General features: G+C 49.2%; 188 protein-coding genes, 3 tRNA genes and 1 other RNA gene. 95 read left to right on the forward strand and 97 right to left on the reverse strand.

Annotation, left to right across the window (positions count from 1 at the left end):
- Positions 1-341, reverse strand: a 341-nt coding sequence (locus K384_RS04630; RefSeq protein WP_038029950.1) for a hypothetical protein, incomplete at its 3' end; no start/stop codon positions are given.
- Positions 342-655: 314 nt separating this feature from the next.
- Positions 656-7,585 (reverse strand): T9SS type A sorting domain-containing protein, encoded by a 6,930-nt coding sequence (locus tag K384_RS04635; RefSeq protein WP_038029953.1) that lies wholly within the window; start codon positions 7,583-7,585, stop codon positions 656-658.
- A gap of 201 nt (positions 7,586-7,786) precedes the next feature.
- Here K384_RS04635 and K384_RS04640 point away from each other — a divergent pair, with 201 nt between their 5' ends.
- Both K384_RS04640 and pdhA read left to right on the forward strand, forming a co-directional pair.
- Positions 7,787-10,021, forward strand: a complete 2,235-nt coding sequence (locus tag K384_RS04640; RefSeq protein ID WP_038029955.1) for a Tex family protein — start codon at positions 7,787-7,789, stop codon at positions 10,019-10,021.
- Positions 10,022-10,075: 54 nt separating this feature from the next.
- Positions 10,076-11,146 (forward strand): pyruvate dehydrogenase (acetyl-transferring) E1 component subunit alpha, encoded by a 1,071-nt coding sequence (gene pdhA / locus K384_RS04645; RefSeq protein ID WP_038029958.1) that lies wholly within the window; start codon positions 10,076-10,078, stop codon positions 11,144-11,146.
- Between the two features lie 707 nt (positions 11,147-11,853).
- Here pdhA and K384_RS04655 read toward each other — a convergent pair.
- Positions 11,854-12,375: a DUF7935 family protein gene (locus tag K384_RS04655; protein ID WP_038029962.1), complete on the reverse strand. Its 522-nt coding sequence runs from the start codon at positions 12,373-12,375 to the stop codon at positions 11,854-11,856.
- 63 nt (positions 12,376-12,438) lie between these two features.
- Between K384_RS04655 and K384_RS04660 the strand changes: the two genes are divergently transcribed.
- A complete protein-coding gene (locus tag K384_RS04660) occupies positions 12,439-12,747 on the forward strand; it encodes a HesB/IscA family protein (protein WP_051633122.1) in 309 nt (102 codons plus the stop codon).
- Here the strand turns inward: K384_RS04660 and K384_RS04665 are convergent.
- The 3 genes from K384_RS04665 to K384_RS04675 are packed head-to-tail and all read right to left on the reverse strand — an operon-like array spanning position 12,744 to position 15,570.
- Positions 12,744-13,343 carry a DUF6913 domain-containing protein gene (locus K384_RS04665; protein ID WP_157630060.1) on the reverse strand — a complete coding sequence of 200 codons (600 nt, stop codon included), beginning with the start codon at positions 13,341-13,343 and terminating at the stop codon, positions 12,744-12,746. The two genes, K384_RS04660 and K384_RS04665, sit on opposite strands and share 4 nt — an antisense overlap.
- A 31-nt stretch (positions 13,344-13,374) precedes the next feature.
- On the reverse strand, positions 13,375-14,661 hold the full coding sequence (locus K384_RS04670) for a competence/damage-inducible protein A (protein ID WP_038029968.1): 1,287 nt from the start codon (positions 14,659-14,661) through the stop codon (positions 13,375-13,377).
- Positions 14,662-14,670: 9 nt separating this feature from the next.
- Positions 14,671-15,570: a Ppx/GppA phosphatase family protein gene (locus tag K384_RS04675; protein WP_038030227.1), complete on the reverse strand. Its 900-nt coding sequence runs from the start codon at positions 15,568-15,570 to the stop codon at positions 14,671-14,673.
- A gap of 112 nt (positions 15,571-15,682) precedes the next feature.
- Between K384_RS04675 and K384_RS04680 the strand changes: the two genes are divergently transcribed.
- Together K384_RS04680 and K384_RS04685 are read left to right on the forward strand one after the other, a co-directional pair.
- Positions 15,683-17,023, forward strand: a complete 1,341-nt coding sequence (locus K384_RS04680; RefSeq protein ID WP_038029969.1) for a sensor histidine kinase — start codon at positions 15,683-15,685, stop codon at positions 17,021-17,023.
- Positions 17,001-18,224, forward strand: a complete 1,224-nt coding sequence (locus K384_RS04685; protein WP_051633123.1) for a glycosyltransferase family 4 protein — start codon at positions 17,001-17,003, stop codon at positions 18,222-18,224. The genes K384_RS04680 and K384_RS04685 overlap by 23 nt, the downstream gene beginning before the upstream one ends.
- On the opposite strand, the gene K384_RS04690 is transcribed toward K384_RS04685, so the two are convergent.
- Positions 18,202-18,549, reverse strand: a complete 348-nt coding sequence (locus K384_RS04690; RefSeq protein WP_051633124.1) for a DUF6150 family protein — start codon at positions 18,547-18,549, stop codon at positions 18,202-18,204. The two genes, K384_RS04685 and K384_RS04690, sit on opposite strands and share 23 nt — an antisense overlap.
- A 138-nt stretch (positions 18,550-18,687) precedes the next feature.
- On the reverse strand, positions 18,688-19,962 hold the full coding sequence (locus tag K384_RS04695) for an aspartyl protease family protein (RefSeq protein WP_038029973.1): 1,275 nt from the start codon (positions 19,960-19,962) through the stop codon (positions 18,688-18,690).
- Positions 19,963-20,140: 178 nt separating this feature from the next.
- On the opposite strand from K384_RS04695, the gene K384_RS04700 reads away from it, so the two are divergent.
- From K384_RS04700 to K384_RS04710, 3 genes are read left to right on the forward strand one after another with little or no spacing between them, the layout of a single operon-like run.
- Positions 20,141-21,319, forward strand: a complete 1,179-nt coding sequence (locus tag K384_RS04700) for a 1-deoxy-D-xylulose-5-phosphate reductoisomerase (protein WP_038029976.1) — start codon at positions 20,141-20,143, stop codon at positions 21,317-21,319.
- 51 nt (positions 21,320-21,370) lie between these two features.
- Entirely contained in the window at positions 21,371-22,696 is a 1,326-nt protein-coding gene (gene rseP / locus K384_RS04705; RefSeq protein ID WP_038029978.1) for an RIP metalloprotease RseP, read from the forward strand.
- A gap of 16 nt (positions 22,697-22,712) precedes the next feature.
- Positions 22,713-23,345 carry a phosphatase PAP2 family protein gene (locus K384_RS04710; RefSeq protein ID WP_051633125.1) on the forward strand — a complete coding sequence of 211 codons (633 nt, stop codon included), beginning with the start codon at positions 22,713-22,715 and terminating at the stop codon, positions 23,343-23,345.
- Here the strand turns inward: K384_RS04710 and K384_RS04715 are convergent.
- Entirely contained in the window at positions 23,334-24,233 is a 900-nt protein-coding gene (locus K384_RS04715) for a bile acid:sodium symporter family protein (RefSeq protein ID WP_038029981.1), read from the reverse strand. The two genes, K384_RS04710 and K384_RS04715, sit on opposite strands and share 12 nt — an antisense overlap.
- A gap of 111 nt (positions 24,234-24,344) precedes the next feature.
- Between K384_RS04715 and K384_RS04720 the strand changes: the two genes are divergently transcribed.
- From K384_RS04720 to K384_RS04730, 3 genes are read left to right on the forward strand one after another with little or no spacing between them, the layout of a single operon-like run.
- Positions 24,345-25,592, forward strand: coding sequence for an efflux RND transporter periplasmic adaptor subunit (locus K384_RS04720; protein WP_157630061.1), 1,248 nt, complete (start codon positions 24,345-24,347; stop codon positions 25,590-25,592).
- Positions 25,577-26,842 carry an ABC transporter permease gene (locus K384_RS04725; protein ID WP_038029987.1) on the forward strand — a complete coding sequence of 422 codons (1,266 nt, stop codon included), beginning with the start codon at positions 25,577-25,579 and terminating at the stop codon, positions 26,840-26,842. The genes K384_RS04720 and K384_RS04725 overlap by 16 nt, the downstream gene beginning before the upstream one ends.
- A gap of 50 nt (positions 26,843-26,892) precedes the next feature.
- Positions 26,893-29,019, forward strand: coding sequence for a tetratricopeptide repeat protein (locus K384_RS04730; protein ID WP_038029990.1), 2,127 nt, complete (start codon positions 26,893-26,895; stop codon positions 29,017-29,019).
- A gap of 7 nt (positions 29,020-29,026) precedes the next feature.
- Here the strand turns inward: K384_RS04730 and K384_RS04735 are convergent, their stop codons facing one another.
- The 11 genes from K384_RS04735 to K384_RS04785 all read right to left on the reverse strand — a co-directional run bounded on the left by K384_RS04735 (position 29,027) and on the right by K384_RS04785 (position 38,279).
- Positions 29,027-29,725 (reverse strand): M48 family metallopeptidase, encoded by a 699-nt coding sequence (locus K384_RS04735; RefSeq protein WP_038029993.1) that lies wholly within the window; start codon positions 29,723-29,725, stop codon positions 29,027-29,029.
- A 118-nt stretch (positions 29,726-29,843) separates the two neighbouring features.
- Positions 29,844-31,190 carry an acetyl-CoA carboxylase biotin carboxylase subunit gene (gene accC, locus K384_RS04740; RefSeq protein WP_038029996.1) on the reverse strand — a complete coding sequence of 449 codons (1,347 nt, stop codon included), beginning with the start codon at positions 31,188-31,190 and terminating at the stop codon, positions 29,844-29,846.
- Between the two features lie 16 nt (positions 31,191-31,206).
- Positions 31,207-31,698, reverse strand: coding sequence for an acetyl-CoA carboxylase biotin carboxyl carrier protein (accB, locus tag K384_RS04745; RefSeq protein ID WP_038029998.1), 492 nt, complete (start codon positions 31,696-31,698; stop codon positions 31,207-31,209).
- Between the two features lie 52 nt (positions 31,699-31,750).
- Positions 31,751-32,752, reverse strand: coding sequence for a beta-ketoacyl-ACP synthase III (locus K384_RS04750; protein ID WP_038029999.1), 1,002 nt, complete (start codon positions 32,750-32,752; stop codon positions 31,751-31,753).
- 57 nt (positions 32,753-32,809) lie between these two features.
- Positions 32,810-33,751: a phosphate acyltransferase PlsX gene (plsX, locus tag K384_RS04755; RefSeq protein WP_038030233.1), complete on the reverse strand. Its 942-nt coding sequence runs from the start codon at positions 33,749-33,751 to the stop codon at positions 32,810-32,812.
- A 70-nt stretch (positions 33,752-33,821) separates the two neighbouring features.
- Positions 33,822-34,013, reverse strand: coding sequence for a 50S ribosomal protein L32 (gene rpmF, locus K384_RS04760; RefSeq protein WP_038030000.1), 192 nt, complete (start codon positions 34,011-34,013; stop codon positions 33,822-33,824).
- 2 nt (positions 34,014-34,015) lie between these two features.
- Complete coding sequence (locus K384_RS04765; protein WP_038030234.1) at positions 34,016-34,603, reverse strand: YceD family protein; 588 nt, start codon at positions 34,601-34,603, stop codon at positions 34,016-34,018.
- A gap of 58 nt (positions 34,604-34,661) precedes the next feature.
- On the reverse strand, positions 34,662-35,711 hold the full coding sequence (pdxA, locus tag K384_RS04770; protein WP_038030001.1) for a 4-hydroxythreonine-4-phosphate dehydrogenase PdxA: 1,050 nt from the start codon (positions 35,709-35,711) through the stop codon (positions 34,662-34,664).
- 3 nt (positions 35,712-35,714) lie between these two features.
- Positions 35,715-37,091, reverse strand: a complete 1,377-nt coding sequence (murD, locus tag K384_RS04775; RefSeq protein ID WP_038030002.1) for a UDP-N-acetylmuramoyl-L-alanine--D-glutamate ligase — start codon at positions 37,089-37,091, stop codon at positions 35,715-35,717.
- A 62-nt stretch (positions 37,092-37,153) separates the two neighbouring features.
- Positions 37,154-37,864, reverse strand: a complete 711-nt coding sequence (locus tag K384_RS04780) for a YjjG family noncanonical pyrimidine nucleotidase (protein ID WP_038030003.1) — start codon at positions 37,862-37,864, stop codon at positions 37,154-37,156.
- Between the two features lie 4 nt (positions 37,865-37,868).
- Entirely contained in the window at positions 37,869-38,279 is a 411-nt protein-coding gene (locus K384_RS04785; protein ID WP_038030004.1) for an ArsR/SmtB family transcription factor, read from the reverse strand.
- Positions 38,280-38,366: 87 nt separating this feature from the next.
- On the opposite strand from K384_RS04785, the gene K384_RS04790 reads away from it, so the two are divergent.
- From K384_RS04790 to K384_RS04805, 4 genes are all read left to right on the forward strand, one after another.
- Positions 38,367-38,795 carry a hypothetical protein gene (locus K384_RS04790; RefSeq protein WP_038030006.1) on the forward strand — a complete coding sequence of 143 codons (429 nt, stop codon included), beginning with the start codon at positions 38,367-38,369 and terminating at the stop codon, positions 38,793-38,795.
- Between the two features lie 174 nt (positions 38,796-38,969).
- The gene (locus tag K384_RS04795; RefSeq protein ID WP_038030008.1) at positions 38,970-40,898 is read left to right on the forward strand and encodes a tetratricopeptide repeat protein; all 1,929 of its coding nucleotides are present in this window, start codon (positions 38,970-38,972) and stop codon (positions 40,896-40,898) included.
- A gap of 160 nt (positions 40,899-41,058) precedes the next feature.
- On the forward strand, positions 41,059-43,284 hold the full coding sequence (locus K384_RS04800) for a DUF2339 domain-containing protein (protein ID WP_038030011.1): 2,226 nt from the start codon (positions 41,059-41,061) through the stop codon (positions 43,282-43,284).
- Between the two features lie 15 nt (positions 43,285-43,299).
- Positions 43,300-44,427 (forward strand): hypothetical protein, encoded by a 1,128-nt coding sequence (locus K384_RS04805; protein WP_038030013.1) that lies wholly within the window; start codon positions 43,300-43,302, stop codon positions 44,425-44,427.
- Here the strand turns inward: K384_RS04805 and K384_RS04810 are convergent.
- The 3 genes from K384_RS04810 to K384_RS04820 all read right to left on the reverse strand — a co-directional run bounded on the left by K384_RS04810 (position 44,424) and on the right by K384_RS04820 (position 48,830).
- Entirely contained in the window at positions 44,424-44,975 is a 552-nt protein-coding gene (locus K384_RS04810; RefSeq protein ID WP_051633127.1) for a 2'-5' RNA ligase family protein, read from the reverse strand. The two genes, K384_RS04805 and K384_RS04810, sit on opposite strands and share 4 nt — an antisense overlap.
- 460 nt (positions 44,976-45,435) lie before the next feature.
- Positions 45,436-47,601, reverse strand: coding sequence for a 3-hydroxyacyl-CoA dehydrogenase NAD-binding domain-containing protein (locus tag K384_RS04815; protein ID WP_038030016.1), 2,166 nt, complete (start codon positions 47,599-47,601; stop codon positions 45,436-45,438).
- A gap of 23 nt (positions 47,602-47,624) precedes the next feature.
- Entirely contained in the window at positions 47,625-48,830 is a 1,206-nt protein-coding gene (locus K384_RS04820; RefSeq protein ID WP_038030019.1) for an acetyl-CoA C-acetyltransferase, read from the reverse strand.
- Between the two features lie 371 nt (positions 48,831-49,201).
- Here K384_RS04820 and rplM point away from each other — a divergent pair, with 371 nt between their 5' ends.
- The 13 genes from rplM to K384_RS04885 all read left to right on the forward strand — a co-directional run bounded on the left by rplM (position 49,202) and on the right by K384_RS04885 (position 63,150).
- Entirely contained in the window at positions 49,202-49,651 is a 450-nt protein-coding gene (rplM, locus tag K384_RS04825) for a 50S ribosomal protein L13 (RefSeq protein ID WP_157630062.1), read from the forward strand.
- 2 nt (positions 49,652-49,653) lie between these two features.
- Complete coding sequence (gene rpsI, locus K384_RS04830; RefSeq protein ID WP_038030024.1) at positions 49,654-50,040, forward strand: 30S ribosomal protein S9; 387 nt, start codon at positions 49,654-49,656, stop codon at positions 50,038-50,040.
- A 36-nt stretch (positions 50,041-50,076) separates the two neighbouring features.
- Positions 50,077-50,874 carry a 30S ribosomal protein S2 gene (rpsB, locus tag K384_RS04835; RefSeq protein ID WP_038030026.1) on the forward strand — a complete coding sequence of 266 codons (798 nt, stop codon included), beginning with the start codon at positions 50,077-50,079 and terminating at the stop codon, positions 50,872-50,874.
- Between the two features lie 138 nt (positions 50,875-51,012).
- Complete coding sequence (tsf, locus tag K384_RS04840; RefSeq protein ID WP_038030028.1) at positions 51,013-51,840, forward strand: translation elongation factor Ts; 828 nt, start codon at positions 51,013-51,015, stop codon at positions 51,838-51,840.
- A 157-nt stretch (positions 51,841-51,997) separates the two neighbouring features.
- Entirely contained in the window at positions 51,998-54,769 is a 2,772-nt protein-coding gene (gene leuS / locus K384_RS04845) for a leucine--tRNA ligase (RefSeq protein ID WP_038030029.1), read from the forward strand.
- A gap of 76 nt (positions 54,770-54,845) precedes the next feature.
- Positions 54,846-55,550 (forward strand): polysaccharide deacetylase family protein, encoded by a 705-nt coding sequence (locus K384_RS04850; RefSeq protein ID WP_051633128.1) that lies wholly within the window; start codon positions 54,846-54,848, stop codon positions 55,548-55,550.
- A gap of 90 nt (positions 55,551-55,640) precedes the next feature.
- Entirely contained in the window at positions 55,641-57,140 is a 1,500-nt protein-coding gene (gene cysS, locus K384_RS04855; protein WP_038030031.1) for a cysteine--tRNA ligase, read from the forward strand.
- Between the two features lie 81 nt (positions 57,141-57,221).
- Positions 57,222-58,256, forward strand: a complete 1,035-nt coding sequence (locus tag K384_RS04860; RefSeq protein WP_038030033.1) for a M28 family peptidase — start codon at positions 57,222-57,224, stop codon at positions 58,254-58,256.
- A complete protein-coding gene (locus K384_RS04865; RefSeq protein ID WP_038030035.1) occupies positions 58,243-59,052 on the forward strand; it encodes a DUF481 domain-containing protein in 810 nt (269 codons plus the stop codon). Before K384_RS04860 ends, K384_RS04865 begins: the two co-directional genes overlap by 14 nt.
- Before the next feature lie 248 nt (positions 59,053-59,300).
- Positions 59,301-60,212: a helix-turn-helix domain-containing protein gene (locus K384_RS04870; protein ID WP_038030036.1), complete on the forward strand. Its 912-nt coding sequence runs from the start codon at positions 59,301-59,303 to the stop codon at positions 60,210-60,212.
- Positions 60,213-60,232: 20 nt separating this feature from the next.
- Positions 60,233-61,180 carry an SDR family oxidoreductase gene (locus tag K384_RS04875; RefSeq protein ID WP_038030037.1) on the forward strand — a complete coding sequence of 316 codons (948 nt, stop codon included), beginning with the start codon at positions 60,233-60,235 and terminating at the stop codon, positions 61,178-61,180.
- A gap of 12 nt (positions 61,181-61,192) precedes the next feature.
- The gene (locus K384_RS04880; protein WP_038030041.1) at positions 61,193-61,717 is read left to right on the forward strand and encodes a hypothetical protein; all 525 of its coding nucleotides are present in this window, start codon (positions 61,193-61,195) and stop codon (positions 61,715-61,717) included.
- A 155-nt stretch (positions 61,718-61,872) separates the two neighbouring features.
- The gene (locus K384_RS04885) at positions 61,873-63,150 is read left to right on the forward strand and encodes a metal-dependent hydrolase family protein (protein ID WP_038030042.1); all 1,278 of its coding nucleotides are present in this window, start codon (positions 61,873-61,875) and stop codon (positions 63,148-63,150) included.
- Positions 63,151-63,675: 525 nt separating this feature from the next.
- Here K384_RS04885 and K384_RS04890 read toward each other — a convergent pair.
- Together K384_RS04890 and K384_RS04895 are read right to left on the reverse strand one after the other, a co-directional pair.
- Entirely contained in the window at positions 63,676-64,992 is a 1,317-nt protein-coding gene (locus tag K384_RS04890; protein ID WP_038030043.1) for a TldD/PmbA family protein, read from the reverse strand.
- 19 nt (positions 64,993-65,011) lie between these two features.
- Entirely contained in the window at positions 65,012-66,658 is a 1,647-nt protein-coding gene (locus K384_RS04895) for a TldD/PmbA family protein (protein WP_038030044.1), read from the reverse strand.
- Between the two features lie 206 nt (positions 66,659-66,864).
- Between K384_RS04895 and K384_RS04900 the strand changes: the two genes are divergently transcribed.
- Positions 66,865-67,290, forward strand: coding sequence for a nucleoside-diphosphate kinase (locus K384_RS04900; RefSeq protein ID WP_038030046.1), 426 nt, complete (start codon positions 66,865-66,867; stop codon positions 67,288-67,290).
- A 147-nt stretch (positions 67,291-67,437) separates the two neighbouring features.
- Positions 67,438-68,652 carry a hypothetical protein gene (locus K384_RS04905; protein ID WP_038030048.1) on the forward strand — a complete coding sequence of 405 codons (1,215 nt, stop codon included), beginning with the start codon at positions 67,438-67,440 and terminating at the stop codon, positions 68,650-68,652.
- 62 nt (positions 68,653-68,714) lie between these two features.
- Here K384_RS04905 and K384_RS04910 read toward each other — a convergent pair whose 3' ends face one another.
- Positions 68,715-70,997: a RelA/SpoT family protein gene (locus K384_RS04910; RefSeq protein WP_051633129.1), complete on the reverse strand. Its 2,283-nt coding sequence runs from the start codon at positions 70,995-70,997 to the stop codon at positions 68,715-68,717.
- 104 nt (positions 70,998-71,101) lie between these two features.
- Between K384_RS04910 and K384_RS04915 the strand changes: the two genes are divergently transcribed.
- Positions 71,102-71,183, forward strand: a tRNA-Leu gene (locus K384_RS04915).
- A gap of 136 nt (positions 71,184-71,319) precedes the next feature.
- Positions 71,320-72,750: a trigger factor gene (gene tig, locus K384_RS04920; protein ID WP_038030050.1), complete on the forward strand. Its 1,431-nt coding sequence runs from the start codon at positions 71,320-71,322 to the stop codon at positions 72,748-72,750.
- A 133-nt stretch (positions 72,751-72,883) separates the two neighbouring features.
- Here tig and K384_RS04925 read toward each other — a convergent pair whose 3' ends face one another.
- On the reverse strand, positions 72,884-74,707 hold the full coding sequence (locus K384_RS04925; protein WP_038030052.1) for an ABC transporter ATP-binding protein: 1,824 nt from the start codon (positions 74,705-74,707) through the stop codon (positions 72,884-72,886).
- Positions 74,708-74,829: 122 nt separating this feature from the next.
- On the opposite strand from K384_RS04925, the gene K384_RS04930 reads away from it, so the two are divergent.
- The 4 genes from K384_RS04930 to K384_RS04950 all read left to right on the forward strand — a co-directional run bounded on the left by K384_RS04930 (position 74,830) and on the right by K384_RS04950 (position 78,618).
- Complete coding sequence (locus tag K384_RS04930; protein ID WP_038030054.1) at positions 74,830-76,674, forward strand: MBOAT family O-acyltransferase; 1,845 nt, start codon at positions 74,830-74,832, stop codon at positions 76,672-76,674.
- 95 nt (positions 76,675-76,769) lie between these two features.
- Positions 76,770-76,860, forward strand: a tRNA-Ser gene (locus K384_RS04935).
- Positions 76,861-77,381: 521 nt separating this feature from the next.
- Positions 77,382-77,795, forward strand: a complete 414-nt coding sequence (locus K384_RS04945; protein WP_038030056.1) for a hypothetical protein — start codon at positions 77,382-77,384, stop codon at positions 77,793-77,795.
- The gene (locus K384_RS04950; RefSeq protein ID WP_071837446.1) at positions 77,740-78,618 is read left to right on the forward strand and encodes an alpha/beta fold hydrolase; all 879 of its coding nucleotides are present in this window, start codon (positions 77,740-77,742) and stop codon (positions 78,616-78,618) included. The genes K384_RS04945 and K384_RS04950 overlap by 56 nt, the downstream gene beginning before the upstream one ends.
- On the opposite strand, the gene K384_RS04955 is transcribed toward K384_RS04950, so the two are convergent.
- Both K384_RS04955 and K384_RS04960 read right to left on the reverse strand, forming a co-directional pair.
- Positions 78,593-79,000: a DUF1987 domain-containing protein gene (locus K384_RS04955; RefSeq protein ID WP_038030058.1), complete on the reverse strand. Its 408-nt coding sequence runs from the start codon at positions 78,998-79,000 to the stop codon at positions 78,593-78,595. The genes K384_RS04950 and K384_RS04955 overlap by 26 nt on opposite strands.
- A gap of 65 nt (positions 79,001-79,065) precedes the next feature.
- Positions 79,066-80,445 (reverse strand): MATE family efflux transporter, encoded by a 1,380-nt coding sequence (locus K384_RS04960; protein ID WP_051633131.1) that lies wholly within the window; start codon positions 80,443-80,445, stop codon positions 79,066-79,068.
- Between the two features lie 205 nt (positions 80,446-80,650).
- Between K384_RS04960 and K384_RS04965 the strand changes: the two genes are divergently transcribed.
- Positions 80,651-81,499 carry a vWA domain-containing protein gene (locus K384_RS04965; RefSeq protein WP_038030060.1) on the forward strand — a complete coding sequence of 283 codons (849 nt, stop codon included), beginning with the start codon at positions 80,651-80,653 and terminating at the stop codon, positions 81,497-81,499.
- A gap of 86 nt (positions 81,500-81,585) precedes the next feature.
- On the forward strand, positions 81,586-82,203 hold the full coding sequence (locus K384_RS04970) for a peroxiredoxin-like family protein (RefSeq protein WP_038030062.1): 618 nt from the start codon (positions 81,586-81,588) through the stop codon (positions 82,201-82,203).
- An 80-nt stretch (positions 82,204-82,283) separates the two neighbouring features.
- On the opposite strand, the gene hppD is transcribed toward K384_RS04970, so the two are convergent.
- Positions 82,284-83,381 (reverse strand): 4-hydroxyphenylpyruvate dioxygenase, encoded by a 1,098-nt coding sequence (gene hppD, locus K384_RS04975; protein ID WP_038030064.1) that lies wholly within the window; start codon positions 83,379-83,381, stop codon positions 82,284-82,286.
- A 179-nt stretch (positions 83,382-83,560) separates the two neighbouring features.
- Here hppD and K384_RS04980 point away from each other — a divergent pair, with 179 nt between their 5' ends.
- Complete coding sequence (locus K384_RS04980) at positions 83,561-83,980, forward strand: hypothetical protein (protein ID WP_051633132.1); 420 nt, start codon at positions 83,561-83,563, stop codon at positions 83,978-83,980.
- An 81-nt stretch (positions 83,981-84,061) separates the two neighbouring features.
- Here the strand turns inward: K384_RS04980 and K384_RS04985 are convergent, their stop codons facing one another.
- Positions 84,062-84,574 carry a 3-hydroxyanthranilate 3,4-dioxygenase gene (locus K384_RS04985; protein WP_084147133.1) on the reverse strand — a complete coding sequence of 171 codons (513 nt, stop codon included), beginning with the start codon at positions 84,572-84,574 and terminating at the stop codon, positions 84,062-84,064.
- Positions 84,575-84,719: 145 nt separating this feature from the next.
- On the opposite strand from K384_RS04985, the gene K384_RS04990 reads away from it, so the two are divergent.
- Together K384_RS04990 and K384_RS04995 are read left to right on the forward strand one after the other, a co-directional pair.
- Positions 84,720-86,900, forward strand: coding sequence for a 7TM diverse intracellular signaling domain-containing protein (locus K384_RS04990; protein ID WP_038030065.1), 2,181 nt, complete (start codon positions 84,720-84,722; stop codon positions 86,898-86,900).
- A gap of 27 nt (positions 86,901-86,927) precedes the next feature.
- Positions 86,928-87,716, forward strand: a complete 789-nt coding sequence (locus K384_RS04995) for an SDR family oxidoreductase (RefSeq protein WP_038030066.1) — start codon at positions 86,928-86,930, stop codon at positions 87,714-87,716.
- Between the two features lie 73 nt (positions 87,717-87,789).
- Here K384_RS04995 and K384_RS05000 read toward each other — a convergent pair whose 3' ends face one another.
- Positions 87,790-90,756, reverse strand: a complete 2,967-nt coding sequence (locus K384_RS05000; RefSeq protein WP_038030067.1) for an AsmA family protein — start codon at positions 90,754-90,756, stop codon at positions 87,790-87,792.
- A gap of 133 nt (positions 90,757-90,889) precedes the next feature.
- Here K384_RS05000 and rfbA point away from each other — a divergent pair, with 133 nt between their 5' ends.
- The 10 genes from rfbA to dapA all read left to right on the forward strand — a co-directional run bounded on the left by rfbA (position 90,890) and on the right by dapA (position 97,421).
- Positions 90,890-91,768 carry a glucose-1-phosphate thymidylyltransferase RfbA gene (rfbA, locus tag K384_RS05005; protein ID WP_038030068.1) on the forward strand — a complete coding sequence of 293 codons (879 nt, stop codon included), beginning with the start codon at positions 90,890-90,892 and terminating at the stop codon, positions 91,766-91,768.
- 72 nt (positions 91,769-91,840) lie between these two features.
- On the forward strand, positions 91,841-92,737 hold the full coding sequence (locus K384_RS05010; RefSeq protein WP_038030069.1) for a M23 family metallopeptidase: 897 nt from the start codon (positions 91,841-91,843) through the stop codon (positions 92,735-92,737).
- A 33-nt stretch (positions 92,738-92,770) separates the two neighbouring features.
- Positions 92,771-93,238: a bactofilin family protein gene (locus K384_RS05015; RefSeq protein ID WP_051633133.1), complete on the forward strand. Its 468-nt coding sequence runs from the start codon at positions 92,771-92,773 to the stop codon at positions 93,236-93,238.
- A gap of 11 nt (positions 93,239-93,249) precedes the next feature.
- Positions 93,250-93,477, forward strand: coding sequence for an AtpZ/AtpI family protein (locus K384_RS05020; protein ID WP_157630063.1), 228 nt, complete (start codon positions 93,250-93,252; stop codon positions 93,475-93,477).
- Positions 93,474-93,848 (forward strand): hypothetical protein, encoded by a 375-nt coding sequence (locus tag K384_RS05025; RefSeq protein ID WP_038030071.1) that lies wholly within the window; start codon positions 93,474-93,476, stop codon positions 93,846-93,848. Before K384_RS05020 ends, K384_RS05025 begins: the two co-directional genes overlap by 4 nt.
- Before the next feature lie 15 nt (positions 93,849-93,863).
- A complete protein-coding gene (gene atpB, locus K384_RS05030; protein ID WP_071837447.1) occupies positions 93,864-94,988 on the forward strand; it encodes a F0F1 ATP synthase subunit A in 1,125 nt (374 codons plus the stop codon).
- 49 nt (positions 94,989-95,037) lie between these two features.
- A complete protein-coding gene (gene atpE, locus K384_RS05035) occupies positions 95,038-95,286 on the forward strand; it encodes an ATP synthase F0 subunit C (protein WP_038030073.1) in 249 nt (82 codons plus the stop codon).
- Between the two features lie 119 nt (positions 95,287-95,405).
- Positions 95,406-95,900, forward strand: coding sequence for a F0F1 ATP synthase subunit B (locus tag K384_RS05040; protein ID WP_038030074.1), 495 nt, complete (start codon positions 95,406-95,408; stop codon positions 95,898-95,900).
- A gap of 1 nt (position 95,901) precedes the next feature.
- Complete coding sequence (gene atpH / locus K384_RS05045) at positions 95,902-96,444, forward strand: ATP synthase F1 subunit delta (RefSeq protein WP_038030076.1); 543 nt, start codon at positions 95,902-95,904, stop codon at positions 96,442-96,444.
- Positions 96,445-96,539: 95 nt separating this feature from the next.
- Positions 96,540-97,421 carry a 4-hydroxy-tetrahydrodipicolinate synthase gene (gene dapA, locus K384_RS05050; RefSeq protein ID WP_038030077.1) on the forward strand — a complete coding sequence of 294 codons (882 nt, stop codon included), beginning with the start codon at positions 96,540-96,542 and terminating at the stop codon, positions 97,419-97,421.
- Here the strand turns inward: dapA and bshB1 are convergent.
- The 41 genes from bshB1 to atpA all read right to left on the reverse strand — a co-directional run bounded on the left by bshB1 (position 97,401) and on the right by atpA (position 125,662).
- Positions 97,401-98,156 (reverse strand): bacillithiol biosynthesis deacetylase BshB1, encoded by a 756-nt coding sequence (bshB1, locus tag K384_RS05055; RefSeq protein ID WP_038030079.1) that lies wholly within the window; start codon positions 98,154-98,156, stop codon positions 97,401-97,403. The genes dapA and bshB1 overlap by 21 nt on opposite strands.
- Before the next feature lie 11 nt (positions 98,157-98,167).
- Positions 98,168-99,184 (reverse strand): peptidoglycan DD-metalloendopeptidase family protein, encoded by a 1,017-nt coding sequence (locus tag K384_RS05060; RefSeq protein WP_038030081.1) that lies wholly within the window; start codon positions 99,182-99,184, stop codon positions 98,168-98,170.
- A 154-nt stretch (positions 99,185-99,338) separates the two neighbouring features.
- Positions 99,339-100,289, reverse strand: a complete 951-nt coding sequence (trxB, locus tag K384_RS05065; protein WP_038030083.1) for a thioredoxin-disulfide reductase — start codon at positions 100,287-100,289, stop codon at positions 99,339-99,341.
- 127 nt (positions 100,290-100,416) lie between these two features.
- A complete protein-coding gene (locus tag K384_RS05070) occupies positions 100,417-101,280 on the reverse strand; it encodes a sigma-70 family RNA polymerase sigma factor (RefSeq protein ID WP_038030084.1) in 864 nt (287 codons plus the stop codon).
- 203 nt (positions 101,281-101,483) lie between these two features.
- Positions 101,484-103,670: a polyribonucleotide nucleotidyltransferase gene (pnp, locus tag K384_RS05075; protein WP_051633134.1), complete on the reverse strand. Its 2,187-nt coding sequence runs from the start codon at positions 103,668-103,670 to the stop codon at positions 101,484-101,486.
- Between the two features lie 140 nt (positions 103,671-103,810).
- Positions 103,811-104,080 carry a 30S ribosomal protein S15 gene (rpsO, locus tag K384_RS05080; protein ID WP_038030086.1) on the reverse strand — a complete coding sequence of 90 codons (270 nt, stop codon included), beginning with the start codon at positions 104,078-104,080 and terminating at the stop codon, positions 103,811-103,813.
- 142 nt (positions 104,081-104,222) lie between these two features.
- A complete protein-coding gene (carA, locus tag K384_RS05085; protein ID WP_038030088.1) occupies positions 104,223-105,344 on the reverse strand; it encodes a glutamine-hydrolyzing carbamoyl-phosphate synthase small subunit in 1,122 nt (373 codons plus the stop codon).
- Between the two features lie 135 nt (positions 105,345-105,479).
- Complete coding sequence (rplQ, locus tag K384_RS05090; RefSeq protein ID WP_038030090.1) at positions 105,480-106,004, reverse strand: 50S ribosomal protein L17; 525 nt, start codon at positions 106,002-106,004, stop codon at positions 105,480-105,482.
- Between the two features lie 34 nt (positions 106,005-106,038).
- A complete protein-coding gene (locus tag K384_RS05095) occupies positions 106,039-107,028 on the reverse strand; it encodes a DNA-directed RNA polymerase subunit alpha (RefSeq protein ID WP_038030092.1) in 990 nt (329 codons plus the stop codon).
- 178 nt (positions 107,029-107,206) lie between these two features.
- The gene (rpsD, locus tag K384_RS05100) at positions 107,207-107,812 is read right to left on the reverse strand and encodes a 30S ribosomal protein S4 (RefSeq protein WP_038030093.1); all 606 of its coding nucleotides are present in this window, start codon (positions 107,810-107,812) and stop codon (positions 107,207-107,209) included.
- 15 nt (positions 107,813-107,827) lie between these two features.
- A complete protein-coding gene (rpsK, locus tag K384_RS05105; protein ID WP_038030096.1) occupies positions 107,828-108,208 on the reverse strand; it encodes a 30S ribosomal protein S11 in 381 nt (126 codons plus the stop codon).
- Positions 108,209-108,246: 38 nt separating this feature from the next.
- A complete protein-coding gene (rpsM, locus tag K384_RS05110) occupies positions 108,247-108,624 on the reverse strand; it encodes a 30S ribosomal protein S13 (protein ID WP_038030097.1) in 378 nt (125 codons plus the stop codon).
- A gap of 3 nt (positions 108,625-108,627) precedes the next feature.
- Positions 108,628-108,744, reverse strand: coding sequence for a type B 50S ribosomal protein L36 (ykgO, locus tag K384_RS13650; protein WP_038030098.1), 117 nt, complete (start codon positions 108,742-108,744; stop codon positions 108,628-108,630).
- A 19-nt stretch (positions 108,745-108,763) separates the two neighbouring features.
- On the reverse strand, positions 108,764-108,985 hold the full coding sequence (gene infA / locus K384_RS05120; protein ID WP_038030100.1) for a translation initiation factor IF-1: 222 nt from the start codon (positions 108,983-108,985) through the stop codon (positions 108,764-108,766).
- A complete protein-coding gene (gene map, locus K384_RS05125; protein WP_038030251.1) occupies positions 108,963-109,760 on the reverse strand; it encodes a type I methionyl aminopeptidase in 798 nt (265 codons plus the stop codon). The genes infA and map overlap by 23 nt, the downstream gene beginning before the upstream one ends.
- Before the next feature lie 4 nt (positions 109,761-109,764).
- On the reverse strand, positions 109,765-111,090 hold the full coding sequence (secY, locus tag K384_RS05130; protein WP_038030102.1) for a preprotein translocase subunit SecY: 1,326 nt from the start codon (positions 111,088-111,090) through the stop codon (positions 109,765-109,767).
- 2 nt (positions 111,091-111,092) lie between these two features.
- Entirely contained in the window at positions 111,093-111,545 is a 453-nt protein-coding gene (gene rplO / locus K384_RS05135; RefSeq protein ID WP_038030104.1) for a 50S ribosomal protein L15, read from the reverse strand.
- A 45-nt stretch (positions 111,546-111,590) separates the two neighbouring features.
- Positions 111,591-111,773, reverse strand: coding sequence for a 50S ribosomal protein L30 (gene rpmD / locus K384_RS05140; protein WP_038030106.1), 183 nt, complete (start codon positions 111,771-111,773; stop codon positions 111,591-111,593).
- A gap of 5 nt (positions 111,774-111,778) precedes the next feature.
- A complete protein-coding gene (gene rpsE, locus K384_RS05145; protein ID WP_038030108.1) occupies positions 111,779-112,291 on the reverse strand; it encodes a 30S ribosomal protein S5 in 513 nt (170 codons plus the stop codon).
- Between the two features lie 22 nt (positions 112,292-112,313).
- Entirely contained in the window at positions 112,314-112,673 is a 360-nt protein-coding gene (gene rplR, locus K384_RS05150) for a 50S ribosomal protein L18 (RefSeq protein ID WP_038030109.1), read from the reverse strand.
- Between the two features lie 5 nt (positions 112,674-112,678).
- Complete coding sequence (gene rplF, locus K384_RS05155; RefSeq protein ID WP_038030110.1) at positions 112,679-113,236, reverse strand: 50S ribosomal protein L6; 558 nt, start codon at positions 113,234-113,236, stop codon at positions 112,679-112,681.
- A 21-nt stretch (positions 113,237-113,257) separates the two neighbouring features.
- Positions 113,258-113,656, reverse strand: a complete 399-nt coding sequence (gene rpsH / locus K384_RS05160) for a 30S ribosomal protein S8 (protein ID WP_038030111.1) — start codon at positions 113,654-113,656, stop codon at positions 113,258-113,260.
- A gap of 80 nt (positions 113,657-113,736) precedes the next feature.
- The gene (gene rpsN, locus K384_RS05165) at positions 113,737-114,006 is read right to left on the reverse strand and encodes a 30S ribosomal protein S14 (protein WP_038030112.1); all 270 of its coding nucleotides are present in this window, start codon (positions 114,004-114,006) and stop codon (positions 113,737-113,739) included.
- 8 nt (positions 114,007-114,014) lie between these two features.
- A complete protein-coding gene (rplE, locus tag K384_RS05170; protein ID WP_038030113.1) occupies positions 114,015-114,590 on the reverse strand; it encodes a 50S ribosomal protein L5 in 576 nt (191 codons plus the stop codon).
- A gap of 1 nt (position 114,591) precedes the next feature.
- Positions 114,592-114,933: a 50S ribosomal protein L24 gene (gene rplX / locus K384_RS05175; protein ID WP_038030114.1), complete on the reverse strand. Its 342-nt coding sequence runs from the start codon at positions 114,931-114,933 to the stop codon at positions 114,592-114,594.
- A 2-nt stretch (positions 114,934-114,935) separates the two neighbouring features.
- Positions 114,936-115,304 carry a 50S ribosomal protein L14 gene (rplN, locus tag K384_RS05180; protein WP_038030116.1) on the reverse strand — a complete coding sequence of 123 codons (369 nt, stop codon included), beginning with the start codon at positions 115,302-115,304 and terminating at the stop codon, positions 114,936-114,938.
- Positions 115,305-115,306: 2 nt separating this feature from the next.
- On the reverse strand, positions 115,307-115,576 hold the full coding sequence (gene rpsQ / locus K384_RS05185; protein ID WP_038030119.1) for a 30S ribosomal protein S17: 270 nt from the start codon (positions 115,574-115,576) through the stop codon (positions 115,307-115,309).
- A 5-nt stretch (positions 115,577-115,581) separates the two neighbouring features.
- The gene (gene rpmC / locus K384_RS05190; RefSeq protein WP_038030122.1) at positions 115,582-115,794 is read right to left on the reverse strand and encodes a 50S ribosomal protein L29; all 213 of its coding nucleotides are present in this window, start codon (positions 115,792-115,794) and stop codon (positions 115,582-115,584) included.
- Between the two features lie 19 nt (positions 115,795-115,813).
- Positions 115,814-116,233 carry a 50S ribosomal protein L16 gene (gene rplP, locus K384_RS05195; protein ID WP_038030124.1) on the reverse strand — a complete coding sequence of 140 codons (420 nt, stop codon included), beginning with the start codon at positions 116,231-116,233 and terminating at the stop codon, positions 115,814-115,816.
- 33 nt (positions 116,234-116,266) lie between these two features.
- Positions 116,267-117,001 carry a 30S ribosomal protein S3 gene (rpsC, locus tag K384_RS05200; protein ID WP_038030126.1) on the reverse strand — a complete coding sequence of 245 codons (735 nt, stop codon included), beginning with the start codon at positions 116,999-117,001 and terminating at the stop codon, positions 116,267-116,269.
- A gap of 3 nt (positions 117,002-117,004) precedes the next feature.
- Positions 117,005-117,397, reverse strand: a complete 393-nt coding sequence (gene rplV / locus K384_RS05205; protein ID WP_038030128.1) for a 50S ribosomal protein L22 — start codon at positions 117,395-117,397, stop codon at positions 117,005-117,007.
- Between the two features lie 43 nt (positions 117,398-117,440).
- Entirely contained in the window at positions 117,441-117,719 is a 279-nt protein-coding gene (gene rpsS, locus K384_RS05210) for a 30S ribosomal protein S19 (RefSeq protein WP_038030130.1), read from the reverse strand.
- Positions 117,720-117,730: 11 nt separating this feature from the next.
- Positions 117,731-118,555 carry a 50S ribosomal protein L2 gene (gene rplB, locus K384_RS05215; RefSeq protein WP_038030132.1) on the reverse strand — a complete coding sequence of 275 codons (825 nt, stop codon included), beginning with the start codon at positions 118,553-118,555 and terminating at the stop codon, positions 117,731-117,733.
- Between the two features lie 47 nt (positions 118,556-118,602).
- Positions 118,603-118,899, reverse strand: coding sequence for a 50S ribosomal protein L23 (rplW, locus tag K384_RS05220; protein ID WP_038030134.1), 297 nt, complete (start codon positions 118,897-118,899; stop codon positions 118,603-118,605).
- 8 nt (positions 118,900-118,907) lie between these two features.
- Positions 118,908-119,537, reverse strand: a complete 630-nt coding sequence (rplD, locus tag K384_RS05225; RefSeq protein WP_038030136.1) for a 50S ribosomal protein L4 — start codon at positions 119,535-119,537, stop codon at positions 118,908-118,910.
- A gap of 4 nt (positions 119,538-119,541) precedes the next feature.
- Positions 119,542-120,162: a 50S ribosomal protein L3 gene (gene rplC / locus K384_RS05230; RefSeq protein WP_038030138.1), complete on the reverse strand. Its 621-nt coding sequence runs from the start codon at positions 120,160-120,162 to the stop codon at positions 119,542-119,544.
- A gap of 174 nt (positions 120,163-120,336) precedes the next feature.
- A complete protein-coding gene (locus K384_RS05235) occupies positions 120,337-121,383 on the reverse strand; it encodes a zinc dependent phospholipase C family protein (RefSeq protein ID WP_071837450.1) in 1,047 nt (348 codons plus the stop codon).
- 73 nt (positions 121,384-121,456) lie between these two features.
- Entirely contained in the window at positions 121,457-121,882 is a 426-nt protein-coding gene (locus tag K384_RS05240; RefSeq protein ID WP_211245220.1) for an HIRAN domain-containing protein, read from the reverse strand.
- A 100-nt stretch (positions 121,883-121,982) separates the two neighbouring features.
- Entirely contained in the window at positions 121,983-122,900 is a 918-nt protein-coding gene (locus tag K384_RS05245) for a phosphate/phosphite/phosphonate ABC transporter substrate-binding protein (protein ID WP_038030140.1), read from the reverse strand.
- 207 nt (positions 122,901-123,107) lie between these two features.
- Positions 123,108-124,004 (reverse strand): ATP synthase F1 subunit gamma, encoded by an 897-nt coding sequence (gene atpG, locus K384_RS05250; RefSeq protein WP_038030142.1) that lies wholly within the window; start codon positions 124,002-124,004, stop codon positions 123,108-123,110.
- A 74-nt stretch (positions 124,005-124,078) separates the two neighbouring features.
- A complete protein-coding gene (gene atpA, locus K384_RS05255) occupies positions 124,079-125,662 on the reverse strand; it encodes a F0F1 ATP synthase subunit alpha (protein WP_038030144.1) in 1,584 nt (527 codons plus the stop codon).
- 181 nt (positions 125,663-125,843) lie between these two features.
- On the opposite strand from atpA, the gene K384_RS05260 reads away from it, so the two are divergent.
- From K384_RS05260 to K384_RS05280, 5 genes are all read left to right on the forward strand, one after another.
- Positions 125,844-126,491 carry a carboxypeptidase-like regulatory domain-containing protein gene (locus tag K384_RS05260; protein ID WP_051633135.1) on the forward strand — a complete coding sequence of 216 codons (648 nt, stop codon included), beginning with the start codon at positions 125,844-125,846 and terminating at the stop codon, positions 126,489-126,491.
- Positions 126,492-126,527: 36 nt separating this feature from the next.
- The gene (locus K384_RS05265; RefSeq protein ID WP_038030145.1) at positions 126,528-126,995 is read left to right on the forward strand and encodes a MarR family winged helix-turn-helix transcriptional regulator; all 468 of its coding nucleotides are present in this window, start codon (positions 126,528-126,530) and stop codon (positions 126,993-126,995) included.
- A gap of 32 nt (positions 126,996-127,027) precedes the next feature.
- Positions 127,028-129,535: a penicillin acylase family protein gene (locus K384_RS05270; RefSeq protein WP_051633136.1), complete on the forward strand. Its 2,508-nt coding sequence runs from the start codon at positions 127,028-127,030 to the stop codon at positions 129,533-129,535.
- Positions 129,536-129,625: 90 nt separating this feature from the next.
- The gene (locus K384_RS05275) at positions 129,626-129,985 is read left to right on the forward strand and encodes a hypothetical protein (RefSeq protein ID WP_038030149.1); all 360 of its coding nucleotides are present in this window, start codon (positions 129,626-129,628) and stop codon (positions 129,983-129,985) included.
- A 17-nt stretch (positions 129,986-130,002) separates the two neighbouring features.
- Positions 130,003-132,588, forward strand: a complete 2,586-nt coding sequence (locus K384_RS05280) for a ligand-binding sensor domain-containing protein (RefSeq protein ID WP_038030151.1) — start codon at positions 130,003-130,005, stop codon at positions 132,586-132,588.
- Here the strand turns inward: K384_RS05280 and K384_RS05285 are convergent.
- Entirely contained in the window at positions 132,585-133,562 is a 978-nt protein-coding gene (locus tag K384_RS05285; RefSeq protein ID WP_051633137.1) for a GSCFA domain-containing protein, read from the reverse strand. The genes K384_RS05280 and K384_RS05285 overlap by 4 nt on opposite strands.
- Positions 133,563-133,639: 77 nt before the next feature.
- On the opposite strand from K384_RS05285, the gene K384_RS05290 reads away from it, so the two are divergent.
- Positions 133,640-135,022 carry an exonuclease domain-containing protein gene (locus tag K384_RS05290; RefSeq protein ID WP_038030153.1) on the forward strand — a complete coding sequence of 461 codons (1,383 nt, stop codon included), beginning with the start codon at positions 133,640-133,642 and terminating at the stop codon, positions 135,020-135,022.
- 345 nt (positions 135,023-135,367) lie between these two features.
- The gene (locus K384_RS05295; RefSeq protein WP_038030156.1) at positions 135,368-135,775 is read left to right on the forward strand and encodes a hypothetical protein; all 408 of its coding nucleotides are present in this window, start codon (positions 135,368-135,370) and stop codon (positions 135,773-135,775) included.
- A 65-nt stretch (positions 135,776-135,840) separates the two neighbouring features.
- Here the strand turns inward: K384_RS05295 and K384_RS05300 are convergent, their stop codons facing one another.
- The 8 genes from K384_RS05300 to K384_RS05335 form a co-directional block, all read right to left on the reverse strand.
- The gene (locus K384_RS05300; RefSeq protein ID WP_038030158.1) at positions 135,841-137,967 is read right to left on the reverse strand and encodes a penicillin-binding protein; all 2,127 of its coding nucleotides are present in this window, start codon (positions 137,965-137,967) and stop codon (positions 135,841-135,843) included.
- Between the two features lie 12 nt (positions 137,968-137,979).
- Positions 137,980-138,354, reverse strand: coding sequence for an FtsL-like putative cell division protein (locus K384_RS05305; protein ID WP_051633138.1), 375 nt, complete (start codon positions 138,352-138,354; stop codon positions 137,980-137,982).
- A 71-nt stretch (positions 138,355-138,425) separates the two neighbouring features.
- A complete protein-coding gene (gene rsmH / locus K384_RS05310) occupies positions 138,426-139,349 on the reverse strand; it encodes a 16S rRNA (cytosine(1402)-N(4))-methyltransferase RsmH (RefSeq protein ID WP_038030160.1) in 924 nt (307 codons plus the stop codon).
- Positions 139,350-139,447: 98 nt separating this feature from the next.
- Positions 139,448-140,170 carry a hypothetical protein gene (locus K384_RS05315; RefSeq protein WP_157630064.1) on the reverse strand — a complete coding sequence of 241 codons (723 nt, stop codon included), beginning with the start codon at positions 140,168-140,170 and terminating at the stop codon, positions 139,448-139,450.
- A gap of 17 nt (positions 140,171-140,187) precedes the next feature.
- Positions 140,188-143,631 (reverse strand): S8 family serine peptidase, encoded by a 3,444-nt coding sequence (locus K384_RS13300; protein ID WP_051633139.1) that lies wholly within the window; start codon positions 143,629-143,631, stop codon positions 140,188-140,190.
- A gap of 120 nt (positions 143,632-143,751) precedes the next feature.
- On the reverse strand, positions 143,752-144,543 hold the full coding sequence (locus K384_RS05325) for a DUF4843 domain-containing protein (protein ID WP_038030164.1): 792 nt from the start codon (positions 144,541-144,543) through the stop codon (positions 143,752-143,754).
- Between the two features lie 95 nt (positions 144,544-144,638).
- Positions 144,639-146,066, reverse strand: coding sequence for a RagB/SusD family nutrient uptake outer membrane protein (locus K384_RS05330; RefSeq protein WP_051633140.1), 1,428 nt, complete (start codon positions 146,064-146,066; stop codon positions 144,639-144,641).
- A gap of 19 nt (positions 146,067-146,085) precedes the next feature.
- The gene (locus K384_RS05335) at positions 146,086-149,133 is read right to left on the reverse strand and encodes a SusC/RagA family TonB-linked outer membrane protein (RefSeq protein WP_038030165.1); all 3,048 of its coding nucleotides are present in this window, start codon (positions 149,131-149,133) and stop codon (positions 146,086-146,088) included.
- A 487-nt stretch (positions 149,134-149,620) separates the two neighbouring features.
- Between K384_RS05335 and prfB the strand changes: the two genes are divergently transcribed.
- Positions 149,621-150,719, forward strand: a protein-coding gene (prfB, locus tag K384_RS05340) for a peptide chain release factor 2 (protein ID WP_157630065.1) whose coding sequence is annotated in 2 segments (ribosomal slippage) — positions 149,621-149,680 and positions 149,682-150,719 — 1,098 coding nt in all. Because the reading frame shifts where the segments join, the coding sequence is not laid out codon by codon here.
- Between the two features lie 188 nt (positions 150,720-150,907).
- On the forward strand, positions 150,908-153,895 hold the full coding sequence (locus K384_RS05345) for a glycosyltransferase family 117 protein (RefSeq protein ID WP_245605282.1): 2,988 nt from the start codon (positions 150,908-150,910) through the stop codon (positions 153,893-153,895).
- A gap of 87 nt (positions 153,896-153,982) precedes the next feature.
- On the opposite strand, the gene K384_RS05350 is transcribed toward K384_RS05345, so the two are convergent.
- Positions 153,983-154,408, reverse strand: coding sequence for a nuclease A inhibitor family protein (locus tag K384_RS05350; protein ID WP_051633142.1), 426 nt, complete (start codon positions 154,406-154,408; stop codon positions 153,983-153,985).
- Positions 154,409-154,646: 238 nt separating this feature from the next.
- Between K384_RS05350 and K384_RS05355 the strand changes: the two genes are divergently transcribed.
- The 3 genes from K384_RS05355 to K384_RS05365 all read left to right on the forward strand — a co-directional run bounded on the left by K384_RS05355 (position 154,647) and on the right by K384_RS05365 (position 158,493).
- Positions 154,647-155,903, forward strand: coding sequence for an OmpP1/FadL family transporter (locus K384_RS05355; RefSeq protein ID WP_038030169.1), 1,257 nt, complete (start codon positions 154,647-154,649; stop codon positions 155,901-155,903).
- 46 nt (positions 155,904-155,949) lie between these two features.
- Entirely contained in the window at positions 155,950-157,365 is a 1,416-nt protein-coding gene (locus K384_RS05360; RefSeq protein WP_169737619.1) for an SGNH/GDSL hydrolase family protein, read from the forward strand.
- Between the two features lie 135 nt (positions 157,366-157,500).
- The gene (locus K384_RS05365; protein WP_038030172.1) at positions 157,501-158,493 is read left to right on the forward strand and encodes a hypothetical protein; all 993 of its coding nucleotides are present in this window, start codon (positions 157,501-157,503) and stop codon (positions 158,491-158,493) included.
- A 498-nt stretch (positions 158,494-158,991) separates the two neighbouring features.
- Here K384_RS05365 and upp read toward each other — a convergent pair whose 3' ends face one another.
- Entirely contained in the window at positions 158,992-159,657 is a 666-nt protein-coding gene (upp, locus tag K384_RS05370) for a uracil phosphoribosyltransferase (RefSeq protein ID WP_038030173.1), read from the reverse strand.
- Between the two features lie 51 nt (positions 159,658-159,708).
- Positions 159,709-162,306: a PAS domain S-box protein gene (locus tag K384_RS05375; protein WP_157630066.1), complete on the reverse strand. Its 2,598-nt coding sequence runs from the start codon at positions 162,304-162,306 to the stop codon at positions 159,709-159,711.
- An 83-nt stretch (positions 162,307-162,389) separates the two neighbouring features.
- On the opposite strand from K384_RS05375, the gene K384_RS05380 reads away from it, so the two are divergent.
- The 4 genes from K384_RS05380 (at position 162,390) to K384_RS05395 (ending at position 166,539) form a co-directional block, all read left to right on the forward strand.
- Positions 162,390-163,865, forward strand: a complete 1,476-nt coding sequence (locus K384_RS05380; RefSeq protein WP_038030175.1) for a nicotinate phosphoribosyltransferase — start codon at positions 162,390-162,392, stop codon at positions 163,863-163,865.
- A gap of 91 nt (positions 163,866-163,956) precedes the next feature.
- A complete protein-coding gene (locus K384_RS05385; RefSeq protein WP_038030176.1) occupies positions 163,957-165,069 on the forward strand; it encodes a bifunctional 3-deoxy-7-phosphoheptulonate synthase/chorismate mutase type II in 1,113 nt (370 codons plus the stop codon).
- Positions 165,066-166,142, forward strand: coding sequence for a 3-dehydroquinate synthase (aroB, locus tag K384_RS05390; RefSeq protein ID WP_051633143.1), 1,077 nt, complete (start codon positions 165,066-165,068; stop codon positions 166,140-166,142). The genes K384_RS05385 and aroB overlap by 4 nt, the downstream gene beginning before the upstream one ends.
- Entirely contained in the window at positions 166,135-166,539 is a 405-nt protein-coding gene (locus K384_RS05395) for an OsmC family protein (RefSeq protein ID WP_051633144.1), read from the forward strand. Before aroB ends, K384_RS05395 begins: the two co-directional genes overlap by 8 nt.
- 2 nt (positions 166,540-166,541) lie before the next feature.
- Here the strand turns inward: K384_RS05395 and rnpB are convergent.
- The 3 genes from rnpB to rbfA all read right to left on the reverse strand — a co-directional run bounded on the left by rnpB (position 166,542) and on the right by rbfA (position 168,248).
- Positions 166,542-166,960: RNase P RNA component class A (rnpB, locus tag K384_RS13575), an RNA gene on the reverse strand.
- A 58-nt stretch (positions 166,961-167,018) separates the two neighbouring features.
- On the reverse strand, positions 167,019-167,822 hold the full coding sequence (locus K384_RS05400; protein WP_038030177.1) for a class I SAM-dependent methyltransferase: 804 nt from the start codon (positions 167,820-167,822) through the stop codon (positions 167,019-167,021).
- Between the two features lie 3 nt (positions 167,823-167,825).
- Complete coding sequence (rbfA, locus tag K384_RS05405) at positions 167,826-168,248, reverse strand: 30S ribosome-binding factor RbfA (RefSeq protein ID WP_051633145.1); 423 nt, start codon at positions 168,246-168,248, stop codon at positions 167,826-167,828.
- Positions 168,249-168,389: 141 nt separating this feature from the next.
- On the opposite strand from rbfA, the gene K384_RS05410 reads away from it, so the two are divergent.
- Positions 168,390-169,805: a hypothetical protein gene (locus K384_RS05410; RefSeq protein WP_157630067.1), complete on the forward strand. Its 1,416-nt coding sequence runs from the start codon at positions 168,390-168,392 to the stop codon at positions 169,803-169,805.
- 98 nt (positions 169,806-169,903) lie between these two features.
- Entirely contained in the window at positions 169,904-170,122 is a 219-nt protein-coding gene (locus K384_RS05415) for a hypothetical protein (protein WP_038030180.1), read from the forward strand.
- Here K384_RS05415 and K384_RS05420 read toward each other — a convergent pair.
- Both K384_RS05420 and K384_RS05425 read right to left on the reverse strand, forming a co-directional pair.
- A complete protein-coding gene (locus K384_RS05420; protein ID WP_051633146.1) occupies positions 170,102-171,115 on the reverse strand; it encodes a glycosyltransferase family 2 protein in 1,014 nt (337 codons plus the stop codon). The genes K384_RS05415 and K384_RS05420 overlap by 21 nt on opposite strands.
- Positions 171,100-172,356 (reverse strand): MATE family efflux transporter, encoded by a 1,257-nt coding sequence (locus tag K384_RS05425; protein ID WP_038030182.1) that lies wholly within the window; start codon positions 172,354-172,356, stop codon positions 171,100-171,102. Before K384_RS05425 ends, K384_RS05420 begins: the two co-directional genes overlap by 16 nt.
- A gap of 67 nt (positions 172,357-172,423) precedes the next feature.
- Here K384_RS05425 and K384_RS05430 point away from each other — a divergent pair, with 67 nt between their 5' ends.
- The 19 genes from K384_RS05430 (at position 172,424) to K384_RS05525 (ending at position 192,769) form a co-directional block, all read left to right on the forward strand.
- A complete protein-coding gene (locus tag K384_RS05430; protein ID WP_051633147.1) occupies positions 172,424-173,866 on the forward strand; it encodes a DUF389 domain-containing protein in 1,443 nt (480 codons plus the stop codon).
- 321 nt (positions 173,867-174,187) lie between these two features.
- Complete coding sequence (gene dnaB / locus K384_RS05440; RefSeq protein WP_157630068.1) at positions 174,188-175,765, forward strand: replicative DNA helicase; 1,578 nt, start codon at positions 174,188-174,190, stop codon at positions 175,763-175,765.
- A 26-nt stretch (positions 175,766-175,791) separates the two neighbouring features.
- Positions 175,792-176,577 carry a lysophospholipid acyltransferase family protein gene (locus tag K384_RS05445; protein ID WP_051633149.1) on the forward strand — a complete coding sequence of 262 codons (786 nt, stop codon included), beginning with the start codon at positions 175,792-175,794 and terminating at the stop codon, positions 176,575-176,577.
- A 22-nt stretch (positions 176,578-176,599) separates the two neighbouring features.
- Positions 176,600-176,887 (forward strand): Asp-tRNA(Asn)/Glu-tRNA(Gln) amidotransferase subunit GatC, encoded by a 288-nt coding sequence (gene gatC / locus K384_RS05450; RefSeq protein ID WP_038030186.1) that lies wholly within the window; start codon positions 176,600-176,602, stop codon positions 176,885-176,887.
- Between the two features lie 21 nt (positions 176,888-176,908).
- The gene (locus K384_RS05455; RefSeq protein ID WP_157630069.1) at positions 176,909-179,902 is read left to right on the forward strand and encodes a tetratricopeptide repeat protein; all 2,994 of its coding nucleotides are present in this window, start codon (positions 176,909-176,911) and stop codon (positions 179,900-179,902) included.
- A 3-nt stretch (positions 179,903-179,905) separates the two neighbouring features.
- Entirely contained in the window at positions 179,906-180,619 is a 714-nt protein-coding gene (locus K384_RS05460) for an ABC transporter ATP-binding protein (RefSeq protein WP_038030190.1), read from the forward strand.
- A complete protein-coding gene (ltaE, locus tag K384_RS05465; protein ID WP_038030285.1) occupies positions 180,619-181,656 on the forward strand; it encodes a low-specificity L-threonine aldolase in 1,038 nt (345 codons plus the stop codon). The genes K384_RS05460 and ltaE overlap by 1 nt, the downstream gene beginning before the upstream one ends.
- Positions 181,657-181,757: 101 nt before the next feature.
- A complete protein-coding gene (locus K384_RS05470) occupies positions 181,758-182,312 on the forward strand; it encodes a cob(I)yrinic acid a,c-diamide adenosyltransferase (protein ID WP_038030287.1) in 555 nt (184 codons plus the stop codon).
- A 6-nt stretch (positions 182,313-182,318) separates the two neighbouring features.
- Positions 182,319-183,389 (forward strand): branched-chain amino acid aminotransferase, encoded by a 1,071-nt coding sequence (locus K384_RS05475; protein WP_038030192.1) that lies wholly within the window; start codon positions 182,319-182,321, stop codon positions 183,387-183,389.
- A 62-nt stretch (positions 183,390-183,451) separates the two neighbouring features.
- Positions 183,452-183,527: transfer RNA gene (locus tag K384_RS05480), tRNA-His, on the forward strand.
- Between the two features lie 73 nt (positions 183,528-183,600).
- The gene (locus K384_RS05485) at positions 183,601-184,554 is read left to right on the forward strand and encodes a hypothetical protein (RefSeq protein WP_157630070.1); all 954 of its coding nucleotides are present in this window, start codon (positions 183,601-183,603) and stop codon (positions 184,552-184,554) included.
- The gene (coaE, locus tag K384_RS05490) at positions 184,551-185,177 is read left to right on the forward strand and encodes a dephospho-CoA kinase (RefSeq protein WP_038030196.1); all 627 of its coding nucleotides are present in this window, start codon (positions 184,551-184,553) and stop codon (positions 185,175-185,177) included. The genes K384_RS05485 and coaE overlap by 4 nt, the downstream gene beginning before the upstream one ends.
- 81 nt (positions 185,178-185,258) lie before the next feature.
- Complete coding sequence (locus K384_RS05495; RefSeq protein ID WP_038030198.1) at positions 185,259-185,471, forward strand: Sec-independent protein translocase subunit TatA/TatB; 213 nt, start codon at positions 185,259-185,261, stop codon at positions 185,469-185,471.
- A 19-nt stretch (positions 185,472-185,490) separates the two neighbouring features.
- Complete coding sequence (gene gatA / locus K384_RS05500) at positions 185,491-186,915, forward strand: Asp-tRNA(Asn)/Glu-tRNA(Gln) amidotransferase subunit GatA (protein WP_038030200.1); 1,425 nt, start codon at positions 185,491-185,493, stop codon at positions 186,913-186,915.
- Between the two features lie 94 nt (positions 186,916-187,009).
- Positions 187,010-188,377, forward strand: coding sequence for a lytic transglycosylase domain-containing protein (locus K384_RS05505; protein ID WP_051633151.1), 1,368 nt, complete (start codon positions 187,010-187,012; stop codon positions 188,375-188,377).
- 123 nt (positions 188,378-188,500) lie between these two features.
- The gene (locus tag K384_RS05510) at positions 188,501-189,637 is read left to right on the forward strand and encodes a DUF4837 family protein (protein WP_038030202.1); all 1,137 of its coding nucleotides are present in this window, start codon (positions 188,501-188,503) and stop codon (positions 189,635-189,637) included.
- Positions 189,638-189,826: 189 nt separating this feature from the next.
- Positions 189,827-190,936, forward strand: coding sequence for an alkane 1-monooxygenase (locus K384_RS05515; protein WP_038030204.1), 1,110 nt, complete (start codon positions 189,827-189,829; stop codon positions 190,934-190,936).
- 78 nt (positions 190,937-191,014) lie between these two features.
- Positions 191,015-191,842 carry a hypothetical protein gene (locus tag K384_RS05520; protein ID WP_038030206.1) on the forward strand — a complete coding sequence of 276 codons (828 nt, stop codon included), beginning with the start codon at positions 191,015-191,017 and terminating at the stop codon, positions 191,840-191,842.
- Between the two features lie 81 nt (positions 191,843-191,923).
- Positions 191,924-192,769 (forward strand): hypothetical protein, encoded by an 846-nt coding sequence (locus tag K384_RS05525; RefSeq protein ID WP_038030208.1) that lies wholly within the window; start codon positions 191,924-191,926, stop codon positions 192,767-192,769.
- A 78-nt stretch (positions 192,770-192,847) separates the two neighbouring features.
- On the opposite strand, the gene K384_RS05530 is transcribed toward K384_RS05525, so the two are convergent.
- Together K384_RS05530 and cysQ are read right to left on the reverse strand one after the other, a co-directional pair.
- Entirely contained in the window at positions 192,848-193,306 is a 459-nt protein-coding gene (locus K384_RS05530) for an acyl-CoA thioesterase (RefSeq protein WP_051633152.1), read from the reverse strand.
- Positions 193,307-193,348: 42 nt separating this feature from the next.
- Positions 193,349-194,134, reverse strand: a complete 786-nt coding sequence (gene cysQ / locus K384_RS05535; protein WP_038030210.1) for a 3'(2'),5'-bisphosphate nucleotidase CysQ — start codon at positions 194,132-194,134, stop codon at positions 193,349-193,351.
- 60 nt (positions 194,135-194,194) lie between these two features.
- Here cysQ and K384_RS05540 point away from each other — a divergent pair, with 60 nt between their 5' ends.
- The gene (locus tag K384_RS05540) at positions 194,195-194,755 is read left to right on the forward strand and encodes a hypothetical protein (protein WP_038030212.1); all 561 of its coding nucleotides are present in this window, start codon (positions 194,195-194,197) and stop codon (positions 194,753-194,755) included.
- A 24-nt stretch (positions 194,756-194,779) separates the two neighbouring features.
- Here K384_RS05540 and K384_RS05545 read toward each other — a convergent pair whose 3' ends face one another.
- Genes K384_RS05545 through K384_RS05555 form a run of 3 tightly spaced genes read right to left on the reverse strand, consistent with a single transcriptional unit; the run spans position 194,780 to position 198,053 of the window.
- Entirely contained in the window at positions 194,780-195,361 is a 582-nt protein-coding gene (locus tag K384_RS05545; RefSeq protein WP_038030213.1) for a hypothetical protein, read from the reverse strand.
- Positions 195,339-196,805 (reverse strand): TolC family protein, encoded by a 1,467-nt coding sequence (locus tag K384_RS05550; RefSeq protein WP_071837451.1) that lies wholly within the window; start codon positions 196,803-196,805, stop codon positions 195,339-195,341. Before K384_RS05550 ends, K384_RS05545 begins: the two co-directional genes overlap by 23 nt.
- Positions 196,806-196,814: 9 nt before the next feature.
- Positions 196,815-198,053 (reverse strand): OmpA family protein, encoded by a 1,239-nt coding sequence (locus K384_RS05555; RefSeq protein WP_038030216.1) that lies wholly within the window; start codon positions 198,051-198,053, stop codon positions 196,815-196,817.
- A gap of 133 nt (positions 198,054-198,186) precedes the next feature.
- Between K384_RS05555 and K384_RS05560 the strand changes: the two genes are divergently transcribed.
- The 5 genes from K384_RS05560 to K384_RS05580 are packed head-to-tail and all read left to right on the forward strand — an operon-like array spanning position 198,187 to position 201,136.
- Positions 198,187-198,615: a 6-pyruvoyl trahydropterin synthase family protein gene (locus tag K384_RS05560; protein ID WP_038030218.1), complete on the forward strand. Its 429-nt coding sequence runs from the start codon at positions 198,187-198,189 to the stop codon at positions 198,613-198,615.
- A gap of 18 nt (positions 198,616-198,633) precedes the next feature.
- Positions 198,634-198,873, forward strand: a complete 240-nt coding sequence (locus K384_RS05565) for a hypothetical protein (RefSeq protein WP_038030219.1) — start codon at positions 198,634-198,636, stop codon at positions 198,871-198,873.
- Positions 198,874-198,902: 29 nt separating this feature from the next.
- Positions 198,903-199,373 carry an acyl-CoA thioesterase gene (locus tag K384_RS05570; RefSeq protein ID WP_051633154.1) on the forward strand — a complete coding sequence of 157 codons (471 nt, stop codon included), beginning with the start codon at positions 198,903-198,905 and terminating at the stop codon, positions 199,371-199,373.
- Between the two features lie 39 nt (positions 199,374-199,412).
- On the forward strand, positions 199,413-200,111 hold the full coding sequence (locus K384_RS05575; protein ID WP_038030220.1) for a tetratricopeptide repeat protein: 699 nt from the start codon (positions 199,413-199,415) through the stop codon (positions 200,109-200,111).
- A complete protein-coding gene (locus K384_RS05580) occupies positions 200,108-201,136 on the forward strand; it encodes an NAD-dependent epimerase/dehydratase family protein (RefSeq protein ID WP_051633155.1) in 1,029 nt (342 codons plus the stop codon). Before K384_RS05575 ends, K384_RS05580 begins: the two co-directional genes overlap by 4 nt.
- Here the strand turns inward: K384_RS05580 and K384_RS05585 are convergent.
- Together K384_RS05585 and K384_RS05590 are read right to left on the reverse strand one after the other, a co-directional pair.
- Positions 201,106-201,627: a hypothetical protein gene (locus K384_RS05585; RefSeq protein ID WP_038030222.1), complete on the reverse strand. Its 522-nt coding sequence runs from the start codon at positions 201,625-201,627 to the stop codon at positions 201,106-201,108. The two genes, K384_RS05580 and K384_RS05585, sit on opposite strands and share 31 nt — an antisense overlap.
- Before the next feature lie 5 nt (positions 201,628-201,632).
- A complete protein-coding gene (locus K384_RS05590) occupies positions 201,633-202,157 on the reverse strand; it encodes a hypothetical protein (protein WP_157630071.1) in 525 nt (174 codons plus the stop codon).
- Positions 202,158-202,262: 105 nt separating this feature from the next.
- Between K384_RS05590 and rplS the strand changes: the two genes are divergently transcribed.
- The gene (gene rplS, locus K384_RS05595) at positions 202,263-202,619 is read left to right on the forward strand and encodes a 50S ribosomal protein L19 (protein ID WP_038030225.1); all 357 of its coding nucleotides are present in this window, start codon (positions 202,263-202,265) and stop codon (positions 202,617-202,619) included.
- Positions 202,620-202,966 lie beyond the last annotated feature (347 nt).

Below are 202,966 nucleotides of genomic sequence, written 5' to 3' on the forward strand. Positions count from 1 at the left end.
GTAGCATTATCTGTCCAGTTGCCATACACCTCTAAGGTAAAGGTGTTTAAGCTGAAAGTGCCGCTATATCCGGAAATCGTCAAGTTTTTACAGGCTTCATTCTTAGTAAGATTGCAGTTTTTATTATTATTAAACACCACATCGTCATTGGCATCAGGGATACCATCTGCATCCGGTCCTACCTGAACCCAGTTGGCAGGATTATTCCACGCAGTACCGGCTGCACCTGTCCACGTAAAAGTAGCCTGTGCCCACCCACTTGTAACACAAGCCATTGTCAAAAACAGCGCCATGAGCCGGCTTTGCCATAGTGTGTATCCGCTCTTTTGTACCCTATTCATAGTGTCGTATATTTTTAGCTCGATAAACTCTTTTTTCTATATTCCCGGTAATCCAAATAAGTAACCAATATGTTTTTTTTAAAACATAAACTTACATACAAGATCGCATGGCTTCTTAAATGCTATACGATAACAAGCTCTCCGGTGTTCCAAAAAAGAAAATGCAAACATAATAAACAGAATGCAAACCAATGAATCATATTCACTTTTTTGTACAAAACCTGTATCGTTCCAAAAAGTTTGAGAAAATTACATAACACAGGGCAGCACTACCGCTTGGTAATGCTGCCCTGTATTTTCGCATTTGTCATGCACTATTCTATCACAAGACGACTATAATACATCTGTCCTTGTGCGTTTTGCACACTAAGCAGGTACACCCCTGCCTGTGGCTTTTGAGCAAACTGCAAGCGAAGCGTTTGAGTGCCGTCCGTCAATTGTTTGAGCTGCACCAAACGTCCGGTCATGTCGTACAAGCGCACGGTAGCCGCTTCCACACCACCGAAAGGCAAGACCACAAACACCTCATCACCGCTGTTGGGGTTCGGGTACACACTGAGGCGTCCGTCCTGCTGCAGTTCGCCTTTCACCTCTACCGCCACTACTTTCGAGTAGCTCACCTTTCCGTCTTTTTCTTCTTGGCGCAAGCGGTAGTAGTTCACCCCTTGGTGCGGTGCCGGGTCTATGTGATAATAAGCAGCCACTGTTTCGCCTCCGTTGCGGGCTTCTATACGGGCAATTTCCACAAACTGTTGCCCGTCGGTGCTGCGCTCAATGCCGTAATACGCCAAACGGCTTTCATTGGCAACTACCCAATCAAGCTGTACTTGGCTTTGATTGACCACCTTCGCCTGCAAACTCAATACCTCTACGGGCAACGGAATAAAGTACCAGCCATAAGTAAAGCGGCTGTTGCCCAGGGTGGTCAAAGGCTCGGTAGAGCTGATGGTTACGTTGTTGGACTGCAAGTCGCCAATACCGCCAATATCCCGCCAGAATTCACCTTTGGAGGCATAACCTCTGCGGATAGGAAGCTCTGTATTCACTACTACAGGTGTAGCCTGACGCGCATAAGGCAGATCATCATTGGAGTAATCTTGTAAGATACTCAGTTGAGTAACTAAGCTCAAGTCGGCCATCACATTGGGGTATTGCGTATCCAATGGCGGTGGTGCTGCAATGGTATTCTGAGCAGCATCAAAGCGCAAGGTAACGATGGCTTCTGCCAAGTCGCCGGCCGCTACGGCGGGTGCCGGATCCAGAGGCAAGGCTGAAGGGAAGCCTATATTTTTGATTTTCCAATATCGTTGATTGGTTACCATATTGATATTAGACGCATAGGTTGCAATATCGTGATCATTGCCATCGTCGCCACCCGGCTCATGAACACCGTCTTCATCTTCATCTTCCGGGTGCATGCCCTCCATAATTTGCATGGTAAAGGCAGTAGGGTTATTATTGGTAAGGCGTACTTGCAGCGCATAGCCATCCGATCCTGCCGGGCTGTTGCCCCCGGTATATACGTAACCGGCACGCCCAATGGGGAAGTTCAGGCGAGTGGATAACACAGAGCTGCCTTGGAAGATACGCCCTACCGGACCATCTACAAAAGCAGTATTGGGACTTGCAGAAGCAGAGCGTACCCATGACCCCAACTGGCCGATAATAATCTCTCTGCCATTACCCGTACCATCATCTTCGAAAGTCTTGAAGATGCCTCGATTCAAAGTAAGCAGGTTGTTGACCACCACGCGGCTGTTTAAGGTAACCGTTCCTGCATCTGTCAGCTTCTCTATTCGCAAGTCATAGAAATTCTCATAAGCCTGCAATAATCCCGCAGCACTATTACGTGTGATAGTCTGAGCCCCGGCCCCATTGAAAACTACCTCACCGGTGCGTGGCACAAACAAACCATTGTCATTGATCCAGTCACCACCTACATAAATTTTAATTCCATCAACATCAGAAGCATCATACACAGGCGTGACTGCCCCGGTTTTATGAATATAAAAGTCGTTATCGACAAAGAGATTGTCATTATTTTCGCTGTAGCCGCCTTGGAATTCAACATCCCAGAAGTGGCTAAAGGTAGGACCGGTGGTAATGGTTCTTGAACCTACATTTTGATTGAACACCACCCGGGCACGATCTGTGCCATCATCCTCCAAGTCGTAGTCGAAGGTGCCTGCCACACTCCATCCTTTACCGATGGTGAAAGCTTGGAAACCATTGCCCGTGCGGATGGTCACGCCCTGGCTTGCCGTGAGGTCGCCACCATATTCCGTACCACCGGGACAAGGCGACGAACGCTGGATGATGGTTTCTACTTGCCCTCCTCCACTATGTAAAATGTCTAAATTGATGGGATTGCCCCCTCCGGTGTCTATAATCAAGTCCCGGCAGGCAATTTCGGGCACTCCATTACCGGTAGCAGTAAAACCTCCCACAGTGGGCGTGTAGTTATCCGGCAAGAAAGCACCATCTGCTGTAATATTGATAGGCCCCGCTACATAACGGTGATCTATCACTATGGCGTCCTCAATGGTAGGTAGCGCATCGTCTGTCCAGTTGGCCGGGTCATGCCAGCTGGTGCCGTCGCCGTCGCCATCCCAGTATTTAATCTTACCGGACCACACGATGATAGAGTCTGCCGAACCGATCCATGAGCCTGCTGTTTCTCTATCGAACGACTCCCCAGCAAACACACCGGTAGCATTAATAAAGCGCGTTTTCTGATAGCGGATGTCAGAAGTATCGCCCGGCAAGGCGCCTACCGGCGGGTCGTCAGTAGCAACTACATTGGTATACGTATTAGAACCATTGGCCCCATCACGACGCACGTTGGAGGTGCCCGGTGAAGTAAGTGCCAGCGGGAAGTTTACATTAAAGACATCTTGTGATTCATAATTGGAAGGCAACCACAAGTAGGTAGCATCATTTACGTCTTTTCCATTGGCGAAGGTACCATCGCTGAAAGTACCTACTGCCATTACAGGGCAACCGCCGCCAAAAAGCGTAATACCCGGGCTTTCCGGGGTGCCATTACGCATATCTACCCCGTTTTCATCAGTAAACTGAATATTATAGAAACGAACGGCAGCCCGTCCATTGATATCGAAACGGTAATAGTCATTGCCCATGCGCGAGATGCGTACATACTGGTCTTGCGTACCGATGGCTTCCAATGTACCGTTAATAATCAAACTTTTACTTCCTTCAGCCGTGATTTTAGTAATATCGGTTTGCATGAGCAGCTCGGCACCGGGGTTCAGGTCTATTTTTCCTCCGGCCTGCACAGTAAGCCCCGTAAGTTGCAATGAAACAGATGTCCCTATAGGCACCGTTGCGGTCTGCACTACGTAGTTGTTCCCGATGGTGGTTTGTGCCAAGGCACGCATGCCATCCTCTATGGTGTAGGTACTGGTGCCTCCACCGGCGTTATCGAAGAATACGCGATAGAATACCTGCCCCCGGGTGCGAATGGTGTAGTTGCCCGGGGTAGTAGGCCGGAAGCGCACGGCTGCTGCTGCATTCAATATTGTTTCATCGACATAGCCACCGTTATTCAGCCAGCTGCCACCTACACGCACTTCTCCGTTATCGAAGATGAAGGTACCACCATTCAGGATAAAGTCGTCGCGTGTCGTGAGATCTGAGTTGGTAGAAAGACGGCAGGTAGCCGTTCCGTTGGGTTGTTCCATACGAAACTTAAAGCAATCGAGGTTGGCGCCTCCACCTTGAAGAATAACCCCACCGGAAGGCTTATCAATTACAAAGTCTTCCCAGTCATCGTTATTATTATATTTCACTTCTTGCTCACCGGGGCCATTCAGCGTAAAGGTCACTACATTGGCAGCATTCCCAAAGTCATTGGTTCCGGAACCATCTACCATATAGTTCTGTCCTACAAATATTTGTACATTTCCGTAAGCTTCCAGTTCAGAAGGCAAGCCACCGCTGCCCCATCTTTTTTCTATGATAATGGACTTCTTCACCGAAAAGATGATATCTCCCTGCAAAGTAAGCTGTGTATTCGGGGCATCTTGTACCTGAGGAGACAGATCTTGCGGTTCTTGCCCCCCGGACCCCATATTCTGTCCGTTAATGACCAGATTTCCTTCTATTTCTATGTTGCCCACGCCGTTCACGCCCACGATGGTAGAGGGAATGACTGCATCCATTGGTGCTGTATGCGACAAATACACATTGAAGCGCTCGAAGATGTCGTCCGGAATACGAGCATCCGTTACAATGTTCACATTATCTGCCACATCACCATCTCCGTCCGTATCGAAGTGCTCTATGTAGTTACCGTCTCCGTCCGTATCGATGGCAGCCAATTCATCTTGTCGCAACCCTATCAAAATATAATCTTCAAAATCAATAGTCCGCAGCTCCGGTGCCGAAAAAGCACTCTTGGGCATACCGGGGTAGATGCGCAAAGGATTGTAGAATTCATTATTGACAAACGACCAGTTGCGGTAATCTGCCCAGTTGGTAGGATCGAATGGAGCAGAGTTATCACAACCTTGGTCGTCTCCTTTGTTGTAATTATTTTTTCCCCCTTTCCTATCCGGGTCAGCTCTGTATGGGCTGGGGGCGCAAGGATTATAAGGCGATGAAGAATCTACCATCCCTCCTACCCAATAGATAGGTGCAAACTCAGACCAAATGATGCGGTCATCATTGGGGTCGCTGTCATCGTTATCACCGCCATCCCAGCCTTCGCCGTTGGAGCCGCCAATCGTGCCCGAAGAGGCTACCATAGTAATAACCCCACAGACGTCATTGGCAACAGCCGGCGAGCCGCAGCTAACCCCCGAATAACCAAAGGCAGCTGCAGAAGCCGCTGTGCTGGCTACAAGATTATTGTCATTTGTATTATTCTTAGAACCGGTAAAGCGCGCTCCTTTGATGGTCATGGTTTGACCGGTATTGATGGTCAGTGCCGTATTTCCGGTGGCCCCTTGAGCAAAAGAGCAGTAGCTGAAATTGTAAAAGATTGGCTCAGCATTGACCAGCTGATACCGGGGCCCGGTTTCTGTAGTATCGTTATCATTGTCAAAATCATACTCATCAATGAAGCCGATGATAGGCGGTGCCAAAACCGAACCGTAATGCATCTTGAAGCCACCATCGCTATTTGCACCTCCATCATGCAAAAAGCCGCTGTCAGCTGCCCCCTGATAGTTGAAGTTGGTAAAGGCTGCTTCGACCTGCCCCCCGGGCCATGCTTCCATACGATAATACTGACCGGGTGTACCGTCCCTGTCTACCTGCACACGCTTGGTGGGTGTTCCCAAGAAAGAAACTCTGCCTCCGTTGCCTATTTGAAGGAAAGCCCCCCGGGAAGTCTTTCCGGTGCACATGCTTAAACGTGAACCGGCCTCGAACTCAAGTCGCCCATATACGCGCAAGACGTCATTTTCACGATTACCAAAGAGCATAGTCGCTTCGGGCAAGCGGAAGGTGCCTGTCAAGACATACATGTTGCCTTGCACCCGTACCCCTTTACTGGTAGGGATTGCTACAAATTGGCTATTTGCATCTTTATAAACATACACATTGGGCAGATAAATCCCGGCAAGCCCGGCAATGGGTGAGTTGTTGATATTTTTTAACCCCTGAGTATTGCCGTTGAGTGTTTGATTCAAATTACCAACAAGGACTAACGTTGGCAACCTGTTGTTATCACCTTGTGAGCTTCCGCTATATACATCGGAAGGGCCGACATAAAAACCTGCTGTTGCAGAAGGGTAAGCTGTATTGTTGTCAACCAGATTGCCGCGTAAAAACAAAGTGATGGTGTTGGCACCAGCTGGCTCATTGCTATACAAATCAACAAACCCGTTGTTTTCAATCACCAGATCTTTTACATCAATATCTGCTGCGGGTATGTCATAAGTTCTGTCTGTGTCTATCCCCCCCGCCGGATCGAATCCCGGTTTATTTACAGTAGTATAAATGGCATCGGTCACGTTGGTAACTATCAGGCCACAGCCGGGTAGCACGTTCAACAAACGGTCAATAACTAAGGGGTTATCACGAAGGGTAACTGTATTGCCCGAGCTCTTTTGAATAATCACCTCATCAAAACGCGTAGAAGTCGACGGGCGAATTTCTACATTGCCACCTTCAATAAACTGAACGGAAGAGTTGATATTGGTCAGCAGAGGATTGGCGGCCGTACAACCGAGGCTATTCCACGAGCCGGACAGGCGGATGATAGAGCTTCCGTTGAAGGCGTCAATAAAACCGGCACCGGGCAGGACGATATCGCCCCGCACCACCAACGGCTGTCCTGTTTCGATACGCAAAGAGCCATCTTGAACAAACAAACTCTTAGGACTTGCGCTTGTACCTATCTCGATAGCCGGCGAAGTAATGCCGGCTCCCAAGATCACTCGTGCTCCCCCTGATTTATTGACATTCACAGCCGAACGGATAGCGACAGCGCTTCCGGAAATGATGGAGTTGGCCGTTCCGGTGAATTGCACGGGGGCAAAACCGGCTACTGCCGCCTGGTTCCCCACTATGAAACCTCCGGTTTGCATATAATCCCCCTGCATTCTTAATTGGGCACTTCCTGCCAGTGTAAAATCGCCACTTTCAACGGTAGTGGTACCTTGCACCTCGATATATCGAGTGGAAGGAGCTGAAAAAGCCGAAGAGCCTGTACGCACCCGCAGATTGGCCACCGGTAAAGCACCGGCTCCCTGGGCAATGAGTGTACCGCTCTCCATAATCAACTCATTGCTTACCATGCGGATCCCCCCAAAGGCACTGCCTATGATTTCCATGCTGCTACTGCCTTTGTCGAAAACCAGCGTATAAAAATAATCCGCATAAGGCAAGAAGATGTCCATCGTATAAGGACCGGCCCCTCCATCCCTCAAAATCACCGTGCCGGTACCTGCCTGGAATCGACTACTACCGGTAGCATTATCTGTCCAGTTGCCATACACCTCTAAGGTAAAGGTGTTTAAGCTGAAAGTGCCGCTATATCCGGAAATCGTCAAGTTTTTACAGGCAGCATCGGCAGTAAGCACACAGTTATTGGCAGGGCTTCCGGCAAAAACTACATTGTCATCTTTGTCCGGAATACCGTCTCCGTCTGCATCATTGCCGGCAGTGAGAGTCCAGTTTCCTGCATTATTCCATGCGGTACCGGCGCTTCCCGTCCACGTAAAGTCGGCTTGTGCCCAAGCTTGGCTTCCCCAAAGCAAGCCAAGAGCAAGAACCAACTCAGTTTATTTCTTTGCCTCATAATACTTTATTTTATGGTTTATTCATTAATCGTTTTAAGCAGGACTTAGTAAACGACCATGCAAGTTTTTTACTGAAAAAGCGCAAGGCATAGGCGCACCTCGCAAAGCCTTTGGTTTAAATAAGCAAAAATTGTAGTATTTTTGGAGGCATTGTAAGAAATAGAACAAAATAGACGCATGGTTGAGGAAGTGATACGTTTATCAGAGAAGCTGGGGCTTCGGGTCAAGCAAATCGAAGCTACCGTTCAATTGCTGGATGAGGGAGCCACCATTCCCTTTATTGCACGTTACCGCAAAGAAGCCACCGGCGGCTTGGATGAAGTGCAAATCGCCCAAATACGGGACGAGGTAGAACGCCTGCGTGAGCTGGAAAAGCGCAGAGAAACGATTCTCAAAAGCATAGAAGAGCAAGGCAAACTCACCGACGAGCTAAAAGCAGCCATTTTAGCTGCCGACACCATGAGCGTGCTGGAGGACCTGTATCTGCCCTATCGTCCCAAAAGACGCACCAAAGCGACCATGGCAAAGGAGAAAGGGCTGGAACCACTGGCCCGGCAGCTGTTTGAACAAGCCGAAAACCTGATTCCGGAAACAGCCGCACAAGCCTTTATAGATGCCGAAAAAGGCGTAAATACCACAGAAGAAGCGCTCGAAGGCGCACGCCATATCATTGCCGAATGGATCAACGAAACGCAGGAAGTGCGTGCAAGATTACGCGACTTATTCGAAGAAACCGCCCTCATCAAAAGTAAAGTCATCAAAGGCAAAGAGGAAGAAGGGCAAAAATTCCGCGATTACTTTGAATGGGAAGAGCCGCTTAAGAGCATTCCCTCGCACCGGCTGCTGGCCATCCGGCGCGGTGAAAGTGAAATGGTGCTTTCGGTCAGTATAGAACCGGACGAAGAAACAGCCATTGCACAAATAGAGCGGCTGGTATTGCAAAACCAAAGCCCCGCCGCCGAGCAGGTACGTTTGGCCATTGCCGATGCTTATAAACGCCTGCTGCGCCCCTCGCTTGAAACCGAAATGCGTTTGGCATCGAAACAGCGAGCCGACGAAGAAGCCATCAAAGTGTTTGCCGACAACCTGCGCGAATTGCTTTTGGCTTCTCCCTTTGGCGAAAAGCGCGTATTGGCTATAGACCCGGGCTTTCGCACCGGCTGCAAAGTGGTTGTTCTTGACGAACACGGGCAGCTTCTTCATGATGATGTCATTTACCCTAACGAGCCTCAGAACCAAAAAGAGGCAGCCGGGCAACTGCTTCGCCGGCTTTGCGAACAATATAAAGTAGAAGCCATTGCCATAGGCAATGGCACGGCCAGCCGTGAAACCGAGCAGTTTGTGCGCCAGCTGCAAATTCCGGGCGTGTTGGTAGTGATGGTCAACGAAAGTGGCGCTTCGGTTTACTCTGCCTCGAAGGTAGCCCGCGAGGAGTTCCCCGACAAAGACGTCACCGTCCGGGGAGCCGTATCGATTGGGCGCCGCTTGCAAGACCCCCTGGCCGAGCTGGTCAAAATAGACCCCAAGTCTATAGGCGTGGGGCAATATCAGCACGACGTGGACCAAAAAGCACTCAAAAAGAGTCTCGATGACGTGGTCATCAGCTGTGTGAATGCGGTGGGGGTAGAGCTAAATACTGCCAGCAAGCAATTGCTTTCTTATGTATCGGGGCTGAGCGAGCGCCTGGCAGACAACATTATTGCCTACCGCACAGCAAACGGCGGCTTTCGTAACCGGGAAGAGCTCAAGCGGGTTCCCGGTATTGGTCCCAAAACCTTTGAACTGGCAGCTGGCTTCTTGCGCATACGCAATGGGGAGCACCCATTGGATGCCAGTGCCGTTCACCCTGAATCATACCACATTGTAGAGCAAATGGCAAAAGACTTGGGGTGCAGCATAGAAGACCTGCTGCGTGATGCCAAACTGCGCGCGCAAATTCAAATCGAGCGGTATGTAAGCGATAAAATCGGCTTACCCACCCTGCAGGACATCATGAATGAGCTGGCCAAGCCGGGGCGCGATCCACGCCAGGAATTTGAGGTGTTTCAGTTCGACGAGCGCGTGCACAGCATAGAAGACCTGCGGCCGGGCATGCGCCTGCCGGGTATTGTCACCAATGTCACCAAGTTTGGTGCTTTTGTGGATATAGGGGTTCACCAAGACGGGCTGGTGCATATAAGCGAGCTGTCGCATGAATATGTAAGCGACCCTGCGCAGGTGGTAAAAGTACATCAAAAAGTGATGGTCACGGTTTTAGAAGTGGACATTCAGCGCCGGCGCATTGCCTTGTCTATGAAGGGCGATGCCCCTGCCTCAAAGAAAAAAGCCAAGAGCAAAACCAAGGCACACGCCAAGCAAGAAGAAGACATGGCAGCCAAGCTGGCTGCCCTGCGGGCTAAGTTTGGACAATGAGCAGTTGCATCTGAAACAGATATTTTGGTATTTTAGCGGCAAACCTATCTCAACATGGCACAAAAGAAGAAATCAGAAGTAACCAAGCAGGGCGAACAAAACAAACACTCCCTTACGCCCGATAAAAAAGCGGAAGTTTATGACTTTCCGCAAGAGACCTACCGTTTCTGGTATGAGAAGATGTTATTGGCCCGGCGTTTCGAAGAGAAAGCAGGGCAATTGTATGGACGCCAAAAAATACGTGGCTTCTGCCACTTATACATAGGACAAGAAGCCTGCGTGGCAGGTGCCGCCACAGCCCTCACAAAAGACGACAAGTGGATTACCGCCTACCGCGACCATGCCCATCCTTTGATATTGGGCACCCCGGCGCGGGCTGTCATGGCAGAACTCTTTGGTAAAGTCACCGGATGCTCGAAAGGCAAAGGCGGCTCCATGCATATGTTCGATAAAAACGTTAACTTCTTCGGCGGGCACGGCATCGTGGGCGGGCAAATTCCTCTGGGGGCAGGCATAGCCTTTGCCGAGCAATATATGGGCACACAAAACGTATGTATTTGCTATATGGGCGACGGTGCCGTGCGTCAGGGGGCTTTCCATGAGACTCTGAACATGGCCATGACCTGGAAGCTGCCCGTCATCTTTGTTATTGAAAACAACGGCTATGCCATGGGCACTTCGGTGAAGCGCACATCCAATGTCACCGACCTTTATACCTTAGGTGAAGCCTACGACATGCCCTCCGAACCGGTTGACGGCATGGTGGTTGAGGAAGTGCATTTGGCCGTGGCACGCGCTGCCGAACGTGCCCGCAAAGGCGAAGGGCCTACCCTGCTGGAGTTCCGCACCTACCGGTACAAAGGTCATTCTATGTCTGACCCTGCGAAGTATCGCACCAAAGAAGAAGTAGAAGCATATAAGCAACAAGACCCCATTGAGCAGGTCAAGCGGCGCATGCTGGAAAAAGGCTTTGGCGACGAAGCTTACTTCAAGCAAGTAGAAAAAGAAGTGAAGGCGATTGTGGAAGATTCCGTACAATTTGCCGAAGAGTCGCCTTATCCGGATCCTTCCGATATTTTCAAGGATGTGTATGTGCAGGAAGATTATCCTTTTCTGAAGGAATAGCATCCCGCAAAATGATTGAATATTGTGCAGAAGCCTGCCCCACCGCCCGGGAAGCAGGCTTCTGCCTTTTTGAGTTGAATGCTCGTGAATGACTGTTGTTGTTTTTTGCCAAAAAGAAAAAAAGCAGTGGCAGCTGTCATTTCTCACGGAGCAGAAGCGAAGTGAAAAGTCGCATCCGCGGCGGGCATGTTGTTTTTGTCATGTCGAACGAAGTGAGACACCTCGCCAAGCCAAACTTCTTTTTGATACAAGAGATTTCCCGCTTGCGCTCGAAATGACAAGGAAAAGGACACTCGAAAAAAATAAGAAGACGCAAAAGACAAAGAAAAACCAAAGTGTAACGAAAGTGCTCCAACGGTGCAGCGAAGCACGTCATTTCTCACGGAACACAAGCGAAGTGAAAATTCGCATTCCCGGCGGGCATGGGTATTTATCATGTCGAACGAAGTGCAAGCGAAGCATGTCATTTCTCACCTCACGCAGTGAAGTGAGAAATCTCAATCTTCCCCCCAAGCCACAAAAAGCAAAGAGATTTCCCGCTTGCGCTCGAAAGAGCAAAAGGACAAAGGTAAGAGTCGAACCAACAAAGAAGGTTGAAAAGAATAAAAAACCCTCTAAAGTCCCCAAACACTTTTTAACCGCAAATAAAAGCATGACCGGCAGCACCTGCCCCCGGCACGCATAACCTTCAAGCAAAGCTTAGGTCACTAAAAAAAAGTTTGTGCTTCTTCTTTCACAAAGCGCAAAGCGGGGTCCACCGGGTCAAAACCGGACTCGTTCAGGTTGTTTAAAATAGCTTTGGCAAGTACCAGTGCTTTGGCGTTTTCATCTACGGTGGCTGCGGTATTGTTGATGAGAGTAACCACCCCTTCTTTTGCCTTTTTCACTTCTTCCCAGGCGGCAATGCTCATGTACAGTTGCTGAGACAGATTATGCGAAAACTCTTGTTGTATTTCATGCAGCAAAACGTGACGCAGCTCACCGGCTGTCAGGTCTTGAAACTGTATGCGCAGCAACAGCTGTGTAGGCGACATACGCTCAAGCAGCAAGCAAATGCGCTCATAGGCATGCAGGCGATGCTCAAGAGCAGTTTCACTGTATTTTAAACGCAATTCAGCCAGTTTTTTTTCAAAATCTTTTTGCAAAAAAGCGCGCACCGTAGCGTAGAGCGCATAACTTACGATGGCTAAGGGAATGCTCACTTTCAGTAGGTCAAGAAGTACTTCCATTCGTTCGAATTTATTTTTTTTGTGAAGCGTTTCAAAAATAGGGATTTTTTCAAAGTATCGGCTATGTTCAACGAACTACCTGTAAAAATTACGGCAACGGCTCTGGAAGCCATCAAAGATATAAAAGCCAACAAAGGCATACCGGCAGACTATGGACTGCGTATTGGCGTAAAGGGCGGAGGCGGCTGTGGCGGTGCCCAATTCCTTTTAGGTTTCGACCATCCCAAAGAAGATGATGCCATTTATCAATTGGAAGGCATCGATATCTATATTTCCAAAAAACACTTTATCTATCTTTTGGATGTGCAAATAGACTACGAAGAAACCGAAGAAGGAGTAGGCTTCACCTTCACCAAGCTGCAAACAAGCTAAGAAGCAGAAGGCTGTTTTTTTGCATCTTTCAAGCCGGCATCAGGTTCAAAATAAGAAAGCGGGGGGTTTTTCACCAAGAGTCCTTTGGTGTAGTGCATCATCTGCAGGGTCAAGCTCACAACATCACGCTTTTGCCCTTCGGGAATAGCTATCATCAGCTCATAGGGGCGTTCGGTATCGTCTTCATAGAAAGCGCCGATGCGGCACTTGGCATGGGAGTAACGCATGATGTAATCGAACGGCTTGAAGTGTTGCAGGCTTACACAGTACAGATAGTCGAAGCGTTCCTGCATGAAAGCTTTGACTTCTTCGGTATGGACGGCCTCGCCTCTTTTCAGATCGTTCTTAGTGAAAAAATCAAACTTAAAATCATAAGGGTTGGAGTGTTTTTCTTCAAAATAGGCCATTGCCCGCACCTTTTTGCCATCTTGTTTCAGGATTTTCACCCAAAAGTTAAGCGCCCCGTGGCTGTCTTCGTCGGTACTGTTAAACAAAATACCCACCGTGCGCACTTCTTCATAATTGAGCGCATAACGCTGTACCTGTGGCAAAGGGGGGCAACGGTGCCTGCCCAATATTTTATCCCAAAAACTCATAACTGTTCCGCTCAATTGCATTGCTGTTGAATTATACGAAAAAATCTTCAAAGCGGCTTGCCCTGCCGCCCAGTTTCTTGCGCAGCCAGTCGAGCAGCAAAGCCGTTGTCACCTTGATATTGAAGAGGCGGTCATTGCCCAAGCGATAAAGCGCTGCCTTGGCACCTTCTGCATCGGCATAAGCCACCCAAATGGTGCCTACGGGCTTGGCAGGTGTGGCGCCCCCCGGTCCGGCAATGCCACTGGTAGCCAGCCCTATGTCGGCATGGAAGCGCCGGCGCACGGCATTGGCCATTTGCAGCACGGTGGCTTCGCTCACTGCCCCCTCCGTCTCGAGCGTTTGGGGCGATACACCCAAAAGCTCTATTTTGGCACGATTGCTATAAGCAACCACTCCGCCCTGAAAATAAGCCGAGCTGCCGGGTATTTTGGTAAAACTATGCGCCAAATAGCCGCCGGTGCAGCTTTCTGCCACGGCAATGGTTTTGCCACTTTTTCGAAGTAAAGCTGCCACCACTTCTTCAAGTATTTCTTGCTCAAAGCCAAATACGTATTTGTCAATCAAAGGCAGCAGGCGGGCAAGCTGCTCCTTGATGTCTTGCCGGAGTTGTGAGGGGGCTTTCCCTTTGGCCGTCAGGCGCAACTTCACCTGCCCAAAAGAAGGCAAGTAAGCCAATTTGATATGTGAGGGCAAAGCCTCCTCCCATGCTGCAATTTGCTCTGCCAGCTGCGACTCACCAATACCCACTGTTTTCACATGAAAATGAAGCAGGGGTTCTATGGAAAAAGTCTGCAACAAGCGGGGCAGCACTTTTTCTCGCATCAAATGCTGCATTTCGTGTGGCACGCCGGGCATTGCTACTACCACACGTCCGGCCGCATCCTGCATCCAAATGCCGGGTGCAGTGCCTTTTTCATTTTGAAGATAAAGGGCTCCCGCAGGCAAGGCTGCCTGTTGCCGGTTTAGCTCAGACAGAGAGCGCCCCCGCAGCCTGAACATTTCTTCGAGGTGCGCCAATGCTTCGGGGTGCAGCTGCAGCCCGGTATTGAAATAACTACACAGAGCCAGCTTGGTGACGTCGTCTTTGGTGGGTCCCAGGCCCCCGGTCATCAGTACCACTTGTGCACGTTGCAGCGCTTCTTGCAGTGCTTGCACAATAGCCGCTTGTTCATCGGCTATGACCGTATGGCGAAGCACCCTGAAGCCGGCTTCGGTCAGGTATTCGCTCATCCATTGAGCGTTTGTGTTGGCTATGTTGCCATAAAGCAACTCATCGCCTATGTTGATGATTTCAACCGCAACTCTATTCAAGGACATAAGATAGTCTTAATCGTCAAACAACATTCTGTTTTTGCGGAAACCGTGTTTTTCGAGCAGCATTTCCAATAAGCCATCCCGCAGCCCCACACCGGGCACCAGTATTTCTTTGATGCCGGCCCAGCGCATCACTGAAAGGTAAATATGTGCTGCGGGCACAATCACGTCGGCGCGGTCGGGGTTCATTTCCAGCATGGCAATACGTTCTTCGTAGGTATAGCTTTCAATGCTCTCTTTGATTTTCGCCAATTCCTTAATAGTAATCGAGCGCCCTTTTTTCTTGGTGTAAGTGGCCAGCTTGTTGATGTTGCCCCCTACCCCTACGGCCGTCAGCTTATCGACTTTGCTGCAGTGTTTTTCTACCCACTTTTGCATTTCCTTCCATAGTGCGGGGTCGGCAGCGCCTTCCAGCAATCGAATGGAACCAATTTCAAAGGAACGGGAAGCCACGGCTTGCCGCTCCATGATGAGCGTCAGCTCGGTGCTTCCGCCCCCCACGTCAATATGCAAATAGGGCTTGTGGTCTAAATGACGCAACAAAGCCACGTTGACATAATGGTTTTCTTCGTCGCCACTGATAACCCTCAGTTCAATGCCTGTTTCCCGGCGCACCCGCTCCACGATGGCTGCACTGTTGGCTGCTTCACGCATGGCAGAAGTAGCCACCGCCATGTAGTCGTGCACTTCGTGCAAATCCATTAATAAGCGATAGGCTTGCAACAGCTTCAAGATTTGCTCTTCCTTGTGGGGCGTGATATGTCCGTGCTTGAATACATCAATGCCTAAGCGCAAAGGGAAACGCACATATTCCACCCTTTTCAAAAAAACTCCATCCAGTTCATTATTGATAACGCTCGATATTTGCAAGCGGGCGGCATTTGACCCTATATCTATGGCTGCTAATTTCACAAGGTTCCGTAGTTTTAAAGTCCAATTGCTTGTTACAAATATAGTCATTGCCTGCAAACCACACTTTATTTTTCCCCGTATGACTTGAATAGTCAGAAGAAAGTGTGTAAACTTGGAGAGTTTGACCTTTGCCGTCATGCCCAATAGCTCAAATATTATTTTTTATTCTCCCTCTGCACCAAGCGCTGAGCCTGCTCTCATTGGTGAGCTTAAAAGAGAAGCTCAAGAGCATAAAAGCGATTGGCACATAAGTATCTACACTCAAGAACATGAGTTGCTTCACGCAATAGAATCGCTCTCAGCACCGGCAGCGTTGTTTATTCCGGTGGTTTCGGATGAAAGCACGGCGCCCTTGTTTGTTCATAAGGTTACTCAACAGCTGCAACTAAGCAAACAGGTAGTGCCTGTTTTTAGTGGTGGGCATGGCTTGAGCATCGTCCTGCAAGAGCAACTGTATCAAAGCGGGGCTTGGTATGTCTTTGACTTCGAGCAACAGCCGCCTGTTATTATATATCAAGCCATAGAGCAAGCCATTCGAAGAATTGAAAAACTGCACCACACGCCTGCCCAAGTGCAAGAGTGGCAAGAGCGTTTTTATGCACTCTTTCAACGTTGTCGCCTGCTGGAGCAGGAATTGGAAGAAAGCAAGGAAGAGCTGCTGGAGGCCTACAAAGAACTAAGTGAAACACTTGAGCAGCAAGTCGATTTAAAAAAAACGATCGCTAAACTGCAGGCCGACTTGGATAGTTTTCTTTACAAACTCTCGCACGACATACAAGGACCGGTGGCTTCGCTGCAGGGGCTGGGCAACTTAGCCCGCTTGGACATAAGCGACCCTACCGCCCTGGATTATGTGGAAAAGATGATGCTAAATATTGGCAAACTACAGAAGATAGTGCAGGGGCTGCAAAAAGTAGTCAATGCCCGCTATGCCAATCACGAAGTGGAACTCATAGACTTCCATCAGCTCTTGTTTCAGCTGCGTGGCGAGTTCAAAAGCCTTTGCAGCAAACTGAATGTGGAAATACGCAGCCAAATCAATGATAAACAACCTTTTTTTGCTTCCCGCAATCTCATTTATACCATCCTGCAGCACCTCATAGAAAATGCTTTGGTACATGGTTTAAGCCAAAGAGCCAACTTCGATGAAACCGCCTATGTCGATGTGGTGATAAGCACCAGCCGGCGGCAATGCCTTCTGTTGGTCATTGACGAAGGCAGCGGTATTCCCGAAGAAGCCCATGACCGCCTGTTCGATTTGTTTTTCAAATACAACCCTGACTCCAAAGGCACCGGCGTGGGACTATATGTGGTAAAAAGCTGCGTAGAACAACTGCGGGGCACCATAGAAGTAGAAAGTGAAGTAGGCAAAGGAACCACCTTCCGCATTGTGATTCCCAACCAAAAGATGGAAAAGCTACCACAAGACCATGAAATTATACTCAGCACCTAAAAGCCTCTATGTGGCATTTGACGTGTACCCGGCTGCCAAGGGCTCTGCCACGCATATTCGTCATTTTTATGCAGCCATGAGACAAAGCCTGCCGCCCTCTGTGCTTTATACTTTGGGCAACGAAACACAAGCCGTGTATGAGCAGCGTACGGGTGAAGAAGTAGTTCGTTTTCGCTACCCTCAAGCCCCTTTTTTTGAACGCGTCGATGCCTTTCAGCGGCAACTGTTCGATTTGTTGCACCAAAGTGCGCATACGTTGGCAGTCTGTCACTTCCGGGATGTGTGGGGGGGCATGCCCGTGCTTCTACACCGCGCCCGTAGCCGTGCAGCTTACCGCACTGTTTTTGAAGTCAATGCCCTCATGAGCATAGAGCTCCCCTATCGTTTTCCCGAAATGTCCGCAGCGCTTTTAAAGCAAATCGAAACGCAAGAGCTATGGTGTTTGCAACAAAGCGACCATATCGTTACGCCTTCTTACCGGCTTAAAGAACAGTTGTTGCAAAAAGCTTCTATTTCGCCGGAAAAAATCAGCGTGATACAGAACGGCGCCGAGGTCAATATCCCCCCCATGCCACGCATGCCCGATGCGCCCCTGCATTATTTCATTTATTTTGGCGCTACCCAGCCATGGCAGGGCATTGAAGAGCTGCTGCGTGCCTTCCGCTATGTGCATGCCCGGTATCCCAACCTGCACTTGGTCATGTGTCTTTCATCGAAAGAAAAGAAAAACCGCCAATGGGTGAAATTAAGCCGGAAACTGGGCTTGGCAGAAGCGGTGGTGTGGCGCTATGAACTTCCTCAAAGCATCTTGTATCGCTATGTGCAGCACGCCATCGCCTCAATAGCTCCGCTGACTGCCTGCCGGCGCAATATGGAACAGGGCGCCTGCCCATTGAAAATCATAGAATCGATGGCCATGGGCGTACCGGTCATTGCCTCCGACTTGCCCATTGTCCGGGAAATCATGCAAGACGAACAAGAAGGACTTTTGGTGCGTGCAGGGCGTCCGGCACTTTTGGCACGCCAAATGCAACGGCTCTACGAGTCCCCCTCGCTTCGCTTGCGCTTGGCACAACAAGCAAGGCACACCGCCACACAGCGTTTTAATTGGGAAGAAAAAAAGCAGGCGCTTCAAGCAGTGTATCAAAGGCTTTTGACTTCGTCCGCACAAGCCGTTTTTACTCCATCAGGTGCTTTTTAGAGCGGTTGCGCCACCCCGCTTGCGACTCATATTTGACAAAATAAATTTTTAAATCTGCCCGGGAAGCATAGTCAACAAAATAGATGCTTTTATCGGCTTGGGAAGCGTATTTTACGAAGTGCCATTTTCCCTCATTTCCACGCGCTTGGCTTGCATAGCTTACCTTATATACTTTCAAATCTGCCTGCGACTCATAGTTCACTACGTACACCTTCACATCGGCCCGGCTTGCATAGCGGGCTGCATATACTTTTTGTGCCCGGGCATTGCCTGCGCATACGGCGCTTATCGCCCCAAAAATCGCGTACTTCCATAATCCCTTCATGATAAATAGTTTTTAAAAGTTGCTGCTTAAACATAAGATAAGCAATTCTTGAAAGAATAACCGTTGAATGCTGCCCGTTGCTTTCAAACTTTTTTGATTTACGGGGGGCTTTCTTTTACCCCACTCCAAAACAAGGTTTTAAATAAGCCGCTTGGCAGTAAAGCGGATAAACATAAGGTGATTGTTGCGGCGCACAAGCAAGGCTATATCTTTGCCTTCTACCTCCGTAATTTTATACAGGCGGTTCAGTGTCAGCTCCGATGCCGCAAACTCGTTGACCCCCAGTAGAATATCGCCGGGGCGCAAGCCTGCCTTCCACGCCTCGGACAAAGGATTGACATCGCTGACCATAAAGGTGCGGAAATCGGGCGGTAAAAGCACCCAGTCAATGCCGGTAAAGCTATATTCGAAAGGCTTACGGGCGTTTTTGTTGGGGCGCAGCCACACCCGGCGGTTTTTGTAGTCAAACACCCAATGAAACCGTGACATCAACCCAAAGCCGACGGCCCCTTGCACCTCGATGCCGGCAGGCTTGCGAAACTCGTAATAAGAAGTATCGGGGAAACCGGTAATGACCTCATTCATTTGCCAACGGGCTATTTGAATCCGTGGCAAACGGGCTATGAAACCATACCAATCGCCGGCAAGCGTGGCGCCTATGCGTCCTTTGATGTGTTGAGCCGGCAGGCGCAAAGCAGAGTCGGCAGCTGTTTCAAGCAAAAGCGTATGCCCTGCCCCACTGTCCAGCAGCACATTGACCGGCCGGAAGTGGCGCTCGCCTGCTTGCTGTATCCATAAACGCATATAAGGTTTTTCGCCATGCAACAACAGCGTATCGGCATGATAGCCTTTCAGCTTGCGCAGCCACTGCCGGTGATGACGGCTATAAAAAACCAACTCTTTTCGCAGGTAATCTATTTTCACCACCAAATGACGAAACAAGTCAGAGCCCAAAAGCCCATGAATCGGCTTGCCTGCATAGGAAGACAGGTTGAATACAGAGTCTTCCATGACCATGACATTGGCGGCTTCATCGACCAGACTGCTGCCTACCCGCAAATGATTAAGCGAAGACACATGTGCCCAAAAGACGTCGGGCGAACCCAAGCCACGCACCGGAATGCGTGTGCTGTTGCCATAAGATGCAAACAAAGTGTCAAGCGCAGGGTTTAAAATAAGTGTGCCTTTCACGCCGGTGTCAACCGCAAAATTTAAAGTATCTTTGCCATGATTCACAAAAACAGGCACCACCACCAGGTTGCCATACAGCTCAAAAGGGACCACCGCCTTGGGGCGGTGTTTCTTGGCTATACGGAAGCCTATTTCCTGAGTGGAAGAAACCAAAGAGCGGCTCGCGCATGCCCCCAAACAAAGAGCTATCAAACCATAGCCTACCAAACGAAAAATGAGCATAGAGCCGGCTTTTTATACTATTGAACGGAAACAAGTTTATTTTGTAAAATAAAAATTTTACGAAAATGTTGTGGAAAGCAATTCTTATATTTCTTGCCGCTTCGCTGTTTGCCGGCGTGGGCTATTACCTCGACTGGCGCGCCAAACACCCAAAGCGTAAAAAATAAATAGCTATACTATGAATGAAGCCATACAGCAGGAAAAGAGAAGAGTAGCCATTTTGGGCTCTACCGGTTCCATTGGCACCCAGGCCCTCGAAGTCATCCGCGAGCAAGCCGACTACTTGGAAGTAGAAGTACTTACCGCTCATAACAATGTGGATTTGCTCATAGAGCAAAGCATTGCTTTTCAGCCCAATGCCGTAGTGATAGGCAACCCCGCTCACTACGACAAACTAAAAGAAGCACTGGCACCCTACCCGGTCAAGGTGTATGCCGGCGAAAAAGCCCTGTGTCAGATAGTGGAGATGGACAGCATCGACATTGTGCTTACTGCCATGGTAGGTTTTGCAGGCTTACGCCCCACAATTCATGCCATCGAAGCCGGCAAGCCCATTGCCTTGGCCAATAAAGAAACGCTGGTAGTAGCCGGTGCCTACATCACACGCCTGGCACGCGAAAGGGGCGTAAACATTTACCCCGTCGATTCGGAGCACTCTGCCATCTTTCAATGCCTGGTGGGCGAGTTTCACAACCCCATAGAAAAAATCATACTGACGGCTTCGGGCGGACCTTTCCGCGGCTACAGCCGTGAGCAGCTGGCCGGCGTACGCAAAGAGCAAGCCCTTAAGCATCCTAACTGGAACATGGGCGCCAAAATCACCATCGATTCGGCCACCCTGATGAACAAGGGACTGGAAGTGATAGAAGCCAAGTGGCTATTTGGGCTTTCGCCCGAACAAATAGAAGTGGTAGTGCACCCGCAATCCATTATTCATTCGATGGTGCAGTTCGAAGACGGCTCTATCAAAGCCCAAATGGGCCTGCCCGACATGAAGCTGCCCATCCTTTTTGCCCTCAGTTATCCGCTGCGCTACCGCACCTCTTTCCCCCGTTTCGACTTTACGGCCTATCCGCAACTTACCTTCGAGCAGCCCGACCTGCAGGCTTTTCCTTGCCTGCGTCTGGCATATGAAGCGCTTCGCCAAGGGGGCAATATGCCCTGTGTGCTCAACGCAGCCAATGAAGTGGCTGTAGCTGCCTTCCTGCAAGACCAAATCGACTTTTTAGACATTCCCGTATTGATAGAATCCTGTATGCAGCGTATGGACTACATTGCCGACCCTTCGCCCGAAGACTATTTTGCTACCGACCGGCAAACCCGCGAATATGCGAAAGAAGCCTTAAAACACGTTTAAGTTTTGTAATTTTGTTCAATCACCAATCACCCCAAAAAAACAAGATATTTCATGGGAGTTCTTATTATGATTTTACAGCTCATCTTGGGGCTGTCGGTTTTAGTAGCCGTGCACGAGTTTGGGCACTATATTGCCGCACGCGCCTTTGGCATGCGTGTCCATAAGTTTTTCATTTTTTTCGACGCCTGGGGCAAAAAGCTATGGAGTAAAAAAATAGGCGAAACAGAGTTCGGTATTGGCATCATTCCTTTCGGTGGCTATGTGCAAATAGCCGGCATGATAGACGAAACCCAAAATGCCGATGCCCTTTCCAAAGAGCCCGAGCCGTGGGAGTTCCGTGCCAAGCCGGCATGGCAACGCCTGATTGTGATGCTGGGCGGCATCATCATGAATGTTATCACCGGTATCTTGATCTTTTCCTTGATCAGCTATACCCAAGGTGAAAACTATATCCCCAACGAGCGCGTTCAGGGCATCATCGTGGGCGACATAGGCGAATCGGTAGGTTTGCGCACCGGCGACAAAGTCATTGCCGTCAACGGAAAAGCCGTGGAGCGCTTCAACGACCTGTTCAGCTCTGATGTGCTGTTGGGCAGCGACGTGGTGTTTACTGTGGTGCGTGCAGGCGACACCCTGCAAATACATCTTCCGAACGATTTGGCAGACAAGGTCATTGACAATAAGGACGGCTTCATATTGCCCATTCCCTATCTGACGAACTACGAAATAGTAGAAATAGCCCCCAACTCGCCGGCAGAAAAAGCCGGCTTGCAAAAAGGCGACAAGATAGTAGGCGTAAACCAAGACAGCGTACGGCATTTCTACGAGCTGTCTGAACTCTTGGCAAAACACAAAAATGAAGAAGTAACCCTGAAAGTATTGCGCCGGGGGCAGCTTATAGAACTGACGGCCACCGTGGGCAAAGACGGCAAACTGGGTTTTCAACCTGCTTTCTTCAACCAACTGTATGAGCGCAAAGACCTAAGTCTGGGCGAAGCCTTTGTCAAAGGTACAAGCACCGCCTTCAATGTGATTTTCGATAATATCAAAGGATTCAAGAAAATTTTCCGGGGCGAAGTGTCGGCTTCCAAGTCACTGGCCGGTCCCATAGGCATTGGTGCCATTTATGGTTCTGTGTGGGATTGGCTGCATTTCTGGACCATCACCGGTCTTTTGTCTATGGTGCTTGCCTTCATGAACCTGCTGCCCATCCCTGCCTTAGACGGCGGGCACGTGGTATTCTTGTTGCTGGAAATATTGAGCGGGCGCCCCGTACCCGAAAAGATACTTGAAAAGGCACAGCAGGTAGGCATGGTTATATTGTTGGCATTGATGGTGTTTGCTGTCTTCAACGATTTGTTTAAGTTTTTCACTTAAAAAAAAAGCCGGTATTGTGAAAAAGCTTTTGCGGCGATATGAACCATACTATGACACCGTAGGGGCTATGCTGCTGTTTGGCGGCATAGCCTTGTTGCCTTTTTCGAAAGAGCAGGTGCAGCTATGGATAGATGCACATCACTTACCTTGGTTGGATGCTTTCTTTGCCTATCTGACACATTTAGGTGACGGCCTCACCTTTGTGATAGTGATAGCAGGCATGGCACTATGGCGCAGCTACTACCACGCTACCGAAGGCTTGCTTTCGTTTGCCACCTCCGGTTTGTTTACCCAATTGCTAAAACGCACCGCCTTTGCCGATGCGTTGCGTCCCAAAGGCATACTGGGCGCTAAACTCCATTACATTGCAGGCGTGGACGTACATATAGCACACTCCTTCCCTTCGGGGCATACCACCACTGCTTTTGCTTTGGCTACCTTTCTGGCGCTGCACAGCGCCCCCAAACGCGGCGTATATTGGGCATTGGCAGCCGGATTGATAGGCTTTTCACGTATTTATTTAAATCAACATTTTCTTACCGACGTGCTGGCAGGTGCCGTCATCGGTACCTTTTGGGCAAGCCTCATCCATTGGTGGTTACTGCCGCTTCGGGAAAAACCAAAGTGGCAAAAACGCTTACTCCCCTGAGTCTTTGCGCGGCAACCGTTCTCTAAAAAACAGCCCCAAGCCTACGGCGGTAAAGAAAGTAAACAAAGCATACACCGAAGCGGGAATGGCTGCTTCCGGGCTGTTGAGCATGGTGGCGCTGGTAGCTACGGTAATAGCCAGCCCCGTATTTTGCAACCCCACCTCAATGGCTATGGTCAAGCAGTTTTTGCGCTTCAGGTGCACCGCCTTCGACACATAGTACCCCAACAGCATCCCGCCCAAGTTCAGACCCAGCATGAAAGGCAAGATGCCCAAATAATCATACCACCGGAACGACAGACTGTTGTCTTGGTTAAAGTAAATGGTCAGTACCATGGCTATCCCCAGCAAACCGGGCAGCAGATACTTGAGCCAGCGTTGCCACTGCTCCACACGGCGTTTGCCCACACGATGCCGAACGTAAATGCCTAAAACGGCCGGGATAACCGTTATCAGCAGTATTTGCACAAAAGTATTCCAAAAAGGAAGGCTTAACTCACGCCGGTCCCCCATAAACACCCACAGTGCCAAGTTTACAATGGAAGGAATAGTAAAAATCGTCAATAAGCTATTGAAAGAAGTCAACAGAATAGATAAAGCCAAGTTGCCTTGCAGAAGGTAGGTAATTAAGTTGGACACCGTTCCGCCCGGGCAGGCCGCCACCAACACAATTCCCACTTTAATGGCCGGACTGAAAGGGGCTACCCATGCCAATAAAAACGCCAAAAAAGGCAATCCTATCATCTGCAGGCCAAGCCCCACAAGCATGGATTTGGGATAACGTATGATGCGTTTAAAATCATTGAAGGTAAGAGACAAGCCCATGCCCAGCATAATGAGCGCCAAGACCAAGGGCAGGATATAGGTTGCTAATAGTTCTCCAAACATGTCGTTTTCTAAATTCGGCGCAAATTACTAATTTCAAGCTTAGCATTAAACACAATTCCGGGCACAACCAAGCCACTGCGCTCTTTGTTTTTTCATAAAGCCGTCAAATGCATGTTTACACACCCACTCAGAAAGAAACTGCTTTTTATAGCCTTTCCCCTGCTGACACTTTTTTTGGCATGGTGGTTGATGCCTTCATCCCCCACACAAGAAGGCTGGGCACGCGTACAAAAAGGCAACCTTAGTGTGCAAGTGCTGGCAGCCGGCGAGCTCACTGCCCGCCAAGCTGTCGAAATCACAGCGCCTGCCATCTTGCGCAGCCTCGAAATTTACCAGGTCAAGATCGTGGACATGGTGCCCGAAGGCAGTCAGGTGAAAGCGGGCGACTACCTGGCCACCTTAGACAAACAAGAACTCAACGAGAAAATACAACAGCTGCGTATCGAAATAGAAAAGCTTGAAAACGAGCGCAGCCAAGCATTGGTCGATACCGCGCTGCTGCTGCGCCAAGCGCGCGAAGAGCTGCAAAACCTTGCTCTCGACCTGGAAATGAAAAAAATACAACTACAAGGCATAGAGTATGAGCCCCCTGCCGAACAAAGCAAAGCCAAACTGGCTTATGAGCGTGCCCTGAACGCTTATGAGAGCGCCAAACAATCCTACCGGCTCAAACAAAAGCAAGCGCGCAGCAAACTGTTGGGCATTTATACGCTACTCAACGAAGCCAAACGCAAATACGAAGCAGCACAGGAAGCACTGGAAGCACTCACTCTGTATGCGCCCACCGATGGCACCGTGATTTATCACAAAGACTGGAACGGGAACAAAAAAGAAGCCGGCAGCTTGGTCAGCAGTTGGGACCCCATTGTAGTAAAGCTTTCGGCACAACAAGAGTTGGTGTCCACAGCCCGTGTCAATGAGCTGGACATACATAAAATACAAGTAGGACAAAGCGCCGAAGTACGCATAGAAGCGCTGCCCAACCGCACCTTCCACGGCGAAGTTATCAACATATCGAGTACTGCCGAAAGCGATGGTTCCAAAGTGCGCTACTTTGCCGTAAATATACGTTTAAAAGAAAAAGACCTTGCCTTACGCCCTACCATGAGTACCCTCAACCGCATCGAGTGCAGTCGCCACGAAAATGTGCTGCTGGTTCCTTTGAGTGCCATTCATTATGCCGGCGCGGGCACCCCCTACGTAATAAAACGAACAGGCAGACGCACGGTAAGGCAGCAAGTAGAGCTGGGCGCTGCCGATGACCTCTTTGTTATTGTGAAAAAAGGGCTGAAAGCCGGCGACCAAGTCAGTTTATCGTTACCCAAAGAAGCAGAATCGCTGCCATGGCAGGCATTATAAAAAAAATACTCTCGCATCATCGTGTGGCACAATGGAAAAAGGTGTTGTACTGCAGCTGGCAATTGGCACAGCAAAACCGGCGTGCACACCGCTGGCGCCTGTGGCTTTCCATGGTAGGCATCGTGGTAGGCACCGCCGCCCTGTTCAGTCTGCTGATACTCAACCGCGGCATGCATCGAAAACTGCAGGAGCGCCTCCATGCCTATGGGCTCAATACCCTGTATTGGCTGCCTCAAACCAACAGTCTGGCTGCCGACCAACTCAACGCTGCCGGTGAAGCGCTTTACTTAACTGTTGAGAAATTGAAACAATACGAAGATGTATTGACAAGCCCCGCTACCCCTATTTGGCATTTGAGTGCTGAGGTGCGTTGCCGCGACCGTCACCGGGTGCTCCCGCTGGTGGTTTCTTCGGCTGCCCTCCGGCAGCTGCTGCCCATTCGCTTGGAAAGCGGACGTTTCCTGCCCGGCACTGCTTCTGCCCCGGCTGTTTGTGTAGTGGGGCACCGTCTGGCGGCAGCCCTGTTGCCACCCGGGCACTCCCCCGTAGGGCAAACCATTTGCATAGGCACTACTTGCCTCACGGTGGTAGGCGTCATTTATTGCCCGGGCAGCGATAACCGTTTGTTACCGGACCTGAACAGTGCTGTCATCGTTAGCCCCGGTACTTTTTTATACCGCCTGTTGCCATTCATAGAAAAAACGAACCTGCCACACCCCTTCTGGCTGAGCCGCTACCGGCAACAGGCAGCAGGCATGCCCCTTCTGGCAAGTCTGCTGCATCAAACCTATCCGCTGAGCAGCTACGAAGCTTGGAATCCGGAAAACTTGATAAGCGAAGAAAAGAAAACGCAACGCACCCTGCGCATTACCCTCTGGAGCATCAGCGTGGTAGCTTTCCTGGTAGGCAGCATCGGCATGGTGAATATGATTTATAGCCATACGCTTGAGCGCAGCGTTGAAATAGGCATACAAAAAGCGGTAGGTGCCACTCCCCTGCTCATACAATGGCAGTTCATCCTGGAGACTTTGCTGCTGGGCTTTTATGGCTGGCTGGCCGGCATGTTGCTGGGCGGCGTGTTCAGTTATTTCATCAGTCAACAAGCAGATATTCCATGGGATATGCGCGTGCCCGACTGCCTTTCGGTAGCCGGCATAGCCCTTACTCTTTGTTTGCTTTCGGCATGGCTGCCTGCCCGGAAAGCGGCACTGCTTCCTCCTGCCCGGGCACTTATTCAGCACGAATCCTAAAAAATGATTACCTTAGTCCCAAAAGCTTGCACACTCTTTTTTGAAGACTTATGGCAAAACAATTACTGCTTGTTTTTTTACTCTTCCTGTCTTGTCCGGTCTTGCCTCTTTGGGCACAAGATGCAGAAAACAAAATAGCTCGCCTGGAGCAAGAATTGGCGCATACAGTGGGCACCCGTGAAGTGGACATCTGTGTAGAGCTTGCCAATGAGTATTTGTTCTATGACCTTGATCGTGCTTTTAAGTATGCTCACTTAGCCCTGCAAAAAGCAGAATCGAAGAACTACCTGCGTGGTGTTCTGGCAGCACGTGTTGCCTTAGGCAACTGCTACCTCTACCGTAGCGAACAGAACGACCTGCTGGGCGCTTTCGAGCAATACACCCAGGTGATAGAAACACCTCTCACGCCAAAACAAGAAGAAAATTGCCGCTTGGTCCTCGAAAAGGCTAAAGCCCTGAACGGGCTGGGTAGCCTGTATCAAATATGGGGTGACTTCAAAAAAGCTATTGAGCTGCATACCAACTCCTTGAGGATACGGGAGCGCTGTGGCGACCAAATAGGCATTGCCCGCTGCTATAACAGCATAGGTCTTGTGTATGACAACATGGGCAATTACGACGAAGCCATACGCTACTACTCCCGCGCATTGAATATATATGAAAAGCACCGCCGCATGCGCGACGTAGCCGGTGTATTGAACAACCTGGCAGCAGCCACCCACTTGAAACTGCTCCAAAGCCAAAGTGCCGAGAGCTACGAGCAGGTGTTCGACTATTACCGCCGCTCCTTAAAAATAAGTGAGGAACTGAAAGACCGGCGCGGCATGGCGCGCATCTACAACAATATGGGCATACTATATGCCGAACAGGGCAAATTTGACGAAGCGCTTGACCTTTATTTCCGGGCAGCCATGATTGATGAAGAAGAAAATGACCCGGCAGAAGCAGCTGCCACTTTCAACAACATAGCCCGCCTCTTCGAGCAAAAGGAAGAGTGGCTCGTAGCCTTGGATTACTACCAGAAAGCGCTGGAAGCAGCCGCTGCCGTAGAATCCAAGTCGGCACTGCTGAATGCCGCCCAAGGGCTGAGCCGGGTGTATGCTCAAATGGGAGACTACTATCAGGCTTTTCAGTATGCCCAAATGAGCAACCATTTACAAAAAGAGCTCTACGATGTAGAAACAAGCCGCCGCATAGCGCTCATCAGCAGTCAATACGAAATAGAGAAAAAACAAAAGCAAATAGAACTGCTGGAACGGGAGAAAGAACTGCAGAAGTTGAAAGAAGAGCGGCTCCGGCAATACATCATTCTCGGCATCCTGCTGCTGGTGATGCTGACTATCCTCGTTTTGCTGCTCTTCAACCGTTACCGCTTCAAGTCAAAACTGAACAAACAGCTGCAGACTCTCTACCGTGAGTTGGAAATACAACACAAACGCACCGAAGACAGCATACAGTATGCCAGCCGCATTCAGCAAGCCATGATACCCAAAACAGAGGCTTTGCTCAACCCATTCCGAGAAGCAGGTATATTCTACCGCCCCAAATCTATTGTCAGTGGTGATTTCTACTGGTGCAAAGAGGTAGGTAACAAAAAAGTGATTGTTGTAGCAGACTGCACGGGGCATGGTGTCCCGGGCGCCCTGATGACGGTGCTTTCCATGAACCTGCTCGACAAGCTGGTAGATGAAATGCAAGACCGCCTGCACCCCGACGAACTGCTGCGACAACTGGACTGGCGCATTCAGCAAGCCCTCCCCGATGAAAAAGTGCAAGACGGTTTAGACGGGGCAATTCTTGTTGTAGAGGGCAACCGGCTCGAATACGCCGGCGCCAAGTTTCCGCTTTACCTTTTCCATGACGATGACTTTTTTGTATTCAATGCCGCCCGCATTTCATTGGGCAACAAGTCCTACAAAAAAGAAAAGGTATTTACACTCCACAAATTACAGTTGGAACCCGGCGACAAAATCTACCTCCACTCCGACGGCTTCCCCGACCAGTTTGGCGGAGAAGAAGAGCGAAAGTATATGAGTAAGCGGTTCAGAGAATTGTTGAAACGGCACGCCACCCTCCCACTTCAAGAGCAGGCACGCGAATGGGAGAAAGAATTTGAGCGCTGGAAGGGCAACCAAGACCAAACCGACGACGTGGTGGTGGTTGGCTTGATGTATTAAGCAACTGCTATAAAGAAAACAAGTGCCCGTGCTGCCGCAGCCAGCGATGATGCACAGCATAGCCGGGCATTTGCCGTTCCACTTCCTGCCAAAAAGCAGCACTGTGGTTGTGGTGGCGTAAGTGAGCCAACTCATGCACTATCACGTAATCTACCACCTCTACGGGTGCCATCATCAGGCGCCAAGAGAAGTTCAGGCTTCCCTTGGACGAGCAGGAGCCCCAACGTTTGCGCGCCCGGCTGACCTTCACCGCGGTATAATACCCCTGCAGTCCTGCCCGGGCAGCCCAGCCGGCGACCCGCTCCGGTAAAAAAACTGCTGCCTGCTCAATATACCACTTTTCAAACAAGAGGGCGGCTTCTGCCTGTTTGCCGGCATGCATCACAAAAGCAGCTCCGTCAAAAAGCAAAGGCTGTGGCGTTTGTACGCTGAAACGCAAGGGATAAGTATGCCCCAAATAATAAAACAACTCTCCTTCTACAAATAGCCTTTCGGGGCGCGCTGCCTTGCGCTGCCGGGCAGCCGCCAGGTGCTTTTCTACCCAAGCCACATGCTTGAGCAGCACCCTGTAAATGTCACTTTCTTTGGCATGGTAGGGCGCACGCACCCACAACTCCCCTTCTTCGGTGATTTGCAGGGCGATGGTTTTTCGTTTGCTGCGGATGATACGGTCAACAGAAAACGGCAGGGGATGCTTTCCTTTCATGTGAAACGGACGGGACAAAGTGATACATACGCTGCTCTTCTTTGCCAAAGATAAAAAAAGTGGGCAGCGGTCGTAAAAACAGCTGCCCGGAAGATATGCAAGAAGTTTTTTGGGATGCTTAAGCAAGGTCAGACATATCGAAGTTGTCCAAGAAGCGTGTGGTAAAGTTACCGGCTTTGAACTGTTCGTTGTCCAGTATTTTGATAAGCAAGGGGATGGTTGTTTTCACTCCCTCAATAACGAACTCTTGCAATGCCCGCTTGGTACGCACAATGAGCTCTTCGCGGCTTTGTGCACGCACAATCAGCTTGGCAATCATAGAGTCATAAAACGGCGGTATGGTATAACCGGCGTAGATGTGAGTATCGACACGCACACCCATGCCCCCCGGTATGTGCAGGTTGGTGATGCGTCCGGGCGACGGCATGAAGCCCTTGGCGGGGTCTTCGGCATTGATACGACACTCCATCGTATAAAGCTGCGGCTCATAGTTGCGCCCCGAGATGGGTTCGCCTGCCGCCACTTTGATTTGCTCTTTAATCAGGTCGAAGAAAGTGGCTTCTTCGGTCACGGGATGCTCCACCTGAATACGGGTGTTCATCTCCATGAAGTAGAAGTTGCCGTCTTTATCTACGATAAACTCAATGGTACCGGCACCTTCATAATTGATGGCTTGCGCCCCCTTGATGGCTGCCTCCCCCATTTTTTTACGCAGTTCGGGGGTCATAAAGGGCGAAGGAGTTTCTTCGATAAGCTTCTGGTGGCGCCGCTGGATGGAACAATCACGCTCCGACAAGTGGCATACTTTGCCGTATTGGTCGCCAAACACTTGTATTTCTATGTGGCGTGGCTCTTCGATGAACTTCTCCATATAGAGCCCGTCGTTGCCAAAAGCGGCGGCTGCCTCTTGACGTGCCGACTCCCAAGCTTTTTCCAGTTCTTCCTCGCTGCGCACGATGCGCATGCCTTTGCCTCCCCCGCCGGCGGTGGCTTTCATCATCACCGGATAGCCTATTTCAGCAGCTGTTTTTTTGGCATGTTCGAGCGATTCGAGCAAGCCGTCGGAGCCGGGCACTACCGGCACGCCTGCCGCCCGCATGGTGGCTTTGGCGGTTGCCTTGTCGCCCATTTTTTGAATCATCTCGGGCGTAGGACCAATGAACTTAATATTGTGGTCGATACAGGCTTGCGCAAACTTGGCGTTCTCCGACAAGAAACCATAGCCGGGATGGATGGCGTCGGCATTGGTGATTTCTGCGGCAGCAATGATATTGGGTATGTTCAGATAAGACTCTTTGCCGGCAGGTGGTCCGATACACACCGCCTCATCGGCAAAACGCACGTGCAGGCTTTCCTTGTCGGCAGTAGAGTACACAGCCACCGTCTTGATGCCCATTTCCCGGCAGGTGCGTATGATGCGCAGGGCTATTTCGCCACGGTTGGCAATCAGTATTTTTTTAAACATAGAAATCCGTTTTTAATTAAGAGAGAGGTTCTACCAGGAAGAGCGGCTGGTCATATTCCACGGGGGTAGCGTTTTCTACCAACACCTCTACGATGCGTCCCTCTACTTCCGACTCTATTTCATTGAATAGCTTCATGGCTTCGATGATGCAAACTACCTGCCCTTTCTTCACCACATCGCCTACCTTCACAAAAGGCTCTGCGTCGGGGTTGGGGGCACGGTAGAAGGTACCAATCATGGGCGATTTGATTTCGAGCAGTTTCTTATTGCTTTTGGGTTCGGCTGCCGGTGCTTCACCTCCGCTTTGCGGCTCCTGCACTGCCGGTGTAGCTGCCGGCACTTGCTGCTGCACCACAGGCGGGGGCACAGGCACAGACGACTGCACTACTGCTGGTGCTTCGCTATGACGCTTTACGCTTATTTTGAATTCTTCGGTTTCGATATTGACTTCTGCCAAGCCTGACTGGGCAATGAAGTCGATGAGGTCTCTCAATTCTTTCGCTTTCATGAGTGCTTTCGTTTGTTCGAGGTGGTAAAAATACAATTTTGTATTTAAAAAATTAAACTTGGGGGTCGTAAGCCCACTTGACGAGGCTGGCACCCCAAGTGAAGCCACCACCAAATGCTGCCAGCACCAGCAAGTCGCCTTTTTTCAGACGTGCCTCATAGTCCCTCAAACACAAAGGAATGGTCGCATTGGTGGTATTTCCGTATTTATCGATGGTGAGCATTACTTTGTTCTCGTCGAGTCCCATGCGTTGGGCAGTAGCGTCTATAATACGTTTGTTGGCTTGATGAGGCACCAACCATGCAATGTCGTCGCCACTGAGTTGATTGCGCTCCAGTATTTCATAGGCGGCTTCTGCCATGCCCACTACTGCATGTTTAAATACATTGGCGCCTTCTTGATAAATAAAATGCTCGCGTGCCTCCACTGTTTCATGTGAAGCAGGGCGGCGGCTTCCGCCGGCTTTCATGTGGAGATGCACCCAGCCGGCGCCGTTGGTGTAATGCACATGGTCGAGTAGCCCATAGCCTTCGGTGTTGGGCTCCAATAAAACAGCCCCTGCCCCATCGCCAAACAATACGCAGGTGTTGCGGTCGGTGTAGTCCACAATGGACGACATTTTATCGGCACCTACCAATATCACCTTCTTATAGCGTCCACTTTGAATGTACTGCGCGGCTGTAGTCAAGCTAAACAAGAAGCCGGAGCAGGCAGCCATCAAATCAAAACTAAAAGCATTGACAAGCCCTGCCTCGTGTTGAATGATGTTGGCAGTCGCCGGGAACATCATGTCGGGAGTAGCCGTAGCACAAATAAGAAGTTCTATCTCCTCAGGGTGGGTGTTGGTCTTTTCCAAAAGTTTTTTCACGGCTTGCGCACCCAAATAAGAAGCGCCTAAGCCTTCGCCTTTTAAGATACGGCGTTCTTTGATACCTGTACGGGTGGTAATCCACTCGTCATTGGTATCTACCATTTGTTCCAATTCCTTGTTGGTCAATACGTAATCGGGGGTATAAGCTGCTACGCCCGTGATGGCTGCGGTGATTGGTGCCATGGGTCTTTTTTTTTAGTGAAAAACATAGAGAGGGGAGGTGCTTCTCCCCTTTGCATATCAAATGCTTTGCAACAATGCGCGTTTAATTTTTGAATTTAATTCGGCTTGTGCAAACTTTTCGGCAAGTAATATCATATTGCGGATAGCCAAGGGCGACGAGATGCCATGCCCTATCACTACATTTCCGTTGATGCCCAAGATGGGGCTTCCTCCGATGGCTTCGTAATTCATGCGGTCAAAAAATGCATCGTGCAGATTGCGCTTGTTCATGATTTCATAAACAGACTCTGCCATTTTCAGCACGATGTTGCCAATAAAGCCGTCACATACAATCACATCGGCTTTATCCAAAAATATGTCGCGCCCTTCGATGTTGCCTACAAAGTGCAGGTGTTCGGCGCCTTTCAATATCTTGTGTGCTGCCTGTACGGCAATATTACCTTTTTGCTCTTCTTCGCCTATGCTAAGCAGAGCCACGCGTGGTTGTTCGTGCTCCAGCACATATTTGCAGTAGAGGTTGCCCAGTTGGGCAAACTGAGCCAATACTTCCGGTTTGCAGTCGGCATTGGCACCCACATCGAGGATTACGCCTGTGTTGCCATTGACCATAGGCACGTGGCTAATCAGTGCCGGGCGCATGATGCCCTCTATTGCCTTGATGCTGAACAGGGCACCTACATACATGGCACCGGTATTGCCCGCGCCGCAAAACACATCCACTTTGCCCTCTTTGAGCAGGTGATAGCCTACGGCAATGCTGGAACGTGTTTTTTGTTGCATGGCTTTGGTGGGGTGCTCTGCCATGCCAATCACTTCGTCGGCATGCACAATCTGAATGTTGGCAGGGATTTCTCCGGGCAGCTGTGCCCGGATGGCGTCTTCTTGTCCAATCAATACAATGACAATTTCATCCGGACGCTCTTGTGCTGCCATCAATGCACCCTTCACAGGAGATTCGGGGGCGAAATCGCCCCCCATTGCATCAATTGCGACTTTAATAGGCTGATTCATTAGCTAATAAAGTTTAGGGAAAAAGAAAAAACTGACGGAGCTCACCGCCGGCAGTGCCTTAGATGCGCTCGTAGTCTTCAATATACACTTTTCCCTTGTAATAGAGCTTACCATCTACCACATAGGCACGGTGACGCAAATGGGGTTCACCGGTGGTAGGGCAAATAGAAAGCGCAGGCATAGCGGCTTTGTAATGAGTTCTGCGCTTATCTCTGCGGGTCTTCGAGGTTTTACGCTTCGGATGTGCCATAGTTAGTTTTCGTTTTGGTTATTTTTTAGCTTTTTTAAAATTGCCCAACGTGGGTCAATATCTTCATCATCAATTGACTGCTGCTCTTGATGCTTTTCTTCTGCGCTATGTGTTGTGTAAAAAAGACGGCTGTTGTTATGCAAAGGGTCGTCGTCCTCTTCTTGTTGTTGTTCTTCTTGTTCGTAGCGCGGGTGCAATTTCTTTACCGGCACCGCAAAGCATATTTCTTCATAAATATGATGCGCCACATTGATGGCAGTGGTCGATGAGGGCACGATGGTCAAGTCGTCGGACTCGAGCGTTTCAGTGTCGCCAAATTGAACGATATGGAAGCGCTCCAGCTCAAACGGGTATTCAAACTCATCCAGGCTGCGGTCGCAAACAAGCCGCATGCTCCCTTTGATGCGGAACTGCAGGTGCAGCATGTTTCGGTCTTTGCGCAGTTGCAATTGTGCGGCAAAACGCCCCTTCTCTACCAGGCTGTTTTCGAAGCAGGCAAAGAAGCGGTCGTCATCCTCAAAGTTGTAGGTATAAACCTGCTCTTTGAGGTGAAAGACCGGTATTTCATATTTCTTCAAGTAGTCAGCCATTTTGCTTATGCACAAAATTGCGAGTGGCAAATTTACGCATTTTTTTAGCAACTGCAAACTAATCAGAGATTTCAATGAGGTGTTCGAAGCGCCTGATTTTGGCTATGTCGCATGCCCAAAACAGCGCATGCAACAAAGAGGTGGGGTCGGCTATGCCCTTGCCGGCAATCTCATAGGCAGTGCCGTGGTCGGGCGAGGTGCGCACCACAGGCAAGCCGGCAGTAAAGTTGACGCCCTCAAAACCGGCAATGCTTTTGAATGGAATCAACCCCTGGTCGTGATACATCGCCAAGACGGCATCGAACTTGGTATAGTGGTGCTGGGCAAAGAAACCATCGGCAGGATAGGGACCAAATACCAAGTGTCCGTCGCGCTTGAAGTCTTTAATCACCGGGCGGATGATTCTGATTTCTTCATCACCAATCAAGCCCTCATCGCCGGCATGCGGATTCAAGCCCAAGACGGCAACACGTGGTTTGAGCACCCCGAAGTCTTTGCGCAGGCTTTCTATCATAAGCTGCAATTTGGTGTGCAGTTTTTCCTCATTCAAAACGGAAGCCACCTCTTTGACAGGCACATGCCCGGTTGCCATGGCTACTTTTATCTGCTCATGAATCATAAACATAAGACACTCGCTTTGCCCCGTGTTGTCGGCAAAGTATTCGGTATGTCCGGGATACTGAAAGTGTTCGTTTTGAATGTTCTTTTTATTGATGGGACAGGTCACCACTGCATCGAGGCGCCCCCGCAAAAGGTCTTTGGTTGCCTGCTCCAGGCATAAAAAAGCAGCTTCGCCCGCTGCCGGCGTTACCTTGCCCGGCTCCACCTCTTCTTTCAGCGAAAAACAATTGACCAGGTTCACCTTTTTGTGGGTGATTTCGTCGATGCTCTTGGCTTGGTGAATAAACCACTCGGGCAAGTTCAACAGACGACGATAACGCGAAAGCACCTTCATGGAAGCGTAAATCACGGGGGTGCACAACTGCAAGATGCGGTTGTCTTCCAGTGCCTTTAAGATAATTTCCGGACCTATGCCGTTGTAATCCCCCATGGTGATACCTATCACCGGTTTCCAATTGGTGTTTATTTTTTTGCTAAGGTTGCTCATGGTTTATGCTTTTGAATGAAGAGGCTTCAGCAGCGCCTGCACACAGCGCCGGAACTGCTCGCCTCTGTCTTCATAGTTTTTAAACAAATCGAAGCTGGCACAAGCGGGCGACAAGAGTACCACATCGCCGGGCTGCGCCATACGTGCCGCCATAGTGATGGCTTCTTCCATGCTGCGGGCTTCGCTGCACTTCACCATGGATTCATAGTGCGTGCGCAACTTGGTGTTGTCAACGCCCAAGCATATGAGATGTTTCACACGGCTACGCACCAGCTCGTCCAAAATACTGTAATCGTTGCCTTTGTCCACCCCGCCGGCAATCCAAATGATATGGGGTGAAGCAGGAAAAGCCTCCAAGGCAAAGAATACGGATTCCACATTCGTTGCTTTGGAATCGTTGATGAAGCGCACATCTTGTATTTCGGCTATCAGCTCCATACGGTGCGGCACGCCGGCAAAAGAAGCCAAGCCTTCTTTCAGCTTTTCGGGCGGAGCCCCCACAAGCATGGCTGCTGCAAGTGCCGCCAGGGCATTGGTCAAATTATGTTTGCCTGAGAGTTTCAGGTGGGTCCATTCAATAAGTGCGGGCGGCAAGCCCGGCAACTCCATCTTCAAGCCGGCAGCCGTAGCCCATGCCCCAAAAGGCAAGCCTTCTTTTTTGGTATATGCCACCGGGATGCGCACTGCCTCAATGCGGTGTTTTGCCATGGCAAAGCGCAGGTCTTTGCTCTCATAATTAAAGATGAGATAGTCAGCAGCTGTTTGATTGCGGAATATGCGCATCTTCGCTTCGGCATATGCTTCATAAGAGCCGCCGTAGCGGTCGAGATGGTCGGGCGACAGCCCGGTAAGGATAGCCACATGAGGATGAAAATCGTAGCAGTGCTCCAGTTGAAAGCTGCTTAGCTCCAATACCCAATAATCGTGGTCGCCTTCTTCGAGCAGGCGGCGCGCAAAACTATGCCCCACATTTCCTGCCAAACCGGCATCGAAACCTGCATGAGTGAGCAGATGATGCAACAGTAAGGTGGTGGTGGTCTTGCCGTTGCTGCCCGTAATTGCCAGCAGCTTGCCACGGGTAAAACGTGCGGCAAATTCAATTTCCGACAAAAGCGGGATGCCCCGCGCCACAATACCCTGCACTACCGGCAGTTCATTGGGAATGCCCGGGCTTTTTATCACCTCATCGGCGGCATAGATTTTTTCCAAGTTATGCCCTCCCTCTTCATAAGGAATGCCGGCACGGCTAAGAAGTGTTTTTTGTTCGGCTTTGAGCTGCCCCACTTCCGACAAAAAGACCTCATAGCCCTTGTGCTTTGCCAAAAGGGCTGCGCCCACGCCGCTCTCGCCTCCGCCTAATACAATGATTTTCTTTGTCATAGAGCTACTGCTATAAAGCGCAAAATTATACGATTATCAAAGACTTAACAAGTGCATGGCGGTTAGTAGGTTGCCCCTTCGTTCAAAAACAGAGGCAGTTGGCTGAAACAGGCTATCTGTGAGCTTGTTTGAGGTGCCTCCAAACGCTTGGGGTTATACCACAAAGCATGCATGCCCACCTGAAGCGCCCCGCATACATCCGCTTCCCAGTTGTCGCCTATCATCAAGCACTGCTGCGGGCTACAGCCTGCTGTTTCCATAAAATAATGAAACGCCCGGGCTTGTGGCTTGGCTGCCCCCGCCCGGCAGGATGTAACTACCGTATGAAAGAAAGACTCGATGCCCGCCGCACGCAACTTAATGTGCTGCACATCGGCAAAGCCGTTGGTGAGGATATGCAGGCGGTAACCGCGGCTTTGCAGGTCCATGAGCATCTGTGGCACATGAGGCAAGGTGTAAGGCTTGTGGGGACAGCGCTGCACATACTGCTGCCCAAAACCCTCTGCCCACGCCAAGGGGATGCCCAAACGCTCGAATATATGCACAAAGCGCACACGCCGCAGTGCTGCCTGCTCTATCTGCCCCCGGTTGTATGCTTGCCACAGCATATGATTGACCTGCCTGAAAACAGTCAAAAAAGAGTCGAAGCCTTGGCAACAGCGCCCAAGCCCATACTCCTCGAATAGCTCGCGCAGGGTTTCTTCCGAGGCACGTTCATAGTCCCACAGTGTGTGGTCCAGGTCGAAGACAATATGCCGGATGTCATGATGCATAGAATTAGTGGTTTAGTTTCATTTCTTCGAGAAAGAACTGCTCGCGCTTGCGCGGTTCCACCTTCCATAGCGAAAGCTCACGGTTCGAAAACAGCGTTTTATATACCTTCTGGTCTTGCTGAAGCACGGGGTCTTTGACCAGTGCAAGCAACTGCTCGACTACCCCCCGTACCTCTTCCTTCATGGAATAAAAAACCCATTGGTCTATGCGATTGGCACGTGCAATGCCGGCATTACGCAAGTATCCCAAATGGCGCGATGTCTTGCTTTGTGAAAAGTCTAAAATCAGCTCCAGGTCAGAAGGGGTCATTTTGCCGTTGCGCCACAATAAGTGTATGATACGCAAGCGGGCTTCGTCGGAGAATGCCTGAAATAACTGGGCAGCCAACGGAAGGGAGAAGTGTTTGATACGCATAGTTTTTATTGTAGTTAATCAATCTGACAATTTTATTTTTTATGTATTTTAAGGAAAGTATTTGTTTTCATTAATTTTCAATAAGATATGTTGAATTTACAAAAAATTGTCTTATCTGTTACCGTTCTTGCTCTGCTGCCGCTGTTTGCTGCCGCCCAAGAAGTAGCGCTCTACCGCGGCACACAAAAACTTACCCCTTCCCGCTCTCTGCTGGCGCAAGAAGTATTTGAAGAAGACGAACTGCGCCTGGTTATTGCCTTGGATGAAGCTTTCATGAAAGCGCATCCGGACATACAAACCATCCGCCCGTTCAAAACACTCATCACCCATCAGCGTAAAGACGGCAAGATGCAAACCATGGTTTTGACAGGAAAAGACCGCTTTACGCTTGCTCCCTTTCACCCGGTAGAAGGCGAGCGTTTCGTTATAGAAATTACGGAATGGATGGTTACCTATACTGACGGCAGCTTAAAGAAAGAGCAGGTGCAGGACCGGCTGATAAAACTGATTTACTGAGGCGGCAGGCATGTGCCATCTTCCGGCGAAATTGTGTAAAAACAAATTATTCTTCACCTCAAGAATTTTATCACATACAAAAACCCAAACATAGTTTTGTATTTAGATGAAAAATCAATAAAATATAAGGCACAAACAGGCAACACCTTTCTATACTGAACAAGCAACAACTTTATGAGAAGCCGGAAGATTCTTGAACTGGAGCGTGCCCTGCAAGAAACTCAAGAAGAGAAGCAGCAAATAGACTTGCTCAATGAGCTTAGTTGGTCTTTGCGTGATATAGATTTGCGGCGTGCCATTCAACTGGCACAACATGCCAACCGTCTGTCCATACGCCTTTCGGACGGCAGCATTTACGATTTTGGCTTGGCATGGAGCTCCATGCACTTGGGGTTCTATCACTTCCTGCTGGCACAATACGAAGATGCCATCAGTCGTCTGTCGCAAGCCAAGCGTTTATTTCAAAGTATAAACTACCCGGATGGCTTGGCACTCACACTGAGCCGGCTGGCGCTCACCTACTGGCATACCGGCGAATATGAAAAAGCGCTGGCTTATGTATTGGAAGCGATACACACATGCCACAATAAGCACAGCTTGGGCAATGCATGGGCATGCTATGTATTAGCCGGCTTCTATTTGGAACTAAAAGAACCCCGCTTGTCCGCTACTTACTACGAAAAAGCCCTTTCTATATTTGAACAACACCAAGAGACCGGCGGCGCTGCCCGCTGTTACAACGGTTTGGGGCGGCTTTATCAAAGAGAAGGCGACATAGTCAATGCCCTGCATATGCAGAACAAAGCCATTCGCCTTCAACAGAAAACCGGCGACCAAAGCGGCTATGCCCGTTCACTGCATGACATCGCCTACATTCTCATGCAACAAAAGCAGTATGACAAAGCCCTGCAACACGCCCAAGAATCGCTGGACATACGCCAAAAGTTGGGTACCAAAGGCTCCATTATCAACAGCAAACTGCAGATAGCCCGGCTTTTTTATCATAAGAAATTCTACGACAAAGCCCTGAAAGAAGGACTTCATGCTCTGGAAATGGCATCCGGCATACAAGCCAAGCCCAAGCTGTATCGCATCCATGAGTTGCTTGCCCAAGTACATAAAGCCACCGGCAACAGTGAAAAAGCCCTCTATCACCTGGAACAGTACATTCAACTAAAAGAAGAGGTGATTGGTGAAGACGCCAACACACGCCTCAAACGCTTGCAAATCAGTTTTGCCATAGAGCGTGCCGAGCACGAAACGGAAATGTACCGCCTCAATAACATCAAGCTGCGCGAAGCTTATGAAGAAATTCAATTAAAAAACAAGCAAATCACCGAAAGCATACAGTATGCCCGCCACCTGCAGGAAGCTCTTCTGGCTGACCAAGAGCTGCTTCAAAGTGCTTTTCCTCAGTCGTTTGTAGTTTACCTGCCCAAAGACATTGTCAGTGGTGACTTTTATTGGATGAGCTTGGTACCCGGCTTGTTCCCGCAAACAGGCGGCGAGATTCTGCTGGCAGCAGGCGACTGCACAGGTCATGGGGTGCCCGGTGCCCTGATGACCGTACTGTGTCTTTCCATGCTCAACCAAATAGTGCAGGAAAGCAAGATATGCGCCCCCGCACAAATTCTTAATGTTCTGGATTTTCATCTGCAGCGCACCATCAACCGGCAAGGAAAAACGATTCAAAACCAAAGCGCCGACATAGCCGTCTGCCGTTTGAATCTGAAAGAGAAGAAACTGCTGTTTGCAGGTGCCCGCATGGACTTGATTCTGGTACGTGACCGGCAAATACGGAAGCTACGAGGCAGCCGCTTCCCCGTAGGGTTCCCGCATGGCAACCGCTCGTTCAACTTCACAGAAACAAGTATGGAATTGAAAAAAGGCGACATGCTTTATTTGTTTACCGACGGTTTTGCCGACCAATTCGGTATTAGCGAAAACCGTAAGTTTATGCTCAAACGCTTCCGCCATTTGCTTCTGCAGATTGCAGACCTGCCCATAGAAGAGCAAGAGCAGCTTTTACTGAGCAATTTCCATGAGTGGAAAGGCAGCCTTGAGCAAACCGATGATGTGCTGGTCATGGGCATAAGGGTGTAATTACACACACATCGCCACGGCAGGCGAAGTAGAGACTTGAAATCCCCCAAAAGGCATCTGTTTTCAGCTTAGATTATTAGGAGTAAAACAAGGCTCGGGCAGCGATTTGCACAACTGCCTGTTTTTGTGCAAATTCATATACTAACCATCGCATGTTCCCATGAAAGCAGCACAGCTCGAAGCCTTAGAGCAGAAAATACAAAACTACCGCCGGCAACTCAAACAACTGCTGGCGGTAGATGAACCCGACGCTCAAACCGAAAAGCGCATCAAAGCCATCACACAGGAGCTGGCACGTCTTCAAGAAAGCTATGAGCGGCTGGCAGCTATGAGCGGCAGCCAACCCCAAAGCAGCCCGGAAGACGGTACACAATCCAAGACAAACAACTGGGACCAAACGCTGGTGCGCAAAGGCTTCGCTTTTGCGGGTATCGTGCTGTTTGTGCTGGGGGTGCTTTTATTGCTTGCTTATGCCATAGACCACGGCTGGCTTACCCCGGCTGTCCGTATCGTGTTGGGCTATATAGCTGCCCTTAGCCTGCTGGCAGTCGGCATTCGCCAACGCCCTCTGGGCATCCGCTATGCCTCGGTATGGGTGGCAGGTGCCGCCGTGCTTAGTTTTGTTACTTCGCTTTACACCGTAGATCATTATGCACTCAACCACTGGGGAGGCATTGCCCTGATGGTAGTGAATATGCTTGTGTTTCTATGGTATGCCTACTACTACCGGGAAGAGGTCATCGGGGTGTTGGGTTTTGTGGGTGGTTATATGGTGCTGGTTCCTTTACGGGGATTGCATGCAGACGACTTGCTTATTTTCACCTACATAGGCATCCTGAACACGGGCATTTCGCTGCTTGCCCTGCGTTTGTATTGGTGGCGCACGGCGCTGCTCTCCTTCCTGACAGCTTCTTTTTTCCTCTTTCTTTGGGTGGTATTTGAAGTTTCCTTCGGTACTGGCACAGAGGAACAAAAAACGTCAATACCCCTCATCGTAATTTGGTACAGCCTGCTGTACCATGTCGTATTTTTATTTTTGATTTACAGATACACAGCAGAGAAGTTGTCTTTGGCTTTGTGGTTTTTGCTTTCCAACATAGGCTTTGCTTTTATCTTAACAATGACACTTTATGAGGGCAGCTGGCAGGTACCTGCCACTTTTGCCGCCTTCCTGCTACTGCACGAGTTGCTTTGGCGCTATTTGCCACTCCCCCGCCTGATGCATGCCTCCCTGCCTGCTTTTCGCCTGCTTGCGGCTTTGTTTGCCATTGGCACCCTCCATCTGCTGCTGTTGCCCGACTTTGCTACGGGCGAACCCATGGTAATAGAAAACGACTTTTTACGTCTATTTCCTTGGAGTTCCCTTTACCTATTTGGTGCTGCTGCACTGTATTTCACTGCCCATGCCCACACCGGCACACACTGGCGGGTTATTTACTACATCACCGGTGGTCTTTTCCTGCTATCAGGTTTAGCACAAAGCATCCAGTTTGAAGAAAACGAAGTGCTCTGGTGGCAGCTACTTAGTCACTGGGCTGTCATTGCAGGCATGGGCTACCTTTACCGGCGGCTTACGTCAGCGGACAGCCAATTGCAAAACAGCCTCACCGTTTTTTTCATTTTCTCTTTCTGGTTTTCAACGGTTGAATTCATCAACTTCGCTTTGTTTAGCAACTTCTATGACACCTTTACTCTCCCGCTTATCTTTTGCTTCAGCGTAGTTTATTATTTAGGCGTAACCCACTGGGCGCAAAAACGTGCCGGGCTGGTTTTACCCGCGCCCATACGCTATGGGGGGGTGCCTGCACTCGCTGCCTTTGCTTTTGTTGCCTGCCTTGCAAGCATAGAAAGCATCACATGGCACATATTTGTAAAAGACGCCTCGCCGTGGGGATGGTTGTGGCGCTATGCTGTTTATGCGGCGTTTTTGGGTTTACTGCTTCATCAAAAGAAGCAGCTGTCGCAAGGCAACTACCCAAAAGCCTATGTGCAGGCGAACTTCTACCTTCGACAAATAGGATTGCTGCTTATATGCAGCATGGAAGCCACCGGCTTTTATATGATAGCCATGCAACCGCAAGACAATGCAAGTTATCAGTTTCATCTTGACCTGAGCCTGCGTTTTGTGTTGAGCCTGTCGTGGTTGTTGCTTGCTGCTTTTTGGATTTACACAGGCGTCCGTCAAAAGCACCTCAACCGCCGGCGCTTGGGTGTTCTGCTTGCCCTGCTCTCTGTTTTAAAAATATTGCTTATCGACGTCCGCGCCGAAGCCACACTCAGCCGCATCATTTTGTTTATTGTATCCGGCGGTGTTTTGCTTGCTGCGTCCTATCTTTACCAACGATACAAGGACTTTTTAACTGACGATAATACGGAAAAACAATAAATTCGAACTATTGCCATGGACATGGATAAAAAATGGGATAATTATATTCAAGCGCTCACCCGCCTGCAACAAGAACGGGAACGCCCCACAGAAGAAGACATGCGCGAAATTGCCCGCCGCTTGGGCTTCACCGACGATGACTTGCAGTATCTTGAACAACGCTACCAAGAGCTGCTCGAACAGGGCAAACAAGCCCTGCTCCATCAGCAGTTTGAAGAAGGCTATGACACTTTGCAGCAAGCCCATGCCCTGCGCCCCTTCGAAGCCGAGCCGGTGGTGCTCCTCACCGAGCTGTGTGCCAGAGCCTATTTGAGCACCCGGCAAGACCTATGGAAGCAGCGCGGCGAAGAGTATGCCCAAGAAGCCCTGCAAATAGCCCCTCACAACACACGCGTGATGGCTGCACTGGATGCATTACGCGCCCTTCCCTCCCGGAAGCAAGTCAAGTGGCGCAAGCTTCTTCTTTTCGGGGGAATAGCGGCGGGTCTGCTGATTATATTCACCTTTATGGCGCGGCGTTGGGCAAGCGAATCCACACCCGGTGCGGTAGTTACTACTACCACCTTGCAAAGCAGGCAAAACAATACACCATCTGCCATTGAAAATGCCGGCTGGCTAATAGATAACGTGCAAGAAAAAAATAGTTTCCGCCTGCGCATCATGCCTTCGGTGTGGATAGTAGAAAGCCCGCAAGGCATCTTGGAAGGTAAACATAAGAGCGACACCAAAGACAAATTCTATGACGAGGACGGCAAGCTGCAATATGAAGTGCGCCTCTACCCCGACGAGCCCAACAAATGGAAGCTGCGCGATGCCGGTAGCCGCACGCTGTGGAAGATAAAAGAATACGGCAGCCGCCTGAAAATATACCGCGGTGAGGAAGAGGAAGCCTCATTTGAAATCAAGCAGCAACAACAAAATGCTGCCGTTCTGTTGGAAAAAGACAAGCCTGCCGCTTACATCAACTATTTGGGCGGGGTGCTTGAAGTGAAAACCGTCCAAGGTGTCTTGTTATACCGCTGCAAGAAAGAAAACATAAGCCCCGGCGAGTTGCTTGGTTTCGGTTTATTGGCGCTCCCCGGCACAGAGGAATCAGCCAAACAGGCACTCCTTGCCGAATATCTGCACCGTCTGCAGCCTTAATTCTTTCCACCAAAGGGGAAGAATACATGCTCTTTCCAACGCTTGTGCTCGTGCTTGAGCAGATAAAACCCTTTTACCTCAAAGCCGGCAGCAAAAGGTTTGTCTTTATAGTAAGCCCACATTTCTTCGAACTGTGCAGGCGACACATCGCGGTGTGCCAACGTCATATGCGGATGAAAGGGGCGCTCCATGCGGCGGTCATGAATGCCGTGTGCCTCTTTCAGATAGGCGCAAAGCGAAGCCTGCAGGTGTTGTAAAGCCCCCGAAGGCGCCACATGCAAAAACAACACACGCGGACGGAAGCAATCAAAGCCGTCAATATGCAGGTGGAAGCGCCCAAAAGGGGCTGCAAAACGGCGTATCGATGCTACCAATTGCGTCTCTTCGCTTTCCTTCATGCGAAAAGGCATATACAAGGTAATATGCGCAGGTGAGCGCAAAGCCCACGAGCAGCCAAACAAATCCCGTATTTCCTCTTTCATGGCGCGCACCTCCGAATACAGAGGCTCCGGTGGTACCACCGCAAAAAAATATAAACGCTCTTGCATCTGTCTGCTCAGCTAAAGGTTGATTTGCATGGTAAAAGTAGGAAAAATAAAAAAGTGTAAAAGCAAACAGGCGTTAGAGTAAAACCACTGTCCAAAGGCATAGCGTTGCCCCCTCTTTTTTATAATCCTGCCTCTTTACGTTCCAAGCGCCCTTTATTGTCATTTCATCATTCCGGGTGCTCCTCCCTTCTTGTCATTTTGAGTGCCCCCATTGTCATTTCGAACGTTAGCGGGAAATTCTCTTTTGCTTTTTATAGCTTGGTTTGATGAGATTGAGGTTTCTCACCTCACTGCGTGAAGTTCGAAATGACAAGCCATGCTTCGCTCGTTCGAGATGACACTCAGCTCAAAAACAAGGGTGTTTCTTTCAAGACAGCAAGCTATTGAATAAAGAAACGACCTTCCGCAAGGCAGCCCCTTTGTCTATACGGAAGGTCGTCAAATACAGGCATCTTTTTTATCATTTCCAACGGTTCACATAGCCTGCATAGTCATTTTTGGCAGCTGCTTCGCGCAGCGCTTCGGTGGGGGCAAAGCGTTCCCCGTAGGTGTTTGCCAAGCGCTCCAGCTCGGCTACAAAGCGTTGAATGCCTACGTAGTCAATAAACGAGAGGGCGCCTCCTGTATAAGGCGGAAATCCCCATGCCAGGATAGACCCCACATCTGCATCGCGGCGCGTGCGTACCACCCCTTCTTCAAAACAGCGGGCTGCCTCCACTGCCTGACGGTACAACAGACGCTTTTTCAGCTCCTCTATGGGTGGTTGCTCTGCCTTGGGCGGGAACAGCTCTTTCAAGCCTGCCCACAAGCGTTTAGGCTCATTTTCCGGATATTCATAGAACCCTTTCTTGTCGCGCCGGCCGGTGCGCCCCAGCTCTTCCACAAATTTGATAATTACCTTTCCTTCAGGTAAAGAAGAAAATGAAAGGCCTGTGTCTTTTTCTGTTTGCTTGCCTACCTTGTAAATCAAATCCAAATTCACGGCATCGGCCACCTCCAATGGACCCACCGGCATGCCTGCCTGTTCGCCGGCATGTTCGATGAGCGCCGGCACTATTCCTTCCGAAAGCATGGTGATGCCTTCCGATGTATAGGTACCAAAACAACGGGAAGTGTAGAAGCCCCGCGAGTCGTTCACCACAATGGGCGTTTTACGTATTTTCTGCACATAGGCGATGGCCGTTGCCAGGGCGTAGTCGTTGGTTTGCTTGCCTTTGATGATTTCCACCAGCATCATTTTATCTACCGGCGAGAAGAAGTGTAAGCCAATAAACTGCTCCGGACGGCGACTTGCTTCTGCCAGCGAAGTAATGGGCAAGGTGGAAGTATTGGAAGCAAAAACAGCCCGTTCGTCAAGGAATGCTTCTGCCTCTTGCGTCACTTTGTATTTCAGTTCGCGGTCTTCAAATACTGCTTCTATAACCAAATCGCAGCCTGCCAGATCAGCAGCATCGGCAGTAGGACGAATCAACGCCAGCACTTTTTCCGCCTGTTCTTGTGTCATCTTGCCGCGTGCCACCCGCTTTTTGAGCAGCTCACGCGAATAATCTTTCCCTTTCTCTGCCTTTTCTACCGAAACATCTTTGAGTACCACCTCAATGCCTGCCATGGCACTCACATAGGCAATGCCCGAGCCCATCATGCCGGCGCCCAAAATGCCCACTTTTTTCACCTCGCGTGGTTCTACTCCTTGGGGCGCGGCAGCGCCTTTGTTGGCTTCGTTCATGGCAAAAAACAAGGTGCGAATCATGTTTTTTGCCTCTTTGGTTTGGGCTATTTTGGCAAAATACTTCGCCTCTATGTCCAAGCCCAAGTCAATGGGCACTTGCAAGCCCTCATACATGCAGCGCAGGACGGCATGCGCAGCCGGGTAGTTGAAGTGCACTTTTTGTACCAGCAGGGCAGTGCCTGCCATAAAGGTTTGCACGCCTTTGGGGCTCTGCACATTGCCGCCGGGTATTTTATAGTTTTTCTTGCCTACGACCCTTCCTTTTTTGTCTATTTCGTCATAGGGCTGCAACACCGATGGGTTTGCCAGCGCCCAGTCGATGGCTTTGCGCAACAACTCTTCTCTTGTGTCTGCCAGCTCATCTACCAGCCCCGCTTTTAGCGCTTCTTTCGGATTCATGCGCTTGGCTTGCAAAATAAGCTGCATGGCAGGCTCAATGCCTATGAGCCGGGGCAAACGCTGCGTGCCTCCTCCGCCCGGAAACAAGCCTATTTGTGTCTCGGGCAAGCCTATCTGTATTTTTTCATGGTTGAGTGCTATGCGGCGGTGGCATGCCAAGGCCAACTCATAGCCCCCTCCCAGGGCAGTGCCATTGATGGCAGCTACCACAGGCTTGCGCCCTGTTTCCATGCGGCGAAAGATATCGTGCAAACGGCGAATCATCTGATAAGTCGTTTCTATATCCGCCGACTGCTGCAACATATTCAAATCTGCCCCGGCAACAAACTCTTTTCTTGAAGAAGTAATAACAATGCCCTTGGCTGCTTCATCGGCCAGGGCGCGCTCAATGGCTTCGCCCAGTGCTTTTATGGAATGCTCGTTGAGCACATTCATCGGGTAGCCCTCCATATTGATATCAAGCACGACCACCCCTTCTTTTATTGTATATTGAATCATAATTACTTACTCTTTTTATAAGGTTATACCATTTCAACCAAAGTGGCAATGCCCATGCCGCCGCCAATGCAAAGCGTTACCAAGCCGGTGCCCAGTTGGCGTCGTTCGAGCTCATCGACCAAAGTATTCAGCAAGATGGCCCCGGTAGCCCCCAACGGATGCCCCATGGCAATGGCACCTCCATTCACGTTGACCTTGTCGCGCGGTATGTTGAAAGTATCCATGTAAAGCATGGGAACCACTGCAAAGGCTTCGTTCACTTCAAACAAATCGATATCGGAAATTTGCATGCCGGTACGCTTGAGCAGCTTCTCGGTAGCCGGTATAGGCCCCGTCAGCATAATGGTGGGCTCTGAACCGCAGGTGGTGAATGCCTTGATACGGGCACGTGGCTTCAATCCCAGCTTTTCACCCATGGCTTTGTTGCCCAACAACACCACTGCCGCCCCATCGACAATACCCGACGAGTTGCCGGCATGGTGCACATGCTCAATACGCTCAATTTCGGGATACTTCTCTATAGCCAAGGCATCCAAGCCTGCCATTTGGCCCATCATGGCAAAAGAAGGGGGCAAAGTGCTCATGATTTCCAAAGAGGTGTCGGGGCGCACGGTTTCGTCTTTGTCAAGTACCACATGCCCCAAAATATCTTTCACGGGCACAACCGAACGCTTGAAATAGCCTTCTGCCCATGCTTTGGCTGCCCGCTTGTGCGATTCCACGGCAAAAGCATCCAGCTGCCGGCGGTCATAGCCGTACTTGGTGGCGATCAGGTCTGCCGAAATACCTTGCGGCACAATCTGCAGCTCCCCTACTATCTCGGGGCTTGTAAACAGGGCGCCGCCGTCTGAGCCCATGGGCACCCGCGACATGGACTCCACCCCACCGGCTATCATCAGTTGTGCCTGCCCGGCAGCTATATAAGCCGCCGCCATATTGATGGCTTCCAAGCCCGAAGAACAAAAGCGGTTGATTTGCACTCCCGTAACCGTTTCGGCATAGCCGGCTGCCAATACGGCGGTGCGGGCAATGTCTGCGCCCTGCTCGCCAATGGGCGTTACACAACCGGCAATGAAGTCGTCGATTTCAGCTGTGTTGAACTGCAGGCGCTCGCGCAGCTCGCACAACAAGGTGGTGAGTAAATGCACGGGCTGTGTGGCATGCAAAGCACCGTCGGGTTTTCCTTTGCCCCGCGGCGTACGCAGGGCTTCATAAATATATACATCCATAAACAGTAGTATTTTTAAAACATTTTTTTGCACTTAAAGGCAATTTAAAAAATATTCGGCACACAGAATAAAGGTTTTACCATTTTTATTTTGGAAATTAGAATTCACATTCTAATTTATACTCCCCGGCACATGCCGAAACGGCTTCTTTCCGGTTCCGGCGGCACTTTCACGGCATGTCAATCAAGCAATGCAAAAAACTTAACGCATTCATAGTAACAATCTTAAAAGTTTTCGTAAATTTGCCCCCATGTTTGACCGGCATGCAAAAAAAGCCTTGAAAATTTGCATGTTAGTGTCAAATGTGTCTATATTTGTGTCCTTTTTTGGAAGGGTATAGCCTATAAATAAACTATAAAACGAGAAGAACCGTGAAGTACATGAGTTACAAAACCGTTTCGGCAAATAAAAATACGGTTAAGAAAGAGTGGCTCGTGGTGGACGCTACCGACGCCGTGGTAGGCCGCCTGGCAAGCCAAATTGTGCATCTCCTGCGTGGAAAGCACAAGCCTCTCTACACCCCTCACGTGGACTGTGGCGACCATGTGATTGTGATTAACTGCGACAAGGTGAAGTTCACCGGCAAAAAATGGGATGAAAAACTTTACATCCGCCACACAGGCTATCCGGGTGGTCAACGTGCTTTGACTGCCAAGCAAGTGAAAGCCAAATCTTCTACCCGCCTTATCGAGCATGCCGTGAAAGGCATGTTGCCCAAAAACCGCTTGGGTCGTCAGTTGTTCAAGAACTTGCATTTGTACGAAGGAGCAGAGCATCCGCATCAAGCACAACAACCTAAGGAATATAAACTGAAATACTAATCATGGAAGTTATCAATACTATAGGACGTAGAAAGACTGCTGTAGCGCGTATCTATATGAAGCCGGGCAGTGGTGTTATCACCATCAATGGGCGCCCCTTCGAGGAGTACTTCCCCACGGAAGTATTGCGCACAGTGGCAATGCAGGCACTGACCTTGGTCAACGAAGCCGGCAAATTTGACATCAAAGCTAACTTGGACGGAGGCGGAATCGCAGGTCAGGCTGAGGCTTTCCGTTTGGCTACTGCTCGTGCACTGGTAGAATACAACCCTGAGTATCGCGCAGCATTGAAAGAAGAAGGCTATTTGCGCCGCGACCCCCGTATGGTGGAACGCAAGAAGTATGGTCGTGCAAAGGCAAGAAAACGCTTCCAGTGGACCAAACGTTAATCCTGCAAACTGCTTACTTATAAATACTCTTGGAATATGGCAAAAAAATTGGAATATAAAGACTTATTGGCAGCCGGGGTGCATTTTGGTCACTTGAAACGCAAGTGGAACCCCAAAATGGCACCTTACATCTTCATGGAGAAGAACGGCATCCACTTGATTGATATCAACAAAACCTTGGCAGCCCTCGACGAGGCTTCCAAAGCGTTGAAAGGCATCGTGCGCAGCAACAAAAAAATCCTTTTTGTTGCTACTAAAAAGCAAGCACGCGAAATCGTGGAGCAAGTGGCAAAACGCACCGGCATGCCTTACGTAACCGAGCGTTGGTTGGGCGGCATGCTTACCAACTTCTCTACCATTCGCAAGTCTATCAAGAAGCTCAACAGCTTGGAAAAGCTCATGAAGAGCGAATCTTACGAAAACCTCACCAAGCGTGAGCGCTTGATGATGCAGCGTAAAAAAGAGAAGATGGAAAAAGTATTGGGCGGTATTTTGGAAATGAACCGTCTGCCCGGTGCGCTCTTCATCGTGGACATCCGCCGCGAACACATTGCTTTGGCAGAAGCCAAGCGTTTGGGTATTCCCGTATTCGCTATGGTGGACACCGACTCTGACCCCACCAGCGTGGACTACCCCATCCCTGCCAACGATGACGCCTACAAGTCTATTGACTTGATCGTGAACTATATTGGCGACATCATTGAAGAAGCGCAGCAAGAGCGCAAGCAAGAAAAAGAAGCGCAAAAGCTGCAAGCAGAAGAAAACAAAAAACGTGCGATGGATGAAGGTGCCGACGTAGAGAACGCACCCGAAAGCCATGACGAAGAAGAATAAGTCGGTTTTCTTCTTTTCACACCGCACACGTTCTTTTGCATATAAAAACATGGCTGCCCATCAATTTCACGTTGATGGGCTTGCCTTTTAAAATACAGTACCCGGTTTTTAACTATTTCATAAAAAACGCATAATACTATGGCAATCACAGCACAAGACGTAAACAAACTGCGCCAAATGACAGGCATGGGCATGATGGACTGCAAAAAAGCCCTGCAAGAAGCCGAAGGTGACTTCGACAAAGCCATTGAAATCCTTCGCAAAAAGGGTGAAAAAATATCCCTCAAGCGCGCCGATAACGAAACCAAAGAAGGGGTTGTGTTCATCTACAACACCGGTACCGAAGCAGCTGCTTTCGCTTTCAGCTGCGAAACCGAACCCGTAGCCAAAAACACCGAATTCCGCGGCTTGGGTGAGGCTATCCTCGAAGCAGTGAAAGCAAACAAACCTAAAACAAAAGAAGAAGTAGAAAACTTGACTTTGGCTTCAGGACAAACCGTAAAAGAAGCCATCACCGAGTTGATGGGTAAAATCGGCGAAAAGCTGACCATCAGCGACTATGTGTTCTACACCGGCGAGCAAATTGTTGAGTACTTGCACAGCAACGAAAAAGTAGGTGTATTGGTGGTGTTTGAAGGCGTGAATGGCGCCGATCTCAGCGAAACCGGCAAAGACATTGCCATGCAAATCGCTGCCATGAAGCCCATCGCCATCGACAAAGACGGTGTGGACCCGGCTATTGTAGAAAAAGAGTTGGAAGTAGCACGCGAGCAGGTACGTCAAGAAGGTAAGCCCGAAGAACTGGTTGACAAAATTGCTCAAGGCAAACTGAACAAGTTCTTCCAAGAGCATACTTTGTTGAATCAGAAATTCGTAAAAGACGACAAAAAAACGGTTGCTCAGGTATTGAAAGAAGCAGCCCCCAACGCCAAAGTAGTTGCCTTCAAGCGCTTGGCCATTGCTTAAGGCTGTTTTGGTTTAGGAAAACTATCCGGCGGTGCACCCCTCGTGCACCGCTTTTTTTAATTCTTTGCCCACCAAGACTTTCATCGCTGCGGGGCTTTGTTTCAGCCCCAATCTATTTGTAACTTTGCCCCCTGATTCATAGACCATCAAAACAGATATGAAAGGATATACACCCGCCGAGATAGAAAAAAAATGGCAACAGTACTGGGATGAGCAACAGGTTTACCGGGTCGATGAAATACCCGGTAAGCAGAAATTTTATGTGCTCGATATGTTCCCCTACCCTTCCGGTGCCGGCTTGCATGTAGGCCACCCGTTGGGCTATATCGCCAGCGATATAGTAGCCCGCTACAAGCGGCACCAAGGTTACAATGTGCTGCACCCCATGGGATTCGACTCCTTTGGCTTGCCTGCCGAGCAGTATGCCATACAAACCGGACAGCACCCGGCCATCACCACCGAAAAAAATATTGCCCGCTATAAAGAGCAGCTGCGTGCCATTGGCTTCTCCTATGACTGGAGCCGCGAAGTGCGCACTTCCGACCCCAAATATTATAAATGGACCCAATGGATATTCCTCCAGCTCTTCGGTTCATGGTACAATAAACAAACCGACAAAGCCGAGCCCATCGAAACACTCATTGCCCACTTTGAAAAACAGGGCACCCAAGGGCTGAATGCCCACTGCAGCGAAGACACCCCGCAGTTTAGCGCCGAAGAATGGAAGGCTTTCGACGAGCGCAAAAAGCAAGAGATATTGTTGGACTACCGCCTGGCCTACCTCGATGACATGACCGTAAACTGGTGTCCGGCTTTGGGCATGGTGCTTTCCAACGATGAAGTAAAAGACGGCGTGTCGGAACGTGGCGGGCATCCCGTAGTAAAGAAAAAAATGCGGCAGTGGGCACTGCGCATTACCGCCTACGCCGAACGCCTGCTGGAAGGGCTCGAACGCATCGACTGGTCGGAGGCCGTCAAAGAGATGCAACGCAACTGGATAGGCAAATCCTATGGCGCCGAAGTCAACTTCCCCATACAAGGGAAAGAAGACATGGCCATTAAAGTATTCACCACCCGCATCGATACTATTTTTGGTGTTACCTTCCTGGTATTGGCACCCGAGCACGAACTGGTAGAAAGCATCACCACCGAAGCGCAGCGTGCCGAGGTGATGGCCTATGTAGAAGAAGCCAAAAACCGCTCGGAACGCGACCGCATGAGCGACGTCAAGCATGTGTCCGGTGTCTTCACCGGCGCCTATGTGGTGCATCCGTTCACCGGTAAGCCCATCCCCGTATGGATAGGCGACTATGTGCTGGCAGGTTACGGCACGGGGGCAGTAATGGCCGTGCCTTCATCTGACGACCGCGATTTCCGCTTCGCCAAGCATTTTGGCCTGCCCATCATTCCGGTTATTGAAGGCACCGAAACGCTCGAAAATCCCACCGAAATCAAACATGGGCGTCTTATCAACTCGGATTTCCTAAACGGACTCGACTGGCAGGAAGCCATCGAAAAAGCCATAGAAGAAGTTGAAAAACGTGGCTTGGGGCGCCGCCGCGTGCAATACAAGCTGCGTGATGCCGTCTTTGCCCGTCAGCGCTACTGGGGCGAACCCATTCCCATTGAATATCGCGACGGCATCCCCTATGCGCTGGATGAAAAATACTTACCGTTGGAATTGCCACCCATTGACAAATACCTGCCCACCGAAGACGGCGACCCGCCTTTGGGACGCGCCGAAAACTGGGTAAGTCCCAACGGCTACCCCTTGGAACTGAACACCATGCCCGGCTGGGCAGGCTCTTCGTGGTACTTCCTGCGCTATTGCGACCCCCACAACGAAGAGCGCTTCGCTTCGCCCGAAGCCATCGACTATTGGAAAAATGTGGACCTGTATATAGGCGGCACCGAACACGCCGTGGGGCACTTGCTTTATGCCCGCTTCTGGACCAAGTTCCTCTATGACCGCGGATGGATTCCCTTCGATGAGCCCTTCCAAAAGCTCGTGAATCAGGGCATGATTCAGGGGCGCTCAAACTTCGTGTATCGCATTAAAAACACCAATACCTTTGTGTCTTACGGTCTCAAAGACCAATACGACACCGTACCCATGCATGTGGATATCAGCTTGGTGCACAACGATGTGCTGGATACCGAAGCCTTCCGGCGCTGGCGCCCGGACCTTGCCGATGCCGAGTTTATTCTGGAAGACGGCAAATATATCTGTGGCTACGAAGTAGAGAAAATGTCAAAATCGCGCTACAACGTAGTAAACCCCGACGACATCGTAGCCGAATATGGTGCCGACACCCTGCGCCTGTACGAAATGTTCTTAGGCCCCTTGGAACATTCGAAGCCTTGGAACACCCATGGTATCGATGGCGTCTATCGCTTCTTACGCAAAGTATGGCACCTTTTCTTCGATGAAGAAGGGCAATTGATAGTAACCGATGAAACCCCGACCAAAGAAGAGTTGAAAGTGCTTCATCAAACCATCAAGCGGGTCAGCGAAGACATTGAACGCCTTTCGCTCAACACACCGGTAAGTAGCTTCATGGTGCTTACCAATGAGTTGCAGCGGCTTGGCTGCCACAAACGTGCCATCTTAGAGCCTTTTGTGGTGTTGCTTTCGCCTTATGCTCCGCACCTTGCCGAAGAGCTATGGCACGCCTTGGGGCACAACACCTCAGTAGTAGATGCCCCCTACCCCGAATATAACGAAAGCTATTTGGTAGAAGACAGCTTTGAATATCCGGTATCCATCAATGGCAAGATGCGCACCAAAATCACTTTGCCCTTGGACATGCCCAAAGAAGAGATAGAACAAGTGGTGTTGCAAAACGAAATCGTACAGAAATGGGTCGATGGCAAAACCCCGAAAAAAATAATCATCGTTCCCAAGCGCATCATCAACATTGTGGTATAAATCAAATTCGAAGTGGCGCAGTTTTTGCGTCACTTCTTTTGTTCCTTATGGTCGTACTGCTTTGAAAACCAATCCTATGCCCTTCTTTCGTACCCCTGCTTTTTTGCGTCGCGCTTTCCCTTCTTGCTACTGGCAGGTGCCGTATAAACACACGCAACGCCCTACGCTTTATTTAACTTTCGATGACGGCCCCGTGCCCGAAGCAACCCCACAAGTCCTCCGCATCCTTGACCAATATAATATCCGGGCTTCCTTCTTTTGTGTGGGCGACAATGTGCGCAAGCATCCCTCCTTGTTCCGGGAAGTGCTACAAGCAGGCCATACCGTAGGCAATCATACCTTTCACCATGTAAAAGGATGGCATACGTCACTTACTGCTTACTTGAAAGAAGTGAGCCTGTGCCGTCAAATCATGGAAGAAACTGCCGGCACTGCCCTGCCGCGCCTGTTTCGTCCACCTTATGGGCGCATCAGTCCCAAGCAGCTGCGCGCACTGCGTCAGCATTATGCCGTGGTGATGTGGGATATTCTTACCCATGACTACGACCCACGCCTGCAAGCCGACGGGCTGCTGCCCCAACTGAAACCTCTGTTGCGCGATGGTAGCATTTTGGTCTTTCACGACAGCATCAAAGCATATCCACGGATGATACGCCTGCTGCCGGCCATCATAGAAGCAGGTCTGGAACGCGGCTTCTCTTTCGCCACCCTTGAAGAAGGTCTGGCACCGGCACTTACTGCATTGGCACTGCCTGCTGCCTATCGTTACGAACCCATGTAAAGCAGTCAAGGCATAGCACAGGCGCTTCCCTTACGAAGCGCCTTTTTTTTCTTAGTTTTGTCATTCAAAAATACGAAACCGCAAAAAACCATGAGTCAACCGCAGAAGCTATATTTTTTCAATACACTGACCAAGAAAAAAGAGTTGTTCGAGCCACTGAACCCTCCTTTCGTGGGCATGTATGTGTGCGGTCCTACGGTGTACAACGATGCCCACTTGGGCAATGCCCGCCCCGCGGTGGTTTTTGATGTGCTCTACCGTCTGCTTCAGCATATGGGCTACAAAGTGCGTTATGTGCGCAACATTACCGACGTGGGACACCTCACCGGCGACAGCGACCACGGCGAAGACAAGATAGCACAGCGTGCCAAGCTGGAACAGCTCGAGCCCATGGAAGTGGTTCAGCGCTATACGGTAAAGTATCACCGCGTGATGGACTGGCTCAATGTGTTGCGTCCAAGCATTGAACCCACGGCTACCGGCCACATACTGGAACAGATAGAAGCAGTACAGCGCATCATAGACAAAGGTTGGGCATACGAAGTGAACGGCTCGGTTTATTTCGATGTGCCCAAATATGCACAAAGCCACCCCTATGGCGAGCTTTCGGGACGTGACCCCGAAGAGCAAATGGCCAACAGCCGCGACAACCTCGAAGGGCAAGAAGAAAAGCGCCACCCTGCTGATTTTGCCCTTTGGAAAAAAGCCAACCCCGAGCATATTATGCGCTGGAACTCACCTTGGGGCGCCGGATTCCCCGGTTGGCACCTTGAATGTACTGTCATGAGCACCAAATACTTGGGCGAAACCTTCGATATCCACGGGGGCGGCATGGACCTGGTGTTCCCCCACCATGAGTGTGAAATAGCCCAAGCCAAAGCAGCCAACGACGGCAAGCCGCCGGTGCGCTACTGGTTGCACAACAACCTGATTACCATTGAAGGAAAGAAAATGAGCAAGTCGCTGGGCAACTTCATCACACTTGAAGAGTTGTTCAGCGGCAACAGCCCTCTTATTTCCCAGCCCTATACCCCCATGACCGTGCGCTTGTTCTTACTGCTGGCACATTACCGCAGTACCCTCGACTTCTCGGACCAAGCGCTGCAAGCCGCACGCAAGGTGTATATCAAGCTGCTGAATGCCATCCGTGACTTGAAAAAAATGCACTATCCCGAAACGACGGGCGAACACAACGAAAAACTCGAAAAAGAAATCACCCAAGGTTTGGACAAGGCGTGGGCTGCCCTTTATGATGATTTGAATACGGCACTCTGCCTTACCCATCTTCAAGCCTTGGTAAAAAAAGTGAATCAGTTCCGCACCAATCCACAAGCCATCGGGCAAGTAGCCCCCGAAATATTTGCCCGCTTGCAACAGGAAATGCCCCTGCTGTGGGAAGATATTTTGGGCATGAAAGAAGAGCGTCCCGAAGCTTTTGAGCCCTTGCTCGATATTATACTGAAGCACTACGCAGAAGCCAAAGCCCAAAAGCAATACGACAAAGTAGATGCCATCCGTGCCGATCTGAAGACCTTGGGCATTGCCGTGCGTGACAGCAAGCAAGGCATCGACTGGGCTTATGAAGAATAGAATAAAAACAAAAGCTGCCGGTGGGGCATGTCCATCCGCCGGCAGGCTGTTCAAGCAAAAAAATATAAATGTCTATTTGTCATGAAACGATATTTTTCCCTTTTCATTCTGCTTGGCTTATGCTGTGCTTTGTTCGCCGGCTGTGAGCAAAACAAGCAGCAAAGCCGCCAAGAGCAAAAGAAGCCATCCATCACCCTCAAACAAACCCCTTCTTTCAGTGCCGACTCCGCTTATGCCTACATCAAAGCACAAGTAGCGTTTGGGCCCCGTACGCCCGGCTCGGCCGCTCATGATGCCTGTGGGCGCTGGCTCTATGAAAAATTGCAAAATTTCGGGCTGCAAACACAAATGCAAGTATTCGAAGCAGAATCGTTTGACGGAAAGACCTACATAGGGCGTAATATCATTGCCAGCTATCGCCCCGACATACAACGCCGCATCTTGCTTATGGCACACTGGGATACCCGTGCTTTTGCAGACAAAGAGACGGCCGACTCTTTGTGGCGCAAGCCCATAGACGGCGCCAATGACGGGGGCAGTGGTGTGGCCGTATTGCTGGAAGTAGCCCGTCTGCTGGCAAGCCATCAACCGGCAGTAGGTGTTGATATTGTTCTTTTCGACATGGAAGATAACGGACTCCCCGAGTTCATAGATGAGTTCGAAGGCAACCCCTCTGTCTATTGGTGCCAAGGCTCGCAGTATTGGGCAAAAAACCCACATGTACCTAACTACAGTGCTTACTACGGAATTCTGCTGGATATGGTAGGTGCACAAAATGCGCGTTTTTACAAAGAACCATATTCCATGGAATATGCCCCTCAAATAGTGGAAAAAGTATGGCAGATAGCTCAAATGATGGGCTACGGGCATTATTTTGTCAATCAAAAAGCAAATATGAGCTTTGGCGGCATTTTGGACGACCATTTCTATGTGAACCGCGATGCCAAGATTCCAAGCATCGATATCATCGATTATCAAGACGGCTTTGGTGATTATCACCATACTTTAAAAGACAACCTGTCAATCATCGATAAAAACACATTGAAAGCGGTAGGCGATGTGGTGTTACAGGTGCTTTACCAAGAGATTGTACAAGAGAAAAATGCACAGCAATAAATTCCTCCTTTGTATTTTATTTTGCTTTTTGTGGGGCAGCTTCCCGGTGAACGCTCAAATACTGAATATAGAAAAAGAACGGCTGCTGCCCGACTCTGCCAATTACTGGATGCTGAACCTGGGCACTTCTTTGAGCCTTTACAACCGTTCGGCACTCGACGACACCCCCTTGCGCTACACTTCGGTGCGGGGCAACCTGGACGTGTTGCGCGCAGGGCAAAAACATCTTTATTTGCTTTTGAACCAATACAGCTATCTGAAAATCAACGATGCCGAGTTTTTTAACTTTGGCTATACACACTTGCGCAGCAACCTCTTCTGGCAGCGCACACTGTCGTATGAGCTGTTTGCACAGTGGCAGGTAGATAAACTGCGCGGCCTGCAGGAACGTTACCTGGGCGGTGCCGGCATTCGTTGGCGCTTGCTCGACACCCCCCACCATCACATATTTGTGGGCATGGGCTTCATGGCAGAGCGCGAGCGCTGGCAACTCAGCGATGCAAGCACACGCTACGAAGCCAATCCTTTTTTCTGGAAGTCATCCAACTATATTCACTGGCGTGGACAAATCTCGCCTACCGTCAAAACGGTCATGGCGGTCTATTACCAAACAGGCTATGACGAATCGGTAAGCAATTTCCGCCACCGGCTTAGTGGCGAGCTGCACCTCAATTTTCCTATTTCTCAAAAGCTGAAATTCAACACTTCATTTACTGCTTCTTACGAAAGCCTGCCACTGATTCCCATCACTCCTTTTATTTATCAGTTCAGCCAAGGGCTCACTTTGAGTTTGTAAACCGGTATGCCATATCGAAATTTCTTCATATCACGGCGTCTTTGACAGGCGCCGTTTTTTTGTAGGCTGCCGTGCGCCTTCAGCAGACGTGTTTCCGGTTCAAATTGTACTTCTTCCATCAAAAAGGACCGGCCCCCGGTATTTTTAGCCTCTGCAAAAAGTATTCATCCTTCTGCAAAATATACACTCCCATATTGCTTATTTTCAAGACTTTTGCATAAAGTAAAGAAGCCTAAAAAACACGAAGCATGAAAACAATACGTCGCATCCATACGGTAGCCGATTTTCACCGCCTGATGCAACTCGCCCCGCCGGAACACCCGCTGGTATCGGTGATAAAAACCGCCGACAGCCACGCCCATACCATAGAAGGCAAATTTCAGCTCAACCTATATATGATCAGCTGTAAGACTGCCTGCGAAGCCGGCATACGATATGGCCGGAATGCTTTCGACTTTGAATCCGGCTCCATCATATTTACTGCTCCGGGACAAGTATTCGAAATAACAGAAACTCCCCCGGCGGCTGATGCTTCCGGCTACGATGGCTGGACCCTTGTTTTCCACCCTGATTTGATACGCCACCACCCGCTCGCTCAACAAATATCCGGTTATTCTTTTTTCAGTTATGAGATTTACGAAGCACTTCATGTGTCTGAGAAAGAGAAAAACATACTTTTTGAGTTTGTAAAAAATATCAAAAACGAAATAGAGCAAAATATTGACAGGCATTCGCAAGAAATCATCATCTCTAACATAGAAAGCATTTTGAAATACAGCCGCCGGTTCTACGACAGACAATTTTACACGCGCGCACCACTTCACAAGGATATACTGGCACGTTTCGAAGCTTTTCTAAAAGAGTACTTTGCTTCTGAAAAGCTTGCCAATCAAGGCCTCCCCTCTATTCAACAATGTGGGGAAGCGCTGAATATGTCGGGGCATTATCTCAGCGACTTGCTGAAGGCAGAAACCGGCATGAGCGCCCGCGAGCATATTCATAACTACCTGATAGAACAAGCCAAGAACAAGCTGCTTGGCAGCAATGCCTCTATAAGCGAAATAGCCTACGAATTGGGATTTGAGTACCCGCAGCACTTCAGCAAGCTATTTAAATCAAAAACCGGTGTATCTCCTTCTGAATACCGCAGAGTAAATTAATTCAAAACAACCATAAGACAATGAGCACACAATATTTTGGCAAAAACGGCTGGACACCCGAACGTATCAAAAACTTGCATGGAAAGACCTATCTTATTACCGGTACCAACACCGGCGCCGGATTTGAAGCTGCCAGGATGCTCCTTTCAAAAGGCGCAGAAGTGGTTATGCTGAACCGAAGCGAAGAAAAAACACTTAAAGCAATAGATAGCCTAAAGGAAAGCATAGGCAGCCACATCAAGGTATCCTTTATTAAACTCGACCTGTCAAGCCTGTCATCTGTGCGCCGGGCGGCAGAAGAAGTCATACATAAAATACCGCATATAGATGCCTTGATTTGTAATGCCGCCGTTGCTCAGATAGCCACACGTACCCTCACCGCCGACGGTTTTGAAATGCAACTTGGCGTTAACTACTACGCTTACTTTTTACTTACTCAGCTGCTTTTCGATAAAATCGAGCAATCAAAGGGAAGAATTGTGTATGTATCAAGTGAAGGATACAAGATGGGATTGAAGCGAATCAAGTTTGAAGACATGAACTTCAACGAAGGTTATGCGCCCAATACAGCTTATGCACAAAGCAAGCTGGCACTCATGGTATTTGCCTATGAGCTTCAAAGACGCATAAAGAAAGCACAAAAACAGGTAAAGGTATATGTATGCCATCCCGGCGCAGCGAAAACTTCACTCATTCGTCCCAATGCGCCATGGCTCACTCGTGCCACCTGGTGGATACTGGCACATTCACCACTCGTGCAATCAGCCGAAAAAGGCGCCTACCCGGAAGTGATGTGTGCCACTGAAGAAAACTTAAAGCAAGAAGCCTTTTATGGTCCTACCGGCTTCATGCAGTGGTCCGGACCTGTGGGCGAATGCAAAGTAGAGCCTTTCGTCTTTGATGAAACTGCTGCTGCCAAATTATGGGCAATTTCAGAAGAAGCAACTCATTGCAAGTGGACTTTTTAAACTAAAAACAGTATGGAAATCATAAAAACCTCCATAGAGTGGGCAAGAAACGAAGTGTTTTCGTCGGCATTCTTCATCCTTTTCGGTGCTCTTTTCTTGTCTGCAAGTGCCGGATTCTGGCAGCTGGGCAAGACAGACCTGGCCAAAGCGTATGTTGTGCCCACCCTCATAGCCGGCACCCTGCTTTTGGTGATAGGCATAGGGCTGGTGTTCAGCAACCAGCGGCGGCTTGCTACTTTTGAAGAAGCCTACCGGCAAAATCCTGTTGCTTTCGTAGAGTCGGAAATTGTCCGCACCGAAAAGACCATCAAGGAATATCAAAATGTAGTGTTTACAGCCATTCCCATCATCATCATTGTGGCAGCCTTGTGCATTATTTTCATAAACGGCGCCACATGGCGTGCAAGCATGATTATCACCATTGCCATGATGTCCGTAATTCTAATAATAGACAGCAATGCCAAACAAAGGATGGAAGCATATCATCAAAAGCTCATAGAAGCCCGGGCATATTTTAAACAACACAACACACCTTAGCCGTTTTTTTATTAGTCAAGCATGTGTCGTCCGTTGTGCATCTTTGTTTTGTACAACGGGCTTTCTCTTTTCCTTCCATTTACCCCCGTTTAAAAATAAAAGCGGTAAGCAGCTTTTTATTATCTTCATCTGGTAGAAACCAAACCCATATAAACATGAAACAGCTGATTACCCTTTTACTCTTGTGCTGGGGGCTGGGCAGCGCCTTGGCTCAAACCACCCTGCTGCATTGTGGGCACCTGCTCGACGTCAAAAAAGGCAAGTGGCTCGAAGGCGTCACGGTGCGCATCGAAGGCAATACCATTCGCGGCATAGAAAAAGGCTATGTAGCCCCCAAGGCGGGCGAAAAGGTCATTGACCTGCGTAGCCGTTATGTGCTTCCCGGCTTGATGGACATGCACGTGCACCTCGAGTCGGAAACCAATCCGCACAATACGCTCGAGCGCTTCATACTGAACCCCGCCGATATCGCCTACCGTTCGGTAGGTTATGCCCGCAAAACGCTGATGGCAGGCTTCACCACCGTGCGCGACTTAGGTGGCACAGGCGTCAATATTTCACTACGCAATGCCATCAATGCAGGCCTGATAGACGGACCGCGCGTGTTTACCGCCGGCAAGTCCATTGCTACTACAGGCGGCCATGCCGACCCTACCAACGGTTACCGCAAAGACCTGATGGGCGATCCCGGTCCTTATGAAGGCGTGGCCAATGGTCCGGATGAGTGCCGCAAAGCCGTACGACAGCGCTATAAGAACGGCGCCGACCTCATAAAAATCACGGCTACCGGTGGTGTCTTAAGCCTTGCCAAAAGTGGCACAGCCCCGCAATTCACCGATGAAGAGCTGCGCGCCATTGTGGAAACTGCCCGCGATTACGGCATGAAAGTAGCCGTGCATGCCCATGGTGCCGAAGGTATGAAAAGAGCACTGCGCGCCGGCGTGCATTCTATTGAGCACGGCACCTATATGGACGACGAAGCCATTGAGCTCTTCAAGAAGACCGGCGCCTACTATGTGCCTACCATCTTGGCAGGACGCACCGTTGCCGACTCAGCCAAAGTGCCCGGCTACTATGCCCCCATAGTGGTGCCCAAAGCCTTGGCGGTAGGTCCGCAAATACAAAAGACTTTTGCCAAAGCCTATAAGTCCGGCGTAAAAATCGCTTTTGGCACTGATTCAGGCGTGTCGGTGCATGGGCTCAATGCCATAGAGTTTGAGTTGATGGTAGAAGCAGGCATGCCCCCTCTCGAAGCCATCCGTTCGGCTACACTGAATGCTGCCGACCTGTTGGGCGTCAATAACCTCGGCAGCATAGAAGCAGGCATGCTGGCCGATGTGATTGCTGTAGAAGACAACCCATTGGAAAACATTTCTACCTTGCGTAAGGTGGTTTTTGTGATGAAAGACGGCAAAGTGTATAAGCAAGAATAGTGAGAGCACAGGGGCATGTCCCCTGTTTTTATTACTTCTCCATGTCGATCTATACTCTTTTTTCACCACACCTCTGTGGCACTCTGCGCCCCCTGTGGTGAGTACCCCTTTTTCTTTACCACAGAGAACACAGAGAGACACGGAGTATAACCCATTCCTCTATGGTACTCTGTACCCCCTGCGGTGAGTACCCCTTTTTCTTTACCACAGAGAACACAGAGGGACACAGAGTATAACCTACTCCTCTGTGGTACTCTGCGACCTCTGTGGTGAGTATTCCTTTTTCTTTACCACAGAGAACACAGAGAGGCACGGAGCCACCTCACTCTCTTTCGTAAGAACTATTTTATAACGGCTTTATATTTCAATTTGGCACCCCACTCCTGCCGGATTCGCCCTTGATGATTTACCAAGCAAAAGCCTATATCCGGTTCTTTTCATGGCTTTTTCCGAAAAACAAAAACCCGGCAAGGACGAATACTTACCGGGCTTTGAAGGTGTCACACGGACTTGTGTTATTTGGGGCTATATAGCATCGGAAAGGCTGGTAAAGGTGAAGTCACGAATCTTCATAGGCGGCACCAGGCTGCCGTTGATGCGCTGAGGTTTGCCCAGCTCCTCCAGATTGTTGAGCATGATAACAGGGCTTTCGTTGAAACGGAAGTTCTTCACCGGGAACATGATTTTTCCGTTTTCTATGTAAAAAGTGCCGTCGCGTGTCAATCCCGTATAGAGCAAAGTTTGAGGATCGACCGTGCGGATATACCACAAGCGCGTTACCAAAATACCACGCTTGGTAGAGCGAATCATCTCTTCTATACTCTTGTCACCGCCCAGCATGATGCCGTTGGCAGGTGGCGGAATGGCTTTCACGCCTTTTTTGGCAGCCCAATAACGCGAATAAAACACGTTTTGCACTACACCGTTTTTCACCCAATATACTTTTTCCCGGGGGCGCCCGTCGCCTGCCCAAGGTGAAGCGGGCACTTCCGGATGCGCCGGGTCAGAATAGATGGTTACGCGCTCGTCGAAGAGCTTTTCCCCTACGCGTGTACCACCGCCCGGCTTACTCAAGAAACTGCGCCCCTCATCGGCACTGCGCGCATCCATGTTGGAAAGCATGTTTTGCAGCAGGTCCACGGCTGCCGCCGGCTCCAGAATCACGGTGTATTTGCCCGGCTCCAAAGCTTTCGGATTGCGCGAATCCAATGCCTTTTGAGCAGCAATGCGGGTGGCTGCCTCTATGTCGAACTTGGCTACATCGTTGAAGTCCTGTACCACATAGCCCGAGCCGGTGCCGTCGGTAGTGCGCACTGTCAGTGAAAAATCCACGCCTGTGGAACGGTTGTAGGCAAACAGGCCCTTCGAGTTCATGAGTGCCGAAAAGCCGGCATTATCTAAAAAGAAGCCGGCGGCAATCAGGTCTTTGTTTTTACAATAAGCAATGCTTTTGCCGGCCACGTCGGCGCGGTAGTCGGCAGTAATTTGTGCCGTGCGGTCCACAAAAGTGGGGGTTTCTATGTATTGCTGCGGCTCAAGTACCGGCATATGCTCGGGGTTCTCGGGTGCCAAACGGGCCAGCTCTTCGGCGCGACGCACCGCCTTGGCAATGGATTCGTCGTCGAACTCATTGAAGGTTACTGTGCCGGAGCGCTTGCCAAAGTAGGCAGTAAACGAAGCCCCCAGGTTTTCTACTTGCCCACTGGTGGTTACGGTATTGCGGGCATAGCGTATGTTGCCTTCCTGCCCACCGCTCAGGCTGGCTTCGCACTCATCGGCTTTCGAGTAGGATATGATTTTTTCAAGCAACTGCTTGGCTTCTTCTTTTGATAGAATTCTCATAGTCGTTTGCGGCTTTAAATTAAATCTTACGAGCTGTGTTGATGACATTCACGCCATTGAAGCGGGTGGTAGCGCTTCCGTGCGATACCGAACTGATTTGCGAAGGCTGTCCTTTGCCATCGAAGAACGAACCAAAGAGACGGTAGTCTCTTTCATCACAAATGGCTGCTACCGAGTTCCAGAATTCCTGTGTATTGGACTGGTAAGCCACATCATTCACTATGCCGGTAATTTTACCGCCCTTGATTTCGTAAAAGACCGTTCCGCCGAATTGGAAATTGTAGCGCTGCTGGTCTATAGAGTAAGAGCCGCGCCCGGCAATGTAAATACCTTTGTCCACGTCGCGAATCATCTCATCCACGGAATAGGGCTTTTTGCCCGGCTCCAACGATACATTGGGCATGCGTTGAAATTGAACGGAACTCCAGCTGTCGGCATAGCAGCAGCCATGCGACTCTTTGTGCCCCAAGATATGTGCCTGGTCACGGATGGCCTGATAATCTACCAGAATGCCGTCTTTTACCAAATACCATTTCTTGGTTTTTACCCCCTCATCGTCATATCCCACGGTGCCCAAGGCATAAGGCTGGGTTTTGTCGGCATAAAGGTTGACCAGCTCGTTGCCGTAGTTGAAATTGCCTGACTTCCATTTGTCGAGGGTGGCAAAGCTGGTGCCCGCATAGTTGGCTTCATAGCCCAACACACGGTCAAGCTCGAGGGGGTGCCCCACCGACTCATGGATGGTAAGCCCCAAATGATTGGGTTCCAAAACCAAATCATATTTTCCCGGCTTAATGGAAGGTGCCTTCAACATTTCCTTGGCTTGAATAGCCGCCTGCGTGGCATCTTCTATCATGTCGTAGTATTGGTAGTACATGGTCATGCCGGTGCCTTCGGGTCCTTTGATTTTGCCTTCGGGGCGGGCAGACAAATACTCGTAGCCCATGCCCATGGGGGCACTCATTGCCTGGCGGCTCTTGAACTTACCTTCTTTGGGATTGATGGCCGTAACGTTGAAAGTAGGCCATATGCGGTGAATGTCCTGGTCCACGTAGTTGCCGTCGGTAGAAGCAAAATATTTTTGCTCATTGACTATAAAAAGTGCCGAGTTCACAAAGTTGGCGCCGTTTTTCATAGCAGCGGCATTGGCACTCAATAGTAGTTCCACTTTTTCGGAAATAGGCACCTCCAAGGCATTCTTTTCGATGGGAGTTTTCCACGACACTTCGCCGTAAGTAGGCACAGGTGCCAACCGCACGGGCTCGGTCTGATAACGTGAATTGGCTTTGGCTATGGCCACGGCACGCTCTGCCGCCCGCTTCACGCCATCGGGGGTGACCTCATCAGTAGCGGCAAAGCCCCAAGTGCCATTCACTATCACACGAATGCCCACGCCAAACGACTCGGTGTTCACGATGTTTTGCACCTGCGCCTCACGTGTGAAGATGTACTGGTTCAGCGAGCGCTGAATGCGCACATCGGCATAGGTGGCTCCGCCTGCCTTGGCAGTGTTGAGCACAATGTCAGCCAATTTTCTTTTGTCGGCTCTGCTCATGCGTGGCATCAACAGAGCTTCCAAGGGCACAGGTGTTCCCATCAGTGGGATGGACAACAAGGAAGCACCTAAGCCCATTCCTGCCAGTTGTATAAATTCTCTCCGTTTCAAGGTAGTATTTAGTTTGGTTTACACTCAATTTAAAAAAACTTCATTTCATGTAACGAAACGGGCTCAACATTTAGTATGCCGGCAAGGCAATATGGTGTGCCCGGTATCTCTCTTGCTCATACAACTTTATGATTAAGTTTATTATAGTTCTGTTTTGAAATGCCTGTTGAAATGTGCACTTTTGCAAGCGAAAAAAAAGAAAAGAAATGGCTGGAAAACGTACATTCTCTATGATTAAGCCCGATGCCGTAGCAGCCGGCAACAGTGGGGCTATTTTGAAAATGATTGAAGAAGCTGGTTTCCGCATCGTAGCAATGAAGATGACCCGCCTTACTCTTGAGCAAGCCGGTGCTTTTTATGCAGTGCACAAAGAGCGCCCCTTCTATCAAGACCTTTGCCAATACATGTCTTCGGGTCCTATCATTGCCTTGGTGCTTGAAAAAGAAAATGCAGTCGAAGACTTCCGCAAGTTGATTGGGGCTACCGACCCTGCCAAAGCAGAAGAAGGCACCATCCGCAAGTTGTTTGCCAAGTCAATTGAGGCCAACGCCATCCACGGCTCTGACTCCGACGAAAATGCAGCCATCGAAAGCGCTTTCTTCTTTTCTAAACTTGAAGAAGTGAACGCCTAAGGGCTCGTGCATACAAGTAGCTTACACCTTATAGGCCGTACTGCCATGGTACGGCTTTCTTTTTTCATTGATGCTCATCATTGGAAAGCCTTCGCAAACTTTCTTTATTTACTTTTTGAGTAAAACCATTGCATCAAAAAAAGTCCCATGGATTTTTTTCAGAAAGCGTGGCGCCTAAGCGGTGGCATTTTGGTGGTGGCAGCCCTCATAGGGGTGGTGCTTCGGTTATATCCCTTCTATTCATTTGATTTTGTGTACAAACATTTGCTGCATGCCCACTCTCATGTGGCAGTGCTGGGGTGGCTGTTTGCCGGTTTTTACTTGTTTATGGTTTGGCTGTTTGTGCCCGAAACCGCACAGGTTCCCTTCCGTCGCTTGTTTTACGCTATGCAGTTGGCTGTTGCCGGCATGCTTTTCACTTTCCCGGTACAAGGATATGGCCCGCTGTCCATTCCTTTTTCCACGCTGCATATACTGCTTTCCTATGTAGCCATTTACCGTTTGGTGCCTTTTATACGCACAGCCAAGCAGGCGGCGGTGCTGCGCTATGGCAGCCTGTTGGCACTGGCTTTTCACTTTTTGGCTACGCTGGGCACCTGGGCGCTGGCAATAGTGATGGCCAAAAAGCTCAAGCAAACACCTGCTTATGACCTGTCTATCAAGTGGTATTTGCACCTCGAGTTTCAAGGATGGTTTTTTATGGCTGCTTTTGTGGTAGCTGCTTACTTTTTATTGCGTCAAAAAACCAAGCTGCATGGCTGGCGCATAGCCCTGTCGCTTTGGGCACTGGCTGTTTTGGGCAGCTACAGCCTTTATCCTGCATGGCACGGCATTGCCATCGAACCATTGATGTTGGTTCACCGGTTCAGTGTTGCTGCCGAAATGATTGCAAGCATCTGGTGGTTCCGCCAAATATGGCGCAACAGGACTTACCTCCGCGCCCGCACACCTTCCCGGCTGTTGATGGCTATTGCCTTGCTTGCGTTTGCCGCACGGCAGTGCATAGTGGCTATGTTGTGGCATGAGCCGCTGGCCTTACAAAGCATGGGCTACCGAAGTGCCATCATCGGTTTTTTACACCTGATGCACCTGGGCATATTTACACATGTGCTGTGGGGATGGGCAAGCAGCCTTTTTGCGGTCAAGCGACTGCCTTTTTACATAGGCTTGGGCTGTTTTCACTTGGGCTTTGGCTTGCAAGAGTTCTTGTTGTTCGCACAAGCGCTGCCGCTTATCGGGCAACAAGGGCTTTTTTTATCACCCCGGTGGTTGGCCGGTGCTGCCCTTCTGTTGGCTTTGGGCAGTGCCCTGCTTATTACCTCTTTTTCGAAAACCAATCATAAAAAGCTCCAAACTATTTAGCCCCACCGGGCTTTGAAAAACCTTGGTGGGGCCGGTTCTTTGCTGTTGAGCAGGCATTTGTTCTAATAATCCAAGCGTTTCACCTCTTCCACGCCGGGTATGGCCTTCAGCTTTTCTATCAGCTGTTTCAGGGCTTCGGTATTGGCCACCATCACCGTACAGGTGCCTTCAAACAGGGTGTCGCTAGTGTCAATGGCAATGGAACGCATGTTTACCTTCAGGTCGTTGGATATTACTTTCGACACATCGTTGACGATACCCACGCGGTCGGTGCCTTTGATGTATAAGCCCACCAAAAACGATTCTTCTGCTACCGACGCCCACGTGGCTTTTATTACACGGTTGCCATGCTTCGAAAGCAATTCCGTGGCATTGGGGCAGGTAGTCCGGTGAATTTTGATGCCTTCGTTGGCAGTAGCAAAGCCAAAGATTTCATCCCCGGGAATAGGGTTGCAGCATTTTGCCAAGGTATAAGGCACATGCATGTAGTCATCGCCAATGAGAATGCTGTCGCTTGGCTGTTTTTTCTTGGGCGGCTCCGGTTGCTCTGCGCCGTCTTTGTTTTCTTTTTTTACAGGCATCTGCTGCACCTGCCCTTTCCGTGCCCCCTTGGTCTCCAATATTTCTTTGAAGCGCTTGAGCTCCGTAATGGGCAGCTCGCCGCTTCCTATATGGTAAAACAGGTCGGCTACGGTCTTCTCATTAAAGAAAGCACGCATTTGCTCATAGGTGCGATCGTTGCATGGAACGCCCCACTGTTGCAGTTTTTTATTGGCCATCTCCCGCCCCAACTTCATGAAAGCCCGCTTTTCCTCGCGCAGGGCTTCCTTGATTTTATGCTTGGCTTTCGAAGTCTTTACAAAACTTAGCCAATCGATACTGGGTTTTTGTTTGGCAGAAGTGAGAATTTCTACCTGATCGCCGTTTTTTAGTTCGTAGTTGATAGACACCAACTTGTTGTTCACCTTCGCCCCAATGCAGGTTTTGCCTATGTCGGTATGTATTTCGAAAGCAAAATCGAGAGCAGTTGCGCCTTGTGGCAATACTTTCAAGTCGCCTTTGGGGGTAAAGACATAGATTTCATCGCTGAAAAAGTTGCTGCGGAAGTCGTCGATAAACTCAATGGCACCGGTGCCATTTTTTTCGAGCAGCTCACGCACACGGTTGAGCCACATTTCCAGCCCGGTTTCAAGCGACTGCTTCCCCCCTTTTTTCACCTGCACACCCGATTCTTTGTAGCGCCAATGTGCAGCGTAGCCCCGCTCGGCGATGTCATCCATGCGGCGTGTCCGTATTTGCACTTCTACCCACTGCCCGGTGCGGCTCATGACCGTCGTGTGCAAAGACTCATAACCATTGGCACGGGGCGTGCTTATCCAGTCGCGCAGGCGGTCCGGGTTGGGCAGGTAAAAATCCGTGACTATGGAATACACCTTCCAACAGGCCGCTTTTTCTTGCTGGGGCGGCACGTCATCAAGAATGATGCGAATGGCGAAAAGGTCATAGACCTGTTCGAAAGGTATTTTCTGCTTTTGCATCTTTTGATAAATGGAAAAGACGGACTTCATCCGCCCTTTGATTTCAAACTTATAGCCTTCTTCCTTCAGTGCTTTGCGAATGGGGCGTATAAAATCACGGATAAACTTATCCCGGCTGGCTTTGGTTTGTTCTATCTTTTCCACTATTTCGTTATACACCGAAGGACTGGTATAACGCAAATACAGGTCTTCCAACTCCGATTTGATAGAATACAAACCCAAGCGGTGCGCCAAGGGCGCGTAAATATAGATGGTCTCCGAAGCTATTTTCAATTGCTTGTGCTTGGCCATGCTTTCAAGCGTGCGCATATTGTGCAGGCGGTCGGCTATTTTGATAAGAATCACGCGCACGTCTTCGGCAAGTGTGAGTATTACCTTTTTGAAGTTTTCGGCTTGGGAAGAGGTAACACTATCTTCTACATCGGTAATTTTGGTGAGGCCGTCAATGATGCGGGCTATTTTACTGCCAAACTCCCGCTCTATTTCTTCCAAGGTAATGTCTGTGTCTTCCACCACATCGTGCAGCAAAGCGGCGGCAATAGAGGTAGCCCCCAAGCCCATCTCTTCCACACATATTTGGGCTACTGCCAAAGGGTGAAAAATATAAGGCTCGCCGCTCTTACGGCGCATGTCTTTATGCGCCTCGGCAGCCATTTTAAAAGCCCGCTTAATCAAGCCGGCATCCCCTTCTTTCAAATAGGGCTTGGCAATGCGCATCAGCTTACGATAGCGCTTCAAAATTTCACGGCGTTCTGCTTCTTCATCTATGCCGTTCAAGTTAGGTTTGTTGGTTTCGATAGGCTTCATATGGAATAGAAAAAAATTTAGTGCATACCTATTGCAATATAAAAATTTTGCCTAAATTTGCAATCCAATCGACAGAAAACAGCCCTGTGGTTGAGCAAGGGAAGGCGGGTGTGGCGGAATTGGTAGACGCACTAGACTTAGGATCTAGCGCCGCAAGGCGTGGGGGTTCGAGTCCCTCCACCCGCACAAGCAAGCGTAAGGCGCAAACAATGGTTTGCCCTTATGAAACGAAAGTAACAATACACAGCGAAGCCCTCGCCGGTTTGTACGGTTGAGGGCTTTTAACTATGGAATCAATGGTTGTACCAAAATAAGTAGCGCCTTGGAAATCAAATTTGAAAAACAAAATCCTACCTTAGGGCACCTGAGCGTAGTCTTGGAAAAAGACGATTACATGCCCGCAGTAGAGCAAAAGATTAAAGAGTACAGCAAAACGGCTGTTATCAAGGGTTTTCGGAAGGGCAAAGTGCCTGCATCGCTCATCAAAAAGCTCTACGGTAAAAGCATCTTGGCTGAGGAGGTATATCGCAAGGCAGTGCAAAGCATGTATGACTACATACGCGAACAGCAGCTGCCTATGGTAGGCGAGCCTCTGCCCAAAGAAGACGCCGACTTAAGCCTGGACCTCGACAACCCGGGCACCTTCACCTTCGACTATGAGGTGGGCTTGCACACCGAAATCAACTACAAAGACGTAGTAAACAAAGACACCCAACTGGATGCCTACAAGGTGGAGGCTACAGACAAAGACATAGAGGAAGTCATTGAGAACCTGCGCAAACAATTTGCTCAGACCGAGCACCCGGAAAGCAGCCAAGAAGGTGACTTCTTGTATGGCAAGATAGAAAGCATCGTGGAAGAGGGCAGCGAAATAGAGCCTATCGTGATGGACAACACCGCGCTGCCGCTCAATCAGGTAAAAGAAGAAGCGCGCGCGCAATTTGTCGGCTTGAAAAAAGGCGATGAAATTACCTTTAAGCTGGATGTGCTTGCCGACGACAAAATGGCAGGCTACCTGCTGGGCATCTTCGAAGAAGGGCGCGTAGAGCAATACAAGGACGTTGAGTTCCGCTTTACCATCACCGACATTGTGCGCCAGGTACCGGCCGAACTGAACGAAGAGTTGTTCAAAAAAGCACTGCCCAACCGCGACGACATTAAGGACGAAGCAGCTTTCCGCGCCGCTATCAAGGAAGAAATCGAAAAGATTTACGAGAAAAACACCAACGACCTGCTGGCTGACAGCATTGCCGAAACACTGCTCGAAAAAATAAAGATTGACCTGCCGCACGACTTCCTCAAACGCTGGCTCAAAGCCAACAACGAAAGCTTGAGCGAAGAGCAAATCGAGCAGGAATATCCTCGCTTTGAAGAGTTTTTGCGCTGGTCGCTCATCAAGCAAGCCATTGCCAAAGACGAAAACATAGAAATAAGCGAAGAAGAAATCTTCGAAGAAGCCAAAGCGCGCTTACAGCGCATGTTCGAGCAGCAAGGCTTGCCGCTGCATATGATGAATATTGACTTAGATGCCATCACCCGCCGCTATCTCATGGACGGCGAGGGCAAAAACTATCGCGAAGTGCGCGACGAAGTCATGCAGCGTAAACTGATTGAGCGCATCAAAGACAAAATATCTTTGAATGTGAAAACCATCAGCACCGACGAATACAAAGCGTTGGTGGATGAAATCAACGCCAAGCAAGAAGAAAAAGCCAAGAAGCTGGCTGAAAAAGCCGCTCAAAGCGCTGAATAATCACACATCCATCAAGCATAACACACAGCCCTTTGCACGATGCGCAAAGGGCTGTTTTTTTTGGCTTAGCCGGCGTTGCGAAGATGTTCCCGGAAAACCGGGCAGTGCTGCGGGGCAAAACTGCCCGCAGGGCTTACAGTGCCTGCATCTCTACCAAGCGCTTATAAAGCCCTTCGGGCTGCTGTATCAAGTTTTCATGCGTACCGCGTTCCACAATGCGCCCCTGCTGAATCACCAAAATTTCGTCGGCTTCTTGAATGGTGCTCAAGCGATGCGCAATCACCAAGGCCGTGCGGTGCTTCATCAGCTTATTGAGTGCTTCTTGCACCAAGCGCTCCGACTCCGTATCCAAAGCTGAAGTGGCTTCATCCAAAATCAGAATATCCGGATTGCGCAGCACTGCCCGCGCAATGCTGATGCGCTGGCGCTGTCCTCCCGAAAGCTTTACGCCGCGGTCGCCTACTACTGTTTGGTATCCTTCGGGCAACGCCACAATAAAATCATGTGCATTGGCAATGCGTGCTGCTTCCTCTACCTGCTCGGGCGTTACGTTCATTCCAAAAGCTATATTGTTGAAAATGGTATCGTTGAAAAGAATAGACTCTTGCGTAACGATGCCCATTTTGGCACGCAGGCTTTTGAGTGTATAATCCCGCAAGTCGACACCGTCCAGGGTAATCCGTCCGCCCGTGGGGTCATAGAAGCGTGGAATCAGGTCGGCAATGGTTGACTTCCCCCCGCCTGACGGACCTACCAAAGCAATGATTTTACCTTTGGGAATGCTAAAGTTCAAGTTCTGGAGCACAGGTACGCCTTCTTCATAGGCGAAAGACACCTGCTCGAAGCGTATTTCTTTTTCAAACACCTTCAACTCCTTGGCACCGGCTTTGTCTTTCACAGCCGGCTCGGTGTCTATCAGCTCAAAAATACGCTCTGCAGAGGCCATGCCACGTTGTACGGCACTCACGGCATTGCCTATCTCTTTGATAGGCTTGGTAACCTGGGAAAGCACAGCCAAGTAACCCAAAAATAGCGGGGCAGAAATGGATTGCTCTACCAAAATGAGGCTTCCGCCATACAACAACACACCGCACATGACCGCTACCCCCATGAACTCGGAAACCGAAGGTGCCAATTCGCGACGGAAGGCGATTTTCCGTACAAAATGACGATACTGCCAGTTTTCTTTGTGAAACTTCTGCTGCATATAGTCTTCGGCATTGAAGCCTTTGACGATGCGAATCCCACCAAATGCCTCATCAATCACGCTGGTTAAGTTGCTCAGTACAGCCTGCAGGCTCATAGCCGAATGGCGCAACCGCTTGATGATGCTTCCTATCATCAAGCCCGACACAGGAATAAACAGCAAAGCAAAGAGGGTCAGCTTCACAGAAATAGAGAACAGTATGGTAAAAGAAATAATCAAGATAAAAGGCTCTTTAAGAAATGCCTTCAAAGAGTTAGCCACGGCATACTCCACCTCTATCACATCGGAAGTGATGCGTGTAATCAAATTTCCTTTTCTTTGGTTGGAAAAGAAGTCCAAATGCAGGCGTACCACATTGCGAAACACATCGTCACGCAAACGCGCCACCAAATCGGCACGCATGCCTTCCAAAATACGCTGTGTGAAGTAACGGAAGGTATTGGATAAAAACACAGATACCAACACGGCACCACACACAAACTGCAGGGCACTTAGTTTGCCCTTGGCTTGCAAGAAATGCGACAAATAATAATTGAACAAGTCGGCAAAATACTGCGTAGATAATTCGAAAGCCGGCAGTTGCTCTACCACATTCAAAGGTTTGTCGTAAAAGAGCACTTCCAGCAGCGGAATCACGAAGGTAAAATTGATGACACCAAAAAGGCTTCCAAAAAATGAGCTCAGGAAGAAAGGAACAACGTAACGGCTTACAGGGCGCAAATAGCCCAATAATCTCCAATAGGTTTTCATGATGGTTTTGCTTCATTTGAATGCACAAAGCTACAAAAAGGCTATTGAAGATGTCGCTTTTTTAGTAGCTTGCATGCGTTTTTCACTTATTGTAGCTCATCCGGTTTAGACTTATTACAATTATGTTGGATTGGACAAACCTCATCAGCCAAGCATTTGTATATAACCCGCAAAAGCCCCTGATTTTTACCACCGCTTTATTTTGGATTTTTTTTGGTTTTGTCTTGCTTACCTATCAGTTTATTTACAAAAGCCGGAAAATAAAGATTGTATTTCTCACACTGTTCAGCTTGTTTTTTTACTATAAATCCAGTGGCTTTTATTTTCTGCTGCTTATTTTCAGCACCTTGGTAGATTACAGCATAGGCGAGCGTATTTACCGCAGCCGTAATCAAACACTGCGTACCTTCCTGCTGGTGGTAAGTTTGGTTGTAAATTTAGGCTTGCTGGCTTATTACAAATACGCTTACCTGCTCACCGACTTTATCAACTACTTGTTTCAAACAGACTTTAAAGCCATAGACTACCTGGCCCTAACTATCAACCGGCTGACAGGTACCGACTTGGATTATACCTCTATTTTTCTGCCCGTCGGCATTTCGTTTTTTACCTTTCAGACCATCAGTTACTCGGTTGATATTTATCGCGGCAAATTGGAACCGGTCAAGAGCATCGTCGATTTTGCTTTTTATGTGTCCTTCTTTCCACAATTGGTTGCCGGTCCCATTGTGCGTGCTTCGGAGTTTGTACCTCAAATATACCGGCCCTACCGGCTCAGCAAAGAGCAATATGGGCACGCCTTGTTTTTAATACTGAACGGCTTGGTAAAAAAGATGCTTATCTCTGACTACATATCCATCAACTTTGTGGACAGGGTTTTTGAAAGTCCCACCAGCTACACCGGCTTGGAAAACCTGCTGGCGGTTTACGGCTACGCCCTGCAGATTTACTGCGACTTTTCGGGCTACACCGATATAGCCATAGGGGTAGCCTTGTTATTGGGTTTTCAACTGCCGCTCAACTTCAACTCTCCCTACAAAGCCCAAAGCATCACCGATTTCTGGCGACGCTGGCATATTTCCTTGTCTTCGTGGCTGCGCGACTACTTGTACATACCGCTGGGCGGCAACCGCAGCGCCTCGCTGTTCACTTATATGAGCGTGCCCTTGAGCCTGTCGCTGCTCATGCTTGCCGAGCGTATGCCTTGGGAAAGTTTTATGTGGTTGTTTACCTGCCTCTTGCTGTGGCTGGCTTGGTATAAGAGCGGCGTGGCTTGGCTGGGCTATATAGGTACCCACCTGGTGTTGCTCATGGGTATTTATGCTTTTTATCTGCAGGCCTGGAGTAGTGGTGTTTTGTGCGTTGCCATTGTGGTGGGGTGGTGCCTGGTGCTGCTTCGCCCTGAAAAAAGCCGTGCTATTGCCAACTATCTAAACCTGATGCTTACCATGGTATTGGGGGGCATTTGGCACGGAGCACATCTTCGCTTTTTAATATGGGGCTTCTTGCATGGCTTGGCCTTGGCTATCCACAAACTTTGGATGGAAATACGCCAAGGCGACAGCAAAGAGCGGCCTGCACATGGGCTTTATCGCTTCTTTGCGCAGTTTCTTACCTTTCACTTTGTGTGCCTCTGCTGGATTTACTTCCGCGTCAATGATATTCCCGTAAATGAAACACTCACTTTGTCGGCTATGGATATTGCCCGGCAAATGCTGCATCAAATCGCCTTTAACTTTCAAGCTCAATTGTTGCCCGAAGTCATTCAGAGCTACCGCCCGGTGATGCTGCTCATGCTGATGGGATACTTTATCCACTGGCTGCCGGGGCATTGGAAACAAAATATAGAAAGCCGCTTCATTGCACTGCCCGATGCCGTCAAAGCTGTTATTTTCGTATTGGCAGCTTTGGGCATTTATCAAGCCAGCTCTGCCGAAGTGCAGCCTTTCATTTATTTCCAATTCTAAATCAAGGAGTTATTATTAAAGGTAAAAATAATAGACCTCAAAAGCTTGACACTTTTAAGAAAACACACTACATTTGCATCACCATTCGAAAGCATGGAGGGTTGGCAGAGCGGTCGAATGCGGCGGTCTTGAAAACCGTTGTGGGTGATGAGCCCACCGGGGGTTCGAATCCCTCACCCTCCGCCAAGCCAAAAGGACAGTCACAGCGGCTGTCCTTTTTTGTTTTTCACGGCCTCTATTTAGGTCACCTCTCAAACACAAGTGACAAGGATACACAGCTTAGCAGCCCCAAAGTAGCTTTGTTGCGCCTCACATTTCAAGCTGCCTTTGGTATAGTATTTGCCCATTCCTGACAAAGGAAAAAAGAAAAAAATAAAGTTACCTTTATTCCTATAGCCGTATTTAATAGTAGAAAAGGTAAAAAAACATCAGAATACCCAATCAAAATTTGGCAATTTCATTAAAATTTATTACATTTGTTGACATCATAAAAAGCAAAGGAGGGCATTATTATGAAAGCTCCATTTGGAAATCCGTTCGGTTCACCCTTTGGTTCGCCTTTTGGCAGCCCATTTGGGAATCGCCTGTAATCAAAGGGATGATACCCACAAAGGCACCTCAGAAGGGTGCCTTTTCTTTTTAAAACCCAAACTAAGTCTTCTACTTTTTCGTTTGTAAGTAATAGTAAAGCAATTCAGCATACATTCATGACGCGGCTATTTTTTATTCTGCTTTGGCTTTCGTTGGTTTCTGCTTCTTGCGTACAAGCTCAAAAGGTGTATCCTCATCAATTGTGGGGCAGTTGGGAAGAAATAACAACAGCGGCACAAGCAGCCAGCGACTTGCAAAGCATAGTGAGTTTTCAAAAGGATGGCACTTACCGCCTGCAAGTAGGCAATGTAGTAGGCGAAGGCAAGTGGCGCTTGATACGCCGCAAGCAACGCATCAAAGTGAAGCGTTTTCATTACATTGGCACACACACCCAAAATCAAGAGCCACCTTATGATTTTGAGCTCGGTGTGCAGATGCCCAACGACTCCACCTTAGTGCTTACAAGGAAACGCCATGGCAAAACGTATCAAGCAACTTACAGGCGCCGCCGGCCTGCTACTATTGATTAGTATGTTTTTTCTCGAAAGCTGTATGCAATTTAGAGTGCCGGACAAAAAACTCAAGCGTCAATTCAGTAAGCGGGGCATTCCGCTACAAGTCAACTATACGCAAGCCGGTGAGTACCGCTTGCGCAGTGTTGTTGTAGGTGACACCTCCCTCCCGCCTGTCTTCTGCGTGCATGGCTCGCCCGGCTCTTCCCGCGACTTTTTGTCTTATGCACAAGACACTGCTTTGCTTGACAAAGTATGCTTTGTATTGATAGATCGCCCCGGTTACGGTTACTCTTCTTTTCATCTACCCCCACCCTCTATTGACTACCAAGCCCGCCTGTTACTTCCTCTCTTACAACAAGCTGCCCAAAAACACAAAGCCCTTGTGGTAGGCTATTCCTATGGCGGACCTGTTGCTGCCCGGCTGGCTATGCTTGCCCCCACGCATGTGCAGGCGCTGATATTGGCAGCGCCCGCCCTGGATCCCGACAATGAGAAGTTTTTTTGGTTTAATCGCCCGCTGGAACATATCCGTTGGATACTGCCCACGGCACTCGAGCATGCACAAATAGAAAAAATGCGGCATGTGGAAGACCTGCGGCAAATACAAGACGGATGGCAGGCTATTCAATGCCCGGTCACTCTGATTCACGGCAAAGCGGACAAGATAGTACCAGACAACAGCCGGTTTGTCAAGGAAAAATTGGGGCATGTGCCCCTACAACTCATCACGCCCGACGATATAGGACATCTGTTTGTGTTTAAAAAACCGGTGTACCTGAAAAATGCCATTTTGCATTACGTAACCTCCCCGGCTACTCCACCGGCGGAATCGGAATGATGGAAAACTGCAGTTGACTGATACGGCGAAAGTCTTCCCCTAAAAGACGCATGTCTTCGTCGTCTTCTTCATAATACCAATTCACCGATACATCAAATCCTGCTTGATTAATCTTGCGCAGCCGCCGCAACATCTCGGCAATGTACATCGATGAGCTGGTGTTGCAATAGGTAATGTTAAAAGAAGCAATGGTTTTTGGACGTGGCTGTTTGCTGTACTCATCTATCCACTGCAACAAAGGCGCAAAAAACTTATGAGTGTCCTCAGGAATGGCCACCCCTTCTATTTCTATTTTTCCTAAGCCGGCATCCAACAACACCCGAGGTGTCAGTTCCGTGCTATCTATTTGCAGTTTACTCACCGTACGTTTATTTACATCCATAAAATCCTTTTCATTAAGCAAGGATGATTAAATATAAGAAAGATTCAGAAATAAAAGTATAAGGATTAAACTTTATTTGCTCTTTTCTTCCGCACGGCCAATAAAAGATAGAACCTAACACACAAAAAAACAGCAGCCAAGGTAAGCCCTACAAGCAGGCCTATCCACACGCCCCATGCCCCCATTTGCTTGTAAATACCCAAGTAATAAGCCACAGGAAGCGCTACCACCCAATAGGCAATAAGTGTGGCTATGGTTGGATAGAGCACATCTTGCAAACCACGTAAAATACCCAGACTCACCGCCTGAATGCCATCGGAGAGCTGGAAAAAAGCGGCAATTAAAAGTAAATCCACAGCTACCGCCAGCACTTCGACTTCACGTGTATAAAGTGAAGCTAAAAAGTCCGGGAACAGCCAAAAGAGCACACCCCCGCCGGTCATCACCACAATGGCTGCCAACAGAGCGGCCGTACCGGCACGTGCCACACGGTGCCATTGGCGACGCCCCAAGGCATTGCCCACACGTATAGCACCGGCAGCGGCAATACCCGTAGAAATCATATAGGTTATGCTGGCCATATTCAAGGCAATCTGATGGGCAGCCAGCTGTGTGTCGTTGACCCATCCTATCATAATGGCTGCCAAAGCGAAGGTAGCTACTTCGAAGAAATGTTGCAGGCCTGTACCTAAGCCCTTGGTCACGATACGCAAACACGCTTGGCGGCAGGCTTTCATCTGCACCTGATGGCGCTTAAGAAAGGCAAAGGCAGGCAGGCGCAGCAAAAAGAAGAACAAGATAAAGGTCATAGCCCAGCGCACCCCCCAGGTAGCCCAAGCAGCCCCGGCAAGCCCCAATGCAGGCAACCCCCAATGGCCAAATATCAACAGATAATTCAAAAAAATATTCAACAGCAAGCCCACCAAAGTAGCATACATCGACAAATGAGGCATAGCCATGCCGTCAGTAAAATGGCGCAGGCATAAAAACCAGTACATGGGGAATAAAGAGCTCAACAAAATGGTCATGTATTCGCGCGATAAGGCAGTCACTTCCGGCGATTGCCCCAGCTTGTCAAAATGCCAAATCACTACCCCCATGACACTGCCCAGCACCAACGCACAGGCAGTGGCAGCCCAAAAGCCCCCCACCAACAATGCTTTCAGATTTTGTGGTATGCGCCGGGCTTGTGCTTCGGCTATCATGGGCGACAAGATATTGAGCAGGCCAATACCCAGGATGGCTATTAAAAAAAAGACGGCATTGCTTACTCCTGCCGCTGCCAGGGCTTCTTTACCCACCCGGCCAATCATGGCGGTATCGACCACCCCCATCAATACGATGCCCAGCTGCCCCACAATAATAGGAATGCTTAAACGCACCGTAGCGATAAAGTCAAAATAAAGAATATGGTTTGGGCGCTTGTCTTTTGTTCCGCTTGCCATACAGTCTCCTGCTTAACTATTTCAGGCTCGCAAGTTAGTGGTAAAATTCCTTTTGAAGGCAGTAAGGCTGCACTTTTCTTGCCGTGCACCTGCATATGGCTTTGAAATAACGACCTATTGCTTCTTGCTGCACAAGTATTTGTTTTGACAGTGCATATTTATTTTTTATGATTGTAGAAAAACTTTTGAAATTGGCTTTCCTTATATGACTCCCCACTTCGAAATCATAGACTCTGTGCCGCCCGCCGCGCTTCATACGCTGTTGCCCGGCATACAGCCCCTGAAAGACATTCCATCACAAGGCAACTTCTCGTTAATTTTAGCTCAAAACGCCGAACACCAAACTGTGGCTTTCAGCCTGTTGCATCACTTGTCTGCTGCCGGGGGCAAAGCGCGCATTTTACGCCTACATGCACATGAACAATATTATTCGCTTTTTCCTGCACTGATAGAACAAAGTGAATTGTTGGCTAAGAAGCACCGGCATAACAAACTACTGTTTCTGCTTTCTGATGCAATCCCGGAATTTTCGCTCATCAAACAAGCGCTTCTTCATCGTCTGTGGACGCTTCCCGCCCGCGCTTTGAGCTGGGGCATTATACCTAAAAAACAGCTATTGCAAGCTTCCTGGATGCAAATGAAGCCACATGGCACAAACCCGCTGCGTTTACAACTATGGAACGAGCTTCCGCAAGACATCCGGGATAAAATCAACACACTTAGCAGTAAGGTGTTGGCACTGGCACCGCCACTTCCTATTGACCCGGCACACAGTTTTGCCATCTACCACCATGACACCCCCTTCGGCTGGTGCCTCACTCAGCGCCTGCGCGACAATACACTCCTGATAATATCGCTTCGTGTCAAGCGAGCCCATCCTTTTTTGTTTTCCTTACTGGCAAAACATCTGCACGAAAGCCACGACATAGAAGAAGTGGCGTACTATTACCCTCTATCCGGTGCGCCAAGCATTCGTTTCTTTGAAAAACGCTTACGCCCCATTTCGCGTGAGGCTCACCGCCTGTACTTGAGTATGAAATCCCTGCATACCTGAACACGGTTTCTGCCAATGTCAGCATGCTGACATTACAATTGCCGGCAAAGTGTGTTCTTTAAGGTGAAATTAAACCCAAAGAAACCATGATGGAAAAAGTATTTCTATTTGGCAGCCTGCTGCTTTTCATAGCAGCTGTTCAAGGATGGGCACAAGCCGACAAAGCCGATGAGGTATGCCCCATTTTAGTAGGCGAAACCATTCCCGACGTAAAAGTACACACCGTAGAAGGCAATGCCGTACGTCTTTTAGACTTGGTCAAGGAAAAGCCTGCCGTTATCATCTTCTACCGCGGCGGATGGTGCCCTTACTGCAACCGCCATTTGGCTGAACTGCGCAAAGTAGAAGACGCTCTACTCAAAAAAGGCTATCAAATTTTGGCTATCAGCCCCGACTCACCGGCTTCCATCAAACAAACATTGGAAAAGCAGAAACTCAACTACACCCTGCTTTCAGACAGTAAGCTGGAAGCCATTCATGCTTTCGGTCTGTCGTTCCGCCTCGACCCCGAAACACTTAAAAAATATGCCACCTACGGCATTGACTTGGTAGAAGCATCCGGCGGCACCAATGAAGACATACTACCCACCCCTGCTGCTTTTGTGGTAGATAAAAAAGGCGTGGTACGCTTTGCGTATGTCAATCCAAACTACAAAGAGCGTATCAAAGCCGAAACGCTCATGGCGGTCATAGATACCTTGTAAACATAGTTCATCCATGCAAAAAAGCTGCCCCTTCATTCAGGGCAGCTTTTTTATTGATTATTGTTCCGGCAAAAGTTCGCTTACAAATTACCACGGCGCGCCTGCTCTCGCTCAATGGCTTCAAACAAAGCTTTAAAGTTGCCTTTACCAAAGGAAGTAGCCCCCTTACGTTGAATAATCTCGTAGAACAAAGTGGGGCGGTCTTCCACCGGCTTGGTGAATATCTGCAACAGGTACCCTTCGTCGTCGCGGTCAACCAGGATATTCAACTCCTTCAGCTTTTCCACATCTTCATCTATGTTGCCCACACGCTCTTTCAAATCCTCGTAATAGGTTTCGGGCACATAGAGAAACTCTACCCCACGGCGGCGCAGCTCACTGACAGTATGCACGATGTCGTCAGTAGCTACGGCAATATGTTGCACACCCGGACCATGATAAAATTCCAGATATTCTTCTATTTGCGACTTGCGCTTTCCTTCTGCCGGTTCGTTTATAGGGAATTTGATATAACCGGTTCCATTAGAAACCACCTTTGACATCAAAGCCGAATATTCGGTAGAAATATCCTTGTCGTCGAAGGTAACCAGCAGTTTAAAGCCCATCACGTCTTGATAGAAGCGCACCCATTCGTTCATTTTGCCCAGCTCTACATTACCCACACAGTGATCTACATATTTCAAGCCGATGGGCTCCGACTTCACGGGGCTTTCCCATTTCTGATAGCCGGGCATGAAGGGACCGCGATAGTTTTTGCGCTCTACGAAGGTGTGTATGGTGTCGCCATAGGTATGAATAGAAGCCACCTTCACTTCGCCGTATTCGTCGGTCAGTGTTTTAGGCTCACCGGCAGAACGCGCCCCCCGTTTCATCGTTTCATAATAAGCCATCTCGGCGTCATCGACCCACAAAGCCAAGACCTTCACGCCGTCGCCATGCAATTTCACATGCTCGCTGATTTCAGAAAAAGGATCTAAGGAAGCCGTCAGGACAAGGCGTATTTTTCCCTGCTCCAACACATAAGAGGCGCGGTCACGCACACCGGTTTCGGGACCGGCATAAGCCACCAGCTGAAAGCCGAAGGCTACCTGATAAAAGTAGGCGGCTTGCTTGGCATTGCCTACGTAGAACTCAATATGATCGGTACCGTTGATAGGAAGAAAATCTTGCTCTGCCATAGTTTTTTCCGTTTTGAATATGGTGATGAAATGCTTTCTTTTTCATACAAATTTACACATACGCCCCGGTAAAACAAAAAAGATTCTTAGCAAAGTGTAATTCTATAAACCTCAAATTGTTCGTATCTTTGCAACATCGCTCAATTAGTTATTTTTTAAAACCAAACAGAGGCCTCCCTATGTCTATCGATTATTCAGCCATAAACCAATTACTCATACACATCATTGAGCAACGCAGGAAGCTAAGCACACTTAACTACGACGATCCCAAATATGACGACCTGGAGGAAGAACTTCATGATATGGAAGATGAATTCACCGAAGAATATGGGGACTTCCTGGAAGATATTTTGGTAGATGTGCACGAAGAGGTTTGTCCGGAAGTGGAAGTGTTTGCCCCGGTTTCATATATTCCCCGTGAGGTATTGGTAGAAAAGAAAGGCAAACAGCAGCACTTCATCAGCCCCTACGGACAAGGCGTGTGGATTGAGCGTGACCATGAGGGGAAAGAAGCTTATTTGGTTATGCTGCCCAACCCCTTGCGCATTGAGCTGGTACACTCACCCGATGAACGCCGCACGGTGTGGCAAGAAAAATAATTTACTTGTTTTATAATATTTCCCACCTATGGCAAGCCGGATGAAGTTTAATATTTCATCCGGCTTTTGATTACGGTGCCATCAGGGCAGCTCCAATACTGAGCCGCAATTGCGACATTTGTGTAGCTCCTTGTTTTCTTTAAATGCCTTGAAGACTTCCGGCAGTTGTTTTTCTATGTCTTCAAGTTTCAAGTACACCTCATGCAGCTTTTCATGGCAGTTATCACAGTACCAAATAAAACCATCGGTTTGTTCCGGGCGGCGGCGCTCTTCGATGACCAAGCCCACCGTGCCGGCCGGGCGCTGCGGTGAATGCGGAATGCGGCGGTTGAGCATGTAAATCTCCCCTTCCCGGATGGGGATGTCGCGAAACTCGCCATCTTCAACGACCTTCAACACAATATCGCCCTTAATCTGATAGAAAAATTCCGGACCTTCGTTGAAGTGGTAGTCTTTGCGGGCATTGGGACCTGCCACCACCATTACAATGAAGTCGCCATCAGGATAAATCTCTTTATTACCCACCGGCGGCTTCAATACATCCTTATGGGCTTCTACCCATTGCATCAGATTGACAACGTTCATCTTTGCCATAGCTAATTGCTTTTAGTTTTAAAACGCTTCAAGTTATACCTTTTATAGTTTTTTTTTCATAAATTCAATACATTTCCTACATAAACACAATTTTATCGCAATTAATTTCTATATTTTGAAAGCTTGGCAACTCTAAAATATGCTTATGATACAACGCACTTTACTCTTCTCCCTGCTTTTCTTTACATTTTGCTTCGGGAGTCACGCCCGGCAAGAAACAGTGGCTACCCTCCGGGATGACAGCCGCACCATTGATGTCAGCAGTTACTTTTCTTATTGGATAGACGAAAGCGGCCACGCCTCTTTAGAGGATGTTATGCAAGCCGACCAAAAGGGGCAATTTCAAAAACATGCAAAAAAAGTTATCAACTTGGGCTTCCTGGACAAGCCCGTATGGCTTAAACTGCAATTGAGCAACCAAGCACAACGCACCAAGGAGTGGCTGCTGGAGTTGAACTATCCGCTGTTGGACAGCATCACGCTTTACCAGCAGGACGAAGCCGGACGTTGGTTGTCCGAAACCATTGGTGACCAAGTCCCCTTTGACCGGCGTGAAATACATTTTCGCAATCCCACTTTTCCCTTGTATCTATATGACAACAGCCGTGTCTATACCATTTATATCCGTGTAAAAACCAGCAGCTCGGTACAGCTACCTGCTAAAATATACACTTCCAATGCATTCCAAGAATACACCATTAAAAGTGACTTGGCATTCGGCTTTTTCTATGGTTGCATGTTAGTCATGCTTTTTTATAACCTGTTACTTTTCGCGGCATTACGCAACCTCAACTATGCCTACTATTGTGTGTATGTCATTGGTTACACGCTGGCACAAGCAGGCTTGCAAGGGCATGGTTTTCAATACCTTTGGCCCAATAGTTTGTTTTGGACGAACGTATCCATTCCCGTATTGATTTCTTTGGGGCTAATAGGAGCAGTACTTTTTGCCAATCGCTTTCTTTACACCAAACGCTATGCCCCACGCATGAGAATAGTGCTCTGGGTGCTCTTTGGCATCAATGTATTGAACATTCTCCTCAGCTTTTTCTTGCCCTACCAAACTATGATCAAACCGGTGGTTTTAAGTATCATTGTGGACTCCGTGCTCATTATCGCCGCCGGTATTGTGGTTTATCGCGCAGGCAACAAAGCCGCGCAGTATTTTATTATTGCTTGGTTGGCTTTCTTACTGGGGCTTATCGCTACGGCATCGGAGGCTTTTGGTTTGCTGCCACGTACTTTCATCTTCCACTACGGGCACCTGTTTGGGGCAGTCATAGAAGTGGTGTTCTTGTCACTTGCCTTGGCTGACCGCATCAACGTCATTCGCAAACAACGCGAAGAAGCACAGGCGCGTGCTTTGGCTATGGCTCAAGAAAATGAGCGCATCATACGAGAACAAAATATCATATTGGAACAGAAGGTGCGTGAGCGAACGGCCGAACTCCAGCAAAAACAAGAGGAAATACTCACTCAAAACGAAGAACTGCAACAACAAAGGGAAGAGATTCTTGCGCAAAGGGACTTTATCGAACGGCAAAACCAAGAGTTGCAGGCTATCAATGAGCACTTGAACAAAAGCATTCAATATGGCGACCGTATTCAGCGTGCCATGTTGCCTTCCAAAGAAGAAATCCTTCAATATGTACGTGACTTCTTTGTTATTTATTTGCCGCGCGACGTGGTGTCCGGCGATTTCTACTGGTTTAGCGAACGAGAAGGACATCTGTTTTTTGCCGCCGTTGACTGTACGGGACACGGGGTGCCCGGTGCCTTCATGTCTATGATAGGCAACACACTGCTCGACGAAATCATCAATGAAAAACATCTTTACAATCCCGCCTTCATATTGGAGGCTTTAAATGATGCCGTTTTTAAAGCGCTGCGACAAGATGAAACGGGCAATGCCGACGGCATGGATGTGGCACTCTGCCGTATAGACAAAATAGATGAAGAGACTTTTGAACTGACCTTTGCCGGCGCACGCCGCCCGGCTTATGTGGTCAAAGATGGTGCCTTGGTAGAACTGAAGGGCAACCGCCGTGGGATTGGTGGCAGCATGAGCCAAAAGCTGGAGCAGTTCGAAAACCATCAGTTGATACTTCATGCCAACGATTGCATTTACATTGGCAGCGACGGCTTCACCGATGCAGCCAACCCCGAACGGGAGAAGTTCGGCACCAAACGTTTAAAAACACTGCTGCAGCTTTACTACAAAGAGCCCATGGAGCGGCAGCGCCAATACTTGATAGAAGAGTTGGAAAACTTCACCAAGGGCACGCCCATGCGCGACGATGTGCTGCTGATGGGCATCAGGCTGTAAATTTTTCTACTTTTGAAAGAAAAAAACATGCTCAACATTGATCTACAAGGGCGAACGGCACTCATTGGTGGCGCAAGCCGGGGAATTGGGCGTGCCTGTGCCGAAGTGTTGGCACAAGCAGGCGCACGCCTCATTTTACTGTCACGCAACCCAACCGACCTGCAAGCCTTGAAAGCAAGCCTGCCCCATGCCGAACAGCACCATATTCTGGCAGTGGACTTATCCAATGCAGCGCAAAGCAGCCAAGCACTGCAAACACTGCTTCAAACAGAAAAGCTGGATGTGCACATATGGGTAAACAACAGCGGAGGACCTGCCCCGGGACCTGCTCATACTGCCTCTGCTGATGCTTATCGCCAAGCCTTCGAGCAACATGTGGTGGCTTCTCAAATGATACTGCAGGTGCTACTGCCTTCCATGCGCAAACACCAATACGGGCGCATTATCAATATTATCTCGACCTCGGTCAGAGAGCCCATTCCTAACCTGGGCGTATCGAACACCATACGTGCGGCCGTAGCCAACTGGGCAAAGACACTCTCGCGCGAGCTGGCACCTTGGGGCATTACTGTCAATAACATTTTGCCCGGCTTTACACAAACCGAGCGTTTGGCACAAATCATTCAAAAACGCGCCGAGCAGGCAGGCTGCACTTTCGACGAAATGGCACGGCAGCTAAGTGCACAGGTACCGGCCGGCCGCTTTGCCCGCCCCGAAGAGATCGCCTATGCCGTGGCTTTTCTTGCATCGCCACTGGCTTCTTATATCAACGGTGTACACTTGGCAATAGACGGCGGACGTCTGCATTCTGCATAAGCTGAAAAAAAAGCTCAAGAGGGCGCCATCATTGGCACCCCCTTGAGCTTTGCTGCACACAGGCAATCAAGTTCTATGGGAACTTAATGGGCAACTTGTCCTTCACTTTATCTTTCAACTTATCTTTTGCCTTGTCGGCTTCTTCTTTTACCTTTTCTTTCACTTCTTCCTTCACCTTCTCAGCTTCTTCTTTTACTTGCTGCTCCACTTCTTCTTTTTTCTCTTCTACTGCCTGTTGGATGGCTTCTTTCTGCTTTTGCAATTCTTCTTTAGCCACTTCTTTCACCTCTTCCTTGGCTGTGCCGCGCGGTTTTACTTTTATCTTCGGTTTGTCGTAAGTGCCTTCTATTTCCACGTCGAACAGCAGACGATCGCCACTTAGCGCATTGGTGCCCGTCAGCTGATTGACAGCCCCTTGAACGGCTTGCCCTGCGGCGCCTGCCGGCACATCCATTGCCAGGGTAAAGTCGAGACTACCATCAAAACCGTTGCTGCCACTCACCGTTATCACGCGGTCGCCACTTTTCACTACAAAAGGCTCATAATTGACGCGCCCCTTGTCTATTTTGATTTTCATGATGACATCCTGCAGGCTCATGGGGGCTAAGTCTTTCATTTTGGTCAGGCTGCTGATTTTAGACAGCACCGGTGTATCCTGCAGTGCGGCTTGCGCTATGGCTATCAAGCCGCCCCCACTCAATGTTTCAAATTTGGGCATAAGATCGCTGCCCAACACGCCGGCCAGGCGCAAGTCAGAAGAGCAGGTCCCCTGCATGGCAGCAGCCAAGGGCGCCATGCGCTGCACCGTTACAATGCTTTTGTATGCTTCGGGGATTTGTATGTTGGCTACTTTCATTGCAAAATCAAAAAATGGCTTATAAGGGTCGGAAGTATCGTACACACCACTCAGCAGCAATTGCCCCCCCAAGGTATGGGTACTTACATTTTCGAACACCACCTTGCCTTCACGCATAATGATTTTGCCTACCAAGTCTTTCAAAAGCAAGTTATCATAAACCACTTCTTGTATTTTGGCATCGAACACAAAATCGAGGTTTTTAGGAATGGCAATGGCTGCCAAATCTACCGTATCGGCTCCGGCAGCTGCAGCCGTGCCGGTTGTTTCTGCTGCTTCTTCTTCCGTCATCCACTCGTTCACATCAAAATGCTTGGATTCCATATGCATCTTGCCACGCAACACAGCATCGTGAAAGGTGTAAGCCATATAATTGGCAATGGTACCTACCAATCGGAAGTCGGACTTGCCGGCGCTGCCGGTCATTTGCTCTACAATAATTTCGCGGGGCGAAATGCGGGCTGCCGCCTGTTGTATGCGCACCTCTGGCATGTCGCTTGTCATATAGCGAAAGTCTGTCATGCGTGCATAGCCCGAAAAATCGAGTTGGTCATATTTTTCTTGTTCAATCAAAGCCATATTGCCTTTTGCGTGCAGGTCGGCGTCTATTTTACCAGCCAGCTGCATGCCTTCCAAGGGGTAGAGGCGTGTTAACTTTTCAAGGTCGGCTTTGCCTTTGGCATTGACGTCAAAGTTCACTTTATCGAAATCTTGAATGAGAGCACTCACTTCTATTGGCTCGCCATCGAAGAGCATGGTAAACTGCCGGAGGTGGAAAGTAGAGCCGGGCAATGAGCCATCGCTTTGCAGGGTGGCAGCCAAGTTCAGCTTTTCCAAAGGCTTAGGCACTTCGGCGGTCTTTATATAACCGTCTGCAAGGCTCATCTGCGCATTTACCACGGGCATTTGCCGGTCATTGTAGGTGCCTTCTACCTTGGCATCCAGCGAAAAGGTGCCTTTCAACTGCATGCCCTCCATGGGAAATATAGTTGCCATATCGGCTAAATTCAAACGAGCCTTTGCATCTACATACATGTCTATGGATTCCAGCCCCCGGAAATTGGCGCGCATGTCTATGGGGTTTTTGCCCAAATCCATATGGAAGCGCTTCAGGTCGAGCAGCGTATTCTCAAGATTTCCATCCGGGTTTTCCAGCTCTACATTCAGCTGCACGTTCTTCACTTCCGCAGGCATACCGGGGTACTGAAAATGGCCGTCTTTCACTTCCAATCGCAAACCAAACCCCGGCATCTGCACCGCATTGTATGTGCCTTTTACCACGCCTTCGAACTGAACACTACCCGATGCCTTCAAGTCATTGAAAGAAGAGGAATAAACACCCGGCACCAACGAAAGCAGCTGTTTGAAGCCCGTTTCCGGAGCGTTGTATTTCAAATCCAACACAATATTGGTATCGGGCATGGCAATGCTTCCCTCAAAATGCAAAGGGAACTCGTTTATTTTCAGAATATTGTCTTTGAAAGTGTAGCGGCTTTGCGCCAAATCCATGCCCATGGTGATGCCGGCACTTACTTTCTTATTGCTTATATACTCCACACCGTCATAGGCAACGGAAGTAGCCGCTATTTCGGTTTGTGTAATCATATCGAACACATCGGCCTGCAAGTTGCCCGAACCGGTATGATTGACCCCCGTCAAACGCACATATACCGGCAGGCTGCGGTCGTCATAAACGATATAGCCGTTTTCGATGCGCCATTCGTCAATAGCCAAAGAAAGAGGTGCTGCCTCTTCCTCTTGAAGCGTATCGGCCGGCTGTTCCAGGAAAATATCCCAATTGGCTTGGCCTTCTGCGTTGACCAGGGCGTGAATGCGTGGTTCAATGAGTTGCACCGAGCGTATTTTCATTTCATCGCCAAAGAGCACACTCCACAGATCAAGGCTTAAGCGAAACGAACACACCGATAAGAGCGTATCGCCGGCAAAGGGGGCACGGTTCACTACCCCAAAGTCATCCAAACGGGCATTCAGGTGCGGGAAATCCCGCAACAGACTTACCGAAAAATTATCGGTATCGAAAAACACATCAGCAGCCACATATTGTGCTATCTGCTTACGCACGGCTGCTTGTATGTTGTCTTTAAAGACAAGCGGAATCAGTGCTATGCAAAGTGCCAACACAAGCAACAAAGCACCGGCGGCAATGAGGATTTTCTTTTTCATAAGTACCGTGATTTAGAAAGTGATTTTGTTAAGCTAAAGTAATACATTTTTTTGAGCTTAAAGCGGTTTGCGTTATATTTACCTGTCTAAAAAGCAAAAGGGCACCATTTTACACACATGTAAGTAGTATCCCATGAAAGGAATCATTTTAGCCGGCGGTTCAGGTACCCGCCTCTACCCTATTACACAAGGCATTAGCAAACAACTGATGCCCATTTACGATAAACCAATGATCTACTACCCGCTTTCTACTTTGATGATGGCGGGCATTCGCGATATCTTGATTATTTCCACCCCTCAGGACCTGCCCCGCTTCGAACAGCTGCTGGGCGACGGCAGCCGCATCGGTTGCCATTTTCAATATGCCGTGCAAGAACGCCCCGAAGGCTTGGCGCAAGCTTTCATCATTGGCGAATCCTTTATAGGCAACGATAAAGTAGCCCTTATTTTGGGCGACAACATATTCTATGGTACGGGCTTGTCACAAACGCTTAAGTCTTGCAATGACCCGGAAGGGGGCATCATCTTTGCCTACCACGTGCAAGACCCCGAACGTTACGGCGTGGTTACTTTCGACAAAGACATGCGCGTGCTTTCCATTGAAGAGAAGCCCCAAAAGCCCAAGTCCAACTACGCCGTGCCCGGTATCTATTTTTACGACAACCGGGTGATAGACATAGCCAAGGCGCTCAAGCCCTCGCCCCGTGGCGAATACGAAATTACGGACGTAAACAAAGCCTACCTTGAAATGGGCGCCCTGACAGTGAAGGTAATGAACCGTGGCACGGCTTGGCTCGATACAGGCACCTTCCAATCGCTTATGCAAGCCTCTTTGTTTGTGCAGGTGATAGAAGAGCGCCAAGGGCTCAAGATAGGATGCATCGAAGAGGTGGCTTACCGCAATGGCTTTATCGATGCCGAACAGCTGGAACGTATAGCCCAGCCGTTACTAAAAAGCGGATATGGACAGTATTTGTTGCAAATCTTACAACAAGAAAAAATCCACCAATAAACCCGCCTCCGGGCTTTTCGTATAAGAAGCAAGGCGGTTGGAATTCAGATAAGGCGAGACGGATACAAACGCATGAGAAAGAAAAAAGAAACACTTTACACTTGGCTGACCCACCCCTATCGCCTGGTGATGCGGGATGAAGAGCGACTGGCTGATTATAAATCCTACCCCATCACGCGGGCGAAGATACTGGCCATTACGGTGCCGCTCATACTATTGGTGTTTGTGGGAGGCTTTTGGCTGTCTTCCTATCTGCACGAGCATGGCAGCTTTGGCAAGCAAGAAACCCAAACCGTCAAGCGTGAGCTTATTCAGCTTTATCAGACCATCGACTCTTTGGAGATAGCACTTCAGTACAATGAGCAGTACATACAAACCCTTCACCAAGTCATCCGTGGCGACGTAGCACCCTGGAAAGAAGAAGCAGAAAAGGCCCGGGCCGGTAAGAGCGAAGAGGTAAAGATAGCGCAGACCGACAGCATAGACTTGGATTATGTTTCCGAAGCAGAGCTGGCATTGCGTAGCGAATATGAACAAGAAGCCGATCAAGCAAACGCTACTACTTATTATCAAGTGGCGAACCAAGCAGGCAGTGCCTCTATAGGTATTTTGTTTCCCCCCTTGCAAGGCATCGTTTCCGGGCGTTTCAGCATGGAACAAAAGCATTATGGCATTGACATAGTGGCCAAAGCCAATGCCCCCATTCATAGCATTGCCGACGGGACTGTCATCTTCGCCGGATGGACCGACGAAACGGGCAACGTCATTGCCATACAACACAGTGGCAACTTGATTTCTGTTTATAAACACAATGCCAAATTGCTCAAGCAGGTAGGCGACATCGTAAGCTCCGGCGAAGCCATTGCCATTATCGGTAATACAGGTAAGTATAGCACAGGACCACATCTCCATTTTGAGCTCTGGCTCAAGGGAAATCCTGTAAATCCTGAACAGTTGATTGCATTTTAGTTGTAAGTGGAAAAATATTAAACAGGAAGAATTATGTTCATGGCCGTATTTAGTAGCACTCCCAGCAAAGGGAACGAACCGCAAGACCTTCATGCCAACACCCATATTGGTGCCGGCACACATTTTACCGGCAATGTAGAGGCTTCGGGCAACATACGTATTGACGGGCGCGTAACCGGCGACGTCATCAGCAAAGCGAAGATAGTAACCGGTACCAAGTCCATTGTGCAGGGCAATGTGGTTGCCGAAAATATGGAGGTAGAAGGCGAAATTATTGGCAAGGTAGTAGTCGCTGATACACTGGTGCTCAAAAGCACCGCACAAATTACCGGTGACATCTACACGCGCAAGCTCATCATAGAAGCGGGCGCCGTCTTTACCGGTACCTGCTCCATGGGCGATGAAAAGATCATCAAAGAAGCACGCAGCAGCATTGTAAAAGATACGCCCAAAGACAACACCTCTTTGCCTAAAGAGCAAGTTAAGGTAGAAACTAAATAAGCCCCAACGCTTTGTCAAAGAACGAAAAAAAACCCCGCTCCAAGCCACTGCACGATTATATGCGCTATAGTGGCTTGGGCATTCAAATGCTGGCAACCATAGGCATCTTTTTGTGGATAGGTATGCAAATAGACCGGAAGCTCTCATGGGAGTTCCCGGTATTTACCATTATCTTTGTGCTGATAGGAATCGTTGGTTCTATCATCTCTCTGATAAAAAACCTATCCCAAGACTCATGAAACAATCGTGGAAAACTTCTCTGGCATTAAGTCTTTTTGCTGCCGCCTTTTTCCTGCTGGGCGAGCACTATCAATGGAGCTGGTTACCTGCCGAAAAATGGTGGATTTTGATTTTTATATTGGCTATTTCACTGCTTAGCGCTCTTTTACACAGCTTAGGCGTAAAAGAAAACGACCCCCATACTTTACAAAAAGCCTTTTTCACCAGTCTCACCTTGCGCATGTTCTTGTCGCTTGCTTTCATAGGCATTTTTCTGTGGCAAGGTGTCAGCCGGCCCTTCCACTTCGTAGTCCTCTTCTTTGTCTTATACTTTCTATTCGTTGGATTTGAAATTTACCATCTATTGACTAACTTGCGAGCCGATTCTTAAATATACGGATAAACCATGAAATCAATCAAGGCTATACTTCTGATTTTCATTGCTTTGTTGGGCTTGCAGCTGTCTGCCTATGCCAATCCGCAACCGGAAGAAGAAGAGTTCAATGCAGGTGAGACCATCTTCCACCACTTAAGCAACTCTCATGAATGGCACCTCTTCTCCATTGGCGACACACACGTAAGCATCCCTTTGCCTGTTATCTTATATACCCCCAATGGTTTAGACGTGTTTCTGTCGAGTGAGTTCCATCATGGGAAAGTTACCGAAGAAGGCATTATGCTGGAAAGAGGAAAAAACACTTATATTATAGAGCATGACCATATCAAATTAGCCGGTCACGAAGAAGCTGCGGTCTATGATTTTTCTATTACCAAGAACGTAGCCTCCATGTTCTTGAGCGTGGTGCTGCTCTTTATTATCTTTGGAAAGGTGGCAAAGTCTTACCAAACAGACAAGCCGCAAGCGCCCAAAGGACTTGCCGGGCTTGTAGAGCCGGTGATTCTCTTCGTACGCGATGAGATTGCCGTTCCTGCCATCGGCAAAGACAAGTACGAGCGCTTCATGCCTTACTTGCTGACCGTCTTTTTCTACATCTGGATAAACAACCTGCTTGGCTTGTTGCCGGGCGCTGCCAACCTCACCGGCAACATCACCATCACCGCCACTCTTGCCGGCTTCACTTTGATGATGATTCTTTTCAATGGCAACAAAAACTACTGGGGACACATATTTGCGCCCCCGGTGCCTACTTGGCTCTACCCTATCATGATTCCCATTGAGATAGTAGGTATTTTCACCAAACCCTTTGCCTTGGCTATCCGTTTGTTTGCCAACATTACCGCCGGCCATATCGTTATCTTGAGCCTCCTTTCTCTTATCTTCATATTCAAAAGCTTTGCCGTAGCGCCTATCAGTGTGGGCTTTGCCCTCTTTATCAATGGCTTGGAATTGCTGGTGGCGTTTATTCAGGCATTCGTATTTACGCTGCTTAGTGCCCTCTTTATCGGGCAAGCCGTAGAAGAGCATCACCACGAAGAGCACGAAGCGCACCACCCTGCACATGAAGAAGCCAATCATGCAGAGAAGCCCGCACAGGCAGAAATAAAAGAAGAGGTGGCTGTAACGGCTTAATGCCATAAAACTAAAACAAAGGCTTTCATTCACTTAAACAATAAAAACTATGTTAGCAACTCTGATTGTATTCTTGTTGGAAGGTCTGGTAGGTTTGGGCGCCGGCTTGGGTGCCGGTGTAGTAGCCTTGGGCGCCGGTTTGGGTATCGGTCGCATTGGTGGTCAAGCTATGGACGCCATTGCACGTCAGCCCGAAGCCGGAGCTAAGGTGCAAACCGCTATGATTATTTCTGCTGCTCTTATCGAGGGTGTAGCCCTCTTTGGTGCAGTAGTGTGCTTGTTGCTGGCACTTTCCTAATTATCAGGTATGGCAAAGCTCCCTGAACCGCGCTTGGCGGCAGGGGCTTTGCCTCCTTTCTTGCTTAGTCTAACAGATTTTAGATATACCCTGATTACCATTTAAAACACAAACGAACTATGCAACTGCTTACCCCTGAACTCGGTTTGTTTTTCTGGCAGCTCGTCACTTTCCTCTTGGTGGTATTCCTGCTTACCAAATATGCATGGAAGCCCATCTTACAAGGCATCAAGAAGCGTGAAGAGGAAATCACTCACGCCTTGGCTGCTGCCGAAAAAGCACGCGAAGAGATGCAGCGTATCTCTGCCGAGAACGAAAAGCTGCTTCAAGAAGCACGTATTGAAAAAGACCAAATCCTGAAAAAAGCACAAGAGACTGCCCGTCAGTTGGTGGATGAAGCAAAAGAAAACGCCAAGAAAGAAGCTAACCGCATGATTGAAGATGCCCGCCGCATCATTGAATCAGAGAAAAATGCGGCATTGAGCGAAATCAAAGCTCAAATAGCTACGCTTTCTGTACAAGTAGCCGAACGTATTCTTAAAAATCAACTCTCAGAAGAAGCCAAGCAAAAGGCTTATATCGAAGAGTTATTGAAAGATATTAAACTAAACTAAGATGTCTGCACAACGAGTCGCCAAACGCTATGCCCAAGCCCTGCTGGATTTAGCTGTGGAACACAACGCGCTGGATGCTGTTTACCATGACATGGAAGCCGTTGAGCAGTTCCTCAAGCAAAACAAGCAGGTAGAGGCTATTCTCAATAACCCTATCATCTACAGCTATAAAAAACTGGCCATACTGAAAGCCATCTTCGAGAAGCACGTGCACCCGCTTACCATGAAATTTATGGAGGCACTCTCGAAGCGCAACCGTGAAAAGATACTTTATGAAATAGCGCTTGCCTTTGAAAAGCTTTATGAAGAAAAGCAAGGCATTCAGCGGGCATATGTGCAATCAGCTGTAAGCTTGGACGACAAACTAAAAGCAAGCCTCACCGGCTTGGTGGCGAAGGCGTCCAACAGCAAGCAGGTTCGATTGTTCGAGCAAGTAAACCCTGAATTAATCGGCGGCTTTGTATTGCGTATCGAAGACACCCAACTGGATGCATCGGTACGTAGTAAACTGCGCCAAATAGAGATGGAGCTTACCCATGCCTAAGTCTTAGAAGCTTCGTTTTTTTTAATAAATTGCCATATGCAACTGCCCGTTGTATATGGCTTTTTTGTTTGAAACAACATAAAAACACATTCCCTATGAAAGCACTTCAAGGTGTTGGCGTGGCACTGGTTACCCCCATGCATGCTGACGGCAGTATCGATTGGGCTGCCTACGAACGTCTTTTAGATTATACGCATCAAATAGGCGTTGACTATTGGGTAGTACAAGGCACTACCGGCGAGTCGCCTACCATCACTGCCGAAGAAAAAAAACGACTCTTAGAGGTAGCCAAACAGCACCCGGCACAAAAACCCGTAGTATTTGGCATAGGTGGCAATAACACACAAGCCGTAGTACGACAGCTGAAAGAGATAGATCTCAGTGGTGTCAGCGCCATCTTGTCGGTATGTCCATATTACAATAAACCTTCACAAGAGGGCTTATACCGGCACTTTACGGAAGTGGCAGAACACAGCCCCGTACCGGTGATTCTCTACAACGTGCCGGGGCGTACCGGCTGCAACCTGCAGGCTTCCACCACCTTGCGGCTGGCACAGCATCCCAATATAGTAGCAATCAAAGAAGCTTCCGGTGATTTGATGCAGATTATGCAGATAGCAGTAGAACGCCCGGAAGGCTTCTTACTGCTCTCCGGCGACGACCTTTTGACCCCCGCCATGGTTGCCGTAGGTGCCGAAGGTGTGATATCGGTGATGGCAAATGCCTTCGCCTCTTTTAATGATATGGTTCATGCTTCCCTTGCAGGCGAAAAAGACAAGGTAAAGCAGCTATTGGGGCAGTTGATAGGCATCAACGAGCTGCTATACAAAGAAGGGAACCCCGTAGGGATTAAATGTGTGCTTAAACATATGGGCATCTGCGAAGAGCACGTGCGCTTGCCTTTGGCACCTGCTTCTGCGTCCTTGTCAAAAGCTATAGAAGATACTCTGAAAAAACTAAGCCTTTTGACGCAATAAAAGCGGCAGCGATGATACGGCAAGGGGTTTGGTGGCAACTAAGCCTTCGCCATAATCGGCACCTATGAAGTGCCCCATTTCCTTGCCCCTTGCTTCTATACGCTCCATAAACCAAGGTGTGGAGATGTAGGTCTCCGGCTCGTTGCTTCGCTTTTCAGAAACTCCGGGCACATAAAACTGCGAAGCAAAAGCTGCAATGGCGCGTTTTTTAACTTCCCAAAAAGGACTTACATCCACTACAAAGGTGGGGGCTATAAATTCATCTTGTATCACATGGAATACTTCCTTAGGGCGCCATGCTTCCTGTTCCTGCCCGTTCCGGGAAGTAGAGATGCGTCGTAAGCCGGCATAAAAACAGGCTTCTTTAACCAGCTGTGCAGCCCTTCCGTGGTCCGGATGGCGGTCGTGCAGAGCATTGGTAATTACAATGTCGGGGCGGTAATGGCGTATAAGCTCTATAACGCGCAAGGTAGCCATGTAGTCCAAACGAAAGAAAGCATCAGCCAAACGCAGATTCTCCCTTGCCACTACTCCCAATATCCGGGCTGCTTCTTCTGCCTCCCGGATGCGCAAAGCAGCGTTGCCTCTTGACCCCATTTCACCGGCGGTGAGGTCTGCCATAGCCACACGGTAGCCCTGTGCCACCTGCGATGCGATGATGCCGGCACACGACAACTCGGCATCGTCGGGGTGTGCCATAATGACCAATATATCTACTTTCTGTGTGCTCTCCATAAGCAAATTATTTAGCGTATGCGCAAGCGCTGTCCCGGTCGTATGATGCTGCGGGGTCCCAATCCGTTCATTTTCATCAAGTAAGAAACAGAAACCCCGTAACGACGCGCAATGTGACTAAGCGTATCACCGGAGCGTACGACATACCACACCTGCTGTCTGACAGTGGCACCCAAGTGCCTGAAGTGCTGAGGCAACAAATAAAACCATTCGCCTTTTATGGATTGGCTTGGCGCAGTGTGAAAGTCAAAGATTTCTTCGGGATTGAAAGAGTTGCCGGCATAACGGAATTCAAAGTGCAAATGTGGTCCTGTGCTTCGCCCGGTGGAGCCTCCCAAGCCTATGACGTCGCCCGCCTTCACCTCTTGCCCCACCTTGCAAAGGATTTTACTCATATGGGCATAGAGCGTCTCCAAGCCGTTGTAATGGCGCAACACTACATGATAGCCATAGCCCCTATCGTAGCGGGCTATCCGCACGATTCCGTCGAAGGTAGCATGAATGGGGTCGCCTGTGCGCAGGGCTAAATCGGTGCCATGATGAAAACGCCCCCAACGATAACCAAACGAAGAGGTTTTCCAATAGGAATCCAAAGGCGGAAACCAATAGTGTTGGCGCGTACTGTCATACAAGTGGATAGGGATGGTATCTTTGAATGTAGAAGGGTCTATTTTGTAGGGATTGATGTATTCCGAACTCCAAATGGAATAGTACTCGGCAGCTTTGACCCATACGCAGTCTATCTTTAAAAACTCTGACACCTGCACCAAAGCAGGTTCTTCATATTTCAGGGAGTTGGTGTCTTCGCTTACTACCGACAAAGCACGCGATGGCACAAAGGTAGTGTCTTTGTTCGCGGCGCTATCGCCTGCAGTTGTTGTATCTTTGCGGACAGCCGAAGAGTCTTTCTGTTGATTCACCGGAGGCTTGACCGTCAGTTTATCTTGCTTCACCGGTTCCTCCTGAGCCCACGCCATCCCTTGCAAGCCTATACCCAGGCAAAGCAACAAAACGATACGTAACAGCATGCTTTTGCTTTTATTTTAAAAAAATTCCTTCACCTTGCTCACCTCTTCCTTTTGTTTTTCAAAAAAAGGAAGGAGAGCATGCAACTGCAAAGGTAGCTAAAAAGATGCAGTATTGCAGTCTCTCCTTTCAACAAGTATGTGAGAAAAGAGCTGTTTAATTGCTTTCTGCCATCACCTCTTTTTCTGCCAGATAGCGCTCGGCATCCAAGGCTGCCATACAGCCCGAACCTGCCGCCGTTACAGCCTGACGGTATATTTTATCCTGCACATCGCCACAAGCAAATACTCCCGGTATGTTGGTGCGTGTGCTGCCTTTTTCAGTAATCAGGTAGCCGGCTTCATCCATCTCCAACTGCCCTGTAAATAAATCGGTGTTAGGTTTATGCCCAATGGCTACAAAGAAGCCTTGAATTTTCAGCTCTTTGGTTTCGCCTGTTTTGGTATTGCGCAAACGCACGCCTTCTACTTCCTGTTCTCCCAAGATTTCCTCTGTTACATGATTCCAAAGGATTTCTATATTGGGAGCATTCAACACACGCTGCTGCATGATTTTAGATGCCCGCATTTCATCGCGGCGTACAATCATATACACTTTGTTGCATATCTTAGACAAGTAGCTTGCTTCTTCACAAGCGGTATCGCCCCCGCCTACTACTGCCACATCCATCCCCCGGAAGAAGAAGCCATCGCAGACGGCACAGGCAGACACTCCTTTACCGTTGAGACGTTGCTCAGATTCAAGTCCCAACCACTTGGCAGAGGCACCCGTGGCTATAATGATGGTATCGGCTTCCCACTCAGTGCCGTCTTCTGCTTTGGCATAGTGCTTTCCGCCTTCTTTATTAAGGCGCACTTCCACAATCATGCCGGTGCGTATATCAGTATTGAAGCGGGCAGCTTGACGCTCAAAGTCCATCATCATTTGTGGTCCTTGAACACCATCCGGGTAACCCGGATAGTTCTCTACTTCTGTAGTAATGGTCAGCTGACCGCCGGGCTGTGAACCTTTATACAAAACGGGCTTCATACCTGCACGTGCTGCATAAATAGCGGCAGTATAACCGGCAGGTCCCGAACCGATGATAAGACATTTGGTGTGTTCCATAGATTTATTTTTTTATAAGGTCTGAAAAACTCTTTTTCATAACACAAAAAAAGGCAAAAAAGGTCGGGCATAAAAAAACAATGACACTGCAGACGGCAGTGCCATTGTTTCGCTTCAAAAGGAGGAATTAACCTAAATAGGGTTTCAAGGCTTTGCTGCGCGATGCATGACGCAGACGACGGATAGCCTTCTCCTTGATTTGACGTACCCGTTCACGGGTCAGGTTAAAGCGTTCGCCTATTTCTTCAAGAGTCAATGGATGTTCTCCATTGAGTCCAAAGTACAGGGTTATCACATCTGCTTCGCGCTCAGAGAGCGTAGAGAGTGCGCGCTGTATTTCGCGGCGCAGTGATTCATTGACCAAGCCGGTATCGGGCGACTCTTCCGAGTCGTTTTCCAACACATCGAGCAGGCTGTTTTCTTCGCCTTGCACAAAGGGGGCATCTACCGACACATGGCGCCCCGAGATTTTCAGGGTGTCTATTACTTCATCGGGTGATACCTCCAGTTCTTCTGCCAGCTCCTCGGGCGAGGGTTCACGCTCGTAGCGCTGTTCCAGCTCTGAGTAGGTCTTCGATATTTTGTTGAGTGAGCCCACACGGTTCAAAGGCAAGCGCACAATACGTGATTGTTCTGCCAAAGCCTGCAATATAGATTGGCGGATCCACCATACGGCATAAGAGATGAACTTAAAGCCACGGGTTTCGTCGAAGCGCTGCGCGGCTTTAATAAGTCCCAAGTTGCCTTCGTTAATCAGGTCGCCCAGCGAAAGCCCTTGGTTTTGGTACTGTTTTGCCACCGACACGACGAAACGCAAGTTCGCCTTAGTGAGTTTTTCCAGTGCCAACTGGTCCCCCTCACGGATTCGTTTAGCAAGCTCTACTTCCTCTTCAGGCGTAAGCAGGTCCACCTTGCCGATTTCCTGCAAGTACTTGTCTAACGACTGGCTTTCACGATTGGTAATTTGCTTGCTAATTTTCAGCTGTCTCATCCGGCTTTTTATTTTAGTTTTTGATGAAGTTCTAATCGCATTAAGACAAACGAAAACAAGGCTTTATGAGTTCAAAAAGATGAAGCTCCAAAGCCTTGTTGAGTAAAATGTTCGCTTATTTGACTAAATACATATGTTTTCCTGCCATTGCTTTAGTAGAACGCAACTCACTATCAGAAAGTTCTGCTTTCAAAGCTGTTTTTTTATGAGCGGCGTCCTCCGGAGCGACGGTTGTTGTTGTTTTTATTCTTGGGACGCTCTTTGTAGCCCTCGGGCTTCGGCAGCAAAACCTTGCGCGACAGACGGTATTTGCCCGTACGTTCATCTACTTCGATAAGCTGCACCATCACCTCCTCACCGGGTTCAATTACGTCCTCTATGTTTTCTACACGCTCCCATTTGATTTCAGAGATGTGCAACAAACCTTGCTTTCCGGGCATAAACTCCACTACCGCACCAAAGGGCAATACTTCTTTGACCACACCGGTGTAGGTCTCGCCTACTTCGGGCACGGCAATGATATTGCGCACGGCTTCAATGGCTGCATCCATTGCTTCTTTGTCGGAAGCAAAGATGTTGACCACACCAAATTCGCCTTTATCTTCCAGCACTACGGTAGCACCGGTATTGCGCTGAATTTCTTGCACCACTTTTCCGCCGGGTCCAATCACGGCGCCAATCATGTCCCGATCAATGGTAAGGGTAGCTACACGCGGGGCATGCGGCTTCAATTCGGGGCGGGGCTCGCTGATAACCTCATTCATGATGCTCAATATATGCAAGCGCCCTTCTTTTGCTTGGTGCAAAGCTTTGCGCAATACTTCAAAGTCAAGGCTTTTCACTTTAATATCCATCTGCACGGCTGTGATACCGGCAGAAGTACCGGCTACTTTAAAGTCCATGTCGCCCAAGTGGTCTTCATCGCCCAGGATGTCGGAGAGCACCACATAGCGGCCGGTTTCTTCGTCAGAAATCATGCCCATGGCAATGCCCGAGACTGCAGCACGCACGGGCACCCCGGCATCCATCAAAGCCAAAGAGCCGGCGCAAACCGTAGCCATAGAGGAAGAGCCATTGGACTCTAAAATATCGGATACCACACGTACTACATAGGGATATTCTTCTTCATCGGGCATCACTGCTTTCAAAGCACGCTGCGCAAGGTTACCATGTCCTATTTCACGACGGCTGGGACCACGGTTGGGCTTGATTTCGCCGGTAGAAAAGGCAGGGAAGTTGTAATGCAGCATGAACTTATCTACCCCTGTGATGATGGCGCCATCGATGATTTTTTCATCCAGCTTATTGCCCAGTGTAACGGTAGTCAACGACTGCGTCTCACCACGGGTAAACACTGCCGAACCGTGCACCGCAGGCAAATAATCCACTTCGCACCAGATGGGGCGGATGTCGGTAGGTTTGCGGCCATCCAAGCGTATGCCTTCATCCAAAGCAAGGTTCCGGCAAGCCATACGCTGCATTTCATCGAAGTATTTGCTTGCGAGGTTTACATCCACGGTAGTGTCTTCGGGAAGGCTGTTGAGGTATTCTTCTTTGATGGCTTTAAATGCCTCTTTACGCTCATGTTTATTTTGAATGGCGCTTTTGGCTACTGCATACATGCGCTCATAGTAGGCATCCCATAGTTGCTTGCGCAGCTCCTCGTCTCCTGCCGGAGGTGTAAAGGGGCGTTTTTCCTCCTTGCCTACTTTCTTGGTCAGCTCATTCAGGCCGGCACACAAGTTCTTTATTTCCTCATGGGCAAAAGCCAAAGCTTCGAGCAGTTCGTCCTCACTCACTTCGCTCATTTCGCCTTCCACCATCACGATACTTTCGGCCGAGCCCCCCACGATGATATCCAGCGTAGCACGCTCTAAGTCAGAAGCCAAGGGGTTTACTTGCAGTTGGCCGTCAATTTTTGCCACACGCACTTCGGCAATGGGTCCATTGAAAGGAATGTCAGAAACGGCCAAAGCAGCACCGGCAGCCAAGCCGGCCAAGGCATCGGGCAGAATTTCAGTATCTGCCGAAATCAAGTAAATATTGATTTGTGTTTCTGCCAGGTATCCTTCGGGGAACATGGGGCGCAAGGCGCGGTCCACCAGCCGGCTAATGAGCACTTCGTAATCGGACAGGCGCCCTTCTCTTTTAAGAAAACCACCGGGAATGCGTCCGGCAGCTGCAAATTTTTCTTGATAGTCAACAGAGAGGGGGAAAAAGGCAGCGTCTTCTTTAATTTCTTTGGCAGAGACAACCGTAGCCAGCAGCATGGTTTTGCCCATGCGCACTACTGCGGCTCCGTCGGCTTGGCGAGCCAGCTTGCCGGTTTCAATGGTTATTTCTCGTCCGTCGCGTAGCGTAATCGTATGGACGACAGCTTGATTCATCATAGTTCTTTAATTCTTTTAATCTTTCATTGTTGAAATGCACTGCAACAAAGCAGAGGGTATTCGTTTGAACAGGTGCATAAGATATGAAAAATCAAGGGAATTCACATGGAATTCCCTTGATTAAATGACTGTTTTGTAGCTTACTTACGAATACCTAATTCTGCAATCAGGCTACGGTAACGCTCTAAGTCCTTCTTTTTCAAATACTCAAGCAGGCGCTTACGCTGACCTACCATACGAAGCAACCCCAAACGAGTAGAAAAGTCCTTCTTGTGGATTTTCAAGTGTTCAGTCAAGTGGTTGATCCGGTAAGTTAATAAAGCGATTTGCGCTTCGGGAGAACCGGTGTCGTTCTTCCCTTTGCCATACTTTTCAAATAATTCTTGCTTCTTTTCGCTCGTCAAGTACATGCTTTTATCAATTTTAATTGATATACCCTCTGTTTTAAACAGAATGCAATATTAAGACTTTTTATTTGAATATCAAATTTATAGCTATGCTTTTTTGCGAAGAGGACAAGCAAGCCTTCCTTTGCCTCACGAGCAAGGTGTCTTATGAGGCATACAAAACGCCATTTTTTATCAGGTTCATAAACTCATCGAAGAGATAGGTGGCATCATGCGGACCGGGCGAGGCTTCGGGGTGGTACTGCACGGAGAAGGCAGGGCAGTCCTTGCGGCGAATGCCTTCTATGCTGCCGTCATTCAGGTTGACATGCGTAATTTCCACTATTTTGCTTTTCTCTATATCCTCACGATTGACGCCAAAGCCATGATTTTGGGAGGTCACTTCACAGCGCCCGGTTATCAGGTTTTTCACGGGGTGGTTAAGCCCTCTGTGTCCATTGTGCATTTTGTGGGTGCCTATACCGCTGGCCAAAGCCAAGATTTGATGCCCCAAGCAAATGCCGAAAAGAGGCTTGCCCGTTTCAAGCATCTTTTGCACGGTAGCCACTGCATAAGGCATGGCCGCAGGGTCGCCGGGTCCATTGGAGATGAAATAGGCATCGGGGTGCCAGGCTTCTATTTCTTCAAAAGATGTTTTGGCAGGAAACACCTGCACTACTGCCCCTCTTTTTTCTAAATGCCGCAGTATGTTGCGTTTTACGCCCAAGTCCAAGGCTGCTATCTTGGGACCTGTATTTCCTTCGCCTACAAAGTAAGGGCTTGGAGTGGTTACCTTGGAAGACAATTCCAAGCCTTTCATGGAAGGTGTTTCGGCAAGGTATTGCTTTAGCTTTTCTATGTCGAACTCTTCGGATGAAATGATGGCATTCATGGCACCTTTATGGCGTATGTGTGTAACCAGCGCACGGGTATCTACGCCGGCAATGGCTACCACACCATGTTTTTCGAGGTATTCCTGCAAGCCGGCATCTGCCAATTTGCGCGAATAGAACTCGGAAAAGGCATTGCACACCATGCCGCTGATTTGTGGTGCGGCCGATTCCTCGTCTTCGGCAATCACTCCATAGTTACCGATATGAGCCGTTGTATTTACAATGATTTGCCCGTAGTAAGAGGGGTCCGTATAAATCTCTTGATAGCCGGTCATGCCGGTATTAAAGCATATCTCCCCGGTGGTAGTGCCTATTTTGCCTACGGCATAGCCACGCCACAGGGTTCCATCTTCAAGAAGCAGAATAGCCGGGTGCTCAAGCGCTCTGTTTTTCATTGTTGAATGGGAGTTTGGAAATTGAAAAAAGCGGTGAATACAAAAAGGGTATAAAAAAAAGGAATAGCAAATGCTATTCCTTCGCTTAGATGCAATTTCTTGCCTCTATGCTGAGTATGAAAAAAGAAGGTGTTTTTATTCTTCTTCTGAGCTTGCCTCATTGTTGCCGGCGGCTTCTTCTTTTGTTTCTTTGGTTTCTACCTCGGCAGCTGCTTCGGTCGTTTTTTTGCTTTTACGACGCGTGCGTTTCTTCTTGGCAGAGCTCTCTTGCAAGAGGGTTTCGTTGAAGTCAACCAGCTCAATCAGGCACATTTCGGCGGCGTCGCCATAGCGCTGCCCCAGTTTAATGATGCGGGTATATCCGCCAGGACGATCGCCTACTTTTTCGGCTACGGTGCTAAAGAGCTCTTTCACACCTTCCTTGTTGCGCAGGTAAGAAAACACCACACGGCGGTTGTGTGTTGATCTTTCGATGGTGGTGTTGTTTTCTGCCTTAGCGCGGGTAATCAACGGCTCTACATATTTTTTCAAAGCCTTGGCTTTGGCTACGGTCGTCTTGATACGCTTATGTAAGATGAGCGAAGTAGCCATGTTTGCCAACATCGCTTTGCGATGCGAAGCAGTCCGCCCCAAATGATTTACTTTTTTTCCGTGTCTCATTGCTTTTCGGTTTAAAGTATTGCCTCACGGCAAATTAGTCTTCGTCTAATCGATATTTAGATACATCCATACCAAAGGTAAGCCCCTTAGAAGAGATAAGCTCTTCAATTTCGGTCAATGATTTTTTACCGAAATTGCGGAATTTCATCATATCGGAAATTTCGAGGCGCACCAGGTCTCCGAGGGTTTTGATGTTTGCCGAGCGGAGACAGTTGTAGGCACGCACCGAGAGGTCGAGCTCAGAAAGCGGGGTTTTGAGCAGTTTGCGCATGCGCAATACTTCCTCATCCACCACGGCAGCTTCTTCTTCTTGCACTGCCTCGAAGGTCATGGTTTGGTCTGAGAAGAGCATGAAATGCTGAATCAAGATATGAGCGGCGCCTTTCAAAGCCTCTTCGGGATGGATGGAACCATCGGTCTCCACTTCCAGCAAGAGCTTTTCGTAGTCAGTTTTTTGTTCTACACGGGTGTTTTCTACCTGGTATTTTACATTGCGTATAGGAGTAAAGATAGAATCGACGGCAATGTAATCTACGGAGCGCTCGCCCAAGTCATGCTCTTCGGCAGGCACATAGCCACGCCCTTTGGTGATGATGAGGTCCACGGTCAGCTCTTTGCCCGGGTCAAGCTCACAAATCACCAAGTCGGGGTTCAATACTTGAAAGTTAGAAGATACCTCGGTAATATCTCCGGCTTTAAAGGCTTCTTTACCTTTGATTTTGATGGTTACGTGCTCTTCTGTTTCTTCACCGATGCGCTTAAAGCGTACTTTCTTGAGGTTCAACACAATGCCTACCATGTCTTGCACAACCCCTTCAATAGGAGAGAACTCGTGAAGCACGCCGGGGATGCGCACCGCTTTAATGGCATAGCCCTCTAATGAAGAAAGGAGCACACGACGCAGTGCATTCCCAATCGTTACTCCATACCCGGGTTCGAGTGGTTTGAATTCGAAAAGACCGACAAAGTCGTCGGATTTTTCAACCACTACTTTTTCGGGCATTTGAAAGGTTAAAATAGACATAACGTATGTGTTTTATTAGGGTTTACGCTGCCAAATAAACAGGTGCCCTTTCATCAAGGGCTTGGTCTTTTGCCACAAAGACAAAAGCGCACTGTTGACAATGCAAATATACAATATTTTGTGCTGCAAACCCATAAGCCGGAGCCTACGGGTTCTACAGCACAAAGAAAGGGTTTTATTATTTAGAGTACAATTCTACGATGAGCTGCTCTTGTATGTTCTCGGGGATTTCTTCACGAGCCGGCAGGTTCATGAACTTACCGGTCATAGAAGCTTTGTCCCACTCGAGCCAGCTGTAGCGCGATACGCTTGACTTAGCCAAGCTGTCGGTAATCAATTCCAGCGATTTCGATTTTTCACGAACGGCTACTTGATCGCCGGGGCGCAGCGTATAGGAAGGTATGTTAACCACCTCGCCGTTTACGAGGATATGCTTGTGCAATACCAGCTGACGTGCAGCACGGCGCGAGGGGGCAATGCCCAAACGATACACCACGTTGTCCAAGCGGGCTTCGAGCAATTGCAAAAGGATTTCACCGGTTACCCCTTGCTTGCGTGATGCTTTTTCGAACAGGTTACGGAACTGACGCTCGGTCAAGCCGTAGATGTATTTAGCCTTTTGCTTGGCAGCCAACTGCACGGCATATTCCGACTGCTTGCGGCGACGGTTACGCCCGTGTTGTCCGGGAGGATAGTTTTTCTTTTGTACGTACTTGGCTGCGCCTAAGATAGCCTCACCGAATTTTCTTCCGATTTTAGCTCTGGGTCCTCTATATCTTGCCATAATTCTTTATCAGTTTTAGACTCTTCTACGTTTGGGGGGACGACAACCGTTGTGCGGAAGCGGAGTTACGTCTTTGATAGAAGTAACTTCGATACCGGAATTATAGATGGTACGGATAGCCGCCTCACGGCCGGACCCCGGTCCTTTCACAAACACTTCTGCTTTGCGCATGCCAAGGTCGTACGCTTTTTTAGCACAGTCTGCAGCAGCCACTTGTGCGGCATATGGGGTGTTCTTTTTTGATCCTCTGAATCCCATTTTTCCTGCAGACGCCCAGGTAATCACTTCCCCATTTTTGTTGGTGATGGTGATGATGATGTTGTTGAAGGTGGCTTTGATGTGCACCTGCCCTTCAGCATCTACGTGTACTTTCTTCTTTGTATCTTTCTTAGCCATGGTTCGTCGATTTAATAGCTACTGTGAGTCAGTAGTTCTTACTTAGTAGCTTTCTTCTTGTTTGCTACGGTCTTACGTTTACCTTTACGAGTACGAGCGTTGGTGCGGGTTCTTTGTCCACGCACAGGCAAGCCTTTGCGATGGCGCAGCCCACGGTAGCAACCGATGTCCATCAATCGTTTGATGTTGAGCTGCACTTCCGATTTTAGCTCACCTTCTACTTTGTAGTTGCTCGTAATCTCGTTACGAATGGCTACAGACTCTTCGTCTGTCCAGTCCTTCACCTTTTTGGTGGGGTCCACGCCCACTTTTTCCAAGATCTTGAGGGCAGATGAGCGCCCAATCCCGTAGATATAAGTGAGCGCAATACGTCCTTGTTTGTTGTCGGGGATGTCAACACCTAAAATCCTTGCCATAGATTATCCTTGTCTTTGTTTGTACTTTGGATTCTTTTTGTTGATTACATATACGCGCCCTTTGCGGCGAACGATTTTGCAATCAGCACTGCGTTTTTTTACCGAAGCTCTTACTTTCATAACTCGTTCGTTTAAGACCTTATGATTTGTAACGATACACAATTCTACCTTTGGTCAGGTCATAAGGCGACATTTCGAGCTTGACCTTATCGCCGGGTAGAATTTTAATATAGTTCATGCGCATTTTGCCGGAGATATGAGCAATCACCTCGTGCCCGTTTTCCAACTGCACACGGAACATGGCATTGGAAAGGGCTTCAGTAACTACTCCGTCTAATTCAATGGATGGTTGTTTCGCCATGGTTTTGATTTATGATTTGTTCTATGTATTCAAAGGTAGTCAATGGCTCTGCTTTTCCTTTTCTGACGACCACCGTATGCTCATAGTGAGCCGAGGGCAAGCGGTCAGCTGTGCGGATGGTCCAGCCATCGCCTTCTTCCACGATGTGGTGTTTGCCCATATTGACCATGGGCTCGATAGCCAAGACCATACCTTCTTTCAGCTTGATGCCTTTGCCTCTTTTGCCGTAATTGGGCACTTCGGGTTCTTCATGCAAGGAACGTCCGATGCCATGTCCTACCAACTGACGCACTATGGAGAAGCCATGGGCTTGTGCATAGTGCTGAATGGCAAAGCCTATATCTCCAATGCGGTTGCCCTCTACGGCTTGTTCTATGCCTTTGTAAAGGGCTTCTTTGGTTACTTGTAACAGGCGTTTGACTTCCTCACTCACCTCACCTACGGCGTAGGTATAGGCACTGTCGCTATGGAAGCCGTTTTTAAACACCCCACAATCAATAGAGACGATGTCTCCATCTTTCAGGGTGTAGTTGCCGGGGATGCCATGCACCACTTGCTCGTTTACCGAAATGCAAAGAGATGCAGGGAATCCATTATAGTTTTTAAACGAAGGGATAGCACCATGATCACGGATGAAGGCTTCGGCGATGGCATCGAGTTGCGCTGTAGTAACCCCGGCTTTCACATGCTTGGCTACTTCGGCATGTGCTTTTGCCAGGATTTGCGCACTCTGACGCATCAACTCTATTTCTTCTTCTGTTTTTAAGTAAATCATAGTGCTATGCCACATCTATTGTACCGCCAACGGGCGAGCTTATTTGCCCGCTTTTCATCAGCGATTCGTAACGTTTTTGAATCAAGTAAGCATCTACCTGTTGCACGGTGTCGGCTACCACACCCACCATAATCAAAAGTGAGGTGCCGCCATAGAACTGTGCAAAATCACTTGATACACCAAAATACTGCACGATGGCAGGAATGATGGCTACGATAGCCAGGAAGATAGAGCCCGGCAAAGTGATTTTTGACAAGATGCTGTCGATATAATGAGCGGTGGGTTCACCGGGTTTTACACCGGGAATAAAACCGCCACTTCTTTTCAGGTCTTCTGCTATCTGACGCGGGTCAATGGTGATGGCTGTATAGAAGAAAGTGAACAGGATGATCAGAATACCAAACACCAGGTTGTATTGCCAGGTGAAAGGATTCGAAAACATACCTATGGTAACAGCCAAGTCGCTATCGGGGCTTGCAAACAAACCGGCAAGCATGGCAGGCAGGAACATCAACGACTGCGCAAAGATGATAGGCATCACCCCTGCGGCATTGAGACGCAAAGGCAGCATTTGGCGGCGTCCGCCCCACACTTTGTTGCCCACCACTTGTTTGGCATACTGCACCGGCACATTACGTACGGCTTGTGTAAGCATGACAATGCCCATCACGACCAAAATCAACACTACTGCTTCCAAGAGCAGTTTCAGCTCGCCACCAACACCCACCAATGAAGTTTCTATCTCTTGATAGATGGCTTGGGGGAAGCGCGAGATGATACCAATCATGATAAGCAGGGATATACCGTTGCCAATCCCCCGCTCTGTGATGCGTTCACCCAGCCACATACAGAAGATGGTGCCGGTTGTCAGCAAGATAACAGAAGAGAAGGTAAAGAATGAACGGCTCACCACCAGTGCGTCGCTATTGATAGTAGCCAAGAAAGCAAAAGACTGCACCAGGGTGATGGCGATGGTCAGCAGGCGTGTGATGCGGGTCAGCTTTTTGCGTCCCGCTTCCCCTTCTTTGCGCTGCATCTTTTGGAATTCGGGCAGTGCCACAGTGAGCAGCTGCACCACAATAGAAGCAGAGATGTAGGGCATAATACCCAACGCAAAGATGGAGGCACGCCCGAAAGCCCCACCCAAGAAAGTATCGAGCAGCCCCCGGATGTCGTCAAAAGAGGACTGTAGCTTGGTGGGGTCTATCCCGGGTAACACCACATAAGAACCTAAACGGAACACCATCAACAACAAGATGGTGTTGATGATGCGCCGCTTAAGTTCGGGGATAGAGAATATATCCTTAAATGTATTGATAAGCTTCTTCATGATTATGATTCAATAAGCGTAGCTGTTCCACCTAAATTTTCGATAGCGGCTTTTGCCGAAGCAGAGAAAGCATGAGCTGTTACGTTCAGCTTGGCTTTCAGTTCGCCACGTCCCAAGATTTTCACCAAGTCTTTCTTGGAAGCCAAGCCGTGCTCTCTCAGCGTATTGATATCGATGGAGTCGAGGTTGTAGGTTTCAGCCAACGATTGCAGGGTGTCCAAGTTGATGGGCTTGTATTCTACACGGAAGGGGTTTTTGAAGCCAAACTTGGGCACACGGCGCTGAAGGGGCATTTGTCCGCCTTCGAAGCTCAGTTTTTGAGAATAGCCTGAGCGGGACTTATGTCCTTTGTGTCCGCGGGTAGAGGTTCCGCCACGTCCGGAGCCGGGACCACGTCCGATGCGCTTTCTTTTTTTGATAGCGCCCTTTGCAGGTTTTAGAGTGTGTAATTTCATATTTTTTTCTGTTTAACTCGCTTTCGCTGAACGCTAAAAACGATATTAAGACAAATGTTCTACTTCGATAAGATGAGCCACTTTACGAATCATTCCTTCAATGGCAGGGTTCAATTCGTGCTCAACAGTTTTGTTGATTTTACCTAACCCCAGCGCTTCGATGGTTTGGCGCTGTTTTTTGGGGCGGTTAATCAAGCTTTTTACTTGTTTGATTTTAACTCTTGCCATTTCTTTTATCCGTTAAATACTTTGTCCAAAGTTACGCCACGGTGCATAGCTACCACATGAGGAGCACGCAGCTTCAACAAGGCATCGAAGGTAGCCTTGATGGCGTTGTGCGGGTTAGTAGAACCCAACGATTTAGCCAATACATTGTGAATACCGGCACTTTCGAGCACGGCACGCATGGCACCACCGGCAATAACCCCGGTACCGTCGGAAGCAGGGCGCAGCATCACGCGGCTGCCGTCGTATTTGCCATACACATCGTGCGGGATGGTACCTTTAATCACCGGTACTTCGATGAGGTTTTTCTTGGCATCTTCTATGCCTTTGGTGATGGCATCGGTTACTTCCGAGGCTTTACCCAAGCCGTAACCTACAATGCCGTTTTCGTTACCTACCACTACGATAGCAGCAAAGCTGAAACGACGACCACCTTTTACCACCTTGGCAACGCGTTTGATAGCCACCACGCGATGCTTAAGGTCATCGTTGCTTATACGTATAGTTTTTTTATTAGCCATTGTCCTTTCTATCTGTTTTAGGTTAGAATTCCAAACCTCCTTCACGAGCACCTTCAGCCAAGGCTTTCACACGCCCGTGGTACAGGTAGCCGTTGCGGTCAAAAACCACTTTCTTAATGCCGTTGGCTACGGCACGCTCTGCTATCAGTTTACCTACTTGCTTTGCTACCTCTACGTTCAAGGAGTCGCTTTTGAGGTCATAAGAAGAGGCGGCTGCCAAGGTAACGCCTTGCTCATCGTTGATGATTTGTGCGTAAATACGTCTGTTGGAACGGAAGACGCACAAGCGCGGGCGCTCGGCAGTACCACGGATACGTTTGCGCAAGCCTTTTTTGATGCGTGCTCGACGCTCTATTTTCTTAAGTTGCTCTTTTGTAGCCATAATGATTATTTTTTAGCTGCAGCTTTACCTGCTTTTCTTCTAATTTGTTCACCCACAAAACGAATACCTTTTCCTTTGTAAGGCTCCGGCTTACGGAAGGAGCGTATTTTGGCAGCTACATGCCCCAACAGTTGTTTGTCGATGCTTTCGAGAGTAAGCGTGGGGTTTTTCCCTTTTTCGGCTGTTGCCGTTGCTTTCACTTCGGGAGGCAACACAAAGAAAATGGGGTGCGAATAACCCAAAGCCAACTCAATAACATTGCCATTGACGGTGGCGCGATAACCTACCCCCACCAGTTCCATTTCTTTTTTGTAGCCTTCGGTTACTCCTATCACCATGTTGTTCAGGAGCGAGCGGTACAAGCCATGGTAGGCGCGCATTTGCTTGCTGTCATCGGGGCGCTTGAGCACGATGGTGTTGTCCACCACCTCTACGGTGATGGCAGGGTTCACCTGCTGCGACAGCTCTCCTTTGGGTCCCTTAATGGTGACTACGTTTTCAGGCGAAACGGTAACAGTCACCTTGTCAGGTATTGCGATTGGTTTTTTGCCTATTCTTGACATCTTCTTTCTTTACATTTGAGATTAGTACACGTAGCAAAGCACTTCGCCACCTACATTGAGTTTGCGTGCTTCTTTGTCAGACATTACACCTTTCGAAGTAGAAAGGATGGCAATTCCTAAGCCGTTCAATACACGCGGCAGCTCCGATGCTTTGGCATACTTGCGCAAACCGGGTTTACTGATGCGCTTGATATCCACGATAGCCGGTTCTTTGGTCATCGGGTGATATTTCAAGGCTATTTTGATGGTGCCTTGCGGGGTGCTATCGTCGAATTTATAATTCAAGATATAGCCTTTATCGAAGAGCACCTTGGTGATTTCCTTCTTCAGGTTCGAAGCAGGTATTTCCACGATGCGGTGCCCTGCACGTACCGCGTTACGAATACGCGTTAGGTAATCGGCAATTGGATCGGTATGCATATTGCTTGCGTTTTTCTCTTTTTTCAAAATTGGCTTGCAAATATATGAAATGCCATTGAAAAATCCAATAAATCATTGGATTACCAACTGGCTTTGGTTACTCCGGGTATTTTACCTTCTGAAGCCAATTTGCGGAACATGTTACGGCAAAGGCCGAATTTACGCATATATCCGCGGGGGCGTCCGGTAATAGAACAACGGTTGTGAAGGCGTACCGGAGAAGAGTTGCGCGGCAGCTTGTCGAGTGCTTCCCAGTTACCTTCTTCTTTCAGGCGCTTGCGTTTTTCAGCATAGCGCGCTACCATCTTTTCTCTTTTTCGTTCTCTGGCTTTTATTGCTTCTCTTGCCATAGTCTATCTTATTTTTTGTGAGCGTTTGCGAAAGGCATTCCTAATTCTTTGAGGAGTTCGTAAGCTTCCTCGTCGGTTTCGGCAGTAGTCACGAAGGTGACATCCATACCTGAGATTTTGTTCACCTTGTCGATGCTAATCTCAGGGAAGATAATCTGCTCTTTTACACCCAGGGTGTAGTTGCCGCGTCCATCGAAGCCACGGTCGTTCACGCCCTCGAAGTCACGCACACGGGGCAGAGCCACCATAATCAAACGCTCGAGGAACTCATACATGCGGTCGCCACGCAAGGTCACTTTGGCACCAATAGGCATGCCTTCGCGCAGTTTAAAGTTTGATACCGATTTTTTGGCAATGGTGGGCACTGCGCGCTGCCCGGTGATAGCCGTCAACTCTTCTATGCCTTGGTCTATGAGTTTTTTGTCGGCTACAGCGGCCCCTATCCCCTTGTTGATGACGATTTTCACCAAACGGGGAGCTTGCATCACTGATTTGTAGTTGAATTTCTTCATCAGTGCGGGCACTACTTGTTCTTTGTAGTGCTTCTTCAAGTTGGGCGTGTAATTTGCAACTTTATTTCCCATCTTAGTCTATGAATTCGTTAGTTTTCTTTGAATATCTTCTCAACTTACCGTTTTCGTCACGACGACGACCTACACGGGTAGGTTCCCCGGTTTTGGGGTCAATCAGCATCACATTGCTGATGTGGATGGGGGCTTCCATTTCAATGATACCGCCTTGGGGGTTTTGTGCCGACGGTTTCACGTGTTTTTTCACGATGTTGAGCCCTTCCACAATCACACGCTGCTCTTTGCGGAGCACTTGTTTTACCACACCTGTTTTACCGCGCTCGTCACCGGCAATCACTTTTACTTGGTCGCCGGTTTTGATGTTGAGCTTAGGTTGCTTATTGTATTTTCTTTCCATAATTACAGTACTTCAGGAGCCAATGAAACGATTTTCATGAATTGCTTTTCACGCAGTTCGCGTGCTACGGGTCCGAAGATACGGGTACCGCGCATTTCCCCTTGGTTGTTGAGCAATACTACGGCGTTGTCTTCGAAGCGAATATAAGATCCGTCTTTGCGACGTACTTCTTTTTTGGTGCGTACAATCACCGCTCTGGATACCATACCTTTTTTGGCGGTACCGTTGGGGGTGGCTGATTTTACGGTGACCACGATTTGGTCGCCTACGGTAGCATATTTTTTGCCGCTACCACCCAATACACGAATGCACAGTACTTCTTTGGCACCGGTATTATCGGCTACTTTGAGTCTTGACTCTTGTCTTATCATGATTACTTAGCCTTTTCAATGATTTCAACTAATCTCCAGCGTTTTCTTTTGCTCAAGGGGCGGCATTCCATGATGCGCACGGTATCGCCGATGCCGCACTCGTTTTTCTCGTCGTGGGCCATAAATTTGGTAGTCTTGAGCATGAACTTACCGTAGATAGGGTGTTTTACTTTACGCTCAACGGCTACCACAATCGATTTATCCATTTTGTTGGATACGACTTTGCCCACACGTTCTTTGCGTCTATTTCTTACGACTTTTGTTGTTTCCATAGGTCTTATTCAGCTTTTGAAGGTGCGATGCCCAATTCGCGTGCACGCAGTTCGGTCAGGATGCGCGCGATGAGCTTTTTGGTTTCACGGATTCTCATGGGGTTCTCTATAGGCGAGACAGCGTTGGCAAAGCGCAGTTTTTGAAGGTTGCGCTTTTCCTCTTTCAGCTTAGCTTGCAGCTCTTCTGTGCTCAATGCCCGTATTTCTTGCATTTTCATAATACTTGCTCTTTTAGAATTAACCTACATAATCACGGCGTACGACGAACTTGGTACGGATAGGCAGCTTCTGAGCTGCTAAGCGCAAAGCTTCTTGTGCCAGCTCGGGTTTTACGCCATCAATTTCGAACAAGATAGTTCCGGCTTTCACAGGAGCTACCCAGTATTCGGGGTTACCTTTCCCCTTACCCATACGCACCTCTGCGGGCTTTTTGGTGATGGGCTTGTCGGGGAAGATGCGAATCCAAACGCGACCTTCACGCTTCATGGCACGGGTCATGGCAATACGAGCCGCTTCTATTTGGCGGGCGGTGATCCATCCGGGCTCAAGGGCTTTGATAGCGAAGTCGCCAAAGTCGATGTTGAAACCGCGCGTAGCGACTCCTTTGGTGCGCCCTTTCTGCTGCTTTCTATATATAGTTCTTTTAGGCTGTAACATGATTCTTTCGTTTTAATTCGAGTAATCCGTCGCTTAGTTGTTGCGCTTTCTTCTACGAGGACGACGCGCACGTCCGTCACCGGCTCTTCCACCTCTTCTACGCTGCTTCTTGTCTTCGTCCAAGTTGTAGAAGTCGGGTTTTTCGTACACCTCGCCTTTGAATATCCACACTTTCACACCAATGATACCGTAGGTGGTCAAAGCTTCGGCAAGGGCATAGTCGATATCGGCACGGAGGGTATGCAAAGGCACACGTCCGTCTTTATATTCTTCGCTGCGCGCCATTTCGGCACCACCCAAACGACCGGAGAGACGGATTTTGATACCTTCGGCACCCACACGCATGGCGGCTTCGATGGCCTGCTTCATGGCACGGCGGTAAGATACACGCGCACGCAGCTGCTGTGCGATGGATTCGGCCACCAGGCGGGCATCCAACTCAGGGCGTTTGATTTCGAAGATGTTGAGTTGGATTTCTTTACCGGTCAGTTTTTTCAGTTCTTCGCGCAGCTTATCTACTTCTGCACCTCCTTTACCGATGATAACACCGGGGCGGGCAGTATGGATAGTGATGGTTACACGCTTGAGCGTGCGCTCGATCACAATCTTCGAAATGCCACCTTTGGGCACACGCGCTTCGATGTATTGACGGATCTGATAGTCTTCGTATAATTTATCCTTGAAGTCGCGTTTATCGGCGTACCAGTTGGACTCCCAACCTTTTACGATACCGAGTCGTAAGCCTATTGGATTAACCTTTTGTCCCATGTTTTATGCTTCAGTTTCGTTGTTTACCTCTTCTGCAGGGCTGTCTTGGGCTTGTTCGCGTGCAGCCACTACAATAGTTACATGATTTGAACGCTTACGGATACGGTAAGCACGTCCTTGCGGAGCCGGTCTGAGACGCTTGAGGATGCGCCCGCCATCTACACGGATTTCTTTTACATACAGGCCGGCTTCTTCGATATCAGCCTCGGGGTATTTTTGTTCCCAGTTGGCGATGGCTGACAACAAGAGTTTTTCGAGTCTGCGTGCGGCATGCTTGGGGCTGTATTTGAGCACAGCCAAGGCATGAGTCACCTCCATTCCTCTGATGAGGTCAGCCACCAAACGCATCTTGCGAGGCGAGGAAGGTTCGTTTTTCAGTTTTGCGATTGCTTCCATAGTCAATTCTTTTCCGAGTAATAGGTAATGCTACTCGTTCGTTTTACTTTTTCTTTTTGTCTTTCTTGTCAGCGTGCCCTCTGAAGTTACGGGTAGGGGCAAATTCACCCAGCTTATGTCCTACCATTTGTTCGGTGACATAAACAGGGATGTGTTTGTTTCCGTTATGCACGGCGAAGGTATGTCCAATAAACTCGGGGGAGATGGTAGAACGACGCGACCAGGTTTTGATAACGGTTTTCTTCCCCGATGCATTTATTTTTTCAATCTTTTTCAAAAGACGAAAATCAACGTATGGTCCTTTTTTTAGAGAACGTGCCATAGGTACTTAGCTTATTTTTTTCTTCTACTGATGATTAGGCGGCTTGAAGCCTTCTTCGGATTGCGGGTTTTCTTACCTTTCGCATACAAGCCGGTGCGAGAGCGCGGATGTCCACCGGAAGCACGCCCTTCACCACCACCCATTGGGTGATCGATGGGGTTCATAGCCACACCACGGGTGCGCGGACGGCGTCCCAACCAGCGAGAGCGGCCTGCTTTACCCAGTGTTACGTTCATATGGTCGGGGTTGGATACAGCCCCTACGGTAGCCATGCAGGCAGCCAAGACCATGCGCATTTCACCGGAAGGCAGCTTCAAAGTGGCATATTTGCCTTCTTTTGCCACCAGCTGAGCATAAGTACCGGCACTACGTGCCATGACGCCACCTTTGCCGGGTTTCAGTTCGATGTTGTGCACGATGGTACCCAGCGGTATGTTTTTCAAAGGCAAAGCGTTGCCTACTTCGGGGGCTACATTTTCACCTGCCACGATGGTTTGGCCTACTTGCAGCCCTTGGGGGGCAATGATGTAGCGCTTTTCGCCATCTTTATACACCACCAATGCAATGCGTGCACTGCGGTTGGGGTCGTATTCGATGGTTTTCACCGTAGCGGGGATATCCCATTTGTCGCGCTTGAAGTCGATGACACGATACATGCGCTTGTGACCACCACCGATATAACGGGCACTGCGGCGGCCTTGGTTGTTACGGCCACCGGTTTTCTTCAAGGGCTTGATCAAGCTCTTTTCCGGGGTGTCGGTGGTGATATCGTCGAAGACAGGCGCAATACGGTGGCGCTGTCCGGGAGTTATCGGTTTTAATTTTTTTACTGCCATTGTTTCTTCTTTATCAGTGAAGCACTATAGGTTTTCTACAGGCTGTGTTATACTTCGTAGATGTCGATAAAATCACCTTCTGCCACTTGCACCAGCGCTTTCTTGAAAGCAGGCGTGCGGCCTGTCAATACTTGCGATTTGGTGTAGCGAGTTTTCAATTTACCTTGATAACGCAGGGTGCGCACCGACTTCACGGTTACGCCGTACATTGCTTCTACGGCTTTTTTGATTTCCACCTTGTTGGCTTTATCGCTGACGATGAAGGTGTACACACCTTTTTCGTGCAGCTCGGTAGCCTTTTCAGAGAGGTGGGGTCTTATGATAATATCAGTTAGCTCTTTCATGACTCATCTTAGGCATTTAAGGTGTTCTCGATTTTTTCGATGGCGCCTTCGCAAATCACCAGCTTCTCGGCATTCAAGATGGCATAGGTATTGACTTGCTCAGCGGGCAACACTTGTGCTTTGGGCAGGTTGCGAGCAGAGAGGTAAACCACCTTGTCCAAACCGGGCAGCACCACCAAAGTCTTGCTGTTGTCCAAGCCCAACTTTTGCAAGATGGCCAAGAACTGCTTGGTTTTGGGCTGCTCGAACTGAATGTTTTCCAAGACAAGGATATTGCCCTCTTGTGCCTTATAAGTCAAAGCTGACTTACGCGCCAAACGGGTTTCTTTTTTATTCAGCTTGAAGCTATAGTCGCGCGGTTTGGGACCAAACACACGGCCACCACCACGCAACAAAGGCGACTTGATATCACCAATACGCGCAAAGCCGGTGCCTTTTTGTCTTCTCAGCTTGCGAGTAGAACCGGCGATTTCGTTGCGCTCCTTGGCTTTGTGAGTACCTTGGCGTTGATTTGCCAAGTAACGTTTTACATCCAAGTAGATGAGGTGGTCGTTGGGTTGAATACCGAAGACCTCATCAGACAGGGTCACTTTGCGCCCTGTGTCTTCCCCATTGATATTGTATACTGTTAACTCCATGATGTTACTTCTCTAATATGACAAACGAATTTTTAGCACCGGGTACAGACCCACTCACCAGGATGAGGTTTTTCTCAGGGTAGATTTTCAAGACGCGCAGGTTTTGGATGGTCACGCGGTCGTTACCTGTGCGGCCGGCCATGCGTTTCCCTTTGAATACACGAGAAGGGAACGAAGAAGCACCGATAGAACCGGGAGCACGCACGCGGTTGTGCTGACCGTGAGTAGTTTCACCCACACCGGCAAAGCCATGGCGTTTTACAACCCCTTGGAAGCCTTTACCCTTAGAAGTACCTACTACGTCCACGTACTCGCCTTCCTCGAAGACGTCTTCGACACGTACTACATCACCCAACTTAAACTCTTTTTCGAACTCCTTGAATTCAACGAGCTTCATTTTGGGAGTAGTACCTGCTTTTTGGAAATGACCCAACAGAGGCTTGGGGGTATTTTTCTCTTTACGCTCCCCAAAACCCAGCTGAACGGCTTCATAGCCGTCCTTCTCGATAGTCTTCACTTGCGTTACCACGCAAGGACCAGCTTCTATCACTGTGCATGGGATTACCTCCCCATTGGCACCGTAGATGCTAGTCATGCCGATTTTTTTTCCAATAATTCCTGGCATCTGTTTGGTTTTTATACAACATAGTTAAGGCTTGCACGCACTCCGTGCAAACGAGGTGCAAATTTAGACATTTTTTTCATCTTTGCAAACCCTTTTTACAGCTTATTGCCTTTTTTTCAGGACGCTAAGCGAGAGGGAAAAGCGCGTGTTGCGGAAGCTGCCAACAGGGGGCTTTCAGAAAAGTGCATCATGCGGGCATACATGCGCATAGGCAGGTACACTTTCAGCGGAGCGTAAGCGGGTGGCTTCGTGTGGGCGAACAGGCACTTTCGGGGCTTTCTCCCACTCTTCTTCTTCTTTTTTCATTTGCTCCAGCTCTTCGGGGGTAAACTCAAAATCGAGCAGCTCGCGCAGGTCAGGTTGTCCGGCATCGACCCAGCAAGTAAACCAAAAGTCTGCCACCATTTTTATGGATGCCCGCAAACGACGCTCCACTTGTCCGGCAAGCAGGCGGTGAAACAAATCACAGAAATCATAAGAGTAGGTGCGCACGGTGATGCCGTTGCGCTCGATGAAGGAATATTTTTTGTCGGGAGGCATCATTTCGGTGGCTTTGCGCTCAAAAACAAAAACCGAGTCCACGGCTTCGTGTGCCAACACCACGCCCTGCCATATGTGTAGTTGGGGTTTTTGAATATATTCGGCTTTACCCACCCATAGGTCGTAATCATCGAAGAAAAGCTCGGGCAGGCGGCTTTCCCACAAGCCGTGAATGCCTCTTTGTCCGGTCAGCTGCCCGTTATAGTTTTCGGTTGTGTGCAAAGGCACATTGGCATCGGCAATGTAGTGCCCTATGTCCGCCGAAAGGCGCAATATCTCACGCGCATCCTTGCGGCGAAAAGCCTCTGTCAAGCGGTAACGCATGCGCTCTACGTGCCAAGGCACGATGCCGTATGCCTGCAGGGTGTCTTCGCTAAACATAGCCACGGCTTCACTCCAGAAGCGGGGCATTTTATAAACGGCGCTGTCGTTAAAGTATTTGTCATACACATCCACATCTATGTAGTGACGCGGCGCCTCGCCCTCCACGGCATAGCGGCGTTTGTCGGGGTTTACCGCTTTTTCAGTAATGTAAACAATGTGCTTTTTGAAGAAAACAATCATTTCGGGCGGCAGGGAAAAAACAGCCTGCCGGTTGATGCGCTGGTGCGCAAAAAAGCCCCAAGAGTAGGCCGCCGTAATTGAAAGTGTGAACAAGAAAAGCGCTAAGCGATACTTCATAATTCGGCAATAGTACGCTTTAAAGATACAAGAAAAATAAGAAATGATGCATAAAAATATGCTCCGTTTAGTCTTAAGCAGTGCGCAGCCATACACGAATGGCGATGCGCTTCCATGGGTTGGATGACTCACGCAGACGGCTCACTTCTGCCTCTATGGTTTCGCCCCGGTCCAGCAACTGGGCAAGCACGCTGTTGTCCACGCGGGGTATATAGCCCAATTTGTGTTTTTTCCAGAATACCTCTATGGCCTTTTCGTCGTAAGGATTGGAAGGTTCACGACGCAATGTCAGTGCATCCCCTTCTTTGAGTTGATGCCATACCCTCTCCCCTTCATAGTAAGAAAAGCCGGCAAGCACGCTATCGAGCAGCAATATCCGGCGGCGGGTGGCCGGTGTTTCTGTTTTGGCAAACGGAGTTGTAAAGGGCAATAAAGCCGCAAAAAGACCGCGAAAGAAATGACGCCGTTTCATGATTTCAAAGATTTGATGCTCACGCATTTAGTGTTTTTTCATGAAAAAAGGTAGCGGTTAGTAAACAAAAAAAGCGCTCCGGTTGAGCGCTCCTTCTTCCAAAATGCAAGAGATTTTTACGACAAACTCAGTTGGCATACAAAGACACCAACAAAGCCAGCTCTTCCATGGAGGAAGCTATTTCGCGGATATAATCATACAGTTGGTCGTTGGCACGTATGTAACGCACCGTTTGCCCTTGTGTGTTGTGCCAAAGGTGTACCACTTTTTCATGCAAAGCAGGATTTTTTTCCGGCATTGTTTCAAAGGCAAGGGCTATTTTTTCCTTTATTGCCGGAGACAGGGAAGCCCGCACGGCCACCGGTCCGTTGATAATGGGCTCTGATTTCCACAGTATTTTCACTTGTGAAGAATCTATTTCGCCGGCTGCTATCATGGCTTCCAAGTCGGTAAACGAGCAGGCGCCTACCAAAAACTTGCCTTCTGCTATGAGGCGGGCAGTACTTTTATGGTCGCCGCCAAAAGCGATGTCTTGGAAAACAAACTCCGGTTCCAAACCTAAGCGTTTCAGTTGAAGGCGCGGAATAAGGTGCCCGGAAGTGGAGCCCGGATTGACAAACAAAAACACCAGCCCGCTGCCTTTGGCTGCGAGCTCATCGACAGCGTGTATATTGCTTTGTGCATGAGCCAACAGACAGCTACGGTAGCCGATGGGCTCACCGCCGGCGCCGGCTACTACCAAGAGCGGCTCTATATCCAATTGATACTTTGCCAGCACATAGCCAAAGGTATTGACCAAGCCGATATCTATTTGTTGGGTACGGCAAGCCTCTACAAAAGCCCCTGCCCCTTTGGTCATCACCGGATAAACCGGCAGCTGCAACTCCTCGGCCAGGTAAGTACACAAACCGGCTACCAGTGACTTGGTTTGTTCCGATTGGTCAATGTTCGAGCCAAAAGCAATGTAAAGGGTGTCTTGTGCTTTGGCAAATAAGGTAAAGAGCGTAAGAGCAAGCCATAGTAAAAGAAGTGCCAGACGTTTCATAATTCAGTGTGTTGAGTGTTTGTGTTTTGTTGGTTCAAAGTTAGCACTCGCCACACGCTGTTGTCTTACGGGAAAGTTAAATTTTGCCTATATAAAGATGAATTTTTGCCGTGTTTCCGCTGCTTCATCTTCACACAAAAAAGAAAACAGGGCTCCACCACATAGTGAAACCCTGCTGTTGTTTTATTGAGAGCCAAAAGCCGGATGTTAGGCTTCTTCGAGTGCACTGGCACCGCTCACAATCTCGATAATTTCTTTGGTAATCACCGCCTGACGGGTACGGTTGTAGGTAAGGCGCAGTTCGCGCAGCAATTCGCCGGCGTTTTCGGTTGCCTTATCCATAGCCATCATGCGGGCGCCATGCTCGGCAGCATTCGACTCGAGCAGCGCTTTGTAGAATTGTATTTTGATGATTTTGGGAATCAAATCGGTGACAATCGCTTCGGCCGAAGGCTCGAGGATGTACTCCATGGAAGCTTCGGCGCTGCTTGTATCTTCGGCCATGTCGGCAGAAGCAGGCAAGAGCTGCTCTTGTCGCGGAATTTGCGTAGCTACGTTTTTAAACTCGTTGTAGAAGATATCGATGCGGTCGTACACCCCTTGCTCGTACCAGCTCAACAACTGCTCGCCTACGGTCAATACGTGGTCGAAATCCAAGCGGGTAAAAAGGTCGGTATGCTCCGGATGCACTACCGAATACCCCCGGCGCTCAAAATACTCGTATCCTTTTTTACCGATGCAAAGCAGGTCGAGTTTGCCGGCTTGGTACTGCGCTTCGTATTGCTGATGGATGGCCTGTTGAGCGGCTTTTGCCAAGTTGTTGTTGAAAGCACCACACAAACCACGGTCAGAGGTGACTACAATCAAAAGCACACGCTCTACAGGACGCTCCTCCAAGTAAGGGCTTTGTATTTGCGAAGCGTCTAAGTTTGCCGAAAGATTTTGTAAGATACCTTTCAAAGACTGAGCATAAGGGCGCATCCGCAGGATACGGTCCTGAGCACGGCGCAGCTTGGCAGCCGCCACCATTTTCATGGCTTTGGTGATTTGCTGCGTCGAGATGACCGAACGGATTCTATTTCGTATCTCTTTTAAACTCGCCATAATATTCTGTCTTTCCGGTTTGGGAAAAAGAGAGAGGGCGCTGCCTCTCTCTGTGTGTATAGGTTAAAATGCCCTTAGGCTGCAAACTGTTTCGCCAATCGACGCGCCAACTCTTCCATTTTCTGCGTGTCGGCGTCTTCGAGTTTACCGGCTTTTAAGTTTGCCAGGATGTCTTTGTGCTCGGCGCGCATCAATTGCAAGAATTCTTTTTCAAATTCGCGCACTTTGGGCACCGGCACTTCATCCAGGCAGCCTTTGTTTGCCACATAGATAATGGCTACTTGCTCTTCTACGGGCACCGGCGAGTACTGAGGCTGTTTCAATATTTCGAGGTTGCGGCGTCCACGCTCAATGATAAGCTTGGTAGCGGCATCCAGGTCAGAGCCGAACTTGGCAAAAGCTTCCAGTTCGCGGAACTGCGCTTGGTCCAGCTTCAAGGTACCGGCTACCTTTTTCATTGATTTAATTTGAGCCGAACCACCTACGCGCGATACCGAGATACCTACGTTAATAGCAGGACGGATACCGGCGTTGAACAAGTTCGATTCAAGGAATATCTGACCGTCGGTAATAGAAATCACGTTGGTCGGGATATAAGCCGACACGTCACCGGCTTGGGTTTCAATGATAGGCAGCGCCGTCAGTGAGCCGCCCCCTTTCACCTTGCCTTTCAAAGATTCGGGCAGGTCGTTCATTTGGGCAGCAATTTCATCCGATTCGATGATTTTAGCCGCACGTTCCAAGAGGCGCGAGTGCAGGTAGAAGATATCACCGGGATAAGCTTCACGTCCGGGAGGACGGCGCAGCAAGAGCGATACTTCACGGTAAGCCACCGCTTGCTTCGACAAGTCATCGTACACTACCAAGGCATGACGGCCGGTGTCGCGGAAGTACTCACCAATAGCCGCACCGGTGAAGGGCGCAAAGAACTGCATGGGCGCGGGGAAAGAAGCAGGCGCAGCCACCACAATGGTGTAAGGCATGGCGCCGTATTTTTCAAGCGTAGCCACTACCTGTGCAATGGTACTTGCTTTCTGTCCGCAAGCCACGTAAATACAGTACACAGGCTCGCCACGCTCATAGTATTCTTTTTGGTTGATGATGGTATCGAGCGCTACGGCAGTTTTACCGGTCTGACGGTCGCCAATAATCAACTCGCGCTGCCCACGACCTATGGGAATCATGGCGTCAATTGCCTTGATACCGGTTTGCAAAGGCTGCTTTACCGGCTGACGATAGATAACCCCCGGGGCTTTGCGCTCGAGAGGCATTTCTACCAACTCACCTTCGATAGGTCCTTTGCCGTCGATAGGCTCACCCAAGGTGTTTACCACGCGCCCGAGCATGCCCTCGCCTACTTTCACGCTGGCAATACGCTTGGTGCGTTTTACTGTGTCGCCTTCTTTTACGGTGCCTTCTCCCAACAATACAGCCCCCACATTGTCCTCTTCCAAGTTCAATGCTAAGGCTTTGATTCCATTCTCAAATTCGAGCAATTCACCGGCTTGAACTTTGGTCAGTCCATAAATGCGGGCTACACCATCGCCTACTTGAAGGACGGTACCTACCTCTTCGAGTTCAGCCTCTGTTTTTACATTCGAGAGCTGTTCACGCAAAATGGCAGAAATCTCGTCCGGTCTTAATGTTATGCTTGCCATAAGTAATTTATTTACTATGAACGATATACTGTTTTGTATTCATTACCGGGTGCAAAGGTACTAAGTTTTTTAAAAAATGCTTCACTGACACTCAAATAAATTCAGAAGAACATATGGGTGTACAACAAACTTTCGTTTTTAGAATGCTTTTTTGTATTTTTAAGCACAAAAATAAGCAGTTATGAAAAAAATCATTGGGGCACTGTTTGTGTTGATGGGGTGCGCCCTGCTTCAAGGGCAAGCGCAAGGCATTTCTTTTCCACTGACAGGTTATGTGATAGACAAAGAAACCGAAAAGCCCCTGGTGGGCACAACCATCTTGATACCGTCTGCCAAAACGGGCACGGTTAGCGATACGGAGGGGCGCTTTCAAATCAACGTGATGCCGGGCGACACGCTCTATCTCTCTCATATTGGCTATGAACGCTCTTTTTACGTAGTGCCACAAGACAAAAAAGAGCCCTATACCGTGCGCTTGGCGCTGGATGTGGAAGTATATCAGTTGGAAGCGGTTGAAATCTTTCCTTATGGCACCGAGCTTCAATTCAAAGAAGCTTTTTTAAAGTTGGAGATGGAAGACGAGCGCACCAAATTGCTAAAAGAAAACCTGCGCGCCAGCTTTGTGGCACGTGCTGCCTTTCAGATGGAAATGGACGGCTCCATCAACTACCGCAATTACATGAACCAGCAGGTCTATCAGCTGCATAATCAAACGTTTCTACCAAGCCTTTCGCTTTTGAACCCCTTTGCCTGGTCGCGCTTCATTAAAGATATCAAGCAAGGAAAGTACAAAAAAGAAAATATGAAAGCCTACGAGGAGGCGCCCTAAGGCTTATTTTTGCATTTCAAACGACCTGCCCCTACTATGAGCATAGAAAAAGCCATATCGCAAACCAAGAACTTCAAGAGCCCCTACCAGCGAATGGTGGTGAACCTGCTATATACGAGTTCTTGGATGAACCTTAAACAAATCCAGTTATTGCGCCCTTATAATTTGAGCGTGTCGCAGTACAATGTGTTGCGCATCTTGCGGGGCGCCTACCCTACGCCCGTGAGTACTTCCTACATAGCCGAGCGCATGATTGACCGCACTTCCAACGCTTCCCGTATCGTGGACCGTCTGCTACGCAAGGAGTTGGTAATAAAAGAACCTTCTGCTGTGGACAGGCGTATTGTCAATATCTTGATTACTGAAAAAGGGCTGGATTTGTTGGCAAAAATAGACGTAGAGCAGGACCATTTTGAAGCCCGGTTGCACAGCCTGACCGAAGAAAAAGCCAACTTATTGAGCGACCTACTTGACGAGTTGCGTGCTTGTTTTCAAGAAGAATAACCATATATCTTCCTTATTAAAAGCCCCTGCCTATGTTTCGATGGATTTTTACGCTTATTCTTAACTTCTTGACCTTTGCCCTTGTTTACTCTTTGCACCATCGTTTAAGCGAGGTGCCTGTGTTGAAAGAGTATGTTCCCCAAGAGCTGCAAGCCTTGCCCCCGGTAGGGAAGTTTTTTGACCCTTTCAAAGGGTTTTGGGCAAATGCCGAGCCGCCTGTGGCTTCAAAAGAGGTTCAGCAGCTGGCGCTCCCCGGTCTGTTGGACGAGGTGCATATTCTGTTCGACGACCGTCTGGTGCCCCATATCTTTGCAAAAAATGATCATGACCTTTACTACGCTCAAGGCTATGTAACCGCCATGCACCGGCTTTGGCAAATGGACTTCCAAACACGGGCTGCGGCCGGGCGTTTGTCCGAGATAGTGGGCGAGCGTGCCTTGGACTTCGATCGCTTCCAACGCCGCATAGGGATGGTATATGCCGCCGAACAAGCTCTTGAAGCCCACATGGCCGACTCCGTAAGCCGCATGGTAATGGAAGCCTACGCAGAAGGGGTCAATGCCTACATAGCGCAACTGGATGAAGGCGACCTGCCGTTGGAGTATAAAATACTTGACTATCAGCCGGAAGTATGGACACCTCTGAAAACAGCTCTGCTGCTTAAGTACATGGCTTTTGATTTGAGTGCCAATGGCAGCAGCGACTACTCGCTCTCCTATGCGCTGGCAACATATGGCAAAGGGGTTATTGATAGTGTGTTCAGTGACCAACCTTATCGTCAAGTGCCGGTCATTCCGGAAGATACGCCTTTGGACTTCAAGCCACTGCCTGTTCCCAAACAACCGGCCGGCTTGGACTCCGTGCTATACACCACTGCCCGGCAATTGGTAGCCACGGGCAGCTCAAAAGAAGAAACTTACCCTAAGGGCAGCAACAACTGGGCAATAAGTGGCAGTAAGAGTGTTACGGGGCGTCCGCTCTTAGCCAATGACCCTCACTTGCAACTGCGCTTGCCTTCCATATGGTACGAGGTGCAGCTGCATGCGCCCGGCTGTAATGTGTATGGGGTTTCTTTGCCCGGTGCACCCGGCGTAGTCATTGGCTTTAATGAAAAAATAGCCTGGGGGGTTACCAACAGCTATGCCGATGTGTTGGACCTATACCGCATTGAGTTTAAAGATAAGACTTACCGGGAGTACCGTTTCAATGGGCAGTGGCGAAAGGTAGAGATGCGCAAAGAGGTCATTCACTTGCGCAATGGTGAAAGTGTGGTAGAAGAAGTACCCTACACGGTTTGGGGACCGGTGGCAGTCACCAAGCAAGCGCTCCCTAACCTCGGTTTGCAGCTGCCTGCCGAGCACGCCATCCGCTGGGTGGCGCATGAGCCTTCCGTCGAGCTGAAAACTTTTTACCTGCTCAACCGGGCTGCCAACTATGATGATTTTGTGAAGGCACTGGAACATTTTGCCTGCCCCTCCCAGAATTTTGTATATGCCGACAACGACAACAACATTGCTTTATGGGTCAACGGACGGCATCCGCTACGTTGGAAAGAGCAAGGCAAGTTTATACTGCCCGGCACAGACAGCGCCTACGCATGGCAAGGTTATTTGCCTCATGCTCATAACCCGCATGTGCTCAACCCTAAGCGAGGTTTTGTAAGCTCTGCCAATCAACACAGCGTTTCCGAAAAGCAGTACCCTTACTATCTGGGCTGGGACTATGTGTCGGCCGATCGGGGCTTACGCATCAACGAAGTACTCTCGGGCTTACGCCGGGCTTCATTCGAAGACATGCGCAGCCTGCAAAACGACAACTTGAACGTACTGGCACGCGAAGTATTGCCCTTCTTGCTGGCACGCATTCGCGGCAGCCAATTAGAAGGTGATTACCAAAAAGCCTTTGAGTTGCTTGAAAACTGGAACTTCGAAAATAATGCGCAATCAATAGCTGCCACCATCTTCGAAGAGTGGTGGAAGAATTTTCATCGTGGCATATGGTATGATGATTTCCCTGCCCCTATGCGTTATCCCGAGCTGGAAACGACACTGCGCATGGCCGTCATAGACACCACCGCCCGTTGGTTCGACGACCGCAAAACCATAGAAGTCGAGGACTACCGGGCCATTGCCATCCGTTCGTTTCAGCAAACTATTGATCAGCTAAAAAAGAAATATGGCAGTATAGGCGAAAACTGGCAATGGTGGAAACATAAAAACACGCATATAGACCACTTGGCCAAAATACCCGGCTTTGGTACAGGCGTCCTCGAAACAGGCGGCGGCAGCCGCATGGTGAATGCTACCGGCAGCACCCATGGTCCTTCGTGGCGCATGGTGGTGCAACTGGGCGAGCCGGTACAAGCATGGGGCGTCTATCCCGGGGGGCAATCGGGGAACCCCGGCAGTCCCTTCTATGACAACATGGTAGAAATATGGCGTGCCGGCAACCTGCCTACCCTGCTGTTTCTCACCCGCCCCGAGGAGATAGCAGAAAACAGGCTACTCTATCAAGTTAAATTATCAAAGTCCCAAGAATAACTTTTTTTCTTACACTATTTTGCTGTCGTTTTCATCGCTTATCCCTCACAAATTATTATATTCATTGTGAGGGATAACTTTATTGAAACGATGAAATATCTGCGCTTATCAACTATTTTGCTCCTTTTGGGCAGTGGCTGCGTGCCCATGTCCAAATACCAAGCCCTGCAACAAGAATTAGAGACTCAACGCTACCTCACACTCGAGGGCAAGGCCTCCGTCTATGCTTATCGCCAACGCTTGGAAATGGCTCAAAATGAGCACCAAGCATTGGTTCAGGAAGTAAAAGTATATGAAACCAAATATAAAAGCAGCCGCAGCAAAGACTGGCAAATACAGCAATTACAAGCCCGCATACAAGAGCTGGAAAGAGAGTTGAAACAATTAAAAGGCAACAAAAAAGCAGTTTACAACAAAGAAGTAGAGAAAAAACAAAAAAGTTCTTACTAAGAAAACCTTTGAATAAGATGCGTCGTTTTGGGCTTATTTTTTTATGCTTTTTTAGTGTTGTTTTCTCAATAAGCGCACAGATATACCCGTTTCGCAACTATAGCCTGGTAGAAGGCCTTCCGGAGTCGCATGTGCGTGCCATAGTCGAAGACTACAATGGTTTTTTGTGGTTGGCTACCGAAGGCGGCATCTGCCGCTTCGATGGAGCTACTTTTCAGGAATACACCACAGAGCACGGCTTGCCCAGCAACAATGTCAACCATATCATTCAAGACAGTAAACTAAACCTGTGGGTAGCCACACGTGCCGGCGTTAGCCGCTTCGATGGGCGCACGTTTCAGAGCTTTACCACAAAAAACGGACTCATCAGCGACGACGTTTACTACATATTTGAAGACAGCAACGGCTTTCTGTGGTTTGCCACCACCGGCGGCGTCAGCCGCTTCGATGGAAAAAAATTCACCAATTATACAGTAGAAAACGGCCTCCCCAGCAACCGTGCCTGGTACATTTACCAAGACAGCGAGCACTATATTTGGATTGCCACCTCAAACGGCGTAGCCCGTTACGACACGCGCGGTTTCAAGGTATTTACAGAAGAAGACGGGCTCCCCAGCCGTATTGTCAATTGCATCATAGAAGACCATGAGGGCTACTTATGGTTCGGCACCTCTAATGGTTTGGCCAAGATGGATGCCCGGGGAAATATTCACTCCATAGAGCTTGACTTGATAGACAAAAACATATTTGCCACCACGGTTACTCAAGACGGCAAGCTGTGGTTTGGCAGCTTAGGCGGCGCTTTTGCCATTGCTGCCGATACCGTCAGCGAGACACTCACCACACTCAACGGGCTTATCAGCAACGAAATCAATACCATTTATCAAGACCGCAATTTAAACCTTTGGTTTGGCACCGATGCGGGCTTATCGAAGCTGGCCAATCGCCGCTTCAACATATTGGCGCAACCTTTTGTAACCGGGCGTGCCGTAACCTCTATCCTGCAAGATATGCAGGGGTATTTGTGGTTTGGCACTTTGGGCAACGGACTGGTACGATACGACGGCAAACAAAGTTTCAAAGTATTTACCCGTGACGACGGCTTGCCCAATAACTTCATCCGCACGCTCTTTCAGGCTCGCGACAGCTCCCTGTGGATAGGTACTGCCGGCGGGGGTTTCTGCCGTTACCGAAACGGCAGTTTTGAAACCTTCAACAACCCCGACACACGTGCCGACGACTATGTGTACTGTATCACCGAAGACGACTTGGGGCACATATGGGTAGGCACAGACAATGGTCTGCTGCGCTTCGATGGCGAAAGAGTGCTTCATTATACCGAAAAACAGGGCTTACCAAGCAATTATGTTCGTGCGGCCTTGCACGACAGCCGGGGGCGCCTTTGGTTTGGCAGCTACAAAGGATTGAGCCGCTTCGATGGCAAAAAGTTTATCAACTTCACCATCCAAAACGGCTTGGCCAATAACTTGGTGCTTTCTATTTATGAAGACAGCAACGGTACCATATGGGTAGCTACCGAAAATGGTCTGTGTCGTATGCACGACAATGCCAATCCCATGCAAACCAACTGCTTCACTTGCTACGGCAAAAAAGACAAGCTAAGTGCACAGAATGTATGGTCTATCATTGAGGATGACCAAGGCAACTTATGGCTGGGACATCGCAATGGGGTGGAGAAGTTCGACAAAAAGCAAAATTTCAAATATTACGGCTACATAGACGGCTTCAAGCTCATACAAACCTATCCTAACGCCGTTGCCAAAGACAGAGAAGGGAACCTATGGTTTGGTGCGTTCAATGGTGTTGTAAAATACAACCCGAAAGAAGACCGCCCCAATCCCATGCCCCCCATCACACACATCACTTCCATACGTTTATTTGGCAAAGAGATAGATTGGCGGCAATATGCCGACAGCGTAGATAACTACTTCAACTTGCCGCGCCCAAAAGAAGGGGAAGAGTTTGCCGTGGTGCTTCCTTACAATCAAAACTACCTTACTTTTGAGTTCATAGGCATTCATTTCACCATTCCGGAGCGGGTGCGTTATCAATACTACCTCAAAGGCTTCGACAAAGAATGGAGCGAATGGACCAACCAACGGAAAGCAACTTATACCAACCTGCCACCGGGCGAATATGAGTTTCAAGTAAAAGCAGCCAACAGCGACGGCGTGGAAAATAAAATATACACCACCTTTGCTTTCAAAATTGAGCCGCCTTATTGGGAACAATGGTGGTTCTATGCGGCAGAAGTTGCCTTTTTCTTGAGCTTATTGATTGCCTCTTTCTACTTTGGCACACGAAAAAGAGGACACAAAGTCAGCATCATTTTGGCTATTACTACCTTGCTGATTGTGTTTGAGTTTGTCAACGAGAACATTATTGAAGGCTACATAGAGCAAAAGGTGGGCAATGTCACCATCTTTAAAGTGATTGCCAACGTAGCACTGGCAGCCGTCGTCAGTCCCATTGAGAAGCTGATTTATCGTATTTTATCTGCCCAAAACCGCCCCAAAGAAGAAGACCCCGTGCAAAAAGCCGACAAAGGTCTGTGGCAGCAAGGCGAGAAGAACCGCATTTAGGCATTGCCTTCTAATAAGCATTTTACATGGGCAATTTCTTCTTGCAGGGGCAATTGAGCAGCGAGCGCCTGCAAGTCTGCAAGCAGGCGCTGCAAACGTTGGCGGTTCTGTGCAGTGTGCGGAAACAAAGGACGGTGTGACAATTGGCGGCTCAACTTTTGCCATTGGGCATACAACACTTGACTCGATTCATCGAGGCAATGCGCGCAAAACAAATCCCATATGTAGCGAATCGCCTGTGGGGAGGGGTGTACCAAATCTTCGGCATAAAACCGGTAATCGCGCAACTCATCTATCATAATTTCATAGGAAGGAAAATAATAAACGTTGGCATGCTGTTGTTGCCATTGCTCTACTGCTACCCGCAACAGCGACTTACTGTATTGATTTTCAACCAAGCCGTCTTTAATATGCCGCACGGGGCTCACCGTTACAATCCATGCTTGGGCGCCCTGCCATAAGGCATATAATCCATTGAGTGCATCCATGATTTCCGGAAGACTGAGCGTGCGCTTATGAAAAAGGCTTGCCGGTTGTTTATGACAGTTGGCAACGATGGTGCGCAGTGTGCGGTGCTCGTACACGATAGAAGTGCCCAAAGTGAGCAATATCACATCGGGTTGCCATGCCCGCAAGGCTGCTGCCGTAGATTCCAAGTTGTTCATCAATGCTTGGGCAGAAGCACCAAAAATTTTTGAATGACAGTCGTAGTGCACATACAGGTCTTCGGCTACTTGCAAGATGCCTGCTTCCCAAGCGCTGCCCTCCGCCTGCATAGCTGTGGAGTAGGTTTTGCGCAGCGAAACAGGATTAAACAAAACACCAAAAGGGTTGTTCATCACCGAAAACTTGGCATCTTTCAGCAAATTGCCCATTTCATCGGCAAAGCAGGAGCCAATGGAAAGGATGCGGTGTGCATAAGACAGCACCGGCAAACGGAGGTGCTCAAAGGAAAGAGGCGTAAACCATTTCATGCATCTGTTGTTTTGTAAAAGGCAATGACCGCTTCACTTGGGTAAAGTTATTAACTTTGTCTTGTTAATGATAAAAGATGTTGTACGCAGTTGTTGACTTGGAGACGACGGGCAGCCGCCCCTTGCTCGATAAAATCATAGATATAGCCATTATTGTCCACGATGGGAAGCGTGAACTGAAACGCTTCAGCAGCCTGGTAAACCCCGAAACACACATACCGCCGGCTATCAGCCGCCTCACCGGCATTACCGGTGACATGGTAAGCCAAGCCCCTCGCTTTTTTGAAATAGCCCAAAAGGTTGTAGAGCTCACCGAAGGGTGTGTTTTTGTGGCACACAACGTGCAGTTCGATTATTCTTTTCTGAAAGCAGCATTTCAAGAGTTGGGTTATCGTTACCGCCGCCCTACCCTCTGCACTTTGCGTTTGTCGCGCCTGTTGATGCCCGAGCTACCCAAACACGGGCTGAGTGCGCTCAGCGAGCTGCTGGGCGTTCCCAACCGGGCACGCCACCGCGCTCTCGGTGATGCAGAAGTGACCGCACGTTTACTCGAACAGCTGCTTCAAATCAGCGATGTGCAGGCCAAGCAAGCCATTGTGCAGGAAGAAATTCAGGCTGTCAGCCTGCCGCCCTATATAGACCGCCGGCAAATAGAAAACCTTCCCGAAGATGTTGGGGTATATTTCCTGAAAGGCGAAAACGGCGAAACCCTGTATGTGGGGAAAAGCCGGAATATTTACCGGCGCGTGCTGCAGCACTTTCAAGTAAGCGAAAAACAAAGACGCCGGCTGCGTTTGAAGGAAAAAGTACATGCTGTGGAATACCGGCTTACGGGCAGCGAGCTCGTTGCCCTTTTGTTAGAAAACCACCTTATCAAGCAAATCAAACCGCCGTTCAACCGCGCACAAAGACACAAGCATTTTCAAGCTGTGCTGGCTGTGGAAATGGCAGAAGACGGATACCTGCATTTAAGCATACAAAAGACAGAAAAGCTGCGGGGTAATCCTCTGTACTTCTTTCCGAGTATAGCCAAAGGGCGGGAACTTCTTTATCAGCTGGTGAAAAAACATGAACTTTGCATGAAGCTGGCTCATTTGTACGACACCCGCCATGCCTGCTTCGACTATCAAGTGGGTTTATGCAAAGGGGCTTGTGTGGGGGCAGAAGCAGCAGAAAGCTACAATCAGCGTGTGCGACAAGCTTTTAAACACTTGCCCGGCATAGAGCATGGCAACATGCTTATAGTCGAGCGTGGGCGTCATAGTCGCGAGCAGGCTTTCGTTTTGGTCGAAAACAGCCAATACCGGGGGTTTGGCTATGCGCCTGCCGGGCTGCCGGAAGCCGAGCTGCTTGCACAAAGACATGAGTTCCTGCAGAAGTACCCCGACTACAAAGACCATCATCATATCATTAGAAGCTACCTGAAGAAACATCCACATACGCGTATTCTGTATTTTTAAATGCCGCACAGTCTGCCATTCAAACAGCATGAAGAGTAGCTTGTCATCTCGAATGAGCGAAGCACGGCTTGTCATTTCGAACCGAACGCAGTGAGATGAGCAATCTCAAACTCATCAAGCCACGTCACAAGAAGCAAAAAGAGATTTCTCGCTTACGCTCGAAATGACAAAGTAGGATGCTCGAAATGACAAAAAGAGGGGGCAAAATGACAAAAGAAAAGCACGAACAGATAAAAAACGTGAGCACAATGACAAGCATACAAAATACTTCCGGTTAACACCCAAGCAAGCATTTTTTTATTTTTCACTAACTTTCATTGGCATTCACCAAAAAAGACACGCAAAATGGAAACACTTATTCACTCCTTACTTTTGCTCCGCTTGTTAGGCGCTTTATTTTTTGCCATTCTATTCCTTCAGTCAGGGCTTGACAAAGTCTTTGACTGGAAGGGCAATCTAAGCTGGCTCAAAGGGCACTTTGCCCAAAGCCCGCTCAAAGGCATAGTTCCCCTGCTACTGGGTGTGCTGACACTCATGGAAGTAGCCTCGGGCGTGGTGTCGGCAGTGGGCGCTGCCTTCATTGTATTTGCCGGCAACACCACTGTTGCTTTTTGGGGCGTGCTGCTCTCGGCACTTAGCTTGTTGATGCTTTTCTTTGGTCAACGCATGGCAAAAGATTATGCCGGTGCTGCCTCTTTGGTGCCCTATTTCCTCACTGCACTTTTTGTACTTTTCCTGTTTCTGCATAACTAATTCCCCAAGCGAAGGGAATATGTTGCTTTTTTCCCTTCGCTTGCTTTTTTGAGAAGTCTCAATTTTCAGGGGTGCTCCAAGTATAAGGTGACAGGTTGACCGCGCTTAATGGGCCTTCCGGGCTCGATGCTTTGCCGCAATACCTTGCCTTTGCCCTTCACCCAAACGTTCAGCCCTCTGTTTTCCAATATAAAAAGAGCATCGCGCAAGCTCATGCCTCGCACATCGGGCATATTGTCGTCATCGAGCAACAGGGGCTTCCAAACCACCGTGCTATCGGGCGCCGTGGAAGAGAATACCCAACTGCGCTCATCTACCCCCTCCCATTTTTTTTGCGGAATATCCAACTCTTCAAAAATACGTTGTAAGTCAGCAGCTTTCCCTACCTCATTATAAGGTATTTGTTTGGGCGAAACTGCCTTCCGGGTAATGACCTTGTCTTCGTGGATGCTCAAATCCATGCTATAGATTTCATCGGCGATTTTGCGAAAAACGGGAGCAGCCACTTCGCCACCATATTGCAAATTGCGCCTTGGGTTGTCTATCACTACAATACAGCTGTATTTGGGGTTATCGGCAGGGAAGTAACCCGCAAAAGCAGTATGATACTCTTTGATATATTGCCCATCCTTGAATTTTTGAGAAGTACTGGTTTTGCCGGCTATCTTGTATTGTTTGCTTTTGATGTTCCGGGCTGTGCCACGTTCTACCACACCTTCAAGCAAAAGACGGGCTTTTTGCAAGGTTTGTGGCGAACAGATGCGCTCACGCAAGAGTACCGGCTCATAATCGACCACCACACGCCCCTCTTTGTCTCTTATTTCGTCCACGATGAAAGGCTGCACCATCTTGCCGTTGTTTGCCACCGCATTATAGAAAGTAAGCAATTGCAAAGGCGAAACCACTGTTTCATAACCAATGGCTATCCAAGGCAATGACAGGCGGCTCCAAGTGGGGTCGTTCGTATTTTTGATATACGGCTTTACTTCGCCCACCAACTGAAAATCAAGGGGAGTACTTAGCCCAAATTGATGCAAATAGTTGATAAAACGCTGTGGATTGGCTTTGAAGTGCTCATACACCATGCGGGCAATGCCAATGCTCGAAGAGTATTCAAAGGCTTGCTGCAAGGTGATGGTGCCGTAACCGTCAGGCTTGGGGTCACGCAGCACCACATCCCAGAAGCGGTATTTGCCATCACCGGTTTCTACCGGCGCGTTTAGCGAAAGCTGTGGGTTGTCTTCAAAAAGCGCCATCACGGAAGCCAGCTTAAATACAGAGCCGGGGTCGGCACTGCCCTTGCTGCCAATGGCATAATTATAGTTCTCGGCATAGCGGGCACTATCCACACGCCCCAAGTTCACCATGGCTTTGATAGCGCCCGTTTTCACATCCATCACCACCACACAGCCAAAGTCTGCATCGTTTTCTACCAGTGCTTTTAAAAGCGCATGGTGTGCCACATCTTGTATGTTCACGTCCAGTGTGGTATATACATCCATGCCGTCTTGCGGCTCTATGAAAGAACCATCATGAAAAGGTACCCAACGGTTCCCTACCGAGCGTCTGTAAACTGCCTGCCCGGGCTTGCCTCGAAGGTATTTGTCGAAGCTTAGTTCAATCCCTACGACACCACGCCCTTCATTATTCACATAACCGATGGTCCGGCGTGCCAAGGTGTGGAATGGGTTGAAGCGGCGTGTTTCCTGCTCGAAAATAATGCCCCCTTTCAAGCGCCCTTTTCGGAAGATGGGCCAGGCAGCAATCTTTTGCATGTCGCTGTGGTCCACCGCTTTCCTTCCCAAGGGCACATAACGACGCCCCTGCCGGCGGGCATTCACGAAGAAGTGCTTATACTCTTGTGGGGTGCGATCCCTGAAAAAGTGGGCGGCATACCAAGCCAACGAGTCGATGCCCGCCTTGAAAGTAGCTTCATCCGGCGCCACGGGGTCAAAAGCCACTTTGTAGAAAGGCAAGGAAGTAGCCAGCAGACGCTCGTCATCGGCCAGAATATTGCCCCGCAGGGCAGGAATGGGCTGCAAACGTACATCGCGCCGTTCGGCTTTTTGGCGCCAATAGTCGCCCTCCACGAATTGTATGTACACGATACGTGCCACAATGGCCAAAGCCACTGCCGCTACCAATAAAAAAGAGAGCCGGACACGTAAAAGTATAGACTGCTTGATATTCAAGGCTTTTCCCGTTTACTCTTCCAAACGAATCACATAAGGTGGCTTGTGCCCACTTTCCAAGCCCAGCTTTTGAGCTTTTTTCTTTACTGCCGACTGCCGGGTCAGTCCCATATAGTCAGCCTTACGGGTAGTGTATTCTGTGCGTAAATTGTTCACTTCCTTGCGTAATTGCATTAAACGGTGCTGGCTGCGCTCGGCGTAGTGTCTGTTGGCAATATAAACAATTGCCAACAAGGCTGAAAAAAGCAGATAAGGCACCACATTTTTCCGGTGCTTTTCATCCAATAAGAAGTCGAAATTCAAAACCTTGTCTATCCAATGAAAAACGCCTCCCGGGCGCTTGCGCTCGCCTTGAACAGGTGGTTTTTTATAAGTGTTTTCAGCCATAACCGTCGCATTACTGCATTTAAAGATGCACAGAAAGCCCGTAAAAAACAACTTTACACCTAAACCATCGCCTACCTGATCCGCCCGGCTACACGTAATTTGGCACTACGTGCCCGTGGGTTGCGCGCTATTTCTTCTTCGGTAGGTATTAGGGCTTTGCGTGTAATGGGTTGTAAGGGAGTTAAGACATTTCCGTACAAATCGCGCGGTGGTTCTTCGCCCCGGAAGCTGCCCGTGGCAAAGAAGTTTTTCACCAGGCGGTCTTCCAATGAATGATAAGAGATGACGACCATGCGCCCTCCCGGATTTAAATAGGTGGCCGCCTGTTCAAGCATCTCGCGCAGGGCGCCCATCTCGTCGTTTACTTCTATGCGCAGGGCTTGGTACACTTTTGCAAAGTATTGATGTGCTTTTTGGCGGGAGGCATGTTTTTCTATGACAGCATTCAGGTCGGCCACTTTCTGCAAAGGGCGCACAGAGCGGGCAGCCACAATGGCCTTGGCAAGTGTGCGGGCATTTTTTACTTCGCCATACCACCCCAGCACGCGCTGCAGCTCTTCGGCGCCATAGGTATTCAGTATGTCGGCAGCAGTAAGGGGGGCTTGCCGGTTCATGCGCATATCCAGCGGCTCTTGCGGAAAGCGAAAAGAGAAGCCGCGCTCGGGGGTGTCGAACTGATGCGAAGAGACGCCCAGGTCTGCCAAAATGAAATCCACGCCTTCTTTGCCCTGCGCCTGAAGAAATTGCCCAAAAAAACGAAAGTTGGCCTGGAAGAAATGAAAACGGGGGTCGGTAATTTGCTTGGCTTGACGGGCAGCGTCGCTGTCTTGGTCAAAGCCCCACAACACAGCTTGCGGCGGCATGTTTTGCAAAATAGCCCGGCTGTGCCCTCCACCTCCGAAGGTCAGGTCCAACAACAACAGCGGCTTGTCTGCTTCCTTGGGCACAAAGTCCAACACTTCTTTTAACATCACCGGTTCGTGGTAATTGCTCATAATGTCACCTTTTTTCTACAAAGATACGGAAGGTATGGCTACAAAAAGCAAAAGCCCCCGCTTGGGGGCTTGCAATGATACATATAATACCTTTACGACTACATTGATTCTATTGCAGCAAAGAGTCGAATGACTTCCTCTTCTTTTTTCAGTTTCATCTTATTTTTTGCTACAAAAGCTTCTGCTTCTTTACTATTCAGGGTTTTCAGTATGTCTTTTTTGTTAAGGCGTACTGCATGCATTTTACCATCTTTATAAATATAGTATCGCTTCTTGCGAATAAAAGATGTTTCATTCACGGCCGAGCCGTAGGTAGGAGCATTTTCAAATAACTCTACTTTTGTGCGGTAGAGGAAAGCGCCTTTTTTGCCCTCATAGAGCACCCGGTAAAAAGCAGATGAATTATTGCCATCTACCTCCGGATAGCCATTTTTATAAACATAGGGCTTTGCTTCCATATCCGATGACTCCGGCACATAAATAACAAACCCCTTAATGGTCGTTGGGTTCAGACGAAAGCTCTTGCCTTCTTTCAATAAAATCACCTCATCCGCATATTCATCATAACGCAACTTAACGTTTTTGAGGTGTTGCTCGCCTTCTGCCCAGATCTCTCCCTCAAGCCAGGCATCTACCAACCATGGGCTTCCCTTTACATTGGGATACCTGTTTTCCTTGACAGGGGTGCCATCAAAGGCTGTCACGTTTGAAATTTGTGCATAGCTGCTAACAGCAGCAAATACAAGTAGGGTAGTTGAAATAAATTGAAGTAATCGTAACATAAGAAATTGAAATTTTAACAGTTTAACTTCTTCAATCAAACGGAAAATATTGAAATTTATTGCTTTATAATTCTTTTATGAATCAAGAAATCGTTGCTCTTAATGGTAAGAATATACATACCTGCCGGCAGGTTGGGGGTCAAAGTATCAACAAAAGTAAAGCTTTTCTTACTTTTTTCATATGATTGATACACGCGGCCGGCAAGGTCTGTAACAGAGAGTTCAAATTGTCCCTGCCATGAGTGCATGAGCTTAATATGCAGCTCACCGGTAAACGGATTGGGATATAGCTCCATTCCTTCGGCTACCTCCTCGGCAAGTCCATTCACAAAGAGGGGGGCTGTTTTGTAGGCACAGTTGGTGTTCCCCACCACTGCATAGTACTCGCCTATTCCATACTCACCTACCGGCAATCCATTGCTCGTAAAGTCAGGAATAAGGACGCCATCTTTGAACCAGCGATAGAAACCAACATTACCGTTTACATACAACTTACCACTCACATAAGACAAGTAAGGAGCTGAAGTGTAATTATAATTATTCACCTGAATGGTCTTGCTATTCATGTGGGTATTCGTTCCGTCTGAGACAGTCAAAGTTACTACATAACTGCCGGTTGAAGCATAAGTGTGCGTGGGGAAAGGCTCACCGGAAGTATTTCCATCACCAAAGTCCCAAAGATATGTTTGAATGGTACCGGTAGATTGGTTATTGAAGAAAGTGGTTCCATCGGCTACGCAAGAGTATTGTGCCGTAAAATCAGCAAACAACACCTCGTCGCATCCTTGTTCAAGCCATCCGTTGGCATTGGTCAGTGTGCTTTGGGTAGCGGTTGCTACCAGGGGCTCCACTACATCCACATCGCTGACTGTAAGATAAGAAGCACATAGCTTCATGGTACCTATTGAGGTAAGAGTGGCACTGCCTCCCACACCTGCCAGCACCACAGTGCCGGAAGCATCACCCGTAATAGCAGAGCCGGTGCCTATAGACAGGGTTTTTCCGGTAGCTATTTGAATAATCGTACCGGGCATGGCTGTCAGCTGATGAATGCCTATATCGTTATTGAGCCCCAAAGTTCCATTATTCAAGGTTAAACGCTTCAAGGTGGCGCCGTCAGTACCATCTACCGACAAAGTAGTGGTGTTGTCCACGGTAATGTCGAAATCATAATTTTCATTGTTCAATGACAAAGACGATGCGGTGCCGGAAAGTGCATTCAAACGTGCCCCATCGGATACAACACTCAAATTGGCATCGTTTAAGTCTATGTTTTGAGCAAAAGTGAGCGTAGCATTTGTTAAAATAAGCTTTTTCTGTAAAGTGCCGCTTGGATAAATATTGTCCACACTGAACTCCTCATCTGACAAGTCCACTTCCCCTTGATAAATAGTTAAAGTACCAATGGATGCCACATTTTGGAAATCGGCTTTGGTGTTGGGGTCCACCATCCAAACAGAAACGACAGCCTTACTCCAGTCTGACTCGTTCAGATTGGCTATTAAGTCCCCTGAGTTGGTCCCCAAATCAATATAGCCGGTACCGCTTATATTCAATTTCCCTTCATTGATCAATACCGAACCTTTTACAGTAAAGCGCTTGCCTTGCAAGTCCAATTGCTGAGTGCCTGAAGCTGCCCAGTAAATTTGAGCTGCGTTTAAGTCTTGTGAAAGAGTCAAGGTGTTTCCATTTCCGGAAAAAGCATTGGCACCAAACACCAAACGTTTGGTAGCATCGGGCATAGCGGAGCCGGTGCCGTCGGGGGCTGTTGCCCAGTTCGCAGGATCTGCCAGGTCACCGCTTCCGCCCTTCCAGTAAAGTACCGAAGCAGGTGCCGAAGCATCGGGCGCCTCCAGTATAATGGAAAAAGCCTGTGGTGCAGCGATAAGCGTACCTTTGTGAGATACGGTCACGGTATAGTTACCCGGTGCGGAAGGGGTAAATTCTATTTTCTCTACGTTGTCCACGTTGTTTACCCCTTTGGTGGCCGGTCCGGTGGGCGTGGCAGGACCAATCCAGGGGAAATATTGGTTATTCGAGGCGTCGGTAATCACCACGTCCAAGTCATTGACCAAAGCGGGCGTGGGGTCATCCAGACCGGTAGAGAGGTTCGTACCCGGCACATCGGTCCAGCAGAGGGTAAGCACCACCGGTGCCGTGGCATCTGTATAAAAAGTAAAGGAATAGGTATCGCCATTGTTAAGTGCTGCCTCTACGATACGAATATTTTGCCCGTTTTCATTCCATATCACCCGGGCGGCATGCTCAATATCAGCCAAGCCCCAACCATACCAATGGTCGGGACCCGGGTTGGGTCCGGCTTCTTTGGCGGTTTGAATCACCAAACCTTTCAGCGTAGCCGCCCGCATATATTGCCCATGCAGCTGATAGTAAAGCTGCTGAAGCAAAATCAAAGAACCTGATAAGTTCGGTGTAGCCATAGAAGTGCCACTCATTGTGCCGTAGGCATCATCGGCACTGCTCACTGTGGAATAAACACTCACGCCTGCCGCTACTATGTCGGGCTTGATGCGCCCGTCATCGGCCGGTCCCCGCGAGCTGAAGCTTGCCAATTTCACACTGGATGGGTCTGTGTAGTTCGTGACCTTTTCCACGGCACCCACTGCCAGTATATTTTTCGCCATACCTTCGGGCCCTATACAATCCCCATTATCAATTGCCCCATCGGGAGGCTGCGGTCCCGGCCCTCCATTTCCATCACCGAAATCATTCCCTGCTGCCCAGCAAATCAGATAATAAGGAGCGTTATAGGCTACATTGTCTATGGCTTTCGACTCTGAGGTATAAGCACCAAAATCGGGGTCTTCATTGCCGGCGCCCCCGGTCCATTCCCAACCGGAGCCATTCCAGTACCATCCTTGTACCGTTCCGTAGGAGTGGTTGGATACCAGCAGCTCGTTGGCGGCTTCCTGCGCCATCTCTGCCAGGTCATTGTTCCAGTAGTAGGTGTGTGCCACTGCCTCCGGCGCCATACCCTTGGCAGAAGGGTCTACACCGGCAGCAATCATAGTGCCTGTCACGTGAGTGGCATGGGCACTAAGGGCGGTACCATCGCCGGCCGCCTGCACACGCCCGCCAAATTCTTGATGCGTGGCACGTACATTGCCACCATCCCATACACCAACCACCATACCTTTTCCGGTCAAGCTCAACCCCAAGCTGCCCCCCGGATGTAACTGATTGGTGCCAATCGTGGCGGCTGCTCCTACATTTTTGGTTTCACGGTACACCGGCTGCCCGTCAGGTGTTACATCTACTATTTCAATGATTTTTCCGTTGGGCAGTTCCACGCGTGTGCTTACCCCCTTGGCTGCTGCATACTGGGCCACTCTTTGGCGCGCTGCTTCATGCAGTTGCGTGTACTGCTGCGCCAACTCCAACAGGCGTTCTTTATTGGTTTGCTGCTGTGCTTGTGTTTGCCCCACAAAAATCGCACAGAGTATCCATAGCCGGTAAATGTTTTTTAAGAACTTCTTCATACCACCTTACGATTTGTTCTATGTTTCAACAGTAATCCATCTTCTCTATAAACACCTATAGGCATCTTTCGATGCCTATAGGTCAACTCAAAATTTAAGAAAACCAACCTTTATTATTTATTATTTTTTAGTAAAAGTGTGCGTATTGTCATCTATCACTGCTCCCCCAGAGCGAACTTGATAATCAACTTTAAAAGACCCGTCACAGGTATTAGGCTTAGAAGGGCTGGAACCATCTACCTCATAAGACCCAAATGTTTGAGTGGGGATTGTCACAGAAGCGCCATCTGACGCAAACACATAATCTATCTCTGCTCCTACATCCCAGAAATTATCGTTTTTAAGCGTCGTTCCGGACACCAAGGAGAAGTTTACCTCATAAGTAGCGTAGCCCGGTTCGAGACAGTCGTAAGTACCAATGAAAGTATTGATGTCGAAAGGACAAGTACCAAAAGTATAACGCAAATTCTTGAAATTCTCAGCAGGTACATATTCACCTCCCCCTTCAAGGACAAGATAGAGATCATAAAGTTCAGTTAAGTTGTCATCTAAGATCTCAATCTTCAACTCCCCAGATGTTTCCCCGGCAGGAATAGTAATTTCCTTACTGGGCAAGTTATAGTGAACCCCCTCTACAGCAGTAGAAGAATCCGGCAATACTGCAACGGTTATTGTTACATCTTGCTCGGGAAGTTTCCCTACCAAGTTTATCTTTAAAGATTTCTCAACCGGGAGACCGTCTTGATTAATATCAATCACATCCGGCGAAAGCGAGCTGCCTGATGTAAGAATATCGAACTCAACGAAGGGTTTCCCTTCATATTTAATAGTAGTTCCGGGGTCTTCCATACAGGAGCTCAGCAGAGCGGCTCCGGTCAGAAACAAACCTATTGTGTATAATATCTTTTTCATAGTTACTAAAATTTAGAATTTTATTCTATATACCACACACCTTTTAAAAGGTAACCGGCAAAATACCGGTTACCCCAAGTGCAAGAATTGATTGATTAATTATAGCCGGGGTTTTGCACCAATACACCACCGGAAGTAATGATGTCTTGATTAGAAAGGGGTGCCAGCACTTTGAAATCATTGTAAGGCAATGGTGCACCGCCATCTTTCAAGATATCTTGCCCCAAGCGCTTAAGGTCGAAGAAACGATGTCCTTCAAACATCAGCTCTTTACGGCGCTCATTCATGATGACATCTATAAGGGCTGAGCCAGTGGCTGTGGTATTTGTCAAGCCACGATTGCTGCGCAAAATGTTGATAGTGGTTTGAGCTTCACTGTCTTTACCTTGACGCGCTTCGGCTTCAGCCTGAATCAGCAGCACCTCTGAGTAACGGATAACCGGAATGTTGCGGCAATTAACATCACCTCCTTTGCCGCCCAACCACTTCAGCAAGCGCCAGAAGCCTGTTTGGGTATCTTGATCCCAGAAGCCGATGCGCACATCGCCGGCTTCGGCATTCAACAGCGCCAACAGATCTGCGGAAGCCTGCACGCTAAAGTTGTTACCGTTAGAAGCGATGTTATTAGTCAGAGAACTCAACGAGTTGTTCAAACCATCTACTGTACTCCAGTCTATTGTAGGATTAATGTCCAATTCAAAGATAGACTCCGGATGGGGTACAGTAAGTGCATCCCAATCGCTTACAACATCAGCTGCCGCAGAGATGGTTGCAGTAGTTGAGCTCAAAGCATTTTGAGCATAGGTTTCAGCATTGGGGTAGTCCCCCTCATAAAGATATACACGTGCCAAGAGCGCTTCTGCTGCTGCCTTACCGGCACGACGCGGAGCATTAGCCGGGTCATTGCCATTCAGCAAATTAATAGCTTCAAGCAAGTCATTTTTCACTTGAGTATATACCTCGGTATTCGTAGCACGAGGCTTGGGTTCGGCATCCGAAGCTCCTTTAATAGGTGCTGTACGTATCACGGCACTCAGGTTGAAACCATTCACTTCTTTACCCGGCTCATAGCCGTAAGCACGGGCAACATCAAAGTGGCAAAGTGCTCGTAAGAAAAGCGCTTGCCCTTTGATTTGGTTGGCAGTGGATTGCGATATTTTACCATCTGCCAACAGCTGTTCTACCTTATCTATGGCATAGTTGGCATAGTTGATTACAGTATAAGCATTAAACCAAAACCCATAATGTGCATAGATTTGGTTGGCATTTTCTGCCACATAACGCCCGGTGTTGTTGGCAATTTCAGCATTGTCTGCCAACACATCGCCCATGACCATCATCTCTTGGCCATAGTAGTTAAAGCGGTGCATCTCACGATAAGCTGCATTCAAAAAGCCAATCGCTGCCGTGGAGTCAGTAAGTAGGTCCTCGGTTACGGCTGTGTTGGGCTTTACGTCCAAGTCACAAGAGGTGATACCTCCCATGAGCAAGGCACTCAATATGAACAAATATATTTTTCTCATAGTCTAATTTTCTTTTGGGTTAGAAACCTAACTGAATACCGGCACTAAACTGCTTGGGGTTCGGATAGTTGATGATGGTAGAAGACAATGTACCATTGAAAGCATTGGCGTTTACTACCTCGGGGTCCATCAGGTTGGACTTGGTCCAGGTCCAGAGGTTCAAGCCTTGCACATATACACGCAGGCTTCTGGCCCCAATGGATTTCATGATGCTTTGAGGCACATCGTAAGATAAGGTCAACTGCTTCAAACGCACATAAGAAGCGTCTTCCAAATAGAAGCTTGAAGCAAATAAACCACCACCATTTGAGTACACGCCACCTTCAATGGGCTTAGGCATGTTGGTCACATCACCCGGCTGCTGCCAGCGATCCAAAATCAACACAGACTGGTTGCTTCCGTCAGGTGCACCATTCAAGATGTTTGCCCAGAAGTCACCATTAAAGGCTTTGTTGCCAATCTGGTACTGGAAGAAGACTGTCAACGACAGGCCTTTGTAAGAGAATACGTTGTTCCAACCACCGAAGAACTTGGGCGTATTGGAGCCTAAGAATTTGTTGTCTCTTTGAGTAGGCTGGTAGGTGATATTGCCCAAGGTATCGTAGTACATGGGAATACCATTTGCCGAGTTTACCCCTGCATATTCAGGCAACCACCATACTCCTATGGGCTGTCCTTTATGCAAAACAACATCACCGGCACCTACATCTACAGTAATACGATCTTGATTATTGGGTAGTTTTTCTACTTTATTTTGCAAGAATGAGATATTGAAGCTGGAGGTCCATTGGAAATCACCTTTATCCAAAGGCACACCGCCAATCTCTATATCTATACCACGGTTACGGATGACTGCATCGGTGTTACCGGTGATGGAGTTAGGCGAACCGGCATCGTTTACGAGGTCAACAGGTAAAAGCAGGTCCTGATTCTTTTTATCCCACAGGTCAACAGAACCATAGAGACGATCGGCAAACAAACCAAAGTCTAAACCAATATTGGTCTGATAAGATGTTTCCCAAGTAAGGAGGTCATTACCCAACACATTAGGAGCAAGCCCTGCACCACCTAAGTACTGTCCGGCAGAAGCGAAGGTGCTGCGGTTACGGAAATTACCAATTTCAGCATTACCTACCTTACCGTAGCCAACACGCAGCTTCAAGTTAGACAAGAAAGCCGCACCATCCATGAAGTCTTCTTCTGAGATAGCCCATGCACCGGATACTCCCCAGAAAGTACCATAGCGATTCTTAGCACCAAAGCGGGATGTTCCATCACGACGAATAGTGGCGTCCAGATAGTATTTACCGGCATAATTGTACTGCACCTTACCAAAAATACCCTGGCGAATGTACTCTCTGGTAAGGCCCCCAACATCGCGAGGTTTGGAAGCAGCATTCAGGCCGGTCAATCCTTGGTTGGGCAACTGATTACCTTGTGCAAAAGTTAGCGTAAAGTTTTCATTACGCACCTCACCACCAGCAATGGCAGCTATATTATGTACATCAGCAAAAGTACGCTGGAAGTTCAAGGTCACACTGGTGTTGTAGTCGAAGGAGCGACGGTAGGTTTCTGAAATCAACCCTCCCAAACTTGCAAAAGCAGGAATAGTAGCCGGACGGAAGTTAAAGTCTTTATTCACGGAGTAATCAAGACCACCGAAAGCTACCAACTTCAAGCCTTCAACGATTTGATAGTTCATCTGCATGGAGCCGATGGTCTTGAAGATAGAGCCTTCGCGACGCTCTTGGTTCACCCCTTGTACAATGTTGTAGTTGAAAGCCCACAAACCATCGCTACGCTGGGCATAAGTTCCATCAGGATTATAAGGCGAGGTAGTGGGAGTAGCAACAAACGCACCAAAGAAAGGCGAGTTCAGGTAGTTACCAACAGCACCACTTGATACAATATCATTGGAAATTGCTCCAAAGATCTTTTGGTTCGACACATTCAAGGTCATATCCAAGGACAAGCGGTCGGAAAGTTGCTGGGTAGTATTCAAGCGCAACACATAACGCTCCCAATAGTTTTTGATAACTTGTCCGTCTTGTCTGTCGTAAGCACCACTCACAAAGAATGAGCCTTTGTCATCACCTTTGCTTGCAGACAATGAGTAAGAGCTCAGGCGTCCGGTTCGGAACAACTCATTCACCCAGTCGAAGTTGGTCAGATTCGGATCATCAGGATCGCCATATCTCGCTGCTCCGGAAGGATAATAAGAGCCGGGTCCGTTCGCGTTTTCCCAAGCTTCTTTCTTGATTTGAGCAAACTGACGTCCGTTCAACACTTTGTACGGATTCAAAGGCTGATTAATACCTTCTTGCACATTCAAAGTAAACTGAGGCTTGCCCTTTCCACGCTTTGTACGGATAATTACCACACCATTGGCTGCTTGTGCACCATAGATAGCTGCGGCCGAAGCATCTTTCAATACCTGAATAGATTCAATGTCATTGGGGTTGATACCACCCAATACGTTGTTAGAACCTTGTCCGGACAAAGCCCCGCCTTGTATTTGTACGCCATCTACGATGTAGAGCGGTGCATTGGAAGCCAAGGCAGAGCCGGTACCACGGATACGGAAAGTCAAAGCTCCACCGGGAGCACCACTGGTTGCCTGCACCAAAACACCGGAGAGACGGCCTTGCACGGCACGGTCAAAGGTCTGGAGTGGCAGGTTCTCAAAATCTTCACCTTTTACGGCAGCTACTGAACCGCTGATGCTCAGCTTATCGATAGTACCATAAGAGGTAACCACCACCTCCTCTAAGCCCATGGGCTTCAATGAAACATCCAGAGAGGTCTGGGTGCCCACGGTAATCACTTGTTGCTGATACCCTACAAAGTCAACTACCAGGGTAGCACCTTCGGGCACGGTCAAGGTGAAGCTACCGTTGGCGTCGGTCACGGTCCCGATAGACGGGTTGTCCTTCACATACACGCTGGCTCCGGGCAGGGGTTGTCCCTGGTCATCTTTGACGGTACCGGAGATTGTTCTGTCTTGCGCAAAAGCCCAGAGGCTTGTCAACAGCGCCAAGACAAAACTCATGAGTACACGATTTCTCATAAGACTTGCTTTTTTTGGTTTTTGTTTAGAATAAACTTACAGCCCAAATATATAGATTTTATTTCCAAATCACCAAATTTTTAAGCAACATTCAAATATCAAGCACCAATAGAAAAGCAATCGAACAAGTCAAAACAAAACATTATTTTGAACAAAGAATAACAAAACTGTTTTTTTAAAATTTTATACCCTAAACCATCACACATGTATAATGAAAGCTACTATTGTTCTTTCCGGTACCTTACTCTCTTTAAGCAGCTCCTTTTCCCATCATCCTTTTGCTATTGCCCCCTTCTTATCATGTCGAGCATGCCTCTTTGTCATTTCGGGCGCAGCGAGAAATCTATTGCATTTTTTCTGTAGCTTGAATTGACGAGCGCTCACACTCGCCTCGCTCGTTCGAGATGACAGACAGCTTTCGTATTTCTCTTGTCTCTTGATAAGCATGAATCATGTATATTTGCAGGAAACAAAAACAAGTAAAAGCATGACACAAGAACAACTGAAGGAGTTAAAAGCCGGTGTTGCGGCTTTGGGAGGTTATCTTTGACTACGCCCGGCGAAAAGAAGAAATCAAGCAATTAGAAGAAAAAACCACGCAAGCAGGCTTTTGGGACACCCCCGATGAAGCGCAAAAAACGATGCAGCACATCAAGCGGCTCAAAGGGTGGGTCGTTCCCTACGAAGCGCTGCTGCGTAAAGTAGAGGATCTGGAGGTGCTTTACGAGTTCCTGGAGTTAGGCGAGGGCAACGAAACCGAGGTCGAACAAGCCTACCAAGAAGCGATGCGCATGCTCGAAGACCTGGAGCTCAAGCGCATGCTCGGGCGCGAAGAAGACGCACTCAGTGCCATCGTGGAGATCAACCCCGGTGCCGGCGGTACCGAAAGCCAGGACTGGGCTTCTATGCTGCTGCGCATGTATATCATGTGGGCAGAGAAGCACGGCTATAAGGTACATGAGCTCAACTACCAAGCCGGCGAAGTGGCCGGTATCAAGTCTGCTTCCATAGAAGTAGAAGGTGATTTTGCATACGGCTACTTAAAGTCAGAAATAGGTGTGCACCGTTTGGTGCGTGTTTCGCCCTTCGATGCCAGTGGGCGCCGGCATACCTCATTTGCCTCTGTCTTTGTGTATCCGGTCGTGGACGACAGCATAGAAATAGAGATCAACCCTGCCGACCTGGAGTGGGACACTTTCCGTTCTGGTGGTAAAGGGGGGCAAAACGTAAACAAAGTGGAAACGGCCGTACGCGTCCGCCATATCCCCTCCGGCATTGTGGTGGAATGCCAGCAGGAGCGCTCGCAGCACCAAAACCGGGAAAAAGCACTGCAGATGTTACGCTCGCGCCTCTATCAACTGGAATTACAAAAGCGTGAAGAAGAGCGTGCCAAGATAGAAAGCACCAAAAAGAAAATTGAATGGGGCTCGCAGATTCGCAATTATGTATTGCACCCCTATAAGTTGGTCAAAGACCTGCGCACAGGCGTAGAGACCAGCGACGTGCAGTCTGTCTTGGATGGCGAGCTGGACGACTTCATCAAGGCTTACCTTCTGCAGGAGAGTGCTACCGACAGCACCTCTTGAAAAAAGCATCGCTTTTTCTTATTGCTGAACCGCCATAGCCTCTATGGCGGTTTCTTTTGTCTTTAGGTTTTTTGTAATATTAAGCCGCCAAAATGCAACGTTCCCCTTTTTCTTTATAAAAAAGGTTGAAGCAAGAAACACACACATAACATTAAACAAATCCAATAACAATGAAGCACTTTCAACGAATGAATACCATAGCAGGCTGGCTCATTTTTCTTATAGCCACCACGGTCTATTGGTTGACCCTGGAACCCACTGCCAGCTTCTGGGATTGTGGTGAATTTATTGCCTGCTCTTATAAGCTGGAAGTTCCCCACCCACCCGGTGCCCCTTTCTTTCTGCTTTTCAATCGCCTGTTTTCGTTTCTGGCAGCCGGCGACGTATATAAGGTTGCTTACTTTATCAACCTGAGCTCCGCACTTGCCAGCGGCTTCACCATTCTCTTTCTTTTTTGGAGCATCGGCATGCTGGCGCTTAAACTCTTGCCCGCCGGACGCCAAAAGTCGCCTACTCCGGCCGACACCCTGCTTATCCTGGGAGCGTCAGGCATTGGTGCGCTGGCTTATACTTTTAGTGACTCCTTTTGGTTCTCTGCCGTAGAGGCAGAAGTCTATGCCATGTCTTCCTTCTTCACTGCCTTTGTGATTTGGGCAATGCTCAAATGGGAACAAACCGAAGACCCTCAAAAGGCACAACGCTGGCTATTGCTCATTGCCTATATGGTAGGTCTTTCCATAGGTGTACACATCTTGAACTTGGTGTGCCTGCCGGCGCTCGCACTTATTTACTACTACAAGAAACAGCAAGAAAAACAAGCCCGGCCTACTTTCTGGGGCGCAGTATGGGCAATGGCTATTGGCGGTGCCATTATCTTGGCTATTATCGTTTTCATCATTCCGGGGCTGCCCGAACTTGCCGGAAAATTTGAAATATTCTTTGTAAACTCCTTGAATCTGCCTTTCAACAGCGGTTTAATCTTCTTCAGCCTTCTGTTGTTAGGGGGGCTGATTTGGGGGCTGGTCTTTAGCTTCCGCAAACAAAAACACGCCCTCCACCTGGCACTGCTCATGCTTACACTCGTCTTGATAGGTTACGGCTCTTACGGTATCGTATTGATACGGGCGCAATTCAACCCGCCTATCAACGAAAACGACCCCAGCGATGCCATACGCATTGTTTCTTACTTGAAACGCGAGCAGTACGGCGATCGCCCCTTGCTCTATGGACCTGTGTTTACAGCCCGCCCTGTTCGCAGTGAGAAGGCAGCTCCCCTTTACCGCAAGGATGAAGCGAAAGGCAAATATGTGATTTACGACTACAAAGAGACCTATACCTATGATAAAAACATGCTTTTTCCGCGCATATACAGCCGTGAGGGCAGTCATGTGCGCATGTACCGCCAGATATTAGGCTTGCGGGAAGGCGAAGAGCCCACTTTTGCCGACAATATTGCTTTCTTGCTAAAGCACCAAATCGGCCACATGTATTTCCGCTATTTTATGTGGAATTTTGCAGGCAGGGAGAGCGACATTCAAAATGCCGGCTTCTTGGCACCTTGGGACAGCGACAAGGACTTGCCGGAATTGCTGGCAAAAAACAAAGCCCGTAACCAATACTACAGCCTGCCTCTTCTATTAGGCCTCTTGGGCTTGTTCTTTGTATATGCCCGCAACCGTCAAGTGTTTTACTTTACCCTTCTGCTTTTCTTCTTCATGGGCATTGCCTTGGTGCTTTATCTTAATTCCCCGCCCATCGAACCCCGCGAACGTGACTATATTTATGTAGGCTCTTTCTACGCTTTTGCCATGTGGATAGGCTTCGGCGTGATGGCCTTAGCCGATTTGATTAATGGTCTTGTAAAAAACAAACAGCTGCAAGCTGCTTTGGCTACTGCTCTGTGCCTGCCTGTGCCGGGCATCATGGTAGCCGAAGGCTGGGACGACCACGACCGCTCAGACCGCTACTTCCAAGTGGATATGGCAAAGAATATTCTCAACTCTTGCGCACCCAATGCCATCTTATTTACAGCGGGCGACAACGACACCTTCCCGCTGTGGTATGTGCAGGAAGTGGAAGGATTCCGCACCGACGTGCGTGTATGTAACCTGAGCTTGTTCGCTACTGACTGGTATATTTCGCAGATGAAGCGGCAGGTGTATGAATCTACCCCTCTGCCTATCTCGCTTGAAGAAAAAGACTTTGCTGCCGGTGTCAACGAACAAGTGGTGGTCATGAAAGCCCCGCAGCTTGGCAGTACACAAGCCGAAGCGCTATATCAAAAAGGTGTTGACTTAAATACATTCTTTAAGCTATTGCAGGAGAACCATCCGGTGGTGCGTGTGCCCAATCCGGAGTATGGCAACGCCATTGCCATCTTACCTTCTCAAAAGGTGTACTTGAAGTTAAACATAGACCCCGGCAAAGTGCAGTCTTGGCTGCCCAAAGACAAGGCGCAGAACCTTCCCGGCCACATGGAATGGACCTTGCCCATTGAGCAGTTCTTTAAGAACAGCCTGGCTGTACTGAATGTCGTAGCCACGAACAATGCCAACGGATGGGAACGCCCCATCTACTTTGCCCCCACTCTGGGCAGCACCGACTACATGGGCTTGGAGCCCTACCTGCAGGCCGAAGGCTTTGCTTACCGCCTTACCCCCATCAAGCTGGGAGGGGCCGGCGACATATTCGTGAACACCGATATCATGTATGAAAACATGATGAAAAAGATGTTCTGGCGAAACCTTGATCGCCCTGACATACACTACAATGAAGACTATCGTCGCTTTGTGCTCATTGCCCGCAATGCTTTTGCCCGCCTGGCAGAGCAGCTGATTATGGAGGGCAAGAAAGACAAAGCAAAAAAGGCGTTACTCGAAAGCCTGCGCTTGATGCCCGACGCCTCTATTCCCTACGACGTGTATTCCGTTCAGTATATTCAGCTGCTCTTGCTGGTGGATGAAACCGCTAAAGCCAAAGAAATGGCAGAAGTTATGGCAAGAAGGGCCAAAGAGGAAATAGAGTATGCGCTGCGACAGCAGGACCTTTACTCACGCAACCTCATGGCAAACTTGTACACACTCAACCATATCGTGCAGGTGTTTGAGCAGTATCAGCTGCCCGAAGCCGCTCAATACAAACAGTGGCTTCAAAAATATGAAGGATTGTTGCAATAGCCATAAATGCAAATGAAACAACAAAAGCGGGGCGTTTGATTGCCCCGCTTTTTATTTTTTGTACCCACAGCTACTCAAGCGCCCCTCTCAGGTCTCTACTATCTTGGTTTTCAGGCCTGCCCAGAAGTTACCTTCTTTTGCCTTGCCTACGATATAAACATCTTTTTCTACATTGCCCACCACAAACACTTGGGGCTTGCGCACCAGCTTACGCAATTCAAAAATCATTTCTTGAAACTGATCGACCATGTCCAGCTCTTCCTCTGTGTGCCAGTCTTGCGGCACGGCTACCGGATAGAAAAAAGCATCGAACGAACGCTCCTCTATAGGCACTCCGGGGGCAAGCGCCAATATTTCGCGTACCTCTTCTTTGGAAAGCGGTCCTTCACTCTTTTCCACCAACCAATAAAAGCCTTCAAAAGGCTCATCGGTTTCGCTCGGGTATAACAGATTGGCAGAGATGGCATCCAGGCGTAGAGCCACTTCAGCTGCTTTGTCTTCTTCTTGCATCATAGACTCTTCTTTGCTCGTTTTTTAGTGCGCAATATTATAAAACATACGAATATACATACCACTATGTTAGGTATGCAAGCATAAGTTACTTTTTAAATTTCACACCACCCGCTTTTAGCAATATAAAAAACTTAAAAGTTGTATAGTACAATTAAAAAATATCACTTTTTTTTAGTATGAATGAATACTTATTTTATATTTGCTTTGTATTTTCAGTAAAAACAAAACGTAATGTATTATGAAAAAATTAGTACTTAGCCTATTGGTCGGAGCCAGCAGCTTTGCGGCTTACGCCGGCGGCTTCCAAGTGGTGCTGCAAGGCGTTCGACAAACCAGCATGGGTAATGTAGCCACTGCGGTGCCCGATGCGGCCAGTATTTTCTTCAACCCCGGTGCTGTGGCTATGCTCGAGGGCAACGTGGTGTCGGCAGGGGTAAGCCCCATCATCTCGCGCATCTCTTACCTTGAAAATGAGCCTTACTATGCCGAAGCAAAAACCGATAACCCGGTATCGCTGCCCTTCTATCTTTATGCAGCTTTCGGCTTCGGTCCTGAAAATGAAAACGGCGTTAAACGCCTGAAAGCAGGTATCGGCGTATTCACGCCTTATGGTTCTACCGTAAAATGGGAAGACGGATGGCCTAAACAAACCTATCTGCGTGAGCTGTCGCTACGTGCTATCTACATTCAACCTACGGTTTCATTCATGATCAACGATTACATAGGCATTGGCGCCGGATTGGACGTAGTGCTGGGTAGCATCAACCTTAAGCGTGGCATCGCAGACCCTACTACCGGCAATTTTGCTGAGGTTGATTTCACAGGCACAGCCGAAACAGCCCTTGGCTATAACGTAGGCTTATTCGTGAAATCGCCCGATGGATTTTCGTTTGGCGTGAACTACCGCTCCAAAGTGATGTCGGAAGTAAAAGAAGGCGACGTAACCTTTGACCTGACAGGTACCAGCCAAACCTTCCAGCAGAGTGCACAGCTGCAAAACACCAAGTTCAGCTCTTCGCTGCCTCTGCCGGGCGTGCTTACTGTTGGCTTTGCTTACAGCAACGACAAGCTGACCGTAGCTACCGACCTGCGTTATACGCAATGGAGTGCCTACGAACAGCTGAAGTTTGAATTCCAAGATCCTGTCGGCGGAGCCACTGAATCAGTATCCAAGCGTAAGTACAAAGATGCCATTACAGTAGGCATTGGCGCCGAATATGGCGTAACCGATGCTTTGAAAGCACGTGTGGGTGCTTACTATGACTTCACCCCTGTGCCGGAAGGTTACATGACCGCCGAAACCCCCGATGCCAATGCATTGGGCTTAACTGCAGGCTTAGGCTACTCCTTGGGCAACCTGAATATCAATGCAGGCTTCTTATTTGTAAACAAAGAAAAGCGTAGCCAGTTGGCAGCTACCGATGCCAACACTATCAGTGGCACCTTCAAAACCCAAGCTTATATTCCTTCATTCGGTGTGTCTTACAATTTCTAAGCTGACAGTATCAAGACCTTAGATGCAAATCAAAACAAAGAAAACCATGAAAAAGAACATATTATACATAGCCATGGCTGCTGCCCTTGGCTTCACGGCCTGCCAGCCTGAGATAGAGTCGCCTATCAGTAAAGGCAGCGAAATCGACTTGACCAAATACGTAGCTGTGGGCAACTCGCTTACTGCCGGTTATATGGACGGAGGCGTGTACAATGAAGGGATTGAGGCCTCTTATCCCAACTTGATTGCCAAGCAATTCAAGCTGGTAGGCGGTGGCGACTTTGTGCAAGCCTACTTCCCCGAAGGACAGGAAAATGGCAGTGGTTACTTTAAAGTAACCGGTTTCGACAGCAACGGTGTGCCAATCGTAGAAACCGAAACCAACAACCTGGCTGTTACCGGCCAAACTTTACCCGGCGGTGCTGCTCAGTTAACAGCTTACAGCGGTCCCCTGCCTAACAACTTGGGCATTCCGGGCATTGCTGTAGCCAACTTGCAAGACCCTCTGTATAGCCAAGGAAACCCTTATTTTGAACGCTTAAAGTCAGGCAATCCCACCAGTTACATAGACATGGTAGGTGAGGCAGCCCCCACTTTCTTCACCTGCTGGATGGGCAACAACGACGTATTGGGCTTTGTTACCAGTGGTGGCACCTCCCCTATTACCGATGCCGCTACCTTCCAAACCAACTATCAAGCTCTTATTGACAAGCTCACCGAAAATGGGGCAAAAGGCGTTATAGCCAACATTCCCAATGTTACTTCCATTCCTTATGTATATGCACCCAATGCTTTGGTTGCCCAACAAGCCGGAGGCAGCTTCCCTGTTATTCCGCTGGACGCAACCACTGCCGCACAGCTTAACGGTGCTTATCAGTTGGCCGGCTATTCTGATCCCGGTTTTCAAGCAGGTAATAACTACCCCGTCATTGTAGTAGATGACCCTGCTACTGCCAGTGTAATTGAAGTGCGTCAGATGGACCCCAATCAAGACCTGCTGCTGTATCACTTCCTGAACCCTGCCAACCCTACCGGGCATGCAGGCGAAATAGCCACCGGACGCGGCTGGATGACCGATACCAATAGCGACAACATCCCCGACACTCCCACCCCTATTGCTGACCGGGATGTGTTGGACTATGCTGAGCTGGTAGAAGCAATTACCGCCGTAGTTACCTTCAACACCATTATTCAACAAGTGGCTGATGCTGCAGGCATTCCTGTGATTGATACGGATCCTTATTTGTTGCAAGTATTGAGCGGACAAGGCATTGAAGGTGTGCAGGTAGATGGCACGCCTTTCAGTGGTGGTTTCTTCTCTATTGACCAAGTGCACCCCACTCCCAAAGGCTATGCCATCATGGCAAATATTTTCTTGCGTCATATCAACAAGGCATATAATGCCAATATCCCGTTGATTGATATCAACGCCCTGAACCCCAGAGGGGTCAAATTTCCTTAATTCTTGACACCATACCGTCAAGCTTTCGGACCTGCCCTTAGGGCAGGTTTTTTTGTTATATATGCCACCCAATATCGCAACATGGTATAATATTTGACGCATATGAGGATGTGTTTAAACTAAAATTTTTGTCTTATGAAAAGAACGAATGTAATCCTGCTGAATTTGTTAGTCGCAGTCGGTGTAGTGTTTTTAAGCTCCTGCAAAAAGAAGGACCCTGCTGCACCTCTACCGACCATTGATTTTACCAGCACACCGGACGCCTCTTATGCCTTTAACTCCGGTACCAGCTTCAAGTTAGGGGTTAAAATCTATGCCCCGGAAAAACTCAAGTTGGTCAACGTGGAATTGATTATTACCGGCTTACCTACTCAAAACCTTGAAAACTTCCCCAAGAAAAGCGGTTTCACCGAGAACAACACTACCTACGAAGCTACTTTGGATATTCCCGTTTCTGACAACTGGACCGCAGACACAGAAGTAGAAGTGCGCGTGAGTGCCAAAGACAAAGGTGCTAATGGTGGACGCACCATGGAACGCTCTTTCTTCTTTACTGTCGGGAAGCCCGGCAGTGGACGGGTAGAAGCCGTAGATATTGGCGCCGGTGGTTCTGCTCCAACCATAAGTGCAATAGTAGAAGTTAAGTTAGGTGACCAGGGAGCCAGCGAAGGCAGCTACCTGCGTACCGATAACGAAACCGTATATACCACTTCACAAGTGGATGCTCTTAACGCTACCGATGCCGCCAAGATAGACATTACCCTTGGACAAAGCACCGGTGGCAGCGTAGGCGCCGGCAAGATTGTCTTAATATCCCCCGCTTTGCGTGCTTCTGATGACGACGCCGCCTTGTTCGGCACCAACTTCAACTTCGGCTCTGCCGGTTCCAATGCAACATCAAGCACAGACACCTACTTTGCCACCACCACCCTGGACCCTGCCAATGCCACTGCCGACGATGTGGATGAATTGGGCATCAGCAGCAGCCAAGCCTACATGGTCATTACTCAAGGCAACACCTATGCCTTTATCAATGACATGGGTAAGAAAGGTGTAATAAAAGTAAAAAGCATTCAAAATTCAGGCTCAGGTAAGAGCGTAACTCTTGAATATGTAGTGCAGAAATAAGCACACATTCACAAGCTAAAAAGAGGGACTTTTAAAAGTCCCTCTTTTTTTATCCCCCCGGAAAAGTGCCGGTACACTTCCTCCCCTTCTGTCGTTATTTTGAGCGAAACGCAGCTTGGCGTTTCGAGTCTCACGCAGTGAGGCAAGAAGTCTCATCCTTCCAAACTACAGGAGGCAAAAGAGATTTCTTGCTTGCGCTCGAAAAAGCAAAAAGACAAAAGGGGAACGCTCGAAAAGACAAAAGGAATACTTGAAATAACAAAGTGAGATGCTCGCTAACAAAGCAAGGAAAGCAACTGTACAAATACAGCTTATCATTTCGAACGGAGCGCAGCGTAGTGAGAAATCTCTTCAAACCAAGCTACAAGCGGCAAAAAAGATTTCTCGCCTACGCTCGAAATGAAAAGGGACAAGACTCAAAGAAGCCAATGCCAAAAGCCGCTGTATCTGCCACCCGGCACCGGAGCATAAACCAAGCACACGCCTGCAACACTTGCCCTACAGCTTCTCGCCAAAAGCCAAGTCGCCGGCATCACCCAAGCCCGGTACTATGTAAGCTTTTTGATTGAGCGCGGGGTCGATGTCAGCTACCCAACAACGGGCAGAAGGCAGCTGCTGCTGTACATACTCTATACCTTGACGCGCCGCAATTACCGATACAATGTGTAGTGCCTGAGGCTCGCCCCCTTTTGCCGCCAACGCCCGGTAGGCTGTTACAATAGACTTTCCGCTTGCCAGCATAGGGTCTATCAGAATGAGTGTACGCCCCTCGAGGGCAGGCGTAGTAGTATAGAATTGCTCAATCTCAACGCCTTCTGCTCCACCGGCTTCGCTACCTTCTTTCCTGTACTCGCCCACAAAAGCTGTATCGGCTTCGGGAAACATGCGGCGGAATCCTTCATAAAGCGGAATGGCTGCTCTTAAAATAACGCCTAAAACAGGCGCATCAGGCAAGCGGTAATGCTCTTTGGTGCCAAGGGGCGTTTTGACAGTGGCTTGTTCGTAGTTGAGTTGTTTGGATAATTCATAAGCCAGCAAAAAACCTAAGCGTTCCATACTGTCCCAGAAGAGGCGCCTGTCCTTCTGCCTTTCTACCGAGCGCAGGTCGGTTAAATAATGATGGGCAATGGACGCTTGTTCACTCAATACAAATAGTTTCGACATGCTTAAAACGGTTGTAACGATTCAAGAAGCCTGCAAGACTGTGCAAAGCTACTAAAGCTGCTTGAGCTCTTCAATATTTCTTTCCAAACGATACACTTTTTTCTCAAGTGCTTCCACCTTGCCCTCGAGGTCTATTTCATGATGCTTATCGGCCGACAGGTCCACGCCTATAAAAAAGACATGCTCTATCTCTTGATTGATATTGCGCGCAGCCACGGCTGTTAAGCGCACATACTTATATTGAAAATCTTGGGCAGCCATCAACACATCGCCGGTGACTACTTCGTCCTGTTCCAGGCGGCGGGTGAGGTCTTCGAAGTCGAGGCGTCCCAAAATCAACTCATCAATATGGGCATGTAATGCCTGCTCGCGTTCAATGCCCAGCAAGCGACAGGTATATTCGTTGATGTCCAAAATATGAAAATGCTTGTCTGTTTCTATGCTGATGCAAGCACGCTCAAAAGCCACTTGCTTGGCGCTCAGCTCCTGTTGCGAGCGCATCATGCGTTGTGTACTTTGCACCTTACCTGTGATGTCGGTGGCAATACACAATACTTTTTTGAACTCCCCTTTGTCATTATGAATAGGGAAGAGCTGCGCACGCATCCAGAAAGGGCTTCCGTCCTTTTTGGAACGCTTAAGCTCTTTTTCCAGGTAAATGCCACTGCTCAACTGCGACCACAGCAAGTTGAACTCGCCCGGATCGGCATCAGCCGGGGCATACATCATGCGTGATTTGCCCAATATCTCTTCTTTGCTGAAGCCTGTCACTTCACAAAAACGGTCGTTCACATATATAAAATTGCCTGCGCTATCGAACTCCATGACGATGGCTTTTTCCCGTATGGCATCCAGCAAACTGCGGTACTCCTTGCTTTCGTATTTAAGCTTTCTGACTTCGCCTGCCAGACGGTCAATTTCATTTTGAAGCTCTTCTTCCTGCAGGCGCATTTGTTCAGTCATCAGGCGCGACTCTTCAAGCAAACGGCGTGTCTGCTCCGCACTTTTGAGAGACAGAAGCGTGGACCCAATATCGCTGGCCAGCTCTTCTATGAAACGGCGCTCTTTTTCACCAAAAGGATGAAAAGAAGCCAGCTCCAATACGCCCAACGTTTGTCCACGTGCTTTCAGGGGAACAATCAAAAGCGAACGCGGCTTTTCGCTGCCCATGCCACCACTAATTTCCACATACTGTTCCGGCACCTTGAGCAAATAAATGGTATTACCTTCCACCCAGCATTGCCCCACCAAACCTTCGCCCTTGCCTACTTCTTTTTTTACCAACCGTTTGCGGTCAAAAGCATAAAAGGCAGTCAGTGCCAAATGTGTTTCTTCTTCGTCTTCTTCTGCTTTCAGGACAAAAAGGGCAGCCTGCTGAGCCCCCACATAGCCGACCAGCTCGCGCATCAGCTCATCATACATTGCTTGCACGTCATCGGTATGGCGCAAAATTTCGGCGAAAAGATTCAGCCCTTCGGTTATCCAGCTCCGGTCGCGCTCTTCTTGTGCCACCTCAATCAATGCTTGACGCATTTTTTTCAAAGAAGAAGCCACCTCACCATCGGGCAAGCCTTCCAGCTCTGCTTCCAAATGTCCTTGTGCCACTTCTTCGGCAAAATGCCGGATGATTTGCATATTTTCCCGTATCTGACCGCCATCCACACATAGCTTTCCCAATTCATCTTGTGAAACAGGCACAGACTCCGGAACATTGGTTTGGGCCAATTCACCAAAGAAATGATGCAGGCGGCGCAAACCGGAAGACAGTCGCATATAAGCCCAACGGCTTCCCAGCAACATCAATACAAAAAGAATGATAAGCACGGCAAAGCCTTCGATGAGCATCAATAGGCGGTTGCGCGCTATCAAATCGCGCGACAGGCGCATTTGCCCGTCAAAGTTCAACAATAAGCGCTCTATTTCTGCCTGCACCTTGTCACTGACAGGTGCCACTTTGCTTTCAAACTCTTGCTGAAGGGGATTGTTGCCGGTAAGGCTGCCCGTCTCTAAGGGGGCATCAAACAAACCGCCTTCGGTCCAATCCGGTGAGACCTCTTCAGGCAGGCTGCCGGTAAGCGTATCTTCCTGCTGCGGCACAGCCGCCGTGAGCGAGTCGGTAGCCAAGGGGGCATCGAACAGGCTGGGCGTGTTTGCTTCCTGCTGTATTTCGCTTATTGCCTGCTCATACATTTCACGCTCACTCTCAAAGGCTTTGTCTATTTTGTGTTTCTTGATAAAAGTCAGCTGTTGGATTTGCAGCTTTTGCAGGCTGATAATCACATCTTGAAGCAAGGTGCGGTCATCTACGCTATGCCAAAGCTGCTCTTTATGACGCAGGCTGTCAATATAGGGCTGCAGCTCGTATTTCCACAGACGGTTGTGCTCCAGCTCGTACTTTTCATCGTCGAACAAGATACGAAACAAAGTGGCTTGGTTGGTGCGTTCGACCAACTGACTCACCGAAAGCAAGTATCGTTGCGAAGGATACAACACCTCTTCTATGTAGGCATGTTCTTCTTCTGTGTCTTGCCACAACAGCCAGGATGACCATACGGCAAACATCACCAAAAGAGTAGCCGCTGCCGTGCTATAGAACATGCGTCTGCGAATAATAGAAGGGAATTGAGTCTGAACCGCCTTGCCTTTCATAAAAATACTTTGAAAAAACTGCACATACTTATTTCAAAAATAATAATTATTTTCAATTTATTGCATTCAAAAAAAGAGCACACATGCACACACGACTTTATAAGGAATCGCTTAGCCTGCATACCGATTTGTATCAAATCACCATGGCATATGGCTATTGGAAAAGCGGTAAGGCAGAACAAGAAGCGATTTTTCATCTCTATTTCCGAAAACACCCCTTTCAAGGCGGCTTTACGGTAGCTTGTGGTTTGGAAGATGCGATCGACTATCTGCAGCATTTTTCTTTCACGGAAGAAGACCTGAGTTATTTGAGCAGCCTTAGCGGCAACGACGGCAAACCGCTGTTCGAAACGGCTTTTTTGGATTTCCTGCGAAACAGCCGTTTCCGGTGCGACGTGATGGCAGTGCCCGAAGGCAGCGTGGTCTTTCCCAACGAGCCCTTGTTGCGCATACAAGGTCCTTTGTGGCAGTGCCAAATTTTGGAAACGCCCCTGCTCAATATCATGAATTTTCAAACACTTATAGCCACTAAAGCGGCACGCATACGCTTGGCAGCCCAACAGGACCCCGTCCTGGAATTTGGCTTGCGGCGGGCACAAGGCATCGACGGGGGCTTTTCTGCCTCACGCGCTGCTTATATCGGCGGGTGCGACGGCACTTCCAATGTGTTGGCAGGCAAGTTGCTGGGCATTCCGGTCAAGGGAACACACGCCCACAGCTGGGTCATGTCTTTCGACAGCGAAGAAGAAGCATTTGAAGCTTATGCACAAGCCATGCCCAACAACTGTATCCTGCTGGTCGACACCTACAATACCTTGGAAGGAGTAAAAAAAGCCATCCGGGTAGGGCAGCAGTTGCGTGCCCGTGGATACGAACTGGCCGGCATACGGCTTGACTCCGGCGATTTGGCTTACTTGAGCATCGAAGCACGTAAGCTATTGGATGAAGCAGGCTTTCACAATACCAAGATTGTAGCCAGCAATGACTTGGACGAGCATATTGTCGAAAGCCTCAAGCAGCAAGGTGCCCGTATCGACATATGGGGCATAGGCACCAAGCTGGTAACTGCCTTTGACCAACCGGCCCTCGGCGGTGTGTACAAAATAGCCGCTTTGAAAAGCCTGCAAAATGGTGAGTGGGAATATAAAATCAAATTATCGGAACAAAGCATCAAGGTATCGGTGCCCGGTAAGCTGCAAGTCAGACGTTTTTATGACAGTTCGCGCGGGCTTTATGTAGGTGATATGATTTACAACGAACTCAATCCGCCGGAAGGCAACAGCTTCACCATTGTGGACCCGCAAGACCCCATTCGCCGCAAACGCCTTTCGGCAGAAGCTTTTGTGCATAAAGAACTGCTGGTGCCGGTTTTCGAGAAGGGACAACTGATATACCCCTTGCCCGGCTTGGAAGACATTCGCCAACACCGGCAAGAAGAGCTGTCCAAGCTGCACAGCAGCATCAAACGTTTTGTAAACCCGCACCTTTACCCTGCCGGTTTGGAAAAGGGATTGTACCGTTTGCGCGAAGACTTGATAGAGCAACTGCGTCCACAATAGGCAGAACCATCTGCATGCCTGCTTTGTTTAATTTCATTAAGCAAGCTGCTTTCTGTACTTTTGTGGAATTCAAACCGAAGAAATCACAGCTATGAGTGTACAACTTGACATTGCCGATTTGCAAACGTGGCTACCGCACCAAAGCCCACTGGTGATTGCCGGACCGTGTAGCGCCGAAACAGAAGAGCAACTTCTTGAAACCTGCCTGAAACTAAAAGAGACGGGCGTGCATGCCTTGCGGGCAGGCATATGGAAGCCGCGTACCCGTCCGGGCTCTTTTGAAGGGCACGGCGCCAAAGCCTTGCCTTGGGTGCAAGCTGTAAAACAAACAACCGGTTTGCCTTTTTGTATAGAGGTGGCTTCGCCGCAGCATATAGAACTTGCCCTCAAGCATGAGGTAGATGTTTTGTGGATAGGGGCACGCACCACCGTTAACCCTTTCAATGTGCAGGATATAGCCGACGCCCTGCGTGGCGTCGATGTGCCGGTGATGATAAAAAACCCCGTAAACCCCGATTTAAAACTATGGTTGGGCGCCATCGAGCGCTTGCATCAAGCAGGCATTCGCAAGATGGCCGTCATCCATCGTGGCTTTTCTACTTATGAAGAAAGCAAATACCGGAACCCGCCCATGTGGCAAATCCCCATTGAGCTGAAGCGCCTGCTGCCCAACATGCCGCTCATTTGTGACCCGAGCCACATAGCCGGGCGGCGCGACCTGCTCTTGCGTATTGTGCAAAAGGCTTTGGACCTGAACTATGAGGGCATCATGATTGAGGTGCACCGCAACCCGCAAGAAGCTTGGAGCGATGCAGCCCAGCAAATCACCCCCGAAGCCTTAGGCGAGATGCTGCAGCGGCTTGAGTTGCGCCACCCCAACATAGAAGACCCATTGGATGCCAATATTTTGGATACCTTACGCCAAAAAATCGACAATATAGACCACGAAATTGTGGAGCTGCTTGCCAAACGCATGAATATCGTAGAGCAAATTGGCGAGTACAAAAAAGAGAAAGGCATTACCATTTTCCAGCTTGAGCGCTGGAACCAGGTATTTCGCACCCGCTCGGAATGGGCACAACAACACGCCCTGAATGCCGAGCTGATAGCTGAAATATATAAGCTGATTCATGTGGAGTCTATCCGCATACAGACCGAGGTAATGCAAAATCAGGCGCAGCCCAAAGACCAAACACAAGGATGAACCCGCTGAATTTGCCTCCTGCTTACCCAATTGTTGTGGAGGGCAACATCGCCGACAGCCTGTCGCTTTTTTTAAGCCGGCAGCACTATTCACAGTTATTTGTGCTTTGCGACACGCACACGCAACAGCACTGCTACCCCCTTTTGCAGGCAAGTTTACCTGCCCACCATTTGATAAGCATTCCGGCGGGCGAAGCACACAAAACACTCGATACCTGCCGGCAAATATGGGAACAACTGACTGCCCATGCCGCCGATCGCTCTGCCTTGCTTATAAACTTGGGCGGCGGTGTTTTGTGTGATATGGGCGGCTTTTGTGCTGCTACTTACAAACGGGGCATTCGTTTTATTCACTGCCCCACTACCCTGTTGTCACAGCTGGATGCCAGCATTGGGGGGAAGTTGGGTGTTGATTTCATGGGCTTGAAAAACCATATTGGAGTATTTCAGGACCCTTTGGCTGTGTTCATAGGCACCGTTTTCTTGCAGACCCTTCCTTCAAGGGAAATCACTGCCGGCTTTGCCGAGCACATCAAACATCTGTTGATTGCCGACGAAGCGGGATGGCAGGAGCTGCTGCAAGCCGATAGCTTGCCCATTCACCCGGCCACCATCGCGCGTTCGCTTGGTATCAAGGCCGGCATTGTGGCAGCCGACCCACACGAAAAAGGATTACGCAAAGCACTGAACTTCGGGCATACCATAGGGCATGCACTGGAAAGCTACTTCTTGCAAAGCCGGCAGGCACTGCTGCATGGCGAAGCGGTAGCCTTAGGTATAAAGGCAGAAGCGTATATCAGCCTTCAAAGGGGCTATATTCAGCCCGGCGAGTACCGGCAAATAGCTGCGCTGATTGATGCCCACTACCCCGCCGTTACGCTCAATAAGGAAGATATGAAAGCAATTGCCACTCTTTGTGTGCAAGACAAAAAAAACGAAGGCGGCAAAATCCTTTGCACACTATTGGGGGACATAGGAAAGGTGCGTATCAACGAAGCGGTATCGAAAGAAGAGATAGAACAGGCTTTGCTACAAATCAATGTTCCCGTTCAAATACATGGCAACCATGAGTAAAAAAACAACCCTAAAAGCCTCCATCGGGCGCGAACACTACCGGGTAAAGCTGCAAGCGCGTCAGCATTCATTTTTGGCCGATGAGCCTTTGGAAGCCGGTGGTGCCGACAGTGGGCCTGCCCCCGACGAATACATACTTGCCGCTTTAGCCAGCTGCACAGCAGCTACCTTGCGCATGTACGCCGACCGGAAAGGATTCGACTTGGAATCGGTAGAGTTGGAGCTTTCATTGGAAGTAGTGCCCGGAACGCCTCCCATTACGCATATCAAACGCTTGATTCAGCTCCATGGTCATTTGGATGCAGCGCAGCGCCAACGTTTACTGGAAATAGCCAACAAATGCCCGGTGCACCGCATCTTAAGCAATCCTATTGACATTCACACCGAGCTCCTGTAAAAGGAGCGGGCAAGCCTGTAAGCCGGGTTCTGTTCCCTTCCTTTGCGGAAGGGCGCTTACCATTTATCTGGGCTTGGCATTGCTGCCAAGCTCAAACGACCTACCCGCCGGCGTCGGGCGAGCCACCCTTAGCACCGCATATGATATGAAGGTGCTTGCCGGCCTATTTGGTCTTTCGGCGCGTAAGGTTTACCGTGCCTCCGCGTGTCACCACCGGAGCGGTGGGCTCTTACCCCACCTTTTCACCCTTGCCTGTGCGCCGCTAATGCGGACGCCATCGGCGGTTTGTTTTCTGTGGCACTGTCTGTCCCCTGCCCTTTGAGAGGCAGGAGCCTTCCCGTTAGGAAGTACGCTGCTCTATGCCGCCCGGACTTTCCTCTGCTTGTGCCTTACGCCAAGCAGCGGTAAGCCAGCTTGCCCGGTGTTTGAAACACCCACCGGTAATATGAAAGTTCCCAGGGGTGCACATATTTTCATCATCATTTGAAAGCCATAGCCAAAATAGCTTCCCCTTCTTTGTGTTCCCCCCAAATGTCGATATAGTTCAGTACTACACACAGCGGATAAATCAACAGGTAGTAGAAGGGCAGTAAGAAAGCCGCTTTCTTTGTGCGGTTCAGCCACTGCATGGGGTACTTGACCGACAGGCGCCAGGACCACACTCCCGCTTTGGCATACACATAACGTGCTTTGATGTGCCGGAAGCCGGCCGCTTTCAGTTTAGTGCATAGTTCTTCCTTGCTGTACCCGGCACGCACCTGCTCTTCGCAAAAAGGTTTGTTGCCTTTTCCTTCCCGTAAAGACATCAGCGAAGGCACATATACCAACAACATGCCCTCATGGCGCAAAGAGGTATAAAAGTTTTGCAGCACCAAGGCATCGTTTTCAATATATTCGAGGATATCGATTGCCAAAATCAGGTCAAAAGCATCGGGTTGCGAGAAAGTAAGCAGGTCTGCAGTTTTAAAATACAGATTGGGGTGCTTCTCGCACTTGAAAAGCCGGTTGTTTTTGCAAATGTCGGCTATGTTGATGTCCACTGCCAACACGTTCCACTCTTTGCATCGGCTTGCCAGGTAGTAGGCGTGCTGTCCTAAGCCGGCGCCCGCATCCAAAATATGTTGGGGGGTTCCTTTGCGGTGCTTCGCCCATTGGCGGATGGCACGACGCACATACCACACACGCAGCAGCAGCAAGCGCAACAGCGCAAACAACAGCTTTCGTAAGATGGGGCGGTGTTGAAAGTGGTTGCTAATTTGTTGTTTTACCGGATTGTAGCGCATGACTTACTCCTCCTCGTCCGGACCGTCCAGGTCATCTAACTTTTTATAGGCATCTAAGCCATAGTCTTTGTCTTCCGGGGGAATTTCAATGTCTTTTAAAAGCTTTTCTATTTTTTCGGCCTGCTCCAAGGTGTCGTCCAAAAGGAAGCGCAACTCGGGCATAATGCGTATTTGCTTGCCAATACGCAAAGCCAGCTGGTGGCGTATCCATTTGGCTTGTTCTTGAATATCGGCTAAAACACTTTGCTTGTCCTGAGTAGCGTAAATGCTCAGATAGATTTTGGCAATTGAAAGGTCGGCAGTTACTTCGGCATGTGTAACGGTAATGAGGGCTTTGGGTAAGACGCCTTTGGTGTCGCTTTGGAAGATATTCGCAATTTCCTCTTGAATGAGGTGAGCCACGCGGCGCTGTCTTCTCGTATTCATCTTGTCTAAGTCGTTCTTTTTGAAACAGCTAAGCTATTTTTTTGGCTTTTATGCTGTTGAGTCTTGCAAAGTTAAGACAAATTTTATTTCAATAAAAAAGCTTAATTTTCCGCAACATTTGCATATAAAACAACAACAGCCTTGCTAATCGTTCGGTTACTTAAAAACGACAGTGTTCTGCACTATCTTTTGCTCATCATTTTGTTTGCTGCGCTCCGGTTGTTGCTTTTTCTGCAGCACCCGCAAGCATTAAACGAAGAGATTGCTTTTATAGAAATAGGCAGGAGGCTGCAGGAAGGCGATGTGCTTTACAGAGACCTGTGGGTATCTACGTCGCCCCTGTCGGCCATGTGCTACTGGCTGTTGTCTTTCCTGGGGGATTTTCCTTTGCTGGCTTTTCGTCTTGCTGCTTCTCTCATTGGCCTGTGGGTTGTTTTGCGCTTCAACGCACTGTGTATGCAGCTGCACCTTTACAATCAGCGGCATGTGCTTGTTGGCTTTTTCATGGCGGTATTTTTTAATGCACATCCGGCTTTTTTGGTGCTCAGTCCCGAGCTGCTGGCCATGCCTGCTCTTATGTGGGTGATTTATTACAGCATTCGTCAAATAGACGAGGGCACACAGAAGAGCTACCTGCTTGAAGCCGGCTTTTTCATGAGCATAGTTTTGCTCATACACCTGCCCTATTGGTGGTTATTGGCAGCCTGCATTTTTGCTTACTTCCTGTATTCCAATGCCAATGCTACACAACAACTAAGCTTTGTGTTTACGGCCGGCATGCCCCTGCTGTTGGTCCTTCTTTTTTTCTATTGGACCGGCGACTTTAACAGTGTAGCCACGCATTGGTTGTTGCAAGCGCTTCAGGCTGCACGGAGTGTTTTTTTGGAAGAAAACGTGTTTTTATGGGGCATCCCCCTTCTTGTGCTTTTTGGTATTTTTCTCGTAGGCACCTGGCAAAGTCCGCAGTTCATCAACTATCAGGTGCGCGCCCAAATGACTCTTTTCTGGCTGGGCACGGCAGCCGGCTTGCTCTTCTGGTTCGGTGATTTTAAACAGTGGTACAATTTCTACCTGCCGCTCAGTGTGGTAGCCTTCTATGCCACCCACTACCTGTTGATAATCAAAAAGAAATGGATGCAAGAACTTTGTGCCTGGCTGCTCATTGGCTGGGGAGGCAGTCTGCTCTTTTTCGGCACCGCCAACAAGCCGGAAAAAACCTTGCCAACGATACCGGCGGCCGGCGCTTCGGCACGTGTGTGGGTCATTGGTTACGATTATGAATGGTACCGGCAATACCGGAGCGCTACACCTTTCTTCGATTATAAGCTAAGCCGGCGCTACCTGGACCAACTGAACCATTATGGGGCTTGTGAATACCTTGCGCAAACCATTTTACAATCGCCCCCTGCCTTTATTATCGACAGCATGCAGCGCTGGGAAGAAATAAGCCGGCAAATTCCTCTGTTAGGAGCGCACTATCGCCCCACACGCTTGCCCCATGTGTACCGGTACACACCCAAAGCAAACGGGGTCCCGCCTTTTCGAACTGCTGACTGAGCTCAGTCAATGCCTTGTTGTTCAATGACACCGGTCATTGGGTGAGGCGGACAAATCCCATAGCTTTGAGTATCGTAAATCCTAAAAGCACAACTACCATGAATCAGAAAGCCAAATACCGCCTCTTTGTCAGCTCGCTGGTGCTCATGCTTGTTTTGACTATCTTTTTGGTACTCTTCTTTGTGCTGGGTGCTGACTATGCCGGTGAGCTCACCTTAGGTGCACTGGTGTTTGTGTCCATTTACTTTATTGTACTGGCTGGCGTCTTAGGCGATGAAGATATGCCGCAATCATCCTCATCGCAATCGGCGCAGTAACCAATCGCAGCAACGCCGGTAAAGCAGGTATGCGGGCCGCCAATACCCTAAAGAAAGCAGCTTGCCTATTATCCGGGCAAAGGGAGACAAATGCCTGCGCAAGGCAGGAAAGCGCAAGACTTGTTCGAAGCCTTGCGCTGCTTTTTTGTCGCCTACATACGTAGCCAGGCGCCAATGATAAAAGGTGCGCCGTGCCAGTGCCCGGTATTCTTCTTCGGTTTGGCACAAACTCAGCGCTTTGTAAGTCACCTGCAAGGTGCTGCGCAAATGGGCATTGGGCGGTGGTGCATAGAAACCACTGCTGTGCGAAGTGCGTAGTTGCCGCTTCATGACCGTACAGGCATCTACAAACAAAAAAGAGGTACAGGAGGCCGCCCGTACCCAGAAGTCAAAATCTTCATAACTAAGTGTTTCATCATAGCCTTGCAAACGGTGCAGCAAAGCCGAACGCATGACCATGGTAGGCGTGCAAATAAAGGCACTGTGCAAAATGGCTGCTTTGACATTGCCGGAAGGCACCTGCACCTTGGCATGCTCGGCAGCATCTACCGGGTAGTGCGTGCCCAACACTTTGCCTTGCTCGTCTATATACCAAGCATTGGAAAAGCTCACACCGGCTTGGGGGTGCTGCTCCAGCACTCGCACATGCGCTTCTATGTGCGTGTTCAACAACACATCATCTGTAGAAAAATCGATAACATACTTCCCCTTTGCCCATCGCAAAGCATGATTGAATGCCCGGCAGTTGCCTTGTTTTTCCTCAAAAAAGAAAGTTCGAATTGCCCTTGGTTTACTGCCTTGTCTTGCGCACTCATGGTAGTATTCTTCCATCCACTCAATGATGCGCACCTTGGAAGCATCGTGGCTGGCGTCATCTACAATCAGTAATTCCACACAGGGGTGAGTCTGCCCCACCACCGACCACAGGGCTTGTTCCAAGTAAGGCGCATGATTATGACACAAAGCAATGACCGAAACTAAGGGCGCTTCCATAAGACATAAGCATAAAGAACCACTGCATATGCCACATGCTCAATAGCATATGCCATGGGCAATGCTGCTACTGCATACAGCTGATACAGCGAAGCTAAAGATAACAAATAAACCACAACCGAAAACAACTGCATCACCAAATAGGCCACCAATGCTTGCCTTGCCAGCAGCAGCAAAGCGCCCCAGCAGCTCAACATGCGGAAAAAGTCACCTGTCAGCTGCCAGTGAGCCCATGCAGCAGCACGCACAAAGGGCTCGTCATACAACAAACCAAGCCACCACGACCGGCTCCACCACAGCAGCACGACCATAGCCAAAAGCACGGGGGCTGCCACCCGCAGCTGGCGCACGGTATAAGCCCACGCTGTCTTTCCATCGGGCATTTCACAGGCCACCGGATAGTAAGCAGCTGCCAAGAATGCCAACAACATACCTATCAACAATTCCGACATGCGCACCAATGCCTGCCAATAGCCCGTATCAAGCATACCGAAGGTATTGACTGCCCACAGGCGCACTTCAAACGAAAGCAGCTTATCGAGCAACATGCCTACCAGCGCCAGCAGTATAAACTGCCAAAAGATGGCATACTCTTCATACAATGCCAACCACCATTTTTTTTGCAAGGGCGGAAAAGCAGGCACAGCCACAAGCAGCACCACCAATAACGGCAACCAGTAACTTACAGCCAGGGCGGTCAGCACAAAAGAAAGCTCGCCGAAGCGGCTTGCCCAATAAACAGCCAGGAAACTACACCCCGATAACAGTACGTTGGCAATTCCATACCATACGTATGACTTTGCCCACAGGAAGTATTGTAAAAAAAGCTGCAACAGAATGTAGGCCAGTATCGATGCCAAAATGCCGAAGTACTGCTGCGCGTCGAAGTTGAACAAATTGAGAAAATGCTGCAAAAAGAGTGTGGGAATGGCAATCACCACCAGAAAAAGAGCCACATCCCAAAAATGTGCTGCCAACCACAGCTCTGTGTTCAGTAGCTCCGGCTTTTTGCCGGCAATACTCAGCCACGCCCGGTGTACCCCTTCAACAGGCAAAAAAGACAAAAGCGCCACGAAGTTCAAGAAATGCATCAATACGGTGATGCCTTCTTCGCCGAAGGTGATGGCTATTTGTTTCGATATCAAAAAATTGAAAATAATTTTTGCCCCCAACGCAAGCAAAATCCAAAAATAGCGGTAGCTTGACGATACTACTGCCGGTGAACTTTGATTTACTTTCATGCCTTCCAATTAAGCTTTTTTAAGTAGGTTTGTTCAAATATACACAAAGCCGCCAAACACAAAGACTATGGAACAGGGAAACGAAACCCCCACCTCCAAACCATCTTTATGGCAACAAATAAAACAGGCATTGCTGCAACTCTTGCAACAACGTTTCTCGCTTAGAGAAGACTTCGACATGGAAAGCAGCGCCAAAGCCATATCCAAAGATATTTACTTCAGCGGCTACCGGGTGTGGATTCTTATTTGCTCTATTTTTATTGCTTCCATCGGGCTGAATACCAACTCTACGGCGGTCATCATCGGTGCCATGTTGATTTCCCCCTTGATGGGACCTATCGTAGGGGCAGGCATGGCCATAGGCACCAATGACTTTGCCATGCTGAAAAAAGCCGTGCGCAACTTCATAGTGATGGTGGGAGTCAGTTTGGTCACCGCCACCCTTTACTTCTTAATCACGCCTATCGACACCGAGCAAACCGAACTGGTTGCCCGCACCCAACCTACCATCTTGGATGTAGGCATTGCTTTCTTTGGTGGGCTGGCGGGCATCATCGGAGCCACGCGCACAGAAAAAGGCAATGTGATTCCGGGTGTTGCCATTGCCACTGCCCTGATGCCTCCGCTCTGCACAGCCGGTTATGGGCTGGCCCATATGAAGTGGAACTTCTTCTTTGGCGCTTCTTATCTTTTCGTGTTAAACTGTGTATTCATTGCCCTGGCTACCTACCTGATAGTGCGCTACTTGCGCTTCCCTTATGCAGAAGTGCCCGACGAAGCACAAGCCAAACGCCTGCAACGCTACATGCTGGTAGCCGTGTTGTTGATTGTGTTGCCCAGCGGATGGCTTTTCTGGGGCGTCGTTCAGAAAACCATTTATGAAACCAATGTCAACAAGTTTATAGATGCCTTACAAAAAAACGAAGGCATAGAGGTCATATCCAACAAGATAGAATACGACAAGAAAAACAAACTACACCGCCTGCATGTGTATCTGTTGGGCAAGCAAGTGGATTCCATTAAATACGAAATTCTGAAACGTGAGCTGGACGACTATGGACTACAGAACACAGAGCTCGTCTTGCACCAAGAAGGCGGCATCACCTTCTCGGAGTTATCCCAAATAGAAAGCCGCCTGACGGGCGAAGTAACCAACCAGCTCAAAGAACAGCTGATGCAAGAAATGCTGACCAAAACAGAGGAGGAGCTGCGCCACAAACAGGCCGTTATCGACAGCCTGCAGCGCCTGGCACAAATGCAGCAGCAAAGCAGCCTCGAAAGAGAACGCTTCGCACAAGAAGCCTATGCCCAATATGAAGGATTAAGTGCCCTGAGCATTGCCGAAGTGGTAGAAGTCTTGCCCGAAGGCAAAAAAGACACACTCCCTACGCTTTTCCTTCGCTGGACCAAAAACATACCACGCTCAAAACAAAAAGAACAAGAGCAAAGATTGCTCAAATGGGCAAAAACCCGTTTTCAATTCGATACCGTACGGGTGGTTCATTATTGACAGCCCATCCGGTGCATTTGTTTGTTTCAGGCGGCGGCCTTACGGGCATGCTGCCTTTTTTGTTTGCTCATTGTAGGTTTTTTGTTCATCTTCCATTTACAAGAAAAAAGTGCGGGCGCTCTGCTGCTACTGAAAAACGACCACCACACCACGGCATACTCCCTGAGGGAAGACAAGCCTTTCCTTTTATTTTTTCAGGCGAAAACGCCCATGCCACAAATGCAATGGCTTTACACTTTCGTAAGCTGCTCGATTTCGTATCTTTGCATAAAAACCTTTTCTTTCAAATAGCGTAATTAAAAAACTTCTCTCACACCGGCTATGGCACATTCCCCTATGAACTCCAAAAAAGACAAAGAAGCCTACAAAACGATTCAAAAAGAGCGCATACAATCACTGCCGCAAGCTATAGAAGTGGAAGAAGCAGTGCTGGGTGCTCTTTTATTCGAAAAAGATGCCATTGTTGATGTAGCCGACATATTAAGTCCCGACAGCTTTTATCGCCCCCAACACCAAGAGATATACCGTGCCATAGAGCAGCTCTTCAAAGAAGGGCATCCCATTGACATCATAGCCGTAACCGATGCCCTGCGCAAAGCAGGCAAGTTGGAAATGGTGGGCGGGCCCCTCTATTTGGGCGAACTAACCACCAAAGTCAACTCGGCAGCCAACCTCGAGTACCACGCCCGCATACTTAGCGAATATGCCCTGAAACGCGACCTGATTCGCATTTCGGAAGAAATCCAACAAAAGGCTTTGGAAAATAAAACCGACGTATTTGAGCTGCTGGACCACGCCGAACACTCTTTCTTTAAGGTATCTGAGAAAAATATCCGGCGCAATTATCTCGACATACAAAGTGTCATTCAGCAGTCGCTGCGCGAACTTGCCAATAAAAAAGACATGAGCGACGGGCTCACCGGGGTGCCTACGGGCTTTACCGAGCTAGACCGCTACACGGCCGGTTGGCAAAAATCCGACTTGATTATTATCGCCGCACGGCCGGGTATGGGTAAAACGGCTTTCATTCTTTCGGCACTGCGCAACGCAGCCGTTGACTTCAACATGCCGGTAGCCGTGTTCTCTTTGGAGATGTCTGCGGTGCAGCTCATCAACCGTTTGATTGCCGCCGAAGCCGAAATCAGCAGCACGCAACTCAAGCAAGGCAAGCTGAGCGAAGCCGAATGGAGCCGCATGCACCAGCGTATTGCCAAGCTGGAGCAATCAAAAATATTTATTGACGACACGCCCGCCCTGTCTGTGTTGGAACTGCGTGCCAAAGCGCGCCGCCTGAAAGCACAGCATGACATACAGCTCATTGCCGTGGACTACCTGCAGTTGATGAGCGGGGGCGAACAAGGCAATAAAGGCAACCGCGAACAAGAGATAGCCTATATTTCCCGCTCTTTGAAAAACATAGCCAAGGAGCTGGATATCCCGGTCATAGCCCTTTCGCAGTTATCGCGTGCCGTAGAGCAACGTGGCGGCGACAAGCGCCCGCAACTCTCCGACCTGCGCGAATCGGGCTCCATCGAACAAGACGCCGACTTGGTGCTGTTCCTTTACCGCCCCGAATACTACGGCCTGACCGAAGACGAAGAAGGCAACCCCACGGCCGGCATTGGCGAAGTAATCATTGCCAAACACCGGAACGGTGCTTTAGGTACCGTGCGTTTGCGTTATATCAACGAATTCACGAAGTTTACCAATCTGGACAACTTCAACATGGGGGCTTTTGACCACGAGCCGGCTTTTACCGAGCATGTGCATCCGCTTCCACACCACACGCAGACCATACGCGTACAAAGCCGCCTGAATGAAGATTTGGACAACGAACTGCCCCCCGGCAACGGCACCCCGCCGGCAGAAGATCCTTTTGATGACCTGCCACCTTTTTAAACGAGCCTTAGAACCCCTGACCCCCTATGACAATCCTACTGCGCAGAATTTATTCCATATGGTGCTTATTGTGTTTTCTCATTCCCTTTCTATGCTTGTACCCTTTCTTTTGGCTTGCTTATTACCGCCGGGCTTACACCACCATAGGTTATCTGAACAAGATTTGGGCGTGGTGCTTCTTGCGCGGCAGCGGCTTGCCGTTTAAGGTACACTACCATTTTCGCCCCTCGCCCAAAGCGGTATATGTGCTTTGCAGCAACCATAACTCCTACCTCGATATTATTTTAATGGGACTTATAGCCCCGCCACGGCATGCTTTTGTGGGCAAACACAGCCTGACCAAAGTGCCACTTTTCGGGCGCATGTTCGCCAAATTACACATTCCCGTGAAGCGCGAAAGCAAAACAGCTGCCTATAAGGCACTACTGAAAATGCGCGCAGCTGCTCAAGCAGGGCGCAGTATCATTATATTTCCGGAAGGGGGCATACGTGTACATGAACTTGACCGCCTCGCCCCTTTCAAAGATGGTGCCTTCAAGCTGGCTATAGACTTGCAAATACCGGTTATCCCCATAGCCTTCCCTTTCAACTGGAAAGTGCTGCCCGATGACCAGCGTTTTTTGCCCCGCTACCACCGCCTCGAAGCCGTTGTGTTGCCCCCCATTCCAACCAAGGGGTGCACAGAAGAGGACCTCGAGACCATCAAACAACGCACCTATGATGCCATTTATCAAGCCTTGAAAGCTTATTATCCTGATTTAAAATACTGTGCCCCATCGAATGGGAGAAATTCTGTAGTTTTGCGTAAATAACCTTAAAAAAACGATTGTCTCTATGAAAGTATCTTTGGACACTTTGCAAAAGATAGCGCACCTTGCCCGCTTGGAGTTCGACGCGTCGGAAGCACAAAGTATGTTGCAAGACCTGAACAAAATCATTGAATGGGTGGACCAACTCGAACAAATAGATACAACCGGGGTAGCACCTCTTATTCATATGTCGGAAGAAAAGAATGTGCTGCGCGAAGACGAACCGGCGCCGGCACTGCCACATGAGCGCGCCCTGCGCAATGCACCCAAAAAAGACAGCAACTACTTCCGCGTGCCCAAGGTTATTGAATAAACAAACATCAAAAAATATTCTATGCAGCGTCCATCCCTATTGACTCTTTTTTTACAACTTATCTTAGCCACCTGCGTCGTTTTTTTACTGCACGGGTGGCTTTCCGGTTTTGAATTGCAACTGCCCTTCACAACAGAAGATCAGCTGGCTTTTCTTAGCCTGCCTTTGGAACAGCTTCAGGAAGGCTTGTTTGTGCTGCCTGTAGAAGCCGATTTCCCGGTTTATGAAAAGCTTTTTAATGCAGGCGAATGGCTGCTATCGCCCCGGCACAGCCGTTGGTTCCTTTGGGGCTGGGCACTGGGCTTGAGTTTTCTACTGGCGCTCTTGGTTTCTATGAAAACCCCGCAGCTGGTTGGCGCCTCTTTGGTGGCGGTGCTTTTCTATGCTTTGGCTTCTTTCCAAGTATTAAAGCTGCAGCTGCCTTTTTCTTCCAATATTCCGGTAGTTGCCTTATGTATTCTCATGCCTGCCCTGCTTTGGTGGATGCACAAACGCCCGGCTATCTGGAGCTTTCCCAAGCGCTTTGGGCTCTTGTTTGCCCTGCATGCCGGCTTGCTTGCATTCATAGAATGGAAAAGTGCCTACCCCTTTCCGCTTGCCTTCGTTGCTCATTTCAGCTTTTGGGCACCGCTTGCCCTCGCACTGATGTTTGTGTTTTTGCTTTCGGCTCAAATACCTTATGCCCTCTTGGCGCTCACCGGCCGCTCCGACGCCTCTTCTTCACAAAGCAATATCAAGCACTTTTCATGGCTTAGCCTGCTGTACCTGCTGAATTTAGGCTTGCTGCTTGCTCAACACATGCATTGGTTTTCTACCGACTTGGTGCTTATCCACACCAACGTGTGGTTGTTGATAGCGCTCGTAGCCGGCTTTTTCTTCATCGACAAATCACCGGCCTGGCAAAAAATATGCCCCTCCCCCTCGCTTAGCAAGCCTTTGTACCTGACTTTGGCAATCATCAGTTTTGGTGTGCAGGCTTATGCCTATCAAATAGGCGATGCGGCACTGCAAAATGCCTTTCAGGTAGTCGTTTTGTTGAGTTTTTCGGTCTTTGGGCTTACCACCTGGATGTACGTGGTTATCAATTACCGCGGCAGCCGGCATGCCAAGTTGTTCGAAGTGGTGTATCAAGACGAAAGCAAGCATGTCATCCCCAACTATCTTGCCCGGGGCATTGCCTTTTTCATCATCACCATGTTGGTGTATATGGGCTATCTGACCCCTATCAATCGCATCAAAGCGGCTTATTATGCCTTGATAGGCGACAGCTATTTGCTCAACCATGAAGCGGACTTTGCCGCTACTTATTACGGTGCGTCGAACCGGTACAACAGCCAAAATCCACATGTGCATTATGCCCTTGCATCCATTGAGTTGATGAAGCAAAATATAGAAGGCTACCTGAGTGCTTTGTTTTACAATATGGAGAACAACCCACTGGAACAAAGCTTTTTGAAAGTAGCCAACAAATACGCCGAGCGACAGCTACCCATACAAGTCATCGAAAAAATCAAAGAAGGCATTCAGTTATTTCCCCGCTCGGAGCGTCTTTACAATAACCTGGCATTGGCTTATGCCCACTTTGGTCTGGCCGACTCGGCAATCGTGTCTCTTGAAAAAGCCCGGCAATTGGGCTTAGCCAACGATATGTTTTCAACCAACTTGTTTGCCGTGCTCAGCCGGCACCCGCAAGGCAAAGGCAGCCTTCCGCATGAGCTGCTTGGCAAGACCGAGGACCCCGCTGCTTTGGCCAATGCCTACCTGGCAGCTTTGCGCGTAGGCGACAGCCTTTCTATCCCCTTTCAAAAACAATGGTTCGAAGACAGCACGCTATCGTATCCAGAAGCCATCTATTTGGCAAGCTATACTTTGGCTCATCTCAACAGCCCCAATGAGCCTGCTTCCTTCTCTTATATCGAAAAAAGCTTGCTGCAAAGCGAATGGCGGCAGCAGTTCGGTCATGAGTTACTGCTTGCCAAGGCGCTTTATCTCTACTACGGCGCCAACCGGTGCAGCACAGCCTTTCAGGCATTGCGCGGTGCCACGCAATCCGGCATTACCCATGCTCCCCTGCTGGCTGCTTGGTACCTCGAACATGGCAACTACCCCAAAGCGGCCGAAACCGTGGGCTATGCCGCCCGGTTAGGACAAGCCAAAGCCCAACTCACCTTGGCTCTGGCACTGAGTGCACAAGGCAAACAGCAAGAAGCGCTCCCCTGGTGGACCCTGCTTGCCAAACAGCAAGCGCCGGAGCTGGCGCCTATGCAGACTTTTCTCAATGCCATGCCCCAAGTGCTGCAAGCCACTGCACCGGACACCGACTGGGAAGAGTGGAAAATATTTGCCTTTTTGTATTACCGGAACGACTTGGACATTGCACAGCTGCGCCCATACCTCGATTGGCTTAGCAGCCCTGAATACAAACTATGGGCACAGTATCACTGGGCAGAGCGCTTGCTCACAGCAGGCAAGCTGCAAGAAGCCGGCAATTTCTTGCCCGAGCCACCCGCCGCCTTGCAAGCCCCTTGGCTTCATAGTCTCTACGCACAGCTTACCATACGGCAAGCAGCCGAAAGCGGGCAAACAAAGCGCCTGGAAGGGCTTATTGAACGCTACCGCAACCAAATGGCGCCCTTCGACCGCCTCTATCTTTTTTATGCCCGGGGCATGTTGACAGAAGCCCGGCAACAGACCGAAGAAGCCCTGCAATGGTACCGCCGCTCGGTGGAAGCCCTGCCTTTTTATGCACCTGCCTATCTCAGAGCGGTTGACTTGCTCAATGCACAAGGCAAAGAAATGGACGCTTACAACCTGCTTATCAACGGCTTGCGTCAAAACGAAACATCGGTTGCCCTGTCAAAAGCCTACGCTTTGCAGGCACTGCGTATTGGCGCCTTTTCTTATGCCGAGCAAGAGCTGGAGCACTTGCAAAACATAATGCCGGCAAAAGAATTCGAAGCCTTCCGGGCAATTTATGAAAAACAACAAGCGTTTCTTGAGCAAAGAACAAAATAAGTTATGAGCAACACGCCCACCATCATCGAAATGCAGCACATCCGCAAGGTGTACATCATGGGCACCCAGCAGGTGGAAGCACTCAAAGATATCAACATACAGGTGCAAAAAGGCGAATATGTGGCTTTTATGGGACCGTCCGGCTCGGGCAAGTCCACCCTTATGAACATCATCGGTTGTTTGGATACCCCCACTTCGGGGCGCTATTTCTTGAACCAAAAGGATGTAAGCCAAATGGACGAAAACGAGCTGGCAGAAGTCCGTAATAAAGAAATAGGCTTTGTGTTTCAAACCTTCAACTTGCTGCCACGCATGACTGCCCTCGACAACGTGGCGCTTCCATTGATTTATGCCGGCTATAAAAAATCTGAACGCATTGAGCGGGCAATGCAAGCCCTCGAGAATGTGGGGCTGGCCGACCGCGCCCATCACAAACCCAACGAGCTGTCCGGCGGGCAGCGCCAGCGCGTAGCCATAGCCCGTGCCCTGGTCAATAACCCCAGCATTTTACTTGCCGATGAGCCTACGGGAAACCTGGACTCAAAAACTTCCTATGAAATCATGGAGCTGTTCGACCAGATTCACGCACAGGGCAATACCATCATTATGGTTACCCACGAAGACGATATCGCCGGTTATGCCGGGCGCATCGTGCGCCTGCGCGACGGACTTATCGAAAGTGACTTACCCAACACACAAAAAGTAAAGCTGTCATGATGGTTGTTGACCTGCGCAGCGACACCGTCACACGCCCTACGGCAGGCATGCGCGAAGCCATGCTCTATGCACCCGTAGGCGACGACGTATATGGTGAAGACCCCACCGTAAATGAGCTGGAAAGCTATGCCGCCCGCTTGTTTGGCGTGGAAGCTGCTCTCTTTTGTACGTCGGGCACCATGAGCAATCAAATAGCTATCCGGGCACAAACCCAACCCAACGACGAAGTGATATGCGATCGCTTGTCTCATATATACCTTTACGAAGGGGGTGGCTTGGCTTCCAACTCGCTGGTGTCGGTGCGCCTGCTCGAAGGCGACCGTGGACGCCTGACCGCCGGACAAATTGCGGCTCATATCAACCCCGATGATGTGCATTTCCCCGTTACCCGCTTGGTTTCGCTCGAAAACACGGTCAACAAAGGGGGCGGCGTATATTATGAGCTGGAAGAAATCCGGAAAATAAAAGAAGTATGCGTGGCGCACGGCTTAAAACTGCACCTGGATGGTGCCCGCCTGTTCAATGCAATGGTAGCGCAAGGTAGTCAACCGCAGGACTTCGGGCAGCTATTCGACAGCATCTCGGTGTGTTTGTCCAAAGGGCTGGGCTGCCCCGTGGGCTCTTTGCTGCTGGGCAGCAAGGAACTCATACGCAAAGCGCGCCGCATACGCAAAGTAATGGGCGGTGGCTGGCGACAAGCCGGCATGTTGGCAGCCGCCGGCCTCTACGCCTTACAACATCATGTGGAGCGTCTGCAAGAAGACCACCGGCGGGCAAAAATATTGGGCGAACTGCTCCGCGCCCACCCGGATGTAAAGGAAGTGTACCCCGTACAAACCAACATTGTCATTGCCGAACTGCATGCCCCATTGACAGCCCGCATATGGCAGGCAGCCCTGCAAGAGCACGGCATCCTGATTTCGACTTTTGGCGAGCGGGCCATTCGCATGGTGACCCACCTCGACATTCATGATGCTCATATAGAGCGTGTATCGGAAGTGCTTCCACGTTTCAGTATCCAAAAAGAGCACAAATAAAAACCTGAAAAGTCCAATTTTAATTGGGCTTTTTTTTGTATATTCGCAAGCGTGCACGCCGGGCGTGCATGCCTTCTGCTTACCTTAACACACCCAACTCAATGGCGCGTATTTACACCAAAACCGGCGACAAAGGTGAAACTTCCATACTGGGCGGCACAAGGTTGCCCAAGTCTCACCTGCGCATAGAAGCCTATGGCAACGTAGATGAACTGAATGCCTACATAGGGCTATTGCGCGACCTGCCCGAACACCACACCCGCTTCGATATACTTCTTGACATTCAGCATAAGCTGTTTGTCATTGGTTCATTGCTGGCTGCCGACCCCGAGCGAAATAAAATGGAACTGCCGCAGTTAGAAGAAGAAGCCATCACCACACTCGAAAAACTCATCGACGACATCAACGAACGCACGCCCCCGATGCGCTATTTCATCTTACCGGGCGGGCATATCAGCATCTCACATACCCATGTGGCTCGTTGCATTTGCCGGCGTGCCGAACGCGCCGTGGTAGCTTTGCACCAACAACAGGCAGTGGATGAGCGCATCATACGCTTTTTGAATCGCCTGTCAGACTATTTGTTTGCGCTCTGCCGTTTATTGCATGTAGAGCTCAATATAGAAGAAACACCTTGGAAACCTTCAAAACCATAATGCAAAATGAACGAAGTAATGAACATAGAAATACAACCTACTACCCAATCGCGCCTGCCTGAGGTGGACTTCGACAACCTGCACTTCGGGCATGTTTTCTCCGACCATATGTTGGTAGCCGATTATGCCGACGGCGAATGGAAATCTTGCAAGATAGTTCCTTTTGCCCCCTTGACGTTTAGCCCTGCCATGTCCACCCTGCATTATGCGCAGTCTATATTCGAAGGCTTGAAAGCCTATAAAAACGAGCAGGGCGAAATTCTGGTCTTCCGCCCTTACGACAACTACAAACGCATGCTGCGCTCGGCAGAACGCATGTGCATGCCGCCCATCCCCGAAGAAATATTTATGGATGGGCTGCGCGAGCTGCTGAAGTTGGACAAAGATTGGATTCCGCAGCGGGAAGGCTATTCGCTTTACATTCGCCCATTCATGTTTGCTACCGACGAGTTTATAGGTGTGCGCCCGTCCAATACCTATAAATTCATCATTTTCACTTGTCCTGTAAGCAAATACTACAGTGAGCCGGTAAAAGTAAAGATAGAAACCCACTACACCCGAGCAGTGGCCGGCGGCACCGGCTATGCCAAAACAGCCGGCAACTATGCAGCCTCTTTGTATCCTGCCCGCTTGGCACAACAGGCCGGCTATCATCAGTTAATATGGACCGACGGCAGAACACATGAATACATCGAAGAAGCCGGCACCATGAACATCATGTTCCGCAAGGGCAACCGCATCATCACGGCGCCTTTGAGCGATTCCATCCTGGCGGGCATCACCCGCGACAGCGTGCTTACGCTCGCCCGCGAATGGGGCTATGAGGTAGAAGAACGCCCGGTACCCGTAAAAGAAATTGTGGGCTACCTGGAAGAAGGCTCACTGGACTCTGCCTTTGGTGTAGGTACGGCCGCTACCATTGCCCATATTGTCACCATTGGCTACGAAGGCAAAGACTATCAATTGCCCCCCATAGAAGGGCGCGTGTTTGCCAACCGTGTATTGCAAACCCTCGACGACATCAAGTATGGGCGCATAGAAGATACGCACGGCTGGATTTGGAAACCGGAAGCATAAATTTTTATCGAAAACCGTTGCGTTGTATCCTTCGTTTGTCTATATTTGCATCGCAATTACACGGAGGTTGTAGCTCAGTTGGTTAGAGCGCCAGATTGTGGCTCTGGAGGTCGCGGGTTCGAATCCCGTCTTCCTCCCTCTGCAAAAAAGCTGTGAGAACTCACAGCTTTTTTTATTTTTGTTGCAGTACAAGATTGTTTTACTGCTTCTTATGAAGAAATTTTTTCTTACGCTTTGGGCTGCGTTCACTGCTCCCTTTCGCCAACTCACCTCTCAAGACCTTAAGGTGCTTGCAATATGCATGCTGCTTTCCACTATTTTTTGGTTTTCTATCACCCTGAATAAAACTTACAGCACCTCTTACACACTCTATGTGCGCCTGCCGGGCCAGGTGCACCCTGTACAGGTAGAAGTAACAGGGAGCGGCTGGGCACTCCTGCGCCTCTCTTTGCGCCCCCCACAAGACACCCTCACCTTCACCGTCTCTGCTCAAGAGGAAGTGCTGCCCAAAAACCAACTGCTTCCAAAAATAAAACAGGCATTCCCCGGACAAGTAGATATCAACATCATATCGCCCGATAACATAGTGCTGCGTGAAGCAAGTCGCATAGCCACCAAAAAAATCACACTCATAGCGCCCTTAGAACAGATTGAAAACCTGCTTTGCGACAGCTGCTATATGGCCACGCCCCCAACCATTGCTCCTCAACAGCTTATTGTAGAAGGCGAAAGCAATAGAATCAAACTGCTGGCAGACACAATTGTACTTCCGGTTTACAATCGTTTCATCCGGGACCATTTCGATATTACTTATCGCAGCGAGCAGCTGATTTCACAAAAAGGCATAAAAGTGAAACCGGCAACGGTACGCATGCACTTCCGCATCGGATATTTTCAAGAAAACACACTCAATATACCGGTTGAGCTGAAAGACTTTCCGGAAAAAGGGCACTGGCGTGTACAGCCGCCCTATGTAAAAGTTCGGGTACGGGGCAAAGCCGAGACGCTGTCCCTGCTCAAATCCACCCCCGAAAGCATACGGGCATGGGTTTCCTTTGCAGACGCAAGCCCGTCCGATTCCTTACAGGTGCAAGTCGGCACCTCTCTGAAAGACATTGAAATAAAAAAAGTGAGCCCTTCTCACGTAAAGCTGTTACACCCATGAAGCTCCCTTATCAAGTAGGTATTACCGGCGGCATAGGCAGTGGCAAAAGCCTGGTTTGCCGTATCTTACAGCGAGGCTTCGATGCCCCCGTGTACGATGCCGACAGCCGCGCCAAATACCTCATGCAACATAAACAAGAACTGATAGAGCAAATCATCCGGCATTTTGGAAAAGAAGCCTATCATACCGATGGCACACTCAACCGTGCCTATTTGGCAGAGCGTGTTTTTCACGATGCCCAAGCAGTCAAACAGCTCAATACACTGGTGCACCCCCAAGTGGCATTGGATTACCAAGCGTGGCTGCTGGCACACAAGCAATTCCCCTATGTAGTGCGTGAAGCCGCCCTCATGATAGAAAGCGGAGCCCATGCCACCGTGGATTTGCTGGTGCTGGTGGCCGCCCCCGTAGAAGTACGCATCCGGCGTGTGTTGCAGCGCGACCCCCACCGCAACCGGGCACAAGTAGAAGCCATCATCGCCAAACAAATGAGCGAAGAGGAAAAACGGCGCTATGCACACTACGTCATAGAAAACGACGGCACCCGCCCCCTCTTGCCACAAGTCGTGCGCCTTCATGAACTGATAACCAAGGCAATAAGAAAGCAACAAGGGCAATTGTAAACTAAAAAAAGCTTTGTATCTTTGCACCAACTCCCCTTAAGTCTTGTTTTCAAGGGGAATAGAAACCAAAACTCTAAAACTATGGCAAGCTTGGCAAGTGTATTGCTCTTTTTGGGAAGCATCGGAGGTACGGAACTGATTCTGATTCTCTTCATCCTGTTGATTTTCTTCGGTGCAAAGCGCATCCCTGAATTAGCCCGTGGGCTGGGACGTGGCATCCGCGAGTTTAAAGATGCTACCCGTGAGGTAAAAGAAAACATAGAAGAAAGCGTAAAAGACGACAACAGAAAGTAAAACCCAAAAAAACATCGCTTTGAAAAATTACCATTCGCTTGCTGAAATACGCCGCGACATGGAGGAGGGCTTGCTTAATTGCGAAGCCCTTGTCCGGCATTATTTGAAAAACATAGAAGAAAAGAATTCGCAGCTCAACGTATTTGTAAGCGTTTATGCCGACGAAGCGCTGCAAAGAGCCCGTGAAGTAGATGAGAAAATAAAAGCCGGTACTGCCGGCAAACTGGCGGGCTTGGTGGTGGGCATCAAAGATGTCATTTGTTATCAGGACCACCCCCTGCAAGCTGCCAGTAAAATATTAGACGGCTTCGTATCGCAGTTTTCTGCCACAGTAGTGGAACGCTTGCTTGCAGAAGATGCCATCATTATCGGGCGGCAAAACTGCGATGAATTTGCCATGGGCTCTTCCAATGAAAACTCCGTGTACGGTCCCACACGCAATGCTGCCGACCCGGAACGCGTGCCCGGCGGCTCATCCGGTGCTTCGGCTGTGGCCGTGCAGGCCGACATGTGCCAGCTTTCTATTGGTTCGGATACCGGTGGCTCGGTGCGCCAGCCGGCTGCTTTCTGTGGCGTCATCGGTTTGAAACCCACTTATTCCCGCATTTCCCGCTGGGGCCTGATTGCCTATGCTTCTTCCTTCGATTGCATTGGCTTGATAGGCAAAAGCCCCGAAGACATAGCCCTGACCCTCGAAGTAGTGGCCGGTGCCGATGAACACGACAGCACCGTATCTCAACGCCCGGTGCCTGCCTATGCAGCCTATCTGCAGCGCGAAGACGCCCCCAAATACCGTATAGCTTGCTTGCGTGAAGGGATTGAAAACGAAGCTATAGCACCGGCTATACGCCAAACCATGCAGGAAAGCATAGAAAAATTACGTAAGCAAGGGCATGAGGTAGAAATCATCGACTTTCCCATTCTGCAGTATATCCTGCCTACCTACTATATACTCACCACTGCCGAAGCCAGCTCAAACCTTGCCCGCTACGACGGCGTGCGTTATGGCTACCGCAGCCCCCAAGCCAGCGACTTGGAAAGTCTTTACAAAAAAACACGTTCGGAGGGCTTTGGCAGGGAAGTAAAACGACGCATCATTCTGGGCACCTTTGTTCTAAGTGCCGACTATTACGATGCTTACTACACCAAAGCGCAACGGGTGCGTCGCATCATCAAGGAACAAACAGACAAGCTGTTTGAACAATACGACTTCCTGCTTACCCCCACTACACCCGATACAGCTTTCCCCTTAGGTTCTTTTCAAGACGACCCCGTAAAAATGTATCTGGCAGACTTGTTTACTGTGCAGGCAAACGTTGCGGGCGTACCGGCCATTTCCATCCCTGCCGGAAAAGATGAAAAGGGCTTACCTATTGGCATTCAGTTTATTGCAAACAGGTTTGAAGAAGAGAAACTATTAAAAATAAGCCGGTCTTTATTGTAAAAAGCCGGAATTTATTGCATTATAGGGTATTTTACCGTAACTTATCCATTGCTTTTACGGTAAAATACCCTGTACTTTTTTGGTATCTGCATTTATGAAAAAAATATACCTACTTTACGGTTGCTTGTTTGCGTTCCTACAATGTGCATGGGCACAAAGTCAGGAACAACGCGCTGCCTACCGGGTCAATATACCGTTGCCCCGGCCGGTTGACTCGGTAGATGCTCAGTTTCGCGACTATGTCCCGCAATTGCATGAGGAGCTTATAAAAGAACGGCTGGCCTGCGCCCAACAAACGATTCCTTTGACCTACCATCCTGTGGTATTGCGTTTCATCAAGAAATACCTCATCGATAACCGCCAGCAAACCGTGCGTTTTCTGCAGCGTACCCCACGCTATTTCCCCATCTTTGAAGAGGCACTGCGCCGGCATGGTTTGCCCGAAGAGTTGAAATACTTATCCATTATAGAATCTGCTTTGCTGCCCCGTGCCCGCTCTTGGGCATCGGCTGTCGGACTGTGGCAGTTTATGTCCTTTACCGGACGGGAATATGGCTTGCGCATCGACCGCTACATAGACGAACGCATGGACCCTTACAAATCAACAGAAGCGGCTTGTCTTTTTTTGAAAGACCTTTACCATATGTTCGGGGACTGGCACTTGGCTTTAGCTGCATATAACTGTGGTGCCGGGAACGTCCGCCGTGCCATCCGCCGTTCCGGTGACAAGACTTCTTTTTGGGAGATTTACCCCTACTTACCCCGTGAAACCCGTGCCTATGTTCCTTTTTATATCGCCATGGTGTATGTCATGCGCTACCATGAGGCACACAACATTCCTTACCCACAAGAAGTAGAGCCTTTCTTGGAGAGCGATACCATACATGTACCGCCGAAGGTAAGTCTGCAGCAGTTGGCACAAGGCTTAGATATATCGCCGGACACCTTGAAAGCCCTGAATCCACATTTGAAATACTATGCCACGCCCCCTTATGGCACTTCTTTTGCCTTGCGCATCCCCGCGCATAAGAAAGCATGGTATGCACTGCACAAGGAAGAAATTTTGGACCTGCAAGAAGAAGACATTGTGTTGACCGAAACCCCAAGCATCCCGGTGCAAAAAGTAGCCTACACCCCGGGCGGGCATCAGAAAGCGACTTACCACCGGGTGCGCAAAGGCGAAAGCTTGGGCATAATAGCCCAAAAATATGGGGTAAGTGTCAGTGCCCTCAAGCAGTGGAACCACCTGCGTGGCAACACCATTTACCCGAATCAACGGCTGATTATTTGGACCAAACAAAGCACTACCCCCGGCAGTGGACCTTATTACACGGTGCGCCCGGGTGATACGCTCTGGTCCATTGCGCAGCGCCACGGCATAAGCATAGACCAACTGCGCGCACTCAATCCCTCTTTGCAAGGTGACAAAATAGTAAAAGGGCAACGCCTGCGTGTGCGTTAAGCCGGTAGCAAAAGCAAGCCGGCAGCTGCTGCCCTTGCCTTTTGCAGGCATGAAAGGCAGGCAAAATGTTTTTTTGGTAAAAGTTTCGTTTCTTTGGGTAAAAGAGCCCAACAAGCAATTGTTATGAACAGAACCAAATACCGCCTTTTACTCGGAAGCATTCTCTTTTTAGTAATACTTGCTGTCGTTTTTATTTTTTGGCAAGGCAAACAACAAAGTTCCCAAGGAAGAGCACAGACCTACCAGCCCGCTGCCAGTGGCACCGTCGGTAAAATACTGGTGAGCATGGACCCCACCGCTTGGAAAGCCGGCATTGGCGAGCAGGTGCGGGAGTGTCTTCAATCACCGGTGCCGGGCTTACCTCAACCCGAGCCCTTCTTTACTTATATGTTCATTGCACCGCCCGATTTCAGTGATTTCAAAATATTTCGCCAGGTGCTTTTTGTGGCCAACCTGAGCGACTCTACCTATGCAAACCGTCGTATCCTGCAGCTACTTGCCCCCGAAGAGCTGCAACAGTTTAAAAACGGCACACAGCAAGTTTCTTTGTTTTTGCAGCACGACCGCTATGCCCGCGGACAGATATTGGTTTTTCTCGTAGGTAAAAACACAGAAGCGTTGCAACACTATTTGCAGGACGAAGCCAGCCGGGAACAGTTGCTGTTTGTGTTCGAAGACCATCTGGCTACCTATATGGCGCAAAGCATTCAACAAGCCAAGGTGCATGCCGTCAGCTTGATGAACACACTGAAGAATAAATTTGGGCTCACCTTTGCGCTGCCACCCAATTATAAAGAAGTAGTACGCGACAAAGATTTTATTTGGATAGGTACCGTATCGGATAATGCGTATCAAAACATATGGATAAGCCGCCTGCCTTACCAAGGCAAAGAAATGTATGATACGACTTTTATCATCAAGCATCGCGACCGCATGGGCGAACGTTTTTTGCGCTATAATCCGAAGCGCGAAGGCTCTTTCGTGCAAACGGAAACGCGTGTGCCGCTGCACGTCAGAGATACCCACCTAAACGGTACTCCCGTACGGGAATATGCCGGCTTGTGGGTGCTTGAAAGCCGGCGGCGCGGGGGCGGCTTTGTAGGTTATGCCTTCGAGCACAAGGGCTACTTCTATTACATTGAAGCATACATCTACGCACCGGGACGGGAAAAACTGCCTGTTCTTCGCCGTTTGAAAGGTATTTTAAACACCATGGAATTATTTGACCGTGCCGATAACACACCCATAGCAGCCCGGTAAACTCATGCCATCGACTTGTCAAAGCCCCTTTTTGTAAGGGGCTTTTTTTGTTCCCTTTTCGAAGCCTGCTTATGAAAAAAGGCCTGCCTTTTTAAAAAACTAAACTACAAGTTTAATTTTTTTGCAAAAAACTTGAACTAAGAGTTTAGTTTTTGTATTATTGCAAAGGAAGAAAACATTTCTAAAGCCATGAAAACAAGCAAAATAATTATAAGAAAGATAGGCTTTCTAAGCGCCTTCATATTGCCAGCCCTCTTAGTGGCGGGCTACTACCAAGGGGGCATCGGCTACTTTTACCCCCTGATTTTTGCCTTTGTATGCATCCCCCTCATGGACTACTACGTGGGCGAAGATCGCTACAACGTACCCAAAGAACTGGAACGAATATTAAGCACCGAACAATACTACCGCCTGATTACGCACAGTTGGGCATACCTGCAGGTGATACTGCTGGTATGGGCTTGTTGGGCTGTTGCTCAAGACCCCGGCCGCCCCTGGTATGAATGGCTGGGCTTTACACTCAGCACGGGCGTAGTCACCGGTGGCATAGGCATCACCGTGGCACATGAGCTGGGGCATAAAAACAACCGCTACGACCAATGGATGGCACAGCTCATTTTGATGACCGTTTGTTATATGCACTTCTTCATTGAGCACAACCACGGCCATCATGTGCATGTGGCTACCCCAAGAGACCCGGCCACCGCCCGCCGCGGCGAATCTTTTTATCGCTTTTGGTGGCGCACCGTCACCGGCAGTTTTCGCAGTGCCTGGAACATAGAAAAAGAAAGGTTGACAAAAGCCGGAAAGCCGGTATGGAGCGCACACAACCGCATGCTGTGGTATATGGTTCTTCCTTTGCTCTATTTGGCTTTCCTCTTCGGCACGGTGAGCCTGCTTGTTGACCGCCTTGCCTGGGAAGTTATTCCTTTCTTTTTTGCACAAAGCATAGTGGCTTTTAGTCTTCTGGAGGTTGTCAATTATGTAGAGCACTATGGGCTGCAGCGCCGTCAATTATCCAACGGACGCTATGAGCGCGTGCGCCCCATTCACTCGTGGAATGCCAGCCACATGATAAGCAACTTCTTTCTGTTTCAGTTGCAGCGTCATTCCGACCATCATGCCTACGCAAGTCGCCCTTATCAAATACTACGCCACTTTGACGAAAGCCCCCAACTGCCTGCCGGCTACCCTACCATGATTTTGCTGGCACTGGTTCCCCCTTTGTGGTTCCGCGTCATGGATGCCAAACTGGACGAATGGCAACGCTCTTATGGTGCCCCACCCGCAGCTGCTTAGTATTTGCACGATTGCCCGGCAATGGCTACCTTAGAGTAGTTACCGGACGAACAGATAAAAAGAAGCGTGAAATATGCCATGATGCTGTGCTTGGGGTTGCTGTTTGCAGCCCCAAGCAGCCGGGCACAACAAAAACAGTTGTACCGCTTTTGGAGTAGTTTTTATAAAGCGGCACTTGCACAGGACGTAGCCCGCCTGCAACAACTATGCGCAACGGCTCAGGATGCCGATATGCTTATACGTGGCGTGCTGAGTCAACGATATGAAGGTGCCGGCGCTTATTCGCATCGCGCCCTGTGGATACTCATGCAGCACTATCTGTCTGTTTTTCATGAGCCTACGCCTGCCGAGCAAGGGCGCCTCCGGCGCTATTGTGCATCCTGTGCCCGCAAAGACAACAAGCACGAGCATCTTGTGGCCGAATGGCAAAAATGCTTTGTTTTGCTGTCGCGCCATGGCAAACAGTGGACCCTCACCCACTGGGAAAACCTGAACGAATGGCTTTTTTACGACCCCGATGTACTCAAGCAATTACAAATAGAGCTGAACATACAATATTTCGAGGAAGGCACCCGGCTCACCGAAGAGCACTTTTATTTGCAACAAGACACTCTTTATTACGTAAAAGCCCTTAGCATTCAGCATAAAACCCACACTCAAACGTTCAGCAAGTTATTAAGTGTGCACGACAAAGCCCGGATTTACAAAACACTGTACACACAAAAGGCATTGGAAGATGTAAAGATAAAAGAGCAGCTGACTGCCCGCCGGGCATACACCATAGCCAAAGCGGTGATACACACCCACCGGCAATATACATACGACATACAAAGTGCCCTGCCCCCGGAAAAAATCAAACAAATTCGCATCTTAAAGGATATGCTTTTACAAGCAATGCAGCCATAGTCCGTGCCTCTCTTGAGGAAACCGTCCTAAACATATAGTAAAACTTTTATATTTGCAGCTGTTTTTCAACAAAAAACAATCATGATACCAAAGGAAATTCAGGTGAAGAACAAAGCCGTAGAGAAGTTATTCACTACAGGCTACGATGTCAGTCCGAAGATGATTGAGGATTTGCTCCACATGGAAGGCATTGAAGAGGACTTGTTGCGTATTCTGCAAGATGCCGCTGCGCGTCCTCGATTCTATGCCGACCTGCCTTTAGACGGTGGGCGTCTGGCGCCCGTGCATGCTATTTTGCTGTTGCGCCAAATGCATAGCGACCACGCCACCCGCCTGGTGATGGAGCTGCTACAAGGCGATGCCTATACCATGGAGCTGCTCTTTGGCGATACGTTCATGCTCGAGGAAATGTGGCCTTTCATTACTTTCTCTGCCAAAGCACACTTCCGCACCTATGTGGATATGCTGCACCAAGGCGATATTGACCCCTTCTCCAAGTTGGCCGTAAGCACCGGCTTGGCACAGGCTGTTTTTTATGAGCCCGGCATAGCCCCGAAGGTAGAAACCGCCTTCCGCGAATTGCTTGAGTTGTTCATAGAAAAAGCCGATGACTTGCAAAACGACGAAGCTGTATTCGACGGTTCAGACGCCGACAGCGACATTGAATTTATTTCCAACTTTGCCCTGGATGTTTCGGATACCGGCTTCGAGTCTTTGCGCCCCTTGGTTGAAGAATTGATTGACCTGCGCATCATCGATACCGACATTGTAGATGAGGTGGATCTTGACTTCAAGGCACGCAAAAAGGAAATACACCCCATATTGAAAGTGTATGAAACATTCCGCCTCGAAAATGAAGGCGAAATAGAAAAAGCAACCGACAGCAATGAGAAGATAAAGAAGACGAAGCAAGCAGACGAAGACTAAACAACACAAGCATAAAAACAAAAGAGGGACGGCACAATGCCTCCCTCTTTTTTCGTTGCGGCTTGCATTTGCCTGCCGTTATTTCCCTTCGGACTGATGCAATGGCGAATTCGCCAACACACTCACCGGGCGGCGGTCCTTATCGATGGCTACAAAGGTAAAGGTTCCGGAAATGGCTTTTTCTCTTTCTTCGGCATACATGCTTTCCACGTAGATATCCACACGTACATCCAAACTGGTGTTGCCTATTTTCACCACCTTTCCCACCAATTCCACAATAGTACCTGCCGGAATGGGTTTTTTAAACTCAATGCGGTCGCTGGCAATGGTTACCACCGGCAAGCGTGTGAAACGCGTAGCCGTAATGAAAGCCACTTCATCCATCATTTGCATGGCGGTGCCCCCGAAGAGTGTGTCGTAGTGGTTGGTCAAATCAGGAAAAACGGCTTTAAAGATGCGCGTTTCCGAGCGTTTTATTTTTTCTTCAATGTAGCTGCTGAACGCATGCTTGGGCTGTGATTGTGGTAATTTTTCCATGTGATGTTTTTTTGAGTGCAAAGATAAGAGAAACAAACTGTATTACTTCTTAGCGGGGCTATATGTTTGCAGCTCGGGATACAATTTGCATACGAAGCCATCGTTGCGCATTTCTTTTTTATTGTAAATCAAAGGATTGCCCTGCAGGTCCAACACCACACCGCCGACCTCCTCCACGATGGCCTGCCCGGCGGCAGTATCCCACTCCATGGTAGGTCCCGTGCGCACATAAATATGCGCCTTGCCTTCGGCTACCCGGGCAAACTTCAAAGCACTGCTTAAAGGCACGAAATGCTTGACGGGCAGCCCACGCAGCAACTCCTTGTCTTGATTGCCCCGGTGTGATTTGCTGATGAGTGCCGTCAAATAAGGGGGCATGGGCGGGCGCTTGAGCGGCTGTGCTTGCCCGCGCTGTTGCACCCGGAAAGCTCCTTGTCCTTGCACTGCGTAATAGAGGGTATCGTAGGCCGGTGCATACAACAAACCCATGACGGGCAGCTGCCCCTTAATCAAAGCCACATTGACGGTAAAGGTCTCTTCGCCCCGGATAAAAGACTTGGTGCCATCCAGCGGATCTACCAGCCAGAATTTATGCCAGCGGCAACGCTCTTCGTAGGGCAGCATGGCGTTTTCTTCCGATACCACCGGGTGCCCGCTGTATCGTTCCAGCATATGCGTCAAAATGCTGTTGGCTTCGCGATCGGCTATGGTCAACGGCGACTCGTCCTTTTTTTGCTCTACCTGCAAATGCACCGAACGGAAATAGTGCATAATGACGGCGCCCGCTTCATACACCGTTTCTATGATTTGTTGCAACGCTATATCCATAGGCAAAAACTTGGGGGCTCTTCTTTGCGTAAAGATAAAAATACACAAATAGTTCTAAGTATGAAGATTCAACGTTTTTTTGCTACGCTGTTATTGACCGGAATGACCCTTTCGCTCTGTGCACAAAAAAACCAGCCTTTCCCTGCCTTGGAAGGGCGCACAGCCGACGGGCAAACAGTGCGTATTCCGCAAGACACCCGCGGCAAGGTGAGTCTGCTTTGTCTTGCTTATTCGCAAGAGTCAGAAGCCGAGCTGGAAACATGGTTGTTGCCTGCCTACAAGTACTTTATTGAAGAGAACCATGCCGTTTTCGAAGCGCTTTATGAAGAAACCCCGCTCAACCTGTACTTCATCCCCATGGTGCGTGCCATTGTGCCGGATGGCCAATTTGCCAAATTCGAACAGCAGTTTGCAAGCATAGACGAAAGCCTCAAATCGCATGTGTTGCTTTACCATGGCAACATCACCCCTTACAAGCGCTTTTTAAACATGAAAGACAAGTCGAAGCCTTACTTTTTTGTATTGGACAAGAGCGGCAGGATTGTACATATCACCTCCGGGGCATATAGCCAAAGCAAAATGGAAGAGCTCCGCCGCGTGATAGACCAATACGGCAAATAAAAAGGGGCGCCTTCCGAAATGCCCTTATTGCACGGCAGGCAATCCGGCAACTTGTATAGGGAAGCGGGCTTCAAAGTTGAGCGCGCCCAAGGTGGAATCGCCCCGCTTGAGCCCGCCGGGTTGGTACATCAAACGCAAAAGCAGGGTGTCGGTTGCCGGGCTATAGGTGGCAAAAGCTGCTTCCAGCCCCAAAGGGCGCCCTTGGTTGTCTTCGTCTTCATAGCCGGCAAAACGCAAGCCATTGCCGGGCATTACTTCATAAAATACCTGATAGCTTTCAGCTTCCAGTGCAATGGCGTTGGTCACGTCGTAAGCGGGCGTGCGCGACTCGTCGAAAAATGAAAGTAAGCACACATAGCGGCTTTGCGGTTTCAAAGCCACCGGGTCAAAAACAGGGGCTTGCCCGCCCGGGCCGTCGAGGTCATAATAGCGGACCCGGTGCATTTCAGTGGGGTCGCTTTCGTTGATAAAGTCCAGTTGCACGGTAGTAATATGCTCTTTGGGCTGTACTTGGCGGGGGGTACTTTCTTCATTGCCCCCGCAGGCCCATAAAACCATGGCGCTCAACAAAGCAAACACCCCTTTACTCTTCTTCATGTATTTCATACTCTATGGTTTGCTGTTTTTCGAAGTCATAAAGCGTCAACATACGCAAAACGAAATAGGCGCTCCACAAATTTTGCAAGCTGCTCAAATATTGCCGCTGGGCTTCGTTTTGTTCCCGCTTGGCTGCATTCAGCTCGCTAAGCTGTATATGTCCACGGCGAAAACGATGCCAGGCTATCTCGTAACGCTTGCGGGCTACCTCCCATGCCCGTTGTGCATACTGGATTTGCTCACTGTATATGTTCCAGCGCTGCACCTGCAAAAGCACTTCCTGCTCGAACTCGCTTTGCTCTACTTCGGCTTCGGTCTGTGTTAAACGATAATTGGCAAGGGCGGTCTTGATACGGGCACGCCCACGTCCCCAATCCAGAATAGGGATTTCCAGGCTCAAGCGGAAACGCTCCTGGTCTTGCACATCGCTATAGGTATCCTGCAAAGTAGGTGCGCTTTTCGACAAGCCAAAAGACAGATACAAATCTGCGCGGAACCCCCGCTCGGCGCGTGCTTTGGCCACTTCCTGCTCGGCTTCCAGCAAACGGCGCTGAATGCTCAGTGTCTTGGCTCTGTTTTGGCGTGCCTGTGCCAATGCCTCCGTGGCATCGATGCGCAGTAAAGGCAACCACTCCGGCACTTTTAGCTGCAGGTCCGTGTCTTCATCCAGGCGCAAATAGTTTTTCAGCTGCAGCAGGTGGTAGTTATATTCATACTGTGCCAGGTCGCGCGCATTGCGGTTGTTCAAATAGTACAACTCTATTTCGAGCAGGTCCACCTCCGATATTTTGCCCAGTTCGAAGCGTGCCCGTGCAATGCTGTAAAGCGTATCGGCATTGCTATAGTTGAAATCGGCAATTTCAAGATTCTTTTGTGCCAAGAGGGCATTAAAGAAAAGCTCGGTTGTCTTAACGGCAATCATTTCCATAGACTCATCGAAGCGGCGGCGGCTTTCTTCATATCGCAGCGGTTCGATGCGCTGCTGCCACAACAAATGATTGTAGCCCCACAGGGGCTGACGGATACCCACCACCACCGGATAAGCAAGATAGGAAGTCGTGCTCACAGGCGAGAGCACATCTATACGGCTCAGTTGCGAGCTCACGAAGAAGGTCCCTCCCGTAGGCACGATGGGCTGCTCCAAAGCCATTTCGGCAAAAGAGTTGGCCAGACTACGCGCCCGGAAGGTTTCGGTACCATCGTTTTGAATCACCGGCACGATGGTGCGGCTCAGGTCGGGCAAGTCGCCGCGAAAGACCAAACGGGGGCGCAAACCGGCTTGGTAGGTTTTATACGCCCAATAGTTGTTGATCCATTCATTGCGGTTTTTCTCATAATCGAGCGATTGCGCCTGCGCCCGCTCGATGGCTTCTTGCAAGCCCATCACCAAAGATTGCGCCTGTGCAGTGCTTAGTTGAAGGCACAAAAGAAAAAGAACATGTAGCTGTTTCATAAAACCGGATCAGAATTCCAAGATAGTAAATTCTACCCTTCGATTGAGCGCCCGCCCTTCTTCGGTAGTATTGGGCGCTATGGGGTGCTCCATTCCCCATCCCTTTACTTCTATGCGTTGGGGGGCAATTCCTTTCGATACCAAGTAGTCGCGCACGGTGGCGGCACGCATCAGTGACAAGCGTTGGTTGTATCCGGTGCTGCCCACGTTGTCGGTGTGTCCGCTGATAAGAATACGCATTTGAGGATTTTGGCGCAAGATATCAACCAATAAATCCAGCTCGGCATACGATTCTTTTTTGAGCGTCGCCTTGTTGAAGTCGAAGTAAATATGGCGCAGCACAATGGTTTCCCCCTTTTGCAAAGGCTGCGGCTGCGGCCTTAGTGTGTATTCGGTGCTGTCGGGCACGATGTCTTCAATCACCGGATAATTGCCCGGCGTGTGTATTTCCACGCGGTAGCGCTGTTTGGGCAAATAAAGCGTGGTATCGCCCCTGAAAGTGCCTTTTCGTTCTTCGCCTTGTTCAGGCTTCACGCGCAGCTCTGCTTCCGGCGCCGCCGGCATTTCTATATTCACCACCACTTCGTTGCTGTCGGGCAGCTCTTCCACAAACACATCATCGATGTAGTAGTATGCCGAAGAAGCAACGGCAAAGGGGCGCTCTTTCAATTTCGAGCGCTCTTTGGTGTAGAAGTTCCCAATCAAAAGGTATTCATAATCCCGGTCGGCACGGAACACCCCTTCAAAGAGTGTCCATCCACCGGTGTAGTCCAAGATGTTTTCCATGCGCAAATGCGCTTCCGTGGCCAGTGTGTCGGCATAAGGATTGTTGGTAAAGCGCAAGCCCATATTGTTCGAAGCATAGCCCGAGTAGCTATAGGCCAGCGAAAGCCAATAGCCCGCGCGGTAACGCCTGCCCTTGCGCAATGGACGCAGCAACTTCACGGCTATCATTTCATTGGGCACGGTAGGATGATAAGACGCCAAGCCGGCATAGTTACCGCCACTATGCGCCACCATGCTTCCGAAATAGTTGCCCGGTGTTTTGATTGCCCGGTTCGAGGTGCAGGCAGCCAAAAAGTCGGGCGTGCCCCGCACACACAACCAAGGCACTGCCCGCGCTATTTCGCCATATTGTGTGGGGCAGCGGTCATATTGCTCGAAGCCGGGATTGGGCACCAAATTCTGCGCCCAAGCCAAAGACAGGTGTAGGCATAGCGATAGGGTAGCAAGAAACACTTTTTTCATAGACAGGCATTAAGGTATTGTTTTTAGGTATTTAACGCAAAAAACGCACAGCCGTTGTAAGCACTGACCAAAGCCCATTCAGCGATGGCACCTTTTTGTTATATTTGCCTTGAATTTAAAGAAGAAGCAGGGAATGTTGTACGTATCCAGAAGAGAACACTTCAACGCAGCGCATAAGCTTTACAATCCGAAGTGGAGCAAAGAAGAGAACGAAGCGATATTTGGTCCGTGCGCCAACGAAAATTGGCATGGGCACAACTTCGAGCTCATCGTGACGGTCAAAGGGCACCCCGACCCCGACACGGGCTTTGTGGTGGACCTCAAGAAACTCAGCCGGTTGATTCGCGAAGAGGTCATTGAAAAGCTGGACCACAAAAACCTGAATCTCGATGTAGATTTTCTGCGCGGCAAGCTGCCCAGCTGCGAAAACATTATCAAAGAAATATGGCACATTTTGGAGCCCAAAATACCCGGCTTGGCACCCAACAACTTTGCCCGTCTGCATGCCTTACGCCTTTATGAAACGCCCAACAACTATGTAGAATATTTTGGCGAAGACTAAATAAAAAACATCCCAACCATGCGCATATTAAAAGAAATACCCCACGAACACTGCAAAATCACCTTGTTTACATGGAATCAAAAGTACATTGTGAAAATAGAGCAAGGACTTTTGGAACAAATCTATAAAGTAAGCGAGGTGGAAGTCATGAGCCCCGAAGAAGTGGAAGCCGCCATCTTGCGCGAAGATTTTATGAAGAAAGTTCTGGATCGCTTCGAAGAGATGCACCAAGACTGGTACCAAGCGTTGGATATATAAAAAGTCACTCAAAAAAACCATACACAGCTATGTCTTCGAAAAAAAACATGAGCAAAAACGAATTTCTTGACCTCTACAAAGCCACTTTTCAACTACCTACCCAATGGGGCGAGCTCGACCTGGGCGGTCATATCAACAACGTGGTGTATATGCGCTATTTTGAATCGGGGCGCGTGGCTTATCTGCAAAAGATAGTGGAAAACAAAACCTTCGATTTCACACCTGTGGGACCTGTACTGGCAAGCATCGAAGTGCGCTACAAAGTACCTTTGTTTTTCCCCGACACCATCACCGTGGGCACCCGCGTCACGGAAATGGATGAGTACAGCCTCATTATGGAAGCCGCCATCTGGAGCGAGCAGCACGCACGCATTACCACCGAAGCCAAGGCGCGCTTGGTGTTTTACGACTTCCGCACAAAACAAAAAGCCCCCATACCGCAAGAGGTAGTGGCAGGCATTGCCGCCCTCGATGGCATAGAGCAAAAAATACAAAGCTAAACCTTCGGCTTCATTCGCTTGTTTCTCTCATAAAAGGACATGAAAACGATTCAATCAATCCAACAGCTCATAGAAGCACAACAATATGAACAGGCGGTAGAGGCGCTGTCGCAGCTCATAGAACAAAAACCACAGGCAGAACTTTTCTATCTGCGCGCGCAGTGCCGTTACCGTCTTGAACACTTCAGCGAAGCCATCACCGACTATGACCGGGCACTTGCTTCCATAGCACATGCCCCTGCCGACTGGTTTTATGCGCGCGGCTTGGCCAAACACATGGCCGGGCAATCGGTTGAAAGCCTCGAAGACTTTGACCGTGCCGTGCAACTCGAGCCCGGCTACTCTTTCCGCTATGCCAGTCGTGGTTTTATCAAAGCAGCCTTGGGCATGGTAGAAGCCGCCATTGAAGACTACCACAAAGCCATTGAACTGGACCCCGACGACGCCATCAACCACAATAATTTGGGCTTGCTCTACGAACAAATGGGCATGCAAGAGGCAGCCATCGAACATTTCCGCCAAGCAGACCGCCTGGCCGGTTTGCCCGAAGGCAAATATACCCCACAACCGCGCCCCCGTGCCACCCGGTTTATCAACATACCCGCCGAAGAAAACGGCGATGCCCCCGGCCGGTGGCAAATCATTAAAGAAGTATTCTGCTCTGCCGCGCGCCGGAAAGAGTTTTTTCAGTTTGTGGCACAAAAATTAGGTTTCGGCAAAAAAAAGAAACAGGCATGAAGCTCGCTTCGCAAAAAATATTTATCACGGGCGCTACCGGCTTGCTGGGGCAATATTTTGTGCGCAGTTTGTTACAAGAGGGGGCAGAGGTGTGGGCGCTGCGTCGTCCACAAAGCCGTTTGCCTTTTTCGGAAACCGAGCAAAAGCAGATACGTTGGCTCGAAGGGGACCTTCACGACCCCATCACTTTATATGAACTGCTGCCCGAAGGCGCGGTGGTGATTCATGCGGCGGCCAAGGTGTCGTTCAATCCGAAAGACAAAAAAGAGCTGTACCGCACCAACATTCAAGGCACGGCACAGCTGGTCAATGTTTGTTTGGAAAAAGGTTGTTCTTATTTCTTGCACATCAGCTCGGTGGCTGCTCTGGGGCGCGCCCCCGGACAAGAGCGCATCGACGAAAGCAACCAATGGGAAGAAAACCATTTGACCACCCATTATGCCCGCTCGAAGTTCCACGCCGAAATGGAAGTGTGGCGTGGCTATGCCGAAGGGCTGCCGGTGGGCATCCTCAACCCCTCGCTTATCTTGGGGCGTGGCGACCTGCACCGAAGCAGCACGCAGTTGTTCCGTTACGTGCTCGAAGGGCGCAAGTTCTACCCCTTGGGTAGCCTCAACTATGTGGATGTGCGCGATGTGGTGGAAGCCGGCCTGCTGCTCATCAAGCAACGCCTTAGCGGCGAGCGCTTCATATTGAATGGCGGCACCATTGCTTACCGCGATTTCTTCGGCATGGTAGCAGAAGCCCTGCACCAAAAGCCCCCTTCCTATGCCGTACGCCCTTGGATGAGTGAGATAGCCTGGCGTTTGTCGGCGCTCTACAGCTTGATAAGCGGGCGCCCGCCGCTCGTTACCCGCGAAACCGCCCGCATTTCACAAGAGCATTTCAGCTACGACGGCAGCAAAATACAGCGTTTCCTGCCTGCCTTTCGCTATACCCCCCTGGCCGACACCATACGGTGGGTAGCCGCAAGTTTGCGCCCCCAAGCAGCTGCTCACAGCACCTCGATGGTTTTGAGCAAATGACGCTGATTGATTTTGTATTTCTTCTTCCGGAAAATACGGCACAAAATACCTGCCCCCACTAAGGAAGAAGAGATGGTAACATTTTCAGGCGTAACGCGGTCATTGCCGTTTTCATAGTTTCGGGGATTGAGTGTGTCCATCAAGAAATAGCCCACGCCGGCAACAGGAAACACAAAAGCCCCCTGATTCAAAAACCACGAGCGCGAAGGCACCACCACGGCTTCTATGTTTTTAATAGCCACTTTGCCCGCCTGCGTTACCACGATGGTGTCTTTCTTGATACCTACGATTTCTTCTTGCCAGCGGTCGCCGCCCATGTAAAAGATGATTTCGTCGCCCACATAGTAGCGCACCCGCTTCACCACGCCGGGTTTGTCGAGTGCCAAAAAGAACTTTTCTTTTTCCAAAGCATCTATGGGCGTTTGGGCGCGCAGGTCCGTCACAAACAGCAGCAAGGCGCAGAGCCCGGGAAGCAAATATCTGTAAAACATGGTTCTTAGCGTTGAATTTTATATAAAATAACAATTTTTTGCTCGGGAACAGTCATCAACTCTATAAATTCACCACTCAAAAGCAATTGGTGCTCTTTAGCCCAGCGCTGCGCCCTCTCGTGCAGTTCATAAGGACGCGGTGCCCAAACAGGATGCGCCTGCACACGCAGCTCTACCCACTCGCCCTTGAGGGTATCCGGGCTGTAACCGGCCGGCAGAACGGCGGGCAGGCTGTCGAGCAGCACCCCCAACCGCAGCTTTATAAGCTCGCCGGCTTGTGGTTCGTGCGGGTAAGCTGCTGCCCATGCCAATATTTTATGGCTTTGCCAGTCGGTTTGCACCTGCCGGCGAAGCGCTTTCAGGCTGTCGGTAGGCACCCTTCCTTCATACAGACGATACAAAAAATAGTGCTTTTGCAACGATAGGCGGCGAATTTCCGGCGGCAGATGCCCGCCCATGCCAAAGTAAGCCGCAGCCACCACCCCCGCCGTAAGCAATACCGCTATCAGTAGTTTTCGTAACATATTCATAAAAAATAAATTGGCTTCAAATATAGCAATATTCAAAATTTGTTTATATTTGCAGTCCGTTAAAAGAAAGAGCAATCATCAATCACCTCAGAACATAATTGAGTCATGGAAGATTTGATAAAATTCGTAGAATCGGAATACGCTCAGCGCCGCGCCGAACTGCCCGATTTCAAAGCCGGTGACACTGTACGCGTACACGTAAAGATCGTGGAAGGGAACAAAGAGCGCATCCAGGTATATGAGGGGGTAGTCATTCAGCGCCGCCACCCCAACACCAACGGCGAAACCTTCACCGTAAGAAAAGTATCAGGGGGCATTGCCGTAGAGCGTATTTTCCCTGTTTTGTCGCCTTCTATCGATAAAATCGAATTGGTGCGCCGTGGTCGTGTGCGTCGTGCACGCATCTACTACATGCGCGGCAGAAAAGGGAAAGCTGCCCGTATCAAGGAATTGCGCGACTAAGCTTGTCGCTTCTTTTACTGCAAGAGGTGCCTTCCTGCCGGAAGACACCTCTTTTTTTTGCTATGTTATCGTGCGCCTCCTCTTTTTCTCGTTCTTTTGTGCGCCTGTTTCTGTTATTTCGGGCTTTTCTCTTTTTTGCTATCCACGCTTCCCCTCTTGTCGTTTCGCCCCTTCTCTTTTGCCCTTTCAAGCAATCCTTCCTTTTGTCATTTCAAATATTCCTTTTGTCTTTTCAAGTGCCCCTTCCTTGTCATTTCGAGCGTAAACGAACGCTCTCTCTTGCCGCTTATGGCTTGGTTTGAAGAGATTTCTCACTACGCTTGCGCTCCGTTCGAAATGACAAGCTG

This window comes from Thermonema rossianum DSM 10300 (assembly GCF_000426825.1).
Lineage (GTDB): Bacteria > Bacteroidota > Bacteroidia > Cytophagales > Thermonemataceae > Thermonema > Thermonema rossianum.

What these genes read in the sequence shown, in the direction of transcription:
- K384_RS04640 (WP_038029955.1), top strand. Translation starts at nt 7,787, where the DNA reads ATGGTTGAGGAAGTGATACGTTTATCAGAGAAGCTGGGGCTTCGGGTC.
- pdhA (WP_038029958.1), top strand. Translation starts at nt 10,076, where the DNA reads ATGGCACAAAAGAAGAAATCAGAAGTAACCAAGCAGGGCGAACAAAAC.
- K384_RS04655 (WP_038029962.1), bottom strand. Translation starts at nt 12,375, where the DNA reads ATGGAAGTACTTCTTGACCTACTGAAAGTGAGCATTCCCTTAGCCATC.
- K384_RS04660 (WP_051633122.1), top strand. Translation starts at nt 12,439, where the DNA reads ATGTTCAACGAACTACCTGTAAAAATTACGGCAACGGCTCTGGAAGCC.
- K384_RS04665 (WP_157630060.1), bottom strand. Translation starts at nt 13,343, where the DNA reads ATGAGTTTTTGGGATAAAATATTGGGCAGGCACCGTTGCCCCCCTTTG.
- K384_RS04670 (WP_038029968.1), bottom strand. Translation starts at nt 14,661, where the DNA reads ATGTCCTTGAATAGAGTTGCGGTTGAAATCATCAACATAGGCGATGAG.
- K384_RS04685 (WP_051633123.1), top strand. Translation starts at nt 17,001, where the DNA reads ATGAAATTATACTCAGCACCTAAAAGCCTCTATGTGGCATTTGACGTG.
- K384_RS04690 (WP_051633124.1), bottom strand. Translation starts at nt 18,549, where the DNA reads ATGAAGGGATTATGGAAGTACGCGATTTTTGGGGCGATAAGCGCCGTA.
- K384_RS04695 (WP_038029973.1), bottom strand. Translation starts at nt 19,962, where the DNA reads ATGCTCATTTTTCGTTTGGTAGGCTATGGTTTGATAGCTCTTTGTTTG.
- K384_RS04700 (WP_038029976.1), top strand. Translation starts at nt 20,141, where the DNA reads ATGAATGAAGCCATACAGCAGGAAAAGAGAAGAGTAGCCATTTTGGGC.
- rseP (WP_038029978.1), top strand. Translation starts at nt 21,371, where the DNA reads ATGGGAGTTCTTATTATGATTTTACAGCTCATCTTGGGGCTGTCGGTT.
- K384_RS04715 (WP_038029981.1), bottom strand. Translation starts at nt 24,233, where the DNA reads ATGTTTGGAGAACTATTAGCAACCTATATCCTGCCCTTGGTCTTGGCG.
- K384_RS04720 (WP_157630061.1), top strand. Translation starts at nt 24,345, where the DNA reads ATGTTTACACACCCACTCAGAAAGAAACTGCTTTTTATAGCCTTTCCC.
- K384_RS04725 (WP_038029987.1), top strand. Translation starts at nt 25,577, where the DNA reads ATGGCAGGCATTATAAAAAAAATACTCTCGCATCATCGTGTGGCACAA.
- K384_RS04730 (WP_038029990.1), top strand. Translation starts at nt 26,893, where the DNA reads ATGGCAAAACAATTACTGCTTGTTTTTTTACTCTTCCTGTCTTGTCCG.
- K384_RS04735 (WP_038029993.1), bottom strand. Translation starts at nt 29,725, where the DNA reads ATGAAAGGAAAGCATCCCCTGCCGTTTTCTGTTGACCGTATCATCCGC.
- accC (WP_038029996.1), bottom strand. Translation starts at nt 31,190, where the DNA reads ATGTTTAAAAAAATACTGATTGCCAACCGTGGCGAAATAGCCCTGCGC.
- accB (WP_038029998.1), bottom strand. Translation starts at nt 31,698, where the DNA reads ATGAAAGCGAAAGAATTGAGAGACCTCATCGACTTCATTGCCCAGTCA.
- K384_RS04750 (WP_038029999.1), bottom strand. Translation starts at nt 32,752, where the DNA reads ATGGCACCAATCACCGCAGCCATCACGGGCGTAGCAGCTTATACCCCC.
- rpmF (WP_038030000.1), bottom strand. Translation starts at nt 34,013, where the DNA reads ATGGCACATCCGAAGCGTAAAACCTCGAAGACCCGCAGAGATAAGCGC.
- K384_RS04765 (WP_038030234.1), bottom strand. Translation starts at nt 34,603, where the DNA reads ATGGCTGACTACTTGAAGAAATATGAAATACCGGTCTTTCACCTCAAA.
- pdxA (WP_038030001.1), bottom strand. Translation starts at nt 35,711, where the DNA reads ATGAGCAACCTTAGCAAAAAAATAAACACCAATTGGAAACCGGTGATA.
- murD (WP_038030002.1), bottom strand. Translation starts at nt 37,091, where the DNA reads ATGACAAAGAAAATCATTGTATTAGGCGGAGGCGAGAGCGGCGTGGGC.
- K384_RS04780 (WP_038030003.1), bottom strand. Translation starts at nt 37,864, where the DNA reads ATGCATCATGACATCCGGCATATTGTCTTCGACCTGGACCACACACTG.
- K384_RS04785 (WP_038030004.1), bottom strand. Translation starts at nt 38,279, where the DNA reads ATGCGTATCAAACACTTCTCCCTTCCGTTGGCTGCCCAGTTATTTCAG.
- K384_RS04790 (WP_038030006.1), top strand. Translation starts at nt 38,367, where the DNA reads ATGTTGAATTTACAAAAAATTGTCTTATCTGTTACCGTTCTTGCTCTG.
- K384_RS04795 (WP_038030008.1), top strand. Translation starts at nt 38,970, where the DNA reads ATGAGAAGCCGGAAGATTCTTGAACTGGAGCGTGCCCTGCAAGAAACT.
- K384_RS04800 (WP_038030011.1), top strand. Translation starts at nt 41,059, where the DNA reads ATGAAAGCAGCACAGCTCGAAGCCTTAGAGCAGAAAATACAAAACTAC.
- K384_RS04805 (WP_038030013.1), top strand. Translation starts at nt 43,300, where the DNA reads ATGGACATGGATAAAAAATGGGATAATTATATTCAAGCGCTCACCCGC.
- K384_RS04810 (WP_051633127.1), bottom strand. Translation starts at nt 44,975, where the DNA reads ATGCAAGAGCGTTTATATTTTTTTGCGGTGGTACCACCGGAGCCTCTG.
- K384_RS04815 (WP_038030016.1), bottom strand. Translation starts at nt 47,601, where the DNA reads ATGATTCAATATACAATAAAAGAAGGGGTGGTCGTGCTTGATATCAAT.
- K384_RS04820 (WP_038030019.1), bottom strand. Translation starts at nt 48,830, where the DNA reads ATGGATGTATATATTTATGAAGCCCTGCGTACGCCGCGGGGCAAAGGA.
- rpsI (WP_038030024.1), top strand. Translation starts at nt 49,654, where the DNA reads ATGGAAGTTATCAATACTATAGGACGTAGAAAGACTGCTGTAGCGCGT.
- rpsB (WP_038030026.1), top strand. Translation starts at nt 50,077, where the DNA reads ATGGCAAAAAAATTGGAATATAAAGACTTATTGGCAGCCGGGGTGCAT.
- tsf (WP_038030028.1), top strand. Translation starts at nt 51,013, where the DNA reads ATGGCAATCACAGCACAAGACGTAAACAAACTGCGCCAAATGACAGGC.
- leuS (WP_038030029.1), top strand. Translation starts at nt 51,998, where the DNA reads ATGAAAGGATATACACCCGCCGAGATAGAAAAAAAATGGCAACAGTAC.
- K384_RS04850 (WP_051633128.1), top strand. Translation starts at nt 54,846, where the DNA reads ATGCCCTTCTTTCGTACCCCTGCTTTTTTGCGTCGCGCTTTCCCTTCT.
- cysS (WP_038030031.1), top strand. Translation starts at nt 55,641, where the DNA reads ATGAGTCAACCGCAGAAGCTATATTTTTTCAATACACTGACCAAGAAA.
- K384_RS04860 (WP_038030033.1), top strand. Translation starts at nt 57,222, where the DNA reads ATGAAACGATATTTTTCCCTTTTCATTCTGCTTGGCTTATGCTGTGCT.
- K384_RS04865 (WP_038030035.1), top strand. Translation starts at nt 58,243, where the DNA reads ATGCACAGCAATAAATTCCTCCTTTGTATTTTATTTTGCTTTTTGTGG.
- K384_RS04870 (WP_038030036.1), top strand. Translation starts at nt 59,301, where the DNA reads ATGAAAACAATACGTCGCATCCATACGGTAGCCGATTTTCACCGCCTG.
- K384_RS04875 (WP_038030037.1), top strand. Translation starts at nt 60,233, where the DNA reads ATGAGCACACAATATTTTGGCAAAAACGGCTGGACACCCGAACGTATC.
- K384_RS04880 (WP_038030041.1), top strand. Translation starts at nt 61,193, where the DNA reads ATGGAAATCATAAAAACCTCCATAGAGTGGGCAAGAAACGAAGTGTTT.
- K384_RS04885 (WP_038030042.1), top strand. Translation starts at nt 61,873, where the DNA reads ATGAAACAGCTGATTACCCTTTTACTCTTGTGCTGGGGGCTGGGCAGC.
- K384_RS04890 (WP_038030043.1), bottom strand. Translation starts at nt 64,992, where the DNA reads ATGAGAATTCTATCAAAAGAAGAAGCCAAGCAGTTGCTTGAAAAAATC.
- K384_RS04900 (WP_038030046.1), top strand. Translation starts at nt 66,865, where the DNA reads ATGGCTGGAAAACGTACATTCTCTATGATTAAGCCCGATGCCGTAGCA.
- K384_RS04905 (WP_038030048.1), top strand. Translation starts at nt 67,438, where the DNA reads ATGGATTTTTTTCAGAAAGCGTGGCGCCTAAGCGGTGGCATTTTGGTG.
- K384_RS04910 (WP_051633129.1), bottom strand. Translation starts at nt 70,997, where the DNA reads ATGAAGCCTATCGAAACCAACAAACCTAACTTGAACGGCATAGATGAA.
- K384_RS04925 (WP_038030052.1), bottom strand. Translation starts at nt 74,707, where the DNA reads ATGAAAACCTATTGGAGATTATTGGGCTATTTGCGCCCTGTAAGCCGT.
- K384_RS04930 (WP_038030054.1), top strand. Translation starts at nt 74,830, where the DNA reads ATGTTGGATTGGACAAACCTCATCAGCCAAGCATTTGTATATAACCCG.
- K384_RS04945 (WP_038030056.1), top strand. Translation starts at nt 77,382, where the DNA reads ATGACGCGGCTATTTTTTATTCTGCTTTGGCTTTCGTTGGTTTCTGCT.
- K384_RS04950 (WP_071837446.1), top strand. Translation starts at nt 77,740, where the DNA reads ATGGCAAAACGTATCAAGCAACTTACAGGCGCCGCCGGCCTGCTACTA.
- K384_RS04955 (WP_038030058.1), bottom strand. Translation starts at nt 79,000, where the DNA reads ATGGATGTAAATAAACGTACGGTGAGTAAACTGCAAATAGATAGCACG.
- K384_RS04960 (WP_051633131.1), bottom strand. Translation starts at nt 80,445, where the DNA reads ATGGCAAGCGGAACAAAAGACAAGCGCCCAAACCATATTCTTTATTTT.
- K384_RS04965 (WP_038030060.1), top strand. Translation starts at nt 80,651, where the DNA reads ATGACTCCCCACTTCGAAATCATAGACTCTGTGCCGCCCGCCGCGCTT.
- K384_RS04970 (WP_038030062.1), top strand. Translation starts at nt 81,586, where the DNA reads ATGATGGAAAAAGTATTTCTATTTGGCAGCCTGCTGCTTTTCATAGCA.
- hppD (WP_038030064.1), bottom strand. Translation starts at nt 83,381, where the DNA reads ATGGCAGAGCAAGATTTTCTTCCTATCAACGGTACCGATCATATTGAG.
- K384_RS04980 (WP_051633132.1), top strand. Translation starts at nt 83,561, where the DNA reads ATGTCTATCGATTATTCAGCCATAAACCAATTACTCATACACATCATT.
- K384_RS04985 (WP_084147133.1), bottom strand. Translation starts at nt 84,574, where the DNA reads ATGGCAAAGATGAACGTTGTCAATCTGATGCAATGGGTAGAAGCCCAT.
- K384_RS04990 (WP_038030065.1), top strand. Translation starts at nt 84,720, where the DNA reads ATGATACAACGCACTTTACTCTTCTCCCTGCTTTTCTTTACATTTTGC.
- K384_RS04995 (WP_038030066.1), top strand. Translation starts at nt 86,928, where the DNA reads ATGCTCAACATTGATCTACAAGGGCGAACGGCACTCATTGGTGGCGCA.
- K384_RS05000 (WP_038030067.1), bottom strand. Translation starts at nt 90,756, where the DNA reads ATGAAAAAGAAAATCCTCATTGCCGCCGGTGCTTTGTTGCTTGTGTTG.
- rfbA (WP_038030068.1), top strand. Translation starts at nt 90,890, where the DNA reads ATGAAAGGAATCATTTTAGCCGGCGGTTCAGGTACCCGCCTCTACCCT.
- K384_RS05010 (WP_038030069.1), top strand. Translation starts at nt 91,841, where the DNA reads ATGAGAAAGAAAAAAGAAACACTTTACACTTGGCTGACCCACCCCTAT.
- K384_RS05015 (WP_051633133.1), top strand. Translation starts at nt 92,771, where the DNA reads ATGTTCATGGCCGTATTTAGTAGCACTCCCAGCAAAGGGAACGAACCG.
- K384_RS05025 (WP_038030071.1), top strand. Translation starts at nt 93,474, where the DNA reads ATGAAACAATCGTGGAAAACTTCTCTGGCATTAAGTCTTTTTGCTGCC.
- atpB (WP_071837447.1), top strand. Translation starts at nt 93,864, where the DNA reads ATGAAATCAATCAAGGCTATACTTCTGATTTTCATTGCTTTGTTGGGC.
- atpE (WP_038030073.1), top strand. Translation starts at nt 95,038, where the DNA reads ATGTTAGCAACTCTGATTGTATTCTTGTTGGAAGGTCTGGTAGGTTTG.
- K384_RS05040 (WP_038030074.1), top strand. Translation starts at nt 95,406, where the DNA reads ATGCAACTGCTTACCCCTGAACTCGGTTTGTTTTTCTGGCAGCTCGTC.
- atpH (WP_038030076.1), top strand. Translation starts at nt 95,902, where the DNA reads ATGTCTGCACAACGAGTCGCCAAACGCTATGCCCAAGCCCTGCTGGAT.
- dapA (WP_038030077.1), top strand. Translation starts at nt 96,540, where the DNA reads ATGAAAGCACTTCAAGGTGTTGGCGTGGCACTGGTTACCCCCATGCAT.
- bshB1 (WP_038030079.1), bottom strand. Translation starts at nt 98,156, where the DNA reads ATGGAGAGCACACAGAAAGTAGATATATTGGTCATTATGGCACACCCC.
- K384_RS05060 (WP_038030081.1), bottom strand. Translation starts at nt 99,184, where the DNA reads ATGCTGTTACGTATCGTTTTGTTGCTTTGCCTGGGTATAGGCTTGCAA.
- trxB (WP_038030083.1), bottom strand. Translation starts at nt 100,289, where the DNA reads ATGGAACACACCAAATGTCTTATCATCGGTTCGGGACCTGCCGGTTAT.
- K384_RS05070 (WP_038030084.1), bottom strand. Translation starts at nt 101,280, where the DNA reads ATGAGACAGCTGAAAATTAGCAAGCAAATTACCAATCGTGAAAGCCAG.
- pnp (WP_051633134.1), bottom strand. Translation starts at nt 103,670, where the DNA reads ATGATGAATCAAGCTGTCGTCCATACGATTACGCTACGCGACGGACGA.
- rpsO (WP_038030086.1), bottom strand. Translation starts at nt 104,080, where the DNA reads ATGTACTTGACGAGCGAAAAGAAGCAAGAATTATTTGAAAAGTATGGC.
- carA (WP_038030088.1), bottom strand. Translation starts at nt 105,344, where the DNA reads ATGAAAAACAGAGCGCTTGAGCACCCGGCTATTCTGCTTCTTGAAGAT.
- rplQ (WP_038030090.1), bottom strand. Translation starts at nt 106,004, where the DNA reads ATGAGACACGGAAAAAAAGTAAATCATTTGGGGCGGACTGCTTCGCAT.
- K384_RS05095 (WP_038030092.1), bottom strand. Translation starts at nt 107,028, where the DNA reads ATGTCTATTTTAACCTTTCAAATGCCCGAAAAAGTAGTGGTTGAAAAA.
- rpsD (WP_038030093.1), bottom strand. Translation starts at nt 107,812, where the DNA reads ATGGCAAGATATAGAGGACCCAGAGCTAAAATCGGAAGAAAATTCGGT.
- rpsK (WP_038030096.1), bottom strand. Translation starts at nt 108,208, where the DNA reads ATGGCTAAGAAAGATACAAAGAAGAAAGTACACGTAGATGCTGAAGGG.
- rpsM (WP_038030097.1), bottom strand. Translation starts at nt 108,624, where the DNA reads ATGGCAAGGATTTTAGGTGTTGACATCCCCGACAACAAACAAGGACGT.
- ykgO (WP_038030098.1), bottom strand. Translation starts at nt 108,744, where the DNA reads ATGAAAGTAAGAGCTTCGGTAAAAAAACGCAGTGCTGATTGCAAAATC.
- infA (WP_038030100.1), bottom strand. Translation starts at nt 108,985, where the DNA reads ATGGCGAAACAACCATCCATTGAATTAGACGGAGTAGTTACTGAAGCC.
- map (WP_038030251.1), bottom strand. Translation starts at nt 109,760, where the DNA reads ATGATTTACTTAAAAACAGAAGAAGAAATAGAGTTGATGCGTCAGAGT.
- secY (WP_038030102.1), bottom strand. Translation starts at nt 111,090, where the DNA reads ATGAAGAAGCTTATCAATACATTTAAGGATATATTCTCTATCCCCGAA.
- rplO (WP_038030104.1), bottom strand. Translation starts at nt 111,545, where the DNA reads ATGAAATTACACACTCTAAAACCTGCAAAGGGCGCTATCAAAAAAAGA.
- rpmD (WP_038030106.1), bottom strand. Translation starts at nt 111,773, where the DNA reads ATGGCAAGAGTTAAAATCAAACAAGTAAAAAGCTTGATTAACCGCCCC.
- rpsE (WP_038030108.1), bottom strand. Translation starts at nt 112,291, where the DNA reads ATGGCTAATAAAAAAACTATACGTATAAGCAACGATGACCTTAAGCAT.
- rplR (WP_038030109.1), bottom strand. Translation starts at nt 112,673, where the DNA reads ATGGCTACAAAAGAGCAACTTAAGAAAATAGAGCGTCGAGCACGCATC.
- rplF (WP_038030110.1), bottom strand. Translation starts at nt 113,236, where the DNA reads ATGTCAAGAATAGGCAAAAAACCAATCGCAATACCTGACAAGGTGACT.
- rpsH (WP_038030111.1), bottom strand. Translation starts at nt 113,656, where the DNA reads ATGCATACCGATCCAATTGCCGATTACCTAACGCGTATTCGTAACGCG.
- rpsN (WP_038030112.1), bottom strand. Translation starts at nt 114,006, where the DNA reads ATGGCAAGAGAAGCAATAAAAGCCAGAGAACGAAAAAGAGAAAAGATG.
- rplE (WP_038030113.1), bottom strand. Translation starts at nt 114,590, where the DNA reads ATGGGAAATAAAGTTGCAAATTACACGCCCAACTTGAAGAAGCACTAC.
- rplX (WP_038030114.1), bottom strand. Translation starts at nt 114,933, where the DNA reads ATGGAAAGAAAATACAATAAGCAACCTAAGCTCAACATCAAAACCGGC.
- rplN (WP_038030116.1), bottom strand. Translation starts at nt 115,304, where the DNA reads ATGATAAGACAAGAGTCAAGACTCAAAGTAGCCGATAATACCGGTGCC.
- rpsQ (WP_038030119.1), bottom strand. Translation starts at nt 115,576, where the DNA reads ATGGAAACAACAAAAGTCGTAAGAAATAGACGCAAAGAACGTGTGGGC.
- rpmC (WP_038030122.1), bottom strand. Translation starts at nt 115,794, where the DNA reads ATGAAAATGCAAGAAATACGGGCATTGAGCACAGAAGAGCTGCAAGCT.
- rplP (WP_038030124.1), bottom strand. Translation starts at nt 116,233, where the DNA reads ATGTTACAGCCTAAAAGAACTATATATAGAAAGCAGCAGAAAGGGCGC.
- rpsC (WP_038030126.1), bottom strand. Translation starts at nt 117,001, where the DNA reads ATGGGACAAAAGGTTAATCCAATAGGCTTACGACTCGGTATCGTAAAA.
- rplV (WP_038030128.1), bottom strand. Translation starts at nt 117,397, where the DNA reads ATGGAAGCAATCGCAAAACTGAAAAACGAACCTTCCTCGCCTCGCAAG.
- rpsS (WP_038030130.1), bottom strand. Translation starts at nt 117,719, where the DNA reads ATGGCACGTTCTCTAAAAAAAGGACCATACGTTGATTTTCGTCTTTTG.
- rplB (WP_038030132.1), bottom strand. Translation starts at nt 118,555, where the DNA reads ATGGCAGTAAAAAAATTAAAACCGATAACTCCCGGACAGCGCCACCGT.
- rplW (WP_038030134.1), bottom strand. Translation starts at nt 118,899, where the DNA reads ATGAAAGAGCTAACTGATATTATCATAAGACCCCACCTCTCTGAAAAG.
- rplD (WP_038030136.1), bottom strand. Translation starts at nt 119,537, where the DNA reads ATGGAGTTAACAGTATACAATATCAATGGGGAAGACACAGGGCGCAAA.
- rplC (WP_038030138.1), bottom strand. Translation starts at nt 120,162, where the DNA reads ATGCCAGGAATTATTGGAAAAAAAATCGGCATGACTAGCATCTACGGT.
- K384_RS05235 (WP_071837450.1), bottom strand. Translation starts at nt 121,383, where the DNA reads ATGAAGTATCGCTTAGCGCTTTTCTTGTTCACACTTTCAATTACGGCG.
- K384_RS05240 (WP_211245220.1), bottom strand. Translation starts at nt 121,882, where the DNA reads ATGCGTGAGCATCAAATCTTTGAAATCATGAAACGGCGTCATTTCTTT.
- K384_RS05245 (WP_038030140.1), bottom strand. Translation starts at nt 122,900, where the DNA reads ATGAAACGTCTGGCACTTCTTTTACTATGGCTTGCTCTTACGCTCTTT.
- atpG (WP_038030142.1), bottom strand. Translation starts at nt 124,004, where the DNA reads ATGGCGAGTTTAAAAGAGATACGAAATAGAATCCGTTCGGTCATCTCG.
- atpA (WP_038030144.1), bottom strand. Translation starts at nt 125,662, where the DNA reads ATGGCAAGCATAACATTAAGACCGGACGAGATTTCTGCCATTTTGCGT.
- K384_RS05260 (WP_051633135.1), top strand. Translation starts at nt 125,844, where the DNA reads ATGAAAAAAATCATTGGGGCACTGTTTGTGTTGATGGGGTGCGCCCTG.
- K384_RS05265 (WP_038030145.1), top strand. Translation starts at nt 126,528, where the DNA reads ATGAGCATAGAAAAAGCCATATCGCAAACCAAGAACTTCAAGAGCCCC.
- K384_RS05270 (WP_051633136.1), top strand. Translation starts at nt 127,028, where the DNA reads ATGTTTCGATGGATTTTTACGCTTATTCTTAACTTCTTGACCTTTGCC.
- K384_RS05275 (WP_038030149.1), top strand. Translation starts at nt 129,626, where the DNA reads ATGAAATATCTGCGCTTATCAACTATTTTGCTCCTTTTGGGCAGTGGC.
- K384_RS05280 (WP_038030151.1), top strand. Translation starts at nt 130,003, where the DNA reads ATGCGTCGTTTTGGGCTTATTTTTTTATGCTTTTTTAGTGTTGTTTTC.
- K384_RS05285 (WP_051633137.1), bottom strand. Translation starts at nt 133,562, where the DNA reads ATGAAATGGTTTACGCCTCTTTCCTTTGAGCACCTCCGTTTGCCGGTG.
- K384_RS05290 (WP_038030153.1), top strand. Translation starts at nt 133,640, where the DNA reads ATGTTGTACGCAGTTGTTGACTTGGAGACGACGGGCAGCCGCCCCTTG.
- K384_RS05295 (WP_038030156.1), top strand. Translation starts at nt 135,368, where the DNA reads ATGGAAACACTTATTCACTCCTTACTTTTGCTCCGCTTGTTAGGCGCT.
- K384_RS05305 (WP_051633138.1), bottom strand. Translation starts at nt 138,354, where the DNA reads ATGGCTGAAAACACTTATAAAAAACCACCTGTTCAAGGCGAGCGCAAG.
- rsmH (WP_038030160.1), bottom strand. Translation starts at nt 139,349, where the DNA reads ATGAGCAATTACCACGAACCGGTGATGTTAAAAGAAGTGTTGGACTTT.
- K384_RS13300 (WP_051633139.1), bottom strand. Translation starts at nt 143,631, where the DNA reads ATGAAGAAGTTCTTAAAAAACATTTACCGGCTATGGATACTCTGTGCG.
- K384_RS05325 (WP_038030164.1), bottom strand. Translation starts at nt 144,543, where the DNA reads ATGAAAAAGATATTATACACAATAGGTTTGTTTCTGACCGGAGCCGCT.
- K384_RS05330 (WP_051633140.1), bottom strand. Translation starts at nt 146,066, where the DNA reads ATGAGAAAAATATATTTGTTCATATTGAGTGCCTTGCTCATGGGAGGT.
- K384_RS05335 (WP_038030165.1), bottom strand. Translation starts at nt 149,133, where the DNA reads ATGAGAAATCGTGTACTCATGAGTTTTGTCTTGGCGCTGTTGACAAGC.
- K384_RS05345 (WP_245605282.1), top strand. Translation starts at nt 150,908, where the DNA reads ATGAATACCATAGCAGGCTGGCTCATTTTTCTTATAGCCACCACGGTC.
- K384_RS05350 (WP_051633142.1), bottom strand. Translation starts at nt 154,408, where the DNA reads ATGATGCAAGAAGAAGACAAAGCAGCTGAAGTGGCTCTACGCCTGGAT.
- K384_RS05355 (WP_038030169.1), top strand. Translation starts at nt 154,647, where the DNA reads ATGAAAAAATTAGTACTTAGCCTATTGGTCGGAGCCAGCAGCTTTGCG.
- K384_RS05360 (WP_169737619.1), top strand. Translation starts at nt 155,950, where the DNA reads ATGAAAAAGAACATATTATACATAGCCATGGCTGCTGCCCTTGGCTTC.
- K384_RS05365 (WP_038030172.1), top strand. Translation starts at nt 157,501, where the DNA reads ATGAAAAGAACGAATGTAATCCTGCTGAATTTGTTAGTCGCAGTCGGT.
- upp (WP_038030173.1), bottom strand. Translation starts at nt 159,657, where the DNA reads ATGTCGAAACTATTTGTATTGAGTGAACAAGCGTCCATTGCCCATCAT.
- K384_RS05375 (WP_157630066.1), bottom strand. Translation starts at nt 162,306, where the DNA reads ATGAAAGGCAAGGCGGTTCAGACTCAATTCCCTTCTATTATTCGCAGA.
- K384_RS05380 (WP_038030175.1), top strand. Translation starts at nt 162,390, where the DNA reads ATGCACACACGACTTTATAAGGAATCGCTTAGCCTGCATACCGATTTG.
- K384_RS05385 (WP_038030176.1), top strand. Translation starts at nt 163,957, where the DNA reads ATGAGTGTACAACTTGACATTGCCGATTTGCAAACGTGGCTACCGCAC.
- aroB (WP_051633143.1), top strand. Translation starts at nt 165,066, where the DNA reads ATGAACCCGCTGAATTTGCCTCCTGCTTACCCAATTGTTGTGGAGGGC.
- K384_RS05395 (WP_051633144.1), top strand. Translation starts at nt 166,135, where the DNA reads ATGAGTAAAAAAACAACCCTAAAAGCCTCCATCGGGCGCGAACACTAC.
- K384_RS05400 (WP_038030177.1), bottom strand. Translation starts at nt 167,822, where the DNA reads ATGCGCTACAATCCGGTAAAACAACAAATTAGCAACCACTTTCAACAC.
- rbfA (WP_051633145.1), bottom strand. Translation starts at nt 168,248, where the DNA reads ATGAATACGAGAAGACAGCGCCGCGTGGCTCACCTCATTCAAGAGGAA.
- K384_RS05415 (WP_038030180.1), top strand. Translation starts at nt 169,904, where the DNA reads ATGAATCAGAAAGCCAAATACCGCCTCTTTGTCAGCTCGCTGGTGCTC.
- K384_RS05420 (WP_051633146.1), bottom strand. Translation starts at nt 171,115, where the DNA reads ATGGAAGCGCCCTTAGTTTCGGTCATTGCTTTGTGTCATAATCATGCG.
- K384_RS05425 (WP_038030182.1), bottom strand. Translation starts at nt 172,356, where the DNA reads ATGAAAGTAAATCAAAGTTCACCGGCAGTAGTATCGTCAAGCTACCGC.
- K384_RS05430 (WP_051633147.1), top strand. Translation starts at nt 172,424, where the DNA reads ATGGAACAGGGAAACGAAACCCCCACCTCCAAACCATCTTTATGGCAA.
- dnaB (WP_157630068.1), top strand. Translation starts at nt 174,188, where the DNA reads ATGGCACATTCCCCTATGAACTCCAAAAAAGACAAAGAAGCCTACAAA.
- K384_RS05445 (WP_051633149.1), top strand. Translation starts at nt 175,792, where the DNA reads ATGACAATCCTACTGCGCAGAATTTATTCCATATGGTGCTTATTGTGT.
- gatC (WP_038030186.1), top strand. Translation starts at nt 176,600, where the DNA reads ATGAAAGTATCTTTGGACACTTTGCAAAAGATAGCGCACCTTGCCCGC.
- K384_RS05455 (WP_157630069.1), top strand. Translation starts at nt 176,909, where the DNA reads ATGCAGCGTCCATCCCTATTGACTCTTTTTTTACAACTTATCTTAGCC.
- K384_RS05460 (WP_038030190.1), top strand. Translation starts at nt 179,906, where the DNA reads ATGAGCAACACGCCCACCATCATCGAAATGCAGCACATCCGCAAGGTG.
- ltaE (WP_038030285.1), top strand. Translation starts at nt 180,619, where the DNA reads ATGGTTGTTGACCTGCGCAGCGACACCGTCACACGCCCTACGGCAGGC.
- K384_RS05470 (WP_038030287.1), top strand. Translation starts at nt 181,758, where the DNA reads ATGGCGCGTATTTACACCAAAACCGGCGACAAAGGTGAAACTTCCATA.
- K384_RS05475 (WP_038030192.1), top strand. Translation starts at nt 182,319, where the DNA reads ATGAACGAAGTAATGAACATAGAAATACAACCTACTACCCAATCGCGC.
- K384_RS05485 (WP_157630070.1), top strand. Translation starts at nt 183,601, where the DNA reads ATGAAGAAATTTTTTCTTACGCTTTGGGCTGCGTTCACTGCTCCCTTT.
- coaE (WP_038030196.1), top strand. Translation starts at nt 184,551, where the DNA reads ATGAAGCTCCCTTATCAAGTAGGTATTACCGGCGGCATAGGCAGTGGC.
- K384_RS05495 (WP_038030198.1), top strand. Translation starts at nt 185,259, where the DNA reads ATGGCAAGCTTGGCAAGTGTATTGCTCTTTTTGGGAAGCATCGGAGGT.
- K384_RS05505 (WP_051633151.1), top strand. Translation starts at nt 187,010, where the DNA reads ATGAAAAAAATATACCTACTTTACGGTTGCTTGTTTGCGTTCCTACAA.
- K384_RS05510 (WP_038030202.1), top strand. Translation starts at nt 188,501, where the DNA reads ATGAACAGAACCAAATACCGCCTTTTACTCGGAAGCATTCTCTTTTTA.
- K384_RS05515 (WP_038030204.1), top strand. Translation starts at nt 189,827, where the DNA reads ATGAAAACAAGCAAAATAATTATAAGAAAGATAGGCTTTCTAAGCGCC.
- K384_RS05520 (WP_038030206.1), top strand. Translation starts at nt 191,015, where the DNA reads ATGATGCTGTGCTTGGGGTTGCTGTTTGCAGCCCCAAGCAGCCGGGCA.
- K384_RS05525 (WP_038030208.1), top strand. Translation starts at nt 191,924, where the DNA reads ATGATACCAAAGGAAATTCAGGTGAAGAACAAAGCCGTAGAGAAGTTA.
- K384_RS05530 (WP_051633152.1), bottom strand. Translation starts at nt 193,306, where the DNA reads ATGGAAAAATTACCACAATCACAGCCCAAGCATGCGTTCAGCAGCTAC.
- cysQ (WP_038030210.1), bottom strand. Translation starts at nt 194,134, where the DNA reads ATGGATATAGCGTTGCAACAAATCATAGAAACGGTGTATGAAGCGGGC.
- K384_RS05540 (WP_038030212.1), top strand. Translation starts at nt 194,195, where the DNA reads ATGAAGATTCAACGTTTTTTTGCTACGCTGTTATTGACCGGAATGACC.
- K384_RS05545 (WP_038030213.1), bottom strand. Translation starts at nt 195,361, where the DNA reads ATGAAATACATGAAGAAGAGTAAAGGGGTGTTTGCTTTGTTGAGCGCC.
- K384_RS05550 (WP_071837451.1), bottom strand. Translation starts at nt 196,805, where the DNA reads ATGAAACAGCTACATGTTCTTTTTCTTTTGTGCCTTCAACTAAGCACT.
- K384_RS05555 (WP_038030216.1), bottom strand. Translation starts at nt 198,053, where the DNA reads ATGAAAAAAGTGTTTCTTGCTACCCTATCGCTATGCCTACACCTGTCT.
- K384_RS05560 (WP_038030218.1), top strand. Translation starts at nt 198,187, where the DNA reads ATGTTGTACGTATCCAGAAGAGAACACTTCAACGCAGCGCATAAGCTT.
- K384_RS05565 (WP_038030219.1), top strand. Translation starts at nt 198,634, where the DNA reads ATGCGCATATTAAAAGAAATACCCCACGAACACTGCAAAATCACCTTG.
- K384_RS05570 (WP_051633154.1), top strand. Translation starts at nt 198,903, where the DNA reads ATGTCTTCGAAAAAAAACATGAGCAAAAACGAATTTCTTGACCTCTAC.
- K384_RS05575 (WP_038030220.1), top strand. Translation starts at nt 199,413, where the DNA reads ATGAAAACGATTCAATCAATCCAACAGCTCATAGAAGCACAACAATAT.
- K384_RS05580 (WP_051633155.1), top strand. Translation starts at nt 200,108, where the DNA reads ATGAAGCTCGCTTCGCAAAAAATATTTATCACGGGCGCTACCGGCTTG.
- K384_RS05585 (WP_038030222.1), bottom strand. Translation starts at nt 201,627, where the DNA reads ATGTTTTACAGATATTTGCTTCCCGGGCTCTGCGCCTTGCTGCTGTTT.
- K384_RS05590 (WP_157630071.1), bottom strand. Translation starts at nt 202,157, where the DNA reads ATGAATATGTTACGAAAACTACTGATAGCGGTATTGCTTACGGCGGGG.
- rplS (WP_038030225.1), top strand. Translation starts at nt 202,263, where the DNA reads ATGGAAGATTTGATAAAATTCGTAGAATCGGAATACGCTCAGCGCCGC.